Source organism: Ochrobactrum vermis (genome assembly GCF_002975205.1).
In the GTDB taxonomy this organism is placed as follows: domain Bacteria; phylum Pseudomonadota; class Alphaproteobacteria; order Rhizobiales; family Rhizobiaceae; genus Brucella; species Brucella vermis.
Genome location: NZ_PCOC01000002.1, coordinates 2,081,199 through 2,295,410 on the forward strand (window position 1 = coordinate 2,081,199; position 214,212 = coordinate 2,295,410).

The window sequence follows — 214,212 nt, forward strand, 5'->3', positions numbered from 1 at the left end:
CCAAGTCTTGCCCGAATAAAGCGCCTCAAGCGCTTCGGCTGATAGTGGCGACGCTGCAGCAGCTTTGATTGCGGTCGCGTCATCGGTTTTCTGCTTCGGCGCCGCATCGGCCGCCCCGGCCAGAAGAAGCACGGACAGTGCCGCGCTTACGGTTCTCAAACTGATCGAAAACATTGTCGTGTTCCTGTTCAGAAGTTAGAGCATGATCCGACCGCTCTGAAATGCATGACGGCCGGACTATGCTTCCAATAAAATCCCGGAGCGCCGATCTGATCGAGACGCAATCGAGCTTTCGGATCAATCAAGCGGATGGTTCGCAACCCTCCAGTCAGGCCGTCCAACACCGCGTGGCCACGGATAGACTTCCCGGTCGTTGAAGTAGACCGTCGCAGTCAGGGCCGGAAATTCAGGTCGCGGCTTGTTGGTCTCCTGTGCCCAGGCGCGGACATAGGCGTCGCTTCCTTCATAGCCAAGCTCGGCGATGACAATCGGCTTCTTGAAGCCCACTACCCGGTCGTATCCCGGCTTTGCCCGTTCGACGAAAGTGGATGCGTGTCCGAGTTCAAGCTTATCATAGGGTTCGTAGCCGAAAACCGACAGGCCGACCACATCGACATAGCCATCGCCCGGATAATAGGCCTCAAGCCCGGCATCTCCCTTCGGCGACCACATATATTTGGCGTTCGGCAGGGACTTCCGGCAGACATTGACGGCATGCTGATATGCGCGGATATAGCTCTGCGCCGACCAATAGGACCAGGTGAACTGGCCTGTCTTGTCGTCCATTTCCTGCGCCCAGCGAATGGTCACCGGACTTTTCAGCTTCGAAGCAGCCGAGCAGACAGCAGCCATGTTCGTATCATAGTGACCACGCACGATGCCGCTCAGGAGATCATCTGGCGCAACACGCCAGTCGCGGGCCCATGACCACGGTTCCACGGTGATCAGCAGTTCGCGGCCTCGTTCCTGCGCATAGGCATCGGCTGTCGAAAGGCTCGTCAGATCCACATCTTCCCAGGGAAGGAACAGATGCTCGATGCGGGAATTGGGATCGTTGGTGAAATCCCCGTGCGGATCATAGGCCCCGAACTTGATGGATTGCGGGGTTATGACCGGGCGCTTGTCGTGGAACATGTTTCGGGTATCGACATTGGCACCCGAAACGCCGCTCGCCGCGTAAACAGCGGTTGAAAGCAGTGCGCCGCAGAGAATAGCTGCAGCAATCTTGTATGAGTTTTTCATCGCCGCCTCCTTTATTGTGTGGGCGATTGGGGAACGGGCAGCGCCAGATTCAGCGCCTCCGTTTTCGGCGTTAAGGCTTCGATGGATACGAGCTTGCGCGCCTCGTCATTTTTGTTTCCGCCAGCATGGCGGAAGACATACCAGACACCGTCAGGCTCCCGTTTCTGGTAGATCGTCCCATCGGCGATACGGTGGGAGAAACAGGTCTTGTTCGGAAAGATCCCCTGATCCAGATGCCATTTTGCATCGAAGCACATCTGGCCCGACCAGGTGATCCTCCAGCGGCCTTCAGCCCAGGCCTTGCCCTTTTCGCCCTCGACGCGGGCCGTGAAACGGCGGTTTTGGCTTTCCATCCGGCCAGTACCATCGGCCCACTGCCAGTTCTTGTCGCGATAGAGCAAATAAAGCTCGGCGGGCGTCATCACGCGAGCGCCGTCAGGCAAGCCGTCCTTGGTGACCGATGCTGCACTGGCCGGAGCACTCAGCCCGGCAAGCACGACAAAGAACGCCAGAGCGCGTTTGCCCCGATCTGGCCGGGACTGTTGGCCATCACACATCAAATGTTTCATTTGAACCTCCCACGACCTTCAGGTTGCGCGCACCCGCCAAGGGTTCTTGCGATTGACGGATGCGCGCGTGCGGCAGGACGTTTGTTGGTCTTGTTTCCTGCCGCTGTTGAACGGGACGGCCGATTGTCGAAACCCGGAAGCCCAGGTTCTCTGCAATCGCCGGTGAAAAGACATTGCGCAGATCGATGAGTACGGCTTGCCGCATGACCTGCTTCATCCGGACAAGGTCAAGTTTGCGAATACTGTCCCATTCGGTCACGATCACGGCTGCATCGGCATTGCCCAGGCAGTCGTAAGGATCGTCATGGAACTCGACGTCGCTGAGAAGGCGGCGCGCATTGTCCATCCCGGCGGGATCGTAGGCCCGAATGCTGGCGCCGAAGCGCTGCAAGGTTTCGATGAGCGGAATGGACGGCGCATCGCGCATATCGTCCGTGTCGGGCTTGAAGGCCAGACCGAGAACGGCAATCGTCCGGCCCTCGACGCTACCGCCGAGTGCATCCAGCACTTTCAGCGCCATACGACGCTTGCGCGCTTCATTGACGGTGACCGTTTCCTCGACGATCCGCAGGGCAATCCCGTGATCCTGAGCGGTGCGCAGCAGCGCAATCGTATCCTTCGGAAAACAGGAGCCGCCATAGCCCGGCCCTGCATTGAGGAAACTGGTGCCGATGCGCTTGTCCAACCCCATTCCGAGCGCCAGCTCCGTGACATCGCTGCCGACTTCCTCGCACAGGTCCGCCAGTTCGTTGATGAAGGTGATCTTGGTGGCGAGAAAGGCATTGGCCGCATATTTGATCAGCTCCGACGTCCGGCGCTGCGTGATGACGATCGGCGTCTTCCGGGCTTCGAGCGCGGGTCCGTAGAGCGCGACAAGCACAGAACGCGCCCGTTCATCTTCGACGCCGATGACGACGCGATCAGGCTCTAGGAAATCGCGGATTGCGACACCCTCGCGCAGAAATTCCGGATTGGATGCGACCGAGAAGGTGCCGGGCCTGCGAACCGAGCCGATGATCTTCTGCACGACATCGCCTGTGCCGACCGGAACGGTGGACTTGACCACGACGACCGTATTGTCGTCGATCAGTGGCGCAAGTTCGCGAGCGGCCATGTAAACGAAGGAGAGATCAGCATCGCCATAGCCGGCGCGTGCTGGCGTGCCAACGGCGATGAAGACAAGCTCGGCACCCTTGACGGCTTCCGCCAGATTGGTTGTGAAGCTGAGCCGGCCAAAGGCGAAATTGCGTTCCACCAGTTCATCCAGCCCCGGCTCGTAGATCGGCACGATGCCGCGCTCCAGCCGGACGATCTTCTGGGCGTCCTTGTCGACGCAGACGACCTCGTGTTCCCATGCAGCAAAACACGTGCCACTGACCAATCCGACATATCCCGTACCGATGACAGCGATCTTCATAATCGTCGCGCCTTTCCCGCTAGTTCGTTTCGCTGGCGGCATTCGTGCGCCAGCGTGGATTGAAAATCGTCCTGTGGACGTCACGTCCACCTACGCCGGCACCGGCGACCGAGAAGCGGTCGTCAAATACCGTGAAGCTTTTTGTGCCCCAGCTCAGTGCTTCGATGCCGTCCCGCCCACGTTCGACGGTCGTAAAACCAGTCAGGGCTACCAGCGCTGTAAAACTGCATGCCATTGCCGGCCGATAGAGGCGGCTTGTCATTCGCACCTTATTTTCGCGGGTGTGCTGGATGACGATCATGGCCATCAGGAACAGGTAGAAACAGGCATTGACGATGGCGAAGATGAAAAAGCCTCGCGTCTGACCGGCATCGTTGACGAACAGAACCGGCAGAATGGACAGACCGGAGATGAGCGCATAGGGGGCGATCACCCGGAGCGGCACCGGATCGACCTCGGACGAGCCCTTCGGCGTGACACGAAAATCGACAAAAGAGCCGGTGAGCCAGTCACGGAAGGCGGCAAAGGCTCCAGCCAGAACCCAGGGCCAGCGCGCCAGCAGAAACAGCATGGCTTCCCAACTGAATATCCTGCCATCGACAGGGCGAAACGTCCTGCTCGACCGCCACCAGAATGCCAGCGCCAAAATCACCAGCGATTGCGGCATGAAGTGCATCAGGAAAGCGGGATAGGTAACGCTGACGAAGTTATCGCCATAAGCCAGAATGGCAATCGGCAGAACGAATGTCAGCGCCAGAAAGAAGGCATAAAGAGGATACCAGAGCTGCGAGAACAGGAACTGGATCTTCAGGCGCAACGGCAGCCGTCCGATCAGCTTTGGCGTGTATTGCAGCAGGATCATCACAAGGCTACGTGACCACTGGAATTCCTGCGTCACCAGATCGGCGAAAGTGCGCGGGCCGTCGCCATGGGCGATGGCGTCCAGCGCATGAACACCGCGCCAGCCATGCGCATTCATGAACAGGGTCGTGGAATGATCCTCAGCCAGTTCCGGTCCCAGGCCGCCGATTTCCTTCAGTGCTGCCGTGCGCACCGCATAGTGAGAGCCGATGCAGACAGGCGCGAAGCCGCCATTGTAACCGGCCTGCAGAGAGCCATGCATACTGGCTTCCACATAAAGACGTCCACGGGCCGACCAGCTTTCATGCGCATTGCGGTCGCAAATGCTCGGTGCCGAAACATAACCGACAGCCGGATCTGCGAAAGGCCGCAGCATATTGAAGAGATAACCCGGCTCAGGCACATGGTCGGCATCGAGCTGCGAGACGAAATCGTAGCGCTCATAACCATAGTGATCGTAGAAGAAAGCGAGATTGCCTTCCTTGCACCGGGTACGGCGTGGCCATGTCTGCCGGTGATAGTCGGCACGGCCTTTGCGCGTGGAAACGAACACGCCATGCTCGCGGCACCAGGCGAGCGTCGAGGGCGATGGGTCTTCGTCGGCGAGCCAGGTATCGTGCGGCACATCCTGCGCCAGCATGGCGCGCAATGTTTCAGCCACCACCTCGAAAGGTTCTGACGGGGCCTTGGTGACAACCATGGCAACGCGGCTTCCCGCCGGGATGCGAAGCGGCCCGGTCGGGCGTGCTGCATGGAAGAAGACGGTGATGAAGTAAAGCGGCAGGATCGTGATCCAGGCCAGCAGTGCCGTCACCAGAATAGAGCCAAGCAGATGGTTGTGCTTTGCACTGATGAACCACCATTGCCAGAAATAGGCGATGGCGAGAGCCCACAGGACAATACCCACCAGATATTCCACCCGCTTGCGGCCGGTGAAGACAGGCGCGAGCAACGGTCCGCTGTCGCCTGTATCGCCGTGATGAGCTGGATGAAACACGCGCTTTTTCATGTCCGCATCTCCAGACCGAAGAAGGGTGCGGCTGTGCGGATAATCGTATCAAGGTCGGAATGGAGCGTGCGAAAGCCAAGCTTTGCTGCAGCTTCAGCCGGATCGGCATAAAGGGCCGGCGGATCGCCTGCGCGGCGCGGCCGCATTTCGATAGGCACCTTGCGCCCGGTCAGCCGGTCTATCGCATCCACGATTTCCCTGATGGATGTTCCACGCCCGGTTCCCAGATTGAGGACGAGATTACCGCCGCCGTTCAGAAGATGCTCGACCGCAAGCACATGCGCCCGTGCCAGATCGGCCACGTGAATATAGTCACGAATACAGGTGCCGTCCGGCGTATCATAATCATCGCCGAACACTTCGAGACAGTCCGTCCTACCCGCCGCAGCCAGCATGGCGCGCGGTATCAGGTGAGTTTCCGGATCATGTTCTTCGCCCAGTTCGCCATCCAGATCCGCACCGCAGGCATTGAAGTAGCGCAGCGCCGCATAGGACATGCCATAGGCTGCCGAATAATCGGCCAGCATATGTTCCGCGATGAGTTTTGTGCGTCCATAGGGATTGATCGGATTTTGCGTTTCGCCTTCGCGGATCGGCAGCACATCAGGAATACCGTAAGTCGCGCAGCTCGACGAGAATATGACCGGACGCCCGCCTGTCAGGCGGCTGGCTTCCAGAACGGAATGGATGCCGCCGACATTGTTGCGATAGTATTTTGCCGGGTCCGTGACAGACTCTCCAACATAGGCCGAGGCCGCAAAATGGATGATGGCTGCCGGATCAAAGGTCCTGATCGCAGCGGTAAGCTGTTCCTGTGAAAGCGTATCGCCTTCGACAAAATCGCCCCAGCGCACAGAAGATCTGTGTCCGGTCGACAGGTTGTCATAGACGACCGGCGAAAACCCGCTTTTATGCAGAAGCTTGGCGGTATGGCTGCCAATGAAGCCCGCGCCACCGGTTACGAGTATGTTCGGCCGGGTCATCTCGCCACCTCGAACAGCTCGCCTGAGGGTCTGGCCAGTTGGCGTTCGAAATATGCGATCGTCTGCTTCAGCCCTTCGACAAGTGCTATCTGTGGTTCCCAGCCAAGCTCGCGCTTTGCCAGCATGATGTCGGGACGCCGCTGGCGCGGATCGTCTGTGGGCAGCGGACGATAGACAATGCGCGACGCCGAACCGGTCAGCGCAATGATCTGCTCGGCCAGCTCACGGACGGTAAATTCCCCCGGATTGCCAAGATTGACGGGCTTCTGAAGCTGGCTGTTCATCAACCGGCTGAAACCTTCGATAAGATCATCGACATAGCAGAAAGACCGGGTCTGCGAGCCATCACCATAGATGGTTATCTCTTCGCCCTTGAGCGCCTGCACGATGAAGTTCGACACGACACGGCCATCGTCAGGCCGCATGCGCGGGCCATAGGTATTGAAGATGCGCACGATACGGATATCGACGCCATACTGCTTGTGAAAATCGTAAAACAGCGTTTCGGCCGAACGCTTGCCTTCATCATAGCATGAGCGGGGACCGAAGGAGTTTACATTGCCCCAATAGGCTTCCGGTTGCGGATGTGTTTGCGGATCACCGTACACTTCCGACGTCGAAGCCTGAAAAATCCGGGCCTGATAATGCGCTGCAAGCTCAAGCAGATTGAGCGAGCCCATGACGCTCGTCTTCATCGTGTGAACCGGATCGGCCTGATAATGCGGCGGCGATGCCGGGCACGCCAGATTGTAAATCTCGTCTACCGGCAGATCAATCGGATGGACAATATCGTGGCGCACGAAGCTGAACGTGTCGTAACGCAGCAGATTGCGAATGTTCTCAAGCCGCCCTGTCGAAAAATTGTCGACACAGATGACAAAATTACCTTCGTTCAGAAGACGCTCGCAAAGATGAGAACCGAGAAATCCCGCGCCGCCTGCTACGAGAATACGCCGTGTTGCCATGCGCTCTGCAGATATACCCGATGATCTAAAGTTTATACTCACGAGAGCCTCCAACGCTACTAATTCACTTGCGCTATCTGGTAAAACGCAAAGCATTCCCGTCGGCGCGTTCGAATAGAAGCGCTCTGATCAATGGTTTTTTGCTTGCTTTACTCGATGATTGAAGATAGCGGCGCTGAAGACATGAGTCGTTAGCGTAGAATCCGGAAACTTATCCTTGCGTCCATTTTTGACGCCAGGCGGTCCCGGTCGCTGAAGAACCTATTCACAAGGTTTGATATGGATTGGCTTTTCCTCGGCCTTGCCCAGCTCGATACATTTTTGCCCTGAGCAGAACGTCCAGCCCCCGCCTGTCTTGCCGGAGGCAGCAAGAACGATTTCCCGGCGTGGAGGAATGTTTGGGTGATAGACATACCAGCCATTCTTGAGAACTGCATCTGCAGGCGGGTCCATGCCAGCGCCGGAGCCCTTGATCCGTGCCTCGGACAGGACCAGCCCCTGCGGCGTCACATTCCAGGACTCCTGCCACGGCACTTTCTCGACGCTGTGCATCCATGAGAGCAGAAAGCTTGTGGCGGCGATTTTCAGGACGCCGCCAGCCGTTGCAATGCAGACTGCCATCAACCTGATGACGCGACGACGGAAGGTCGCGATCTCCAGAAATGCCATACAAGAAAGGCCGCACAGGCCGCAAAGCCGAGCTCATCGCTAAACGGGTAGGTCGCGAGCATCAGAGCAATGGCCATGAAAGCCCATATGCGTTCCCACATATTCAGCGGTGTTCGAAGATGGCCGATGGCTGCGGCGCCCCAAAGCAGAATGCTGAGCAGCGCCTTGATGAACATATAGACAAAGGCAGGCCAGAAGCCGAATTTTTCGGAAAGAGGCCCGCCCTCCTGAAGCATGATAACCGGCTCGTACACTGCCATGAAGGGCACTGCAAAACCCGCAACCGCGATGCGGATCGCCTGCATGCCGATCTTCATGCCGGACTCTCGCGCAATCGGCGCTGCCGCAAAAGCTGCAAGCGCGACAGGCGGAGTGAGGTCGGCCATGATCCCGAAATAGAAGACGAACATATGCGACACCAGCAGCGGCACTTCGAGATGAAGGAGTGCCGGACCAGCGATCGAGGATGTGATGATGTAATTTGGAATGGTCGGAATGCCCATGCCGAGGACGAGGCAGGCCAGCATGGTCAGTACCAGCGAGAAGAAGAGCGAGTTTTCTCCGACACTGACGATCACGCGCGCGAAAGTCGATCCGGCACCGGTCAGCGCCAGAACGCCGATGATGACGCCGACCAGCGCACAGGCGATGCCCACGGGCAGCGCATTCTTGGCACCTTCCGCGAGGCTTTCGAGGCAAAGCCTCAGCGTTTCACGTCCGCCGCGCACCAGAAAGTTTATCGCGACCAAGAGTGCAACAAGACAGATGATCAGCGTGATGCCGCGCAGGACATAGCCGAAAATATTGAAGGTGGTGCCGAAAGCCGCAGCCGACATGACGCCGAGCGCGACCCAGAACAGCACGCGCAAAGGCATGGACATGGAGCCGGAAACCGGCACACCCAGAATGATGAGCGCGGTCAGGCTGAGGCCAACCGTGCCTGCAAAAAGCGGCGTATAACCGGAGAAAAGCAGCCAGACCAATGCGACCAGAGGCAGAACCAGAAACCAGCGCTTTCGGATTGCCTCCAGTGCGCTTGGCATTTCACTTTTGTTGAGGCCCTTCATCTTGAGACGGCGCGCCTCAAGATCAACCATCACGAAGACAGTTATGAAGTAGAGAATTGCAGGAACGATTGCCGCTTTGACGATCTCGACATAGGGCAGGCCGAGCGTTTCGGCCATGATGAACGCGACCGCACCCATGACCGGAGGCATGATCTGGCCTCCCATGGAGGCCACCGCTTCGACACCGCCGGCAAAGGCCGGACGGAAGCCGGAACGCTTCATGAGCGGAATGGTGAACGCGCCTGTCGTCACAACATTGGCGACGCCGGAACCGTTGATAGTCCCCATGAGTGCGGACGAGATTACCGAAACTTTTGCAGGCCCGCCCCGTGACGCGCCGACCGTTCCCATGGCAATATCGTTGAAGAGCTGGATCATGCCAGCGCGTTCGAGAAATGCCCCGAACAGGATGAAAAGGAAAATATAGCTCGACGAGACATAGATCGGCGTGCCGTAAATTCCCTCTGTTCCAAGGAAGAGAACCTCGACCACCTGCTCGAAATCATATCCGCGATGATTGAATGGATGCGGCAGATATTGCCCGAACAAACCGTAAGCCAAAAAGATCGCGCAGATGAGCGGCAAGGTCCAGCCCATCATCTTTTTCCCAGCCCAAAAGACGAGACCGACCACGAGAATGCCGATCACGATATCGAGCGTATTGGGTTCGCCAGCCCGGATCACCAGATCTTCGTAGAAAATCCAATGATAAAGGCTGAGCGCGAAGGCGACGATGGCGGCCAGCCAGAAGGCTGCTCGTTTGGCCGCGATCGTACTCGCATTGGCATAAAGGCCGAAGAGAAGCAGGAGCAGAAATCCGACATGGATGGAGCGGACCACCTGACTTGGCAAGGGTGAATAGGCAGAAGTCCAAAGCTGGAAAACCGAAAAAGCCACGGCGATGGCAAACAGGATTTTTGCGCCTGCGCCCGTACCCCAGGCGGGAATATGCTCAGCCGATTCAACGGCGCTGTTCTCGCTCTGCGTCATGAACGAACCTTCATCAGATTATGCAAGTTGAAATGAACAGTTACGGGAGCGATCCGATTGACAGGGATCGAGCGCCGTTGGCCGGAAAAGGGCGGTACCCGCGTAATCTCACTCGGGTACCGACTGCCGGGCAGGATTGCCGCCAGACTATTCGATGCCTTTTTCCTTGTAGTAACGCAGCGCGCCGGGATGAACCGGGACAGGTGAGACGATGGTGCTTTTGTCGAGCTTGATTGCCTTTGCCGAAGAATGGGCGGCAGTCAGCTGGTCGAGATTCTCAAACAGCCCCTTGGTCATCTGGTAGACCAGTTCCTCATCCATATCGGGACGAACGATCAGATAGTTGATCACGGAAGCGGTGACGACATCCTTGTCCTGCCCGCTATAGGTATCCGCCGGGATCGTGTTGACCTGATAGGGCGCGCCGATCTTCTCGATGACGTCTGCCGGAACCTCAACGACGTTGATGTCGACCGAATTGGCAAGATCACGCAGCGAGGCAACGCCAAGTCCGGAGGATTGCAAGGTTGCATCCAGCTGGCGGTTTTTCATGAGTTCGACAGATTCTGCAAAGGGCAGATACTCGATCTTGCCCAGATCGTCATAGGAAAGCCCGGCAGCCTCCAGAATGGTCCGCGCATTTAGTTCGGTTCCGGATTTCGGTGCGCCGACGGAAAGCCGCTTTCCCTTGAGATCGGCCAATGTCTTGATGCCGGATTCCTTGGAGGCGACGATCTGGACATAATTCGGATAGATTGCTGCAAGGGTGCTCAGATTGGTGAGCTTCTTCTTAAAACCGGCTGCTTCATTTCCTTCATAGGCATCACGCAGGGAGTCGCCCAGCGTGAACGCAACCTCGCCGCGGCCACTATTGATGAGGTTGATATTCTCGATGGATGCTTTTGTGGCCTGCACAGAAGGGCGCACATCGGGAATGCCCGAATAGATTTTTTCCATCGCGACACCCAGCGGATAGTAAACCCCGCTGGTACCGCCAGTCAGAATATTTACAAATTCCTCGGCCTTCGCTTGTGCCGCGCCCCAAACCAGCCCGAGCGCCGTCGCCAGAGAAACAGTCGTCTTCCGATTAAAGATTTGCATATTTCCTCCTCACTCCAATAGATTTTGCCGTTGTGCAAGTACCACAGCTAAGCGGGGAGCTTTTGCAAATCACTTCCCCCACCGCATTTCATAATGTCCTCCCACGGAACTGCGGAAACGCTATCGCATTCTGGAAGAAATCCCAAATGTTTTTGGTCGCTAAAACATCTTCTGTATAATTCTTTATTTTCTGTTGCGCGTTAATTCAGGATGACAAGTCTCCCCAACGGACTTGCATGCAAACAGTGAATGAAAACAGATAAATGGCGTGAGAGGATCACAACGCACATGGCGTTACTTTTAAAAATCGAGCCGACCCGATTTAAGCAGATCGAAATATGCTCACGAGCATTTCCAGTTTAACTTGAGCCATTGGAAATACTCTATCCAGTTGTTTTACGCGCATCATTTCCGAAAACCGCTGCGCACGTTTCGGAATGCGCTCTAACGCAGAATATCCGACAAACGCTTCTGCTCTTTGTCGACACGCTCAAGATTGAGGCCTGCCAGCAGATCGAGAATATGGGTCTTCATCAAGACCGCAGCCTCGCCGCTCTTGTGCTTTTCAATCGCGTCGACCAGCGCGTGGTGTGCATCGCACTGGCAGGTTGTCTCGCGCCGTTCCCAATAGAGCGAAATGATGAGCGAGGAACGCGGCAGCAGATCACCGACAAAACCCGCCAGAATCGAATGCCCTGAAATCTCGGCCAGATGCGTGTGAAAAAGCGCCGACAGCATGATAGCCTCGCTGTCGCGTCCAGCGTGAAGCGCCTCGTGTTCGTCGTGGAGATGCTGGCGTAGCTGCCTGACCTGCTTGGGCTTGATGACCTTCGCCGCAAGTGAAGCCACCTCCGGCTCGATCAGCAAGCGCGCCTCAAACACTTCGCGCGCTTCTTCGCGTGAGGGCTCGGCAACGAAAGCTCCGCGATTGGGTTCCAGACGCACAAGCCTGTCATGGGCCAGTGCCTGCAAGGCCGCGCGCACGAAGGCGCGGCTGACGGAATAGATCGTCGCCAGCTCGTCCTCCGGGAGCTTGGTCCCAGGAAGCAGACGATGGCTGACAACCGCATCGCGCAAGCCGTTATAGACCGGAAGCCAGCGGAGATTTCCGCCGCCGTTTTGGTCTGTCATGTTCGTCTCAGCCAGGGTCATCATCATCCAGTAGAAGCTGTAGAAATGGCGGAGGTGATCGGGCGATACACCATCCGCATATCCAATTTTTTGCTCGCTTACATATCGAACACAGGTCCCACGAGTGTCAACAATTTCGCCAGTTTTGATGCACAAACCCGGCTGAAATCATTCGGGACATCACGTTTTCGGATCAAATCCAACATCATTTATCAGTTTTGCGGCGAAAAAGGTTCAAAAATACCTTGAAAGCCCTTCATTCGCGGCAGTTGATAGCCTCCAAGTTTCGACGTTTTCAAGCCGAGTCCCACGAGGCTTTCGCACAGTTTCACCGCACAGGTTACGCCATCGATAACGGGCAGGCCGTGCTCTCTCGAAAGGGAAGCGGCAAGGTCAGCCATACCCGCGCAACCGAGCACAATCGCTTCGGCATGATCTTCCCGAACCGCCTTCGCGATTTCGTTCGAGACCTTGTGACGGGCATCCGAACCCGGAATTTCCAGATCGAGCACCGCCACATCGCTAGCCCGCACACGGGCGCAACGCGATATAAGGCCGTAGCGGGATAGGTTATGTTCGATGGCCGGTACCGAACGGGATAGCGTAGTGACGACGCTGAATTTTCCGGCAATCAGGCTTGCCATGTGAAATGCCGCCTCGCCGATACCGATCACCGGCATGGTTCCGGCACAGCGCGCTGCATCAAGACCGGTATCGTCGAAACAGGCGATGACACAGGCATCGGCAGTCGGGTGCTTCTGCATTTCCCCGATCATGCCGGGAATGGCAAAAACCTCGTCGAAATATCCTTCGATGCTTGGCGGACCGTCAAGCGGATTGGTCGCGATGATTGTTGTTTCGGCGTTTGCCACGCTGCGCGCAGCTTCGCCGATCTTGTGCGTCATCGATGCAGTCGTATTGGGGTTGATGACAAGTATTTCCATTTTCCTCAAACCATCAAAATATTTGTTGTCGTTCTGGATGGTCCAGAGCGCCTTTTCGGACACTCTGCCTAGTTCATTTTTCTGGAAGCGCTTCGGCCCGTCATCCGGCGCCGGTAGTCAAACCTCCCCACCCAGATAGAGTTTCTTGACCCGGTCGTCCGTCGCCAGTTCTTCCGAATTACCGGACAGAACAATCTTTCCGATCGTCAGGGCATAAGCGCGCTGCGAAATGCGCAGCGCCATACGCGAATTCTGCTCGACCAGAAGGACACTCACCTTTTCGTCGCGGTTGATAGCCACGATAGAGCGGGCGATATCCTGCACCAGCTTGGGCGCGACCCCGAGAGACGGCTCGTCCAGCAGCAGAAGCTTCGGCTTGGCCATGAGCGCGCGCCCGATAACCAGCATTTGCTGCTCGCCGCCACTCATCGTGCCCGCAGCCTGCGAATAGCGCTCTTTCAGGCGGGGGAACCACCCCAGAACCATCTCCAGCGTGTTGGCGATATCCGCCTTGCTTGAGCGGGTGAATGCCCCCATCATCAGATTGTCGCGCACGCTCATATAGGGAAAGACGCGGCGGCCTTCCGGTACCATGGCGATCCCCATCCTGACAATCTCGTCCGACCGGGTGCCATCGATCCGGCGACCCTCATAGTGGATTTCGCCCTTGCGGATCTTTTTCAGCCCTGTGATCGCCCGCAGGATCGAAGATTTTCCTGCACCATTGGCACCGATCAGCGCAACCGTCTCGCCCTCCTGAACGCTCAGGGAAACGCCCTTCAGTGCATAGACGTGATCGTAATAGAGTTCGGCATCGGAAACTTTGAGCAGCTCTGCCATGGTCAATATCCAATCGTTTCGTCTTCTGCACCGAGATAGGCTTCAATCACCTTCTCGTTTTCCTGGATTTGCTTCGGCGTTCCTTCCGCTATCTTCTGTCCAAAATTGATGACGACGATCCGGTCGGAAATATTCATCACCGCAGGCATATCATGTTCCACCAGCAACACCGTGACACCCCTGTCGCGGACCGCGCGCACCAATTCCACGGCCTTGACGGTTTCGTCATGATTCATCCCGGCAAAAGGTTCATCCAGAAGCAATATCTTCGGTTGCGTCGCCAGACCGATGGCGATGCCGAGTGCGCGCAAATGGCCATGCGGCAGGTTCTGCGCTACCTCGTCACGCTGCTTCCACAGCCCCAGGAACTGCAGGATTTCGTCGGCAGAGCGTCCGAATTCCTCTTGATCCCGGCGGGCAAGGCTCGACCCCACATAACAACCGAGGAAAGTCGCCTTGGCGCGCAGATGGTGACCGACAATCACATTGTCGCGTACCGTCATGCCCTTGAAGATCGTCGTTTCCTGGAAGGTGCGCACCACGCCCTTTCGCGCCACGATATGCGGTGCCAGACCCGATATGCGCTCGCCCTTGAAGCGAACTTCCCCGGTGGTGGGATTGAGGAAAGAGGCGATCAGCTTGAACAGAGTGGACTTGCCCGCGCCATTCGGCCCGATGACCGACAGGATTTCCTTTTCCCGCACCGAAAAGGAAACATCGTTGACCGCCACCAGACCGCCGAAGCGTTTGGTCAGGTTTTTGACTTCCAGAAGATCGCTCATGATCCTGTTCCCTTCCGTCCGGTCAGTCTGAGGCTGAGAAGTCCGTTGGGCAGGAACAGCATCAGGATGATGAGAACGCTAGAGAAGATGAGAAGCTGGAACTTGCCGGTCTGGAACAAAAAGTCCCAGCCGAAATAAAGAACGAAGGTTCCAATGATCGGGCCGAACACATAGCCAAGCCCGCCCAGAAAGCAGTTGAGCATGAAATTGACCGAGTCCGTGACCGTGAAGCTCGACGGATAGATCGATTGCGAGATCGCGACGAACATCGCGCCACCAAGCCCGCCAAGGAAGGACGAGATCGCATAGGCCAGCACACGCAGATTGGTGATGTTGACGCCAATAGACGAGGCAAGCTCCTCATTTTGCTGCAACGACTGGCAAAGGCCGCCGATACGCGAGTTGATGAGACGGTAAAGCCCAGCGAAGCAAAGCACCATCAGCACGATGGACACGAAATAGAAGGCAGCGCGCGGGTTCTGCAGTGTTGCAAAATCCGGCAGGATGGTCAGTCCGAAAAGCGATATTCCGCCCGGCATCGGAATGCTGACCATGCCCTTGGCGCCGTTGGTGATGGGCAGCGCCATCGCCAGAAGACGGACAACTTCGGTCAGAACCAGCGTGACCATGGCGAAATAGACACCACGAAGCCGCAGGATCGGCAGGCCGATCAGAATACTGGCAACCGCGCAAAACAGCCCGGCAATGGGCAGCGTCAGCCAGAAGGAAACGCCGTATTTCACCATCAGGATCGCCGACACATAGCCGCCCATGAGAGCATAAGCGCCCTGGCCGATATTGATCCGCCCGATATAAAAGGTAAGCCACACACCGCTGCTGGCGATGGAAAGAAGCGCCACTGACGTGAGCGTATAATAGAGATCGTGCCGTCCGGTCGCCTCGATCAAGACCGGAATACCGATGAAAATCAGGGCCAGAAAGGCAGCGACACCGATCAGCTTGCCAATATGGTTGCCGATATACTTGCTTGTGTTTGTCATGACAGCCCCCTCAACCCCACGGTTTGCCCATGAGCCCGTTCGGACGGATGCTCAGGAACACCATCAATGCAGCGAAGATGACGAGATAGGTGATGTCACCATAGGAGCGCAGCACCGTCAGACCGACGGATTCCATCATGCCGAGGATGAAGCCGCCGGCAATGGCGCCACTGACGACGCCCGCGCCGCCAATCATCACCATCATGAAGGCCTTGATGGAAATGGCGCCACCAATGCCGGAATTGACACCGGTAATAGCGACCAGCAATCCACCGACCAGCCCCGCAAGCATTGCCCCCAGCGCGAAACCTATCATTGAATAGCGGTCAACATTCACGCCCATCAACTGCGCGGCCACGCGGTCCTGGGCGAGCGCGCGCATCGCGCGACCGGGTTTTGTATATTGCATGAAAAGAACGAAGGCTGCGATGAACACCACCGCAAGCACACCGATCAGGATGCGGTCATAAGGCATGATCAGCCAGTCAGACACGAAGACGCCATTGACGATCTTCGGCACGCCGCGCTGTTTTTCACCGAACAGAAGCAGGATCACCGCATCAAGGAAAAAGGCAATAGCGGCGGCAAGCAGCATCGTGCTTTCATCGCGCAGGCTTCGCTTGATGACCGGTCGGAAGAGAAATTTTTCGATCAGCGCACCGACGATCATCAATGTGACGGCGGAGGCCAGAAGCGCGACAACAAACGGCAGGCCGAGCTGCCCGTAGACCGTATAGGTGACGAAACCGCCCAGCACATACATCTGGCCGTGCGCAAAATTGAGGACGTTCATGAGCGCGAAAATCAGCGTCAGTCCCAACGCGATCAATGCATATTGCGCACCCAGATATAGCCCATTGGCTATCACTTGTTCCATGAAGGCAAACTCCCTCGTGCGAAGCATCAGGCGAGCTCAAAGGCAGGCCCGAAACTCCGTGACAGTTCCTGATGGGTGGGAGGCCCGAAGCGGAAATATTCTAGCTCCGCTTCGGGCTGTTCAGGCCTGTTTGCTAATCGACCTGGCCGACGAAGAGCGTTTCGAACTTGCCGTCCTTGTACTCCGTAACAACCATCGGAATGCCGATCTGTCGCTTCTGCGTGAAAGAAGAGGTGCCGACATAAGTCAGTTTGGAACCGTCGCCATCGCCCTTGACGAAAGGATTGGGCGCGGAGAACGTGTCCATCGTCTTCTTGAATTCCTCGACATTGTCGACCGCAGCCGGGTTGGCCTTGAGTGTCTCGACGATGTATTCGAGCGCGTAGACCTTGGTGTTGGACTCGTCGTTATACTCGCCATAGGCCTTGGTATAACGGTCGACAAATTCCTTCATCGCGTCAGATGCGATTTCCGGCGTGGAAGCGCCACCGACCGAGATGAAGCCGTTGGCGAGTTCACCTGCGCCTTCCTCCAGAACCTTGGCATCCTGCGCGGTTTCGGTGGAAATGAAGCCCTGATAGCCAAGCTCGCGCGCGGCACGGATAAGCAGCGGCGCATTGCCCGGCGCAACGCCCGACAATACCAGCAGGTCCGGCTTCTGCATGATGATCGGCGTCAGAACAGGCGTGAAGTCGCGCGTGTCGTTTTGATAGGCATCGTTGGTCGAAACGACTTCGAGACCAAGCGCCTTGGCCGCCTCGATACCGCTGTCGCGCTGGCTGAGCGGATCGGATTCATTGGCCGCCACGAAGGCCACCGTCTTGATACCTTTGTTATCCTTGAGGTATTTATAGATCGCCGGGCCTGACTGGTAGTTGGCAATCATGCCGAGAACGGCATTGGATGCCGGCGGCGTATAGAGTTCCTTCGGGAAGGAATAAGGGAAATAGATGATGCCCTTGGCTTCCGCCACCGGGCGAACGGCGGCAGCGCCATCATCGACATTCGGGCCGACCACGTAATGGACGCCTTCCTGAGCCATCTTTTCCATCCCGGCGATGGCGCGCTTCGGGTCCTTCTGATCGTCGAAAGTAACCACCTTGATCTTGTAGGTGTCGTCGCCGATCTTTACGCCGCCCTGCTCATTGAGCCAGTCGGCGCGAACCTGCATCGAGCGAACATTGGATGTGCCCCAGGCCGCAGCAGGGCCACTGGTGACACCGACGAACCCGATCTTCAACTCCTTGTCCGCAGCCTGGGAGGCCGACGCGGACATGAGCGCAAATATAGAAACGGCGCCAAGCGCCGCAGTCTTCACAACTGCGCGTCTATTGATCATTTTAGTTCCCCTTAATTAGCTTTACCTTTCCCTCATTTGGCGGAGAAAGGATTAGCAAGCTAAACACGCACCCGAAATATTGTCAACAATCTGCATATTCTTAATGAACGATTTTACGACAGAGCGTCATCGATTCCGAAAACCTCTGAATATAAAAAGGTGCGCCGGGGACCGACGCACCTTGTAAATGACAGGCAGGCATGGAGAAACAGGCTAGCCGCGTGCGACTTGCAACCGTGCAAAGTGGGCCAGCATCCGGTCCGGGTCGGCCTTGATGCCGCTGAAGAGTTCGAAGGCACCGACCGCCTGAAAAACGGCCATGCCACCGCCATTGAGCACCCGGCAGCCGCGCTCTTTGGCAAGCCGAACCAGCGCCGTCTGCAAAGGAAAATAGACAATATCCGAAACCCAGAGATGCGGTTGCACCAATACTGGCGCAAGCGGCAGGCCCGGATGCGCATCCATGCCCATCGGCGTCGCGTGGACCAGACCCGAGGCCTGAGCCAATGTTTCGTCCAGATCGCCCCCGGCAATGAAACTGCATTCCGGCTGCACGGAAACAAGCTTGCCGATTACCGCATCGACCTTCGCGGCATCGAGGTCGAAAATATGGACTTCCCGCGCGCCCATTTCGGCCAGCGCATAGGCAACGGCGACACCTGCTCCGCCCGCACCGAGCAGCACGACACGTTCCAGCGATGCTCCCGGCAGACCACGGCGAAACCCTTCCGCATAGCCCCACCAGTCGGTGTTGTGACCGATGCGCCTGCCATCGGCAAACACCACCGTGTTGATCGATTGCAGCGCCAAAGCATGGGGCGAAAGTTCATCGACCAGCGCCACCGCAGCCTGCTTGCAGGGATGCGTGATATTGAGACCGGCGAATCCCGCAGCTTCGGCCTCATCGACAAGTGCGGGCAGATCGCCTGCCGAACGTCCATTTTCGGCGATGTCGAGAATGTCGTAGCGATAGGCAAGACCAGCGGCCTCACCTTCCTGCATATGCATTGCCGGCGAAAGCGAGCGCTGAATATTTGCGCCGATCAATCCGACATGCACACGACGTTTGGTCACTTCACTTATCAATTCTAATTCTCCGCAGGACCGGACCACGCCGATCCCAAATCAAGCTTGGCCTGCCGATCATTCGGGACTTTTCAGAAGGGCGATGATCGTGTCGCTGATCAGGCGGCGATGCCGCGCTTTCACCTCGGAAGCCATCAGATCAGTGCCGAAGATCGCTCCGAACGTATGTCGGTTGGACACGCGGAAAAAGCATTGCGCGCTGATCAGCATGTGAAGGTCGAGCGCGGAAATGCGCCTTTGAAAGATGCCCTGCTCACGACCGCGCTCAAGGATTTTCTCGATCGTTTCCAGAATGGTTACATTCTGGCGCGACAGAACATCGGAGCGTTCCATATGTTCGGCACGGTGAATATTTTCCACCGCGACGAGCCGCACGAAATCCGGATTGGCATCGTCATGATCGAAGGTACTTTCCACCAGACTGCGCATGGCGGATTCCGGGTCTTGATCGTCAAGCGACAGCGAGCTTTCAAGCGTGCGTATCTTGCCATAGGCCCGTTCCAGCACGGCGAGATAAAGCCCGTCCTTGCTGCCGAAATAATAGTAGATCATGCGCTTGGACGTGCGGGTCTGCGCCGCGATTTCATCCACGCGCGCGCCTGAGAAACCCGATGCCACGAACTCACGCGCCGCAATGTCGAGAATATTCTCACGCGTCGCATCGGGATCGTTCTTGCGCGGCTGCGTCTTGGCGAGTGCCTTTGCCATAGTCCTCCCCTTCAGCGCTCAGAGTGCTGCGGCACTTTTCGGCATTCCCGCCGGGCGCATGTAGCGCCGCAGCGCGGCAATGCGGAATATCGCGTTGGCCGCGCCATACCCTTTATAGCCTCGCCTCTGCACGACTTCGAAAAAGAAGCCCTGATCGTCGGTCGGGCTGTAAAGCTGGAAATATTCCCCGCTCTCATCGCGATCATAAAGCACGTTCGCAGCCTTGAGCCGGTCGGTGAACTCGGGATCGAGACCGAGACGCGCTTCCAGATCGTCATAATAATTCGGCGAGATTTCCAGCGTGTGGAACCCGTTGTCACGCAAAGCCGCAGCCGTCGCAAAGATATCGTCGGTCGCGAAGGCCAGATGCTGAATGCCCGACCCGAAGGTTTCGGCGATGAAGCGACCGGCGAGAGTGCGACGGTTTTCCGCGCCGTTGAGCGTGATACGCAACGTTCCCTCGTCGTTTTCAACCACCTGGCTGCGCACGACGCCGCCCGGATCGACGATATCGACCATGGGCGACTTCCGCGATTCCGTGAGTGAAGTGTAGAAAAGCAGCCAAGTCAGAAGTTCATCGAACTTCATCGTCTGGGCAACGTGATCGATATGGGTGAGGCCAACGCCGATCCCGGTATCATTTCCCGCCACCGGCTCGAACTCGATATCGAAGATGTGACCGAGATCGGTTTTCTCATCGAGAAAATAAACCAGTCCGCCGCCGACACCGCGAATGGCGGGCATGCCGATTTCGCCCGGATCGAGCGGTTGTTCAAAACTCTCCGCCCCCATGGCGACGGCGCGGGCATGGGCTTCAGCCGCATCGTCCACGACCAGCCCCATTGCGTAGGCAGCAGTGCCGTGGACCGCATAGGCCGAGCTTGCGAAGCCGCGCGTATCCGTATTGATGACGAGGTTGATGTCGCCCTGCCGGTAGAGCGCAACGTCTTTCGTGCGATGCTTGCCTGCCAGCCTGAAGCCCAGCGCACCAACAGCGGAAACCAGCCGCTCGGCATCGTCGGCATGGGTGGCAAACTCGACAAAGCCGACACCGTGCACCTTTGCGCGGGGCGGCATGGTAGCAACCGTCAACTTGTTGTCCGGCTCCACCCGGCGAACCTGATCACCGAGATAGATGAGCGAACGGCGTCCATCGGCGGCGATTGTGGCTGGTGATCCGCCACGGAACTGGTCGTTGAAGATTTCGAGCGAGAAATAGCCATCATAGCCGGTCGCAGCCACGGCGCGCATGAAATCCAGAACCGGCAGGTCGCCTTCGCCCGGCATGTTGCGATAATGGCGACTCCAGTAAAGCAGATCCATGTCGATCAGCGGCGCGTCAGCCATCTGGATAATGAAAAGCTTGTCCTTCGGAATGGAGCGGATCGAATTCACGTCGATCTTGCGCGCCAGCGTATGAAAACTGTCGAGGATAAGGCCGACATTGGGGTGGTCGGCGCGGCGCACGATCTCCCATGCATCGCGGTGGTCGCTGATATGGCGACCCCAGGCGAGTGCTTCATAACCGACGCGCAAATTGCGCCGCGCCGCTCTTTCGCCAAGCTCGCGAAAATCATCTGCAGCGCGGTCGATGCCGCCGATAGCGGCTGGCGACACGTTCGAACAGACCAGAACGAGATCGGTGCCGAGCTCCTGCATCAGGTCGAACTTGCGCTCCGCGCGGTCGAAAGTGCGGCTGCGCAAAGGCTCCGGCATGCCTTCGAAATCGCGGAAAGGCTGGAAAAGCGTGATCTCCAGACCGAGATCGCGCGCCATCTGGCCCACCTGACGCGGGCTTTCGTCAAAGGTGAGAAAATCGTTCTCGAAAATCTCCACCCCGTCGAACCCGGCTTTGGCTATGGCTCCAAGCTTCTGCTGGAGATCGCCGCTGATGGAGACGGTTGCTATCGAAGTCTTCATGTCACGCTCCTGTCTCCGGCCAGACCGGAGTTTTCTGCTCATGGTCCGGGCAATTCTGCCCGGATCATCTTGTTCAGTATCGGCCTGCGCCGTGATTATTCTAGTTTTCTCCGCGCACTTTCTTCAATTCGGCAAAGAGTTCATCGACCGTTTCCGCACCGATTTCGGCGGTAAACTTTTCGATGATCGGCTTGACCGCGTCACGCAGGCGCGCGGTTTCTTCCGGCGTCAGTTCGGTAACCTGCATACCGGTCTTCTTGATCTCATCGAGCGCGGTCGCATCCTGCTCGCGCGAAACCTTGCGCTGATAATCCCGTGCCTCGACCGCTGCCTGCTCGATCACCGCCTTTTCCTCATCGTTGAGGCGATCCCAGAACTTCTTGCTGATCATGACGATCTGCGGATTATACTGGTGGCGGGTCAGCGTCAGATATTTCTGCACTTCATAGAATTTGGCATTGATGATGTTGGCATTGGGATTTTCCTGCCCATCGACCGTGCCGGTTTCAAGCGCCGTATAAAGCTCGGTATAGGGCAGCGGCACCGCATTGGCGCCGAGCGCATTGAACAGGGCAACCGGAGCCGGCGATTGCAGGGTGCGGATCTTCAGCCCGGCAATATCCTCCAGTTTTGCGACCGGATGACGATTATTGGTCAGATTGCGGAAACCGAGCTCCCAATAGGCAAGCCCGACCAGCCCTGTGTCGGGCAGGCGTTTCATCAGATTGGTGCCGAACGGGCCATCCATGACCTTGTCGGCTTCCTCGCCGCTGTTGAACAGGAACGGCAGGTCGACTGCTTCGAATGCCTTGATGGTGCTGGACAGGATGCCTGCATTCATCACGGTCATTTCCACGACGCCGCCCTGCAAGCCGGAAAGCGTCTGCGGGTCGCTGCCCAGAACGCCGCCGGGAAACAGTTTCGCGTTGATCTGTCCGCCGCTCTTTTCCTTCACCAGCTCGGCAAATTTCTCCATGCCCGTGACCTGGGGATGGCCCTTGCTGTTGGCGGCAGCAAACTTGATCGTCTGCGAACGGATTTCAGCCATGGCCGTCGTCATCATCAGGGCCAGCGGCAGCACCATTCCCAGTGCCATCGTCTTCAGTATTTTCTTCATGTCTTCCTCCCACTCAAAAATTCAATGTTTTCAGGGCCGCTTCACGCAGCGCCCGCCTTTGATTTAGTGAAACCAGCCCATCGGCACTGTCACCAGTTGCGGGAACAGCACCATCAGGAAAAGCACCACGAGCTGCGCGATCAGGAACGGCAGCACACCCGTCATCACCTTTTCAAACGGCAGGCGCGCAACACCGCACACCACATTCAGCACCGTGCCGACAGGCGGGGTGATGAGGCCGATGGAATTGTTGATGATGAACAGCACGCCGAAATAGACCGGATCGATGCCTGCCTCCTTGATGATCGGCATCAGCACCGGCGTCAGGATCAGGATTGTCGGGGTCATATCCATGGCCACGCCGACAAGAACAACGATGAGCATGATAGCAAGCAGCAGAAGCGTCTGGTTATCCATCAAAGGTCGCACCAGTTCGGCCAGCTCACCCGGCACATCGGCAACCGTAATCATCCAGGCCGAAACGCTGGCGCTCGCAACGAGGAACATCACGACGGCGGTCGTCTTTGCTGCATCCACCATGGCCGGATAGAGCCGAGAAAGAGGCAATTCCCGATAGATCACCGTTGCGACGAACAGCGAATAGACAGCGGCAACCACGCCCGCTTCCGTCGGCGTGAACACACCGAAGCGAAGGCCGACGATGATGATGACCGGCAGCATCAAGGCCCAGATACTGTCGAGGAAAGCACGCATCCGTGCACCGGGCTCGGCCTTCTTCGGGAGTTCGAACTGTTCGCGACGCGCGAGGATGAACCAGGTCACGCACAGCGCGACGGCTATCATCAGGCCAGGGAAAATACCTGCCAGAAAGAGCTTGGTGATCGATACTCCGCCGATCACACCAAACAGGATGAAACCGATGGATGGCGGGATGATCGGCGCGATAATCGAGGCCGAGGCGATCAGCCCGGCAGCACGGCCCGGTTCATGTCCGGCATTGCGCATCATCGGAAACAGCAATGCGCCGAGCGCTGCCGCATCCGCGACCGCCGAACCCGAAAGGCTGGCAATCACACAGGCAGCAAAGATGGCGACGAAACCGAGACCGCCGCGCACGTGCCCCACCATGACCAGTGCGAGATTGACGATGCGACGCGAAAGGCCGCCCGCATTCATGATTTCTCCGGCAAGCAGGAAAAAGGGAACGGCCATCAGCGGAAAACTGTCGGCGCCGTTCAGCACGTTCTGCGCCACGATCTGGGCGTCGAACAAATCCATATACATCATCAGCGCCGTACCGCTGATGATGAGTGCAAAGGCAACCGGGACGCCGAGCGCCATCGGAACCAGAAGGGCGGCAAGAAAGATGAGCAAAGTCATGGTCAGCGCGCCCTATTTGCGATTTTCATCGGTCGGGACGGGCGTGACATGCTCCTCGCTATCCGTCACGAAATGCGTCTTGGCGACGTCGATCCGCCCGGTTGCGATGCCGAAACCGTTCCACGCAATGATCAAAAGTGCGGGGACGGCAAAGGCCAGTCCCGCGCCATAGAACCAGCCCATAGACATACCCGTCGCCGGAGCCAGTGTCGGAATATTGATAAGGGTCTGCGTCCAGCTTCCCGAAAGAACGAGCCATGTTGCGCCGAACATCATGATATGACCGGCGACCAGCGCAATGCGTGCGCCTGAAGGCGACAGGCGGCGCACCAGCGAATCCACGCCCAGATGAGCATGGTCGCGCAGGGCGACCACCGCGCCAAGAAACGTGAGCCAGATAAAGAAGATGCGCGACAGTTCTTCTGAAACCGTTATGCCCTGATTGAAGGCGTAGCGCAGCACCACATTGCCGAACACAAGTACCACCATGCCGCCGAGAAGGCAGGCAATAGCGAACCGTGCCGCCGTAAAATAGAAATCCACTAAAACTTTCACGGTTCCTCCTCCCGGCCTCCTCCTGGCGCATTGCTTGCAGACTGCTGCCCCTTTTCCAAGTTTTAGGCGAAAGCGACGCGTTATCACCGGCAGGATGCGCCATGCATCCAGGGTGAAACATCGCCGTTCCCACAGTCCTTGTCCGATTCCGGGCCGACCATCGCAACGAAAGCCCTGTCAGAAAACCATTGCGGCTTTCGGCAGAACCCTATCGCAACCTGCAATCCATCGCTCCTCAGTCCATCCCACTTCAGAACGGAATCGCATCGGCCAGCTGCGCCATTTCCCTAAAATGTACTAACTGGTTAGAATGTCAATAATTTCTGTTTGGGCGAGCGCGATAAGCCCTTCATTTGCTGGATACCAGAAATGTTCCATCTGGTTCAAAATGCCGTAATTCGACCGTCGTACCCGAACGTTCCAGCACCACTGTTTCAAATTCGTCAGGCCTGGTGAAAAGAATGATTTTCGAGTACCGGAGCGGAGCGTACTTGAAGGTACGTGAGCGCCGGAACGCAAATAAATTGCTCTTTGCAGACCGGCATCACGAAGAATGCAACAGTAGTGCTAGCCGCCGTTCACCAGCGCCAGAATAAGCTGGTGAACATTGCCGCCATTGCCCATCTCCACCCTGTCGAAAGCGCGGCCTTGAGCGCGCTGCACGTCCACCATATCGGTGATTTCCTTGATCAGAACCTTGCGGATCTTCTGGCATTTGGGATCGTTTGGAACCGACAGGCCAACGGTCCGGCGCACGATCTCGCGGGTCATATCCTTGGCATGGTCGCCATGCACAAGCTCGTGCTTGCGGATGCCTTCGGCAAAAGTCTCCCAATGTTCCTTCACCGGGGAGGCAAGCTTCTGCGAGGGCTTCGGCAGCGTATAGGTGATCTTCAGCTTCGGCGTGGCCGACAGGATCGTGCAGGCATTATTGGAGCGGTCGAACTGCCGGTCCCAGGTCAGCACATAGCTGGTATGGGCGATGACCCGGGTTTTGCCGCCGCCGATCTTCGGACCGCGCTCGCCAATGGATTCGTAAAGTCCGGGACCGGTTTTCCCGGCAATGGCGTAGGTCTTGATTTCCTCGACGGCTTTCCAGTTGTCTTCAGCGAGTGCGGGTGCCGCCAACACAATTCCAAGTAATGCGAATGCTGCCGCTTTTTTCAACGCTTGCCCCGATCCATCGATTTGCCCGGATGATTTGCGGGCAAGCTACAATATCAGCGGGCGATGCGTAAGCAGCTTTCCGGCAAAAAGCCCGCCGCGGTTTCCCGAGGCGGGCTTTTTTCAAACCGTGTCGCGGATCTTACTTTTCGATGGTGCGGTTCCAGCGGCTGTTGAGCTGCTGACGGCCTTCATTGACTGCGTCCCAATCGAGCGTTTTTGCTGTTTTCATGTAACCATTGAAAGCGTCGAGCTTGGCCTGTGCTTCCGGTGTCCCGGCCTTTGCCTTCTGGTTCGACGGAATGACGTTGCCATGATCGAGCGCCTTGCTCTGCGCATCAGCGGAAAGCAGGTAATGTGCGAGTTTCTGGCTCAGTTCAGGTTCGCTGTTGCCTGCGAGAACGCATTCAGTCACTGCGAGAATGACGGAACCTTCCTTCGGCTGTGCATATTCAACCGGAATGCCCTTGTCCTTCAGGTTGTTTACACCGGTTGGCGTCAGCGGGAAGATCGCGGCTTCGCCAGTCTGAACCATTTCCGAAATCTTGGCCGAGGACGGGATGAATTCCAGAACGTTCTTGCCAATGGTGTCCGGGAACTTTTCGAAACCCGGTTCGAGGTTCTTGTCGTCACCACCCTGAATGCGGTTGAACATCAGAAATGCATGGAGACCGAAAGTCGAGGCGGAAGCCGACTGGAACACAACGGCATTCGCATATTTTTCGTCAGCGAAATCCATCCATGAGGTTGGAGCTGCCCAGCCCTTTTCGTCGAACAGCTTCTTGTTATAGGCAATGCCGGTCATGCCCATATCGACGCCGATTGCCATGTCGTCCTTCAGACGAGCCGCCGGCTGAATGTCAGAAAGAACCGGATCGTCGGAGATTTTCTGGCAAAGGCCAGCATTGATCGCACGCACCATGACGCCGTCATCGAGCAGCATGACATGCATTTGTGGCTTGTCTTTCTGCGCGGTTGCCTTGGCCAGAATATCAGCCGAAGTGCCCGGCACGACAACGACCTTGACGTCGTTGGCCTTTTCGAATTCCGGCAGAACGTGCTCGGTATAGGCGCGCTCCATGTTGCCGCCATTCATGCCGATATAGAGCGTCTTGGTTTCAGCCGATGCGCCCGATACAAAAGCTGCCGATAGGCCGAGTGCCATTGTCGCCATGGCGATAATACGTTGATTTTTCATGCTTGGTTCCCTTCGTGGTTAAGTTTTAGATTGAAGCGGTTGATCGAAAATGCATCGATCGGTGTTTCTGTCTCGCCCTTGAGCGCAAGGTCTGCGAGGACCGCGCCGACTGCCGGTCCGGTCTGGAAACCGGCGCCGCAAAAGCCGAAGGCGTGATAAAGGTTCTTGACCCGACTGCTTGGCCCGATCACCGGGTTGTCGTCCGGCATTTCAGCCTCGGTTCCTGACCAGAAACGGATCACCTGTGCATGTTGAAGATGCGGAAACAGCTCGATTGCACGCAGCATTACCGAGGAAGCCGCATTGACCGAAGGCCGCGAAAAGTCCGGGTTTTCAAGCGGCGTACCGCGTCCGCCACCCATGACATAATTGCCGCGTGTGACCTGACGGCCGTAGAAACCACCGCCTTCTTCGCCGAGGCTCATCGGCAAGCGAAACGGCATCGGCTCGGTCACAACCATTGTGGGATAAATCCGCGTCAACGGAACCGGCTCGCCGAACGAAGCCGCGAACTGATCCGACCAGGCACCGGCGCAATTGAACAGAAGGCGCGAGCGGATCTCAATGCCGTCGCCAGCCAGAACGGCAAAACCGTCGCCGGTTTCACGCGCTTCGATGACCGGTGTGTTTTCCAGAACGGTGGCACCTGCAGCCAGCGCGGCGCGGGCAAAAGCAGGCGAAACCAGACGCGGATTGGCATTACCATCTTCCGCACAAAGCGAAGCACCTGCGACATCGCCCGGAAGCCATGGGAAACGTTCGCGCACGGCATTGCCGCCGATCAGCTCGACATCAAGCCCGAGCGGTCTGACTTTTTCTGCATAGGCTTCAAGCTTGGCGAAATGCGCTTTGGTACGGGCAAGCTTCAAATGTCCGCTGCGGTTATATTCGCCATCGATACCGATCAGTTCCGGCAGACGCGCCCACAATTTGTGCGAACGCTGCGCAAGCGGAAGCTGTTCTGGTGCGCGACCCTGCCTGCGAACGCCGCCATAATTGACGCCGCTTGCCTGCGCACCGCAAAAGCCCTTGTCGAGCAGGATGACCGACAATCCGGCCTGACGCATGAAAAGTGCCGCCGATCCGCCAACAATCCCGCCGCCAATAATCACCGCATCCGCCTGAAGTTGCCTGATCATGACGAAGCGCCTTCCTTGGCCGGAGCGCCAAAGCCGAGCGGGATCGGCTTGACCGGTGCCTGAGCACGGATGCGCCCGGCTTCAGCAGGCGCCTTGTCCTGCATCGACGCCAGAAGTTCTGCGGCGGCAGCGGTACACATGCGCCCCTGACAGCGGCCCATGCCGACACGGGTAAGCGCTTTGAGCCGGTTGATCTCACGCGTATCACCTTGGCCGATGACTGCCTTCGCATCACGCACCGCGATTTCTTCGCAACGGCAAAGCGTAACATCGCCAGCAATCGTGTCGAACCAGTCGCGCGGGAACGGGAAGGCTTTTTCGACGATCAGGCGCTCGCGATAGATATGATCGAGCTTCGTGAGAAGCCCGCGTTCCGTGCCTTCGTCAAATGGCAGGCCCCTATCGCGCAGCAAAGCAATCGCGGCCAATGACCCACGAATTTCAGCAGCATCGGCACCGGCAATGCCTGCACCGTCACCCGCTACATAAACACCTTCGCGGCTTGAACGGCCAAACCTGTCGGCTGCAGGAAGCCATGCACGGTCGCGTTCTTCAAAGCGGAATTCGCAACCGGCGAGATCGGCAAGCTGGGTTTCAGGACGCAGCGCAAAACCATAAGCCAGCGCATCGCACTGAGCCTCGCGCACGTGCTTGCCCGTGCGAAAGCGAATGCCTTCAACATGGCCTTCGCCCAGAACCTCATCCGGCCGAACATTATAATGGATCGGCACGCCACCAAGCTTGAGACGCAGACCATAATAGGCGCCGAGCGCCACGATACGCGGCGCATAAAGCGCGAGATGTGCCAGATGAAACTTGGAGGTGAAGGGTGCTGTGTCGAGAACCGCTGCGACCTTCGCACCTGCATGATGATACTGCCAGGCCACCAGATAAAGCAGCGGCCCCGAACCCATGAACACCACGCGTTCGCCAACCGTACAGCCTTGCGCTTTGAGCGCCGTTTGCGATGCACCCAGCGTATAGACACCGGGCTTGGTCCAGCCTTTGAACGGCAGAACCCGGTCGGTTGCGCCGGTTGCCAGAATGAGATGGCTATAGGGCAACTGGCTATGCGCGCCTTTGGTCAGAAGATCGAGACGATCACCTTCGCTGCGCGTGATATTCCAGATGAGCGTTTCCGGGCGATAATCGATTGCGCCGCGCAGCGTGTCAAAAGTCTTGTGCAGCGCTTCGGCCTTATGCGCTTCCGAACCATAGCGCGCTTTATAGCTGCGGCCATCATCGAAAAGCGGACGGCGATAAATCTGACCACCTGAACGAAAGCCTTCATCAAGCACGATGGGTTTAAGACCCGCCTTGACCAGCGTTTCGGCAGCGCGAATGCCTGCGGGACCAGCGCCAACAATAACCGGATTGAGCAACGCGCTCATAATGCTGGCTCCGTTACAAATGCCATGCCGTCTTCCAGAAGCGTGGTGCAGGCACGAAGCCTGTAGCCCTCGGCAGTCATCACATGACAATCCTGACATGCGCCGATCAGGCAGAAGCCCGCACGCGGTTCGCCGGTAAATTCGGTATGACGCACCTTTCCCTGCACCGAGAGAATGGCGGTCAACACCGTGTCGCCACGGCGGCCCTCGCAAGGCGCACCGTCAAGCGAGAAGCTGATCGGCTGCTCAGTCAGCCGATACCGTCTGCGGAACTGGGCCGCCGAAGGTGAAACCGGAATCGTCATGATCGGATCAGCCCTTGCCCACCAGAAGACGGTCGAGGCCGAACATGCGATCAATAATGATCATGGTCACGGTGGCAACGAGGATCATCAGGGCCGACACAGCCGCCATCATCGGATCGATGGATTCGCTTGCATACATATACATGCGAACCGGCAGCGTAACCGTGGACGGCGAAGTGACGAAGATCGACATGGTCAGCTCGTCGAACGAATTGATGAAGGCAAGCAGCCAGCCGCCTGACAGCCCCGGCAAAAGCAATGGCAGGGTGATACGACGGAACACGGTCCACTCTCCGGCACCGAGCGTCCGCGCCGCATTTTCCGCATTGCGGTCCATGCTGCCAAGCGAGGCAAGGATCAGGCGCAGCGCATAGGGCGTGACGACAATCGTATGTGCGGCGACCAGCCAGCCAAATGTGCCGGTGAAGCCCATCAGCGTGAAAAGACGCAGGAACGCAACGCCCAGAACCAGATGCGGAATGATCAGCGGCGACAGGAACAGCGCGTTGAGCGCATCGCGGCCACGGAATGCATAGTGTGCGATTGCAAGGCCTGACGGCACGGCAAGTACCGTTGAAATGGTTGCCGAGAACAGAGCAAGCTTCAGACTGTTGCCAAAGGCCGTCATGAAGTCGTTATGCGCGAAAACCGCCCGGAACCAGCGCAGCGACAAGCCGGCATTTGGGCCAGCCCACGGCATGGTCAGCGTGTTTTCCGGCGTGAAAGCCACCAGACACACCACAACCATCGGCGCCAGCATGAAGATGACGATCAGCGTGTGGAAGAAAAGGGCAAAAGGACCGTTCTTGACCATGGTTCTATCCCAGCTTCTTCTTGGCCTGCCCTTCGAGCAGACGGTTATAGGCAATCATGATCACGAGATTGGCGACCAGAACGATGATGGCGATGGCAGCACCCAGCGGCCAGTTCAGCTCGATCAGGAACTCGTCATAGACAACGGTTGCCGCCATCTTGAGACGACGTCCGCCAAGCAGACCCGGAATGGCAAAGGAGCTGGCCGAAAGCGCAAATACGATGAGGCTACCCGACAGAATGCCCAGCACGGCCTGCGGAAACACCACGCGGCGAAGCGCGGTCAGGCGCGATGCACCAAGCGTCAGCGCCGCTGCTTCCACCGACGGGTCGAGCTTTTGCAGCACGGTCCAGACCGGGATCACCATGAATGGCAGCATGATATGCACCAGACCGATGACAATGGCCGTTTCGCTGTAAAGGATCTGCGTGGTCGGCAGGCCGATCATGTCGAGCGCGCTGTTCACAAGGCCATTGCGACCCAGCAACATGCTCCAGCCGAATGTGCGTACCACGACTGAAACCAGAAGCGGGCCGATGATGACCAGCAGGAAGATCGACCGCCATGGCTTGCGCATATTGGACAGAATATAGGCTTCCGGCACACCGATCAGCACCGTGATGACGGTTGTGATCAGCGCGAGCTTGAGTGTGCGCCAGAAGATCGAAAGATAATAAGGGTCTTTCAGAACCTGCACATAATTGGCAAGCGAATAGACGTTCTCGATGCCCTTGTCGTAGCTGTAGCTGTTGAAGGAAAGCAGCACGGTGAGGCCGAGCGGCAGCAGCACCAGCGCAAAGAATAAAAGCGTCGATGGTCCGACCAGAAAGAGCGGCGTCAGATCGCGCTGTCGCTTGGGCGCGGCGGATGTATCCTGTGAAGTGACAGCAGACATGGTCAGTTCACCCCAGCGGTGAGGATGCGGCAATCGTCATGGTTCCAGCTAAGACCAACCGCCGTGCCTTCAGCCGGCGGCGGGTTGCCGAGATTAGGCAGGGCGACCGAAAGCTGGCCGGCAGGTGTCGTCACGCCAAGCAACCACTGCGCGCCCATGAAGTAGCGGGTCGAGACTTCACCAGCGACATGACCTTCGCCCGCCGCAACAAGCTGCACCTTTTCAGGACGGATGAAGACCGAAAGCTCGCCGGAAACCTGTCTGCCATTTGCCGGGAAGCGGATCGCGGTTTCGGCCAGTGCGATCATATCGCCTTCGGCGCGCGCTTTCAGGAAGTTCGACTTGCCGACGAAGTTGGAAATGAAGTGGTTATGCGGATGCTCATAGAGCTTGTAGGGCGCATCGACCTGCGTGATGATGCCCTTTTCCATAACCACGATACGGTCGCTGATCGAAAGCGCTTCGGCCTGATCATGCGTCACCATGATGGTGGTGATGCCGACGGTGCGCTGGATGCGGCGCAGCTCGAACTGCATTTCTTCACGCAACTGCGCATCGAGATTGGAGAGCGGCTCATCGAGCAGCAGAACCGGCGGATTGATGACCAGCGCGCGCGCAATGGCCACACGCTGACGCTGACCGCCCGACATTTCACGCGGGTAACGATCGGCAAGGGCACCGAGATGTACCAGTTCCAGCACGTCGCGAACGCGCTTTTCGCGCTCTGCCTTTGGAACATTGCGCATTTCAAGGCCGAAGCTCACATTCTGCGCAACTGTCATGTGCGGGAAGAGCGCATAGCTCTGGAAGACAACGCCGAGTTCGCGCTTGGCTGGCGCAAGGCGCGTGATCTCGCGCCCATCAAGCGTGATCGTGCCTGCCGTTGGCGGCACCAGACCGGCAATCATCTGCAAGGTTGTGGTCTTGCCGCAGCCGGAAGGGCCGAGAAGCGAAATGAACTCGCCCTTTTCAATCGTCAGATTGAAATTGTCGACAGCCGCGAACTTGCCGTAGTGGCGGGAAATTCCGGAAAGGGTCAAAAAGTTCATTGCGTCTCCCTCTCGGCATGACTTCCATTGTGCGGGGGAGCGGAAGCGCCGTGATGTTGTCTCACGTCGCCTCTTCAATAGGGCTGGCTGGCGGGAGCGGCTTGATCGCGCTTTGAAGCGCTGATCCGACTTGTCCGTTTGAACGCCTGACTATCCAGCCGCTTACGCAGCCGCAGCGTTCCCCTTGATTACAAGTAAAACCGCCGATCCGCTTGCGGGCACTTCTCCAATGCCTTGCCGGACCTTCCCATTGGCGACGGTTTCAAATGGCGGAAAAATCCGCATGAAAGCAAATTATAATTTTCAAATCCGGAAGAAATTATATATTTCTTTCAGAATGCAGAATTTGGAAGCAATTTTATGGATGATATATCTGAGAATCCGAAATCCGGCGCCGCACTTAACTCAAGTCTGGTGAAAGCCATCCATATTTTGAAAGGTCTGGCTGCCAGCACTGATGCCAGCACGGACAACGGCGTGCGGCTCATCGATCTGGCGCGGGATCTCGATCTCAGCCAGCCATCGGCGCATCGTTTGCTGAAGACGCTGATTGCGGAAAACCTCGTCGAACAGCTTCCCGACAAAAAGGCCTATCGCCTGTCGCTGGAGTTTTTTGCGATGGCCGCGCAGGCGCGCCAGCGCGACGGCATATTAAGCATTGCCCGCCCGTCGCTCTTGCGGCTTTCGACCACTTTCAACGACACGGTCTTCCTGCTGGTACGTAGCAATTTTGATGCGGTTTGCCTTGACCGTGTGGAGGGGCCGTTTCCGATCCGCTCCTTTACGGGCGATATTGGCGGCAAGGTACCGCTCGGCATTGGTCAGGGCAGTCTCGCCATCCTCGCCTTCCTGCCCGAGGAAGAGCGCGAGGCGATCATCCGTTTCAACATGCCCCGCATTCTGGACAAGTCTTCCGTCGACGAGGTCGACCTGCGCATCATGATCGAGGAAGTACGCCACACGGGTGCCGCTACCTTCAACTTCAATATGATCGATGGCATGGCGGGTCTCGGTGTACCTATCTTGAACCGCGACGGTGAAGCTGTGGCCGCACTCAGTATCGGGACGCTTGCGGCCCGACTGACCGAAAAGCGCCAGCAGACCGTGACCGAGCTGTTACGCAAGGAAGCGGCGATCATCTCACAAAAGCTCAATCCGTTCGACCCGACGCTGCGGCATCCCAATCAGGCTTTGTTGAAATAATCGAAAGCTTTAGCAAGGTTCCGCGCAACAGACGTGCTTTGTCCACAGCAGGCAAAAAGTTTGGCGATTGACTCACACACGCCGTCAGCGTTTGATCGCGGTCAGGTGTGGGGGTTCTGTGGGCGGAGGCAAATAATCCAAAGCAGAAAATCCATCTCTATAACGCTACAGTATTGGAGTTCTGTTGTGATCAAATCCACCAGACGGGGAATAATCCACCTTGCCTTTGCTCTTGCCGCATCGACGGCGATGGGCACTTTCGCCACCACGGCGGCACAGGCTCAGGACAAGATCCTGCTCATCATCAATGGCGCGCTCGGCGACAAGTCGTTCTTCGACAGCGCCGCCAAGGGTATGAAGATGATCAAGGACAAATATGGCGACGACGTCGAGACCAAGATTCTCGAAATCGGTGACGATCCGACCAAATGGGAACCGGTGTTCCTCGATGCGTCCGAGCAGGACTGGGATCTGATCATCGGCGGCACCTACCAGATGTCGGAAACCGTTGGTTCCGTCGCCCAGCAATATCCGGACAAGAAATATGTCCTCTACGATGCAAGCGTGCCTTATGAAGAAGGCGGCTATGACAACGTCTATTCCATCCAGTACAAGCAGAATGAAGGTTCCTATCTCGGCGGCATGCTGGCGGCTTCGCTCCTGAAGGACGGCAAGCTTGGCGATACCGGCAAGAATCTCGGCTTCCTTGGCGGCATGGACATTCCGGTCATCAACGACTTCCTCGTCGGCTATATCGCCGGTGCGCAGTCGATCATGCCCGATGCCAAGATCGCGATCTCCTATGCCGGCTCCTTCATGGATGCGGCGAAGGGCAAGGAACTCGGCCTCGCGCAGTATCGTTCCGACGTTTCACTCGGCTTCGTCGTCGCTTCGCAGACCGGCCTCGGCCAGCTTTCGGCTGCCAAGGAAACCGGCAAATATGTTCTGGGGGTCGATTCCGATCAGGAAGCGATCTTCAAGGACAGCGATCCGGCCATCGCCAAGCAGGTTGTCAGCTCCGTTCTGAAGAATGTCGATGTCAGCCTTCTGCAGGCCTATGAACGCTTCAAGGCAGGCGATCTTCCGTTCGGTAAAGCCGAAGCGCTCGGCCTCAAGGAAGGCGCTGTCGGCATCGTGCAGGACGGCAACATGGCTTCCATGGCCACGCAGGAAATGAAGGACGCCATCAAAAAGGCTTCCGACGAGATTTCCGAAGGCAAGATCACCGTTCCAACCGCATTCGGGATGAGCACCGAGGATCTCAACACGATCCGCAACAAGGTTCGTCCCTGATCGTGGAAAATCCAACTGAAAATATTGAAGGCGGCGATGCTATCGTCGCCTTCCGCCCAATCGTCGCCTTCCGCGATGTGAGCAAGGTCTATCCGAACGGCACACAGGCGCTACGCGACGTGTCGTTCTCGATCCGCGCAGGCTCCATCCACGCCATTTGCGGCGAGAACGGTGCCGGCAAATCCACGCTCATGAAAATCCTGTTCGGCATTGAAAATGCCACGGCAGGCGAAATCATCGTCGATGGACAGCATATTGCCTCATGGTCGCCGGAAGATGCCGCCGCCAAGGGCATCGGCATGGTGCACCAGCATTTCTCGCTCGTGCCGACACTGACGGTCACCGAAAACATCATTCTCGGTCATGAGCCGGTGAAGGCCGGGCTGATCGACCGTGTGAGCGCGCGCAAAATGGTCGAAGCGCTGATGCAGCAATATGATCTGCACGCCGACCCAGACGCGATTACGGGTGCGCTTTCCGTCGCCGCCCAGCAGAAAGTTGAAATTCTGAAGGCGCTGGCGCGTCGCACGAGGCTTCTGATCCTCGACGAGCCAACCGCAGTTCTTTCGCCGCCCGAAATCGAGGAACTGATGCGCAAGCTGAAGTCGCTTCGCGACGAAGGCATTACCATCCTCTTCATTTCCCACAAGCTGAATGAAGTGCGCGAGCTGGCCGAAAGCGTGACCGTGCTGCGTGCAGGCGCTCTCGCAGGCACGGAAAAGCTTGCCGACGTGCCGGACGATGCCATCATGGAGATGGTGATGGGCCATGCGGTCGACATTCCGCAGCGCGCCCACAAGCACGACGCGATGAAAACCGTTCTCGACATCAAAGGTGTCACAACGAAAGCGGCCGATCCTGCTGACCGCATCAAGGATGTGAACCTGACCATCGGCGCAGGCGAGATCATCGGCGTCGCCGGTGTCGACGGCAGCGGCCAGCGCGGCCTCGTATCGGTGCTTTCCGGCCTTGCCGAAGCCTCCAGCGGCACAATCAGCCTCAACGGTGAGAACATGCTGCGCGCCAACACCGCAAGCTGGCGCCGACAAGGCCTCGCTCATCTGCCAGCCGACCGTTTTTCACAGGGTGGCGCACCCGGCCTGTCTCTCGCCGAAAACGCGATAGCCGGAACCGGATCACGCGCCGGATCGACTACCGCCGACAAACAGATCTTCTGGGGGCCGTTCCTGCGCTGGAACGCGATCAAGGCCCGTGTCAGCGGAATGATCAAGCAATATACGGTGCGCGCAGGCGCGATTACCGAAAGGCTCGACTCCCTTTCGGGCGGCAATGCGCAAAAGCTCATCGCCGCGCGCGAACTTGCCACCAATCCAAAATTCCTGATCGCCGACCAACCGACGCGCGGTATCGACGTTTCAGCGGCAGCCTTCCTGCACCGTCGCATCGACGAAGTGGCGCAAGGCGGTTGCGCCGTGCTACTCGTCAGCGCCGATCTTGATGAATTGCTGCGCCTGAGTGATCGCATCGTCGTTCTCTTCAACGGACGTATCGTCGCCGTTCTCAAAAATAGCCCTGAAATCACACCGGCGGTTCTTGGACCCTATATGCTCGGCACGAGGGATGCCGCCTGATGCGCAGATTTATCTCCTATCTCATTCCATTCTTCCTGACCGTGCTGGTGATCGGCGTCATCATGGCTGTGCTGCTGGTGCCGCTGGCGCTGATGCAGGACAACCCGGCTGCAGTCCTCAAAACATTCTTCCTCGGACCGTTCGGCAGCATTCGTCATATGGGCAACGTGGTGGAGGCGGCGACGCCGATCATGCTGACCGGCCTTGCCATCACCATCATGTTTCGTTCCGGCCTGTTCAATCTGGGTGCGGAAAGCGGCTTCTTCCTCGGCGCTCTCGGTGCTGTGGCGGGCGCGGTTCTGCTCCCCTCGCTCGGCTGGTTTTCACTACCGGTCGCGATCCTGTGCGGTGCGGTTGCCGGCAGTTTCGCCTGCACCATTCCGGCTGCACTGCGGCTGCGTTTCGGCGCATCGGAAATGGTGACATCGCTCGTTTTGAACTACGCCTTCCTGTTTCTCGGCCTGTTCGTCCTCAACTATGTCATTCGCGATCCGGCGGCGGGCGGAATGATGTCGCTCAGGATTCCGCCGGATGCGAAGCTCGACCGCCTGCTCGCCGGCACGCGTCTCAACAGCGGTTCAATCATTGCCATATTGGCCTGTATCGCTGGCGGCATCTGGCTTTACTGGACGCGTTCGGGTCTCAACATGCGCATCGCAGGCTCCAGTCCGGGCTTTGCCAATCATCTCGGATTGCCGCTCAAGGGCATCATCATGCGTGCCCAGATCGTCGGCGGACTGGTGGCAGGCATGGCGGGAGCGCTGGAAGTGCTCGGCCTTCATGCCCGCTTTGCCTGGCTCGATTTGCCCGGCTATGGCTGGACCGGTCTCGTCGTTGCCATTCTGGCGCGCGAGAATCCGTTCCTGCTTGTTCCGTCAGCTCTCTTCCTGGGCTTCGTACAGATTGGCGGCGACCTTCTGGCCCGCAACATGAATATCCCGACCGAAGTGGTGGGGCTCGTGACTGCAGCCATCATGGTGGGCGCAACGGCAAGCGTCATTCATAATCATCCGACCGTATTGCGGCTGATCCGAAGCTTACGCAATCGCGATGGAGAACAAGCCGAAGTGCAGGCCGGAGTGCAGCCCGAGGTGCAGCTATGAGCATGGTTCTCGCACAAATTCTCGATCCGTCCTTCATCGGCACCATCCTGCGCGTGGCCACACCGTTGCTGCTGGCAGCGCTTGGCGTGATGATTTCCGACCGCGCGGGCGTCCTCAATATCGGCATGGAAGGCATGATGCTGTCGGCAGCACTCATTGCCGTTCTGGCCAGTGCCGCAACGGGTAGTCCCGCCATCGGCCTGCTGGCAGCACTCATCACAGGTGCGGCTCTCGGCTGGTTGATGTCGCTATCGGTCAATCGGCTTGGCACAGACCTCATCATGACCGGTATCGCGCTTAACATCGCCGCTGCGGCGGCAACGACGCTCGGACTTTTTCTCGCAACCGGCGACAAGGGCATGTCGGGCGCGTTGAAAAGCGGTGCTCTGCCAAGCCTTCCTGTGCCTTTCATCGGCAATATCCACATATTGACTTTCGCCGCCCTTCTTGCCGTCCCGGCGGTCAGCCTCCTGATGATGCGCACGCGCTTCGGCCTGCATCTGCGCGCCACTGGCGTTGATCCGAAATCGGCGCGCGCCGCCGGTATTCATACGGGCCGGGTGCAGATGATGGCGCTTGTCCTGTCTGGCCTCTTCGGCGGTGCAGCAGGTGCCTATCTGTCGCTCGGCTATGTCACCTGGTTTGCCCAGAACATGACCGCCGGTCGCGGCTTCATCGCCATTGCGGCTGAAGTCATGGGACAGGGAACCGCGTGGGGAACGCTTGTGGCAAGTCTCGTTCTGGCGGCGGCGGAATCCTTCGCCATCACGCTTCAAAGCCTCGGATTGCCGTTCGAACTGATGCAGATGATCCCTTATCTCGTCCCGGTCGTCGTGCTGACGATCCACGCAGCGCGCCGTCAGCGGCGCGCAAAGCAACTGAAAAACTCCTGAAATGCATGTCCAAAATACTGAAATGAGAATGAAATGAAGGCTTGGGAATTGACCCGCGATTTGCTGCGCGACACGAAACCGGTGGTGCGCACGGCGGAAGAACAGACCTGGGATGCGAGCGCCGTCATGAAGGCTCAGGACGACCTCATGGCCATGTTCTGGAAAAGCAACGTGCCGGGATCGGCTGCCCCCGAATGTCTGATGGCAGGTGCGCTGCAATCGCTGGAAAGCAAGGGCTTTGTCCTTGCCCCCTATGAAGAACTTCTTCGTGACGGGCTGGCAGCACTTGAACGCGGTGACTTTGAAACGCTCTATCGTATCGACATGCGCCTGCGTGTCCTGATGCGCGCGGCTGAACCCGATCCGCACCACCCGTCGCAAAAGACAGTGCGTTACGGGTCGTGGGACGAATTCGACGCTGCCGTTCAATGGCCTGACGATGTGCTCTACGCCGTCCAGTCCGATGATTTTCGCGACCGCACCGCTGCCGCCTGGATGGCGCAACTTGTCGGAGCTGCGGCTGGCACGGCACTGGAAGGCTATACGGCAGAAAACATCGCAGAGGTCTTCGGACCGATCCGCGATTATGTGCGTGAACCCAACACCTATAATGACGACATCACCTTCGAGATCGCTTTTCTGGAAGCCTTCGGCGACAAGGGCTCTGCCGTGACCAGCGCCGACATTGCCGAGCGCTGGACTTCATTGATCCCGCTTGGCTGGTCGGCGGAGGCAATCGCGCTTTCCAATATGCGGCGCGGCCTCACCGCCCCTGAAACCGGCACATCCGACAATCCGTTCGACGAATGGATCGGCGCGCAAATGCGCGGCACAATTTGCGGCATGGTGGTGCCGGGCCGGGCCCGCGAAGCTGCCCGTCTCGCCTGGATGGATGCGGAAATCTCCCATGCCGGAAACGGAATTTTGGGCGAAGTTTTCAACGCTGTCATGGCGGCGCGCGCCTTTGCGGTTAGCGATACGCGGGAATTGCTGGTCTCGACGGCAACGCTTTTCTCGACCGAAACCGAATATGGTGCGGTTCTGGACTTCGCGCTCGATGCCTGCCGTTCTGCCGACAACTGGCAGGACGCATGGGCGAAATGCGATGCGGAATATGCCGAATATAACTGGATTCACGTCTATCCAAATGCAGCGGCGCAAGTGATTGCACTGTGGTTCGGCGAAGGCGATTTCGACCGCACGCTCGAAATCGTCTGCGGTATCGGCCACGATGTTGACTGCAACGCCGCGCAAATTCTGAGCATGGTCGCCATTCAACGTGGTTCCGGCATCATCGCCGAACGGTGGTCGAAGCCGCTTCTCGCCGACGACATCGTTACCTATATGCGCCGCCCGGCGAAAATCTCCTTCGACGCGCTCGTCGACCAGACGGTCAGTGCAGCGCGCAACGCTCTTTAAATCTCTTTCACGCTTTTCCGAACGCAAAACCGCTTCACACTTTTGCTGGAAAAGCTTTAACGCAGGAACCTATCATGGCCCGTAAAATCATTATCGATACCGATCCCGGTCAGGACGATGCCGTCGCCATTCTTCTGGCTTTGGCCAGCCCAGAACTCGACATTCTCGGTATCACCGCAGTGGCAGGCAACGGCCCGCTGGCGCGCACCGAAATCAATGCCCGCACGATCTGCGAAGTAGCAAAAAAGCCGGAAACCAAGGTGTTCGCAGGCGCCATCCGTCCGCTGGTTCGTCCGCTCGTGACGGCTGAGAACGTGCATGGCAAGACTGGCCTTGATGGCTATGATCTGCCCGCCCCGACCATGCCGCTGCAAGTGCAGCACGGCGTCGATTTCATCATCGAAACGCTGATGAAGGAAGAAGCCGGCACCGTCACGCTCTGCCCGCTCGGACCGCTGACCAACATCGCATCCGCACTGATCCGCGAGCCGAAGATTGCTGAACGCGTCAAGGAAATCGTGCTGATGGGTGGCGGTTATTTCGAGGGCGGCAACATCACGCCGTCGGCGGAATTCAATATTTATGTCGATCCGCATGCCGCCGCGGTTGTGTTTAAATCCGGCATCAAGATCACCATGATGCCACTCGATGTCACCCATAAAGTGCTGACCACCGAGAAACGCATCGCCGCCATTCGCGGCATCGGCACCCATGTCGGCGAAGTGGTCGCGGCATGGCTCGAATTCTTCGAGCGCTATGACGAAGCCAAGTACGGAACCGATGGCGGCCCGCTGCACGATCCGAACGTCATCGCCTATCTCATCAAGCCGGAACTCTATTCCGGACGCCAGTGCAATGTGGAAATCGAGATCAACTCGGAGCTGACAATCGGTGAAACAGTCATCGACTGGTGGGAAGTGACCGACCGTCCAAAGAACGCGCTTTTCATCAAGGATGTGGATGCGGATGGCTTCTTCAGCCTGCTGACCGAGCGTCTGGCGACGCTCTAAATCTTATTTTAGCCACAAAAAAGCCGTGAGTGCCTTATTCTCGCGGCTTCTTCGCCATGTTTGGCGAGGCTTTTTTACGCAGTTTTCAGCTCAAATTGAGCGATATCAGCGAAAACTGCCCCAAATCTTCACTTTGTCACAATTTGCCAAGCCAGCATCATTGCTGACTTTGCAGAAGCGCTGCCACTTCCCCGGCGGTCGGCGCAGCCGAACCAGCACCGGCTCTTGTGACCGCAATCGCACCCGCTGCCGAACCGTACCGCACGCAATCATGCAAGGGCTGGCCTTGCGAAAATGCGACCGCGAAACCACCGTTGAAACTGTCACCGGCAGCAACCGTATCCACCACCTTGACCTTGAACGGCGCAAAGTGTTTCACCTCGTCTGCCGTCACCAGCAGCGCACCACGACTTCCAAGCTTCACGATGACCGTCTTCGGGCCACGCTCCAGAAGATTGCGCGCGGCGGCTTCCGCCGAAGCAAGATCGGTCGGCTCGATACCGGTAATTTCGGCGGACTCCGTCTCGTTGGGAGAGATAATATCGCTGAGCGAAATCAGGTCGGCCATGCGGCTCGCATCACCGACAGGAGCCGGATCGAGCAAAACGCTGCCGCCTGCCGCACGGGCCGCTTTGGCCACGGCCAGATTGGCTTCGTGCGGAACTTCGCGCTGCAACAGCGTAATCTTCGCCTTGGCAATATCGGCAGCGTAACCGTCGATGTCGGCAGTCGACCAACCCGCATTGGCTCCGGCGCAGACCGCGATCGTGTTCTGTCCGGCTTCCTCGACCTGAATGATCGCTATGCCCGTATCGACGCCGTCAATCACGCGCACGCTTCCGGTATTGAGGCCAAATTCCTGCATCTGCTTCAAGGCCAGTTCGCCAAAGGCATCATTGCCGACAGCACCGACGAAGCGAATGTCACCGCCAAGCTTGGCAACTGCAACCGCCTGATTGGCCCCTTTGCCGCCAAGACCAATACCATAGCCCGATGCATTCACGGTCTGTCCCGGACGCGGCAATGCCGCCATTCTGGCACTAACATCCACATTCACACTGCCGAAAATAAAAATCTTCAACGGCTTTCTCCATCGTTTAGAGCGCATTTCGATCCGATTGGATCAGATCTGCGCTCTAACTTCTTCTTTAAGCATAATCTTGATCGCCCTCGTTTCACTCCGGTCGGATTATGCTCTAGCTGCCGCACCATAGCTGCGCCGAAACAAAACTTCCACGCCGGGCTTGTCACCATGCACAGAGAGTGAAAAAGCCGCGGATTTCTCCGCGGCTTCATCATCTGACCCATTCGGGAGGACTTATTCAGCCTTCAGAAACTCGCCCACTTCCAGCAGGACGAATTCATTGTCATCCACCTTGTCGAGGGAACGGCCGGCGGAAAACGGCAGATTGTTGTCGTTGCCCACCACGATATGCGTGTCGTCGACACGATCCACATTCTCGATGGTCAGGAAAGGCATGTCGTAAATGCCTTCACGCCCGCCCTGGCGGCGCTTGTTTTCCGGGTCGGCAATGGCAAGCAGGTCGATATAGCCGATCTTGCGCACTTCCTTGCCAACATTGCTGTCGTCGAAAGCAATCTTGTAGATACGCTTGACCTTTGACGGCACATCGAAGCAATCGGCCTGCGGCTTCTTCGGATCGGCGCAGGCCTTGTCCGCCGTGCCGACGCCGTTGTCGCGCTCGATGACCAGCGCCGTGGTTTCATCCAGCATGTTGAAATCGCCGATGGCTTCGCCACCCTCCGCCAGCGGGTAGAGCCAGGAGCGACCCGTCCACTTCTTGTCGGCAACGCTAAATTCGATGACGCGCAAGCCAGTCTTGCCGCTTTCGGTCTTTTCCGGCGCAGCATCGACGAAAAGCGGACCTTCCAGAAGACCGTAGAGCTTCGAGCCGTCCTTGGACATGGCAAGCCCCTCGAAGCCGCCCGAACGCTTCAGATTGTAAGACGGCAGCTTGAGGCTCGGATTGGCTGGCAAAGCAAGCTTCGGATTGTCCGGCGACACCACTTCCGTCTCGCCGACGAAAGTCGGGATGACGTCGGTCAACTTGCCGTCCGTGTCGAATTTCAGCAGAAACGGACCGAATTCCTCACCAACCCAGAAACCGTCCGCCGCCGGCTGGATGGATTCCACGTCAAAATCGGCTCCGGTCAGATAACGCTTTTCAGCCCCTTCCATGACAATGGGAAACGGAGCTTTCCTGTCCGGATCGCTGAGGAACACAGTCTTTACGCGCTCGACCGTTCCCTTTTTCCAGTCGAACTTGACATTGTGCAGCATCAGCATGGCATCCGGCGAATTGAGCTTTGAACCGAAGCCATTGTCGGACAGCGACCAGAAGCTGCCGTCTTCCATGGTCTTGATGCCGGAAAAGCCCTGCACCGGCTGACCATCGAACGGCACCGAAAGGCCGGTCTTGCGCACGCCGTCCTTGCCTTCAACAGTGCCCGTGCCTTCCGCGCGCTTGCGGTCGGCGGTGGTGAACTTGCCTGACGTCTTCAGATGATCGGCCGCATCTTCCGGCGCGGCGATGATGGTGTTTGCAGGCAGAATAGCATGGGCCTTGAGCGTGGCTGGAAAGGCCTGTTCTTCAGCGGAGGCCGGAAACGCCAATGCGACGGCACCGGCAAGCATGGTCGAGGCGACGAGACGCGATATCATGATAAGTCCCCGTTGGAATTGACATACAGGGACGCAATTAGGCTGGCTTTGTATCGCTGGCTTGACGCTTCCGTGAAGCTTTGACGAAGGCCCCCAGCTTTCGCTGGAGGCCGCACCCAATCCAATTGTCAGACAGCGATCTTGCCGCCGCCCTGTTTGGTGATCGCCACCACGGCAGGCCGCACCGGCATATCGTCCTTGAAGTCCGGCCAGCGGGTGGACAGATCCTCGTAATAGGACGGACGGCCATGACCATCCCAATCCTCGCCGCCATCGCCCGGATGCTGCACGGCAACGAACGCCGTCTCATCATCGGGCGCAAACAGCGGGCCGCACATTTCCGCACCCACCGGCACGCGGTAGAACAGTTTCGAGGTAGCGCGCGCATCGCCTTCCGTATCAACCGCCCAAAGCCCGTCCGTGCGGCCGGTATCCTTGTTGCTGTTGCCATCGGTTGCGACCCACAGCCGACCGGCGCTATCGACGGCGGCATTGTCCGGCATACCGAACCAGCCATTGCGCGTCGTATCGGTGGAGAAGCTGGCACCAATTTCAGCCACGGTTGGATCGCCGCATTTCAGCAGCACTTCCCACTTGCCGGTTGTTGCGGCAAAATCCTGGCCATCTTCCTCAATCTCGATGATATGGCCAAAGGCGTTCTTGGCGCGCGGATTGGCGGCATCCACCTGATCATCCTTGCGCTTGGTGTTGTTGGTGAGCATGACGTAAACGCGGCCATTGACCGGGTTCGGTTGCACGTCTTCGGGGCGGTCCATCTTGGTGGCGCCGAGAAGGTCGCCTGCGCGCCGCGCTTCGATCAGCACATCAGCCTGACTTTTGAAGCCGTTCTGTTCGGTCAGCGGGCCCTGGCCGAAAACCAGTGGCATCCATTCGACCTTGCCATCCTCGTGGAATTTGGCCACGTGAAGCGTGCCTTCATCCAGCAGATCCATATTGGCGGCGCGATCATCCGGGTTGAACTTGCCCGCCGTCACGAACTTGTAGACATAATCGAATCGTTCGTCGTCTCCCAGATAGAAGACCACGCGTCCATCCTTGTTGACGATGGATTCGGCCCCCTCATGCTTGAAACGGCCGAGCGCGGTCCGCTTTTTCGGTGCCGAGTTCGGATCGGACACATCGACCTCGACAATCCAGCCGAAGCGGTTCGGTTCGTTCGGCTCCTTGGAAACATCGAAACGGTCGTAGAAACGTCCCCATTCATACGAGCCTTCGGGAATACCCATGCGCTTGTAATTGGCGGTTTCCGCATGACCTTCCGGCAGCTCGCCGATGAAATAGCCATGGATGTTTTCCTCGGCCATGATGTAGGTGCCCCACGGCGTGACGCCGCCTGCGCAATTGTTGACGGTGCCGAAAACCTTGGTGCCCGAAGGGTCGGCATTGGTCTTGACGCGATCATGACCGGCCACGGGACCGCTCAGCGCCATCTCGGTATTGGAGGTGATACGGCGGTTGTTTGCACCGTCGAGCACCGGTTGCCATTTGCCGTCCTGCTTGCGGATTTCGACAATTGTGCCGCCATGGGCAGCCATTTCGATATCCACCTGCTCTCTGGAGAGCGGGGCCTGCTCGACCTTGCCATCGACGATCTTCACAAGGCCGGGGAACATCAGATGCGGGTTGGTATATTCGTGATTGACCACGAGAAAGCCGTGTTCCGGCGATCCCTCGATAGCAATATAGCCGACATAATCATTGTTGTAGCCGAACTGGCGTGCCTGCGCTTCGGCAGACTGTTTCGCCGGATCGAAGTCCGGCGCATCGGCGAAGAGCTTGTCGCCCCAGCGCAAAAGCACATCGGCATCATAGCCTTCGGCGACATGGTGATGCGCATCGACACCGGCTTCGACCTCCTTGAAGGAAAAGGCCGAACCGGAGGCGGCGCGCGCTTCACCGGCGCTCATCAGTGCGAGCGGGCTGACGGTTGCCGCAATGGCCGAGACAGCGAGCGATCCACGCAGAAAACCGCGGCGGGAAAAGCGCCGGCTAATGATTTCACCCATGGTGGGATTGTCGGACGGATTGCGCGGATCGGCATCTGCTTCTTCCAACTGGCTGGTCTTGAACAGACTTGGCTGGGAAAGATTCTCTGACATTGCTGGCTCCCTATCGAACAGTGGAGTTGCAAATTAGAAGTACTCGATGACAGCCGGACGACATCGGGGCTGCCGCTGCGGAATTCTGCCCAGAAAATTTCTACCCTAGCGATAGAATAATTTTGCTGGCAAATGCGCTTTCCGATAAAACCATCCCGGTTTATCGATTGAGGGGTTGGTGATGACCGACATGACGACCGCACGGCGCAATATTGTTGTCCTGACGATGGCACAGGCACTTGGTGCTTCCAGCCCGCCTATCGTAATTTCGCTTGGCGGTCTGGTGGGCCAGAAACTGTCTTCCGATCCGGCGCTCGTCACGCTTCCCGTCAGCCTGTTCAATCTCGGCCTCGCACTCGGCACGCTGCCCGCAGCCTTCTTCATGCGCCAGTTCGGGCGCCGTAATGCCTATATGCTGGGCGCACTTGTCGGCGCTTCGGCGGGCGTGATCGCAGCGGCAGGTATTTTTGCAGCCTCCTTCCTTATCTTTTGTCTGGGCACGCTGACCGCCGGTTTCTACGCCGCCTATGTCCAGAGTTATCGCTTTGCAGCCACCGACGCGGCGGCGGACAATATGAAGGCACGCGCCATCTCATGGGTCATGGTAGGAGGGCTCGTCGCGGCAATCGTCGGGCCACAGCTCGTCATCTGGACGCGCGATACCATTCCGGATGCGATGTTTGCGGGCAGCTTCCTCAGCCAGGCGATGCTGGGCCTTCTGGCCCTTCCCGTCCTTTTCATGCTGCGTGCGCCGAAGATCCGCAAAGACCCCGGCGCTGTCCATGACACGGGCCGTCCTCTTGGCGAAATTCTCCGTTCGCCACGCTTCATCCTTTCCGTCGCTGCTGGCGTTTGTTCCTATGCGCTCATGACATTTGTGATGACGGCAGCGCCTATCGCCATGGTCGGCCATGGCCATTCCGTCGACCATGCAGCACTTGGCATCCAGTGGCATGTGCTGGCCATGTTCGCGCCGAGCTTCTTCACCGGAAAGCTCATCACCCGTTTCGGCAAGGAAAAGATAACCGCGCTCGGGCTGGTATTGATCGCCTTCTCCGCCATCATTGCGCTGGGCGGTTTCGATGTCGGTCATTTCTGGGGCGCGCTGATCTTCCTCGGCATCGGCTGGAATTTCGGCTTTATCGGCGCAACCGCCATGATAACGGACTGCCACACGCCAGCAGAACGCGGCAAGGCACAGGGCGCCAATGATTTCATCATGTTCGGCACCGTAGCCTGCGCTTCGTTCTTTGCAGGTTCGCTGCTGCATTCTTCAGGCTGGGAAACCATCAACTGGCTCGTCTTCCCGATAGTCGCCCTTGTTCTGGTGCCGCTTATCCTGCGTCTGAAGCCGAAAAGGGCTGCAGCCGAAGCCTAGAGCGGTTCCTATTTCAACAGAATCGCCGGAACCGCTCTAACTATTTGTTTCATCGCATTATCCTACGCAAAACCGTTTCACACTTTTGCTGGAAATGCTCCGATCATTCAAAACCCTGCTCTTTCATCCAGAGCCTGCCGCCTTCGGACACCGCGTCGTAAACGGCGCCACCGAGGGCGGCACCGATATCCGTATGCAAACCTGCATATGATGCTACCTCTCCTGTCTGCCCGTGGGGAGCTGAGACGGCGATGCAATCCGTTCCGGTCCCGGTTGCGGCTCTGCCGCCAATTGTGAGGCCAAGTTCGATAATGGCAGCGGTGCGAGCCTCGGCAGCAATCGACATTGCCTCTATATGGGCTGCAACCGACAAGGGCCTATCGATGTGAGCCAGAAGATTGATGGTCCCGGCTGGCATCTTCATCTGCGAGAGCTCACCCACCCTCCCCGCATTCGACAGGCCGACGGTAGCAAGACAGGCAGCATGTGCTTCGCCGGAGCGCCGCGTTGCGACATGGTGCTTTTGTACGCTGCGCGATGTCATCATCTGCACCGCTTCGCTATAACCGGCTTCCGTCAGTCTTTCCTGCAACAAAACTGCCGGATCAACGTCAAGCGTCAGATCATCATTGCGCACTTCCAGCCAGGCGACGGAACGCGCCGAGACGAAACCCGGACGCGTCAGTGACCAGCTCAGAATATTATGCTGGTGCGGAAATTCAGCCGCAAGCACCCGGCCGGAACAATGGATCGTGAAAGGCAGCATCAGCGATCTATCGCAGATCGGCGCAGAAATCGCGACCAGCGCCTTCAAGCCATCCACAGAACTGCCGGTTGACGCGGCAATAAAGCACGGCTTCGTGACTTGGCCACAGTTTCACAAGAAGATATTCATCTCGGAACATTGTTTCGCGTGTCACGGAAACTGACAAGCGGTTTTACTCTGGATTGCGCCATGATCAACGATCTCACCGATGAGATATTCTGGATATTCACCATCGGGTGCTGCATTCTCTTCATCATGCGCCTTCTTTCGCCACCCCCGCGCCATAAGGCCGATCAGGCGCAAGACATCAATACACTGCGTCCTCGCCGCCGTTCGCGCCGCCGCCGGTTTCAGGCACTGGACTGAGTTCGGAACGGCGCTCCAAAAATATATCCTCGATAGCGCCGACAAAGCTATGTACAGTGCCAAATCCAAGGGCAAGAAATGGGGCAGCGGCTCTGGGATTAGAGCGCGTTTCGATCTGATAGGATCAGATCGGCGCTCTAACTTCCTCTATTTCAAGCATAATCTTATCGATCCTCGTTTCACTCCGGTCGGATTATGCTCTAATCTGCCGTGCGGATGACCCAGAATTTTTCCAGATCGCTTGGATTGTCCCATGCTGCCACAGCACCGGGGCGAACAAGGAAAATATCGCCCGCAACGAATGTCGCGCTTCCCTCAACGGGATTGGAGAGCGTGACTTCGCCCTTGCGCAACATCATCAATTCCGAAAACGAATAGGTGATCGGATGGCGCGCATAGGGGGTGGTGGCCCAGGTGCCCCACGAGAGCAAGTCCTCGCTCTGGAATTCGTGACGGGCGGTTTGCGGCGCAGGCGTGGTCAGGAGCGCTGCATTGGGTGCGCCGCCAGACGACATCGGGTACTCAAGATCGAGTTTGGCCGGGAATAGCTGCGGATTGTCCTGATGCAGAACAAGGATGATGCAATCCGCCGATTTTGCATCCCACGAAAATACGCCTGCCGGGAGGTTGGCCACCTCGCCCTTGGTCAGCCTAATCTCGGTGCCGTTGTTGTCGCGGATCGTTAAAGCACCATCGCGGAGCATTATGATGGATGAGAAGCGGCTTTCCGCGTCTTTTCCGTTCCCCGAAAGGATGGCGCGGCCGAAGCCAAAATGTTCGGTCGCTTGTTCGTTCAGGCCGATCGTTTGAAAGGCCGTTTTCAGGTCCGAGGCGCAAGAAGGTGCGGTGCCCAGGTTGATTACGTTTTTCAGCACGTTGGATTCTTTCTGTATGGGGAATTATTTGGATGCGAAGCCAAGGCTGTCCTTGATCCAGTACCAGCGGATGCCAAGATCCATCACCGGCTTGCGGATGGCATGCCAGGCAAGCCGCGGAATCTTGGTGGTCGGATAAACCATGGGGCGACCTTCGGCGATGTATTCCGCATACATCTTGCCGAAGGCAGTCGCCATGGCCACGCCCCGGCCATTATAGCCAAGCATGACATGCAAGCCTTGGGCCGGATTGTGCAGGTGAGGCAGACCGTCCATGGTCAGCGCCACATGGCCGGACCAGTGATAATCGATGCCGATACCGTCCAGTTGCGGAAACAGTCTGACCATTCCAGCCTTGAGCGCGTCCATCAGGGCTTTCTTCTCAGTCATCCCGACCGCGCCGCGTCCGCCGATGAGAAAACGGCCGTCTTCAGATTGGCGCATGTAGAAAGCGATCTTGCGTGTTTCGGACAGGACCACACCGCCCGGCATGACCTCGCGACGCTGCTTTTCCGAAAGCGGTTCGGTCGCGATCAGCATGCTTTGCACAGGAAGAATGCTCTGAGCGAGCCCCGGCACAAGATTGCCTGTATAGGCATTGGTCGCGACAAGCGCTTCACGCGCGCGAACCGTCCCGTTTGCGGTCTTTGCGATCCAGTCGCCGTTTTCCTGCGTCAGAGAGGTGACGGGGGAATCTTCAAAAATCTGAACACCGCGCGCCGTGGCAGCGCGTGCAAGCCCGCGCGCATAGTCCAGCGGTTGCAGGGCGCCAGCACGCGGATCGCGCCACCCGCCGAAATAGCGGTCTGTGCCGGAAAGCGCGGCAACCTGCGCACGGTCCAGAATCTCGACCTCGACGCCTTGCGCCTGCCATTGCCGCGCACGTTTATGGACGGCAGCAGTCGCAAGCTGGGAATGCGCGGCCTGAATCCAGCCGGTACGAACGGGTGCACATTTGATGTCATGTTCCCGTATAAGATCAAAAACGAGATCGCCCACGCCGCCGACGAGATCGATCATACGCCTGCCGTGTTCTGGCCCAAAGGTTGCCAGAAGGTCTTCGGGATCGTGTTTCAGCCCCGGAATCACCTGTCCGCCATTGCGTCCCGATGCACCGAAGCCGACATGGCGCGCTTCAAGGACCACCACCGTCTTTCCGCGTTCAGCAAGGAACAATGCGCTTGAAAGACCTGTAAAACCGCCGCCGACTATAACGACATCCGCCTCATGCACGCCGTTCAGTCCGGGGTGGTTCGGCTTGGCCTCGCCAGTTTCGTTCCACCATAATGAGCGCGAGAAGCTCTCTGGGCTGCTTGCCATTTTCATTTTTCTCCAGCGTATCTAGAGCATTTCCTGCTTTTCCTGAATCATTGGAAATGCTCTATCTTCTTGCTTTTGCGCGCATCTTGTTCCGAAAACTGTTTCATATTTTTCGGAATGCGCTCTAGAGCGCGTTTCGATCTGATTGGATCAGATCGGCGCTCTAACATCTTCTATTTCAAACATAATCTTGATCGTCCTCGTTTCACTCCGGTCGGATTATGCTCTAATCGGCTCGCCAGGCGGTTCACTCGGGTTTGTTCACCCAGAGCACAAAAGCTTCGGCTTCACCGTTATTGAAGAACCTGTGGCGGGTCGTTGAAGGCAGTGCAAACCCGTCCCCTGCCGAAAGCAGGTACTGGGCGTCTTCAATCTGCAGTGTGAAGCTGCCCGAAATCACATAGCCCAGCTCCTCGCCTGAATGCGTGTAGCATTCCTCACCGGAGCTGCCGCCCGGGATGATCCGCACCGCAAAGGATTTCATGGTCTCGATAAGTTCGGGCGAAGCGCGGTGCTTGATGACACCACCAGCGTTCAGCACTTCCGGCTGCTCGCCCCCACGCAGCACATAGGGATTGGCGCGGGCAGCCGCCGCAAAGCCCTGCGGATCGATGAGCTGCGCCGGGCTCATCGAAAGCACTTCGGCAATCGTGTAGAGAGTGCGCACCGTCGGCGACACGAGGCCGCGCTCGATTTGCGAGAGCGCCCCTGTCGACAGGCCGGAAACTTCCGACAGATAACCGAGAGTAAGACCCAGCGCCTGCCTTCGCATGCGGATGCGCGCACCGACATCCCCCGAGTCGTTGGGTGCAGGTTCGCTGGCCGGGGCGATCGGGGATATTTCTGCCTTGTTCACTTTTGGCATCCTTTAGTGGCTCTCGCTACGAACTTGATTGAATCGGGGTTGATTAGTTTTCACTATTCTGCTTCATATTTGATCAACGTTCAATAAACTAAAAACAAAATCCATCCAAAACATGGAGGGGGACATATCGGACATGGCTCACAAGGATACACCTTACTGGTGGGAAGCGGCCCCGCCGCTCAGCGCCGAGAAGAGCTCGGTCGAGCCGAATTGCGATGTTGCTATCGTTGGCGCGGGCTATGCGGGACTTTGCGCCGCCCTTCATCTTGCGCGTGCCGGGCGAAAGGTTCAGGTCTTCGAGCGGGAACAACTGGGCTATGGCGCCTCCAGCCGCAACGGCGGCTTTACCAGCGGTAATATTCGTCCCGACGACAAGACGCTGATCCGCAAGTTCGGCTTGGAACGCGCCGTCAAGATTGCTGCCGAAGGCCATGAAGCGCGCCGCTTCATGATCGATTTTCTGGCCGATGAAGGGATCGACGCGGATTTCCAGCTTGTGGGACGTTTCAGCGGTGCGATGACACGCGCCGAATATGACGTCATGGCCCGAAGCTCCGAAGCCATCCAGCGTGCGACCGGTATCGAATCATATGCTGTGCCCTTGAACGAAGTGCGCCAGCATATCGCGACGGACCTCTATGCGGGCGGCAGCGTGCGTATGGATATAGGCGGCCTGCATCCGGCGAAGTTCCATGCGGAACTGGTGCGGCTGGCACTTGCCGAAGGTGTGTCGATCCACAGCGAATGCCGCGTGGAAACTATTGATAACAAAACGGTAATTACCGAACGCGGACGCACTCAGGCACGCGAGGTTCTTGTCTGCACGAACGGTTATACCGACCATTCGGACCGCTGGTTGCGTCAGCGACTGGTGCCCTTGCGTTCACGAATCATCGCAACCGAGGATCTGGGTGAGGAGCGTGTGCGGGAACTGGTGCCGGGCCTGAAAATGCTCACCGACACCCGTGCGATGACTTACTATTTCCGTCCCTCGCCGGATGGGCGACGCATTTTGTTCGGCGGTCGCGACGTAACGAACCGCGGCGACCCGCATAGTGCCACGCACCGCAACTATACGGAAATGTGCAGAATTTTCCCTCAGCTCGAAGGCGTAGGCATCTCTCATAGCTGGTTCGGCTATGTGGCAATGAACCGGGATATGGTTCCCCGCATCTTTCGGCGCGGGGCGGTTCATTACGCAACCGGGTTTTGTGGGTCAGGCGTCGTCTGGGCGCCCTGGCTCGGCCTCAAGGTCGCGCAGAAGATATTGGGCGTCCCCAACAGCGAAAGCAGTTTTGATTTCCGCCCCCCGCGTTTTGTCCCGACATGGCGCGGAAACGCATGGTTCATGCCGCTGGTTTTTGCCGACCTCGAACGCAAGGACCGCAAGGTGGAAGCATTGGCATCCGCTGAACGTGCATCGAGAAACGGCTCGGGCTCCCACGGTGGTCGAAAATGAGAAACACCGACATGAACACCGGCTACTACAAATTTCACTTTAACGAACGCGGTTTCATAGCCAGCGTTACGAACAACAAGCTTATCGCTGCATTTAGGAAGGAGAATGTCATGCGTCTCAAGAAAATTTTCGGCCTGGCGGCCATAGCGGCCATAATAGCAGGCGCGATGCCCGCTTCGGCTCAAGAGGTTGTCAAGGTGGGCTCGTCGCCCACCGGTCTGCCGTTCACTTTTATGAATACACAAACCAAGGCGATGGACGGCGTATTGATCGATGTGGTCAAGGCGATTGAACCCGATATCGGCATCAAGGCGGAATTCGAGGCTGTGCAATTTTCGGCGCTCGTGCCGTCGCTCACCTCAAGCAAGATCGATATGATCGCGTCGGCCATGTTCATCACCGAGGAACGTGCAAAAGTCGTGGACTTTTCCAATCCGGTCTATGGCTATGGCGAAGGTGTCTTCGTACCGGTTTCCGACGATACCGCCTACAAGACCTACGCGGATCTCAAAGGCAAGACCGTCGGCGTGCAGGTGGGAACCACCTTTGTCGATCTCTTCAAGAAAAGCGGTCTGTTCAGCGATGTAAAGGTCTATAAGGGCATTCCCGACATCATCGCTGATGTGAATGCCGGACGCATCGACGCCGGTTTCGGGGATGGCCCGATGGCTGCCTATTATCTTAAACAGGGCCAGTTCCCGAAGGTGAAGATGGTCGAGAGCTACGAAGCTTCGGCTGGCGGCGAATTCGGTATTGCCCTGCGCAAGGGCGATGAACGCATGCCCAAGATCAATGCGGCTATCGCCCGCATCAAGTCGGACGGCACGCTCCAGAAAATTCTCGCAAAATACGGACTGAAATAATTCCGATGCGAGCGCGGGGATTGCTCCTCGTGCTCGAGATTTCTGGTGTGCTCCACGCGCGCATCCATGCAGAAGCCTTTCATGCTTTTCGGGTGCGCGCGCAACGGGGCCAGCCGGCCGCAGGGCCTAATTCCCCGTTCGATCGCCGCCAAAAAACAGAGTTATAGCCAATGCAAAATTTTCTCACGGACATTAGCGAGTTCTTCCCGGTTCTGCTGGAAGGCGTGAAGTACACGCTTCTCGTGACCCTGGGTTCTCTTGTCCTGTCGACCCTTCTGGGGCTTGTCTGGGCGCTGATGCGGGTGTCGGGAATCCGCTGGCTGTCGGCCATCGCCGCAACTGTCGTCAATGTGATCCGCGGCATCCCCATTCTGGTGCAGCTGTTCTATATCTATTTCGTTCTACCGGAATTCGGCATTTCACTTTCCGCCCTTCAGGCTGGTATCATCGGCCTCGGCATTGCCTACTCGGCTTATCAGGCGGAAAATTTCCGCGCTGGTATCGAAGCCATCGACCATGGGCAGACGGAAGCCGCGCAATCCATCGGCATGGGCTGGTTCATGACAATGCGTCGCGTGATCCTGCCGCAAGCCGTTCGTGTGATCCTGCCGCCATACGGCAACATCATGGTCATGCTTTTGAAGGACAGCTCGCAGGCATCGGCCATCACCGTCGCTGAACTGACCCTGCAAGGCCAGTTGCTCGCCTCCTCGACCTTCAAGAACATGAGCGTCTATACGCTGGTTGCCATGTTCTATCTCTGCCTGAGCCTTCCCCTGATGATGGCTGTCGGGCGCCTCGAAAAGCACTTTGGTAAAAGAAACGGACATTGATCATGGCGATGATTGAATTACAAAACGTCACCAAATCCTATGGTCCGCTTCAAGTACTCAAGGGCATCAGTGCCGAGGTGCAAAAGGGTGAAGTCGTCTGCCTGATCGGGCCTTCAGGTTCGGGAAAATCCACGATGCTGCGCTGCCTGAACGGGCTGGAAACCTATCAGGGTGGCGATATTCTGATCGATGGCCAGCGGGTCGACGCGCAGGATCGCTCAATCCGCGATATTCGCACGCGGATGGCGATGGTTTTCCAGCGGTTCAACCTGTTTCCACACCGGACTGCGCTTGAGAATGTCATCGAAGGGCCAGTGTATGTCAAAGGCGAAAAGCCTGCTGAAGCGCGCAAATATGGCGAACATCTGCTTCAGCGCGTCGGTTTGGGAGATCGGGCCAACCATTATCCGGGCCAGCTTTCCGGCGGCCAGATGCAGCGCGTTGCAATTGCTCGCGCCCTTGCGATGCGACCGCAGGCAATCCTGTTCGATGAGCCGACATCCGCGCTCGATCCAGAGCTGGTGGGCGATGTGCTCGATGTCATGCGCAGTCTCGCTGACGAAGGGCTCACCATGCTGGTCGTGACGCATGAAATGGGCTTTGCCCGCGATGTAGCGGACCGTGTGCTTTTCCTCGATGGCGGCGTGATCGTTGAGCAGGGTAAAGCAAAGGAAGTGCTCGGTGCACCGCAGCATCCGCGTACCCAGGATTTCCTGCGACGCGTTCTCAATCACTGATCCATATTTTTGTAGGACACGCGCGGCGTGTCTTACAGGGGGTGTCATGGCTTTCTATTGTTATCTGGACGAAGCGCGCACCGAGCAGATACGCGCTGTATTTGCACATGAATTGCCGGAGCTGGAATTTCTCTCCGGTGATCTGGACGAAGCTGCCGCTGCAAGGGTTCGCTATCTTCTTTGCTGGCAAACGCCGGCACGGCTGGCAGAGCGTTTTCCTGCGCTTGAGATCATCTTTTCAAGCGGGGCGGGTGTAGAGCAATTTTTTGAAGCAGATATCCCCTCAAACGTCCGCATTGTCCGCATGACCGAGCCGGGCATCGCACGGATGATGCAGGAATATGTTACGCTTGCCGTTCTGTCGCTTTTCCGCCAGTTGCCCGCCTATCTGGAACAAAGCCGCAATGAGATCTGGCAGGCTTTGCCTCAGCCAAGTGCGCCGCGCCGCCGGGTCGGCGTGATGGGGCTCGGCTATCTTGGACAGGCCGCTTTGACTGCGCTCAAGCCGTTCGGGTTTCCCCTGTCCGGCTGGAGCCGAAGTGAAAAGAGCATTGCAGACGTGCAATGTTTTTCTGGTGAAGACGGTCTTCACGCATTCGTCGCACAAACAGACATTCTGGTCTGCCTCCTACCGCTGACTGCTGAAACGGAAGGCATGATCAATGCCGCGTTTATTGCGCGTCTGCCGGTGGGCGCGAGCGTTGTTCTGGTCGGTCGCGGGGCACATACGGACTATGATGCCCTTCTGGCTGCCCTCGACACCGGACAGTTGTCATCGGCCTTCATCGACGTAACGGCACCCGAACCGCTTCCATCGAAGCATCCCCTCTGGTCGCATCCCAAGGTGATCCTTACCCCACACATCGCGTGCGTGACCGACAGCCATGGTGCTGCCGATGTACTCGTCGACAATCTGCGGCGACTGTCAGAAGGCGCGCCGCTTATAGGCCAGATCGATCGCAAGCGTGGTTATTGAAGCCGTGGGCGTCAGTGAAGTGAAGTAATCCTGATCCGGCAGCTATCCGGCAAGCGAGAGCCGTTAGAGCGCCGATCTGATTGGATCAGATCGGCGCTCTAACTTCTTCTATTTCAAGCATAATCTTAATCGTCCTCGTTTCACCGCGGTCGGATTATGCTCTATGGCAGCGCTTGCCGGATGGCAAGGTTAGGATATATGCGCGGGCAATCTCGAAAAGCCGCTTGCCGGATAGACCGTGAGCACTGGCTCGGCCCCGGAAACAAGGTCGAGCTTGCGGGTTCCTCCCAGGAATTCTTCCATCAGAATGCGCAGTTCCATCCGTGAGAGTTCTGCCCCCGGACAGACATGAATGCCACGCCCGTAGAGAAGATTGAGCGCATGATCGCGGTTGAGGCGCAATTCATCAGGCTTATCGAACACGGCTTCATCGCGGTTTGCGGAAGCCCACATCAGCGTGATTTTTTCTCCGGCGGGAATTTCCCGTCCGCTGATCATGACTGAGCGGGTTGTGACGCGGCGGTTCGAGATCAAAGGCGCGTGTAACCGCAATATCTCGTCGATAGCTGCCGGCATAAGGTCCGGGCCACCCCGCATCAAGGCTTGCGTCTGCCGGTTTTTGGCCAGGTGATGACACAGTATCCCAACGCAGGCGGTGATGGTCCCAAGCTCACCCACCGTCCAGTTACGCAGGATACTCACGATTTCCTCATGCGAGAGCTGGCGTCCATCGATCCTGTCCCGCAGAAGGCTTGTGGTCACATCGTCCGGCGCATCCGCGCCACGCTTGCGCCGTTCGTCCAGAAGCTCACGAATATATGCGTCGAATTCAAGCGCGATCACCGCCATCGCTTTCGTGTCACGAGCAAGCGTTGCCACGTGGTTTTTGCCAACCCAGTCAAGTAAGGGTCCCTGCAGACTGTCCGGCCAGCCCAAAAATGCGCACTGGATGCGAACGGCATAAGGCTGTGCAAATTGCGTCACCAGATCGATTTCGGCATCGCGGGGCAATTCGGAAACCAGTTTCTTCGAGATCTCCCGACAGACCGGCTCGAAAGCACTGACCCGCTCCGGCTCGAAATAACGTTCGATCAATTGCCTGAAGGCAGTGTGCTGCGGCGGATCCATGCCGCTTGGCACCGAGAGATGAGTTGAAACGACGCTGCTGAAACTCTCGTGATCGTCCAGAACGCGGACCACATCGTCATGCGAAAACAATGACCAGCCGAGATAATCGCTATGGGCAACCGGGCATTGACGGCGCATGCTGTCATAAGCGGTTATCTGATCGGAAAGGACGGCCTCCGACCTGGGGTCCCAATCCTGCTTTGGCCGTTCAGTCGATGAAGTCATAATCCCCCCTGCATGCAATAAAACCGGAATTTGCCGAGTTATAGGGGTTTTGTCGGCTGCGGTTCTTGTGCTGGCGCAAAAAGGATCGTGAATTCGTCCTTATACCAAAAACCTGTGAGTATGACTCATGGGTTTTTGGTTAAGCCCGAGTGGCAATTGAACTTTTCAATGCGCGCTACAGCTAGCGCCAGCGCGACTGTCAGGCCTCCCTGAACCGCCACGACTGCGTGCGTTTCAACAGAAACCGTGACACTGCAAAATAGGCCAGACGGGCGATCACGTTGGTATAGAATATCATCATGCCCATCGCTGCCGCCGGGGCTACATCACCCGCATCGTCCATGTTGAGAACCGCAATCGATGCCAGCGCAGTATGTGCGGAATAAAGAAACACGACGGCCGACACGGTGGTCATGGCATTGACGAACAGATACAGCGATATATCGAGAATTGCGGGCAGGCAGACCGGTACCGTCACACGGACAAACAATTTATAGAATGGCTGTTTGAGCGAAGCCGATACGGCTTCGAATTCCGAATCCATCTGCTTCAGTGCAGTCAGGGCCGTCAGATGCGCGACACTGTAAAAATGCGTGACCGTGCAAATGACGAGTATGGCCATGGTTCCATAAATGCCATGAAGCGGATTGGCCGGATTATTGAAAAAGAAGATATAGGACAGGCCCAGCACCATACCTGGAACAGCCATCGGCAGCATGGCCAGAAACTGGAACAGCATCCTTCCTTTGAAAAAGCCATCCGTCTTTTCCACGGCATATGCACCGATGAATACAACGATTGTGCCGACGATCGCCGTCAGGAAGGCGAGCTGGATCGAGTTGGCATAGGCAGCCCATCCACCTCCGTCCATACGACTGAAGTCGAAGTTGCGCAGGCTCAACGTCATGTCGTAGGGCCAGAAATTGACGACGGCTGCCAATTGGCACACAGCCATCAAACCGACGATGAAAATGGCGATCAGGGTGCAATAGAGAAGGCTCAGATTGTCGGCAACCGGCTTCTTCTTCGGCACCAGCGGTACGGCACGGGCGGACAGAAGGGCGACCTGTTTGCGCTGGATGGCGCGGTCGACAAAAAAGGCGACTATGGCTGGAAACAGCAGCATGACCGATACGACCGCACCAATCTCGAAATTCTGCTGGCCAATGACCTGTTTGTATATGTCGACGGCCAGCACGTTGAACTGACCTCCAATGACCTTCGGCAGGCCGAAGTCGGTAATCACCAGATTGAACACAACAAAAGCAGCCGAGATCAGACCGTAGCGGGCTCCCGGAACGGTTACGGTCCAGAATGTGCGCCATTTTGACGTGCGCAGAGCTTCCGCCGCTTCGTAGTGGCGGGCATCAGAGACGGCGAGCGCCGTCGATATGATCATCAATGCGTGTGGAAAGGTAAAGAATACAGACCCGAGCACAATCCCCAACGGCCCATAGATAGGCACGCCGAAAAGCAGTTCCCTCAATATGCCCTGGTTGCCGAACAGGTAGATAAGCCCAATCCCCGGCAGCAATGACGGAACAAGAATTGGCATGACAGCGATCAGCTTGAAAAGCCCCTTGAACCGCATCTGCGAACGGTTGAGCGCATAGGCGAAACCGAAGGCGAGCGTCACAGTCAGGATCATGCTGGCGACCGCGATCAAAAACGAGTTCTTGATCGATAGAAACAGCGTTGGCGATGAAAAATAGGTCCGGTAGTTTTCAAGACCTCTTATCTGCGACGGCATGAGCATGACGCGCCGGAACGTATTGGAATCCATCTCCTGCCAGGCTTCACCTTGATGCGGCGTCGAGCCGATCAGGAAGCGCGCATCCGGTGTCAGACCGCGAATCCGGTAATGTTCCGGCCCCCGGAAGCTGAAGTTCGGAAACAGATCCGTTGGCGACAGCCGACCGCTATTGGATGTAGCGAGATCATCGGGCTTGAGGACGCCAAGCGCTTCATTCAGTACAGCAAGCGTTTGCGGGTCTTGCCAGTTTCCCTTTCCATCGCCGACCTGAACTTCAAAATTGCCGAGCTGAAACTGGTAACTGTTGAAAGACTTGGTCAGCATGACATAAAGCGGCGCGGCCAGTGTCATGAGAAGATAGAGACCGATCACCAGCATCATGCCGCGCTTGATCCAGTCGTCCGCGCTGACTTTACGGAACAGAGCCTTCCGTGGAGCGGCTGGCATGGCCAGATGATCGCTGACTGTGCTCATTTATTGTGCCCTCTTGCCAAAGACCAGCATGCGGCTCTTGGGCAACTGAACCAGGATAGACATGCCTTCGGCAAGCCGGAGACGCCGCTCGGCATTGACGGAAAAATCTGCGATCAAAGGCTGGTTCTGAAGATCGGGACTGCGCATATGCGTGCGCCAGAACGACCCCAGGAATTCCATGGATTCGATCTGCACCTCGATGAGGTTCTCACCATTTTCGGCAAAAGACCGATCGTCGATCAAACGACCATGGGGGACGATGTCGTTGGGACGAATGACAGCGACCGCTTCGGAACCGGCAGGCAGATCGTGATCATGACAATGGAGAGAAAACCGCCCCAGTCCGACCGCGCCTTCATTGCCGACCACAACAGGATACTTGTTGGTTTCGCCGATGAAGTCGGCCACAAACAGCGTATTTGGCTGGCGATAAACCTCGAGTGGCGTTCCGATCTGTTCGATTGCGCCGCCATTCATCACGACAATGCGGTCAGCCGTGGCGAGTGCTTCTTCCTGATCATGGGTGACCATGATCGTGGTGACGCCGAGCTTGCGTTGAAGTTCCTTTATTTCGTGCCGCAGATGGACCCGAACCTTGGCATCGAGCGCCGAAAGCGGCTCGTCCAGCAGAAGAAGCCCCGGCGAGATTGCAATGGCGCGCGCCAGAGCGACACGCTGTTGCTGGCCACCCGAAAGCTGTGCCGGGTATTTGCGCGCCTGATCAGCCAGGCCGATCAGCTCAAGCAATTCTTCAACACGCGCCTTGATCTCGGCGCGCGGACGCTTCCAGTTTTCGAGCCCGAAGGCGATATTTTTCTCGATCGTCAGATTGGGGAACAAGGCATAGGACTGGAAAACGATGCCGTAATCCCGTTGTGAGGGAGGCAGGACGGAAATATCCCGCCCCGCCTGCCGAATGCTGCCACGCGTTTGCAGATCCAATCCGGCAATCGCCCGCAGAAGCGTGGTCTTGCCGCATCCTGAAGGGCCGAGAAAGCAGATGAACTCACCTTCGCCTATTTCAAGATTGATGTCTTTCAGAGCATGAAAGTCCCCAAAATTTTTCCATAGGCCTTCAATCTGAAGGTAATCCTTGCGAACTGGATGTGCGGGAGCGACTGAATATAACGTGTCGTTAAACGGCACTGACTCCGAAGCGGTATCGTTGTTCACACTTAAATTCCTCTGGATGAGCATATGTTTCTCCCATGCGGATCTGGCAGTGCACAGTTTGCGCCGCGGTGAAGCGTTTAGCCGGCTTCACGTATTGCGCGACGCAAATCGACTTTCGTTTCTGCAGAAAGTGCTTCAGCCTTTGGATTCGGACTTGGAATCGTAGCGTTTCGTCCACTCATCCAGAATTGCCTTCCGATTATTGGCAGCCCATTCCAGATTGTTGTCGATCATCTTCGACTTGAGATCGGACGGAATATGCTCCACCGGCTTGGCAACGCTTGGCAGGGCCACCACCGCGAAGCTCTGGTTGAGTGCTTCCATCGCATTGGTGGTCAGCGTCCAGTCCATGAGAGTCTGGGCAGCCTCCAGATTGGGCGTGCCGGCCATGATCGCTACCGCTTCCGACTCCCAGCCAGACCCTTCTTCCGGGAAAATAATATCGATCGGTGCGCCCGCCTTCTTGACCTGCGATGCCGGGAATTCAAACGAAATGCCAATCGGTATTTCGCCGGCTCCTGCCATCTTGCAAGGTTTCGAGCCGGAATGGGTATAATTGGCAATATTGGCGTGAAGGGCGTCCATGAAACTCCACCCTTTCTCCTCGCCAAACAGTTGCAGCCAGGACGATACATCAAGGAAACCGGTTCCCGATGAAGCAGGGTTCGGCATCACCACATGCCCTTTATATTCCGGCTTGGTCAGGTCCGCCCAGCTCTTCGGCGGTTTCAGTCCGAGCTTTTCCGCCTCAACCGTATTGAAGCAGACGGCGGCGACATAAGCGTCGAGCCCGATCCAGCTCGTCGGGCGATCCTTGTCCACGAAACGTGGATCAAGCTTGTCGACCTCCTTCGGCGTATAAGGCTCCAGCATTCCTTCGCTTTTCAGAACCAGCAATGACGTGGCGGCAATCCCCCAGATGATATCGGCCTTGGGATTGTTTTTTTCCGCCAGCAACTTGGCGGTCATCACACCGGTGGAATCGCGCACCCAGTTGATCTTGATATCCGGATGGTCCTTGTTGAAAGCGTCGGCAAAACGCTGCAGATCGACAGCCTCGAACGCAGTATAGACAGTCAGTTCCGACTGTTGAGCCTGCGCACCGTAGGGCAAGCTCAGGGCAGTCACGAGCGATAATATGAAAGCACCTTGTTTCAGCATGTGAAATTTCCCCATTTTGAGCCTTTGGCGGCTTAGTTTTATGTTCCCTGTCTGATGAATCTCAGACTTTTTCATCTTTTTGAGCAGTATAGTGTGGAGTCAGGTTGAATAAGTAAAATCTATTTATCTTATGAATTCCAAGGCAGAACTTATAGCAGACGATGAGAGCGTATCCTGAAGTTCGTGAAACGGTTTCGGATAAGATGCGCGTCAAAACACACAATTGGAGCGCCGATCTCATTCAATCAGATCGAAACGCGTTCTAGGTGACCGTGAGAATTGCTCCTTCTATGATATCCAGGGCTTGATCCAACTCAGCTCGGGTAATGATCAGCGGCGGCGAAAGCGTCAGCACATTGCCCTGGCTGATCTTGAAGCTGACGCCGCCGTCGAGGCAGCGATAGTAGACGGCTTCCGCCATTGCATTGTCGGGTGTCCGTGTGTCGCGGTCCATCACCAGCTCCACACCAAACAACAATCCCCGCCCGCGCACATCCCCGACACGAGGACACCGCGCTTGAAGTGCGCGCAAACGGCCGATCGCATAAGCGCCAAGCTCTGCCGCGCGCTCCACCAGGCCCTCCTGTTCAATGATCTCAATTGTCATGAGCGCCGCGCGGGCCGTGACCGGATTTTTCTCGTGCGTATAATGACCGATCGCATAGTCGCCGCAGACATCGAGATCGCGACGAACGATGGTGCTGGCGATAGGAAGCAACCCTCCGCCCAGTGACTTGCCAAGAACAATCATGTCAGGCGTAACGCCGTCATGATCCGACGCGAAGAACTTGCCCGTCTTGCCCAACCCGGTCGGTATTTCGTCGAAGATCAGCAAGGTTCCGTGCCGGTCGCAAGCCTCGCGCACCTTTTTCCAGAAACCCGGTGGTGGCGGATAGGGCGTTGCACGCATCGGTTCGGCGACGACAGCCGCAATATCGCCTTCTCGCTCCAGCACAAACGACACAACATCGGCGCAGGCGATACCGCAACTATCCGGGCTCTTGTGCTTGTAGTGACAGCGATAGCAGGCAAAAGGCGGCACATGCTCCGTTCCCGGCAGCAGCGGCCCGGCAATACCGGACCGGAATGTCGCCTCGCCGCCGACCGAAGATGCGCCAAAGCCCGCACCATGAAAAGCATCCCAGAAAGACAATGTCTTGAAACGTCCCGTGGCGGCGCGCGCGACCTTCAGGGCGACTTCGATGGCATCCGAACCTCCCGTCGTGAACAGCACCTTGTCCAGATTGCCGGGGGCAAGAGTGGCCAGCTTTTCGGCGAGCAGCACGGCAGTCTCACAGGTGAAGCGACGCGGCGCAAAGCAAAGCTCGTCCATCTGCTTCTTCACGGCTTCAATCAGACGTGGATGCGCATAGCCGATGTGATGAGCGCTATTGCCATGAAAATCCATGAAGCGCCGCCCGTTGGCATCCTCGATCCAGATGCCTTGCGCCCTGACAATTGCCGTCAGACATGGGCTGGACAGGCTTTGATGCAGGAAAATATCTGCGTCGCGGTTCAAAAGCTGCTGCATGGCTGAACTGTTCGTCTGCTCTTGCCAGCGCTGGCGGGCCTCCGAGCGATTGGATTCGCCTTCCGTATGCACCGCCAGTTTCATCAGCGTCTCTTCCCCCGATGCTTCAGCCTTCGTGTTTTCCCGCCTGCGCTTCCCCTATGCTTCCCCTTATGTTTCCCACGGCAGCGAGAACGTCTTGACGTTGGTAAAGCTCTTCATGGCTTCGATTACACCTTCCTTGTAACCGTTGCCGGAATCCTTGATGCCACCGAACGGAGACATTTCGATCCGATATCCCGGAACTTCCCAGATATTGACGGTGCCGACTTTCAAACCCCGGATGTATTTCTGCATGCGGCGGTAATCATTGGTGCAAACGCCGGACGACAGGCCAAAATCCGTTGAATTCGACAAAGCGATCAACGCATCGTCATCTTCCGGTGCGCGGATGATCGGAATGACGGGGCCGAAGGTTTCCTGCATGACCAATTCCGAACCATGGGGAACTTCATCCACAACGATCGGCGGCAACAATGCGCCTTGTCTGCCGGGGTCATAGAGTACCTTTGCTCCCTGTTCGGCAGCCGAATAAACAAGCTGCTCGAAGCGAGCCGCAGCCTGTTCGTGCACGACTGTGCCAAGCTCCGTCTGCGGGTCCATCGGATCGCCGAAGCGGATTTTCTTCGCCCGTTCCAGAACCATCGGCACGAAACGGTCCGCGACACTGCCCTGACATAGAATTCGTTTCACCGCCGTGCAGCGCTGGCCGGAATTTTTGGTCGCGCCGGCAACTGCCAGATCGGCGGCCTTGGCCAGATCATCGTCGCTCAGATCGTTGAGAATGATGAGAGGGTCGTTGCCGCCAAGCTCCAACACCATCCGCTTGTAGCCCCCGGTACGGGCAATCATCTTGCCCACCGGAACGCCGCCGGTAAAGGTGATGAGGTCGATATCGGGGTTCGTAATCATTTCCAGCCCGATATCGTTGGGCAGGCCGGTGACGACCGACAGCATTTGCGGCGGCAAGCCGGCCTCATATATGATGTCGCACAACAGCAGAGCCGTCATCGGTGTCAGTTCGGTCGGTTTCACCACGACGCAATTGTTCGTGGCAATTGCGGGCGCAACCTTATGAGCCACCATATTCAGCGGATGATTGAATGGTGTGATCGCAGAGATTGCCTGCAACGGTTCGCGAGTGGTGAAAATCTTGCGCGCCTTGCCGTGCGGCGTCAGATCGCAAGAGAAGATTTCACCGTCATCATGCAGGCACATCTGTCCCGAAAGGGTGAAAACGTCGTAAGCGCGCCCGACTTCGTAATAGGCATCCATCTTGGAAATGCCGAGCTCCGAGGTAATCAGGCTGGCCATTTCTTCCTTGCGCTCAACCAGCAATTCGGCAGTGCGCAACAGAATTTTCTGCCGTTCATATCGGGTGAGCTTCGATTGGTAGGACGCTGCAATCCTGAAGGCTTCGCGCGCATGCTCGGCCCGACCTGCGGGAACGGTGCCGATCACCGCATTCGTATAGGGATAATGGACATCGAATGTCGTATCGGCGTCCACCTTGCGGCCAGCGATGCGCATCGGCTCGTGTCGTGTCTTGATCTGTGTTTCAGGCTTGACCATGGCGTGTTCCTTCATCTGCCTTTGGAGTATCACGCGTGCGCAGCCGCAGTGACAGCGTAAAAGAATGCATCGAAGTTTCGCAGAACCGGCGCATTCGGCAGGTCCGGCATCTGCCGGTTGACGATGAACGGCACTTCCTGTTCCGTCAGTCCGCCATGCGAACGCAAGGGTTCGTTGAGCGCAGCCAGATCATGTCGATGCTCGCTGGTACCGATGGCCTTGTTGACGGTCGAAACCAGAACAATGTCACCAATACGGTCAGCGGGCAGTTCGAAGCGCTCAGCAGCAGCCGGATTATCCAGCACGACATCTATGCCTTCAATCCCTGCAAGACGTTTCATGATATCGGCAATATCCGTGCCTTCAGGCAGATAGGCGGTAGCGAAAGAACCGAGCGCACCATGGTGGACGACATAGGGATCGGTGATCGGCAGGATAACCCGGGCGGCATCCTTGCCAAGCCATTCGTCAAGAATATCCTGAACATAAACCACATCTGGCGAACCATCGGCCTTGTGCTTCGGCTTCATGCCGTGATCGGCCGTCACCACAATAGCAGCACCAAGCGCGTCGAGTTCGGTCAGATATTTGTCGAACATTTCGTAGAATGCGTTGGCTTGCGGAGTGCCAGGCGCATATTTGTGCTGCACATAGTCCGTCGTGGTGAGGTACATCACATCCGGGCGAAATGTCTGCAGCAGCTTCACGCCAGCAGCAAAGACGAACTCCGACAACTCGGCCGAATAGACTTCCGGCACGGGCATATCCAGCCATTTCGAAGCATTGTCGATACCATTTTCCGCCTTGGTCGTCGTATCCGAGCGTTCTGCCGAAAAGCAGACGGCACGTTCATCGTCGAACTGCAATCCCGCCCCCAAAAGAGCGCGCAGCTTGTCCTTCGCGGTCACGACCGCAACTTTGGCACCGGCATCGTAAAAGCCTTTGAAGATGGTCGGTGCGCGGAGGAAACGCACGTCGTTCATCATCACTTCCGTCCCGGTCTCGCGATCATAGAGATAGTTGCCGCAAATCCCGTGCACAGCCGGCGGGCGTCCGGTCGCGATGGATAGATTGTTCGGGTTGGTAAAGCTTGGGATAACGCTGTGAGCGGTGCGTACACTGCCAGTCTGCTTGATCCGCTTCAATGTCGGCATGAGCCCGGCAGCTATTGCTTCATCCAGATAGGCTGGTTCGCAACCGTCGAGACAGATAGCGATCGCCGGGGCCTTGGGCCAGCTATAGTCGCGGTCGTTCACCGTAACAGTCAGATTGGTCATCTTGTTCACGTGGATATCCTTTGCGGGCCGGGTCCGAACCCGTTTGTGTTCCAAAATCTATGCGGCGAGTTTCGCTCTTTCATCGAGAGCCGCTGCCGGCGGCACAGCCGTGTCGACACCCATGGCATCAAGGGTTTCCCGTGCGGCGGCAACAACCTTGCGCATGACAGCCGCATCCATCCGGCCGATGCAGCCGATGCGGAAACTTTCGACGACCGTCAGTTTTCCGGGATAGATGATGAACCCCTTGTTTTTCATCAGTTCATAGAACCTGTTGAACTCGAAATTCGGGTGGGCCGGTGTGAAGAACGTCACAATAATCGGCGACAGCCAACGGTCGCGCAGCAGGGTTTCAAAACCGAGCTCGCGCATTCCTGCAACCATGACATCACGATTTTCGGTGTAGCGCGCAAGTCGGCCCTTCGCGCCGCCTTCCACCTCATGCATGCGCAGCGCTTCCATGAAGGCGGCAACGACATGGGTTGGCGGTGTATAGCGCCATTGGCCGGTCTTGTTCATCGCGATCCATTGCGCATGAATATCGAGCGACAGGGAGTGGCAATTGCCCTTGGAAGCCTCCAGCTCGCTCGTTCGGGCAATCACGAAACCGAAACCCGGCACCCCTTCAATGCATTTATTGGCAGAGGAAACCATCGCTTCATAACGGATGGTGCCGACGCTGAGATCGATCGCACCGAAAGCACTCATCGAATCCACCAGCAATTTGCGACCACGCGCATAAACCACTTCGGAAATTTCGTCGACCGGATTGAGGATGCCTGAACTCGTTTCGCAATGCACGACGATCACATGCGTGATGGCAGGATCTGCATCGAGAGCAGCGGCCACTTCATCGCCGCGCGGAGGCAGATAATCACCTTTGTCGATTATGCTGTAAGGTCGCCCCAGATATTCCAGCGTCTGCGCGATCCGCTGACCATAGGCGCCATTGATCAGAACCAGGATCTTGCCGTCTCGTGACAGGAACGTGCCCAACATCGCTTCAACCGCGAATGAACCACTTCCCTGGATCGGAACGCAATCGAACTCGCCCTTCCGGTCTCCGGCAATTTCCAGCAGACGCTGGCGCATTTCCGCCGTCATGCCACGAAAATCACCGTCCCATGAGCCCCAGTCTCGCAGCATTGCCTGCTTGACTTCGGTGGCGGTCGTCAACGGTCCCGGCGTCAGGAGATATGGCTCACCCAGAACTGGGGGATCAAATCGGGGCGCAATGACTTTGTTGTATTCCACCATTTATGTCCTCCACACAGTCTTTCGATTAAACCTGTTAAAATGGTTGGACATAGATTGTGATTTAGTGGTCTATTTGTAAAATCGTTCTTTCAGATCATTCCATAAATTTTACTTATGATTAAATTTCCATGTTTAAAGGCTACAGTCACTACGATGCAAGAGCGTATCCCAAAAGTGTGAAACGGTTTTCGGGATACGCGTAAAAACAAATAATTAGAGCATTACCAACGATTCAGTTTAAATTGGAAATGCTCCAATCAAATGTTGCGGTCATCGAACTGCTCACCAACAGAAGCATAATTTGCGTGCAAGGGTAGTCATTCAGTTGGGCTTGACCGACAACCAGTTTGTGACTGAACGCACTTATGCTGCAACAGCTTCAACTGTTTTTTGAGGAAGAGGTCCAGCCGATGCTTTCGCATTGTGTGAACGCGTTCGACACCGGACCGTATGATAAATGTTCACGCAATAACATTCATTTAATCGGCTGGCGCAGTTGACTTGTTCATTGACAGTGGCATCGACAACGTCAGGATAACCGCGTCTCCTTCTGCCCTGTTTTCTGCGGCAAACTCATGGAAATATTTGACGCGGGTGGAAAGTGGTAGCTCACTCAGCTCAAAGTTCCAACCAATCGTTGCACCAATTGCGGCCACGCGCCCTTTAAATGGCCCCGCAGCGCCGTCTCCACTATCCCCGGAAAGCTGCTGATAATAATAGCCGACCAGACCGGCATCAAATGTCTTGCTAAAATGTTGAACGGCAGCCCATTCAAAGTGAAATTCATTACCCGTTTTGTAATCGGTAGCGGGATTCTCGGCATTGAAGGTGACGCCAACCACACCTGAAATATCCAACCCTATTGCGGGGTCCAGCCAAGTTCCGGCCGCGAATACGTCCGCCCCCCAGTGATGAAAAGCAATGTTGGAAATCTCACCATCCTGGTAGTCTCCAACAGGCACATTGACCATCGTACCGACTTGGTAGTGAAAATTACCCGTTTTCCAGCCGAGAAACCCACTGACGATAGGGTCCCCGATGGTAAACACCGTATCTCGCACACCTGTTGACATTTCTCCAAAACGAGGACCATTTAGAACAACATCAGCTTCTGTCTTTTTCCAGCCGAAAGGCAGTGACGCGCCGAGACCAAGATAACCGCCTGCTACTGTTTCCGGCAGCACCCACATCACAGTCGGGATATCGACAGCAGCTGTACCCATCACACCGACGGCTAGCTTACCGCCCGTCGGGAGGCTCTTATTGCCGCCAAGGCCTCCGTGGTAATAGTAAAAGTCGTTTTGAAAGTAGACACCGGGAGGGGGTGTAATTGCCGCCGCGGGCCCTTTGGAGCCCAATAGGTAAAAGCCCGCTCCACCTTCTGCACTCATTGCGGCCGACGGAACAAACAGCAACCCCGCAAGCGAGCCCAGCACTAGCATACTAAACGAAATTCGACGCATGTATCCCCTCCGCATACGAATGCAACTACTTGCCGACGTAAATGCTTGCAGACATAGATGAATATTTGTTACTGATATTAAAGCAAGGCTACACAGGTAAAATTCTATATTATTTGCATTCTTCCGTTATGGAAATCGTTTTTTAAAGAAGCGGTCGCACTGTTGCAGATTCAATCCCTGTTCGATCATCGACGTGCGGAAGCTGTGATGCCGCGCCAGCTATATAACCTCACACACCGTGCCTCAACCATATAAAGACATTCATCCTTGAGGGCGCAGCTGTGGATCAGAATAAAGGCGCAGTCGCTAGACTCTGGAGAGCTGCGCGCGAGTTCCTATTTAGAGGTCTAGCAAGGATGATACAGAGTAGGTCGCAGTCGAACGCAATGTGCCCTGGGGCTAAGTTCGGGCGTCGTTGCGCGATGAGATAACATTGAACGCTGAATTTCTTTGCATCTGCTGGTGATTATTTTTACTGTTACGCACTCCCCTCTCCCGATCGGCCGCGCACAAGATAAATTCGATAGGGGAGGAAAGCATGAGGGCGAACTACGCAAGGCTCGCAACGACTGTTGCGTTTCTGTGACCGTTTTGGTAGGGGCTCCAGCCGTCGCAGTTGGCCGCCCGCCTGTATTTAACCTGCCAGCAGCAGCTCGACTTTTAGGAAGGCTTCAAGTGGAACGAGTTTACGCATAGAAAGCCTGGCGCGGTCGACTGGCCCAATCCAAATCTTGATGTCGCTTATTCAGAGGCTTCGGCTGCTGTCGACGAGACGAGCTGCACTATTGTAACTGTGCCCGAAGTCAAAGACAGTTACTACGTCCTTCAGTTTCTGAACGGCCGGGTCGAGACGCTTGCCAATATCAATGAACTTGTTTTTCCCGAGCATCCATCTGGATGATTTCGCGGTTTGCCTTGCCGGTGTAAAAGTCGATTTGCCGAAAAATATCAGCAGGATCAATCTGCCGGTCAAATATTCTCGTATCCTGGCACGTGTTGCCCTCGGAAATGATTGGGATGGAGCAGTCGCCCTTCAACAACAATTCTCGCTGAAAGTGACGGGGATGCCGAAACTGCCTGATATTCCGCTTCACACATTTCGGGATGCACTCTAGAATCTCCATAGAAGATCAGCTTTCAGCGACTGATCGCGTGACGTTTCAGAAAATTGACCCGAATAGGTCAGGCCCAACTGCGCATTGCCGGCTATGTCCATGCCAATGCGCGCTTCAGCCACTAGAGCATTACGTGAAATTGGCAGACCCGTGATAGCAAATGGCGCGTCACCCTGCTCAAAAAGCATGGAGCTGTCGGCAGCAAGATCTCCGTCCGCGCGACGCCAGCCAAGCACCGTTGAAAGGTTGACGGGCGCTGATCCGTTCAAGCCGAAATGCGTTTCAGTTCGCACGCCAAGTGTCGATATGAAACTGTCCATCGGTTCCGTTCGATAGCTCAACGCGGCAGCATTTCCATTCTCTGTTCCATTTGATCCGCCCAGATGGACCCATGCCAGACCGGCATAAGGCTCAATGGTTGTCGCACCAACGGCGTAGCCGTAACCGACATCAACAAAACCCTGCACCGATCCGGTCGTGTGCTCGCTGTAAGTATGGTCTGCCAAGCCCGAGAAATTGATACTACGGGTGACGTCCTGCCTGTACCAGGTAATCGCACTACCCAGATTTAGGCGTATTGGACCGGCCCTGGTGCCGCCATAGATCGCCGCATAATAATTCTCGCCTTGTGACGATGCCGTCAAACCGTCAATTGTCGTATGGCTATATCCACCAGCCATACCGATTTGCCACAGGCCGATAGGAGCATCGGCTCCAAAGAACACCCCACTTGTTCGCGTGTCGAGATCATCGAACCCATGGGCCGTGTAGTTGCCACGGGTTCCAAAACCCTGCGCCCAAAGTGTGACGTCGGAATTCTCGATCATATGTGCCTGTGGACCAACGCTCGTTTCGGTATCGGCGAAGGCTTGCCGCAGACGTGTGCCTATTGCGTCGCGCACATAGCGACTTGTATCAATCAATATGGCTGGCGAAGATACATAAACATCTCCACTGAGGCTACGAAAGACAGCATCGCCCTGCGTCTCTTGCAGTTGCAGCACCGCGTTGTAAACAGGATTGTCCTGCCCCAGACCCTCAATGGCTTGCGCTATTGCTTTACCGTTTGCGGTCGTCACTGCATTTACAAATGTGCGGGCATTGCGATTGATATCGATAAAGACACTGTTTGCGCTATATTCAGCCGAAATATCGAAGAAAACAAAGGGTTCGATCAGTTCAGCAAATTGTCCCGAAACTGCAACGGCTGACAGAACCAGTCTCCGCTCACCCGCACGCAGATTGGAGCCGTTAACAATCAGCCTGCCGCCGAGAAACGCATTGCCGGAAATCGCTAGCCGACTGGATTGATCACCCTCGATACGGATCGCCAATGTTCCATCGCGCCACTGCCCGAACTGACCGTCAATCGCGAGCGTGCCAACAGAATTCAAACCGCCCGGAGCGATTAATCCGTTGAGATTATAAACACCGTCATAGGTCAAGATGTCGCCAGTTCCTGACAATGCACCACCATTCAGCAGGACGTAGCTCGTATCCAGGGTACCATCCACGACAAGCCGGCCGGCATTGATTTCAACGTCTTGCCATACAAGCATGTACTGATCGAAAGGTAGGTCGAGCGTAGCTCGGGGATGCGATATAAACAACGTATCCAGGGTTGGATCGGTATCGACGGTGATTGTTCCGGCGCTGGCCAGAAGCACATTGTAATATCGACCTGCAAAGCCATGATTCTCAAAATTCCCATCAATGTTTTGCGGCATAGAAACGGCCCGGCCTTCGAGGTCCTTCCAGGCAGATAAATCGCTCCAGTTAAAATTACCGGGCAATGCAGCGACATATCGGGTTGGATTATTTTCATAGATCCAATCGAGATAGTCGGCGACGTTGGTCCACGCATTCGTGGCTCCGTAGCCGAACTGAGAGGCACCCGTATAATTCTCCACCCAGCTAGCGATGCCAATTTGAACGAGGCCATTTGCTGTTTCGACGAACAGGGGGCCACCACTATCAGTAGGCGCGGTTCCCGCTTGCAGAGAAGATACCGTTTCATCCGATGTCAAAGGGTTTGCAAAAATACCGATAAGAAACTTCTGTTCGTCATCCGACCAAAATTCATTGCCGGACAGGTATCCATAAAAATTGGTTTCCCCGACCCTACGTTTAAAATCATAGGGTCCGATGTCTCTGTCAGGCGGATTGGACCCGGTACCGGTTGCACCATAGCCCACGAACTTGAGCCGCGTACCGATATCGGGCAGAGCGGCGCCCGGAGCTGTTAATTGAACCGGGGTCCCGTCCCAATAGCCATAACGCATTGCGACAAGAGCCACATCATTGGAAAGCGAAAAATAGTCAAAGCCCGAATGTACGACAACACCGGCCGCAAAACTGAAGCCGTCTGTTGGATTGACAGCGTCGGGCGAGAATTCAATAGTCGTTTGCGGAGACGCAATCAGTTGCCCCTTATCCCCCATCATGCAATGGGCCGCGGTTAACATGACCCTTGGAGCAATCAAAGTACCGGAACAGGTCCCGCCACCGTCAACCGGCATACTGATGAGGCCTACATTGGAATAGACATTATCGCGGTCGTAATAGTTGGAGTAGCCGCCGACGTCGGCGGCGAGTTGATCATTCAGGACAATAGCAAGAGCGGAAGAGGTTATTGGCAAAAATCCGCATACAACAACGGAACCGATCCAAACCCGATACAGCATTATATCCCCCACCCGTACCCGGAACGAATATATAAAATATTTTCTGGAGTTGTCGATGCATTTGATATGAATCGATGCTTACACAACACAGTTCTTTTGCATAATTGCGTGCGACGCGCAGCATGCCGCTCCTCCGAACACACTTAAGCTGTGCTTATCCGGAATGGATCTTTGTTCGAGGGCTTTTAGTTGATACGAAGACGCCTTGCGCTTACGCATCATTCGAGCGAGTTCAGTATCAGGAATGCGATGCTGGCTGTGGCTTCAGATTTGAACGCGAGCATAGGTCAAATCTACCATTTGACGGGGCGGCAGTCTGGCCTGCCGGCGCGAACCACAGCCTTGCGAAGGAGGCGCTTTTCAGAAACAAACCGCGCTCCACGCTGGAATTTAACTCAAATATACCGCCGTCAATGTCGATGGAACGACACAGTACATGATATTCGTACAGTTATAATCCAGGCTGAACTCCCAATAGAATTGAACTTTTACACAAATCATGAATCGTAATATCCTATTTTAATTCGAAAGTGACTAATTATATAATATCCTTTTGCCGAACTTGCTTAAAAATCTGTTTCTCATATTGCGCGCTGCCACTGTTAAACGGATTCAGTGGATTGATATCGCCCTAATCACAAGATGGCATACGATTGCCACTTTAAATCTGATTGCCAGTCAGCCCCCCTTGAAGTGGTTGTGCTGATTAGGATGTCTCCGACGCGCGGAACCACAGAAGTCCTGGCGAGTTATTTGGGAGCATGCAAAAAGGAGGGCGAATTGAGCGATTTCGATCTTTACTACTGGCCAGTACCGTTCCGTGGCCAATTTATTCGAGGGATTTTGGCCTATGGTGAATGTTCCTGGGATGAACATGATTTCGGCGGGATCGTAGAACTCATGGGGCGTGGCGTTGAGAAGCAGCCCATAGCGTTCATGGGGCCGCCAGTCTTGATCGATCGCCATCGCAATTTTGCGGTGTCGCAGATGTCAGCGATAGCCATGTACCTCGGAGAACGGCTGGAAATTCTGCCCTCAACGGCCGAAGGCCGAGCGCTAACTGCCAAGATCGTAAGCGATGCAAACGACGTCATCGACGAGCTGACGCTAAATGGCGGGCGCGAAATGTGGACACGTGAAAAGTGGAATGAATTCGTTCCCCGGCTGCAAAAATGGCTTCGCATTTTTCAAGACACCGGCGAGCGAAACGGGCTTAAATCTGATGTAGGATTCATGCTGGGAACGGAACAGCCCAGCGTCGCCGATATAGTGACATCCATCCTCTGGGCTACGATGGCCGATCGCTTCGCTGTCATCGAGGCCATCATTAAAGAAACCTCTCCCATGATCATGAGCCTATCTAAACGAATACAGGCAATACCCTCGTTGACTGCGCTGGATACCAGAAGCTTCAATGATTATGCCGGAGCCTATTGTGGCGGGGAGATAGAGAAATCTCTTCGGGCAGTTGCTGCGGCTTAGAGCAAACAACTACAATTATTCGGGTTACGTCGCTGGAATCTGCTTTGAAAGAAGTACGAGTCACCGAATTGACGTAGCAGAGCTGATTATGTGAACGGTCCATGATTTGGAGTAAACGAAAGGCTTCACACGTCAATGGTCAGTGCCCTCTGTAACCGAGGCCGAGGGATATTTTGTGAGCAGTCTCAATGGTGCATGCTACTTGAGCTTCCGAAGGAACTTCGCCAACTGCCTGTATCATGTCCACGATTCCGGTCGCACCGCATACCATTCCCGAGGCGTCGAAAATCGGACTAGCAAGCGTATTCAGGCCAACTGCGGTTTCATTTGGTGCAGTTGCCCAACCCTGTCGTCGAACCTCGATGAACTCCTTTGCCAGGATAGCGAGCTTAACAATTGTGAAAGGTGTCAGGGCTTCAAGTTGCCCATTGAGAATGCGTGATTGGATTGCCGTGTTGTCCTTCAGGGGTTTCTCGCCCGAGCCGTTCTTGAAGCCACCTGCGCTCCGCAACGGAAATGAACTTTGCGTCGTCTGGGCCGTTTGGCAGACCGAAAAGAACGAAGGGAGCCAGCAAGACCGCCGGAAATCCTGTGGCAAGAAAAACCCACTGCCATCCCGCAAAGCCCTGAACTCCATCGAGATCGAGCAAGAAGCCGCTGACGAGCGAACCGAACAAATTACCAAATGCACTGCCGAGCGTCAGAAAGCCTAGCACGCGGGCACGATATTCCTTGGGAAACCACAGGGTGAAATAGTAAATAATACCTGGATAGGCCCCGGCCTCTGCGCAGCCGATTAGAAAGCGGAAGGCAGCAAAGAGGCTGCCTGATGTCACCCAAGCAGTTGCAATCGTCAAAAGCCCCCAGGTGAGAAGAATACGAGCAAACCACAGCCGGGCGCCAAAGCGATTGACGGCAAAAGCACTTGGGATTTCCAGTGCCAGATAGCCGATAAAAAAGAGTGATGTACGTCAGACCTGACCATTGCACGTGAAATGTTGGCCTTCGGCATGTTTCCGGCTCCGCTTTCGCCGTGGTATGCCTCTAACGATATCCGCCATTCCGGACTTCTGTTAGGTGTTGCCTCCTCGCCGACAAAGGGACTTGCAAGGCACTGTGACCGCTTGCTCGATATCATCCGGCGCTTCGCTTGACCGCCCCAAGAGCAGCGGGAAGCGTGATCACTCTGATACGAGCCGCAAGGCGGTTACTAGAGCCCGTATCCAATCTTGTGGGGGAAAAGAGGCCTCCCAAAAATAGAAGCGGATACTGGGTGTCGCGTAGGCACTCAGCTATCGGTTCAGACCGATTTTAAACCAATAGATAGGCCGTGGCTTGGGGGTCGAAGCTAACAATACGCTCACCGTCGTCGAAGGCAGTCTGAAGCTGTTCGCGAAGCGAGAGCCGTGCCTGCATGGCCGCCGCCGGGTCTGTTGCAAGCAGATGATCGATATCGCCTGGTATTTTTACACGTCGAGCATCTGCGGGAAACTCAAGTTTCTGGCCTTGAGATCGAGCCTCTACATGCGGATCGTCCAATTGCCAGTCTGCCACGATCCGATCCGACGGAAGACCCGAATTGATACCTACCATGGGGCCGTAATAGTCGACATGATAAGTCGAGGATGTGGCGCCAAGGCCTGCAATGTTCAAACTGGCATTGACCGCCCGAATAGGATCATAGGTCCAGCGCACATGGGTCACGCCTCTCGCAAGGCACCAGTCGCGCTGGAACCACTTCATGCGCACGCCAAGTTTCAGGCCCCGCGCCTCCGGCAAAACCGCCAGACGATGCGAATGCTGAATGCCAGGCGTCGCACTTGGGAAACCGAAGATGAAACCCACCATCTTCTCACCGTCGAAGGCACCGGCGACAAGCCCGCCTTCATGCTGGATGGCGAGCAACAAGTCGGAGGCATCGACTGGATCGTCATCGCCCCAGACAAGCCGCTGCACAGTTTCCGAATCCTTCATCTCGGCGAGAGATTCGAGTTCGCGGATGACGATTTCGCTCATGCCCCAAATTCCTCGCGATGGTTCGTAACCGTATCGAGGAAGGCGCGGTCGAGCGTCACACCGATACCCGGGCCGTTCTTCGGCACAGCCATGCGGCCGTTTTCGGCTTCAAGCGGCTCGTTGACGATGTCGCGCGGGAAATAACGGCTGGCGGAGGAAGTGTCCCCCGGCTTGGTGAAGTTCGCGAGCGTCGAAAGATGGATATTATGCGCCCGCCCGATGCCTGCTTCCAGCATGCCGCCGCACCATACAGGCACATCGAAAGCCGCGCAGACATCATGAATGGCCCGCGACGCGCTATGGCCGCCGACACGCCCCACCTTGATGTTGATAACCCGGCACGCGCCCGCGACAAGCGCCTTGCGCGCATCCACTGAAGAGCGAATGCTTTCATCCAGACAGATGGCCGTCAGCAGTTTTTCCTGCACATGCACATGATCGGTAATATCGTCGAACGCCAGCGGCTGTTCGATATAATCGAGCGCGAATGCGTCCATGGCTTTCAGAAGGGGCAGGTCCGACAGGCGATAATCCGTATTGGCGTCCACGGTCAGCTTGGCTTCGGGGAAGCGGTCGCGCACGGCTTGCAGCATCGCAAGATCATGGCCGCGCTTGATCTTGAGCTTCACACGCTTGTATCCGGCGTCGAGCGAAGCCGCGACCCGGTCAATCGTCGTTGGAATATCGGCAATGCCAAGGCTGACGCCGACATCAATGGCATCGCGAACGCCGCCAAGCGCAACGCTCAATGGCAGGTTCAGCGCTTTCGCCCACAGGTCCCACACGGCCATTTCGACCATGGCCTTGCTCATCCTGTGCCCGCGCCACGGATCGAGAATAGCGGCAAGATCAGCCGGGCCATTGAAACGCTTTCCAACGATCTGCGGCAGCAGCACATCGCGCAGGAATGAGAGCGAGCCGGAGATGGTTTCCTCCAGATAATCCGGCAATGGGTCCATCACGCCTTCGGCATAGCCTTCAAGGCCTTCCGCCTTCAGGGTGAGGATCGGTATGACCTTTTCGGTCATTGTGCCGGTGGAGATCACGAAAGGCACAAGCAGCGGCAACCGAATGACCCGTATTTCAACCGCCTCGATTTTTAATCCGGTGAAAATTGGCGCTGTCTGCATCGGATACTCCATCCGTGAGTATAACTGGTAACGTCAGATCGAAACGGTTCTAAATTCCCTGTTCACGGGCAAAAGTCCAACAGATTCAGCTGGCCTTTTGCTGATGTACTCAGGAGAGTACATCCAATGGGAAAACGGGACGCCGCAGGCGGGAATAGGTTCGTCTCGAGAGATCCGGCGAACTCAGACCGCCGGCATCGGTCGTGATGATCTGTGTTGCAATCGGGCCGAAAGCCCCTTTGAAATGCTGCATCGACTTGACCGCCAGAACGGACTTTTCCTTCGGCTCGATGCCGACAACCCGGAAGATGTTCTGATCGAGCATCTGCATCCGTTCGGAAACGATCATGATGTCGATCCCTTCCACGCGCAGGCACACGGATTTCCCGGTCGTTCCGGGCAGACCGGTAAACATCGGCCCTTCGAAAACAAAGGCGCCATCGCTGACCGCCATGACACGGCCTGTCACCGTCAGCGGGCCACCGCCCACCGATGGATCGGACTTGCCGCCGATCGCCACCGTGATGGTCTCACCGATTGCCTTGGCTGCAATCTCGGCCACCGCTTCCGGGTCCAGCAGCGCGCCAGCAGCGGCATTGGTCACACCGGCGTCCAGCATCGCCGCAATCAGCGCGGTGCAATCACTATAAGCGCCCGAGCCGGGGTTATCGGAAAAATCAGCAACAACAATCGTGCCCTTAGCGCCGCGCACCTCTTTCAGCTGCCGGGTACATTCATCGAGAGGCAATGGCTGCGACCACTGATCCTTATAGGCCCAGATTTCGTCGCACATCTTGCCCGCAACATCGAAGGCGGTCTGCCGTTCAACGCTTGTCGCGTCGAATGTCACGATAACACTCGGTCCCGCCGCCCAGACATCGGCATCGGTGAAACCGGCATTGATCGCTACATTGAGGATGCCCGGCTGCTGCATCTCACGGTCAGCGCTTTCGAGCAGGCGGCACATCGGGCCGTTATCCGTTGTGCGACCGTCATCGCAACCAAGCAGCATCGGCGGACGCGCGATAGCCAGAGCAGGTTCGATCTCGCCCTTCATTGCCCGATCCAGCAACGAACAGGCCTCCACCCCGACCTTATTCATATCGATATGCGGATAGGTCCGGAAAGAAACGGCGATCTGCGCCAGATCGGCCAATTCGTCGAAAATATTTGCATGAAGATCAAGGGTGATGGCAATCGGCACATCATACCCAACCACCGAGCGGATTTCGCGCAGGAACTGGCTGTCGCCATCCTGATCCGTTTCCGTGACCATTGCACCATGCAGCGCGACGAAGATACCGTCGAACGGCCCGGATTCTTTCAACCGCCGCAGGCATTCGCCAGTGATTTCCAGACGTGCGCTTTCAAGCACCGCGCCGTTCGGTTCCGCATGGGCAGCGGTAATGTAAACAGGTGTCCATTCCTTCTCATCCGCGACCTTTATCGCGCCGCCGACTTCCGAACCCGTGCCACGGAAATTGGCCGGAATCTCATCACCCTTGAAATAATGGGACGCCCGAAAATCGCCGATACTCGTGCGATTTTTCGTGAAGGTATTACTTTCATTGATGAATTCGATGATCGCGACGCGATAGGACACGGGATCGACCTTTCTTATGTCGGCAAAGACCAGTCTGGATTGGTCGAAACGAAATGGCTGACGCCTGACTTTACCCACATGCGGCATACGTCTGATCTGATGTGGTGCTTCAAATCAGGTGCTCCGTGGAGGAACGAATTACTTCGCGAAGATTTCGCTCGCGAATTTCGGCTTTTCCCTGATGTCGAAATCAAAGTACTTCGCACTGATGTCGTCGTAGCTGCCGTCCTGGATGATCTCCGCAAGCGCTTTGTTGACGCGCGTGCGCAGTTCTTCGTCATCCTTGCGGAAGGCCATTCCGGCACCCAGGGTTCCATCTAGAAGAAACTCGTTACCGACAAATTCGCAGCAATCCGCGCCTTTCTTAATCCAGTCGCTGAGCGCGAATTTTGATTCCAGCAAGAGGTCAATGCGGCCGTTCTCAATGTCCAGGAAAGCTTCTTCCAGTGTCGGATAGAGCTTCACCTCATTATCCGGGAAAAAGCGCTGCAAAGCATCGACTGCAATGGAGCCCGTCTGGGTGCCGATAACCTTGCCCTTGGCACTTTCCGGCGTCACGTCCTTCAGGCCAAGCTCTTTCAAAGCAACGAACCGCATGGTGTTGTAGTAGTAGGGATTGGAGAAGCTGACCTGCTGCATACGCGATTCAGTAATAGCCATCGATGAGGCCATGATGTCGAACTTCTTTGACTGAAGCGCCGGAATAATCCCACTCCACTCGTTGGCGCTCCATACGCAATCAGCTTTAAGTTTTTTGCAGATCGCATTGCCGACATCGATGTCAAAGCCTTTGAGCTGCCCGCTCGAATCCAGATAATTGAAAGGGGCATAGGCACCTTCTGCTCCCATGCGGATTTCCTCAGCATAGGCTGGAAGGGTACCGCAAACAGCGATAAGGGCGGCAATAAATCCCATTTTAGTTTGCTTAAGCACGGTTTGTTCTCCTTTTATGCACCCTCTTGTCCGGTTCATTACCGACGCGCACTGCCGTCCGCGATCAGGACCAGATGAATTCAAATACTCAAGGGCGGTTTTGTTGATTGACGATTATGCTTGTGCCTAAGGTCGATCAATGCAAAAGATCTATTCGATGCCATTAGAAAAATTCATGACAATATGACTTCACGGGCGAGACGACGTAGACTCCCAAGTTTGAGAGCCTTGCGGGCTTTTGAAGCTGTTTCGCATTGCCAAAGCTTCACTGCCGCCGCCGAAGAGCTTGCAGTAAGCCAGGGCGCTGTGAGTCATCAAATCAAGCTTCTGGAACAGACTTTGGGTTGTCAGTTGCTTATTCGCGGCTCGCGCGGTGTATCCGTCACTGCGGAAGGTGCTCTGCTGCTGGAAGTTTGTGCTCGGGCATTTGATGAAATCGGCGCGGTTACGACGCTGATCGGACAGGGCAACAGGACACAAATTCTCCGGGTTCGTGCTGGGCCTTTCTTTTCAATGGAAGTGATAGCGAGCAGAATTGCTGGTTTCTTGAAGCAAAATCCAGGTATTCAGCTTCATCTAAATAATCTCGATATAGATTCCATTGCGCAGGATAGCGAAGACGCTCAGATCAAATATTGTCTGTATCCGCCGGCAGGCATGTACAACATCGAACTTCTGAGGGAAAGACTGGTGCCTGTCTGCAGCCCCTCGCTGCTCGACAATGTAACAAATCCAGAAGACCTTCTCGTAAACCCTGACATTCCTCGCTTGCATTATCGGGACGTAAACGACTGGAAAAAATGGATATCTCACCACGGTTTTGATGATCTAACCGCCAATTCAAACCTTTTTTTTGACGATCAGCACACACTGTTGGCGGCTGCTCGTTCCGGGCAGGGCATTGGTTTTTCTCATCGGCCACTCGTCGAAAACGACGTGCAGCGCGGAAGCCTCGGCATCGTGTCCGAGCGATATTTCGAGCCCAAGGAATCCTACAAGTTTGTATGCAGCCACGAAAACATTGCCTCCAACTCCGCGTTGCAGCTCTTCCGCGACTGGCTCGTTAAAGAAGTTTCGACCATCTGTTAAGTTCAGACAGTTGATACCAGACAGGGAGACCCGCGCTGATGCTCGCTCAGCGATTATCGTCTACAATTCGCAGATACAGATCTACATCTCAAACCGCAGGATTTTTCCGTGGCAGCGGCTTCTCTCGTTGTCACCAGGTTGCCAACCAGAGGTTCTACGTCCAAAGCCTTTGTGAACTAAAAACCACGATCTGTTTCTATTGACTTGCCGCGATCTGCATTGATATTCTCCAATTATATTCATTACTATATAATAATGGAATACCCTGGAGGGACCGCCGTGAACATTTTGAGATTTGCCTATGTCGCAACTTCACTTCTGGCTTTGTCAGTTCCCGCCGCTCACGCGCAGCAACAAGGCGGGGTCATAAAAATCGCGACCATTGGCGAGCCGGCCTCATTGGACCCAATGATGAGCGCGACCGATTTGGTCGGGATGATCTCTCAACATATCTTCGAAACACTTTTTACCTTCGACAGCAAATGGAACGTCACACCGCTTCTGGCGCAGTCAATGCCCGAAGTGAGTAGCAATGGTACCATCTATACAATCAAACTGCGTCAGGACATCAAGTTTCACGACGGACGTGAAATGATGGCGAATGACGTTGTCGCGTCACTTAAGCGTTGGTTGGACGTGGCGTCTCGCGGCAAACAGACAGCAGTTTATATCAAATCCGTTGAGAAGACGGCCAACGATACTGTTACCATCACCCTCACCCAACCATATGCACCACTCCTTTCACTACTGGCTTTCAACAATTCCGCCGCGGTAATCATGCCCTCGGATGCGCTGACTATGCCATTGAAAGAAGTAATCGGCACCGGTCCATACAAACTCAAGGAACACAAGGCTGATCAATATATCCAACTCATCCGCTTTGATGATTATAAGCCGCGCAGCGAAAAAGCAGACGGCTTTGGTGGCGCACGTATCGCAAAGGCGGATGAAATCCTCTTCGCCCCACTTCCCGATGCTAACACAAGGATCGAGGCCGCAATTTCTGGCCAGTACGACTATGTCGACTCTCTTCCGGTCGAGTCCTATCAACGCTTGGAACAAGGCAAAGACAAACCGGTCCTACTTGATCATTTCGGCTGGCCGATATTCGTCATGAACAACAAGGACGGCCCGCTCAAGAGCGCCAAGATCCGTAAAGCCATTCAATTGGCACTAAACGAGGAGGATATGCTGGCGGCGGGCTTCGGGGATCCGAAATTCTACGCCGCCGAGCCAGCCATGTACCCGAAGGGTTATGCCTGGCATACAACTACGGGAACTGAGAACTATAACCTTGCAGATCCTGAAAAAGCTAAGGCACTTTTAGACGAAGCAGGTTACGACGGCACACCAATACGCATCCTGACGAGCCGCCAGTATGAGTTCCATTACAAGATGGCACAAGTCGCGCAAATGTATCTGGAACAGGCCGGATTCACGGTAGATCTCCAGGTCAGCGACTGGGCCACCATGATACAGCGCAACAAAAGACCGGAACTGTGGGACGTGTTCATTACCCACAGCCCGTTCTTGCCCGAACCCGCACTAAACTTCATCCTGTCCAAATCCTCTGGCGGTTGGTGGGAAACACCAGAAAAGGAAGCGGCGCTTGATGCCTTCAATCGTGCGACGTCTCAGGAGGAGCGTGTGAAATTGTGGGGCGAGCTGCAGAAACTGATTTTCGAACAGGCACCGATTATCAAGATCGGTGATTTCAGTGCCTTGTCGGCCTCATCGCCCAAACTTGCTGATTTTAACCCATCACCCTGGCCGTATTTCTGGAACGTTCAGGTTCAGAACTAATCTGCAAGTCTGCTCTATTCAAAAGCACGATAGCGCTTTTTCGTCCTCATCGCGATTTCGCAGGCACGTCATGACCGCAAAATTTCCAATCCTAGAACCCGACACACTTGGCAACCGCATCGATCCCTATTTCAACAGGTGGAACAACGAACAGTCTCCCGGCGTAATGCTGGCTGTACTTTCGCGTGGCAGGGTCATCTTTGAGGCGAGCTATGGCATGGCCGATATTGCCAATGGAGTGCCATTGACGGACCGTTCCGTCGTCCGTATCGCTTCGCAGAGCAAGCAATTTACTACGTGCCTGCTTCTGATGCTGGAGCAAGAAGGTCTCCTTTCTATGCAAGACGAGGCGCAAAAACACCTGCCTTGGTTGCCGAACTTCGAGCGGCCCGTAACGCTACATCACCTCGCATCCAATACAAGCGGCCTGCGCGACATTCTTGAGATGATGACAATAGGCGGCGTGCCAATCCTCGCCCCCTCTTCTCGCGCCTATGCCCGCGATGTGGTCAGTCGCCAATGCGCTCTGAATTTTACCCCCGGCCAAGATCTGTTATACAGCAACAGTAATTTTCTGCTTCTTTCTGAAATCCTGCAGCAGGCTTCAGGCAAGAGTTTCAACGAGCTCCTCCGTGAGCGTCTCACTGGCCCTCTAGGGATGGACGACACCTGCCTTATGCCACGGGACGACGATATTCTACCGCGCCTTGCCGTTCATCACCGGCGCGGACCACAGGACGAATGGCTCAAATCTGCCTGGGGAATTGCCATCGGCGGCGAAGGCGGCATGGTTTCCAGCCTCCGTGATATGATTGTCTGGCAGCAGAACTTGCGCGACCCCAAGCTCGGCCACAAAGGCTTGTTCGACCGGATGGCCGACGCAGGTGTCACGATTAACGGCTATGCCTCGCCTTATGGCTATGGTCTCATACGGGAAACTGGTGGACCGCTCACGTCGGTAGGTCACGGCGGCTGGATTGCTGGCGCACGCTCAGAATCGGTTCGCTTCGAGGAAGCCGACATGGGCATTGTCATGCTGTCTAACCATGATGATTTCGCACCGTATGTACTGGCGCGAACTATTGCTTACGACCTTTTGGGAATCACGACCACACGTTCCGACAATGATTTTAACATCATTCCAAGTGTCTATCGCGAGGAAAATGGTGATGATGTTTTCGGAATCGATATCAACGAGGGGCAGCCGCGTCTGATCATGAATATGGGTGCTGCGCCGCTTGTCAACATAGACGATAACAGATGGCAAGCGCAGGCATCAATTCCCGGCTTTTCACTGAAGGCCTCACCCGATGGCACCGTACTCACCGAGCGTTTTGGCCGAGTGCGCCGTTTCGTGCCCATCGAGCCCACCGTCATTTCGTTGGAGCCCTTCGCCAACCGTAATTTTCACGCTCAATCCGGTGACTTCCACAGCGAAACCCGCATTATTGGCACGGATCTTCAATTGATCCTTTCATCGCCTGAAGGCAGGCAGCGCGTTAAGCTGGTTTCTCATGGTACAGACTTCTTCTTTGCCTATCCGATGAGCTTGGAAGTCCACGACCATTGGCGGGTCTGCCCATGGGTTCTGCCTTGGCTTTTTACTGTACGCTTCACGAGAAATGCGATGATCATCAATAGCGACCGTACCAAGAGGCTGACATTTGCGGAAGTTTGACCAATCGATAGCGGTGGAGACACAGCTGAAGCCTGATCAGCAAAGAGCTACCAAAAGCTTAATGTCGTGGATTTCTTGCCCCGGGAGGCTAGAGGAAATCCGAGCCTGGCGGGAGAAACCACAGTGAGCCCCTTCCCGCTTTGTTAAACTAACTGCATGCTAACATATGCTTATTCATCCGCAAAACGAGCGCACAATTTTGCCTGTGGCTTCGTCAGTCTCCACCGTAACGCGTTCCTGTCTCATGTCCATAGTGACAGGATCGCCCGGCTTGATCTGACGGACAATAGTTGCACCGGTCACCTTCATTGCATATTCATCCGAGATCTTCCCCTTCCCTACAAGGGTTTGCGCAGCTTCCTTCTTACAGACGCCTGGTTGCGGGTTCTCGATCGACACCGTCGGCTCGTTTTCCTTTTGACATCCCACAATGACCAACATCATGGCAATGCCTGTGAAGGGAACAGTAGTACGCAAGAATTTCACGATCATTACTCCTTTGTTACAGGCCGTGTGAGCGACGCTTTTGGACGACCAAGAGGGTCATATCGTCCTGAAGATGACTTGAATCTGAACAAAGCAAAACGCTCTAATCTTTCACTCCGGAAAAATCCTTCACGTCAATTTTTGAACCGGGTTCTGGCCGTGACATCCCGAATCCAGTTTAGTCCACTATAGTGGAACAGTATCGAGCCAGCGTTTCGGGACTTTAAGCTAGTAAGTTCAAATTGTTTTGGCAGATTACACCCGGCCGTAATTTCTGTAGGATGTTTAGCTCAGTTGCTGCAGCTCCCAATCAACTGTTCTAGCGACCCTCTCAACAGATTTGGCTCGCCAATACATCTCGCCAGCATCTTTCGTTGTCCGGTATTTGGCTACCAGTTCACTGATTATCACCAAGAAGCTTATCAGCGCGACGAGATTTCTGGCTGTTTTTGAAGCAGCCGATGTCCTGTCTAGCGATTTGGCATGGGAGAAATCTTCGTTCAGCAAGCAAAATTAAAAATTTAGCAAGCCACCAAGACAATCGGTGAAAGGAGACATCGTTCGCCAAATGAACTAATAGCTGCACCTCTTGCTAGACCGTTATCCGAAATCTCTCTCATTGAGAAATGAAGCTGGGCCCGCTTGCTTATAACAGATCCGTACCTTCTCGAGGTCATCGGAAGTATCGATATCTGCGAGCAGCAGTTCGTTAGCATCCACAAACTGTGCTTCATCGAGCAAGATACGCGCGCCACCCTCGCCCGTCTTCGGAAGACTATCCAGTCTTGCTAACGGAATGATGGCAGGCGGCCCACGATAGTTCCGTGACCTCGAAGCAACAATTGCCCCATTGCGGGACCTGAACAAGCCCAAAAGGCTCGCCAAATGCCCTATGGACACCAACGGCATATCAGCGAGACATACGAGAACATACCGTTCATGGGTAACATGCGCCAAGCCATTGTGCATCGACCCCAACATTCCATCCGATTGTTCAACGACAGGTGTTAAAATGTAGCCATTATCGATGAATGCGTCGTGCCAGGGGGCGTTTCCGCGATGAACCAGTATCTTACGTCCCCAGCGAAATGGTGCGAGCGAGCCCATTATATGGTGCGCGACGGCTTTATCGCCGAGTTTCTGATCTAGCTTGTCGTCATTCGCAAACCTTTTTCCCGTCCCAGCTCCAAGCACGACTACAGCAATATCCGAAGCTTTCTCCATCTGGTGGCTCCTTACATTCCAAAGACAACGATCAGGCAGGTCTTGTTGAGCGCGGACATCGATGAAAACGGTGAGGACGGGGCAGCGATGACAGAAATATCGATCTAGAGTTTGTTATACCGGGCAACAATTTCTGCCAGAACGGATATCGCCAGACTCCGCGCATCGCGTGTTGGTCCCCACATACCGATCGGAGCCTGGATACGTCCGATCTGTGATGGCAAAAAGCCGATTTCTGCTAGACGTTGACCGCGCCTCTGATGAGTTTTGCGACTGCCAAGGCAACCGATGTAGAACGCGTCAGTCGCAAGCGCCATTTGCAGCAAGGGCATATCCTTCTCCAAATCATGCTGAAGTAAAACCACTGCCGTATATGAATCTATATACGCATGAACAGGCAGTTCCGATCTTGCAACTGCGACACCTGCAGCCTTTGCCAATTCGACAAACGTCTCCGGCTCGATTCCCTGACCATGAAGCAGAATCTGTGGAGGAGGCATATAACCGACCACGAAGCCCTCACCGTTCCACCCACTCATCCCCTTCGACTCACTAACCACAAGGTCATTCGTTGCAAGTCTCAATTCGAGCGTCATCTCCTTTCGCTGCTCAATGCATAGCACGAGTTCGGCGATCTCGTCTGGCTGACTTATGACGTGTATCGCCAGTGTAATACCGCCGCCGCAGGGCAGCACAATGTCAAAAAATGGCGAGCCGCTCCCCAACCGAAGCAAACTGCTCTGCCCCTTGGCGATTGCGATTACGGCATCACGCGCAACCGTAGCCTCGACACACCCTCCTGAAATGTACCCGCAATAACAACCGTTTTCGCTTACTGCCATGTGTGCACCGAGCGCTCGCGATGCCCCCCCTTCTATTTCAATGAGGGTAACCAACGCACAGCGTCGCCCTGCCTTCAATTCACTATCGGCAAACCTGAGGATTTCCAGCGGTTGATCGGTCGTGTGAGACAAACGTACATCTGGCATTAGTTGTGTCATGTGCAAACCCTTGTCACCGAGAAATGGGTTATGCGGGAAAACTTGATATATGTATTCAAGCAACGCTTTCCGACTGCGGGATTGCCTGTAACATCAAGTCGGCTATAATTGCATGCGGTTCCCGCACTCATATCGACATCAATCAAGAAATGCGGCGAAAAATACATGAACCTCAGGCAGTTAGAGTATTTCATCGCCGTCGCGGAGGAAAAAAACTTTAGTCGTGCGGCCGAGCGCTTGCATATGTCCCAACCACCGCTCAGCCAGCAGATTAAATTGCTAGAAGACAGACTAGGTGTGCGGCTCTTCGATCGCAGTCGACAAGGAGCCAAACTGACGCTGGCAGGAGAAATGCTTTTATTGCGAGCGAGGGTGATTGTAAGCGACTGCGACAGCACCGAGCGAATTGTTCGTCGCGCCGCGGAGGGTCTAGAAGGATATATTCGCATCGGCATCATAAACTCTCTTCTCCATGGAATCCTGCCAGCCGCTCTGCACCGTTTTCGCGAATTGAAACCCAACATTGAATGGTCATTGCATGAGCTCTTGCCTGACAAGCAGGAACAGGCCTTACTTAACGGAGACATAGACATCGGTTTTTCCTGTAACCGTACGAGTTATGGCGAACTGAAATCCTTCCTCGCCTTTCCCCAGCAACTTGTTGCCGCGTTGCCACTGTCTCACGCATTGGCATCCAGAACGGCCATCGGCATCAGCGATCTCAATTCAGAAGATCTAATCATGCTGGATGCGCGCAGTCCCTTTATAAGGGAGATCCTTACGACCTGCCGCAAATCTGGCATCTGCGCGCGTATCGTTCACACATCCACCGATCCCACAGTGGTTCTTAGTCTCGTCGGTGCCGGTTTGGGGATGAGTATACTCCCCGCAAACATGCAAGGCTTTTATCGCGATCAGGTATCATTCATTTCCTTCAGTGCAGAGGGATTGAATGCTGATGTTTATGCTACAATGCGACGCGATGCTGACCTCACAATCGCCGAACCCTTTCGTGAGCTTGTAACTTCGCTCGTCGGCAAAACGTGAACTAAGGATATTGTCAGGGCTGATTCAGCATTTTGAAAAGTTCGGAAAACCGCTGTTTTGACTTGCCCGGATGGCTCTTACTGACGGCTTCGGCTTCGTTGACAGGTTTTCCAACAGCGATCAGGGCAACCATGCCCATCCCATAATGCGGCGAGCATTTTACACCGTAAACTCCCTCATCTTGCAGCGTAATGCTGAAGCTTTCGCCCAACTTACTCTTGAATGGCTTCACATTTTCAGGAAGCATCCCCGGAATGCTCACAACGTCATGACCACGGTCTATCGCAATAAAATTGATCGTATCACCTGGGCTAGCTCGAACAAAATCAGGCTCGAAAACCATTGGCCCCTTCACGCCCCTATTCAGCATTCTCACTTCAATTTCGGCCGCATTGGAATGATCGCCTCCGGCAAGCAGCAAAAGCATTGTCGATAATATCAGGGCGATTAGAGAACTTGTCATTCATTTCCTCTCTGTATTCAATGTTTCGGTCATCTAGGGCTAGCCGGAACAAAGGATTGGAATTATTCCGTGATCCGGAAAGGAGTTTGGCGCAGGCGTTTGCCCGTCGCCGCGAATATCGCGTTACCTATCGCCGGGACCACAACAGGATTTGAAAGTTCGCCGACGCCGCTTGGCGGTCTGTCAGATGGTGGGAATATTTCTATCGTGAGAGGTGGCGCATCGCTCATCCTCAAGACTGGATAGTCGTGAAAGTTGCTTTCCCGTACCATCCCTTTTTCAATGTGAATTTCATTCATCAAAGCCGTCGATATGCCCCAATAAATTCCACCAGCAATTTGCTGTTCTACAGAGACCGGGTCAACGGCTACGCCGCAATCGGCGACACATGTTAAACCAAGAATTCGAATATTCTCGGCAACAACACTCACTTCAGCAACGACCGCGATATTGCTTTTGTAGCCATCATAGGTTGCGACTCCCATACCACGTGCTTCGCCCTTTCGCCGTGACGCAACCGAGCGGGTCCATCCAGATAGTTCGGCGGCGCGATCCAATACACGTAGAAGGTCCGGCCGACGCCCAAGCATGTTTCGGCGAAACGTTAGCGGATCTTTTTGTGCCGCATACGCAGCCTCGTCAATCATACTTTCGACAGCGAATATATTGGGGACATAGCTAACAGCGCGCCACCACCAATGGGGGAATCCTGGTTCATGGCGAACCCAGGCAAGGTCTAACGCGTCGATGTCATAATGGAAGTCATCCCGGATGCCTTCAGTACAACTTGGGTCCACTGGCGCTTTGGAAAGGAAGCCCGGATCATCTGCCTGCTTGATAGAGGGAGATACAGCTCTTAAGCTAAAAGCACTTGGTTTACCTCCTTTGTCGAAGGCAAAGCGCGCTTTATGCACAGTAGCCGAGTGATAATAAAGCCCCCTAATGTCGTCCTCGCGACTATAGAGCAGCTTGACTGGTCTGCTCATTTTCTTGGCAATATAGGTAACCTCCAAAATAGGATGCAGTCCTTCACGCGCTCCGAAACTCCCACCGGCATCTGTTATGTGAATGCGTACGCTGTCTCTGGAAATGCCAGCAATCGTCTCGCTTGCCTGGGCACAACGCGAAGGCACCTGGATGCCTCCCCAATACTCCACTTCGTCGGCCTTAACCCAGGCAATCACGGATTGCGGTTCCATCTGAGCGTGTGCCTTATAAGGCATTCGATATACCGCTTCGAGACTTTTCCCGCTTCGAAAGACCTGGTCTGGATCTCCTATATGATGAGACTTCAGACCAGCGTCATGGACATGTGTTTCCATATCAGCAATTGCCTGATCAGAGCTGAAATTGGCCATTGGAGATGGATGCCATTCTGCCTCCAGCAATGCACGGGCCTTTTGACACGCCCAGAAACTGCGACCGACGATCGCGATACCGGATTGAGTGGCGCCATTCAGGGGAGCTGCGGGTGGGTGGTCCGGACGGAAATGCGAGATAGTTTCAGGCAACTCCATTTCGAAAGCGTCAATAATGCCTGGTGAAGCCTTGATCTCATCCTCGTTGAAGCTTTTAAGTCGCGCCTTGATAACCGGCGCATGTACCACGATCGCTGTCACCATATCGGGCAGACGGATGTCGATTGCATACTGAGCTCTGCCGGTCAGCTTATCGTTCAGCTTGTAGCTGCGTTGTGGTTTTCCGACGAGCCGGAAATCACGTGGATTTTTCAATGAAATGTGTTCAGGCAGACCTCGCTTCGCAGCACCTTCCGCGAGTTCCCCGTAATGCATCGAGCGATCGCTATACCTGTCAATTACCCGTCCCGGTTTCGTACTCAAGGTACCAGCGTCAACCGACCACCGTTCAGCAGCTTCTGCGATTAACATCGCGCGTGCGGTTGCACCAACTTGTCGCAAATTGTTCCATTCTAGAGCGACTGTCGTACCGCCACCAGTCGCATGCATCCCCCAAAGAGGGTGAATGTACTCCTTTGCAAGAGGATTATTGGGTGACACTACCTCAACATTGTTCCAGTCGACATCAAGTTCCTCGGCCAGAATGAGACCGAGTGCATTCCGCATGCCAGTACCGCTGTCGAACTTGTGCGACACAACCTGGATCCGGTTATCCGTGCCAATTCGTATCCAAGCACTGGGAAACAGCGGTTTACTCTCGTTTAATGCAATTGTACCGGCCGACGCTTTACCGATCTCGCCAGACCGAATTTCAAGGATAAGACCAAGTCCCGCAACCGCGCCAAACTTTAGAAGCGATCGTCTGTCCATTGAATATTTGGACGATTCGCTTACGGCCAACCATTGTGAGGTGAAAGATCTGGTCATTGCTTACCCCCCTATTTTTCCAGTGTCGCAGCGGCTCGATGAATGGCGCGACGGATCCGTCCGTAAGTGCCACACCGGCAGATATTTCCGTCCATGGCCGTCGTTATATCGTCGTCGGTGGGTGCAGGATTTTCGAGCAACAATGCGGCAGCAGACATCATTTGTCCTGGCTGACAATACCCACATTGCGGCACATCCTCGTCAAACCAAGCCTGCTGTACTGGATGAAGATGTTCCGCAGAACCCAGGCCCTCTATTGTTGTAATGGAGCTGCCACCAACATCCTCCGCCATCACCTGACATGATCGCACCGCAACCCCATCCATATGTACAGTGCAAGCTCCGCAAAGCCCCTGACCGCATCCAAATTTGGTACCGGTAAGCCCAAGTTCATCACGCAAGACCCACAACAACGGTGTATCCCCAGCAACGTCGACCTGATAGGCTTTTCTGTTAATATTGAACTTCAACATGCTGTCCTCCCGAATGTGACCGTGTCATGCCATGACGAGTGAGCCACAAACTCTCCCGATGACGACGTCCATCGCTATGACAGCATGTTGGATCGTCCCCGGCGTGTAAAAGACGAAATTCGCATGACGGCGATAGGAAAGAAGTATCGTTGGAACCGAGCGATAGCCTAAGAGAATGACTGTCTGCAATGACCGGAATGTTGAAGCAGAATCCGCTTTTCACCATTCGCGGAAGCTATTTTGGCGATCTGAAACGAGTATTGTACAGTTTCCTTCGGCCGTCCTAGAAACAGATCATTAGAGCAAAACTCTGTGCGCTTTGCTCTGGGCAAACGCAGGCGGCGTTCGGGTGAGCTCGCCTGATCGGGCGTACGGGCAACGTTTCTAATGATCCAGAGGACAAGCCTTTGCGTTTCAGCATACATGTTTGTGATTTCCCTCTCTTGCCGCGGTACAACTCATTTACGGAGTAAACTAATGCCCTTTTCAGATGTCCGCACTACCCGTCGGCAGTTTCTGATGTCGAACGCGACAATAGGCATGGGGCTCCTAGTGGGTGTTGATTTATCCGAAGGTAGTCCAGAACCGACGATAGACAAAACTTTCCAACCCAATGCTTTCGTGCGCGTACTCCCTGATAATTCCGTTCAGCTTGTAGTCCACAAGCACGATTCAGGAACGGGCACAAAGTCGTCGCTTGGTGCAATTCTTGCAGAAGAACTAGAGGTAGGGCTTGAACAGGTGACGGTAGTATCCCCGGAAAACCCGTTCTTTCACGACTATATCCACCCGCAATGGCACGTATTTTCAACCGGCGGCAGTACAAGTGTGATGCTTGAGTTTCAAACCCTGCGTAAAGCAGGTGCCATGGCACGCATCATGTTGATCAATGCGGCTGCAGATCGTTGGGGTGTAAGTGCAAGAGAATGCCATGCGGAGCAGGGACAAGTCATCCACTCGCAGACAGGGCGGCAACTGGAATATGGAAAGCTGGTTCAAAGCGCAGCGCTGATGGCAACACCCACAGATGTAACATTGAAGAAGCCCGACGAATTCCGAATAATTGGCAAGCTCACTCGCAAAATCGATACTATGGCCAAGCTTACCGGTGAGCACACTTTTGGTGTGGACGTCAAACTGCCCAACATGCTGACCGCTACCATCCAACACGCGCCAATGGTTCACGGCCGGGTCAGAACGATGAACCAGGAAAAAAGTCTCGCAGTATCCGGCGTGCGCCGGATACTCATTGTTCCTGCAGCAGATCGTTCAGTCCTGGGCGGCAATCAAGAAGGAGTAGCTGTACTGGCTGACAGCTACTGGGCTTCGATATCGGGACGCGACCAATTGAAAATCGAGTGGGACGATGGTGAATTTGCCGGTTTCAACAGCGCGGATATTGCGCGTCAACAAAGGTCCTCCCTTATCTCACCACAAGCGCAATTCGTACGCACGATTGGCCACGGGAATGCTGAACAGGTAATCTCGGGAGCAGCCAAAACCCTGCGAGCAGAATATATTATGCCCTACAAGGCTCAGAATCCCATGGAGCCCCAAAGCGTAACTGTCGAAATTCGCGACGGAAAAGTCCATTACTGGGGAGGAATCCAGGTACCCAGTAATGCATTGTTTGCCGCCAGAACTCTTCTTGGGCTTGGCGAGGAGAATGTGGTGCTGCACGAACTGACCGGCGGCGGGAGTTTCGGAGCCAGGGAATCGCGGCATTGGCTTCTAGAGGCAACCTATCTCGCCAGGGAAACCGGACGGCCGGTTAAATTGATGTATAGCCGTGAAGATGAAATGAAGCAGCTCTACTACCACGCTGCCACTTTGACGGAACTGACAGGAGCAATCGATCAAGATGGAGATCTGTTGGCGTTGAAACTTCGCGCGGTCTCTCCGGCATCTCCGGAAGAATGGGAGCCAGGCTACAATGAACGCCAGGATAAGATGGACTACAGCACGACGGAATCGATCTGCGCATGGGATTTTGCCTATGCTCCCAAACACCTGGATATCGGTTGGATACGTCACGAAACCGGTATGCCGACCGGATGGTATCGGGCAGTCAGCTTTATTCCCAATGTATTTGCCACAGAGAGCTTCATGGACGAAATGGCGGAGCTCGCTGGAAAAGATCCGCTTGCCTTTCGCATATCTCTGATGTCGGAGAGGCCACGCCATGTAAATGTTCTTCGCAACGCAGCTCAACGCGCGGGTTGGCACAAACCCCACATGCCAGGGCGATCATTGGGACTTGCAACCAACCAGGGCTATAAAAGCTTTGTAGCAATTGTGGCTGAACTCGAACAAACCCCAAAGACGATAGAGATACGTCGTATCACATGTGTTGCCGACTGTGGACTCGCAGTGCATCCTGGAAGCGTTGAAGAACAACTCTACGGAGGCATAATGTGGGGCTTGGGGCATGCCCTGTTTGACCGTATCGATTTCATCGAAGGGCGTGTAATACAGACCAACTTTGATAATTATGTCGTCATGCGTCAGTCTCACATGCCGGATATCGACATTACTGTTGTACAGGGGGATCCTGGACATCCCACTGGCGTTGGAGAACTTTCAAATCCAAGTGTCGTTCCCGCCATCGCCAACGCCTTATCCAGACTGACTGGTAAACGGCAACGTAGCACGCCATTCGTAATGGCATAAGAACCAATGTCCGTTGCGGGGAGGAGAAATGCTCTTACTCTCCTCATCTAACGCCGACAAAACTTCGGCCACAGCGCCGGTTCAGACTAAGTCCGCGATCATCCGGGTCGGATAACGCAACGATATCGGTGATATAGCTTCTTGAAAATTCGATCCCCCGCGTCTCGGAATTTCCTTGCGGTAATCTACTCACAACTGAACGAAACCGTGTCTTCTAACACGCGCCGAGCTATTCTTTTTGTGAGCAGATTAATGTACTCCCAGAACTCTCGACGATCATCACGTCTTTCGATCCCAGATCGCCAGTCAAGACCGACAACAATGCCCATGGCGTCGATGCTCGAAGCCCTGCGCTGAGTTTAAGAAATACAACGAGGAAATGTAATGCCTGCAAAAACTACATTTGGTATCGCTGCACGCTCTTCCTCAAAAACTCACCATTCTGTTAATGATGGATTAGATTAATCTGCTGTTTTGCCCCCAGCTTCCACATACCGACGCAAAGTAGAAATAGGCGGAGAAACCTTATCATCTTTTAAGCCGCCCATCAATTTTTTGAAGGCAGACCAAGGATTTGACGAACACCATCCTTCGAGAAAGGTTGTGTCAATTGTGCGAGAAACCCCTTTGCAACCTGGCCTTTGATGCCAATGTCTGCGGACGAGGATCGATCCGGATTAAGATAAGTCCGGAAAATTTGGTCGAACAAGACAATGTTCTCGCCGTAATTGGTATTCCCTTCGCGAATGTCCTTCGAATGATGCCACCGATGGAGGCGGGGCGTACTAAACACATAGTCAAGTATCCCCGTCCTCATATCGACATTGCAATGGGTGAGAATGCCTACAAAAGCAGTAACGGCACCTAACCACCAGAAGATCTGCAGCGGCGCACCCAAAAGGTAAAGCGGGACTTGGCTCAGCGCGACCTTGAACAGGGAGTCGATGACATGAAACCGGCCGGTATTGACGACCCAAAGCCGCGTCACAGAGTGATGCAATGCGTGGAAACGCCAGAAGAAAAGCCGTTCATGCGCGATGCGATGCGACCAATATAGGCCGAACTCAGCAATGATTACGGCTAATGCCACCTGTAGCACGAAAGGCAATGTGGACGGCCAAAAGCTGAACTGAAGCGTAGCCAACGGCTGCAGAACACCGGCAGCCATCATGGGGAATAGTGCCGCAGCAAGTGCGGCGAATTGCACAAGCCCTTTGGTCAACAACGTATGGGCGATATCGTTCACGGTCTCACCATCCGCATCGAGCCAGCGGCCCTCATACGGAATAATGCGCTCCATAATTAACAGCGTAGCAACGGCGACGGCGTACACTACAGTGAACGACACCATAGGATGATTGCTGTTGAAGGCGAACTTGGCGCCAACCAGCCCGAAAAAGAACACCGATGGCCATCCACAGTATCGGAGAGCCCATCTGAATGGCTCGAAATTCAACATCCGTTTGAAGCTCCTGTTTCGGTGAACTTTTTAAGTCGTTTCTGCTTACGAATCCAAGGGTATGGTCAGGTTCGGCCGGAGCGGTACGGTGGTTAGATGTCATTTAAATTGCACCCTATCGAACAAACTGCCATCCGCTTCGAATGGAGCCCAAACTGAAAGCTGAACTTTTCGGCTGTTGAAAATACAGCAACCTTTACCTCCAGAAAACGCTTCAATGAGATGGATATCATTCTACGTAAAAAAAACCCTGCATACCGTCATCTCCTAATATAGATTGCCAGTCAGGTTTCATCGCCATATCTGTCCGAAAACATAATCCCCTTGTCTTATACGCGATTGAACTGCTGTCCTTGCTCGGCGATGGGTCAAGCGTTGCAACTCTGATGGCGGCGATAAATTAGTCGCTAACACAGTACACAAACTGCAACTTCTGGGTTTTTTTGCCGTCGCACATTCGTATTGATGGCGTGGTCGCAGACGTCCCTGATCGTTTGCTCTCCAAAATCTTGTTTAACCAAATGCAGCATCATGTCAATCGCCGCCGCCCCCTCCTGCACAGGCCTAGATGTTCTCATCAACTCGATAGATTCCCAGATCAACAGCTGTTGTTATGAACTGTCGAACAAAACATTCCATGTTTTCCAATGTATCGTTCAGGTTTTGCCATCGGCATATCCGACTGCGCCGCAAGCATATAAGAACCGTCCCAATGCCGCTGTTGCAACAGCATTGTTATGGCACTCATACAACCATAACTTGAAAATCTTGTTAGCTAAACCGATTCTACCAGCCTTGCTATAGATACAGACCATGCCTGGGCACGGATCGTTGAAGAAATATCGGTGCCTCTCAGCCACTGAGCTGCGTTGTAAGTGCTACGCCGTAGCTCGCACTCACCTGGCCTCCGGTTTCCGATGCAATGCGCCTACGATAAGCTTGGAAATCAAGAGCCTAGTTTGTCAGCCGCAACGTTTCAACGGCGAGAGAAGACTCAAACAGGAAAAATCGGAGGCCAGATTGAAACCCAACACAACCGCTGTTGCGCTTTGAAAGTCATGATACTTTTTTAGACGGCGTGACCAAACCGACCGGATTCCGTTAATGCATCAACTGCTTTGATTGTCACATTGTAGATACTTCTCGATTTGCTTTTGTGAATGTTCCTCGGTGCCTTTCGATCATTCTCCCCTCTACACCCCCACTTTCACACGACCGATGGGGTGCGAACAGCAGGCTAGGATGAAACCATCGTCTATGTCATCGTCGGTGATACCGCCGTTGTGTACCATATGGACCTGCCCTTCGAGTTTCTGGATCTTACAGGTCCCACAAATTCCCATAGTGCAGCCGGAAGGGATCATCAGACCCGCTACACGAGCGGAGGTAAGGATGGTGTCCGTTTCCGAACAGGTCGTCGTAACGCCGGACAGTGCGAACTCGATTTCGGCACTGTTTTCCTGTTCTGGCGTCACATCATCCGGCACCAGTTCGGTTTCAGGCAATGGCGCGTGAAAGCTCTCCTGATGATAGCGATCCATGTCATAGCCGAGCCCGATCAACGCTTCGCGCGCCGCTTGCATGAAGGGTTCCGGCCCGCAACAGAACACTTCGCGCTCCAGATAATCCTGCGCCATCAAGCCCAGCATCAGCTGGTTAAAAAAACCTTTGTATCCAGTCCATGGACTATACGGGTCATTGTCCTCGACGACCCATTTGAGGTCTATCCCGTTAACGCGTGAGGCCATCTGCTCCAACCGTTCTCGGAAAATAATATCCGATGGGCGTCGGGCGCAATTGACGAACACGACGTCCATATCGCGCCCCGAGTCGTAGAGATAGGTGGTCATGGACATCATTGGCGTGATGCCCGACCCTGCCGAGATGAACAGATATTTGTCGGCCGGGTGATGCGCGATAGTGAATTTTCCGCCAGGACCGATCACCCGCAGTCGCATGCTTGACCGCATGTGGTCGAACATCCAGCGCGTGCCAACGGAATCCGGCTGCGCCTTTACGGTCATGGTCAGCGACGTCGGTCGGGACGGAGACGACGAGATCGTATAGGTCCGATATACCAGTCCCCCGGGAACGGGCAGTTGCCATGTCAGAAACTGCCCCGGATCGAAGTTGAACAGCGCTCCAGACGGCGACCGAAAGCAGAAGGTCATAACATTAGGCGCTTCCGGTAGATAAGAAACGCATTCAAGCTCCTCCGCATCCGTCCAGAATGCGAGCTTCGGCCTCGTCACCACATGCATGAACTCACTCCGCAGCAATCTGGAACGATGTGAGCGAACGCTCCAGCCAATGCACATACCAATCCACGAACTGGACCACGCCGCTTTCCTGATTGGGCGAATAGGGTCCCGGCGTGTATGCGGGAGAGAATATCCCGCGTTGGTTAGTCTCAACTACTTCGCGGTCCTCATCATTGGTGGCTATCCACACTTCCGTCAGCCGCTTGAGATCGTAATCTACACCCTCGACGGCATCCTTGTGCACAAGCCATGTGGTCGTCACTTCCGTTTCCGTCGGACTGATTGGCGTGACGCGGAAAGTCAGTGAATGATCCGGCAGGAAATGGTTCCATGTGGTGGGATAATGAAACATAAGAAGCGAACCGGCGTCCGGTAGGGCAACGCGACCAAGAGGCTTGGTGACACCTACCTTGCCGTCCATCGTGTAACTGACGGCCTTGTCCTGCAGAGGAATGCGCGTAACACGGTATTGTCCATCGTCTGATAAGCGAAACTGTGCGGGTGCACCGGCTGCCTCGCAGCGATCGAAATGCGCCTGAAGTTCAGACGATACCGAGCCGTCCGGCGAGACGCCGGCTACTTCGGGATCCAGCGGGAACGAACGGCACAGCGCCGGATGATTACTGCTGCAATGATAGCATTCACGATTGTTTTCCCAGACCAGCTTCCAATTGCCGTTCTCCACGATGGTGGAACTATACGCAACCTTAGCATTCTCAAGGTCATGCACTTCGAGATAGGGGGGCACCATTTCGGCAAAAGATTCGAAAGGCGGTGGTGCGTCGGACAGGCAGATATAGATCAATCCAACGAGATTGCGCACGTGCACAGACTTGAGGCCATGAGTAGATGGATCGAAGGCCAGCCCCATATCGTTGGCCCATAGAAGTTTTCCATCGAGTTCATAGGTCCATTGGTGGTAGGGACAGACAAGTTTTGCGACCAGCCCTTCGCGTGCCTTGCAGATGATGGAACCCCGATGGCGGCAGGAATTGTGGAAAGCGCGGATTTCATTGTCACGTCCTTTGACGATAATCACATCATGAGCACCAACGCGCATGGTTGCATAACTGCCAGGTTTCACCAGTTGGCAAGCTGGAATCGCATAGAGCCATTCTTTGTAGAAAATCTGCTCCAGATCCATCTGATAGATGTCAGGCGATGTATAGAATGGTTGTTCCAGAGCATGGCCAGGCTTTCGACGGGCCAGCAATTCTGGTACCGAGACTTGAGCGTTCATGATGACGAGTTCCTACCATTTGTTTTGAACCAGTCTAAAAACTGTCAGGCTCGTCTCACATTTTGACAATAGCACTTTTTTTCAACATGGATTAGTTTAAGTAATCTCAATGTTCCCCCGCCACTTTGCTGGCTTCAAGATTGCGGATGAGGTTTCTGTGGCCAGACCTTATGACCTTTCCTCCATAACCGCACTCATCTGTTTTGAGGCTGCGGCACGCAATCTCAGTTTCAAGAAAGCCGCGCAGGAACTGAACGTTACACCTGCGGCAATCAGTCACCAGATAAAGGCGCTTGAAGCGGACCTTGGATGCGTCCTGTTCATGCGGCAAAACAAGGGTGTGGAGCTGACGGAGAAAGGCGCATTTTTATTCGTGGCGCTGCAACGAGGCTTTGAATCCATCTCCGAAACCGTCAGCCAGTTGAGGGAGAGACCGGAAACTGTGGATGTTACCGTGCGCTCCACGACGGCTGTGAGTTCATTATGGCTGACACCAAAGATTTCAGCGTTCTGGAAAAACCACCCCACAGTTACCATTGCGCAGATTGTTAGCGATGTTGCGTCCGACACCAGCCGTTGTGACCTTAGCATCCATTATGGCATCCCCGACGAAGGCAGCGAATGCTGCAGTCTCTTTCGCGACCGCATCGTGGCGCTTGGGACACCTCGCTTTGCGGAGCAATATCGCATTTCCACAATCGAGGATCTGGTTTCGGCCCCGCTGATCCATTCCAGCGGCGAAGAAACCAATTGGACAAAATGGTCAGACTGGTTTTCATCGCTTGGCCAGCCCGCTCCGAAGGGTCGTAATTTCTACGTCAACAATTACATGATTGCACTACAGACTGCGCAAGACGATCTTGGCGCAGTTCTGGGGTGGGATGGATTGGTCAAAAGCCTCTTGCATGAGGGAAGGTTCGTACAACTCGTGCCAGATTGCATCACTTCGCCAATGCTGTTCTATCTCAAAATTCATCCGCGTGTCTCAGCGAAGGCGCGCATTTTTGCGGAATGGCTCGTAGGAAATGTCTGAAACCTTTATGCCTAAATACTTTCCCATGGGAAAGTATCGAGTCGTTCGGCACCATTATTCGTGACCAGGATCTGGGTTTCCAGTTTGATGCTTTCAGAACCTTTTTCGGCAATCAGGCTTTCAACGTTAAGTACCATATTCTCCTCAATCGTCCCGTTGAAATCATTATCGAAATCCGGATGCAGCAGGATACCTGGCCATTCGTCGGCCATCCCAGTCCCATGGACTGCCAGCGAATAGCGATAGGGGATGTATTTCTCAGGTATGCGCCAGCTTTTCTCGTTGAACTCAACGAAGCTCACACCAGGACGAATGATTGAAAGATTATGGTCGATCTGGTCCCGGGCAGCGGCGTAGAGCTCCTTTTGCTTTGCATTCATCGCGGCATGGCCGCAGGTCCATGAGCGCGACAGGTCGGCGCAATAGCCGTACGGACCTATCATATCTGTATCAAAGGCGATCATCTCGCCTTGTTTAATGACGTAATCCGAGCATTCCTGATACCATGGATTTGTCCGCGGGCCCGCTGTCAGCAGTTTGGTTTCGAGCCATTCGCCGCCGCTGCGTGCATTTTCGAAATGAAGCTCGGCCCAGATTTCGCGCTCTGTGCGCCCCGGTTCGGAGACCTCGTACATGCGCGCCATACCTGCCTCACATACGCGAATGGTCCAGCGCATCAGTTCGATTTCTTCCGCACTTTTTATTGAACGCGCCCGCTCGGCCAGTTCCTGCCCATCCAGCAAGACAAAGCCGCGTGCCTGCAATTCAAACGCCGGCCCCGGTTCCAGGCGATCCACGGCAACACGGTCATTGACGCCATGTTGCTTGATGATACCGGCGATCTCATCAGCCCAGGATTTCATTCGCTGTTCAACCAGATTGCCGGCTGTGAAGAACAGAAAGGATTTGGCTGTACGGACCTCATCGACCCCGGGCAGTCCGTCATTGACATGTTCAGCGCCTTCGAATTCGAACATGATGGCAGGTCCTTCTGCCAGAATAAGCGCGTAGCGTGAGGGATTGTGCATTGTCCATATGCTCATATCGGACGAATCCAGCGCATAACGAATGTTGACGGGATCGTAGAGCAGCAGCGCTCCACAATCTGCCTGGCGCATCTTGAAGCGAAGGCGGTCCAGGCGATAGCGTCTTGCCCTATCGAGCGTTTCGATGGGTATCGGGCTGATTAATGGTCGATCCGCACCATCTGGATTGAGATAAGTGTGTTTTCGCTCATCTTTGAAGACCGCTGCACTTTGTCCGGTCATATGGTCGTCAGGCGCCATTCAAATATTCCTCTTCAAGCAAAGCGCCAGGAACTTCGGACGCCAGTTTCGCATCCGAAGCAATCATTTAAGTGGCGCTCGTGGGTTTCTCAGGAACAAGGAGAGAATTTCGAGCAATACGGCAGATGGGACAGGCGTCCGGTGATCAGTGCAGGACGCCGTTCTTTTTTGCGGTCCAGGTCGCCAGATAATCCATCAACGCTGGCGAGAGGCAGTCATAGGGTTCAAGCCCGATCTCTTTTAGCCGGGCCCGTATGCCTGCCATTTCATCGGGATCAACGCCGCCTTCAATGACCGAGGATACGAAGGCTGCGAATTCCGGTCCTGGCCAGTCTGCGTTTTCGAACCGTTCTGGATGGATGAAGGATAGCCCCTGGAATGCATGTTCACGCTCAACGGGACCATGCATGTGCACACCGCATTCCTTGCAGGCATGGCGCTGAATCAAGGCGCCAGGATCGACGACGGCAAGCTTGTCGCCATTTTCAATAACGCTCACCTTTTCCGTCGGCGCGACAGCGACGACAGAAAAGGCAGCACCTTCCGGCTTCCAGCATTTCGTGCAGCCACAAGCGTGGTTATGGGTGATCGGGGCTGCGACCTTCACCTTGACTGTGCGTTCGGAACATTTGCAGGCAAGTGTCCCGCCGGGAAACTGACTGCTACCTTTTTGCTGTCCGTTCTGGATGGCAGGATGTAAAAGTCTCGTGCTCATTTCTTCCTCCCGTGATGTTATGTTTCAGTTTTTTCGTCGACCGGTCGTTTCACCAGAAGCGCCCAGAAGGCGAAGAGTGGCATATCGAGCGAGCGCATGGCGTGCTTGATACCGGGAACATTATAGAACGAACCACCGATGCCCGGTGAGAACCAATCATCGTCCGCCTGACTGAATTCGCCATCGGAGCAAACGAGATAAACCTCTTCAGGAGCATGGTTGTGATCGGGATAGCGGACATTGGGGGCAAGCAGCGTCGCGCCGATCCACACATCGCCACGCTGTTCAATTCCGCCAGTACCGACTACCATAGCATTGCCATGTCCGTCCGCATAGTTGGCGCTGGCTGAGCCCTCGGGATCGACACGTCGCCGCCAGTCAAGGCGAGGCGCGATCGCTTGGAAGGTTACTATCAGACGGCGGAGCAATCGATCCTTGACATCGATGGCCAAGGCAGCGTCAAGATGCTGGCAGACCGGCAGTTGCGTCCCCTCGCCCACGCGCTGTTCCCCTGGCGTTTTGAGTACATCGAATATCTGACCGATTGAACGTCTGGATTCATCATGACCGGCGAATTGACCGAATGCAGCCTCAGCCGCATCAAGAAAGGCCTGCAATGCTTCATCACGAACCGTCATGCGAACCTCCATGAGCTTCAAATCGGGAATTATCTCCGGATCATATATCCTTCGCTAGCCGCAGACCGTCATAAATCGCGGCATGAGTGTTACGCGCTGCGACAGCGTCACCGATCCTGAAAAGCTGGAATGTTCCGTCTGGATTGCGAACGACCGATTGCCGCTGGCCAGCCAGCAACTGTTTATAGGACGTTTCGCCACCATTGAACGATAACGGTTTGAGTTCGAAATAGAGTTCATCCAATGGAATGGTGCCGTGGTTGACGACGACCTGATCGACAATGCGTTGCTTGACGACACCACCATAGTCACTTCCAATTTGCGCGACTAGCTGGTTGCCGGTCTTTTCGACCGACTCCAGACGGAAGGTCACGGTGAACGTTACATCAAGCTTTTGCAACGAACGCATATAAGGAACGAGGTTCATGGCCATGACCTCTGGCGCAAAAGCACGATCAGGCGTCATGATTTCAACTTTGGCACCTGACTGTGCAATGATTTCCGCAGCCTGCAGGCCTGAATGATCGCCTGCATCGTCATAGACCAGGACATTGGAACCCGGTTTTACATCTGCAGCGATAATATCCCATGCCGAGACGACGAGTTCGTTGCCCTTGGCCAGCACTTCGGTATGTGGCAGGCCACCGGTGGCGATTATCACCACATCAGGCGCGAGTGCCTGAACTGCTTCGGCATCGGCCCATTTGTTGAAATGAAAGATAACGCCGTGCTTCTCACATTGAGCCATACGCCAGTCAATAATGGAGATCATCTCGCGTCGACGTTCGCTTTGAGCAGCCAGGCGGACCTGGCCGCCGGGATGTGCAGAAGCTTCAAGGACAATGACTTCGTGGCCACGCTCGGCGGCGACGCGCGCTGCTTCCAGACCAGCTGGTCCCGCACCAACAATCACGACCTTTCGGCGCTCCGTAGCCCTGTCGACGACATGTGGCATGGTCAGTTCGCGACCCGTGGCGGCGTTGTGGATACAATAGGCGGCACCGCCCTGATAAATGCGGTCAAGACAATAATTGGCACCGACGCACGGACGGATATCGTCCTCGCGCTTTTCCATTATCTTGCGCACGATATGCGGATCGGTCATATGGGCCCGGGTCATGCCAATCATGTCAACCTTGCCTGATGCAATGGCATGACGCGCCGTAGCAACATCTTGAATCTTGGCGGCGTGGAAGGTCGGAAAATCGGTCGCCGCGCGTATCTCGCCAGCAAAGTCGAGATGCGGCGCGCTGGCCATACCCTGAATTGGTATCACATCGGTGAGGCCCGCATCGGTATCGATATGGCCACGAATGATGTTGAGATAATCGATCAGGCCGCTGTCCCTTAGGCGACGCGAAATCTCGATTCCCTCAGCCTTGTCCGTTCCCCCGGGCAGGGTTTCGTCGGCGGTATAACGAACGCCGAGAATGAAGTCGTCACCGACACGCTTGCGTATCGCTCGAAAGACGTCGAAACAAAACCGCATGCGGTTTTCAAGCGAACCGCCGTAGGAACCGTCGAGCTCGTTGGTGAGCGGCGAGTTGAACTGGTCGATGAGATGACCATAGGCCTCCAGTTCTACACCATCCATGCCGCCCGCCTTCATGCGTTCGGCGGCATCGGCGAAATCGGTAATGATGCGCTCGATATCCCAGTCCTCGAGTTTTTTGGGAAAAGCGCGATGCGCGGACTCTCGATGATGCGAGGGAGCGACGACCGGCAGCCAGTCAGCCTTGTCCCAGCGGGTACGCCGGCCCAAATGAGTGAGCTGTATCATGATAGCCGCACCTTCTTCATGCACGGCATCGGTCATTTCTTTGATCCAGGGGACAATCTCGTCCTTGTAGGCGAGAAGATTATTAAACACCGGCGGACTATCCCGCGACACGGCAGCAGAACCCGCTGTCATCGTAAGGGCTACCCCGCCTTTCGCCCGCTCCACCGTATAGCCGCGGTAGCGTTCCTTGGGCATTCCGTCATCGGGATAGGCAGGCTCGTGGGAGGTGACGATGATCCGGTTCCTAAGCGTCAGATGCTTGAGCTGGTAGGGCTGCAAAAGAGGATCATTCGACATGGCTCGTGTTCCCATTTATGGATATTTTTCAGGAAACTATGGCGAACTGTACATAACTGTCAAGTAATATTACATCAAAGTAATTTAATATGACATAACTGTACAATTTGCTTGCGTCGAGATAAACTTGTTTGCTAGGAGTTGGAAATGGTTGAAGCGGTTCAAGACAGCGGTTGGCGGGGCTCAACAGACGGATGGCTGGAGGCGGCTTATCAAGCATTGCTGGAATCCGGTGTGGATTCAGTGAAAATCCAGCCTTTGGCCAAAAAGCTCAATCTTTCTAGGACCAGTTTTTACTGGTTTTTCAAAGATAGGGAAGAACTGCTCTCTGCACTTATTCGGCTATGGCGAGATAAAAATACAGGAGGCATTGTCAGGCAATCTGAAGCCTACGCTGAATCCATAGCAGAAGCCATGTTGAATGTCTTCGATTGCTGGCTAAATAACGATCTCTTCGACTCGAAGTTCGAATTCGCCGTACGGAGTTGGGCACTACAATCTCCGGATATCCTGGAAGAAGTTCGAGACGCAGATAGAGTTCGTATCGAGGCAATCAAGCAAATGTTCGTTCGTTTTGGCTTGACTGACATTAGCGCTGACGTGAGGGCCAGAACGACTTATTTGGTTCAGATCGGCTACATCTCTATGCAATCTCGAGAGGATATTGCGACGAGAATGAAGCGAATTCCCGAGTACATTGCGATTTACACCGGGCACACACCTGAACGTCGAGAACTAAACCGTTTCTTTGCGCGACACGGTTTCAGGGATTAGGGGAATTCGATCGTGAGCAGCTCACTTAGGATCGGCATTGTAGGTGGTGCAGGATGGCTTGGAAGTGCCATTGCTGGAGCAATCATCGATGCTAAGGTTCTCAAACCAAAAGATCTCACTCTGTCCTATCGAAGCAAACCGTCAACTCTCTTTCCGAACGCCAAATGGACGATGGACAATGAAGAGCTAGCGTCTCGGTCTGACGTACTCATTCTATCTGTCCGTCCAGGCGATTGGGATCAGTTGCATCTAAATGCACAAGGAAAACTCGTTATTTCAGTGATGCCGGGGATACGTGTCGACGAGCTCAGACTACGGCACAACACGGCGCGCGTGGTGCGGTGCATGCCAAATGCGGCAACAGCCGTGCAAATGTCGTACACGCCGTGGTTTACATCCTCTGCAGTTTCGCCGCCTGACCGTACGTTGACACGTTTGATCTTAGGCACTTGTGGATTGGAGGATGAAGTTCATAACGAGTATGACCTCGACTATTTCACGGGCCTCTCCGGCGCGGGCCCCGCGTTTCCAGCAATGCTCGGATCGTTGATGATCGATGAAGCCGTTGCTCACGGCATTTCCAGCAGATTGGCTGAGAGGGCCGTAAAAGCAGTACTGATCGGAACCGGACGTTTGCTGGATAGAACCGCAGCCTCTCCCAAAGATATGATTGAGTCCTTCATCAACTATCGGGGTACTACCGAAGCTGCAATTAAAGCGATGCTGGTAGCAGATATCGACCTGATCATCGCCAAAGGTCTGTCAGCGGCTTATTTCAAATCGTTAAGTAGAGAGGCAACATCAGAAAATTGATAACAGCCGGAAACGCGGCATTCCCGTTGTCAAAAGAAACGCCGCAAAAAGAAGGGAACGATAATGAAAAAACTATTCGCATCAACATGTCTTTTGGTTGGATTGCTGGGTGGAGCAACCAATGGTTATGCCACTGGTTGCGGCAATATCGTCATAGCTAGTATGAACTGGCAAAGCGCGGAGGTGCTTTCAAACCTCGACAAACTAATTTTGAATGAAGGGTATGGCTGTAGTGCGGACATTACCCTTGGAGATACGGTTCCGACAATCACCTCTATGGCAGAGAAAGGCCAACCAGACATAGCGCCGGAAGCATGGATCGATTTGCTTCCCGATGTTGTAGGCAAAGGTACTCAGGGCGGAAAAATCGTCCAGGTCGGCTCGCCTCTACCAGATGGCGGTATTCAAGGATGGTATATCCCCGCTTATACGGCACAGGAACATCCCGATATCAAAACTATTCCTGACATGCTCAAGCATCCAGAATTGTTTCCGTCTACCGATGATCCATCGAAGGGCGCTGTGTTGAACGGTCCCCAAGGATGGGGCGGAACCGTGACCACATCTCAGTTGTTTAAAGCTCTCAAAGGTGAAGCCGCCAATTTCAATTTGGTCGATACGGGTTCAGCCGCAGGTTTGGATGGTGCGATTGCGAAGGCATACGAGCGCAAACAGAACGTAGTGGCCTTTTACTGGGAGCCTACCGCGCTTTTGGGAAAATACCCAATGGTCAGGCTTGATCCCGGCGTTCGGCATGATGAAGCGGAATGGAAACGGTGTAATACCGTCGCTGATTGCCCAGATCCAAAACCAAACGCATTTCCGGTCGATCGGATCGTGACACTCGTAGCAAAAGGCTCGATCGAAAAACTCGGCTCCGATGCCATGAACTACTTGGAAAAGCGCTCGTGGAGCAATGACACCGTTGCGAAGTTAATGGCTTGGATGACAGAAAATCAAGCCTCTGGCGAGGACGGAGCGAAGCATTTTCTTAAGGAAAACAAAGATCTATGGACGAAGTGGGTATCCCCGGAAGCCGCGGAGAAAATCGAAGCTTCGCTCTAACTACACACCACTAGTTTACCTCAATGTACTGGAGGTATTGCGCTCAACTCCGCCGGTCTCTCGCGATTAGAGACCGGTGGGAAGTTACAACAAAGTTCGTTTTTACGGTCGCACTACATCCGACGAACGAGGAGCGATCCGAATAGGTTCGCCGACGGCCGCAACAACATTGGGGCAGCGTTTTAAGCATCACCAAGGTGAGAACAGCATCTCTTAAGCGCGGGAAAGAAGTGACGTTCAGAGAAAAGGGGAACACAATGGACTGGTTTACCAGATTCCCACATATGGACGACGATGCACTGCGTCGCCTCAAGCAGGTCATAGATGAAGGCTTTCGTTCATTCACGCGAAGCTATGGCGAGATTATAGAAGTCTTCTTCTCGCCATTGCAGCAATTTCTGCTCATGTCAGAACGTTTCATGACGCAAACGCCTTGGCCAATTATTCTCTTGATAATCTTGGTGATTGCATGGGTCGCAAGCAGAAGTCTAAAAATTGTTGTTGGATCGTTGGTCACACTTCTTACAATCGGTTACCTCGATATGTGGGAAGATGCGATGCGGACGATATCGATGATATTTGTCTGCACTGTATTGGCCATCATTATTGGCCTTCCAATCGGGATCTTTATGGCTCGCTCTGAGCGGTTACAAAGACTGATTAATCCCGTCCTTGACGTCATGCAAACCATGCCTAGCTTCGTCTACTTGATACCTGTTGTCATGTTGCTCGGGATTGGACGCGTTCCTGGCCTGATTGCCGTCGTAATCTATGCCATCCCCCCCATCATTCGATTGACAAATCTTGGGATACGTTTGGTTGATAGAGACGTTCTTGAAGCTGCGGATGCATTTGGTTCATCAAACTCCCAGAAACTCTTCAAGGTCCAGCTTCCCCTTGCTTTGCCGACCATCATGGCAGGGATCAATCAGACTATCATGATGGCGTTGGCGATGGTCGTTGTTGCCTCAATGATTGGCGTCCAAGGTCTCGGGCAGCCAGTTTTGAAAGCAATCGCAAATCAGTACTTCACTCTTGGAATGTTTAATGGTCTTGCGATCGTCGGCATCGCGATCATTTTTGATCGGATCAGCCAGGCCTATGGAAAAAGATTGCAGAAGCACCAGGAGATCGTTCATGGCTGACCTAAACTTTGACGGAATTAAAATACGTGAACTCTACAAGGTATTCGGCCCTGATGCGAAGACACATGTGGAAGCTGTACGAAAAGGCCTTTCAAAAGCCGAACTGAATGAGCGATACGGGCACGTGCTGGGCCTTAAAGACATAAACATCGAGATGCCCGCCGGCTGTATTCAGGTGATCATGGGATTATCTGGATCCGGTAAGTCAACTCTCATACGCCACATTAATCGCCTCATTGACCCAACCTCAGGTGAAGTCTTGGTAAACGGCAACGATGTGGTAAAAATGAACGCGGCAGATCTGCGTGAGTTTCGCAGACACCAGACAGCAATGGTATTTCAAAAATTCGCCCTGCTTCCCCATCGAAACGTACTAGATAATGCATTGTATGGCCTTGAAATTCAGGGGTTTGCACGCTCGAAAGCAATCGACGTTGCGATAGACTGGATAGAGCGGGTCGGTCTCAAAGGCTTCGAAAAAAAGTATCCTAATCAGCTTTCGGGAGGAATGCAGCAACGCGTAGGCCTCGCCCGGGCTTTAGCCAATGACGCGCCGGTTCTTCTCATGGACGAAGCGTATTCCGCTCTGGATCCCCTCATCCGAATGGACATGCAAACAGTATTGCTCGATCTGCAGAAAGAAATAAAGAAGACAATCGTTTTCATTACGCACGACCTTGATGAAGCCCTCAGACTAGGAGATCAGATCGCTATCCTTCGCGATGGAGAGATTATCCAGCAAGGAAACCGCCAAGATATTGTTCTTAAACCCATAGATACCTATGTCGCCAATTTTGTCAAAGAAGTTAACCGTGGACGAGTGATACAGGTTGAATCAGTTATGGAACACATTCCAACCGAGTATAATTTTGATTCCGCTTCAGTACAAAAAGGGACAACGGTCGAAGATGCCATTAAGGTTCTGGCTCGTATCGATGCAAATGATGTCGTCGTACTAGATGATATTGGGCGGCCTATTGGCAAAGTAGACCTCAAAACGCTAGCGGCAGCGACGGTTGCACCACATTTATGAATTGCAGTCGCAAATGGCGATAGAGAGTTGTTGTACTACAAAATCTGTTTAGGGCAGAACGTGACCTACCGCTGAACACAACTACGCTTCAGCGTCCGCGAATTGCTGTTTCAACAATAGCACTTTCGCTTTTAAGCGGCTTCGGTTGCTAACTACGATCGTTCGCTACGGAGTCATCATGAAGCGAGCCGCAGTATACGGTTTGGAACAAAGGCTCCAGAGCGCCGCGTTGGCAAATTTTCGCTAGGATGAACGTCCAGTTGCCGATGAGGAGGCCTGCAGAATAAGGTGCCTTGCGATCAGCAAGTAATTTTGTATAAATGAAGTTACGATGGCATGAGCAGACTGAAAAATATATCCTATGCAAAGCCAGAACGCTTGCCGGCTTCCGCTGGATACATTACCGCTTTTCTACAGAAACTAATTTATTATCTTCTGTGAAAACTAAAAGATACTGCTCGAACCGAGAGCCATCATCGCATGTTACTATCACTGGATTTTCAGAACCCTTTTTCAGATGTAATGCCGGGCGAATATCAGTGACAACACGACACCAGAAGCCTTCACCTCTAATGAGACGAGAAACCGTACGCTCCCCCACGCCGGCGAAAGAAAAGCACGAACTACACAGAAGTGAAATAAAAACAATCAATGTCCTGTACACAAGCCGTCCTTCCACTTTTATACCAAAGCTCTTCTGTCAATTAAGCTCTTTTCCGTAACTTTGCCCATACCTAGAATAGAGATTATAGCTTCACATTGTTAATTTTCAGACTTTGGCAAACGCTCGCGTCCTAGAATTCGATAAATACCTTCATGACATCTGCTACAATTTCGGCGGCCGGTTCTTCAGATACTCAGACGACATCCTATGATCGCGCCACGCAGCCAACGGTGCTATGGTCATCGGAGTCATGCCCATACCCGCGGAAACGAGCAAGACTGCCAGACCACGTTGCGTTTCGAACCAGCCTATCACGTGCGCCATCATAGGCGTAAAGACGGCGGCAGACGCCGCGCCGAACCGAAGACCGAAGACCGAAGAGGAGTTGGCATTTCGGTAACGGACCAGCCAGTGTCCTGTGCCATCAGCCGCAGGGAAACTGGTAGCGAAAAACATGGCTCCTATGGCAACGCAACCCAATAGGCCACCTGCAGCCACGATGACCCAGCGATAAGGCATGCTCAAATTATTCCCCGCATCTGCTTTCGCCATTCAGAAATTGGGGCAGGGTTTATGCCCCACGCACACGCGATTTCGCTATTACGGGCAACCGACTGTGTTTTGACCCGCGTTTTGGGATCAGCCCTGCGACGGTTTCCAGTCAGGTGACGGAATGGTATTGATCATCCAAGGAATACCGAACCTGTCGACCAAGGAGCCGAAGCCAGGCGACCAGAAGGTCTCGCCGAACGGCATGACCGCCTTGCCACCTTCAGACAGCTGATCGAACCAGCGCTGGCCCTCGATCTTGTTCTGGGTGTGCAAAGTGACGTCAAAGCCGTTTTTTGGCTTGTCGATATTTTGTGCCCACTGAACATCCATGTCTGCCCCCATCAGTGCCTGGTCACCAACCTCCAACCAACAATGCATCAACCAGGTTTTGTATTTCTCATCTGTAATAGGCATGTCAGGAGGACCGTCGCCATAGGGCATCGCGGCGGTGATCTTTCCGCCCAAGACTCTGGCATAGAATTCGAATGCTTCACGGCACTGGCCCTGAAAACTCAGGCTAGTTACGATCTTCATGACGGCCTCTCCCATTGAAGTTTAATGCGTCACGCGTCTGATACCATCTCTCTAGGCTCGAATCGGACCGCTCGCCCGGTATATCTAACTAAGTATTCAGGGATAGTTGCATCGTCGCAACTATTGGTTCCCTTCCCATACAATCTTAAGGTCAACGATCATCAATCGCGATTGGCAGCGTGTGATATATTGATATCAACGTAACTGCTGCTGAATGTCAACCTGATAGGTGAATGCTCCTGCCAATTTCAGTTTTGCAGCGGCACAAACAACGGGGGAGTAATCTGCGAAGACCAGTAATTCAGCGCGCGGGGAAGTCGCTACGGACAAATTGTATTCATCGACGGTAGAGGACCATACCGGCGTGATGGAGAATGTCATTGATAAAGCCGCCGTCTGCAGTAAAGCCGGTGTCGTCCCAGTATTCGATGTGAGTGCCTGTCACTTCGTAACGACCTTCGTAAGCGCGCTTACGCGCGCCCCGCGCCTCTATGTAACGGCCGTTGGGAAGAAGTTCATGTCGGATGTATCCGTCCTCAGTCACCCAGAGACCCACGTAAGGATGGTTGGCTAGCATTTCAGTTTTTCCCGCGATTATGGAAGGGGACAGAGACGTTGTGATAGCCAGGGCTACAAATATGCATTGCATGGTCGAATTCCTCGTTCAGTTTTCTAACGGCGTCAGCAAAAGAACGACCATCCGATGCGACCGTCACAGTAGCATGGAGCCCTACTCCGGACGCGGTTTGTCGTTGTCGATGACTTTCTGATTAGCGACGAGATCGAGAAATGCCTCCGCCTCAATAACCAACCCGCTCTCCATCCGGAATATCCATACGAACTGGTTACGGACGGTGCGCCCGACGTCGTGGTAGCCGTAGCTTCGAAACGAACAATGATCCTGTCCCCAACCGCCCAGACATTTTGGACATTCGGTGTTAGCGACTGTGCCCGCGGCTTAGCAGCGGGACTGAACCGCGCTGCATGAATTCTTGGGCACCGTTGGATGTATCGGCGACCGGTCTGGAACCATGGATCGTCTAGCCGATATCCGGTGAGAGAACGCCAAAGACATTGCCGCTTTCGGCGGTCCATTGTTCAAACGCCTCGCGCACAATAGTTTCGTTACGCACCTCAGTATCCGTCACCGATCCGACAGTAGCGCTGGCACAGCCGCAATGCTGAAAGCCAGCGCAATCAGCAGATTACGGACGTCGGGATAGCTATTTTCGACCCATGAGGTAAAAATCATGAGTTCAGTCCATTCCCAAAAAGTTGCGGGGATGACCGGGACACGGATCGTGCGCCTGAAGCCAAAGTACCGCCATATAGACCTCTTTTTAACTTCTCATCGCACGTCAGTTTGCTGAGGCAGTCGGGCGGATAGTTATCTCAGTCGTATCGACACCCGCTGGCGCTTCAATCGCATGCCTTACGGCACGTGCTATGTCAGAAGGCTGAAGCGCGATTGCGCGATAAGCATCCATCACGGCCGCGGTTTCCTGATGGGTGATGGTCGAGGCAAGTTCGCTGTCAACGACACCCGGATTGACGCAGGTGACACGTATCTTCGTGCTTTCCTGCCGCAGTCCGTCGGAAATAGCCCGGACCGCGAATTTAGTAGCGCAGTAAACCGCGGCTGTCGGCACCACCTGTAGCGCGCCGATGGAACCTATATTGATGATGTGGCCGCTCCCCTGAGCCTCCATGATCGGCAACGCCGCGCCGATGCCCCAGAGTACGCCCTTCACGTTGACGTCCACCATGCGCTCCCATTCGTCCTGCTTGCCAGCGACGAGCGGCGAGAGCGGCATGACACCGGCATTGTTGACCAGAACGTCAATACGTCCCCAATTATCCATGGCCGACTGGACGAACGCGGCCATGGACGAGCGATCGGTGACGTCCAGTGAACGAGCGTCCGCTATACCATCCGCATCGCAGATCTCTGCCGCGATTGCCTCGATCCGGTCGAGGCGACGTGCTCCCAACAATAGCCTAGCTCCGGCTCCGCCAAGCTCCCGGGCTATACCTTCACCGAGTCCGCTGGACGCACCCGTAATCAGAATGACCTTGTCCATGCTGTTTTCTCCTTTTATGTGCTGAAAGAGAAGATGGACGCTCGAGATCGATGATGGTATCCGTCATCTACTGGACTGAATGGTTAGCTATGCTGGACAATGAAAATCGATCTCAACCTTCTGCCGCTCTTTCTTGCCGTCGCCGAGGAGGATAATTTCCGAGCTGCTGCTGATCGACTGGGCGTGACGCGTTCGGCCGTCAGCCAGGGGATGCGACGACTGGAGGACGCATGTGGAACAGCGCTGGTTATGCGAACGACGCGTTCTGTACACCTGACGGAAGCGGGCGAGCTCCTGCACGAAGCGCTGTCCCAGCCTTTTTTGGATATCGAAACCGCCTTTGAAGCGGTATCAGTAGAGAACGTGCCCCGTGGACTCCTCAGGATCGCCGTCACCTCAATCGCGGAGCAGTTCCTTTCCGGACCGCTTATAGCTTCCTTTGCGGAGGCTAATCCCTATGTGACGGTTGATGTCACCGTCACTGACGGGGAGTTCGACATCGTAGCTGCTGGATATGATGCAGGCGTCAGATTGGGCGAGGTTATAGAACAAGACATGATCGCCATTCCCATAACCGGCGATCAGCGGGAGATGGTCGTGGCAAGTCCGTCCTATCTTGATCTCCACGGAGCGCCCATACATCCACGTGAGCTCGTTCGTCATCGCTGCATCGGTTGGCGTCCCGCGCCCAATGTCGCTCCATATCGCTGGGAATTTCAGGAGAACGGAATTCCGTTCGATGTGGCTGTCGAACCGCAGATCACTACCAACGATCTGCGCCTTATGCTACGCACCGCGCTCGCCGGAGGTGGCATCACCTTTGCGCCGGAAGAGACGTTCCGACCGTTCGTGGCGACGGGCGAATTGATGCCTCTGCTCAAAGAATTCCTGACGCCTTTCCCAGGGTTTTTCCTGTATTCCCACAGCGCCGCAACATGGCCCCCAAGCTACGAGCGCTGATCGAGCACATAAGGCGCTCGAACTCCCGTTGAGCGACTCATGTCACTCGAGCGCATCACACTTTGAATGGCGAACATTTGTCGTTTGCGAATTGGTTCTTGCGGATCATATGCGCTACTTAGATGCCCGCGACGTTAGCTGAGCTGAATGAAATCCGTTGAAACTCAACACGAGTTTTGTGATTCTTGATGAACGTCGATCCTGCTCAAGGATATTGTTCACACATTTGACCTGCAGAATTTCAATCAACCTGGCCGTACCAGTGATTTTCAGGATATTGTTTACAGCGCTCAAAGAGCATGAACTCAAGGTTTGGCAATCACGATCAACAGCCTGCTATAGTTAGGTCCATTTTCCTTTGACCTTTACACAAGTCTCGTCACCACGCCATAAGCCCAGTGTCGGCCGTTTACGTCTTTGTACCTGAACAGCAATCTGCGGTGTGTATCGAACAACCCAACGGTTCAAGGTAGCATGGCCAACATCTACACTACGTCCAGCTACTATTTCCTGAAGGTCACGATAAGAAACTGAATAATGGACAAAAAAACAGCATAGAAAATGACGCTTTGGCGAGATGGGCACCTTTGAATTCGACGGCCATCCGTTTTCGTGTCAAGCAATTATACGCACCGGTAGTGATATAACTAAACGGTAGTGAAATTTTGCGATATATTCCGCCACATCGTCATCTGATTTAAATGGCGGCGACCAATCACAGGAGCTGAGATTGGTATTGCGCAGGCGTTGACTGCTGCCAAGTCAGCACTTTGGAAAGATGATAACCGAGCGGCGATGCAAAGCTCTAATGCCTACCTCGAAGCACATGGCTTACCTCTCGAACGGTACCGTCAATTCTAATGGCAAGATATGACGTTTATTCCAATCCGCGTGGCGGCTATGTGCTCGACGTACAGGCTGATCTACTGGATGGCTTAGAACGCGCATTGTTATCCCGCTCATTATCAGAGCTTTGGCCCCATCCCTGCCAAACGGCTTAATCCGAGCTTTGAGATTAAAGGAAAGGAGCATGTCTTGGTCACACAATTCATGGCCGCAATTCCAGTGTCGGTACTGAAGAAATCAGTTACGAACCCTAATGCTTCGCATGATAAGATCGTATTTCATGGATTTTGAACTATACGGCTCGGTTATTCCATCTGTATGATTACATCCTCAGACCTGATTGCCCGTCAGAGCATGACTGCTCTATAGCACTCCAATTCAGCGCTTCATGCAGTTCAAAAATCCGATGCGGCAGCTCGTTCTGGAAAACCATCATTCGCGCCGATATACGCGATTATGCTTTAGCCTCCGTAGCCGCTGCTTCCGCCTGTATCTTACGTACGATCTCGTGACTTGCAGCAGCCGTATCGCTGCCACCTTCCACATGAACTGTGGGATAAGCGATCTTGATACCGTTTTCCTCAAAAGCCTTCTTGATCATCATGTTGGCTCGCCTCTTTATGCTAAATTGTGTCCCAGGCTTGGTCATTAGCTTCATCCGCAGCATGATCGAATACTCGCCGAAACTATCGATACCCTGCATCTTCAAGGGCTCGATCGTGTCTGCTGCAAATTCCGGATCCGCTGCCAGCTCCAGGCCGATCTGCTTGATGAGCTTGCGGGCCAATTCGACGTCCGAATTGTGGGTGACCCCGATCGTCATCTTCTCGATCACCCAATCGCGGCTCATGTTCTGGATGGCACCCAATTGGCCAAACGGGACGGTAAAGACCGGACCGCGATGGTGCCGCAGTCTTATCGAGCGCAGACTGAAAGATTCCACGGTCCCTTTATATGACCCACTTTGGATATACTCTCCGACACGGAATGCGTCATCGAGCATATAGAAAACCCCGCTTAGGATGTCTTTGACAAGAGTTTGTGCACCAAAGCCCACGGCAACGCCGAAGATGCCGGCACCCGCGATAAGTGGAAGAATCTGCACGCCCATGCCCGACAGAATTGTCAGCACAGCCACAATGGCAATGAATGCGGCAAGCGCGTTTCGGAATATCGGCAAGAGAGTGCGCAGGCGCCCCGAACGCGCGATCGCTGCGCCGCTACTATCGGCCGAATCGATGGGCCTCAACTGATAGTCAATCAACACCTTCGACAACTGCCATAGCAGGTCGGCTACAACCAGGATGATGATCGCGTTGAAAACGCCGTTGACCAAGCGCTCGCCGAGCCCATTTTCAGAGAGTGCCGCTGCGCTGAACTTCCACAAATACGCCAACCAGACGACGGCTACCCCGATGACTAGTGCCCTCGCCCCCCTGGCGACTATGACGTCGAATATCACGCCGACGGCACCAGTCGGCTTGTAATTGCCGGCAAGTGCCTGCGCCAACCGTCCGGTACCGCGCAGAACCGGTGGCAGCATGAGTGCATAGATGCCGATCCACAAGAGTCCTAGCATTCCGCCGACCCAGGCCAGCCAGAGAGCGATCAGGAAGAGGGTCAGCAGCACTCCTTTCAAAGCCAACGGGCGACGACCGGGTTGGTGCCAAACCACCTCGATTGCTACTGCCAATAGTCCAAGCCCCAGCAGATGTGATCCTATCTGGGAAACTTCTGGCGAAAAGCCGACAATGCGCATGATGCTGACTATCGCCCAGCCGAATAGGAAAATGCCGACGATAACGCTTATACGCCAACGCCAAAAGCTTGCCGTTGCGACGCGGGCCACGTCCATTTGCTGCTCAGGAAGTATCTCAAACATCGTGTCGTCGGACGGCTGGTCTGGCAAAGCCGAAGCCCCCATGGCCAACAGGATAGTGGCAGGGCTGCAGATGGCTCGCACCAAGCGAAACGTGATAATGGCTACAAGGAGGGTCAATACGATCCCGCGCAATAGTGGTGGCCATTCCAATGCTAGAAATGACCCGATACTGGCCAACGTGAAGGTCAGTAGAGCGGCCAAATTGGTCAGGACTACCTGCGGAACCCAATCTCTCCCGTAGGATAGTGCTTTCTTCGACAGTAGTTGCCTAACCAGCCATTCTGCACCGAAACCTACTGTCAACAGCACCGCCAAGATCAGGATCACAAGGCCCGGCCTGCCGTAATTGACGTCACGTGCGATTATATCGGCAGCGTTCGCCATTTCCTGAGGAATGCGAGGCACTGCATCGGCAAGTCCTACGAGACGATTGCGAACTGCAGTTTCCCAACTCGCAAACATGTCGGAAAGCGCCGGCGCAGCTGCGGACTGCGGAGCGGCTTTGTGTTCCAGCCATGCCTTGACGTCCGGCTCATTGAGCACCTCAAGAAGTTGCCTCACTTTCTCGGGCGGCACTTGGTCGGAAGCTCCTTGCGCCCAACCGATTCCCTGCAAAATCGATAATAAGATCAATGTGATCAACACCATCGCGCAAGTTCGCAGAACCACAACTATTCCCATCGTCAATGCTCCATGTCTGTAGCATCAACCTCTGGCCGAATGGGCGAAGCAGAAGCCTTGACGGATACGACAATTACTACCTTGAAGACCGCGCTGGACGAGAAACCAGGGTACCTCAAACCGATCTTCCCTCCCTTGCATGTTCAAAGTCATCGAAAGAAGGAGGCCCGCCCGTAAATAAGGCGACATTGTTTTGTAAGATTGAAGTAACGGCAAAGAAAGTGCAATAGCGATTTTTCCCGAGATACGTATCGACACATCAGTGGATTGCGTTATGTTTGAGGATCGCTTGAGCCGTTTGATTACCAGCCAAAACATTCACTGCCTCCGGCACAAAAGCACGGTTTAGGCTCTTGTAGAAGAACAGAATCTTCAACCAGCAAAGAACCTCTCCGATTTTGACGCATTGGGTTGATCAACAAACCAGCGATGTCTGTTAAGCCGAAGCATGAACATACTGAACATTGTGAGAGCGCTAGCTTACCAATATCTCGCCCTCTTCCAAAGTTTGCTTATGTCAATATAGAGCAGGCGCGGCTAAACATACCTCAAGGTATTCCCGCTTCGTGGATACTCGACCAAGAGAAGCCGTCTGACGGCTTGATACTGTCATTGCCGAACACCACTGTATTGGCGAGCTTTCAGTAGATGTCCCTCGTATCTGTTCGAGAGCATGGTCCGAAATTCGGCAGGACCCCGATCCCGCTTGATTTTTCAATCAAGTCATCAAAATGGTGAGGGCTCCGTGCCCCAACATCGCGCGACACGCACTTTCATTCCGAAAGCATATTCTGATTGCGGCTACGTTCTAGCGTCAGTTCCGCAGTGGTCTGGCCGAGCCGTTTTGCCAGTTCCCGCATTATTGTGATGGCCATTTCCGGATAATCACTTAGGATTTTCGTGAAGTGTTCCTTGCTGATGCGTAAGGTTTCCAGAGGCGTCACCGCTCTCACCGTGGCGGTGCGCCCCATATCGCACAGGATGCCGATTTCACCGACGATGGAGTTGGGCTGGGCCTCCGCAACTTTGATCGGCCCACCTGGTGTATCAACGAGAATATCCGCGTCTCCCAAAAGGATCACATAGGCAGCGTCTGATATGTCGCCCTGACGAAACAGAGTCTCACCAGGCTCGAAAGTCACACGGTCAGAGGTGAAGGCGAGAAGCTTCAGCTTCGCCGGCTCTATACTGGCAAAGAACGGCATGCGCCGCAGCATTTCGACCTCATCCTTCAACAACATCGATTTTCCCTTCATCAAGCCTTACGATAGCAACTCCTTGAGCGGCCCATCCTCTCGGATCAGCGCCTCATATGTGCCGTCCTGAACCACCCGTCCCTGATCGAACACGATAACGCGGTCGAATTCGCTTGCGAAAGAAAAATTGCTCAAGGCCCATATTATTGCGGGTTTATGACCTTCTTTATGCAGGGTGTGCATAATATTCCCCGCGATCATGATCTGGATACGCTGATCTAGTGATGGCAGCGGTCGGTTGAACACCACGTAATCGGCATGCTTGAGCAAAGCACGTGCCATATTGATTTTCTGACGCTGTGCGCTGGTTAGTCTCTTGCCGCCCGAACCGACATCAAAATCAAGACCGATGATCATGATCGTGCGCTGCTGGTCCGTATCCTCGAATAATTTGATAAGGGTCGATCGGATTTTCTCCGATGCATTCATCTGTCCATAGCTTATCTTGCCAAATAGAAGATTGTCGAGAAGCGTGGCGTGCTTGATAAAGCGGTCCGGTTCGTAAGGCTCAATCACGGCGCGCAGATCCTTCGGCGTATCTCGCAGAAAACGTGTTCTGGCCTTGACAATCTTGGCCTTCAACTGGTTGGTCAGAAGACCGAAACGATGTCGTGGCTCAATATAGGCGAAGCTAAGACGTACGATGTTGACGCGATCTTCGTCTGTGACCTCCTCAACGCTGAGGCCCTTCACGCGTTGCAAAAGCGTCTCGTAAGCAGGAATGTCTTCCGGCCGCATGAAGGTCAGTTGCTGAAAGAAGGGGTGGTCCGCGGGCAGATCGCGGAAAAGCTCGATAGCGTTTTCGGCGATTTCGAGGCTCATGGTGTAAAGGTCTACGAGAAGGTCGTTCTCGGCAATTACCTCGCGGAAAAAGGGATGCGCAGCCAGTTGTCGGATGGTCATAGAAGAGCGATCCAGCACGCCGAACAGCAGATTTTCGCCCACCGTCGCCTGCGCGTTATAGACATCCGGCTCAAAGGGGATGACTAGTGCCGCCATATCGCCGCCGTCAAGCCGCTCGCGCAGCGCCTGCCTGAGTTCAACGATACGCGCGATGAATTCAGGATGAGCGATCGTATCGACCTTTGATAGAAGCGCTATATCGAAAATGTCCTGGGTCACCATTACTGCATCGAGAACGGGGCGCACGATGGCGTAAAGCTCAACCGGCCCTGCGATGCCCACCGATGCGTAATCGACCCAATCGCTATTAAGATCGAAATCGGGATTTCGTGCGCGGCACGCCTCCGTGATTTGCCAGCGCCGTTTTACCGCGTCATCGCCCTCATAGGCGACCTCGGTCAGCGGTGCATGCTTCAAGCCGTAGAGCAGATTGTCACGTAGGGAACCGCGGAAAAAATAACCGTCACCCGATGCATAGGCAATGCGCCGCCCGGTGATAGATTCAGGCAGCTCGAGCAGATCATGACTGTCGATGGAAACTCGTCCGGACGAGGGCCAGACAAGCCGGCCGAGCAGCTCGGCAAACACGTCGCTGCCACTGCCCGCAGGTCCGATCAACGCCACGGTCTCGGTTGGTTTTAGCTCGATGCTGACATGTTCCAGAAGCGACGCGCCGCTGTCGTCCTGCACCGTGACATTGGTGATGACGAGCGGCTGATCGAGCGGGGAAACTGTATCGTAATGGACGGATTGTACCTTCGGGTCGATGAGATTATCGACGCTGAACTGCTCGACCACCTGCGCATATTTGACCTGAACGTCTTGCCGGCTCTGGTCCCAGTCGATCAGTTCCTTGAGCGGACCAGGCAGATCCTTATAGGCGTTGATGACGGCGACGAGCTGGCCAATATCGAGTCGGCCCTGGAGCGCGAGAATGCCGCCGATCATGTAGAACAGGAACGGCGTGACCTGTGCCAGGAAATTATTGATAAACTTGACCAGAAACTTCCACTGGTAGAGATCATAGCGGATGGCGAAGATCTGACCGAGACGGTTGGCGATATCGGCACGCTCGAAATTCGACGTGTCGTTGCTGTGGATAGCACTGATACCCTCAACGATCTCACCGACGCGCCCCGAAAGCTCACGCGCGGTCAGTTGGCGCTGGCGCCCCAATTCCAGAAGTCGCTTACGCATCCGGGGAATGATAATGCCCTGCGCGGCAACAATGACTGCAGCGATCATGCCAAGCCAGAAATTTTGCATTAGGATGAAGATGAGCGCGGTTGCCGCCTGCCCCCCGAGGAGCGCCGGCTGCACAAAGGCGTCGCCGGTGAAGCCTCCGAGCGGCTCTACTTCATCCTTGATCATGGTGGCAATTTCGGCCGAGCGCACACGTTTAAAATGGAATGGCGGGAAACGCAGTACCCGATCTACCAGTTCGAAGCGGATGCGCCGCAGCATTCGCTCGCCGAGCCGGCCCTTATAGGTATTGATATAGAGCTTGAAGAGCCCGTTGATCACGACCAGCAGCAGGAACACCATGCTGAGGCCGATGAGCATTTGGACGCGGTTAAGCTGTAGACCACCGAAGAAGACTACCTCGCCTAAAATCGGGAAATCATAGGTGATGCGCATAAATGTCTGCGTGGCACCTGGTTTCTCAAAGCCTATGCCCTGAATGGGACCGTTGATGATCTGCTTGGGCAGGTCGAACGACAGGAAATATGGAATCATCGAGACGGCGACGACAAAAAGAATCCAGGCTTGCTGGGCGCGTGTCGTGGACCAGATATAGCGGGCTAGGTTCTTTTCCATGAGTTCCGTTTGAGATCAAGGGCCCGCCGGGCTGTGCTGTTATGGTGGCAACGCAGTCAATCGCTCTATCTATACCTATGCATTTCGCGAAACATCCTCCGCTTGTGCCAGTATATTTCTAGTGCGGTTGCAGCAAAATGGAAGTATCTGCTGTCACATAAAGGCGGCATAATAAGGTTTAACGCAGCTTCACGTTGCGGGGTGCCCAGCGCCAATGTAGCTAACTGCGGCGATATAGAAAATAGCGCTTCGCCGGGACATTCTGCGGTATCGGCATTGACGTCAATTCCGGGTGTTCGAGCGGCAGACCGCTAGCGGCCATACCCCCCTGTTTCAACAAGCGGGCCACGGCATCGGGCAGCCAAGTCAGCGTCATTGCGTCCAGATCGTCATGACCGGTACCGATATCGGCATGCACAAGCGCTGCCTCAATACCATAAAAATCCCTGATCGTGTCCTTGATTTCACCCACCACCAGATTGTCTCTGTCAGGCGTCGAGCTTTCGAAGGAACGCGTCACGCGATCGAATGCGATGATACGGCGATCGGGAAACAGCTCCCTGATATGATCGTATGTGCGACCATTGCCGAGACCGAACTCCAAGATCATGCCCGGGATTGCGCGTACATCGTCGGTAATGCTGTTCAGGATATCACGCTGGGCACAGAGACGGCGAATGAAACTGTCGAGACGACTCATGATTTGTTCTTCAATCTGAATAGTGCCCGAAAAATCTCGCTCACATAACGACGAACTTAAAGTTAACTATAACTGACATGACATGTTTTAAAAATCCACTATAATAGCAACTTGCATACAATCTGGCCTCTGGCACAGGATGAATTCTTGAAGCGTTACTTTCGTAAACTCCGCGACAAGCTCGCAACCCAATTTTTCGACACCAGATACGGTCGCGAATTGTTGATCCATGGTATCGGCCCCCGCGCCTTGTCGGTGACCGTCGATTGCGGCGACCATGTCATGACGTTCTCCCCTTCCGACTATATCGGCAGGAAGGTTTTCCGCAAGGGACATTTTGAGCGCGATCATGTCACAAGATTGCTGACCATCATGCAAGATCGTGGGTTGCCGACGGATGGGAAGATACTGCTGGAAATTGGCGGTAATATCGGCACCCAGACCGTCTATTTTGCGTTCAGCAAGGCCTTCGCGCGTATCATCAGCGTCGAGCCGGATCCGCGCAATTTCAAGCTCCTGCAATTAAACATCGCCCAGAATGACCTGGACGGAAGCGTCACGCCGGTCCGTTGCGCGGCAGGAGACAGCGAGGGCGAAATAGAATTCTTCCAGCACCTTAACAATCATGGCAAGAGCAGCATGGTGCGCCGCAGCCCAAACGACATTTCCATTTCCGTGCCAGTCAAACCGGTTTCGCGCATTCTGCAGGAATACGGTGTTTTCGCCAACGAAGTCGGCCTGGTCTGGATGGACATCGAGGGATACGAGCCGGTGGCGATCGGTACTATGCAAGACCTGATGTCCCGCCGCGCGCCGATCTACACCGAGTTCACATCCGAATTCTACGGCCCCGATAGAACCCGAAAATTTGTCAAGACACTTTCGTCGTTCTACGAAAATTGTCTGATCTTCATTGGAGAAGAGATTTCCGAGATCAAGGTTCGAGAGATCCCGCTGAACAAGAAACAGTTCGACGTGCTGCTTTTGCCCTGAAAGTTCCGATAGCATATTCGCGGTCCCGCACGATGACCACGGTCACATTCCTCAAAAATGAACCGCGCTATGCTTTGACGATATTGTCACCGCTGATGCCACGGCGTCCGAACACATTTCGGGTATCGACAATCAATGGCGCCCAGTTGACCAGCGCCTGATAATCGATCTGATCGTGATCGGTGGCGACGAGCACAGCGTCGAACTTCTTTATTGCCTCTTCTGTCAGTTCGACCGAGCTGCGGCCACGAAGTTCGATATATTCACGTGTAGCCGGAATCGTCGCGACGAACGGATCGTGATAACCGGTCGATCCGCCGCGAGCCTCGATAAGCTCGATAAGCTTCAGTGATGGGCTTTCGCGGATATCAGGAACATTTTTCTTGTAGGCAAGTCCCATGATCAGAATGCGCGAGCGGCTGACAGCCTTACCATGGCGGCGGTCGAGCGCTTCAGCCAGCCGGTCGACGACGTGGCGCGGCATGGCCGAATTGATCTCGCCGGCAAGTTCGATGAAGCGTGTCGGCAGGTCGTATTCGCGCGACTTCCAGGTCAAATAAAACGGATCGATAGGAATGCAGTGACCGCCAAGTCCGGGCCCCGGATAGAACGGCATGTAGCCAAACGGTTTCGTCTTGGCAGCTTCGATCACTTCCCAAATATCAATTCCCATAGCTTCGTAGACGACCTTCAGTTCGTTGACGAGAGCTATATTGACCGCTCTGAAGATGTTTTCCGTCAGCTTTACCGCCTCGGCGGTTGCGTTGGACGAGACCGGAACGACAGTTTTGACGGCGGCGCCGTAGAATGCAGTCATGAGCTGGGAGGCCACCGATCCGTCACCAGCCACAATCTTCGGGATGTTCGAAGTTTCGAAATCGCGGTTGCCGGGGTCTTCGCGTTCAGGCGAAAAACCAAGGAAGAAATCCCTGGTTGAGCGAAGCCCGGTCTTCTCCAGGATCGGTCGCACCACACTATCCGTGGTGCCAGGATAGGTGGTGGATTCCAGCACGATCAGTTGACCGGATTTCAAGGTTCTGGCAATCGCATCAGACGTTTTGACGACGAAAGATAGGTCAGGATCCCGCTGTTTAGTCAACGGCGTTGGAACGCAGATGATGATGATATCGCAATCGCCAAGGCTGGAAAAATCAGTCCTAGCGCGGAAACGACCTTCGCCAACATGGCGGCGCAGCAGCGTATCGGAAACTGACTCTATATAGGATTTTCCATCGTCAATCATGACGATCTTGCCAGGATCAATATCGAAGCCAATAACACTAAAACCGCTATTAGCGATGGTCATAGCCAAAGGCAAGCCGACATAGCCAAGGCCGATGACACCCACTTGCGCCGAGCGATTAGCGATTGCGGTAAACAGGTTTCCATTAAGCGGGGCAGAGTCGGTCACGATCATGGCTCTCCGGCAATTGACTTCCTTCAGTGGCGGATTTGCGGGCTCGATGTCAAGTATGCCGCTTGGAGGCAACTCCACGTTCTGGCTTTACCGGGAATACACGTTATATTAGTCGGCATGGTTTGCCGAGAACATGTAATGAAGCGGCAGATAGGTGGAGAGAACAACAAGCGATGGACATTCACCGGATTACTTTATCCGAAACATTGCTCAGTCCAGTTTTATACTGGCTACAACAGTCCGCGCTTAACGGCGCAAGCCTGGAAACCCTAGCCGAAGGGTTCTGCGAAAGGCTGGCTGCGGCCGGTGTGCCGCTGATGCGCGTCCATCTGAGTTTTTCAATGTTGCACCCGCTCTACGACGCGCTAGGTTTTACCTGGATACGTGGCAAAGGCATGGAAATCGAAGGATTTCGTGCTTCGGCTAGCGAGAAGGATACAGAGCGATATCTCAATAGCCCCTACTTCTATCTTCTCAGCAACAACCTGCGGCATCTGCGTCGTCAGATCGACCCGTCTGTACCGTCGGAATTCGCGGTTTTCGATGATCTGAAGGAAATCGGCGCTACTGACTATCTTGCCTTCGTACACTCCTTCGGCGAGGGCAACAGCCAGGGCATGGTTGGTTCTTGGACGACAGATATCCCGGGTGGCTTCGGCGAAGATGTGGTTGAGACATTGCTGGAAATCCAAAACAGCCTTGCAGTTGCAACGAAGATGGCAGTGCTGGGTAAGCTCGCGGACAACATGGTTACCACTTATCTCGGTAGTAATGCCGGCAAACGCGTGTTGTCTGGCCAAATCCGCCGCGGAGATGGGGAGACCATTCGCGCAGTACTCGTTATGGGCGATATGCGACAATCGACCAACCTCGCCGACAAGGCAGGCAGGCAGGTCTATATCGATACCCTTAACGAATTTTTCGACGCAATCGCAGCACCGTTCAACAAGAATGGTGGCGAAATTCTGAGTTTTATTGGAGACGGGTTTCTTGCGGTCTACCCCTGCGGACGTCACCGGGAGCCGTCCCAGATCGCCGCTCGCGCGGCAATGGCCGCAACGCGGCAGGCCGCTGCCGCCATGCTCGACATGAACAACGAGCGAAAGAAGAAGGGGCTCGATGAGATCCGCTACGGGATGGGTCTACATGTCGGTAATGTAATGTTCGGCAATGTTGGACTTAAGGACCGACTGACGTTCTCCACCTTCGGCAGCGCAGTTAATGAAGTGTCGCGGTTGCAGGGACTGACTAGGCTCTATCCCGATCACCCAATCATCGCCAGCAAGGCGTTTACCACTTATTGCGACGGTGACTGGATGGTGCTGGGTGAGAAGAAACTACGCGGTGTCCAGGACAAGGTGACGATACTGGCGCCCGGCGAAAAGAACATGAAGATGAACAGCTTCGAGACGACCGGCAAAATCAAACCGGATGCGGGCTCAGAGGCCGAGCAGGTGATGCTGCTTTTCCGCAATTCCCGCGAACAAAAAAAGCCCCCGAAACTTGAGGGGAACCTCGTGTAATGATGAAGACATGTGCTGTAGCATTAATTATATTCGCATCCTTTGTCAGAGTCCAAGCGATTGCCGATCCATTGAGCCAACCCCTTTTCGACACTTTCGACGGAGATGATTTCTCGTCCACAGGCGGGCTTTATTATCGCGACAATCGTGAACAAAAAGCCGGATCCGTCGAGTTCCAGAGTGCAGTCACCCGCACCGGAGCTCGCGCCCTGAAACTGAGCGTGCGGGCCGGTTGCGAGGCAGCAACAGACAATTGCAGCGAACGGGCGGAAATTTGGGAAAAAACCGAACTCCGCGTCCCCTATGACAAAGCTGTCTGGTATGGTTTTGCCGTCAAGTTTGCTGACCCTATCCCCCAGGACGACCATCGTTACGTGATCGCCCAATGGAAGCGTGAAATTGGCCCTGAAGCGAAAGGCGACTTTAGCCCGTTTCTGGCGGTACGGCTCAATAAGGGCAAGCTCTTCGTCACAGTAGAAACAAATTATCACCCCCCCATCTCCACGGGGATCAAGGGCACGGCCGCGATATGCGACAAAGGCTCGACGCCGGTTTGGTTGCGTCCGGAAACCAACCAGATGCGAGCGGTCGTTGCGACCGACGACAACTGGATTACCGAAGATGGCGATCTCTTCACAGCATGCACGGACAAAATCACCGTCACGCCACGTGGCAACAGCCTTCCCTCTCCCGACTCCGGATGGATCGACTTTGCGATCATGACGAAACCCGGACCGGACGGAACCGGCCGTATCGAGATTTTTGCCAACGACCTCTGGATCTCGACAATCAAGGGCTATATCGGCCACAACGATCCCGGATTGGGCAAGAACCAGTATTTCAAATTTGGGCCATATCGTGCGGCTGGAACTGGTGAATGGTCGCTGTACTATGATGACTTCCGCAGGTCGGCCAAATGCAAAGACGTCCTTCGCAACAGCAACGCATGTAGCCTTATCAAGTAGCCTCCACCCGACAGGAAGCATTTTCTACCGCGTATCTTTCCGTCACGGTTTGGCAACTACTGAACGAGCTGAACCTAGTCATGGACTCATTGGCATTCGTGCGCTAGCGTTTATTTTGGGGTACCCGCACTGGAAACACGCAACCGTGAAGGCCCGCAAGTATGATCTCCGGTACGGATCTCTTGAGGATCGAAAATCTGAGCATTTCCTTCAGCTTGCTGGGGGGGGACATCATGGCCGTGAAAAAAGCGGATCTACGTGTCCTGCCAGGCAAAGTCACTGCCCTTGTCGGTGAATCCGGCTCTGGAAAATCTATAATAAGTCAAGCGGTTATGGGAATCCTGCCGCGCACTGCTTCCGCAGGCGGGAAAATACTTTTCCAGGACCCTGCTAAACCCCGCCAGCCGCCAGTCGACATTCTCAGCCTACCACCAGATGGTCGGGAGATACGCGCTTTGCGCGGTAGCCGTATTGGCAAGATTTTCCAGGAGCCACTGACCTCGTTGTCGCCGCTCCATACAATCGGCAACCAGATTTCCGAAGTGCTGTCGATCCATACTAAAGATACAAAGGCCGAGCGGCGCGAGCAGACCGAGCAAATGCTTGGCCTTGTAGGCTTTCAGAACCCGGCTCGCGCCTATGACAAATATCCGTTCGAGCTGTCCGGCGGCATGCGTCAGCGCGCCATGATTGCCATGGCGCTCATATGTAAGCCATCGCTACTAATAGCCGACGAACCGACCACCGCGCTTGATGTAACGATCCAGGCACAGGTCCTCGAGTTGCTGGGCGAACTACGGGCCAAGCTCAATATGGCAATGTTGCTCATCACTCATGATCTGGGCGTTGTTGCCAATGTCGCCGACGAGGTCGTCGTTATCTATCACGGCGAGATCATGGAATCCGGACCGGCCGAAACGATATTCCACAAACCAGCCCACCCCTATCTCAAGGGACTAATGGCCGCCGTGCCGCATTTCGACATGAAGCCGGGCGAAAGATTGAAATCCTTGCGCGACGTGCCTGTCGATGTCGCCAAATTGATGGGCAAGAGAAAAGCCATCACTGATGATCGCAACAATGTGCTGCTCTCCGTGCGTAATGTCTCCAAGACCTTCGCAGCCCGCAAAACACTCTTCGCGAAAGATGACGGGCCGGCGACGCGCGCAGTCAATGACGTTAGTTTCGATGTCTTGCGCGGCGAATGCTTCGGCCTGGTAGGCGAGAGTGGTTGCGGCAAGACCACACTGAGCAAGATCCTGATGCGCGCCATCGCGCCAGAAGCCGGGTCGGTGACCTTCAACGGCAACACAGGCCCGATCAATGTCCTCAATGCCAGCGGCAGCGAACTGCAAGCGTTGCGCACCAAAATCCAGATGGTGTTCCAGGACCCGGTATCGTCGCTGTCGCCGCGCATGACCATCCAGAATATTCTCAGCGAGCCGCTGGAAATTCACGGACGCGGAAATGTCAAATCCCGGCTGGACAAGGTTGCTGACCTGATGGACGTGGTCGGCCTTAGCCGACGCTATCTCAATCGCTATCCGCACGGTCTCTCGGGCGGTCAGCGCCAGCGCGTCGGCATCGCGCGGTCTTTGGCACTCGGCCCGGAACTCATCTTGTGCGATGAGCCCGTATCGGCCCTCGATGTGTCCGTTCAGGCGCAAATTCTCAACCTTCTCAAAGACTTGCAAAAGGAGCTCGGGCTTACTTACATTTTCATTTCGCACAATCTGGCGGTCGTGGACTATATGGCCGACCGGATCGCCGTCATGTGTGGCGGACGGATTGTTGAAATCGCTCCACGCCGCACCTTGATGCGGTCGCCCGTCCATCCCTATACGAAGTCGCTGCTCGCAGCTGTCCCGTTTCCCGACCTTGACCGTCCGCTTGACTTCGGCAAGCTCAGAATCAGCGGCGCGTCCGACAAACGCAACTGGGGTATTCAGTTCCGCAACGACGGTCCTGAAGACATGTTAACGCCGACGGATCTGGGCGATGGGCACCTCGTGCTTGCGCGCAGGACGGCAAATGTGCGGGAGTTGAAGCCTTGATCAATCGGCGTACGGCTCTGGGCGTGTTTGCTTCCTGCTTTCTGCCTGCTGTTTTGCGGGCGGATCCGGCTCTGCCGAGCTATTCACTGCCGCAGCCGGGCGCGCTACCCGATCTGGCCGACCGCCTCCCCAAAACACCAAGGGTCGTCAATATGGCGGCCCTTGGTCGCAAACCCGGCATCAACGGAGGTGTCATCCGGACCCTAATCGGCAACCAGAAAGACATCCGCCTGATGACGCTCTACGGCTATTCCCGTCTGGTTGGCTATGACGAAAAACTCAACATGCATGCGGATATTCTCGAAAGCTTCGAGACGGTTGAGGACAGGGCTTTCACCTTCAAGATCCGCGCCGGGCATCGTTGGTCGGATGGTTCCTATCTGACATCGGAGGATTTCCGCTATAGCTGGGAAGACGTGATGCTCAATACGGAGCTGAAGCGAGGCGGACCGCCGAGGGTCTTGCTGGTCAACGGAAGGCCGCCACGTTTCGAAGTCATTGACGAGTTGACTGTCAGATATAGCTGGGATGCACCCAATCCGGATTTCCTGCCGCAACTGGCGGCGCCACAGGCGCTGACGATTGTTCTGCCGTCGAAATACATGAAGCAATTTCACAAGACCTATCAGGACAACTTCCGGCTTTCGTCACTGATGAAGCAATACCGCGTCAAGAAATGGACTGATCTTCATTTCAATATGGCGCGTAGCTATCGCCCCGAAAACCCGGAACTGCCGACGCTCGATCCATGGCGCAACACAACCGCATCACCTGCCGAGCAGTTCGTTTTCGAGCGCAACCCATATTTCCACCGCGTCGATGAAAATGGCCTGCAATTGCCCTATGTCGACAAAGTGATCCTGAACATCAGCTCTCCAACAATCATTGCCGCCAAGACCGGCGCAGGTGAAAGTGATCTGCAGGCACACGGCATCGACTTTTCCGATTACGCCTTCCTGAAGGATTCCGAGAAGCGGTTTCCGGTCAAGGTCAGCTTGTGGAAGCGCACGGAAGGCGCGCGGGTAAGCCTGATGCCCAACCTCAATGCCGGCGATGCCATCTGGCGGGCGCTCTTTTGGGATGTGCGCGTGCGCCGCGCGCTGTCGCTCGCAATCGACCGGACCGAAATCAACAAGGCGGTGTTCTACGGGCTCGCTATTGAAAGCGCCAACACCATCCTGCCCGAAAGCCCGCTGTTCAAACCTGGATACAAAACGGCGTGGAGTACCTATGATCCAGCACAAGCAAACGCCCTGCTGGACGCCGCCGGACTGCAATTGCGTGACGAGAACGGGACGCGCCTGCTGTCCGACGGTCGTGCCGCAAAGATCGTCGTGGAAACCGCTGGCGAAAGCACGTTAGAGACAGACATCCTCGAGCTCATCACAGATCACTGGGCGAAGGTCGGCATCTCGCTGTTCATCCGAACATCTCAGCGGGACGTCTTCCGCAGCCGGGCCATGGGTGGCGAAATCATGATGTCGATGTGGTCGGGGCTAGATAATGGCATCCCGACGGCCGACATGAACCCGGGCGAACTCGCCCCGACCTCGGACGATCAATTGCAGTGGCCGGTCTGGGGCATGTATTACATGTCGAACGGAATGAAGGGCCATCCTCCGGAAATTCCCGAGGTAAAGCAGCTTATCGAGCTTCTTGGCCAATGGCGGGATTCCAGTGACATGACTGAGCGAGCCGCTATCTGGGCGCAGATGCTGGATATCTATTCGCAACAGGTGTTTTCCATCGGTATCGTCAACAGCACACCCCAACCAGTCTTGCGTGCAGCCAGTCTCCAGAATGTACCGGATAAAGGGCTATACGGCTTCGACCCGACCAGCTTTCTCGGGGTTTTTATGCCAGATGCGTTCTGGTATGGAAAGGATGCCTGACCATGCTGCGATACATTCTCTGGCGCATCGCAGCTATGATCCCTACGTTAGTGATCATTTCAGCTCTGGTTTTTACCATCATCGAACTGCCGCCCGGCGACTACTTCGAAAGCTATGTGTCTGAACTTCGCGCCCAGGGCGAAGCCGTCGACATGCAGGAAATCGAGGAGCTACGCGTCCAGTACGGATTCGATAAGCCGCCGGTTCTGCGCTATTTCCACTGGGTTGCCGGCATGCTGCAGGGGGACTTCGGCTATTCCTTCGAGTATCAGCTTCCCGTCAGTGATGTTGTGGGTGACCGGCTATGGCTGACGGTGATGGTGTCGTTCTTCACTATCATCTTCACATGGCTGATTGCTTTCCCGATCGGTATCTATTCGGCGACGCATCAGTATAGCTGGGCGGATTATGGGCTGACACTGATCGGTCTGCTCGGCATTGCCATCCCGAACTTCATGTTCGCGCTGATCCTGATGTACTTTGCCAATATCTGGTTCGGCACCTCGATTGGACATCTCATGGACCAGAAATATCTGGCCGAACCGATGAGTTGGGCCAAGGCCTCCTCCATTCTCTCCCATCTCTGGATACCCGTGCTGATCGTCGGCACCGCAGGCACTGCGGGGATGATCCGGCGTTTGCGCGCCAACCTTCTCGACGAACTACAAAAGCAGTATGTGGTGACGGCACGCGCCAAGGGTTTGCATCCTTTCCGCACGCTGGTGAAATATCCCCTGCGCATGGCGCTCAATTTTTTCATCTCGGATATCGGTTCCATCCTGCCCGCGATTATCTCCGGCGCTGAAATCACGGCAATCGTTCTTTCGCTGGAAACGACAGGGCCAATGCTCTTAAAGGCCTTGCAGAGTCAGGACATGTATCTTGCAGGTTCGTTCCTGATGTTTCTAGCAACGTTGACGGTAATAGGCGTCTTGATCTCCGATATCGCGCTCGCCTTTCTTGATCCGCGTATCAGATTGCAGGGCGGGAGCACAAAGTGACATCATCACCCCTTCCCGAACCGGGCTCGCCCTTGCCTCATTTTGTCTCGACAGCGCCTTTCGATCCGCATTCGGTTGATGTCATGACCGAAGAGCAGAACCGCTTCTATCGGGCATCGCAGCTGCAACTGATGTGGTGGAAATTCAAAAAGCACAAGCTGGCGCTGGCCTCCGCCATCTTTCTCGGCGCGCTCTACGTAATGATTGTCTTCGTCGAATTCCTCGCGCCTTACAATCTTCATACACGCAATGTCGATTTCATCTATGCACCGCCGCAGACGGTCCGCCTTTTTGACAACGGCAATTTCATCGGGCCGTTCGTCTATGGCCGCAAGATGACGCTCGATATGGACACGCTACGACGGGTCTATGTGGATCAGAAAGACCAGATCGAACCGCTGCGTTTTTTCTGCTCGGGCGATCCCTATAAATTCTGGGGCATATTCTCGACAGATTTACATCTGGTCTGCCCCGCAAAGGGCGGCGAGCTGTTCCTTCTCGGCGCGGACCGACTCGGGCGAGACGTGTTGTCCCGCATCCTTTATGGCGCTCGAATCTCGCTGACAATCGGGCTAATCGGCATTGTCATCAGCTTTACCCTGGGAATTGTTATCGGTGGCCTTGCCGGTTACCATGGCGGTGTTTTCGACCTCATCGTCCAGCGAATCATAGAGGTGCTGCAGTCTATTCCAAGCATTCCACTGTGGATGGCGCTTGCTGCCATCATGCCGATTACATGGAGCCCGATGCTGATTTACCTCGGTATTACTGCCATCCTTGGACTGCTTGACTGGACTGGGCTGGCGCGCGCTGTGCGTTCCAAGTTGCTTTCACTTCGCGAGGAAGATTATGTGCTCGCAGCCCAGTTGATGGGCGCAAAGAGCCCCCGCATTATCAGACGACACCTCATTCCTGGCTTCATGTCGCACCTGATCGCGACTGCAACCATGTCTATTCCCGGTATGATCCTGGGTGAAACCGCACTGAGCTTCCTCGGACTGGGGTTACGGGCACCAATAACCAGTTGGGGCATCCTTCTGACGGAAGCTCGAAGTGTCAGCGTCATCGTCTTCTATCCTTGGCTGCTGTTTCCGATCATTCCTGTCATTCTGGTTGTTCTGGCCTTCAATTTTCTAGGTGACGGTCTTCGCGATGTCGCTGATCCGTATAGTTGAGATGGAAGTTCGCATGCTGAAAAATTTCCCATATCACGGGTTGCGCCACCACGTTGGGGCGGGGTTCACATCATGACGCGCCGCCTGGAGCATGTCCGCATCCTGATGTATAGCCATGACACGTTTGGGTTGGGCCATTTGCGACGCTGCCGAACGATCGCCCATTCGCTAGTCGAGGACTATCGCGGTCTCAATATCATGATTATATCGGGCGCCACGATTGCCGGTGCCTTTGACTATCGCGCGCGTGTCGATTTCGTCAAAATTCCAAGCGTGATCAAGCTGCGCAATGGCGAGTACCAATCGATGGAACGGCACACTGATCTTCATGACACGCTGAAGATGCGCCGATCAATTATCCGCCATACGGCCGAAACGTTCCAGCCCGATATCTTTATCGTGGATAAAGAACCGATGGGTATGAAGGGTGAAGTCGAGGAGACGCTCACCTATCTCAAGACCCGTGACACGAGGCTGATCCTGGGCCTGCGCGAGGTCATGGATGCGCCGCATTTGCTTGATGCCGAGTGGCGGCGTGAAAACGTGATGGACAAGATCGACAGGTTCTATGACGCGGTGTGGGTCTATGGACCGCCGGATTTCTACGATCCGCTCGTTAGTCTCGACGTCCCCAAGAGTGTCCGCGACAAGATGAATTTCGTCGGTTTTCTGCAGCGCAGTGTTTCCGATCAGAAAGTCCCTGACCATCGCCCCAAGGGCGACTATATTCTTGTCACCACTGGCGGAGGCGGTGATGGCGCCGATCTCGTCAACGACGTCGTGCGGGCCTACCAGCACGATCATACGCTCCAGCACAAGGCACTGATCGTACTCGGACCTTACATGCCCGCTAAGAAGCGCCGGAAGATGATAAGCAAGAGCAAAGCGATCCCGCATATCGAGGTCATCGAGTTTGATAACAGGATGGAAGAACTGGTGGCGGGCGCGAAGGCCGTCGTTGCCATGGGCGGCTACAACACCTATTGCGAGATCCTCTCCTTCGACAAGCCGGCATTGATCGTTCCACGCATCCTTCCGCGGGAGGAACAGTTGATCCGAGCCCGGCGCGCCGCAGAACTCGGGCTTATCGACATGCTGCTTCCCAGCGAATCCGAAGACCCCGTCCGCATGGCTGCTGCACTCAAAGCCTTGCCCAGCCGACCAGCACCCTCGAAGAGTGCGCCCAAAGGTTTCAGGCTGGAAGGTTTACCGCATATCTCGCAAATTGTCGGGGATCTGATGGATCGACGTCAGCCGAACTACCTTTCGCTCGTCAAGGGATAATCAGTTGTCATATCGCCGGAAAATTGTGGTGGTGCTGAAGGGATATCCGCGCCTGTCCGAAACATTCATTGCTCAGGAATTGCTTGGGTTGGAGCAATCGGGCTTTGACCTGGTTCTCGTGGCTTTGCGGCGGCCGACGGATAACAAAACACATCCGGTGCACGATGAAATCCGCGCGCCAGTACATTACCTGCCTGAATATCTCCGCGAGGAACCGCGCCGTGTTCTCTCGGCACTAATCGCCTGTATGCCGCGCCCCGGCTTCTGGCGTGGTTTGACGACTGCCCTCAAGGACTTTTGGAAGGACCCCACACGCAATCGTGTCAGGCGTTTCGGACAGGCCGCAGTTCTTGCTGCGGAATGGCCGGATGGTGCGGAATGGATTCACGCGCATTTTATCCACACGCCCGCATCCGTTGCCGCCTATGCCAGCCAGATCACCGGTATTGGATGGACATGCTCCGCTCACGCCAAGGACATCTGGACTTCGCCAGACTGGGAACTGCAGGGTAAGCTCGCAAACACGCGGTGGACGGTGACCTGCACGCATTCAGGCTTCGATCATCTACGTCAGCTTGGAGGCCCCACGTCCAACGTGCATCTAAGCTATCACGGACTCGATCTTGCCCGGTTCGGGCCTTTCGAGGGAAGCCGTTCGCTACGCAACGGCGCCGACTCCGATGATCCCGTCAGAATCCTGAGCGTCGGTCGGGCCGTCGAGAAAAAGGGTTATGACATCGTGCTGAGAGCACTCAGCCTGCTGCCCAAAGACCTCCACTGGCGGTTCGAGCACATCGGTGATGGCAACAGGATCGCCAGTCTGAAAGCGCTTGCGAGCGAGCTGGGGATTGCCGACAAAATTCTCTGGAAGGGTGCGCTCGACCAAAAGGAAGTGCTTGCCGGTTATCAAGCCGCGGATATTTTCGTACTCGCCTGCCGGATCACGACAGATGGCGACAGGGATGGCTTGCCCAACGTATTGGTGGAAGCTTCGAGCCAAGGCTTGATCTCGGTCTCTACCAACATCTCCGGTGTACCGGAACTATTGGTGGACGGGGAAAATAGCCTGCTCGTTGCGCCAGAGGACCCGGAGGCGTTGGCGATTGCCATGGAAACGGCGATCCGCGATGCGGATATCCGCCATCGCCTGGGACGCGCCGCCGAAAGGCGGGTGCGAACGGAGTTCAACTTCCACAACAGCATCCATCAATTGAAATCGTTGTTCGAAACGGAATGGCAGCGAAGCAAATGAAGCAATCGACGGTAAGTCCGCGAGTGTTGTTTTACGTCCAGCATCTGCTCGGTATCGGTCATCTTGCGCGCGCCAGCCGCATCGCCCGTGCGCTGGCGCAAGGTGGTTTCGACGTCACAGTGATCACCGGCGGCATGCCTGTCCCCGGATTTCCGGGACCAGAAGTCAAATATATGGCGCTTCCGGCGATCGCTTCCGACGATGCAGTCTTTTCCGGTCTTGCCGACGCCTTCGGCAATCCGCTGACCGATGAATTCAAGGCGGAACGCCGCGGCAAACTGCTTGCCAAATTTCGCGATGTCAGGCCCGATATCGTCATCATCGAGGCGTTTCCCTTTGGACGCCGTCAGGTTCGTTTCGAACTAATCCCCCTGCTCGATGAAATCAGCGGCATGACGCCGAGGCCATTGGTGCTGACCTCATTGCGCGACATCCTGCAGGAGCGCGCCAAGCCCGATCGCGACGAGGAAAGTGTCGCCACGGTGCAGCGCTATTTCGATCACGTGCTGGTTCATGGCGATCCACAGTTTGCTCGTCTGGAGGAGAGCTTTCCATTGCACACAGATATTGCCGACAAGGTTATCTATACCGGCCTTGTCGCCGCACCACCGCCCTTGCCACCATCGGAAACCTTCGATATCGTGGTATCGGCTGGTGGTGGGGCTGTGGGCGCGTTGTTGATCCGCGCAGCGCTTGAGGCAGCGAAGCGCCTGTCGCAGGGCCTTTCCTGGTGCATCGTCACCGGTCCAAATCTGCAGCAAACGGATTTTGACGAAATCGCTGCCAAAGCACCAGACAATGCCCGCATCTTCCGCTTTCTGCAGAATTTTCCGAGTCTGTTGCTCGGTGCTCGCCTGTCTGTCTCACAGGCCGGATACAATACGGTCTGCGATATCCTTCGTGCAGGTTGCAGATCGTTGCTCATTCCGTTCACAGCGGGCGGCGAGACCGAGCAGACTGCACGCGCACGCCATCTGGAAAAGCTCGGCCTCGCATCAGTTCTCACGGAAGACGAGCTATCAGCGGCTAATATGACCGATGCTATAGACAAGGCCCTTACAGCGCCCCGTTTGCCTGCTCACAATCTTGATCTAGATGGTGCACGTCGTACGGCAGAGATTCTGAATGGACTTCTGACCGCGCGCTAGACAGTACCGATCAACATGTATCTTGTATACTTTTTCATGGGCAGCGCACCGGCGAACGCGGTCATTGTTAGCGAAACCTGGTCAATGAATTCGTTCAGCGATGCGACACAATTCACATGTGTCGGCTCGCTAAAATAGTCGTTTGATTGCAGGAGAACGCGGGTTCCCTCGGGGAGAAGCGACAGCCAGGCGGGCAAATCGGCGATGTGTTCGCAACTGGTGTTAACAATCAGATCGGCCCCGAGCCCCGGATAGGCAAGCTCATACATATCGGCAGTCAATGCCCGAAACCGATGTTTCCACGCGCTGTTCAGGGTTTCAGCGACGGCGCCGACTTCGGGATCGATATCAAAACTATCTATTGCTTCAATATCAAAACGCTGATCTTCGAAAAACATTGCGGCCAGAACGCCATACCAACCACCAAGTATAGCGATGCGGTTGAATTTTCCACCGAAGGTTTCAAATAGCGATTGCCGCGCCCATATCTTGCAGGTCACCTGCTTGTGGTTGAAGGCATTGCCGAGGTCCGCCTCAGGGTGGCGGATAATGGCCCGCGACAAACCCTTGATCAGCGGGCTTGACGTGTATGCGGCGGCACCACGCAAAATGTCAAATGCGTTTTCATGCCAATCGATGGTCGCCGCGTTCGCGTGGAGGATATCCGTCATGGATATGTTGTAGGCTAGACCTTTATGGACTGCAAGCAATGCAAATAAATCCTGCTACCACGCCTTAACAACTCCACGTAGGAATACGCGGTCATGCTGGGTGTATGTCGCCTGTTGTAAGATCGATGGCAAAGTTTCGTGACGACAAACCGGAAATGAAACGGTCAAACATCCGGAAAAGTCTGCCGACGGCTTCTTGTACCGATCCAGATGTCATTGCATCGATACGGCGAGCATACATGCCCGATACCCACTTGTAAGCTGCTAGGCGTTGCTCGGATATGACATCCAGTCCCAGGTCACTACCCATCCGGACGCGATACCAGTCGCCCAGAAAAGTCATTGCTCCAATCCGTGAAAGCGAGGCTGGATCAAGTCCATACCCCACGGCGGAGACGGTCAGTTGGTGCTGAATATTATTATCGGCAATCGCAGCTTTAAGATTGGCAAGTGTGTCGGCGGAGACCGGCCGCTCCACCAGCGCCAGAGCCGCCAAATCCAGTAATCCAAGGCTTCTCACTACTTCCGCAAGCTCCTCCGGCCACTCCCGTCGCAAAAATCGCCTGCCGATAAGATGCGCGAGGTGATTGGACAGGAACTCTCCGTAGTTGGCAGCATTGAGCAATTCGCCGGGGTCGATCTCGTCCCTTTTAACTTCGGCTGCATATTGACAGAGGATGTCAACGTCGAGTGCCATATCATCAATGCTTATCGTCTCAATATCTAGCTTGTTGGGCTGGATGCGGAGGATTTTGTAGGCACCAGGGAACGCGACCAGCGAAGGCACAGCAACATTGAACAGAAAGCCGTTGGCATTCTGATGGCGGGCAGTATCGTTGACGTGGAGATGCCCGCTGAAATGCAGGCGGACACCAGCATTGATCAAGGCATCGCCAACGTCCGGTTCCGGGATGCGTGCCGAGAGGCTCGTTTCCCCAAGAACGGCAAGTTCGTCGTTACGAGTACCGTCCAGCGGATCAAGCACCGGGTAGTGGGAAAATGCGATGACCGTCTTTCCAAGGTTCCGGGCTCGATCAGTGACTGATCTCATCCAATCCAGAATGAAGCGCTTGTGGATCAGCATGGCGTTCCAGCCCGCGTCGGTGCTATCGATGAACGCCTCCTCATCATTGCCGGTTTCTCCCTCCACCGGCGCAAACACGTTGGCGTCGATCATCAGCATCCAGACATCATCGAAAGGCTCAACGAGATAGCAGGCATCCATCAGCCTGCGAACTGTCAAGCCACCAGGCGAACAAATTTCGAACTCTCTTGCCGTTGGATGATCCTCGATGCCGAAGGGGGTCTCCCAATGCAGATATTGTGGTTTCCGAAAAAATCCGACGTCGCCCAGTGACTGAAGACCCTGTGGGTAACCCGCGCAATACAGGCTCTCGCTGACGATAACAGTAGCGTCGTCGGGGGCGGACCTGCGCGCCGGATTGCTGGTCACCAGATCATGGCCACCGGAAGCGTTCAGAAAACGTTTCGACCGATGCCTCCCGCCGGGGCCAAAAATATCGTGATTGCCGGGCACCGCATAAAACTGCATCCCGAAGCGCATTGCGTAATCGTCGAGAATATTCCGCAAGCCCGTCATCGTCGCCGCCTGGCCGTCATCCGAGTAGTCACCCAGAAGGACAACGTGGCGGGTTGCCCGCGCAGCTATATCGTCCAGCGCGTACTGTAAAGCCGCGAAGCTCTCGTTGAACACGCGCGTCGAACGCACGGTGTTGCCAAAGGGGCGCAAGGCCAGCGTCCGGTCGTTCACAGTTACCCTGCCAGTACCGTAGTCACCGAAAATATCGTGGAAATGTGCGTCGGCAATCACGGCAATCGACGGGGGCTCAGATGCCATCCTTTAGAGGTCTCCTTTTCAACTTTTCACGCTTCATACCGCCGACAATAGTACTAGTATTTAGTAGTAACGTAGATTCGGTGTTCGCATATGCTTCGCCGCGTGGCTAACATGCCATGATTGCGGCTAAACCGGAAACGGTCGGACAAACGCTGATTTTCTTGTTGAAAGGCCAACGTGCTTACGGAGTTGCAATCTTCGAAATTGCACGACGGTGGAAGGAAGAGGGACACAGTGTTTCGGGTACATTTTTGGGGAATACGGGGTAGCCTCCCGGTTTCGGGGCCGGATTTCCACCGATACGGTGGCAATACTGTCTGCATCGAGATGCAATGCGGTGAACACAGATTGTTGTTCGATGCCGGATCCGGTCTACTGCCCGCCGGGAAATCGTTGCTCGCCGAAAATATTTCCAACTTCAACCTGTTCTTTTCGCACTGTCATTACGACCACATTATAGGCCTGCCCTACTTCGCGCCACTTTTTGATGCCAACTCCACGGTGGAGCTCTGGTCGGGGCATATGCAAGGGAAGATGACCACGAGGCAGATTGTCTCGGAATTTATCCACCCCCCTTGGTTTCCCATTGAAATAGACGCCTGTCCCGCAAAAATGATCTGCAGGGATTTTTTACCCGGCGACATTCTGAAACCCCATCCGGGTGTTGAGATTATGACCAGAAGTCTCAATCATCCCAACGGTGCGATCGGCTATCGGGTACAATGGGGCGGACGTTCCGTAGCGCTGATCACCGATACCGAGCATGAACCCGGGGTTCTTGATCCTGCCGTACTGGAACTGATCCAAGGCGTGAACCTTTTCCTCTACGACACTACCTATACTGACGAGGAAATGCCGCTGCGCGCTGGTTACGGACACTCTTCTTGGCAACACGCCATCCGGCTCGCTAGGACAGCGGGCGCAAAGAACGTTGCATTCATCCATCATTCGCCGCTGCGCACAGACGCCGAGATCGAAGCGATCGATCGACTAGCCGCGAGCCAGTTTGCTGGCGCCTTCTCGGCTCGAGAAGGGCAAATATTCGACCTCAACGCTTAAACTTGAATAAGGATATGTGGTAGCGATGTCCAGCGGCTAGCGGGATGAGATGCTGTACGATCAAATAATGTGTCAAGAAAATGCCACGCGGTTTCGTCGTGAACCAGATGATGGGTCAGAAAGCCCATGCTCCCGCCACCGTTGAACATCACTTGCAGACGATGGACGATATCGTCAATCAGCGCTATGTGATCACGCCCCCCCCGCGTTCCATGCCAATCTATCAGATCGACATGGGTGTTGATCATCGGCAGCGTACCGACCTTTTCCGTTCCGAAAACAGAAAGAGCCTGGAACCCAAGACCGGCGAGCAGCTCCACCAACGGCGGCGCAATGCGGTTCCAAGGTGGCACCAAAACAGGGGAGAAACGGCCAGTGTGGAGCGCCTGAAGACGGTTTAAACCAGCTTCCAGTTCCGCGGTGACCACTTTAATTGGCCTGTGCTCGCCCAGTTCCTGCTTCTTCTCACCCTCGCCTGCAAAATTGGTATGTGACCAGCCGTGGACCACCACCGTCGCCAGCGGCCAGTTGCTGAGGTACTCTGCAAGCGACTGTCCAGTACTTTCGGGGATCACGGCAAGCGCCATGGGAACGGAATGGCGTTCGCTCAGGTCAAGCAGTTGTGTTAACGCCGGTTTGGGCGAGACGGCATCATCATCACGCAGCCAGAAATCTGCCGCCTTGCCAGCTTTATACCATCGATCTAATTCGCGGTGAAGCGGCTCCCAGATGTCAGTCGCCATTACACGATGCCCACATACTGATTGAGGATATCGTCAAGTCGTAGGGACGCCACTTCCAACGACCGCTCGTCTCGCACGAACTGCCGAGCCGCAAAGGCCATATCGTTGCGGGTCTGGACATTCAGCAGGGCCGAGCGTATCGCTTGAGCATATGCTACCATGTCACCCGGTGGCGTGAGAACACCGGTACGCCCGTTGATCACGACTTCCGGTACTCCGGCAATAGCCTGAGCGACGACTGGCAGGCCGGCCGCCTGTGCTTCCAGATAGGCCAGCCCATAAGCCTCGCCGCATCCCGGCCATACGTAAAGAGCGCTTTGCGTGAACAATGAAGCGATTTCAGACGCCCCCATTTCCCCGTGCCACTGGATTCTTTCCGGCGAAAAGCTGGCAAACAAGGCCTCGACTTCTGTACGACAAGCACCATCGCCGACAATGGAGAGTGACCACGAAATATCATCAAGCAGAGCCAGTGCTCCCGCCAGCATCCGATAGCTGTCCATTTTGTCCCCGCTGCGCATCATTGCCACCGTTATCAGCCTGTCGGGCCTGGATTGGGACGCAACCTCCTTAAACACAGCGCAATCGATGAAGGGTGCCAGCATTGCGACGCGGGCGCGGGGAACCGCCTCCTGCAATCCCCTCCGGTCGCGGTCTGTTAGGCAGATATTGACTGCGGCTTGTTCCAAAGTTTTCAGCAAGCGCTGTTGTACCTCTGCCCAGAGTCCCGTATTGCGCCTGTGTGAGTACGATGCCTCTGCTGTTACATAAGGGATGTCGAACGACGCTGAAAGCTTCGGTCCGAGCAAATCAGGAGCCTTGTAGTAGGGATGATATGTCAGCCACAAATCCGGCACGGTTTGCCGCCGCCAAAGTGCTGAAATTCGTGTAATCTCTCGTTCAGCCTGCATCTCCAGTGCGGCGAATGCTTCGTCCGAGGGAGTTTTCATGAAGCTGCGGAATTCCGATACGACTTCCACCTCATGGTCGGCACACCCCAGTGCCGCAATCAACAGCCTCGCCATCAGCCGATCTCCGGAAGGAACCGGATGGCGCGGCGACTTCAACGGAGAAAAGAAAGCGATCTTCATCGTCTGATCAATTGGGCCATGGCACCCCGATCAATTAGGGCACGGCATGCCGAAATCCACTTGAACTTGAACCGATTTTTCATGGCGTGCTGACCAAAACTGCAAAACAATAACTAATGTGTTTAAGTGGCCAAATAAGTACGTGTCAATCAGGCGGCGGGTTACTATCGAGGTTTTTGACAGACGTTATCTTCACAAGACCCTAAACGCTGCAGATGTTCTCCTCCGCTCAATGAAATTGCCAACAAATCATTTTGGTTCGTCAAGGGCCAGACAATCTTTGCTCGTCATATGCGACCCTCAGGTTTGAGTTTTGATTGCCAGTCAAGAAACCTCACATTTCGAGCTGACATCCACAACGGCGGTAAAATTGTCCGTCGGCTTATTTGAATGGGTGTCTGAAGGCTCTCCGTCCTCATTTCCGAGGCATGGTCTTGACGAAATCAATGAAGGCACGCAGCGGAGATGGCACGAGGCGACGGCCCGGATAGTAGAGAAACGGTCCCGAAAAGCGCAGCCACCAGTCTTCCATTATCGGCAAAAGTGCTTTGCTTTGGAAGTGTGGTTTCAGCCAGTCTTCAAACAGATACATAATTCCAAGGCCTTCTTTTGCGGCTTCGATGCCAAGATCGGTGGCACCGCCGGACTGCACGATAAGGCCGCCGGACGGCTCAATCGTAATCATATTGCCGTTATACTCGAACTCCCAAGGAGGGATGGCGCGACCCGAAAAGCGACCCCGGATGCAGTCATGCGAAAGCAGGTCACGCGGAGTTTTCGGTGTACCTCTTACGGCTAGATAGGCGGGCGAGGCTGCAAGCGCAAAGCGCTGCTCGCGAGGGCCAATGGGCACAGCAATCATATCTTGCTCAAGCCGCTCGTCATATCGAATGCCAGCATCACAACCGCATTCTATGATGTCGACGAAGTTTTCATCTGTGATAATCTCTAGGCGTATATCCGGATACGCAGCTAGAAAGGGTGGCACCACGCGCGGCAACACAAGTCGGGCCGCACTTGCGGGAACATTGAGCTTCAAAGAACCTGCTGGTCGGTCGCGATTGCTTGTCGCCTGATCAAGCGCTGAAGCGATCTCGGAAAAAGCGGGCCCCAACCGTTCCATCAGTAGTCGGCCAGCTTCTGTTGGCCGTACGCTGCGAGTCGTGCGGTTGAGAAGCCGTATCCCAAGGCCGGCCTCTAGACGCTTGACAGCGTCACTCAAAGACGAAGAACTCGTGCCGCTTATGCGCGAGGCCTCGCGAAAGCCTCTCGCGCGCGCGACAAGTAGGAAAGCCTCTACATCTACCATCTGCCGCATTCCACTCTCCTGGTTATCGGCTACTGTCCGTCAGCGCGGACAGCACGTACGAATATTAGCTGATTGTAGGCTCTATGTCAGAAGCTTACGTTGAAACTTGAAAAAGGAACCAACACCATGACGGGCAGCAAACAATCCGATAATTTTACCCTCGGCGGACGCTCTGTATATCGATTAGGTTACGGCGCGATGCAGCTTGCAGGCAAGGGCGTGTTCGGCCCTCCGCGCGATCGCGCAGAAGCCATTGCCGTTCTGCGGGAGGCTATCGAGAGAGGTGTCAATCATATCGACACCAGCGACTTTTATGGCCCGCATGTCACAAACCAGATCATTCGTGAAGCTCTGCACCCTTACAGCAGAGATCTTGTGATCGTCACAAAAGTAGGTGCCGCACGCGGCCCGGACGCTTCGTGGAGACCCGCTTTCTCGCGTGACGAAGTCACGCAGGCGGTCAATGACAATCTTCGCAATCTTGGCCTAGATGTTCTGGAGATAGTCAACCTGCGCGTCATGTTCGACGTACATGGTCCGGCTGAAGGTTCGCTCGATGAGCCACTCCAAGTTCTGGCAGACCTGAAGCGGCAAGGTTTGATCCGAAATATAGGCCTGTCAAACGTCACGGCAAAGCAAATAGAAGATGGAAAAAGGATAACCGCAATCACCTGCGTTCAGAACCAGTACAATCTGGTTCACCGCAAAGACGATGGTTTGATCGAAAAGCTTGCAGTAGAAGGAATAGCATATGTTCCATTCTTTCCGCTCGGAGGCTTTTCACCACTTCAATCTTCTACCTTGTCACACGTTGCGGATAGGCTCGGAGCGACGCCAATGCAAGTGGCACTTTCCTGGCTACTGAGGCGTTCACCCAATATTCTCCTGATCCCTGGTACGTCATCAAGGCTTCATCTCAGAGAGAACCTTGCGGCTCAAAAAATTGAACTGCCAGAAGATGCCCTTTTGGAACTGGAGACATTGACGGCGCGCCAATAGTACCTCACGTACCGGACGGCAGAGAGTGAAGGCCAGCCACAGCGAACTGCTGTCGCACATCCATTTGATTAGGAACCCAATATGCTAGCTATTCAGCCGCTACCGACGATGGTATGATTCGCTATCCCGGTGTGCCGAGGTGCTCATCAGTCGAGCGGGTCCAATTTGGTCTGCGACCGTAACAAAAAATCGGCCACAGTGTACATCCGAAGATTAGTGCGCCTTCAGCTCATGGAACGCATGAGCTCTCGTTCCATGCTTTCGGCAGAGCTCATCCAAAGCGTCTGCATGAAGAGAGGCAGCTTGAGCGAGTGCAACTGAGGGGGCCGGGCGCCTAATGATGTTCCATTGATGAAATCGACAAGAATGTACCCTTCGGGAGTTTGCGCCGCCACGCCACAACAGGTCCATGTTATCGTAAACGCCAATCACCAAACCGAGCGCTTCTAAAGCGTGTCGCATCTATTCAACCTCATAACCCGCAGCTTTGAAGAAGTTTCTGCATTCATGAACGGAGAATAGGCTAATGATATCGCCGAGGGCTTTCGTGATGGCATCGAAGTTACGAGCTGCTCGCTTTCGTAGAAGTGCCTTGAGCTTTGAGAAAGCCATTTCGATGGGGTTCAGGTCTGGCGAGTAAGGTGGCAAGAAAAGCAGCCAGGCGCCTTTAGCCTTGACTAAGAGGTCGGCTCGCTCGCTTTTATGGAAGCCGACATTGTCGAGGATGACGATGTCGCCGGGCGAGAGTGTCGGCGCAAGCTGTGTTTCGATCCATGTTTCGAAGATGCGGCTGTTCATTGGTGCATTGACGATCCATGGCGCGGTCAGGCCGTGGCATCGCAGGCCAGCAATGAAGGTCTGGGTTTTCCAGTGACCGAACGAGCATAGGCGACAAAACGGCTGCCTCTGGCCGACCATCCGGTGCGTTTTGTCAGGCGCGTGTTTGTTGAAGTCTCATCGATAAAAACGAGCCGCGACAAGGCTTTGTTGAAAAATGGCTTTCGGCGATTGATCCATAGATCACGCGCCCTGGCGATCTGCGGCCTGCGCTGTTCGCTTGCCTTGAGGCTTTTTTTTATTGCTCAGCCCAAGCCCGTGCAGAAACCGACCAACTGTCGCGCGGTGCACTTCAATACCACGCTCTGCGAGTTCGACACACAATTCATCCAAGGTCACTTCACCCTGGGCCGCCACGCGCTCACTGATCCATTCACAATGGGCTGATAGTTTGCTGCCGGGCGGATGGCCTTGTTTAGCAGCGGCAAGAGAACCAGATGACCGGTGCAGGATCATCATGTTGTTGACGAACCGAGGCGAAACGCGGAAATGCCGCGCGGTTTCCCGGTTACTATTGCCTTCATTCACAAACGCAACGACACGCTCACGCAACTCGATCGGATGCGGCTTGCCCATGGCGCGTCTCCTTCCATGGGCAAAGTGAATCATAGATCACACAAAAGCGAAACTCTGAATCCGCTTAGACGCGACACGCTTTAGCGTCCGGGTCATGTACAAGCCGCCTGCGTCGAGCGGTCCACACCTCGCAAGCACGTGGCCAAAGATTGTGTTGAACGCCTTCACAGCATGCGCGCCCGCGAGAAGCCCCTTTTCGGTCTCCTGCGCGCCGGAACTGCCGTGGGGCGTCACAAGGTCCGAGAGGTCGGGGGCAAAGGGTTGGCGACGTCGATGAACACCTTACCATTGAGTGCCTCTCCGAAATCGGTCCCAACCGCCGCTATTCCTCTGTACGGCATGGTGAGGATGACGATATCGCCCGCAGGGACGGTTCCGTATGTCCCTGTTGGCGCCCCGGCTGCAAGCCGATCGGCCAGTGCCCGGGCATTAGCGGAGTCGCGGTTGACTATCTCGACGATATGTCCGGCCTTGGCAATACGACCGGCGACCGCCTTGGTCATGTCACCTGACCCGATGATGCTAGGAGCGCTGACACTCGATTCATCTATCGAACTTGACCAGATCCTTGAAGATCAATTGACCCCAGCTGTTTCCGCGCGCCTGGACCAGCAGTCCACCATCTGATAGCCCGCCAAGCTTGATCGGCGCGAAACCGAGATTTTCCGCAAGCGCACCGATCTCCGTTGCAGCAGCGTCATCGTCGCTCGCCAGGAACACGACCCGTCTACCGCCATGTACTGCGGGATCCTGGCCAAGGACACTCGCGGCCAAATGGTTGAAGCCCTTGACCAGCCTCGCACCAGTGAAGGCCTGGGCAACGAACCTGGATGAAGGTTGCCATCCAAGATCGTCAGGAGACACGCCGTAAGCATTGGTCACATCGACGATGGTCTTCCCCTGCCAGGTGGAAAGCGCCTTTGCAACATCCGGGTGCTGTTCAAAACGGACAGCCAAAAAGATGACGTCGGCTTTGACGGCTTCCGCCAGTGTTTTGGGAGCGATCGTCGGACCGAATGCAGCCGCTTCGGATGCAAAACTTTCCGGGTCGCGTTTGGTTGCAACGGATATTTCGATGCCTCGACGGGCAAACGCCTTGGCCATAGCTTGGCCGATATTGCCGAAGCCGATAATTGCATAGCTCATGTTCTTTTCCTCAGGTTTGTCGAGAGCCCGGCTGGGCGTGGAGTGTTAGACTTGCGCCAATCCGCCGTCGACGGCGACCTCGCTGCCAGTCATGAAGCTGCTATCCTGCGAGGCGAGAAAAGCCGCAGCTGCCCCGATCTCCGCCGGATCAGCCATGCGCTGGAGAGGGTTCATCGACGCGAACGCCTTCAAGCCTTCCTCGCCCAATACTTCTTTTGCGAGTTCGGTCGCCGTAGGCCCCGGCGACAGCACGTTTACCCGGATGCCAGTACCTTTCAGGTCCTCCGCCCAGGTCCGGGCGAGATTGCGCACCGCCGCCTTGCTCGCACTGTAAGCACTGAATGCCGGGGCGCCAGTGGTGCCAGCGCTTGATCCAGTCAGGATGATCGAGCCGCCCGGCCCCATCAGCGGCAACGCCTTCTGGACCGTAAAGATTGTACCTTTCACATTGGTGTCGAAGGTTTCATCAATGTGCTCGGCAGTGATCTGGCCGAGCGGAAGCTGGCTTCCCGCACCAGCATTGGCGAACACGATGTCGAGGGTTTCGTGCTCTGCCTTCACCGCCGCATAGAGCCGATCGAGATCAGCCAAGTTTGAGACCGATCCTTTCACCGCGCGGGCATTGGGACCCAAGTCGGCCGCGGCAGCGTTGAGCGCTTCCTGTCGGCGACCGAAGATGAAGACGACGGCACCCTCTTCGATGAAGTTTCTTGCTGCGGCGAAGCCTATTCCGGTGGCGCCGCCTGTGACTACTGCAACCTTACCCTCAAGCTTTCCCATGACGTTTCCTTCCGTGTTGACGAGACAGTTCCCGCGTTCCAGAACTTCAAACTAAGTCCGCCAGCGTCAGTTGTTGAGTAGGGAACCGTGCACACCGGTGGTGCGAAATCGATCCAGCTGACGGTAGCGCCTGTCTCAACGACCGGCTCCGCCATCCAGAATTCGGCCGCGCTTGTTGACGAGCGTGAGTGGTAATCGCTGTATTGCTGTGCAATGTTTTAGGCATGGGTTTTGGAAGGCGCGCCTTTCGGTGCGAAATTGCACCATGATTGACTGGGATGACGTTCGCTACTTTCTTGCCGTCGCGCACGGAGGCTCAGTGCGGGCCGCCGCCAAACGCCTCGGAATGAACCACTCCACCGTGCTACGACGCATCGCCCAACTGGAGAGGCAGCTGGGTGCGCAAATGTTTGAGAAACAGCCCTCGGGCTACCATCTCACGGCGGCCGGCGAGGAAGTGCTAGAATTCGCGTCACAGATGGAAGCCTCCTCGCACTTGCTGGAAACGCGCGTCTTCGGTCGAGATCAGAGCGCGCGAGGACTCTTGCGGGTGACGCTTCCACCGTTCCTCACCACACACCTGCTCATGCCGGACTTCGCCGAGTTTGCGCGTCTGCATCCGGACATTGAGATGGAAATCCTGTCCTCCGGCGAGGTGGCAAATCTGACCAACCGGGAAGCGGACGTTGCGATCCGCATTGTCACCGATCGCAAGACCCTGCCCCTCAATCTTTACGGTTTGAAGGGGCCGGAGCTGTTCAGCGGCGTTTACATGTCTCGCGATCGACTAGCCGCATGGCGTGCTGGCGCGGTTGATCCCATCCGATGGATCGTCATAGACAATCATGGAATTCCAGATTGGGCGCGTGATGGAGAGGTTCATACCACGGGAGTTCCCTTCAGAACCCCGGATGCCGGAACGCAGATCGCAGCAGCGCAGCAGGGTATCGGGATGACGAAATTACCCTGTTTTGTCGGAGACACTGATCCCCTACTGGTGAGGGTACCGGGTACCAACCTGCCCATGCATGGGACATTGTGGCTTCTCACGCAAGGAGAGACACGCAAGACTAAACGCGTCCGGCTCTTTATTGAATTCGTATCTCGCAGGTTCGCCGCTTACGCGCCGCTTCTCGCAGGGCTGTCTACATCGCGAGTCTGATACTCAGTATGTCCTCAGTGTCTGCCAGTGAATGGTGCCAGCAGTGAACACCCCGGCGCACCAAACCGGACTACTGCACCGTTGCCGTGTTCTGACCGTCCCGTCTTATGGGAATACAAACGAATGATGGGTTTTGAGCCGCGAGTCAGACCTTTGCATACCGAACGACCTATCTCATTGGTGTCGTGCCGCAATGCGGGTTCCCTAGTGAAAACCACATTCACCTGATCATGAGCGGAAAGCAACCTTTAAGCGTAACCGCCCGATTGCTACCGCCTGTTGAAACAAGGCCTCGTGACGTAAGACACGTCTTTAGCGACGTCGTTAATGACGTGTCTTGAGATTGAGGTGGACGATGCGGATGGAGATACTGGGCCATGAACGCCGCCGTCGGTGGCGAGCCGAAGAGAAGCTTGCGATAGTCAATTCGGTTGGGGTTGATGGCGCGACAGTCACAGAAGTTGCGCTCCGTCACGATGTATTGCGGCAGCAGATTTATATGTGGCGTAGCGAGTTGAAGAGGAAGGGGCTTCTGCCTTCCTCGCCGGAGCCCTTGTTTCTTCCCGTTGACATGACTGCCGCTCCGCTCGGTTCTGAGGCGAACAGTTCTGTCGATGCTTCATGCTCAATGGTTGAATTGCAATTGCGCTGCGGCCGTCGACTTTGTTTTGACAGCCAAGTGGAAGGTGCGGTGTTGACGCGGCTGATCCGGGTGGTGGAACAGGCATGATTGGACCGGGCACCGGCGTTCGGGTTTACCTTGCCTGCGGCGTCACAGATATGAGGAAGGGCATTGAGGGGCTTTCAATGTTGGCACAGGATGTCTTGCGTCAAAAGCCGACAGGAGGAGCAGTCTTCGCCTTTCGCGGGCGACGTGGCGATCGGGTGAAGCTCCTTTATTTTGATGGCCAGGGATTTTGCCTTTACTATAAAATCCTGCAGAAAGGCCGTTTCCCCTGGCCGTCGGCGGCCGATGGGACGGCTCGACTGACAGCAGCGCAACTGGCGATGTTATGGGAAGGAATAGACTGGAGGCGTCCGGACTGGGGTGCTCCGCCGGCACGTGTCGGTTGATTTTATCTTACTGAAACTACTTGTTTTTATGGTGCCCTGTCCTGATTTATGCTAGTCAGGATCATGTCGAATGCGAGCTCAATTCTTCCTGATGATCCAGCCTTTCTGAAGGCGATGATCACCGCCTTGCAGGCGGAGAATGCGAAGATGTCGGCGGCGTTGAAAGCGCACGATCACCTGATCCAGGGTCTGAGGCTACGCATTGCGCGATTGAAGAAACAGATCTTCGGCAAGTCTTCTGAAAAGATCGAGCGGGAAATTGCGCAACTGGAACTGGCTCTGGAGGATCTGTTGATTGCCAGTGCCGAACACGAGACCGCGCCCGTCGAGGAGCTTGAAAACGATACGGCTTGCGTTCCGGATGAAACTTCACAGTCCCGGCCACTGCGTCGGCGTCCGCGTGTGTCGGAAAATGCCGTTCGCGAACGCCGGGAACTGGATCCCGGTCATTGTTGTCCTGCCTGCGGCGGAGAATTGCGCCTTGTCGGAGAGGATGTCAGCGAAATCCTCGACATGGTCGCAGCGACGATGAAGGTCATTGAGATCGCCCGACCAAAGAAGTCGTGCCGTTGCTGTGAGAAGATGGTGCAGGTTCCTGCTCCCAGCCGCCCAATACCCGGCAGTATGGCTGGTGCCGGGCTTCTGGCCTATATCCTGGTCTCGAAGTTCGACGATCACCTGCCGCTCTATCGCCTCAACGAGATCTTCGCGCGGATGGGTGCCGATATACCTGACAGCACACTGGTGGACTGGTGCGGTCGTGCCATGCAGGTGCTTCGGCCGCTGATCGAGCGCATTGAGACCGAGATCATGAAAAGCGATCTCCTCCATGCTGACGATACGCCGATCCGGGTGCTGGATCGCTCATTGCGCGACAAGGGATTGGGCAAAGGTGTGAAGAAGGGCAGGATCTGGACATATGTCCGCGATCAGCGTCCATGGGCGGGTGGTGCACCACCAGGTGCTGTTTATTACTTCGCTCCCGACTGGAAGGAAGAGCACGTTCATAGCCATCTCAAAAAGGCGAGTGGCATTCTTCAGGCCGACGGCTACAAAGGCTATGCGAAGTTATATGAGCCGGGATCGGACGGGAAGCCCCGGTTCCGGGAGGCTTCATGTTGGGCGCATTGGCGGCGTGACTTTCATGACATCTGGACTGCAAACAAATCCGGGATTGCGCGCGAGGCTCTCGACCGGATCGGAGTGCTGTATGATATCGAACGGGGTATTATGGGGCAGCCTGCCGATGTACGGCTTGCCGCGCGTCAAAAGCACAGCAAGCCGAAGGTCGAGGAACTGCATGCATGGGCGGAAAAGCAGTTGCTCCGCATTCCTGGCAAAAGCGAGCTGGCGAAAGCTTTGCGCTATGGGCTGAGCAGATGGCCGTCACTCTGCCTGTTCCTGGAGGACGGGCGCGTGGCCATAGACAACAACGCTGCGGAGCGGGCCCTGAGACCAATAGGAGTAGGACGCCGGAATTGGTTATTCGCAGGCGCTGACACCGGCGCGGAAACTCTGGCACGCGCCATGACGATCATTGAAACAGCGAAGATGAACGGCATCAACCCGCAAGCTTATCTGGCCGATGTGCTCGACCGGATTCACGACCACAAGATCAATCGACTCGATGAGTTGCTGCCGTGGAACTGGAAGCCCCTCGCAGCTGAACATGCAAAGGCAGCCTGATGGCCACGGTCAGATTTGTTTACACGCTCGACTATGTCGCTGAAATGCTCGAAGAGGATGTCGATCTTCTTCAAGCGATCATCTACAATGACGACAACCTGACCTATGGCAATATCATCACCGTCGTAACCGGCGACGACCAGACTACGAGCGCCCTGACGGACGACGGCATCGATGAACTCAGACAGATGCTGGCCGACGCACGTAAATCAGCCGAAAAATGGCAGGAATTCCTCGAATGCTTTGTCGATGACGAAGAAATCGTCGCGCGCATCAATACATATTCTCCACGGTAACAATCGGGCGGTTACCTTTAAGCATGCCGCGCTGACTTGAAAAACGCAAATATCTTCTCTCGCTTTCACGTTGGCCTATACGAGACTTCAATGGCATTATTCACCCTGTTATGCGCGCGACGGTCTGTGTCCGGCGCAAGGGTTCAAATTGGCCAGATATAGCTACGCAGTTTATCGGTTACAACAACCCTCGGCCTGCCAAGCCGCGCCATCAGATCCCTTAAGAAACGTTTTGACGCCTTCGCATTTCAACGCGGCTGAACCAGGACGTCGAGCACGTTACATCCATAATAATCGCGCGCCAACGCCAATGCTTTTCCCATCCGACTGGGATGATAACCTATTCTACATTCCACTTTTCACAGGCGCAGGTCGATCACGGCAGACACAGTTTGCAAAATGGCAGCCGAAACGGTTGACCTAAGCCCGATCGTTTTCCGCCTGACAAATGACACCCCGTTCAGCGAACAAATCTTGAACATCTGCGGTGTTCAAAGCAAAGTGATGATAAGCCCAGACCGGCGACAATTTCACGAGCGAAGCGATAGCCCGTCAGGTGCAACATGTCGGATGGAATATTCATTCAACTCGAATAGGCCAGATACTCATCCCAAACAGCTTAGCAATACCCTTGAAAACTCCAAAGCTTAAATTTCCGCCACAATTGTATAAGGTAGTTCGCCCAATCCCTCAGCTAACGGTGGATGAATATCGCGCCAAAGCCCTAATCACCTGATTTACGGTGATCCGCCCAATCTGTTTTCCCTTTTCATCAGTAATCCCGATCCGATCATACTGTGCAAACAACGGCAAGACATCTTCACACCGCGTATCCGCAGCAACAAAATGGTCGCAAGGTTCATTGATAGAGGGGGCCATGATGGCTCGGACATGGATTGCACGCGCCTTGTTCACTTCGCGGACGAAATCCTCGATATGCTCATTGGCAGGTTTAAGTACAATTTCTTCAGGCTTCCCAACTTGCTGGACAGAACCATCCTTCAAAACCGCAATGCGATCCCCGATCTTTAGTGCTTCATCAAAATCATGTGTGATAAACAAGATTGTCTTGTTCAGTGTTTTTTGGAGACTGATCAGCTCATCTTGCATGCCTGATCGGATCAGGGGGTCGAGGGCGGAGAATGCTTCATCCATCAGGATAATGTCGGTATTCATTGCAAGCGCTCGGGCAAGACCTACCCGCTGTTGCTGTCCGCCCGACAACTGACGCGGTCTTGCATTTTGGTAACCACCTAACCCAACCGTTTCAATCCACTTGTCTGCCTCTTCAAGCCTCTGTTGTTTACCGATGCCACGCACTTGTAGTCCGTAAGCGACATTATCGATCACGGACCTATGTGGCAAAAGTCCAAACTTCTGAAACACCATAGTAACCGTTTTGCGCCGAAACCGTCTAAGTTCGTACTGGTCCATCGACAGGACATCATCGCCATTGACGAATATTTCCCCTGCAGTGGGATCTATCAGGCGGTTAACGTGACGTATAAGTGTCGATTTCCCAGAGCCCGAAAGGCCCATCACGACAAAAATCTGTCCCTTTGCAATATCTAGAGATACATTATCGAGACCTATCACATGACCAGTCTCAGCATGCACCTCGATCTTTGATTTTCCTTCCTTCAGAAGTTTTAGGGCCTCTCGCGGATCGTCACCAAAAATCTTCGTGACATCCTTGATCCGGATCGCCATATCTGTCTCAGCTTCCTGGTTCATAGGTGGGTCTCCCTCACTCCAATGCTGATTTGCAGCCGTCGTCCGAAAGCTTGGGTTATGCGATCGAATATGACAGCGAGAGCGACGATACCCAATCCTGCAAATAATCCTCGACTGATTTCAAGCCGCCCGATTCCCTGCAATACCTGGTAGCCAAGGCCACCTGCTCCAATCATTGAGGCAATGACCACCATTGCCAACGCCATCATCGTTGTCTGATTGACACCCGCCAGAATTGTGGGAAGTGCTAACGGTATTTGGACACCAAAAAGTCGTTGCATAGGCGTTGCTCCAAACGCCCTGCTTGCCTCCATAACCGAAGGGTCGACTGAACGCAGCCCCAGATCCGTCAGACGAGCAAGAGGTGGAGAAGCGTAAACAATTGTCGCAATCAGAGCTGGTATCTTGCCTGGCCCAAATATCATCACAGTGGGAATGAGGTAGACGAAACTCGGCAATGTCTGCATCAAATCGAGAACTGGCATTATGAACTGACGGACCAAAACAGAACGCGACATCCAGATACCTACAGGTATCGAAATGACTATCGCGCTGATCGTCGCGGCAAGCATCAGTGCAGTTGTCGCCATAGCGTCCCGCCAAAGGTCCATAATGCCTAAGAAAAACAAGGAAACTAACACCACAAGTGGTAGCGGCCAACGTCGGGTCGCGAACCAGGCGACACCTACCAGAATGATTATAATTAGCCACCAAGGGGTAAGCAAAAGAAGATTCTCGATCGCATTGAGTAAGAGTAAAAGTGGGCGGGCACCGGCTTCAAAGCCCTCCCCCCAATTAACGACCACCCAGTTCAGGCCATTATCTACAGCACGTCGCCAAGGGTTCGTATCGATTAAATCAGGAAACATCTACTTCAATCTGAATAGTTATTCTATTAAAGCTGGGATCGTCCGGTATTGGAGATCCCAGCACTGGTTGGCCTTGCACGTTCTACGGCAAGCGAGGTTTAGTTGAGACTTGCCTCTACTTTTTCTGCCACGTCGGCGGGCACCCATTTTTTCCACACGTCAGACTTGCTCTTCAGAAAATTGAGCGCCGTAGCTGCCGCGTCTGCCTTGTTTTCATCGCCAAAAACCAAAAGCTCGCTGATCTGAGCATTCGTCAGCCCAACCTTGGAGAAATAGTCAGCGAGAACCGGAGCCTCATTCTTTATCCAAGCAGCAGCACCGACGACCGCCGGGGATGAAGGGTAAGCCGTCACAGCCGGCGGGCTCGTGCAATCTGGATCAGTATTGCAAGCATAGACCTCCGGTTTAGCTTCTCCAAGATCGAGCTGTACCGTATCAAATTTACCGAGCACAGCGGTTGGGCCCCAGTAATAGAAAAGTATCGGCTCTTTACGCAGGAAAGCACGGGCGATCGATGCATCAAGAGCACCGCCCGAGCCTGCCGAAAATAGGTTCCATGTCTTCTTCATATCAAAGGCCGTAAACAGCGCAGTGGTTGAAAGTTCACATGCCCAGCCCGGTGGGCAGGAATAGAGGCGACCCTTGCTGGAATCTTCTGGATCTGGAAACAGGTCCGGACGAGCGATAACATCCTTCGCGCTTTTCAATTCCGGATTAGCTTCCTGAACATAACGAGGAATGAACCAACCCTCCACAGTCCCGTCTGCAATGGCATTGCCCAGATCAACGACCTTTCCATCCTGGAGGCCCTTTTCCCAATTGGTCTTGATAACACTGGTCCATAGCTCCGGTGCTATGGCAGGCTTGCCACGCGATAACATGGATGACGCCGTTGGCACGGTATCGCCAGTAACAACCTCCACTTTACAACCAAACCCCTTCTCAAGGATAATGGCATGGATATGCGCCAAAGCTGCAGCGGATGGCCAAGTCATTTCTGCTATGTCGATGGTGCGATCTGTGCCGCATGTAGTGTCTTGCGCTAGCGCTGGCCCCGAAAATGCAGCTGCCACCGCTAAAAATGCTCCCATTACCAAACATTTCCCACGTGTTACCATCCTTGCAGAATCTCCCTGACTGAAAATATATGCAAAGTTGATATCGACACACCTGCAGATGGTCAACCGAAACCGGCAGTCTACAAATAACAAAATAAATATAGTATATGTATTTCTTTATGATTATTATAATTAGAGCTATTATTAAGTTATATTCTTGTAACGAAAATTTTTAATTATGTCATTGAATATAACAGTATATAATTCATTATCAAATACATACAATTATACTAATAATCAATAATTTGATACGTGTAAATAATTCTAAATTATACAGAACATCAATAATCTTTAATAATTGTCGATAAACATCAGAATGAGCTAGGATCCAGATTTATCAAATTGTATTCAAATACCTCCGCGGGATAGGCCGAAAATGCATGCCAAATTGGATCAAAAGGACTCGATTATCATTTCCATCTATATGGGTTAGAGGTTGAATCATGATGAATGTAACGACATCAGTTTTGGCGTCCCTGACGGTTTTCTTTCCGGTGATGCCAGAATCGGAATGTGCGGGGAAGCGAACGAGCTCGTGTGCGACGTTCTCATAGGCGCCAGAAGGAGCGAAGGGCATGAGCCCGCGAAGACCTCTTCATCTCCGCAAAGTGCTGTCGAAGCAATTTGTGATGTGGTTGAACAGGCGTTGTCGCGCGACTTTCCCGAATGCCTTCCAAAACTGGCACAAACATTTGAGCACATTTTCGAGTACACCAAACCGATCAAAGCCTATCGTTGCGGTTGGTACCCGCCCCGTGCGTTACATTTCAAAGCGAACAACTTCCTCGATATTCAGCGCGCCATCCGATCTAACATCTGATGACACGCAATCTTAGGTGTTTAGTCCCGGCATTTGATGGTGCGGGTTGAGTGTAAACCGTTCTGGTTCGTTTGCCCAGACTTTGCAGATGTATTCATAGGGCGTGAGGCCTCGCAGCGTCTTCAGCCGACGTCCGTAATTGTAGGCATCGACCAAGCGAAGCCGGCAAGGACTGAAGCGACTAGGAACAGAACAATACCAAAAATAAGAACCGGCTTGCGCCCGTAAATATCCGCGAGTTTGCCAAACACAACGCGGTCGTTGCTATCTGAGTCAAAAGGAATGACCAGAAAACCCAGGAATACAGATTGAGCTGGCCCAGTTGCGCTGCGATCTGCGGGCATCGCGGTCGACACAATCGTTGCCTCGACAGCGATCATGGCCATGCTTGCCATGATCGCGGCGACAACAAGCCCGCGATGAGAATGTTTTTCTGTCATGGATGGCTTTCAGACCAGAACTGATCGTCGTTGGGGGAAGAAGCCTCCTTGCTTCCGACCCGTTTTTTAGACCCGCTCGACCACCATCGCAATACCTTGCCCGCCACCGATACACATAGTTGCCAACCCATATCGACCACCGATACGTTGCAGTTCATAGCAGAGTTTGATGAGGATGATCGCTCCCGACGCCGCTACCGGATGGCCGAGAGCCACTGCGCCCCCATTCGGATTGACCTTATCTTTCGGAAACTCCAGTTCCGCGCTAACCGCACAGGCCTGTGCCGCAAATGCCTCGTTGGATTCGATAACATCCATATCGTTTACGTTCAGCCCTGCCCACTGCAAAGCCTGACGGCTGGCTGGAACAGGGCCAATACCCATGACCTCTGGAGCTACACCACCTAGGCCGGTTGCGATAATGCGGCCTAATGCCTTGACGCCATGGGCCTTAGCGACGGTCTCCTCCATAAGGACCAGAGCTGCCGCGCCATCATTGAGACCCGAAGCATTGCCCGCCGTTACGGTGCCATCCTTGCGAAAGGCAGGACGCAGCTTGGCCATATCCTTAAGAGAAACATTGCTGCGCACATGTTCATCAGTATCAAACAGCTTTTCTACCCGGCCTTGCTTGACGGTAATTGGCTGTATTTGTCCTCTAAAGCGGCCATCCGCAATTGCGGCAGCCGCACGGCGATGCGATTCAACCGCGAAGGCATCCTGTTGTGCGCGATCTATGCCGGACCGTTCCGCAATATTCTCAGCGGTCATGCCCATGTGACCATGACCAAAGGGATCGGTCAGAGCGCCCACCATCATATCAATCGCGGTTACATCGCCCATCTTCTGACCACTACGCGCCTGCGTCAATAAATGGCCGGAACGGCTCATGCTTTCTGCACCGCCAGCAAGCACGATATCCGCTTTGCCAAGCTGAATCTGCTCGGCGGCGGAAACGACAGCCTGGAGGCCCGAACCGCACAAGCGGTTCAAAGTCAACGCAGGCGATGTGTGTGGCACACCGGCACGAACCGCAACGACGCGTGAAATATACATATCCTCCGGTCCGGTATGGATAACATTGCCGAAGACGGTTTGCTCGACTTGATCGGGTTTGATGCCGGCACGCGCGATCGCTTCGCAAGCCACTGCGGCTCCCAGTTCACACGGAGGAATACCTGCAAGAGAGCCACCAAAATCACCGATTGGCGTGCGGACCCCAGAAGCAATAACCACTGAACGTTTCATCATGGACTTTCTCAAACCTTGTCAACCATTTCAGGCACAGCCTGGAACAAATCAGCTACCAGCCCATAATCAGCCACCTGGAAGATCGGCGCTTCTTCGTCCTTGTTGATGGCGACGATGACGCGTGAGTCCTTCATGCCCGCCAGATGCTGGATCGCACCGGAGATACCGACGGCGATGTAGAGATCCGGTGCAACCACCTTGCCCGTCTGGCCGACCTGCCAGTCGTTCGGCGCATAGCCCGCGTCGACAGCCGCACGGCTGGCGCCGACCGCCGCACCGAGTTTGTCTGCAACCGGCAGGATCACTTCCTGGAACTTTTCAGCCGAACCAAGCGCACGACCACCCGAGATGATGATCTTGGCCGAGGTCAGTTCTGGACGGTCCGAATCCGAGAGCGCGTTGCCCACGAAGCTCGACAGCGCCGGATCGACCGCTGCATTGACGCTTTCAACTGCAGCCGAACCACCGACACCCGTTGCCTGGAAAGAGGCCGTGCGCACCGTGATCACCTTCTTGGCGTCGGTGGACTGAACGGTCTGGATCGCATTGCCCGCATAGATCGGACGCTTGAACGTATCCGCCGACACAACTTCCATGATTTCGGACAACTGCATCACATTGAGAAGCGCTGCAACGCGCGGCAGGATGTTCTTGGCCGAGGTCGTTGCCGGTGCGATGACCGTGTCATAATTGGCTGCCAGTGCCACGATGAGTGCTGCCGTCGGCTCGGCCAGACGGTTTTCCAGCGCATCGCTTTCAGCCAGCAGAACCTTGCGTATGCCCTTAAGCTTGGAGGCGGCATCAGCAGCAGCCTTCGCCCCCTTGCCTGCAACCAGAACATCCACGTCGCCGCCGATCTGGGCAGCTGCCGTCAGCGCCTTGGCCGTCTGGTCCGAAAGGGTTGCATTGTCGTGTTCGGCAATAAGAAGAATAGCCATTTATTTCGTCCCTTCCGATTTCTTTAAAGTACGCCGTCGGCCTTGAGCTTCTCGACCAGTTCAGAGACTGAACCGACCTTTACGCCAGCCTTGCGTCCACCCGGCTCTTCGGTCTTCAGGACCTTGAGGCGCGGCGCAATGTCGGCGCCGAAATCGGCAGGCGACTTTTCGTCGAGCGGCTTCTTCTTGGCTTTCATGATGTTCGGCAGCGATGCGTAGCGCGGCTGGTTCAAACGAAGATCGACCGTAACGATAGCCGGGAGCTTGACGTCGATGGTCTGGAGACCGCCGTCAACTTCGCGCGTCACCTTGGCCGAACCGTCGCCCAGTTCCACCTTCGAGGCAAAAGTTGCCTGGCTCCAGTTGAGGAGCGCCGACAGCATCTGGCCGGTCTGGTTCGAATCGTCGTCGATGGCCTGCTTGCCGAGGAAGACGAGGTCCGGCTTTTCCGCATCGACCACGCCCTTCAGCACCTTGGCAACACCGAGCGGCTCAACCGTTTCATCGCTCTTCACAAGGATCGCGCGATCGGCGCCCATGGCGAGCGCCGTGCGCAGCGTTTCCTGTGCCTGAGCCGGACCGACCGAAACCGCTATGATTTCCGTCACCTTGCCCGCTTCCTTCAGTCGGATCGCTTCTTCAACTGCGATCTCGTCGAACGGATTCATCGACATCTTGACGTTCGCAAGCTCAACGCCCGAACCGTCTCCCTTTACACGGATCTTAACGTTGTAATCGACAACCCGTTTCACTGCGACAAGGACTTTCATTGCTTACTCCTTTGAATTTTTTCTGCCCCATTCCACTGGCACCAGACACAATCGCGGCCAACTGCATGGCTACCGTCAATGCTTACTTCGCGTTATTGTCTAGTTGATGAGAACTGGGGCAAATCACTTTAACAATCGATGATTTCTGCGGCTTTGGCTGTGAGTGCAAAAGGCCCTTCGCGCCAGGAGTAGCCAAGCTGCATGGCGGTATCGATTGCGCCGGCGTCCGATGCAATCTCGGACAGATGCGTCTCGCAATAGCTTACCAGCTTGCGCAACACAGAACGTGCATAGTTCCCGACAGGACCTTGTTCGCTAAGCAGGTCATGCAATTCCGTAGGCAATTGCACCGGGCGAGTGGCGCGATAAAGCATTTTGTCAGCATCGAGCACTTCGAACTGCCCATCGGCCGTCTTGTGGTAGAACCCGCCGCCCGCCTTGCGCCCAAACGATCCTTTTGCCAGCAGTTCAATGATGAGCGGATTGCCCAGCAGATTATAGTCCTGCAAGCCATCATCTGTCGGCAGCGCCTGCATCAAACCACCCCATATGGTTGGCACGAGGTCAATACCAATCAGATCGAGCAACCCGAAAACACCGGTCTTTGGAACACCCAGTACCGTCTGCACAGCGTCGGCGGTTTCGATATCCAGTCCAAAACGACAAGCTTCCGTGACCGACACCGCTATCCAGAAACAGCCGATACGGTTGGCAATGAAGCCCGGAGTGTCATGGCAATCAATCGGGGTTTTGCCCAGCAATATTCTGGCCGCTTGATGCAACCGATCGCGCAGGTCATGATCAGCCTGATCGTCGACAACAACTTCGAGAAGAGGCATCAGTCGTGGCGGATTGAAGAAATGTGTAATGGCAAAACGGCGTGCGAGCCCGCTTTCCATATCACCAACCAGATCATGACGCGGGATGGTTGAGGTGTTCGAAGAAAGAATTGCCGACGGTTTCAGATAAGGTGCGATTTTCCGGAACAACTCGCGTTTAATGTCGAGCTTTTCCACCACCGCCTCAAGGACCCAGTCGGCATCCTGCAACCGGGCGAGATGATCGTCAATATTGCCGGGGCGCACTCGGGCTGCAGCTTCCGACGTCGTGAACCCGCCCGATTTAAGCTGGCGGGAAATCCCGGTTTCCGCCGGTTCGATACGGTTGTCACCGCGGGCAATATCTAACAGTTCAACGGCAACACCGGCATCGGCAAACTGTGCTGCGATACCCGCACCCATGGCGCCCGCTCCGATGATCCCGACTTTCCTTATTCCGGTAGCCTCGGCACCCGCGACTTTTGCTATCAGATTTTGCATGACGTCATCTCAGTCCAGTCGTACATCAATGAGCACCGGCCCATCCGTGGCCAGAGCTTTGGTCAAGGCTAAATCCAGCTCGCGATTGGTGGTCACCGTCACCGCTTCGACGCCAAAGCCCCGTGCAATCGATACCCAGTCAATTTCCGGTCGAACCAAGCTCATCATGTCGAGCGCTGTCGGGCCGGGTTCGGCACCAACCTTGGCATATTCTCCGAGCAAAATGGCGTAGGAGCGATTGTCGAGCAGCAATGTGGTGACGGGCAAGTTTTCACGGGCCTGCGTCCACAATGCCTGTACCGTATAGGCGGCGGAACCGTCAGCCTGCAAAGCGATGACCCGTCGTCCCTTGTCGCCAACAGCTTCCGCCCCGATGGCAGCGCCTGTTGCGAGGGGCAGTCCTCCACCGATTGCACCGCCTGTCACGGTCAGCCAATCACATGGAGCAGCCAATGGCATGACCGCGGCAAAGCCACCTCCTGAGGTCAGCGCCTCATTGACGATGAGGCTGTTTTCCGGGATCTGACGCGCTACAATCTGGGCCAGAGAATCCGGCGTTACCGGACCATCCACCGGCACCTCGATCTCTCCATTCTGGATGGCGATGTCGCTTTCACGAGCCCCGAGCGCTGTGGCCAAAGCAGTCAACGCGCCCTTCGCGTCCTGATGAGCGGTCGTCAGAGTCAAAACCTCGGCGTCGGCGCGATGCAGCAGGCTCGGCAGACCTGGATAGCGGAAGAAGCCGACTGGCGGCGGACAATTGACCAGCACGACCAGATCATAAGGGGCAAGACACTGTAGCGCTTCCGTTACCACATAAGGCACGACCGGTAGCACCAGCCGCCCTTTGCCCTTTGGCATGTTGGAAATGGTTGAACTTCCCATCAGTTCAGCACCGGTTTGGTCGGCAATGCCCTTGAGTAAGGGATGTAACTCTTCGACCACAGCCGGATTACCAAGGATGATGACAGCCTTGCGCCCAGATTTCAGGGCTTCGGCAACGTGCGTCACAACAGCTGGGTCAATTGGAGATGGCCCTTCAATGCTTTCAAGTTCCGACGTTTCGCCGCCTTCGCTCCATGACACGTCTGCGGGCAAGACCAGCGAAGCGATTTGGCCATAACCAAAAGCTGCCTCTTTCAGACCAGCCATGGCATCGGCACCGATCGATGCCGGTTTTGTGCCGAAGCGGTGCCATTCAGAACTACCGCCTACCAGTGCTTCAACGTCTGCAGTCAACGGGCTGTCATGCGCGACATGATCCGTTGCATGATCGCCGACAATGTTGAGCATACCGCTGCCAGCACGGCGGGCATTATGAATATTGGCAATGCCGTTGGCATAACCGGGACCGCAATGCAGCAGTGTTACCGCTGGGCGCTGCGTGACGCGGAAATAGCCATCAGCCATACCGGTCACCACATTCTCCTGCAACCCCAGCACACAGCGGATACCAGAGATCCGATCAAGCGCAGCGACAAAATGCATTTCACTCGTGCCGGGATTGGCAAAGCAGGTATCTACCTTGGCGGCAACAAGACTATGGACGAGCGCTTCCGCTCCAGTGATATGCGGTCTGTTCATAATGTTTCCTGTCGGTCTTGAGTGAATATCGGCGCCATACGAGACAGCGGTCAGTATTCTAGCGATGCTCAATGATAAGGGCGTCTACAGCGACGGCGTTGTCGGTTCCCAGCATCAACGGATTAACATCGAGTTCGAGCAGATTATGCCGGTGATCACCCGCATAAGCGGCGATCGCCATTATAGCATCGATGACCGGCTCCAGTCCCACCTTTGGCTTGCCGCGAAATCCGTCGAGGAGCGCAAAGCTTTTCAACCCGCGCAGTGCATTTTCAACGTCTGAACGGCTGACCGGTAACAGCAATGGCGTGGCGTCCTTCAACAATTCCACCAGAATACCTCCCGCACCGATGACGAGAACCAGTCCGAATAGCGGGTCGCGTTTGACGCCGACGATCAGTTCAGCAAGTGGGGGCGCTTGCATCGGTTCCATCAGAAATGTCGTGAGCTCGATTGAAGCATCGTGCTGTTTGACCGATGCGACCATGCGCTCGGCTGCGGTGATGGCATCCGTTCGGCTACGAATGTTGAGAGCAACACCGCCAACTTCTGTCTTATGCGCCAGCTGATCATGCAAAACCTTCAGAACCATCGGGGCATCGAAGGTTTCCGGCAGCTCGCGGATTGACTCAATGGTCAAAATGTCACCTTCTGGCCCACTTAATCCATAAAAGCTCAATCGTCGCTTGGATTCTGCTTCATTTACTGTGGTTCCGTTTGCAGGCAAAACCGTGACTGCAAACGGGACTTTGGGCACCAATGCAACATCGCCCTGCTGGTTGTCTCCCCGGATCATTTTGCAATAGTTCGCCCATTTGGCGACGACCTGCGCAGCATCATGCAGACCGTTCAAAGGCACGATCCCTTGCGCGATCAGCGCTTCGGCATCTTCTGGCGGTATGCTTTCCGTATTCACCGAGGCGTGGAATACCGGCTTGCCAGCAGCCTTGCCAGCAGCAGCCAGAGCCCGGTCCATAGCCTGATGCGCCGATTTATCCTTATAAGGCGAACCGACGGACGGATAGTCGATCACCAGCATGGCGGCATCGTAATCACCGTTCAGCATAGTGGTGAACATGGGTGTCAGCAGTTCTTCGCTGCCCCAATAGCCCGCAGTGAAATCGAGCGGGTTGGACACGTGACCGAAATCAGGCAGTGTCGGCTTGATGATATCTTTCTGTTGCTGGTTCGGCTGCGGAAGTTGCAAGCCGGCAAAGGAACAATAATCCGCAGCCAGGCCATTGTCGCCGCCGGAGCTGGAAAACACAGTGACGCGCTCGCCCTCAACCGGCGCTGCGATCGAAGCAAGCTTCATCATTTCGAGGAATTGCGGGACAGTATCGGTCTCGATCACGCCGAGACGGGCAAACAATGCCTCATAATATTCATTTTGCCCGGCCAGCGAACTCGTATGGCTGGCGGCCATCACGGCACCAAGTTCTGAACGCCCGGAACGGCAGACGATGATCGGAATGCACTTGGCACGCGCCCGCAAGGCGGCCTGCGAGAACGCGGTCACATCACGTATGCCTTCCATAAACAGACCCAGACAGGTCACGTTCGGGTCATCAATGAGGTAATCAATATAGTCCTCAAAGCCGAGAACCGCTTGGTTGCCCGCGCTGATCAGATAGGAATAGGGCACCGAACGCCCGTTGGAGACAAGATGTCCGGTGACATTGCCACTCTGGGAAATGACCGCCGCGCCACGACTGTTCAGCAATTTGGGGTAAGGCGCTGGCCAGATCGTGCCATGATTGACGTAATTGACGAGGCCATAACAGTTCGGGCCGACCACCGCCATGTCGCCTGCAGCTTCGACAAAAGCCAGATTGCGTTCAAAACCCGCCGCGCCAATTTCGGAAAAGCCGGAAGCATAGCAAACGACACCACCCGCCTTCATGGCCGACAGTTCACGCAACGCGTTGATGGTCGCATCGGCATTGACGGCCAGGAATATCGCATCAGGCGAAACAGGCAGATCGGCAATCGACGGAATGCATTTATATCCGGCAATTTCGCTGCGCTTGGGATTCACCACATAGACATCGCCAGCATAATCCTGCTGACGCAAGGTTTTCAATGTTGCCTCGACCTGGCCACCACCAATGAAGGCCATGGTGCGGGGCGCAAGAAGACGCGCAAAATTCTCTCGCAGGGTAGGGCTGATACGGCCCTCCTCCACGCTCGTACTCACCTGTAGCATATTCCTCTGCCTCTTAACCTTAAGGCACTGCCAGCCCAGCGGGCTCAATCCTCTGTGGCAGCGCTCATTCCAGAATGACTGGTAAGAGGTGCAGACGTCGGGAAATTCTCCACATCGAAATCGGGCAGCAGCGGATGATCGGCGGGATTCTCGCCAAACAGATCGCACAGCCATTTGCGGATGATGATACAGCAATCCTCGGCCGAATAGGCTTCTTCCATGACCCAGCCGTGCCATAGCCCGTCCGCCAATTGCGTAAGAGCGATGGCCGCCAGACGGACATCAATTTCCATATTCTTTTCTGCCGCGACCTTGGCAAGCCGACGTCCGAGAAACGCGCGGTATTTGCCCCATAGTTCGCGATGTAATGCCATAATCTCCGGAACAATCCAGGCGGCACTGTTGTAGTGAATATGAACCTGTTGATATCCGCGTCCGTGGAAAAATGGCCCACAGGCAACAAAGTATAGCGTATCGAAATTCCCAGTCTTCACCGATGATACAAGGTGCCGGTAATAATCGTCCCCATTTTGAAGGTAATAGCGATGTGCTGCGGTCAGCAAATCTTCCTTGCTGTCAAAATAGTGGTTTATCAATCCACGTGAAAAACCAGATTCCTCACTGATCGTGTTGATCGTCGAATTCAGATAGCCATGTTTGACTATTGAATTCAGCGTCGCAAGGATCAGATCCTGTCGCCTGATTTCGTTGGTTTGCCTCTTTTTGACAGCTTTCCGCATTCTTTACCTTCTCGAAGGCCGATGACTAACGGCGACACTTACTATTGATACGGTCTCAACAGATCCTTTGCGATAATATCCTGATGGACCTCGGAGGTACCTTCCCAGATACGTTCGATACGCGCATCTCGCCAGAACCGCTGGATGGGGAATTCCTCCATAACGCCCATGCCACCAAAGATTTGCACGGCATCATCCGCAACCCGGAACACCATTTCCGAGCACCAGTAATTCACCATTGACGCTTCAGTGCGGTTCATCGTCTGATTCTCAATTTTCCACGCGGCTTCTTTCACCATAAGATCACCGAGCTTTATATCAACCGCCATATTGGCAACCTTGAAACCGACCCCCTGGAATTCACCAATCGTTTTGCCAAACGCCTTGCGGGTTCCGGCCCACTCCTTGGTCATTTCGAAGATGCGTTCAGAACGACCGACACAATGGGCGGCCAAAGCAACCCGGCCATCGTAGAGCCACTCATTGGCAGTATCGAAGCCCTTGCCCTCTTCGCCCAGAATATCATCGCTATGAACGCGAACATCTTCGAGATAGACCATCGTCGGATTATAGCCGCGGGTGACGATCGACTTCATCGGCTCGACACGCAGTCCCGGCAGAGTTTTGTCGAGGAGAAACGCCGTAAAACGCTTGCGTGGTCCACGTGGTGTTTCATCCACGCCGGTAACGGCAATGAGAACGATGAAATCGGCGATATCGGCGTGAGAGATAAACTGTTTCACCCCGTTGATGACCCAGTGATCCCCATCGCGCACGGCCTTGGTCGTGATGCCGCGAGCGTCCGAGCCCGCGCCAGGTTCCGTGAGCGCGAAGGCATCCTTACGTTCGCCACGGATGGCTGGCTTCAGATATTTTTCAATCTGGTCGCCCTTGCATTTGAAGAGGATGCCGGTAACGCCACGGTTCATGCACATGGTGAGCGCGGCACTCGATTTACCAAGCACGCGTTCAGCCTGCATCTTGGTCTGCTTGTCGAGACCCGGGCCGCCCCATTCCTCCGGCAGGTTCATACCGGCAAAACCCGCCTGGATCGATTTTTGCTGAATGTCCTGTTTGATTTCCTCAGGAACGTAGCGAAGTTCCTCAACGAGATTCTCGTGCGGATAAAGTTCCCGCTTGCAGAACTCTTCCAATGAATCGATGAGCGCCTGTTGTTCGAAACTTAATGCAAAATCCATGGTGTTCCCCCTTTACGCGCCGATGAAATTCGGTGCGCGGCGCTCATTGGCAGCAGCCAGGCCTTCTTTATGATCTTGTGTATGTCCGCATACCTTGCCCGCCGCTACTTCTTCCAGCTGTTGATCGGAAAGGCTGCGCGTATGGGCGCTGTTCAGCAATTTCTTGGTCTGCGCGATGGCGACAGTCGGCCCGCTTGCCAGTTGCCGGGCGAAGGCCAGCGTGTCCTGCCACAAATTATCCGAACTGCTGACGTGGCTGACGAGCCGGTTTTGAAGCGCGACTTGGGCGGTCCATAATTCGCCCGTATAAGCAAAACGCTTTGCCGCATCGAGACCGATCACGCGCGGCATCAACCAGGTTCCGCCACAGTCCGGATTGTAGCCGACATTGGTATAGGAACAGATGAACTTGGCCTTTTCGGATGCGTAGCGGAAGTCGCACGCCAAAGCCATATCGAGACCCGCACCAACGGCTGCACCGTCGATCATGGCGATAACGGGTTTGGGCATTTCATGGACCTGCTGGACCAGTCGCAGCGACTCCTCGACCCAGTTCATGTCCGGCCAATCCGTTCTGCCCGCCGCCCATTCCTTCACGTCTGCACCGGCTGAAAAGGCGCCACCGCGTCCAGCCAGAATAAGGGTGCGGAGAGTTTGATCAGCAGCCGCTTCCTTTAGTGCCTTGCGCAGTTCTATGGTGATCCCCATACCGAGCGCATTGCGCGCCTCCGGCCGGTTGAGCGCAATAACGCCCACCGCGTCATGACGTTCAATTTCCAAAAATTTGTACATAGCTCTCCCTTTCTGCCCAGCCACAAGGATTGCGCAGTCTCAATTGTCATTCAGTTATTGGTTCAACGTCCGCGCCAGCGCGGCGGTCGTTTTTCGAGGAAGGCTTTTTGGCCTTCGATCATATCCTCCGAGGACAGCATGGCGGCAAAGGTGGACAGTTCTGGATTGTCACCAGCTCGCAATTTCATGGCGTCGCGGTCCGACATGCCATCCACGGCACGCAACGCTTCTTTCAACGCCTGTTGTGCCAGCGGTGCAGACACCGCAATTTTCCGGGCTATCTCCAATGCCATCGGCATAAGATTTTCTCGTGACGAGGTGCAGTAAACCAAACCCCAACGCTGCGCTTCTTGTGCACTCATGCGTTCGCCGGTCCAGATCATCGCGGTTGCCACATAATAAGGAATACGGCGCGGCAGGCGTTGCAGTCCCCCACCATCGGGCAGCAGTCCCCGCTCAAGCTCGGGCAACTGGATAAAGGCGTCATCCGCCATCAGCAGAATATCGCAAGCCAATGATATTTCGAGACCACCGCCAATGGCCGGAGCGTTGATAGCAGCGATCAGCGGCTTTCTGAGCGACCAAAGTGTTGTGATGCCGCCGAAACCGCCTTCCTTTGCGCCTTCGGTGCTCGCACCACGGTTCTGATCCGTTCCTTCCTTGAAATCATAGCCGGCTGAAAAGGCACGCTCTGACCCGCTCGACAGAATACCGACGCGCAGATCGGAATCGTTTTGCAGATAGAGCGCTGCCTTCTCCAAATTGCGGCTTAGACTGCGACAAATCGCATTGACCTTTGGCTTGACCATACGGATCTCAAGTACGGATCCGTGTCTCTCAAGGTGGACAAAGCCATCCATTTCTCGGTTAAGTTCTGCAATCATATCAACCACCGTTCTTTGCTGCCCGCTGGCTGTAAATGTGCAGCAGGAGCGGCGGTAGCGATGTGACAATCAGCATGAGTGTTGAAACCGCCGCCAATGTGGGATCGAGATCATCGCGCAGCGTGGAGAAGGTAACGCGCGGTAATGTCGACATTGGCCCCGATGCCACCATCAGCGAAATAATCAATTCGTCGAAAGAGATCAGGAATGACAGCAGCATCGAGGTCGCGACTGAAAGCTTGAGCTGAGGCAAAGTCACAGTCAGAAAGGCTTTCAGTCGATTGGCACCTAGACTGCGTGCTACCATTTCCTGCGATGAGTCATAACTGCTGAAACCGGCCAGCATGGTCAGGATTACGAACGGCATCGCAACCACGGAATGGCCGAGGATCATGCCCCAAATGGTGTTCAGCAGCATTCCGATCTTTGCGTAGACAAAGAAAATGCCGACAGCGATCAGGATCGACGGTACGGCAAGTGGCGCAACCAGCACCGTCTTTAAAAAACCTTGAACGGCGATGCGTCCCTGATTAAGAGCGTAGGATGCCGCCACGCCGGTAACAGTCGCAACGATCATGGTTCCAAATGCGACCCGCAGCGATACCCAGAGCGAGCTGATCCACTTTTCCTGACCAAAAAATGAAGCATACCAGCGTGTAGACCAGCCTGCTGGCGGGAAAACCAGTGATGTCGTTGAACTGAACGAGACCGGAATGACGATCAGGGTCGGAACGATCAGGAAAAACAGTACCAGTCCGACGAGAACGTAGAGCCAGAGACGTGCACGGTGAGAAACGTGAGCTTCCATCATACCACCTATCGATCCGACGACAGCCGGCGCACCAGCACCAGACTGATCCACAAACAAAGAGCCGTCATTGCCAGGAGCAACACAGCAAGAGCAGCTGCAGGGCCCCATGTCGGGTAAAGCGAAATCATCTCCTCAATACGCTGCGCAATCATCTTCACCTTGCCACCGCCGAGCAGTGCGGGCGTGATGTAAAAGCCGAGGCACATGACGAACACCATTATGGCGCCAGCGACCAATCCGGGCATGGAAAGCGGAAAGAAGATACGCAGGAACGCATGCGTCGGCGACGACCCCACATTGGCGGCAGCGCGCATCAGATTAGAGTCGATGGCCTTCATCGATGCATAAAGCGGCAACACCAGAAACGGGATCATGATATGGACCATACCGATGACCACACCGGTAGTGTTGTTGACCAATGCCAGCGGCTGGTTGATCAAGCCAAGGCCTTGCAATGACTTGTTGACCACTCCGTTGCGCTGCAAAATGATCAACCATGAAAATGTGCGCACCAGCCCGGAAGTCCAGAAAGGCACCAGCACCGCCAACATCAGTAACCCCGCCCATTTGGGAGACAGGATGGACATCAGATAGGCAACCGGATAGCCGAGCAGCAGGCAGATAACGGTGACGATGAGCGCAATCTTGAAAGTATTGAGAAACATCTCGATGTAGACAGGTTCCGAAAAGAACAGTCGGAAATTGCCGAGACCATATTCTCCATTGACGTCGACAAAAGACATCGACAGCAACCACAACAGCGGTGCCACCATCAATATGCCAACAATAGCGAGCGCGGGGATGGTGAGACGCACCATCGACCAGCTTTCGTATTTTTGTTCGCGGTTCAGCGCGCGGCGGTTTTCATCCAGTTCGGCTTGCGTCACCGGCTTGGGGGCTGCAACAGGAAATGAGACAACAGCTTTTGTCATCATCAATCCTCCGCGCGTACAAGCCGCGCGTCCGCCCGTTCCAGACGCAGCGCCACGCGTTCACCAACCTTTGGCACTGCCCGCAGATTTTCCGAGCGGTTGGCAATCCGTGTGAATACCTTATGGCCACCATCCAGCATGACCTCGAAAAGCAGGCATTCACCCTGGTAGATGGCCGTGACGACCTGACCGGAAAACAGGTTTGCTCCCGAAGCGCGCGCCGCTGCTTCATCTGTTGCGAAACGCAAACGCTCGGGGCGCATGCTCAGCAACATGTCGTCGTACAGTTCACCAACATCATCCGGCAAGTTCACGCCCTGATCGCCATAACCGACACCTGCGTTTGTGCGCCGGAGCGGCAGAAAACTGGTTTCACCAATGAATTCAGCCACAAAGCGGCTTTCCGGGTGTTCATAAAGATCGGCCGGCGACGCGATCTGGGCCAGTTTGCCCTTCGAAAATACGGCAATCCGGTCCGACATTGTGAGCGCTTCACGCTGATCATGCGTGACGGAAATAGTCGTCATGTCCAAACGGTCGTGTAGTTTGCGGATTTCGATCTGCATCGTTTCCCGCAGTTGCTTGTCAAGCGCCGACAAGGGTTCATCCATCAGCAGAATGCGCGGTTCGAACACGATAGCGCGCGCAAGCGCTATACGCTGGCGCTGACCACCAGACAATTCAGTGATCTTACGCTCGCCATAGCCACCAAGTTGCACCAGATCGAGTACTTTCTTGACCCGTTCCTCGATTTCAGCACGGCCGATCTTACGCAAACGCAGCGGATAAGCGACATTCTCTAATACTGACATATGCGGGAACAAGGCATAGTTCTGAAAAACCATGCCAATATTGCGCTTATGGGGCGGAAGATGCACGATTTCCTTTGTGCCAATCTTGATCGAACCATCCGTCGGTCGGGAGAAACCCGCAATCATCATCAGAAGGCTTGTTTTTCCTGACCCGGAAGGGCCGAGCAATGTGAGAAATTCACCGGCTTTAATCGCCAGCGATACGTCGTCAACCGCCCGGACCGTGCCGTAATGTTTGGACAGTGCTTGGATCGTAACCGGCAAAGCCGTAGTCGAGGAGTGTTTCATCTCTGCTTTCCATCAGCGCACAACAGGACACCGCAGCATTGTCAGCTACAGATTGTAATCTTGGGCTCCATGAAGAAAATTCCCGGGTTGGAGGCCGAAGCCTCCAACCCTCCTGAACCGGCTATTGCATCATTGCCTTGTCCCACATGGTCTGGGCCTTTTCGTGATTTTCGGCCCAATACGGCATGTTGGTGATGAGCTGCTTCTTGAGATTCTCAGTGCTCGTGACAATGCCCGCCGCCTTGTCGGCTGGTACAAGCCCTTGTTTGAACGCATCTTGGTTCATCGGCCCATAGGCGATATAATTTGGCAGGTTGGCCTGATACTTTGGATCGAGCAGATGGTTGATCAGGCGCATTGCACCTTCTGGATTGGGAGAATTTTTGGGAATGACCAGGCATTCCACATCCATCACCGCGTCATCAAGCTTATAGGTATATGGTGCGCCTTCCTTGATGGCGGCATCAATACGCGCCGCCCAGATCGACAGCATATCGACCTCTTCGGAAGTTGCGAGCTGGGTCGCTTGCGCTCCGCTAGCCCACTGAACGCCTATATCCGGTTTCAAAGCGGACCATTTGGCCATCGCCCGTTCCATATCAATAGGATAAATCTTGTCCTTGGCCACACCGTCAGCCATTAGGGCAATTTCCATATTGGTCGCTGGCGAATTGCCCGAGATAGCACGACTGCCTGGGAACTTCTCGGTATCGAAGAAGTCGGTCCAGTTTTGTGGTCCCTTATCACCATAGACATTCTTGTTATAGGCAAGGACGGTCGTATAGGCGGTAAAGCCAACCCAATATTTTGTGCGTAAATGTTCAGGAATCCCGGCGGCATTGGGGATTTTGGAATAGTCGAGTGGCACCAGAAGATCGTCTTTGCCTGCCAAATCGCAAAGGCCGCCATAGAGTTCCGCCACATCGATATCGACCGCATTTGCGCGCACCTTGGTACGGATATCGCGGATACCACCGGCCAGGACATAATCGACAACGGTCATGCCATGATCCGCGGGCAAGTGGTCAAGAATGGCTTTACGCACACCTTCCTGATAAGCGCCTCCGTAGGACGCATAACTGACCTTTTCGTCAGCCACAGCCGAACCGGCTGCCATGGCAAGCACTGCACCCAGTATGAATGCCTTTTTCATTGTTCCTCCTCCCTATGCGGCTCAATAGCCGCGCCTTTTTGCATGCAACAACCGGCAAAGGTACTTCCTCCAAAGCACCTTATTCGGCATTCCGCTGACAAAAGTCAGTTGGAAAATGCGTGTAGCCCCCTTGTCATGGCAAGGCGGCAATCGCTGACAATGCGTTCGATAAGCTCCTGACAGCTTGGAATATCCTTGATCAACCCGAGCGTCTGACTTGCCCAGACAAGGCCGCTGTCGAGTTGGCCCGTTGTCAGCGCATGGCGACCACGGTCACCGGAAACCAGCGATCGAACATCTGTAAATTCCGCACCCCCCGGCCGCCCTTCGATAGCGATGACCTCATCGGAGACAGCATTCTTCAAAACACGTCCAGTGTTTTTGAATGTTCGAAAGATCAAATTGGTGTCGCGTTCGCCGGCATTAACCAGCGCCTGCTTGATATTGTCATGAATGGGCGCCTCTTTGGTGGCACAAAAACGCGTACCCATGTTCACGCCTTCGGCACCGAGCATGAAAGCTGCCGCCATGCCCTCACCGGTGCCGATACCGCCCGACGCGATCAACGGAATTTTCACCTGCGCGGCTGCAGCGGCAAAAAGAACCAAACCACCGATATCATCTTCACCTGGGTGTCCCGCCGCTTCAAATCCATCGATAGAAATGGCATCGACACCAGCGCGTTCGGCTGACAGGGCATGACGTACGGCCGTGCATTTGTGAACCACAACAGCATCGGCCGCCTTAATCTTCTCAATGAACTCTTTTGGGCTGCGTCCTGCTGTTTCGATTACCTTGACACCCGACCCAAGCGCCGCATCAAGATATTCTTCATAAGGTGGGGGCGCTGTCGTGGGGAGAATCGTGAGATTGACCCCAAATGGTTTGTCTGTCATTTGCCGGCAACGAGCGATTTCTTCGCTTAGCGCTTTGGGACTAGGTTGTGTCAGCGCCGTCAGGATTCCAAGGCCGCCCGCACTCGATACAGCTGATGCAAGTTCGGCGCGACCTACCCATTGCATTCCACCTTGAATGATTGGGTATTTCGTTTTCAATAGCTCGGTTACTCGGGTCTTCACGCCCCACTCCCTGCTGCAATCAAATCTGATGATTAGATACTGAAATTCGCTGCAGATGAAGTCAAACAAAAAATTTGCTGAACGTCCAACTTTTTATTAACATGCAGATATTACACGATGATTTTCGTCGGAGCTCCATAAAGAGGGTCAATTGGAGGGGGAACATCATGAAGCCGCGAAAGATCACGCCATATCAAGGGCGTAGTCTAAGCCACCGCTCAGTATCGTCAAATTCACCAACCTCGGAGCAGCGTCTAAAAGTCCCGAATCTCGTCTCGGAGACAGCCGGTCTGATAGTTCAAGCGTGGTCTCCAGAGCGGCAACCTGTCGCGGTCATGGCGCTTCGGCATGTATAATGTACCGACCGCGATAACTGATCTTGACGCGATGGCCCTTCACAACTGTAAGCACAGTCCTCGCGAATATTTTCAGTTCGCGACTGACTTGGAGGAAGCAGCATGATCCCACTGCGTTTCCTTGGCGCTGCCGTTCTTTGCACAAGCAGTCTTGCTTTTACCCTAAATGATACGACGACCAAGTTTCTCATCGGCGACTATGATGTGTCATCGATCATTTTGATCCGCGGCTTGATGGCCTTGCCGATTCTTTACCTGTTTCATGTGCGGACAACCGGACGAAGCAAGATATGGTCGGCCAGAATTGGGCTTCATGCGTTGCGGGGAGCTTTTGGCTTGATCGCCGCCTATTTATACATCGCTTCCCTGAAAACCCTGACTGTGGCCGAGGCTACAGTCATTCTCTTTATGACACCTGTCATTATCACCGCGATGTCCCATTTTCTGCTCAAGGAGAATGTCAGCCTTCGCACATGGCTGTCGATCTTTTTCTGCTTCCTCGGCGTGGTTGTGGCGATCAATCCACGGGCATCCAACTTCAGTTACGCTATGGGATTGGCTGGTACATCGAGCGTGTTTTACGCCATCAACGCTATCAGTTCGCGATGGATTCCGCCCGAAGACAACCTGTGGACGATCTCGTTTTTCGGCGCGTTCTTTTCGGCGCTATTTGTCGCCCCGTTCGCCATTGAGCATTGGCGTGGACTACAAGTCCCACACCTTGCCCAGTTTGGTGCTGCGGCAACATTCTCCAGCATGGGCATAGGTTTAAGCGCCATCGCCTACCGCATGACATCACCTGCCCTCCTCGCCCCCTTCGGTTATTCGGGGCTGATCTGGTCGATTACGGTCACCTGGCTGTTTTGGGGCATTCATCCGAGTCTCAACGCTATTCTAGGCACGCTCATCATTCTGGGCAGCGTCACACTGACCATAAAAACCAACCGCATCGATCCGCAACCGAATCTACAGAACTGTATCAAGGGACCCACCAATGACGACCCCAATCCTTGTCGATCTGAATAAAGAAACCGGTGTCAGCACCATCACATTCAACCGCCCGGAAAAATACAACGCTATCGACGAGGCGATGGCAGCAGCCTTTCATGAGGCCGTGCAAGCCATTGCATCGGACAAGGGCATACGTTGCGTCGTTCTCAAAGGCGCGGGCAAAGCATTTATGGCGGGTGGAGATGTGGCAGCTTTTGCAGCCGACCCTGATCGGGCTGATCTTGTCTTGCAGCGCATACTGCGCCACATGCACCCAGCTTTATTAATCCTGCAGCAATTGCCTGCTCCTGTCATCGCGGCAGTACACGGACCCGCAGCTGGCGCAGGATTGAGCCTGGTCCTGTCGGCAGATTATGCCATCTGCAGTCAATTAGCAGAGTTCATTCTTGCCTATGATCGACTGGCGACGGTGCCCGATTGCGGCGGCACCTGGTATCTTCGGCAAAAGCTGGGGCCGCGTGCTGCTTTATCCCTTATGCTCAAGGGAGGCAAACTCAACGCCAGTCAGGCCAGAGAAATCGGGATTGTCAACGACGTGGTTGAGGATAGCAGTTATCACGAACAGCTTGCTGCCCTGATACAAAAAATTGCCACTGGCCCAACGCGAGCCTTTGGACTGTTCAAGCAACTGCTCGCCGCCGATCTTTCGTTGGCGGCTCAACTTGAGGCAGAAAAGGCGGCCTTCATGGAAGCTACCTATACGCAGGATTTTCAGGCCGCCATCCGCAACTTCCCGAATAAGCAACCGGTGCAATTTCTCGGATACTGAAACGAGATCGTGCCCGGCGGGGACTGATTTAGCAAAGCCCCACTCTACAAAGCCAAGCAATTACCAGAGAGGAAATATCGTGCTCCAATCCGACCAGAACACCAATTACATCGTAAAGACTGACCTTTATATCAATGGCGCTTGGGTCGAACCTTTCAGAACCGACACCATTGCCATCGTCAATCCTGCCAACGAACAGCCTTATGCAACAATTTCAGCAGGCTCCGCTCAGGATGTTGATCGAGCGGTTGCGGCCGCCCGTTCTGCGTTCTCTTCCTGGAGTGAAACTCCGGTTACGGAGCGCATCCGCTTCTTGCGCAAAATCGCAGAAATATATGAGGCGCGCCTGGAAGATATGGCTAAAACCATTTCGCTGGAAATGGGTGCGCCGATCACCATGGCCCGTGATCAACAGGCCGCGGCAGGCTTGTATCACATCAACGCTTTCATCCAGGCACTGGAAAACTTCAAATTTGAAGAAAGACGAACAGATAATTCCGGCGAGATCATCGTGCGCGAACCAATCGGTGTCTGCGGTCTGATTACTCCATGGAATTGGCCGATGAACCAGATCGCTTTGAAAGTTATTCCAGCTATCGCAGTCGGCTGCACGGTAGTTTTGAAACCATCTGAAATAGCGCCCATGTCAGCGATGCTCTTTGCCGAAATTCTGCATGAAGCGGAGCTTCCAAAAGGCGTATTCAACCTTGTCAACGGCGAAGGTTTGGTCGTGGGCGAAGCCATGTCGCGCCACGCAGACATTGACATGATGTCTTTCACTGGCTCAACCCGTGCGGGCACAGCAGTCGCACGCGGCGCCGCAGATACGGTCAAGCGTGTATCACTCGAGCTCGGAGGAAAATCACCCAATCTGATTTTCGCCGACAGCGAGGTAGAAAGCGCGGTGGAGCGAGCCATCACAGAATGCTTCAACAATACCGGTCAATCGTGCAATGCACCTACCCGGTTGCTGGTAGAGAATACGGTTTACAATCAAGTTGTTCAGCTCGCCGCTAATGCCGTCAATCAGACCCGGGTCGGTGATCCATCTCGTGAAGGAGATCATCTTGGGCCGCTGTCATCGAAAGCTCATTTTGACAAAGTTCAAGGACTGATCCAGACAGGCATCAATGAAGGTGCACGTCTGGTAGCAGGTGGCCTCGGTCATCCGGACGGGCTCGACGCCGGGAACTTCGTGCGTCCGACCATATTTGCTGATGTCCGGAACGATATGACGATTGCGCGCGAAGAGATATTTGGTCCCGTACTCGTCATCATCCCGTTTGCCGACGAAGAGGACGCCATCACTATCTCGAATGACACCCCCTACGGTTTATCCGCTTATGTTCAAACCGGATCGGCTGAACGCGCCAAACGCGTCGCGCGAAAGCTTCGCGCCGGCATGGTGCATATCAACGGCTCTTCGCTCGGTTCCGGCAGTCCGTTCGGCGGTTACAAACAATCCGGCAACGGCCGTGAAGGCGGGAAATGGGGGCTGGAAGATTTTACGGAGGTTAAGGTAATATCCGGCTGAACGGATGCGGACAAATTTAAAGCGCGGCGAGTTCAATGTATGTCTGTTGAAAATTAGTCCATAATTCGACTGCCAATTCAAGAAACTTTCCGATTGACGACTGGTACTTTCTTGCCGTGCTCTAAAATGACTTACAACGCCGTTCTGGCATAAATTGCCGTTGTCAATCATGTGGTGGACCGAAAGCAGCGTTGTCACAGTTCGAAACTGGATAGTTCAGTCCTTCAGTACCGGTCGCGGTGAGAAACCTATCGGCGTGCCCCTTCGTTCCCCAAAAGTAAAACACCCGCCGCGGGAGGAGCGACGGGTGTTTATGGGAAAGACCAGATCTTGGGAGGAGGACGTCTGGTCTTTGACCGCTGAGGGCTTTGGGAGGAACGGCCTCAGCGATATTCAGGATTGATTAGCGGTGAGCGGCTTGACGGGCAACGGATGGGATTTCCGAAGCCACGATGCCCAAATCGTTCAATTCACGTGCATTCAGGCGGCTCAGTTCATTTACCGTGTTACGGTAACGGCGCCAGTTGCTATACGAGCGGATCAGGTTCATTTCTCTCTCCTCAAAAATTCTCTCTTTGTCTTGCAAACTGCATATAGGTCTGAGCTAGCGCGGACAGAAGCACCAGATTCGCATGGCTGCCATGCCAATAAGATGGGTAAAGGCGTAAGTTCCCATATGTACGCAGCAACGCCGAGCGAGAGCTCTCGGTTTGTGTTCACCCTGATTTCTTGCCTGAGAAAACGGCCGAAACGAATATTTAACTATAATCCAGCGAATACTTATCAAGTCCAATCAAGGCTTATGATATGTCGCACTTCGCTCCTTTATCTAAATTCATATTGAGTACCGTTGTATTTTCCAGCGTGCTTGTCGGTCCGGGCAAAGCAGCAACGCTCTTTCTTGAACATGGGATAGTGCGACAATCTTTCGAACAGCACCGACGCCAATCCATGCCGTCTTCCTCAATTGACCGATCGATCAATGGACTGCTTTTGCAGGTAAAAGATATCCGACCACCCGCATTAGTGGGGCCAACTGCACCGATCGAAGCCGAACTGGACCAGATGACCACCGGCAGCATCAACCGCACACACCCAGCTCGTCAGGAAATTTCTTCGACCTATGTTCCAACTGCCGACGACATGGCGCCCGCGATAGAAATGCCAAGAGGCGTTGGTTCCAAAGAACAGATTGCAGCCTATCAGATCATGTTGGACAGGGCAGGCGCGTCGCCCGGCGCAATCGATGGGCGTTCTGGCAGTAATGTCGACAAGGCTGCTGCGGCTTTTGGCGAAATCACGGGTCGATTTATCAATCCAGCCGATCCGAGCACTATTCAGGCCGAGCTAGAGAATACCGGCGGACCAGCTTTCAAGGATTACCTCATCACCAATGAAGACGTTGGCAGGCAATTTGTGGCAGAAATCCCCGCTGATTACGCGTTGAAAGCCCAATTGCCAGCAATGGCTTATACATCGGTCACGGAAATGCTTGGCGAGCGGTTTCAAATCGATGAGGGGTTCCTCAAAGAGATCAATCCAGGCGTGAACTTCAATCAACCTGGCTCGATCATCAAAGTTCCAAATCTCGGCAAAGCCAAACGCACGCCGATTGCCCATATCATAGCAGATAAGGGTCGCAAACAGGTTCGGGGCTATGGCCTAGATGGAAAGCTGAAGGTAGCTTATCCGTCCACGATCGGCTCTTCGGACACCCCCTCCCCTTCAGGCACAGTCCAGGTCAAACGAATAGCGATCAATCCGAATTATACCTACAATCCCAGGATCAATTTCAAACAAGGCGCCAATGAAGGCGTTCTGACCATTCCGCCTGGTCCAAACGGTCCCGTCGGTACGGTATGGATTGCGCTTTCCAAACCCACTTACGGTATTCATGGTACCCCTGACCCTTCACGCATCGGCAAAACATCGAGCCATGGCTGCGTGCGTCTTACAAACTGGGATGCAGAAGAACTCGCAAAAATCGTCAAGGCTGGCGTCGAGGTGGTTTTTACGGAATGAACGCAGATCGCCATCTAATTGACGTGTGGAGATTAAAGAAAAGTCGAAGCTAGATCTCTATTGACTCAAATTCCCCCAAACAGAAGCTGGTTGGAAGGGAGGCTTTGGGCTTGCCTTGGTGCGTTGAACAGCCCAAATATTTTCTCTAGTTTTCGTATATGTCTATGCGAGACTTCAAATGCGTTATTAAGCCCTTTTTGGGCACGATAGCCTGTCTCCGGCGAAAGCCTTCGAACTGGCTTAAGCAGCTTCGCAGTTTATCGGTCACAACAACTCTCTGCTTACCAAACCGTGCCATAAGACTACGCAGGAAACTGCTGTACTGCCTTCGCATTTTGGCGAGCAGATCTTCGCATTTGAGATGCTCAGCGCAAATCGATGATAAGCCCGGACCGCATATGCAACAATTTTACGAGCGAAGCGAAAGCCTTTAAGGCGTGGCATGGGGGACAGAGTATTCATTCAACTCAAATAGCCCGATCACAATCCGCAAACAACTTGGCAAAATCACGATAAATAGTTCGGCATCCGCGGCCTGATAAGCCCTTCCCATTCCACATCGTATGTGAAACCAATTCATGAATGGATGCACATGGATGTGTTGTGGTGTTAATCAGCCGTCGCTTGCGCGGGCGACGAGCGTCACGACTGCTTTAGGCACAAACCGTCATTGCGATACTAATATTCTCGCGTCTTGGATGGCATGGGAAGCCGACGGGCAAGTTTTAGCGTGAAAGAAAGGTAGCTGCCATTGGGTTTGGTAGCGCAGACATGGTCTGCATTATGGGCCATATATTAGTGGCGAAATCAACACCCTGCGACCAAGCGCAGCGATAGCAGCTTAGTTCAATCCCGAATCCGGTTAACTGCGACACGCATTATCAGCAATAGCCCATCCTACATCATCCCAATGATGTTCCGCAACTAAACAATTAGAATATAGATCGGCGCGGTTATCCCGCGCCGACCATCAGGTGATCCAGTTTACAATGCTGATTTGTAGACGTTGCCGTCCTTCATCACGAAACCCACATCGCGCATCTGCTCTATATTCTCGAGAGGGTTCGCTTTCACCGCGATGATGTCGGCAAACTTTCCTGTTGCAATCGTGCCGATTTGGTCGCTCATATCAATGTGATCGGCTGCATTCACAGTTGCCGAGGTCAGCGCCTCCTGTGGTGTCATGCCTGCTTCGACCATTAGCACCAGTTCGGTTGCGTTGTCGCCGTGAACAGACACACCACTATCGGTGCCAAATGCAATCTTGACGCCCGCAGCATGTGCCTTGCGCAACATATCAAGCATCAGAGGACCTGCTTCCAGTGATTTGATACGTTGGGGCTCGGTCATCCATTTTGCGTCTTTCGCAGTCTTAGCCACAAAATCACCAGCCATCACGGTCGGTACCAGATACGCGTCCTTCTCCTTGAAAAGGGCAATAGAACTGTCGTCCAGATAGGTACCGTGCTCGATCGACAAGACACCGGAAGACAGAGACGTATTAATCCCATCAAGGCCGTGCGCATGCGCCGTCACCTTGCGCCCCATGCTCCGAGCGGCGTCAACGATGGCTTCTATTTCAGGACTGGTGAATTGCTGATTAAAACCCGCCAACGTGTTCGACAATACGCCGCCGGTCGCGGTGATCTTGATGATATCGGCACCCTTTCGGATCTGCTCGCGGGCTGCGCGGCGGCAGTCATCGGCCCCGTTGCAAATCGAATCCTTGTGCAAGGCCTCCGCCACATCGTCGTTGTAGCCCTGGCGGCCGTCACCGTGACCGCCACTGACCGAAACGGAATAGCCTGCAGCGCGAATGCGGGGCAACGGCAATTCGTTTCTTTTCGAAGCATCCCTCAACGCAAAGATCGCATCAGAACCACTGGCACCCAGATCTTGAATGGTTGTGAACCCAGCCTCGAGTGTGCGTTTGCCATGCGCCGCCCCTTGCATTGCCCAGTCCGCATCGGAGTTTTCGACCCGTTTCAACCTCGCATCCGGTGCAAGCTGGGAGGTGATGTGCACGTGACTATCGATCATGCCCGGCATCACGAATGCTTTGCTGAGATCGACGATCTCAGCACCGTCACGCTTAACAAATCCAGCTTCGATACCTTCGATCTTGTTACCTTTGATGATGATCGACTGTTCCGTCAACGGTCCCTTGGTTGCATCAGCAAGAAGTGTTCCAGCATGGATGATGGTTGTATTGGCCTCTTCCTGCGAGAATGCTGGATTCACCAAAGCGCTCGTCAATAGAAGACCGTATAGCAGGTTGCCTTTCAATGACATCTCTCCTTCAATGTAATCAAAACGATTTCATTCGAGCATCATAGTGACGTAGCGTCAACACTTTAGTTGAAGTAAAAATTAATAATAAAAATACTTATAGAAATTGGTTTCATAACAATTTCTTATGAAATATTCAAAAATACTTATATCAAAGAATGATTTTACACCTAAGAGAGACTAACGAATTGGTTGCAAGGCAAAATGACCGTTGTCGAATGATTTGAGAATTTTCTGGCTGTTGAAGAATCGAGTTCCTGGAGCGCGGGTCAAGAAGCGCTTCAAATCAGCATGAAATGTGCAAATATTCATATCAATACATGATCCACTCTACCGTCGTCATTTCTCCCCACAACCAAATCAATGCCGATAATCATCATGAAATGCGACAAGTTACCACCAATACATAACGCAAAGCGAAACCATAACTAGTTATATAATAGGGAACCTCGGGAGGGAAAGGACCACTTTCATTGCCTTCATTGTCACCGTTACTCGAACTGACTACGTGGCCACCATTATTACCACCACTGCTACTCCCGCCATCGCCTCCATTGTTATCGGGATCATAGGGATCAACCACACGGTATTGCTTGGATTGAACCGCCGCCGAGCAATTCCAGCACAAAGCCAACAACACCTCTCGAGCCCATTGTCGCAAGGATAGAATTACTCAAACCATGTGCTCTCAATTCTGTCACGCTTGATCAGGGCTCACGTTTCTGTCTCCACGCAGAAGATGTCATGAAGGGAGGCGACTAGTTGCGCCGCCTTGTCTTCTGTGAGCCGATAGAAAATCTGCTTTCCATCCCGTCGCGTCTCGACGATTCCGGAGCTGCGCAGCACCGTCAAGTGCTGCGACAGATGCGGTTGATGAACGTCATTTTTTTCTTCCAGCTCCCCCACGGAATATTCGCCTTCCACCAGACAGCAAACGATCATCAGACGCGCTGGATGGGAGAGTGTCTTTAGCAGGTCTGCCACTTCTCCCGCGCGCAAGGAAAGATCTGACGGAGATAACCCGGCCTTCAGTATTGCCGTTTTGCCCGCGGTCATTCCCATACAGCTCCTTCCAATGCATCCAGTGGGAACTTCAGGTAGCGCTTGCCGTTTGCTTCCGGCTCAGGCAAGCGCCCACCGCATATGTTCACCTGCAGGGCATGCAAGATAAGCTTTGGCATTGGCAGCATTTTATCGCGCTTGGTCCTTAGGACAACGAAGGCCTCTTCCGATCCGCCCGCTAGGTGCGGATTGTACTTCTTTTGATCAGCCACGGTGCTTTCCCAACGCGGTGCACGGCCTCGCGGCTGGTAATCATGGCCAGCGAATATCCTCGTCTCGTCGGGAAGTGCGAGGATTTCCTGAATCGACTTCCATAAAACTCTCGCATCGCCGCCGGGAAAATCGGCGCGTGCCGTACCACTGTCAGGCATGAAGATTGTGTCGTGCACAAATGCGGCGTCACCAACCACGAAAGTGATTGAGGCGAGCGTATGCCCCGGTGAGAACATGACCCTGGCATCAATGGAACCGACCTTGAATGCCTCACCATCGGCAAACAGCCGGCTCCATTGCGTGCCATCGGCGGCAAGTTCAGGCCAATTATATATCCCCTTCCACAGCTTCTGAACGTCGATTACATGCTCGCCTATCGCAGTTTTTGCTCCGGTTTTCCCCTTTAGATACTGAGCTGCAGAAAAATGGTCGGCATGTGGATGGGTGTCGAGAATCCATTCGACAGTCAGATTGCTATCGCGAACGTAATCGAGAATTACATCCGCATTGATAGTCGCCGTAGACCCCGACTTCTCGTCAAAGTCGAGAACCGGATCTACTATTGCGCACATACCGGTTGCCGGATCGGACACCACGTACTGAACGCTACAAGTCCGCCTGTCGAAAAATCCTTTCACCTGCGGGCGACGGTCAGCAAAGCGTTTAAGCCATGTTGCGGCAACACTGGTATCAAAGCCGTGCCTGTGTCCGAACGATACGACTTCTTCGACAAACATACACCCGTCCAATACCTCACCGATAAGATGAAGGCTGAGCGAGCGCGTACCCGTCTTGCAATGAGCAAGCACGGGACCTTCAGATTTTCTGACCGCCGTCTGAAACGCACGCACGTCGGCTTCAGTGATCGTATTCATTGTGACCGGAATGAATACATAAGAGAGATCGCATCGGTGGGCCGCATCGCATTCAGCCTGGTTTCCAGGTTGGTCTGCATCCTCACCGTCGGGACGGTTGTTGACCAGCGTTTTGAAGCCACTTCGATCTAGTACCCTGAGCTCTTCCGGGCCTGGCTGCGACGATACCGACAGCTTCTCCGAGATTTTGGTGACGGGCATCTATGCCTCCAAATATACATTATATAATATACTATAATGTATATTATATGTGTCTTCAAGCCTTCGCCGCAAGGCGCCTTTTCATATCTTCCTAGAAACTTTATTGAAAAAGACAGAGTTCAATCGCAAGAGAAGACCGCCATATATCGAAAATCTCAGGTCGGCGCTGACACGTTGCTTCGTGTTATCTACAATGAGTCAGTCTGTTGAGAGCTTTGCGAAAGTGATCGCGAGACATCAATTATGGCCGCTCTGAGCCACTTGTGCGCGGGATCGTGTCGATATCGCACATGCCAAGCCAGTTCAACCGGGAAAGTTCCTAGATCGACTGGAGAGGGCAGTACTTTCAGGCGAGGATCGCGCTCAAGTGTTCGGCAGATCTGTAATGGCAAAGTCGCACAGTAATCGGTGACGGCAATCATCTCTGGGACGGCGAGGAAGTGTGTCACGGAGACGACAACTTCTCGCTTGAGGTTTTGCTTGCTCAGCGCCTGGAATAAACCAGCACGGATTCGACCTGGCGGAAGCACGTTCACGTGCTTCAACCTCTCGAACTGGTGCCGGGTAAGGCTCTCACCGACTTCTGGATGGTCTCTGCGAACCACACAGGCAAGGCTTTCGTCCATGAGATGCTGGACGACGAGATTGTCGGGAGGGGCAACGACCCTTCCAATGGCCATTGCGGTTGCTCCTGACGTAACTCCGGTCTCAGCGAGATCATTGCCGAATGGCGTCATTCGGAGTTTGATGCCAGGCGCTTGTTCACGCAGTCTCGCGACCAGCGCTGGCATCAAGACCAGTTCCACATAGCTGTTTGGCGCGACCAGAAACTGGCGATCCGCGCACCGCGCGTCAAAATCCTGCTGATGGACTACAACCTCATTCAGTTGCGCCAGTGCAGTTTCAATGGTTGGTGCGATCTCCACGGCAAGCTGCGTTGGTTTGATGCCGTATCGTTCGCGGATGAACAACGGATCACGGAGCATATAGCGAAGGCGATTGAGCGAGTTCGAGAGAGCGGGCTGCGTTATTCCTAGCCGAGCGGCGGCGCGCGTCACGCTGCGTTCTTCCATGAGTGCCACAAAAACTGGCAGTAAATTAAGATCGTATTTCATCAAGTTATATCGATGCCTGAATATCTAACATCGAGCAAGTAAATTTCTTAAATATCTCAATCGATGCCATGTTCTTTTCATCGAGAGGCCGATGCGGTTGTTCGAATATTCGTCAGGCACACTCAACGCCAAGCCAAATCAACGCAGCAACTTTAAAGGAAACGACGATGAAAGTTCTCATGGTACTGACTTCCCACGACAAGCTGGGGAACACCGGCAAAAAGACAGGTTTCTGGCTGGAAGAGCTGGCAGCCCCCTACTACGTCCTCCAGGATGCGGGGATCGAAATCACGCTCGCGTCGCCAAAAGGCGGCCAGCCTCCGCTTGATCCAAAGAGCGACGAGCTGGATTTCCAGACCGACCTCACGCGACGCTTCAAGGCCGACGAAGCAGCCAATGTTCAACTCGCGGAAACCGTGCGCCTGGACAGCGTCAATCAAAGGGATTTTGACGCTGTTTTCTATCCAGGCGGTCATGGACCGCTTTGGGATCTTGCTGAGGATCCGAACTCGATCAACTTGATTGAATCCTTCATCACAGCTGACAAGCCGCTCGCTCTTGTTTGCCATGCGCCCGGCACGCTCCGTCATGTGGTCAATCCCGATGGCACGCCATTCGTTCAGGGTCGCTACCTCACCGGATTCACCAATGGCGAAGAAGCAGCCGTCGGTCTCACAAATATCGTTCCATTTCTGGTCGAAGATGAGCTCATTGGCCTCGGCGCCGTATTCTCCAAGGTCAGAAACTGGGGCGTACACACCGTAGTCGATGGCCAACTTATTACCGGTCAAAGCCCCCACTCCTCGGCTGAAGCTGCAGAAGCCCTTGTAACCGCCTTGCACCCATCGCAAGGGCGGAAGAATTGTCGAACTTCCATAGCCCGCTGCGGTAGTGCCCCAGGGACGATCAATCGAAGGAGAATGAATATGAAAGTTTTTGTCATAGGAGTCACTGGCGGTGTCGGTCGACGTGTGGCCGACTTGCTGGTCGCACGAGGAGATCACGTTGATGGCCTCGTCAGGAGCTCTCACAAAGGTGAAGCGCTGGCCCAACAGGGAATCTCCACCACACCTGGAGACCTCGTTACAATGTCGGTCGATCAGCTTGCGGAAGCGCTTCGTGGTTTCGATGCGGTCGTTTTCGCTGCTGGCGCAGGCGGAAAAGACGGGCCAGAAGCGACGGATCAAGTCGACGGGGACGGACCAGCCAAGCTGGCAGCCTCGGCAAAGCTTGCCGACGTACGCCGCATGGTTCTTGTCTCCGTGTTCCCGGAGGCCTGGCGCGAACGCCACATGGACAGGGATTTCGAGCATTACATGGTCGCGAAAAAGCGTGCTGAAACGCAACTGGTGCTGACAGATCTCGATTGGGTCATTTTGCGCCCTTCAGCACTGACGAACGAGCCAGGCACGGGGCAGGTTGATCTCGGCCTCGCCAAGGTCCACGAGGAGGTCAGGCGCGACGACGTTGCCGCCACTGTTGTTGAAGTGCTGCGGCAGCCTAATGTCAACCGCATAATCCTGGAAGTAACCGGCGGTTCTAAACCGATTGAGGAAGCGGTCACAGCAATGAAGCCTGGCCGGATTAAGTAGACGATCAGGTGGCAGGCGACCGCAACGTCCTCCGCCGTCCGGTCCCTGGTTAACGTTCAGCACAAGGACGTCGCATATGTCCCACACCTCTTCTGCATAAACACCAGGGTCTGGCTGAGTATCGCACCGCCCAACCCATCAACTGCACCAACTAGAAATCAAGGAGCTACTACAATGGCTACAATCATCACTCAGGATGGCACCAACATCTTCTACAAGGACTGGGGCCCGAAGAATGCCCAGCCGATCGTCTTTCATCATGGCTGGCCGCTATCGTCCGATGACTGGGACAATCAGATGTTATTCTTTTTATCGCATGGGTATCGTGTCGTTGCGTTCGACAGGCGTGGCCATGGCCGCTCAGATCAGACTGATACCGGAAACGAGATGGACACCTATGCCGCCGATACGGCCGACGTCGTAAACGCACTCGATCTCAGGAACGCTGTTCATATCGGTCATTCGACCGGAGGCGGGGTGGTCGCGCGCTATGTCGCTCAAGCCGAGCCGGGACGCGTCGCCAAGGCGGTGCTGATTAGTGCGGTGACGCCGGTTATGCTCCAGTCGGCATCCAATCCGGAAGGAACACCCATGAAAGTATTCGACAGCTTCCGCGCCGCTCTGGTAGCAAACCGGGCCCAGTTTTTCCGCGACGTCCCGTCCGGCCCGTTCTACGGATTCAACCGTGATGGCGCGGAGATCAGCCAAGGACTGATCGACAATTGGTGGCGTCAGGGCATGGCGGGGAGTGCCAAGGCTCAGTACGATTCCATCAAAGCGTTTTCTGAAACGGACTTCACCGATGATCTGCACGCGATAGACATACCCGTGCTGATATTACACGGCGAAGATGATCAGATCGTTCCAATTGCTGCCTCTGCTCATAAAGCGGTCGGCCTTTTACAGAACGGAATCCTCAAGACCTATCCATATCTGTCGCATGGCCTGTTCGCAACGCATCCCGAACTGGTCAACACCGATCTGCTGGACTTCGTTCAGCGCTAAATGCGCGAACTAAGTATCTGTCGAAATTTTCCAGCCCGGAAGCGGAGTGACTTCCGGGCGTACTTATATGGCAAGTTTGACAAATATCTCGGACGGCGAGCCCCTGCTCAAGGATATTGCTATCACAGCAGATATCTACGCCAACATTAATGTAACAGTGTCCTCAATGGTGCTCAATACACCCATTCTGCCACATCAAGGCCTTCGAAAGGGCGTCTATCGCATCAGAACCCTAATACAGTCCCGGCAACCAATCCGACTTTCCAAAAATAAATTTATGTCTATTATCCGAAAGCTCATTTGTCGAATAAGAGGCCATAATGAAGCTCTATACCGTGGGGCTGGACACCGAGACAAACACGTTTTCTCCGATGCCGACGGGATTCGAAGCTTTCTCCGAGAATCTGATCGCTTATGGCGATGCGGTCCACCCGCCCCTTCTTACGTACTGAATACCTCGAATGCGATGGAAATGCTACTTTCCCCGCGCGGAATATTCAACCTAGTGAATAGAAGTCTGTCGGTAGACGGTACGAATGTTTCCCCGTCACATTGACGGATGCGTTTATCAAAATCGTCTTCGGCCTTTTCGAAATTGTGATTGCAACAACATACTTGGCATCCATTTCCCAGGCTCTCTTTCGGCTGTCCGAAGGATTACCATTTACCTGAGCATAATTATACAGTTCCGTGTTTTGAATTGCTTGAGGGGCCGCCTACTTATTCAGGCAGGACAATTTATATTGGTTTGGCAGAGCATCAGTCCTTTCGCGCCCAATCCTACGCCGTGTGGACGAATTGACTCAGGTATAAGTTTTCCGGTTCCAGACTTTCTCTCGACGTGATTCACATATTGCTGACGTGATTTGGAGGTCAGTAATGTGCACCAAGATGACAGAAAATGACTATGAACTGGCACTTGAGGTTTTTCGGACTTGTCTGCCAGCCGTTGGCGCGAAAGCTAAAAATGACCGCCTATTCCTTGAGGCGTTGCATTATTTCACCCTTCACAACATCTCATGGCGGGCTTTGCCTGAGCGGTTTGGTAACTGGAACAGCGTATGGAAGCGTTTTGACCGTTTAGGTAAAGCAGGTGTTTTCGAGGACTATTTTTCCATTTTGGCTGGGCTTGATGAAAGCGCTCATCTTATCGCTATGTTCGACAGCACCGTCATTCGCGCCCATGTATCTGCAGCAGGCGCTAAAGGGGGCAGGAAGGTCAAGCGCTCGGCCGGTCTCGTGGAGGGTTCGGAACCAAAATCCATCTGAAAACCGACCGAAATGGTCAGCCCCTTGGCTTTGAACTGACCGGAGGCGAAGCCTCCGATAGCAAACAGTTTAAAAGCCTCATGGACACGGGCCCTCAAGTCAGGCACCGCGCTATCATTGCTGACAAAGGCTATGATAGCGACGTTAATCGAGAGATTGCGCGAAAGGCTGGCGCTATCCCTGTGATCCCTTACAGATCAAACAGGCGTAATATTCCGAAGCATTTTGCCACGGCGCTTTATCGAGGTCGCGCACGTATCGAACAAATGATGGGGAAGCTCAAACGGTTCAAACGTGTCGCATTACGCTGCGAGAAAACAGCAAGAAACTTCCGATCCATCGTCGCAATCGCTTCTGCTTTCATCTTAATCAAATCCGTCCACACGGCCTAGGGAATACATATCCAAAATATTTTAGTCTTATTCTAGATGTTAGGAAACTTTGTTAAATACTGATATTGTTGTACTCCCTCTCTGCCGTGAGACCTAAAAATGACAAATCAAGCCTCCCCATTGACGATCGACGACATCACAATCGTCGATCAATCGAAGTTGAAAAAGGCTGTCACGGCCGCCGCCTTAGGTAACACCATGGAATGGTTCGACTTCGGCGTTTATGGTTTTGTGGCGTTCGCATTGGGTAAAGTCTTCTTTCCTGAAGTTTCTCCGGCGATTCAAACCATCGCAGCGCTAGCGACTTTCTCGGTGCCCTTTCTTATACGGCCACTCGGTGGGCTGTTTTTCGGCGTCATGGGCGATCGCTTTGGCCGCCAGAAAGTATTGTCGCTCACCATAATCATCATGGCAGCTAGCACATTCTGCATCGGGCTAATCCCCGGCTACAACAGTATTGGCATCCTTGCTCCTATCCTGCTATTATTGTGCAAACTGGCACAGGGCTTTTCCGTAGGCGGGGAGTATACAGGCGCGGCAATTTTTGTGGCGGAATATGCGCCTGACCGCCAGCGTGGTATACTCGGTAGTTGGCTCGATTTCGGTTCCATTGCAGGCTTCGTACTCGGTGCGGGTTTCGTGGTTCTTTTGCAGACCGTCTTGTCCGAAGCAGTGTTTTTGAGTTGGGGTTGGCGCGTACCTTTTCTAGTTGCGGCGCCGCTTGGACTTATAGGCCTTTATCTGCGTCACGCGGCTGAAGAAACTCCGGCATTCACTCAGCAATTGGAGCGCTTGGAGCAGGAAGATAAATCGGCACTACAAGACCGGCCGACAGTGCCATTTGCCGAGATATTCACCAAATATCGTAAATCCTTGCTGGTATGTATCGGTATCGTTCTGGTGACTAACACCACCTATTACATGCTTCTCACTTATTTGCCGACGTATCTGTCCAGTAACTTGGGCTATTCGGAAGATCATGGCGTGATGATAATCATCGCAGTGATGATAGGCATGCTTTTCGTACAGCCAATCATCGGTCTCACTAGCGACCGCATTGGTAGACGACCTTTCATTTTGATTGGCAGTATCGCCTTATTTGTGGCCGCCATTCCCGCATTCCTGATGATCGCTAGTGGCGAGTCAGCCCAAATCTTCCTTGGGCTGTTACTCCTAGCAATCGCGCTAAACTGCATGATCGGTGTGATGGCGGCAACATTACCAGCTCTATTCCCCGCCCGCATTCGATATAGCGCCCTGGCGAGTTCCTTCAATATAGCCATTATATTTGCGGGTCTCACTCCGACGCTGGCGGCGTGGCTAGTCGCAAGCACAGAAAACTTGCTCATGCCAGCATATTATCTGATGGGAGCGGCAGCAATTGGCATCTTTACCAGCCTATTCTTGCCCGAGACCGCCAACCGGCCGTTACGGGGCGACACCCCGAACGCTTCTAACCCGGCAGAGGCCAAAGTCCTACTACAGGAATCCTACGACATTATTGAAGGCCGTATTGAGGATATCGACGCTGAAATCGCCACGCTTGAGGCAAAGATTGCGCAACTAGTTGTGCAGCGTGAAAAATTGGCTGACCGTCACCCCAACATTCATTGATAGCGCTTGATGGGAGGAAACCGTAATCGCGAGGCTCATCAACCCGAATGATGGGATCTTGCACATCAATGCGAATGGCTGCGCTCGGACCGTCAATCTGATTAGCAGATGTATGTACGTAGTAATACGTGACATCAGTCGCAGTCATGTCGAGCGAGACCTTAGTAAAGGAAACGCTTGAAGTCTATCAGACAATCGCCCACCGCTCCGTCATTCTTGCCATCAGTGTCATAGTTACCGAAAGTACAACTGAGGCAGAAAAAATTGCGGGCGATATTCGCCACTTCCGCGTCGCTGGGGAAGGCCTACAGCCTTTCAATATCGGCAGCCACGAGCAAGCGCTTAAATATGTGAGGCACGCGGGCGCCACCCGATACACTATTGAAGAGCGCTCGCCCCGCGTAAACCGTGGCACAGAGGCACTCGTCATGCCGAGCTTCAGCGCCTGCATCATGAGTAAGGCATCGCTGAATTTGTCGTCGACTGCCCAGTTTCTGAAGATCGGCATCGGCTAAAAAACATTAAACTTCTCGCCGATGCCCGCCCGGCTATCGCCGCGTAACACGCCTCAAGTTTCCTCGCATCGGATTGTCAGCCGGCAATCCAAAGCAAGCTACGGGTGACCGTGCTCAGACGCCATCTCACTTCGTAGTATAGCCGCCATTGACGAGGATGGTCTGGCCAGTCATCCACCATCCGTCCGATACCATCAGACGCACCCACGGTATGATATCCGTGATGTCGGTGAGGCCGGTCCTGGAGAATTTCGACAGCGCCGCGGCAGATTGATGATAGGCAACTGCATCCGCGCCCTCAGCAGGGTAGAAGAATGGCGTATCCATCGGGCCCGGACCGATTGCATTGACAGATATACCGCGGTCGCCAAACTCCTTGGAAGCCGCGCGAGTGAAGTGTTCGACCGGTGCCTTCAGACCCTCATAGCTCGAATAGAACGGCGTATATGCACCCAAAAGCGAGGTGACAAGCGTTAGCACCTTGCCGTTGTCGTTAACGTGGCGGCCAGCTTCCTTGAGGAAGAAGAAGGCTGACTTTGAATTGACGGCAGCCATCTCGTCGTATTCGAGCTCGGTGATTTCCACCATCGGCTTCTTAAGCACTTTACCAACCGTGTTGATGGCGATGTCGAGGCATCCGATGGCTGTCACAGTGTCCGTAAAGAGCTTCTCCATTGCAGAAGCAGAGGTGAGATCGGACTGCAATAAGACGGCTTGCGCACCTGCAGCTTTTACTGCGGCCGCAGTCGCATCGGCATCGGCCTTGGTCGCGGCGCTGTTGTAGTGAATGGCAATCGCTTTTGCCCCCTGGTTTGCAAGATCGCTCGCGATCAACCCACCGAGATTCTTCGCCCCCCCAGCAATGAGGACGGTTTTGCCTTTGATTGAATGGTCGGTCATGAAAAGCCTCCTTGAACGTACGGCGACACAGCGCTGCCGCTTGCTGACTTAATCTATCGTCTGGAAAAACCCGATAAAGACTGCCATACTGACATCATATGTCGTATAATACGAACAATGGAGACGTATCAGCTGGATCGGATCGACCTCTTCCGCATATTTACCCGCGTGGTTGAAAGTTCGAGTTTCACCCGGGCCGCAGATAGTTTGGGGATGCCGCGCTCCTCCGTATCGACGGCTGTCGCAGCTCTTGAGAGCCGTGTAGGCGTACGCCTCCTTCACCGAACCACCAGAAGGGTTGCCCCCACACACGACGGAGCTGCGTTTTACGAGCGCTGTTCGCGGATCATTACCGATGTCGAGGAGACCGAGGACCTGTTCCGTCATGACAGTGCGAAGCCTTCCGGCAAGTTGCGCGTCGACGTGCCTGGACGGATCGGTCGTCTTATCGTCGCTCCGGAGCTTCCTTCTTTCCTCACCGATTATCCCGACATCGAGATCGTGCTTGGCGTCACCGACCGGACGGTCGATCTCATAGAAGAAAGTGTGGACTGTGCTCTGCGTGTCGGCCACTTGAACGATTCTGGATTGATCGCACGTACCATCGGAACTCTGCCCCTCGTCAATGTTGCAAGCGTTGACTATCTGGATCGTCACGGCGTACCGCAAACGCCTGACGATCTCGCGGAGCATTGGGCAGTGAACTATGCCTCCCCCTCAAGTGGCAAGGTAGAACCCTGGGAGTGGCAGACGATCGGCTCGGTGAAAACGATGCCAATGCGCAGCCATGTCACCGTCAATAACGCTGAAGCCTATATAGCGTGCTGCTTGTCCGGCATGGGTCTGATCCAGATCCCGATCTATGACGTGCGCCATCACATTGACACGGGCGAACTCGTTGAAGTGCTGCCTGATCACCGCGCCGAACCACTGCCGATGACCTTACTCTACCCCCACCGCCGACACCTTTCGCGTCGCATACAGGTCTTCGCTGACTGGTTGGATGCGCTCATGAAGCAAGCTATCGCTGGATGAGTGATTTGCCGGGATTGATCAGTCCCGGCATAGGGCTGCTAAGGGGTTTTTCCGCGCAGATGGCTCGACAAGAATCCCAGATTATCCTGTCCCAAATAAACTTCTCTGTCATATATGTAGGTCGGAGATCCTAAGACACCTTTTTCGGCAGCGGTCTCACGATCGTTTCGCCATTTTTCCTGAATCTCCTTGTCCTGTTCCGGGGACAGGAGATAGGTCCCGTTAAAACCTGCAGCGGCAACTACCGCACAGCGGACATCCGGTTGTACTATGTCCTTCGCTTCTTCCCAGAAAGCATGTTGCAGTGCCCGCGCAAGCTGTAACCAATTCTCCCCGTCAAGATCGGCAGCTATGACGAGAAAAGGCGCAGGAATCTGGTCCCCAAGCGCCAGTGATTTTCCACCAGCAAGGGTTTGCCGCGAAACCTCGCACACCGTTTCAGATCACGCGTGCCATAGGCGCGGCGCCCATTGGGTCGATTCCTGGCTAATATTCCGGCATTCTCCTCGATGATCGTGACCAGCTAAGGCTTGATCTCGACTAGATGCCTTGAGGCCAGCTCTTCCAGAGTATCCCGGCGGCGATCCTGCTCATTCATGTTGTTCATATATTTTCTGGAGCGGATAGCAATGGGTTTGCCAGCCTGTCTGAGTTGATTCTCAGCATCACATTGCAAGTTAGCTGTTCTGTTGGTCTGGCTTCCGTCGATGGTAATTCGCTCCGCCTGCCGTGGTGGGCCAGAGCCCTAAGCAGAAAGCGTTTGGCGGCTGTCAGATCACGGTCTCTACTGAAATAAACCTCTACCATATCGCCATTGTTTTCGATGGCGCCGTACAAAAACAACCATTCGCCTTTACATATATCTCATCGATGCTCCATTTCCTTGTCACCTGGCGCTTCTGTCGATTGATAACGCTCAAGCAGTTTCGGACTGAAATATAGGACCCAACGGTGCACTGTGAATGATCCAGCGGGATGCCGCACTCGGCCATCATTTTCTTCAGATTACGCAGGCTCAGATTGTAAGCCAGGTACCATTGAACACACAGAAGACTGACAAACTTATCAAAATGACGAACTTTAAACATCGGACTATCCAGCTTTTTGAAAGTTAGAAGCCTCATTGACGAAACATTTGCAACGGAACCGCAAGGAGATGTTGGAGGAATTTTCCCGAAGGCTCCCGGGGATTGCCAGTATTTTCATAGGTATTGTTGCCTTCCAATTATTCATCTCGCAATGACATTGTCTCTCTACGGGAGGCAATATAATTGCAGGGTGATCGTTATTGCAGCCGACCACGCAAGCCAACAGATCCCGCAATCCACCCAAGCACGGCCCGCACGCGCGCCGTCTTTCGCAGGTCTGGATCGGTCAGCAGCCAAAGCTCCGTTTCCAGTTCCGGAAGCGGACCAGTTCGTCGAGCCAATAGAGGATCAGGGTCGCCCAAATAGGTCGGCAGGATGCCGACACCCGCACCTGCGCGGATGAGCTGATGAAGTGACAGTATTGAATTTGCCCGTATTACACAGTCACCCCCACCGATGTTGCGGGTGGCCGCGTGAAGGGGCAGATAGGGAATTTTTTCACTTGGACCAACCACGGGAATCTCAGCGCGGTCTTCGAAAGAGGTAGCTGCAAAAGCCGCCTGTTTGATGACACCGAGTTTTCGGCCCACAAGTCTTTCAGGCGGAGCATTCGTCGGGCGCAAGGCCACATCCGCCTCCCGAGCGGAGAGGTCCTGCAAATCGTTGGAAACCAGAATGTCCAATACGATCTTCGGGAACCGCTCTCGAAATCCGATCAGCTCAGACGCGAGCAACCCGGCAAAGAGCGTGTCCGTTGTAGTCAACAGCACGCTGCCCGCGAGATTCTGATCACGATCGCTTGCATCCCGCTCCGCTTCGCTGGCAAGAGTGCGGATCTGCCGCGCCGCATCAAGAAGTCCCTGGCCCGCGTCGGTCGACTTGTAGCCACGGCGAAACCGTTCGAAGACACGAGCTCCAAGACGGCTTTCGATAGAGTTCAGGCGACGCATGATTGTCGGGCGACTTTGTCCGATCGCGCGAGCTGCGCCTGCAAGGGAGCCCGCTTCGGCAATCTGAAGCACTATAAAAAAATCGTCCCAATCAAGTTTCGCGTTCAATTTTGATCACCTTGTGTTCAGAATTCGGCCTTTCGCGTTCAATCCTGCACTCCTAATTTGGAACAGGCAACCAAGAAGGGAAACCTACATGCAGGTTCATATCGTCCACGCCCATCCAGAACCGACATCCTTCAACGCAGCTCTTACTAACCGGGCTCAAAAGACACTCAGAGACCAGGGACACATTGTGCATGTTTCTGATCTCTATGCCGATGCGTTCGACCCACTGGAACAGGGCCGCCACTATCCGGTACGTATCGACGACAGCATCTTCTCACCGCTCGCCGAACAGAGGCATGCCTATGCAACGCATGCCATCCCGGTTGATGTGCAGAACCAACTTGGGATGCTGGAGCAGTCGGATCTTCTTATTTTGCAGTTCCCACTTTGGTGGCATGCGCCGCCCGCGATCTTGAAAGGCTGGTTTGATCGTGTCTTTCTGAGTGGCGGCATCTACACGAGCCGAAAGAGATACGACGCGGGCCACTTCAAAGGACGACACGCGTTGGTTTCCGTGACGAGTGGCGCGCCGGAGGCCGCCTTCGGCCCAGGCGCGCGCGGTGGCGATCCACAGGTAATGCTCTGGCCGATCCTATACTCCCTTCACTATCTCGGCTTTTCAGTCTTGCGACCGCATTGGACCTTCGGGGTACAGGGACATGGCTACACTTACGAAGACGAAAGTCACACCAGACAGCGACTGGAAGACAGCCTCATAGCCTGGGAAGATCGACTGACTGGCGTTCACACAGAACCATGTCTGCATTTCCCGGGATGGCAAGATTGGGATGACATGGGCCGCGCCAGAGCCAGTTCCCGATCATAGTACCGACCGGGAGTATTACCGAGCTGCCCAACGAACCGGCGGTGCCAACGATTTTGCCCCACGTACTCAATTTCGAACGCGGGGAAAATTGGTTGGCAAAGGTTTGATTGAGAATAAAAGTCAAGAACATCGCGATCCGCTACGCGCGACACCTACAGCCAACTTGTTGTTCAGATTGCCAGTCAGAACCGCTAGGTTGAAACGACACTCGCAAAAACGAAACGCGTTTTTTGAAGGCGCTCATTGGCCGCCGCTATTGGAATAGCTATCACCGTCTTTATTGATAAAAATTGGTGAAAATCCCATTTTGAACCACAATCTGCACCTGTACAATCTGGAGGAGATCATGGCCGAGCTCAATTTCCTGATCTATCAGCTTACCAACGGATCTCGTCGCCATTGTAGGACATAAATGCCCCATTTTGAGGAGCGCCAGCGATTACCTTTCTCAATCCGCGGACGCTGTTGTCTACATTCACGACTGCTCCATCGCCGCCCATATCGGTTTTTACCCAGCCGGGGTGGAGCGCAATCACGTTTATGCCGTCGGCCTGAAGATCGGATGCCAGTTGAGCGGTCGCCATGTTCAATCCGGCTTTGGAGCATCGGTATGCGTAATCGTTGTCGTCGTCATCCAGCAAACCCTCTGAGATCGAGCCGGCACGACTGCTTATATTGGCAATCATCGGCTCCGTGCCGCGCGCCAGGCTGTTCCGCAATGCACGCGCTACCAGAACGGGCCCGAGCATATTAGTCCGGATGACGGCCATAAAATCATCTGGATCAAGCGGCGCAAGACCAGCAATGCGACTGCGAACAGCCGCATTGTTGATCACGAGGTCCAAAGGCCGCATGGCCAGACGATCCGCAAGCGCTGCCACGGAGGCCGGATCGGCCGCATCGAGTATCTGAAACTCGATGCCGTCGATGTATGGCGCGTCAGGCTGGTGGCGACCACATGCAATTACACGCCAGCGATCCTCGGCATATTGCAGTGCCAGTTCGCGGCCGAGGCCGCGCGTGGCTCCGGTAATCAGGACAGTCTTTTGCCCGCAGTCAGCCATTCCCAGCGCTCCGCGTTTCAATGTTTCCGTCCTGCCGTGCGATAAGGGCATAGACCTCACCGGAATATTTGACACGACGCTTCTGAGTTTTGAAATCGATATGGGTAATGCCGAACGGCGTCATGTAACCATAGGCCCATTCAAAATTGTCTGTCAGTGTCCAGGCGAAGTAGCCCTTCACCGGCACGCCCTCATCGAGGGCTTCCGCGACCTGCTCCAGATGATCCACATAATATTTCGCACGCAGATCGTCCCAGATATGCCCATTCGGCTCCACATATTCCGGCCGCGTTGCCACGCCGCTTTCGGAAATGTAAATTTCCTTTGGCGCATATCCGTCATTTACATAATGCAGAATGTCATAGATGCAGCGCGGCCAGACTTCATAACCAACTGCAGAATAGATGCCTTCCGGCTGCACACGGCGATAGTTGAGTGGTGGCAATTCGTCACCTTCGGCGATCACAGACCGGCGATAGATGTTAACGCCGAGATAATCGAGCGGCTCCGCAATCGTCTTGTTGTCTTCCGGGTGGATGGTCGGCAGGAGATCGCCGTAGAGCTCCAGCATGTCCTGTGGATAAGCTCCCTTGAATACGGCATCAAGGAACCAGCGGTTCTGTGCACCATCGAAACGTTTTGCTGCCGCAACATGGCGCGGATCGTCGGTGGCCGGTTCCGCCACGTTGAGATCAAACACAATGCCCACCGAGACATCCGCGCGTTCTGCACGAATGGCCTGGACTGCCTTGCCGTGGCCAAGCAGTGCATGATGGCTTGATGTGACCCCGCCCTTTACGCCATCAGCCAGTCCCGGCGCATCTTCGGCGCTGGCATGACCTGACCAACAGAAGGTCCATGGTTCATTGAGTGTCGTCCATTTCTTGACACGATCACCGAAACTGCGAACGGCAACCGAGGCATATTCGGCAAGCGCATCCGCAGTCTCCCGGACATACCAGCCGCCCTTGTCCTGCAAGATCTGCGGCAGATCCCAATGATAGAGCGTCGCATACGGTTCAATGCCCGCCTTCAGCAGATCGTCTATAAGGCGGTCGTAAAAGCCTATTCCCTTGGCATTGACCACACCACCGTACCCCCCCGGCAAAATCCGGGTCCAAGCGAGGGAAAAGCGATAGGCTTTGAGATCCATCGCTTTCAGAACCGCAATGTCCTCGCGCCAGCGATGGTAGTGATCGCAAGCAATGTCACCGCTGGACTGGTCAATGATGGCGCCCGGCTTTTTGCAGAAACGGTCCCAGATGCTCTCACTCTTGCCGTCTTCATAAGGGGCGCCTTCGATCTGATAGGCCGAGGTCGCGGCACCAAAGGCAAAGTCATTTGGAAAGACCAGTCCGGCGGCGCGCTTCTGCAGGTCTTGACGGGCTTTAACGATGTTTGGCATCATATTTTCTCTCAATTGTGCTGACGAGACTGGCCGCAGCCAGCGTGAGGAGAATGTAGAAGATCGCAGCCGAATTATACGGCGCGAACGGCAGGAAGCTTGCTGACTGGAACTCGCGCATGCGCTGCGTGATATCCCGAATGGACAGGATCGACAAAAGCGACGTGTCCTTGAGAATAGCGATCAACTCGTTGCCAAGCGGCGGAATGATGATACGGAAAGCCTGCGGCAGGATCACCAGACGGGCGGTCTGCCAGCCATTGAGACCAAGGCTGCGTGCCGCCTCGATTTGTCCTCGCGGAATGGCGTTGATGCCGGAGCGAAAAATTTCCGCCAGATAGGCCGAGTAGGCCAACGCCATCGCCGCCACGCCGCGGGCCATGTTTGGCGGATCGATCACGCCCTGCGTGGCATCCTTCAGCGCACCGCTCAAGGGTAGGCCGACATAAAGCACAATGACGAGCATAGGAATGCCCCGGATCGTATCCACGATGAATTCCGAGCCGATGGAGAGGGGATGACGGCGATGAACATGACCGCAAGCCGTCAGCAATCCGAGCGCAATGGCCAGAACGACGAAGGCAATACCTGCCGACTTGTCGCGGTCGTTCAACGCTTCCGTCTGCCACAGGACAGGCATGTTCGCTGGGACTGAAGCCGCCGGAAGCAGAACCGCGCTGACGTCGCCCTTTTTGCCAAGGGCGGCGAGCGCTTCAGGCGAACCGCGAAATGTGCGCAATGGCACTTCGTTTTCGGGACCGCCGGGGAACTGGCCGTATCGCACCGTACCAATCATACTTGATGGCGTGCCGGTCACCACTCCGATCTTGCTATCGAGCGTACCGGCGAGCGTATAGGCTTGACGCGGCTGAAACAGAAACCAGGCAGCCATGCAGGCCATCAGCAACGTCAGGCCGATGAAGATGAGGTCTCCTCGGCTACTATGCTGAAGCTTTTGAAGGCCAACCCAAAGTAGGGCCAGAAGCGCCGCAATGATATAAGCCGAAATGGCAGCCCGAATGGTTGTTGCAACCCCGGCGGCAAATGCCATATGCCCTGCAAAGAGGACAAGAAATAATCCAAGCCCGTTGATCGTTGCCAGCAGGATGAAACCCGCCTTGCGCGATCGCGACAGCCCGTTCCCGGATCGCCCCGTCAGGCTCAGGAGCAGACCCAGAACGGTCGCTCCGAGATAGCTCGACAGGATGGTGAACCCGTACCGATCAGTCGCCAGTGCGGCGGCCTCGGTAAGTCGCCGCGGTGTGACGCCTTTCATCACGAGATCAGACGTGAACGGATCGACCCCATTGGCCACAACCGAGTGCAGATAGGGATATACGACAGGTGTTGCCATGAGCGCGGCAGCCGACAGGAGATTGAGCGCCGCACAAGGAACTGCCCAGCGCGTATTGTGCCTGCGCATGAAGAGCATCGTGGCAATACCGGAGCAAAAAGCTGCGCAAAGCAACACAAAACCCGGGACGAAAGCTGATGATCCGGGCTCGACGCCCAGGATCGCCAGAAGCGAACGCTGGTAGTCGTTCGAACTCGCGAAGAGATAGACGACAAATGGCAGTGCGGCGAGCACGATCATGTTGCTCGGACGCAAGCGCATCAAAAAGTACATTTGAACCGTCTCCCGACCCTCCGGATACATTAGCGGAGGCGTTGCGTGTGGGCCAAGGCCAACGGAGTTCTAGTCGTTGGAACTGCTCGATCTATTTTGGCTATCCCGAAAGCCGCCCTGCGTTCTTCGGGATAGGCTCACCTTCTTGGTTTTGCGCATCATCTCGGCAGCACGTGCTTCAATTTCGCGGGTTCACCGCCAGAAATATTCTGACTATTTTGCGCCCCAATATTTGCTGATGAGAGCATCAAGCGTGCCGTCTTCCTTGATAGCCTTGATCCCTTCGTTGAAGGCGGCAGCGGTTTCATCGCCCTTGCGGAAGACCAGCCCCAGCGGATCGGATTGTAGGTCGCGAATTGGAACAACGAGCTCGCCGGCGAATTCCTTTTCATAGGCTGGTGCGTTGGCGCCGTTGATCACCACACCGTCGACGTCCTTGTTCTTGAGCGCGATAACGGAAGCGCTGAAACTGTCATAGGCAATAACATTATCCTTGCCTACGATACCCTCAGCCACCTGAGCGTCAGTCGTATTCGCCTGGGCTGACAGCTTTTTGCCTTTCGACTTGAAATCATTAAGTGTCAGGCTATCGTCTTCTGCACGCATCAAAATGGCTTGGCTGTTGATGATGTAAGGCTCGGAGAAATCCATCGCCTTCTTGCGTTCATCGGTAATCGAAACTCCGGATGCAACGAGATCGAAATTTCCCTGCTCCAGAGCCGCGAAAATGCCATCCCAGCCCGTGGTTACGAATTCCGCCTTGCAACTGATCTTAGCGCAGATTGCGTTCACCACGTCGACATCGAAGCCAACGATTTGCCCGGTGGCGGGGTCGACGCTTTCCATCGGCGGTGAGGTCGTGTCGGAACCGACCTTGAGCATTTTTCCCTCAAGATCGGCCGCCTTTGCGGCGACAGTGGACATCAGCGCGAGCGTCAAAGCCAAGATTGTCTTTTTCATGTGTACTCCTCCCATTAGAACACTTTCAGCGAATGCATGAAGCGGCTTTGTCTCTGAAACAGCATTGAGAGCTGCTCGCCGGAGCGGTTCCCGCCACTCCGTAAAAAAGCCAAACCACTCTAGGAATTAAACTTCCCGCCCAGATCGTCGGGCTGGCGCGCGACGAGCTCCGGACGAAAAACCTCCCTCAGTTGCGCAGGGTCTTCCCCTCCCATGCGCCGCAACAGAAATTCGCCCAGCCGTTGCCCAAGCACTTCGATCGGCTGGTAGAGGGTCGTGACCGGTGGAGTGAAATAGGCGCTGACATTGATGTCGTCATAGGCGATGACATCAATGTCCTGCCCCACTTCCAGCCCCAGCGACCGCAATGCGGACAACACACCGAGCGTTGTCGATTCATTGACACAGACCAGCGCCGTCGGTGGATCACGCTCTTCGCGAAGAGCCAGCGCAGAATCACGTCCGAAGCGTGTGGACAAGTCGCCGCCGATAATCAGATCGGTACATGGCGCAGCACCTGCCTCTGTGAAGGCACGCGTAAAACCATCGATCCTGTCGAGAGCATAAGAAAAACGCCTATCCGCATTCACCAGACCGATGCGCCGGTGCCCTCCAGCAATCAGCCGTGCAGTTGCGGCATGTGCGGCCCATTCATTGTCCACATCGACATGGGCATAAACGAGCGTTTTGCGGCACCTCCCCAGAGACACGAAAGGAAAGTCAGCCTCCACCAGTATGTCGATACGGACATCGTCGGCCAGCACACCTGAAAAGATCATCCCATCGGCCAGGCTTTGATCAACGATGCGGCGCGTGGTGGCGCAAGCATCGTCGAAACTGCGATAGCCATATACGGAAAGCTGATAATCGCTCTCGTCGAGAACGTGGCTGAGGCCGCTAAGAATCTGCGTGTACTCGACCCCGTCCCATTCATAACCGGCGACCGAATTCATCGGCATCAGCACGGCGGCTTGATAAGTCTTGCCAGTACGCAACGCCATGCCACGGGCGTTAGCCTGATAGCCCAACTCGTCTGCGGCGGAAAGGATGATCTTGCGCGTCTCTTCCGTCACCACCGGCGAGCCACGCAATGCCTTCGAAATCGTTGCAATCGAATAGCCCGTGTGTTCCGTGAGCGTTTTGAGCGTAGGTCGCACGCGCGTTTTCTTTCGGTCAGTCGGCCTCGACATCTCCAGCTCCCACAATCATGACGACAAAAGGTAACAGCTAATAAAAACGTTTTCAAGGCAATAAAAACGTTTTTATATGTAAAGAAGCGTAGAGCTCAGCTCGTCTTTCTAGGCAGCGTGGACGAATTTGAGCCAGTATCTTGCGGTGGCAATATGAACCATGCTGATGAAACTCTCGGCGAGTTGGTCGTATCGGGTGGCAATGGCGCGGTTGATTTTCAGTCGGCCAAACATCCGTTCGATTAAGTTGCGCTGTTTGTACAGCGTGCGATCATATTCAATCTTCACGCGGCGGTTTGCTCTGCCAGGAATGACGGGTTCGATATTGCGGCTGGCAAGATCATTACGAATAGCATCCGCATCGTAGCCCTTATCAGCAAGGAGCGCCTGTGGCGCTTGCTCGGGTAAGCTGATCAATGTGTCATAAGCCTTGCAATCTGCTGTCTCGCCAACCGTTAGGTGGAAGGCAAGCGGTCTTCCTCTGGCATCAGCCAGACAGTGAAGTTTACTGGTGAACCCGCCCCGCGAGCGGCCAAGAGCGCGTCGATGAATCCCCCTTTTCCACCCGCTGCCGAAATATGGGCGCGAACCGTGGTGCTATCGATGCTGTAGTGGCCACTGTCAGCCATGATCTCAGCAAGGGTGACTGAAACGGCCTCCCAGACCCCGGCTTCGCTCCAGCGCCGAAAGCGTCGATAGACCGTATTCCAATTGCCGTATTTGGGTGGAACATCCCGCCACGGCGTACCGCAACGAAGTCTCCAAAGTATGCCGTTGATGATTGCACGATTTTGCTCCGGACGACGCCCCCGTCCCCGATTGACGGCTTCAATCGGAAGCAAATCCTTCAAGACACGCCATTCGGATTCGCTCAGATCGCCTCGGCTCATAACTGCCTCCAAAAAGCAGTCTTGAATCAAGCTTCGATCAATACGTCAACCAATTCGTCCACGCTGCCTAGTTTCAGGTTGCACAAATAGTAGCCATTTCGATGCTCGTCGACCGCCGACGTTCCGCGAAAAGCAGAGAAGCTGGTTCTTGATCTTTACCGTCGAATGCCGCCCACCCGAATGAGCGATAATTTTGCTGGAGTTGGATGCAGCGATCGGATTCATCGACGCCTTTTCACCTTAGAACACGTTCGCGTGTGGCGCTCAAGTTGGCCCGCTAAACCACACTTTTGTAGGAAGCAGCATGGTCAGATAACCTCACCAACGGCAGGATGCCGACGACTTGGATTCTCCAACCGCGTGCATCGGCACCATCTCAATCAATGGCAACACAACCATTAACCCAGCTGTGGTCAACGGACAGCTTTTGCTGGCAAAGGTTACCGAGGATACAGCAGGTGCGTCCAGCAGCCTGACGCTCGACATTGACAGCATATCGTCGCTTACCGGTGACGTCGTTGTTAATGCTTCGACGCTCACCTATAGTCCCAGCAACAGCCAGTGGACCGGCAATCTTATGCTGACTGGTCCGTACCGCCAGCGCCAGCCTGACCACCTCGCAATGGACGGGCGACCTGCTGGCCGACACTGGCAACACTGCGGATCTGTCATTGGCGCAGAACAGCCTCTGGACGGGATTGGCGCGAAACGCGACAGATATTACGATGGATGCCAGCAGTATCTGGAATGTCACCGGCGATTCCAACGCAACCGGTGCAGTTGCGAATAACGGTCTGATCCAGTTCCTGCCGCGATCGGAAGCCTACACCACCCTGACAGTTGGCAGTTACAGCGGTAGCGCAGGTAGCCGGATTGGCTTCAACACCTATCTTGGCACTGACAATTCGCCGAGCAACCTGTTGGTGATCAATGGCGACCAAGCCAGTGGCACGACATCAGTACTCGTCAACAATACCGGCGGTCCGGGAGAGCAGACCGCCGCGGACGGCATCAGGCTGGTGCAGGTAACAAATGGCGGCACCACCACGACTGACGCTTTCACGCTCGGCCAGCGTGTGGCTGCGGGCGCTTACGAGTACCAGCTTTTCCGCGGCGGCAGCACAAATTCGAACGACTGGTTCCTCCGCTCCCATATCGTCGATACACCGACAGTTCCCACGACGGATGAACCGGACATCCCGCTCTATCGCCCGGAAGTCGCGCTTTATGCGCCGATCCCCGCTATTGCGCGGCAAATAGGTCTTGCCACCTTGGGCACACTGCATGAGCGTGTCGGCGAGGAGGAAAACCTGCGAGGCGTGCCGCAATCGCGGACTTATGTGAACGGCGCCTGGGGACGGGTGTTCGGAGAGCACCTCAGCAACCGGTGGGGCGGTTCGGTGGATGCCAGTGCAACGGGCGACCTGACCGGCTTCCAGACCGGCCTCGACATTTTGCGACGGACAACGGACAGCGGCCATCGTGACCATGCTGGCCTGTATTTCGCATATTCGAACTACAATTCCAGTTCAGTGCGTGGCTTTGCGCAAGGAACACAGGACTTGGCTGTGGGTGAACTGACGCTTGAGGGCCCATCCCTTGGAGCCTATTGGACGCATTTTGGCCCGACCGGCTGGTATCTCGATGCGGTGGTTCAGGGGAGCTGGTTCGATGCAGGCGGGACATCCGCTTATAACGCCGGGCTCTCCACAAATGCGACCGGCTATACGGCATCGCTCGAAGCGGGTTATCCGATCCGTTCTGGTGAAGATGGTCGCTGGATGATTGAGCCGCAAGCGCAGATCATCTATCAAGATGTATCAGTGGACGGCGCCCACGATCAGTATTCGAGTGTGGACTGGGATGCAGGTAAAGCCTGGACCGGACGGATTGGAGCACGACTGCAATATTCAGCCCGCGATGAGCGCGGAACATTGTGGCAACCCTATGCGCGGTTCAATCTCTGGCATTCCTTCTCAGGCAATGATACCGTGTTCTTCGGGCCATCCTCCCCCGCGATTGAGAACCACTTCGGCGACACGGCATTCGAAATTGGCGGTGGCCTCACCGCCCGTCTGAAGGAGAATGTAAGCCTGTACGGTCAAGCCAGCTACCACTGGTCTCCCGATAGTGAACGCAGTCATCAAACAGCAGCAGTTGGCACCTTCAGTGTCCGCTTTGATTGGTGATGAGCGCGTAGGATGTCATAAATCAATTCCAAGTGTTGTTCTGATAACCAGTCAAAATTCTTGGCGGCTATCTCCCACCAACAGCAGTATGGCCCTCGCCACAAGCCAGTCCATCCTCGGAAAAGTCGAACAATTATGTAAGGCTAATTGCGGGACAGAACACTACGCCGTGTGGACGAATTGACTCAGGTATAAGTTTTCCGGTTCCAGACTTTCTCTCGACGTGATTCACATATTGCTGACGTGATTTGGAGGTCAGTAATGTGCACCAAGATGACAGAAAATGACTATGAACTGGCACTTGAGGTTTTTCGGACTTGTCTGCCAGCCGTTGGCGCGAAAGCTAAAAATGACCGCCTATTCCTTGAGGCGTTGCATTATTTCACCCTTCACAACATCTCATGGCGGGCTTTGCCTGAGCGGTTTGGTAACTGGAACAGCGTATGGAAGCGTTTTGACCGTTTAGGTAAAGCAGGTGTTTTCGAGGACTATTTTTCCATTTTGGCTGGGCTTGATGAAAGCGCTCATCTTATCGCTATGTTCGACAGCACCGTCATTCGCGCCCATGTATCTGCAGCAGGCGCTAAAGGGGGCAGGAAGGTCAAGCGCTCGGCCGGTCTCGTGGAGGGTTCGGAACCAAAATCCATCTGAAAACCGACCGAAATGGTCAGCCCCTTGGCTTTGAACTGACCGGAGGCGAAGCCTCCGATAGCAAACAGTTTAAAAGCCTCATGGACACGGGCCCTCAAGTCAGGCACCGCGCTATCATTGCTGACAAAGGCTATGATAGCGACGTTAATCGAGAGATTGCGCGAAAGGCTGGCGCTATCCCTGTGATCCCTTACAGATCAAACAGGCGTAATATTCCGAAGCATTTTGCCACGGCGCTTTATCGAGGTCGCGCACGTATCGAACAAATGATGGGGAAGCTCAAACGGTTCAAACGTGTCGCATTACGCTGCGAGAAAACAGCAAGAAACTTCCGATCCATCGTCGCAATCGCTTCTGCTTTCATCTTAATCAAATCCGTCCACACGGCCTAGCAGTTTGCCTTATCATTCCCTTGATCGAGTTGAGCAAAATGATCGATTTCGAGAGAAACTCATACAGCGCGTAATACCCACAGCTAAGGCCACCAACTTATTGAATAGAATTGAATAATGAGAGACGTGTCGGTATTATTATCGCGTAAGCCGTGCTCCAGTTCGGATATGCCATTCGATAGTTCTTGGCTCAAACAAAAAGACGTTAGAATCAACAGCTTCTGAAAAGGAACGGAGCGTTAATCGATGAAAGGGAAGCAAGGCGATGGCAATCGTTCCGCTCCGGAACGTGATCTGCGTGACTTTTCAATGTCGCTTCCAATGCATCTTTTGCGCGCTCGAGAAGCCGTGATGCGTCATTTCAGAAATTCGTTGCGCGAGCATCATGTTACAGAACAACAATGGCGTGTTATCCGGGCTATCAGTTCAGCAGGCGAAGCTGATGTAGATGTTAACGATCTTGTCCGGCTAACTTTTCTGCTTGGTCCAAGCCTCTCGCGGATTCTGCGTACATTGGAAACATCTGGGCATATCAAGCGCCGTACGGATAAGGACGATCAGCGGCGAAGCGTATTGTCCCTTACTGAAAAGGGAAAAGAACTCATCCGCCAGCATACACCCCAATCCGCTCAAATCTACGAGCGGATCGCCGAAACTTACGGACACGAACGACTTCAGCTGCTCCAGATTATGCTCGCAGAGCTGGAAACCTCTATGAACAGTTTCAATATTCTACCGGATACTGAAGACGACCCATCAAATCTCAATGAGTGAGCGCTGCACTGCCGCCAATTGGTAACTCCGAGACGGCATTTTGGCTAAAAAAACGCAGGCTTTGGGCCTGCGTTTTATACCTATTGGCAACTTGGCTAACTACTGCTTGATCTCAGCTCGCAGTACGAAGCTTGAGATAGTCGCGATAGTTGCTGGTCTTGAGATTGACGGTGCCGCCGCTTTCTTCCATCTGCACCGATAGTCCCAGCGGCCTACTGGCCATTATATCCGCGAGATTGTCCTTCACTTTTGCGAAAACTCTTTCGCCCGCAGCTTTTCGATCATCTTCGCTTCGGCCGGATGCGACGCGTAACAAGACATGCACAAAGGCGTTGTCGGGATGGCCATCGACAATTAGATAGTTGTCGATACGCACACCACGCGTACGCGCACCTGCGAGCGGAAAAATGCTCCCGTCGTCAATCAGCGCATCCTGCACGGTTTCCAGCAACTGCGGAACGTTGATTTCTTTTTCAATGTTAGCAGAGTATTCAACCCAGATGTGGGGCATGTTCAGTGTCCTCTCAAAATCAATGATTGGCGGAAAGAGCAGCGGCAACCGCCACGTCCGGATCGCAGACGTGGCCAAGCGTCTGTAGGGATCGACCAAGATAAAGCAGGTCCGTCACCACATCACCGATGGAAAAAGCCCCCATGGTACCGATACGGATAACCCGACCCTGGAGCTTGTTGCGAGCGCCAGCGATGGCCGTGTTGTAAGTTTCCAGCATGTGTTTGACGACATCGCTGCCCTTGATCGTTTCGGGCAATCCACCCACCACGACGGTCGGCGAGTAGCATGACGGGTCTCCAAAAGCTTCCAAACCAAGGGTGACGAAGCCAGCACGCATGGCATTCGACAGGCGAAGGTGACGCGCATAAACTCGCTCAATACCTTCTTCATGAATCAAGCTTAACGCCGCATGTAAGCTCTGCACGAGCGAAACCGCAGCGGTAAAGGCAGTCTCGTTTTGCTCGACAACCGCCAGCGCCTTTCGCAGATCCCAATAGAAACGCGGACAGCGATCATCCCTGCCGACAATAGCACGCGCTTTTGCGCTCAGACTGATCAGCCCAAGGCCGGGGGGGCACATCAGCGCTTTCTGCGAACCGGTAGCCACGACGTCAACGCCCCACTCATCCTGACGCATTTCTGCACCGCCGATACCGCTAACGCTGTCGACCACGAGAAGTGTAGACGACTTGGCGGTAACGTCACCGAGCGCACGCAGGTCCGCCAACGCACCGGTCGCACTTTCATTATGAACGACGAGGACAGCGCGATAGTCGTCACCGGCCAGACGCTGGCGCACTTCTTCCGGATCGGGTGCTCTACCCCATTCAATGTCGAGTATATCGACCTCGGCACCAAGGGCACTCGCGATCTTGGCGAAACGTTCACTGAACTGACCATTGACGCAGGCAAGGACCTTTTCGCCAGGTGCCAGAATGTTAACGAGAGCTGTCTCCATCGCGCCAGTACCGGAACTTGATTGTAGGATCACCGGCTGCGTCGTTCCGAAAAGCGGACGCAGCATCGCCTGAACTTCGCTCAGGATGACGCGCATTTCTGCGCCGCGATGATTGATGATCGGGCGCGAGCCCGCCATCCGCACCGCTTCGGGGATGGCTGTGGGGCCGGGAAGTCTCAGACGATAGGGAAATTCAGTTTGTGGAAGCGTTGTCATATCGGACACTCTTTGGACTGGCCTTGGACGGCCTTCAGTGAATGATCTGTTGGAGAAACTGCCGCGCCCTCTCGGTCTGCGGTGTGGTGAAGAAGGTATCGGGTGGCGCCACTTCGGTAATCTGACCCTGGCACACGAAGACCACCCTGTCCGCGACAGCACGAGCGAAGCCCATCTCATGGGTCACGCAAACCATGGTCATGCCCGTCTGGGCGAGTTCAATCATGACATCGAGCACTTCCTTCACCATTTCAGGATCGAGTGCGGAAGTCGGCTCGTCGAACAGCATGATCTCTGGCTCCATCGCAACCGCGCGCGCAATGGCGACACGCTGTTGTTGCCCGCCCGAAAGCTGGTTCGGATATTTGTGTGCGTGCTCGACGATATGTACACGCTTCAGAAGATCAAGCGCCTCAGCCTCTGCATCTACCTTACGTTTGTGGCGCAGCTTGATCGGCCCCAGCGTCAGGTTTTCGAGAACGGTCATGTGCGGGAATAGGTTGAAAGACTGAAACACCATGCCGACACGCTGGCGGATCACCTCGATCCCCGCGCTGTCCTGACGAACCAGATCGTTGCCAACGCGGATTTCACCGTGCTGATAACCTTCCAGGCCATTGACGCAACGGATAATTGTCGATTTCCCTGAGCCCGAAGGTCCACAGATGACAATCTTCTCACCAGCGGTAACTTCCAGATTGATCCCATTCAACACCTGAAACTTGCCATACCATTTGCTGACATCGCGCAGGTTGAGCAGGGGTGTTCGCTGCGAAGCTTTGCCGGTCATCGTTGATCCGCTTTCTTCAATTTTGTTTCGATGCTGCGGCTGTATAGCGACAGCGAAAAGCTCATGAGCCAGAACACCACCCCAACAACGAAATAGCCTTCCGTCTGCGAGCCGGACCATTTCGGGTCCGAAGCACCGGCGTTGACGATGTTGAGCAGATCGAACAGCCCCACGACCATAACCAGCGTCGTGTTCTTCAAGAGCGAAATAGTGGTGTTCATAATGCCCGGGATGACCTTGCCCACCGCCTGCGGCAGGATGATGTAGATCATCATGCGCCAAAACCCGAGACCAATGGCCTTTGCGGCCTCATATTGCCCCTTCGGAATGGCTTGCAAGCCGCCCCGAATGACTTCCCCCATATACGCGGCTTCATAGAAAATTATGCCGACAACAGCGAGCGCCAGCGCATTTGGTTTCATACCGGTCGGCAGGAAGAATGGCAGCATCACGATTGCCATGAACAGGACCGTGACAAATGGCACACCCCGGCAAAATTCGATGAAACCAATACACAGCCAGCGCACGACAGGCATTTTGCTGCGCCTGCCCAGCGCCAGTGCTGCCCCAACCGGCAATGACAACGTGATGCCAGAGACTGCGAGCACGAGAGTGAGAAGCAAGCCACCCCAGCGATCCGTGGGCACCAGGGGAAGACCAGAAAAACCACCAAGCAGCAGCGCCAGGCAGAAGAATGGATAGATCAGCACCATGAACGAGCCGATCCAGCGTTTGCCGGGTATGGCGGGAACAAGCAGGGCAACGATACCGGTAGCCAGCGTCGCGAAAACCATATTCACACGATAGCGTTCTTCCTCTGGGTAGAAGCCGTAAACGAATTGTGGCCAGCGCTCATGTACGAAGGCCCAGCAGGCGCCGCCTGCGGTACAGTCGGCACGGCTGGTACCCGTCCATGTGGCATTGAACAGGGCCCACGGCACGAGGTTGGCCAAAATGGCCCCTAACGCTGCCATAACGATGAGGTTAACGATCAGCGCTTGGCGCGTCGGCCACAGTTTCGTTCTTGCGAAATCGAGCATCCAACCAGTGGAGGATGGTTCCTCGGCGATGATGGGAGATTGCACTACGCTCATCGTTCTACAATCCGGGTCATATAGTTGAAGACATTGAGGAGAACCGTAATCACCAGACCGATCAGTAGATAGGTCCCCATGGTCATCAGCACGATCTCAATCGCGCGGCCAGTCTGGTTCATGGTGATGCCCGTGAACACGCTGACTAGGTCGGGGAAGCCGATCGCCACGGCAAGGGATGACCCTTTAAGAATATTGAGGTACTGGTTTCCGAGCGGCGGTATGAGGACCCGAAGGGCCTGCGGGATGATAATGTAGCGTAATGTTTGCGCCCAGTTGAAGCCGATAGCTGCCGAAGCCTCTCTCTGGCCGCGACTGACGGCTTCGATGGAAGCTCGCACCAATTCGGCAATGAACGCGGCATTATATATGGCCATGGCGAAAACTAGCGCGCTTAGTTCCGGCACGAAAACCCATCCACCGATAAAGTTGAATCCCTTCAATTGCGGCATGTCGATGGAAAGCGTGCTGCCCGAGATGAACGCCACAGCAAATGGCAGAAGCACCAGCGCGGCCAGAGACGGCAGCCATGCATTCAATGGCCGGCCAATGGCGTCGGAGCGGCGTGTAATCGAAACAAAAAGAGCAATGGAAGCTGCGATCGCAAAAATTACACTGATCACCCATAGAAGCGGTCGGTCGGAGTGGATTGCAGGAATGTAAATGCCGCGATTGGTCAAATAGGCCACATCAAGCACACCAATGGCATTCTTGGGTACCGGCATATTGCGCAGCGCAACATTGTACCACAGCATGATGTGCAGGAGCTGGGGTAGATTACGGACGATTTCCACATAGAGAATTGCGGCCTTTGACAGTGCCCAGGTCGAGGACAGACGCGCGATGCCTACGATGAAACCGAGAATGGTGGACAACACGATGGCCAGTATCGTGACCAGCAGCGTGTTGGTCAGCCCGACGAGGAACACCCGCATGTAATTGTCGCTGGCCGAAAATGAGATCAGCGAGAAAGAAATCTCGAAACCCGCCTCCTGACGGAGGAAATCGAACCCCAGAGACAAACCACGCTGGGCCAGATTGCTCTTCAGATTGCTGAACGCCACATAACCGACGGCAACCAATGCAGCAACAATGAGAAGCTGCACCAGCCAACGCCGCAAGGCAGCGCTCGTGAAAACGCCACTATAGCCAGTCGCTAAGGATGTCGACTGTCCGGACATATTGTGATCCCTTTAAAAGAACTCAAAGCCGCTCTACGCAGAGCGGAAGAGCCGTGTACGGGCGACCACCGCCGCCCGTAACAGTAATTATCGACGCATCAACGGATTAGCGGGGTGTGCATCAGCCCGCCATCCTTCCAAAGTCCATTCAAGCGGCGCTCCAGCTTGACCGGGCTTTCATTACCCAGGTGACGGGAGAACATCTCGTCATAGTTGCCGACAGCCTGGATAGTGTTCAACGCCCAGTCGTTGTCGAGGCCGAGCTTGGCGCCGAAATCACCGGTCTTGCCGAGCAGGCGCTGCACTTCCGGTGCAGACGAAGTGTCACGCATTTCGATCACATTTTTCGAGGTGACACCGTATTCCTCAGCAGCGATCTGAGCATTGAGCACCCACGCCACTACATCGCGGAAGCGATAGTCGTCCTGACGCACGACCGGTCCGATGGGCTCCATGGAGATCAATTCCGACAAAACAACCCATTCATCCGGGTTTGGCATCTTGGCGCGAGCCGCTGCAAGGGCGCTCAGCACATTGGCGTAGACGTCGCAACGTCCTTCAATCAGGTTCTTCTCGTTCTGATCACGCGAATTGGCGGCGACCGGCGTGAAGGAAAGCTTGTTGTTGCGGAAATAGTCAGACAGGTTTTGCTCGTAGTTGGAACCCGCGGAAACGCAGATCGAAGCGCCGTCGAGTTCCAGAGCACTGTTCACGCCGAGCGACTTGCGTGCAAGGAAGCCCTGGGAATCATACAGATAGGTGCCAGCCCAGGAGAGATTCATCTCGACATTGCGAAGGAAAGTCTCTGTAGCAGTGCGTGCCAGAAGGTCGATACCCCCAGATTGCAGGGTGGTGAATGCAGTCTTGATCTCGAGGGGGACATATTTGACCTTGTCGGCATCGCCGAGAATG

185 protein-coding genes and 12 pseudogenes (1 of these 197 cut by a window edge) are annotated in these 214,212 nt (G+C 54.7%); 67 read left to right on the top strand and 130 right to left on the bottom strand.

Annotation, left to right across the window (positions count from 1 at the left end):
* From CQZ93_RS23870 to CQZ93_RS24020, 31 genes are all read right to left on the bottom strand, one after another.
* Positions 1–174, bottom strand: partial view of a DUF995 domain-containing protein gene (locus CQZ93_RS23870; RefSeq protein WP_105544986.1) — the 5' portion only. The gene continues 345 nt to the left of window position 1, outside the view; 174 of the gene's 519 nt are visible here — the first part of the coding sequence; its start codon is at positions 172–174; the stop codon falls past the left edge of the window.
* Between the two features lie 123 nt (positions 175–297).
* Entirely contained in the window at positions 298–1,242 is a 945-nt protein-coding gene (locus CQZ93_RS23875) for a glycoside hydrolase family 26 protein (protein ID WP_105544987.1), read from the bottom strand.
* A gap of 11 nt (positions 1,243–1,253) precedes the next feature.
* The gene (locus CQZ93_RS23880; RefSeq protein ID WP_181153464.1) at positions 1,254–1,811 is read right to left on the bottom strand and encodes a DUF995 domain-containing protein; all 558 of its coding nucleotides are present in this window, start codon (positions 1,809–1,811) and stop codon (positions 1,254–1,256) included.
* Positions 1,792–3,228 carry a UDP-glucose dehydrogenase family protein gene (locus tag CQZ93_RS23885; RefSeq protein ID WP_105544989.1) on the bottom strand — a complete coding sequence of 479 codons (1,437 nt, stop codon included), beginning with the start codon at positions 3,226–3,228 and terminating at the stop codon, positions 1,792–1,794. The genes CQZ93_RS23880 and CQZ93_RS23885 overlap by 20 nt, the downstream gene beginning before the upstream one ends.
* 19 nt (positions 3,229–3,247) lie before the next feature.
* Positions 3,248–5,098 carry a glycosyltransferase family 2 protein gene (locus CQZ93_RS23890; protein WP_105544990.1) on the bottom strand — a complete coding sequence of 617 codons (1,851 nt, stop codon included), beginning with the start codon at positions 5,096–5,098 and terminating at the stop codon, positions 3,248–3,250.
* Entirely contained in the window at positions 5,095–6,081 is a 987-nt protein-coding gene (galE, locus tag CQZ93_RS23895) for a UDP-glucose 4-epimerase GalE (RefSeq protein ID WP_105544991.1), read from the bottom strand. Before galE ends, CQZ93_RS23890 begins: the two co-directional genes overlap by 4 nt.
* Positions 6,078–7,046, bottom strand: a complete 969-nt coding sequence (locus CQZ93_RS23900; RefSeq protein ID WP_105544992.1) for a UDP-glucuronic acid decarboxylase family protein — start codon at positions 7,044–7,046, stop codon at positions 6,078–6,080. Before CQZ93_RS23900 ends, galE begins: the two co-directional genes overlap by 4 nt.
* A 261-nt stretch (positions 7,047–7,307) precedes the next feature.
* Positions 7,308–7,667 (bottom strand): DUF1850 domain-containing protein, encoded by a 360-nt coding sequence (locus CQZ93_RS23905; protein WP_105544993.1) that lies wholly within the window; start codon positions 7,665–7,667, stop codon positions 7,308–7,310.
* Complete coding sequence (locus CQZ93_RS23910) at positions 7,667–9,772, bottom strand: TRAP transporter permease (RefSeq protein WP_105544994.1); 2,106 nt, start codon at positions 9,770–9,772, stop codon at positions 7,667–7,669. The genes CQZ93_RS23905 and CQZ93_RS23910 overlap by 1 nt, the downstream gene beginning before the upstream one ends.
* A gap of 147 nt (positions 9,773–9,919) precedes the next feature.
* Positions 9,920–10,873: a TAXI family TRAP transporter solute-binding subunit gene (locus CQZ93_RS23915; RefSeq protein WP_105544995.1), complete on the bottom strand. Its 954-nt coding sequence runs from the start codon at positions 10,871–10,873 to the stop codon at positions 9,920–9,922.
* 444 nt (positions 10,874–11,317) lie between these two features.
* Positions 11,318–12,025, bottom strand: coding sequence for a GntR family transcriptional regulator (locus CQZ93_RS23920; RefSeq protein ID WP_105545287.1), 708 nt, complete (start codon positions 12,023–12,025; stop codon positions 11,318–11,320).
* A gap of 191 nt (positions 12,026–12,216) precedes the next feature.
* A complete protein-coding gene (locus CQZ93_RS23925) occupies positions 12,217–12,948 on the bottom strand; it encodes an aspartate/glutamate racemase family protein (protein ID WP_105545288.1) in 732 nt (243 codons plus the stop codon).
* Between the two features lie 117 nt (positions 12,949–13,065).
* The gene (locus CQZ93_RS23930) at positions 13,066–13,788 is read right to left on the bottom strand and encodes an ABC transporter ATP-binding protein (RefSeq protein ID WP_105544996.1); all 723 of its coding nucleotides are present in this window, start codon (positions 13,786–13,788) and stop codon (positions 13,066–13,068) included.
* A 2-nt stretch (positions 13,789–13,790) separates the two neighbouring features.
* Complete coding sequence (locus CQZ93_RS23935; RefSeq protein ID WP_105544997.1) at positions 13,791–14,570, bottom strand: ABC transporter ATP-binding protein; 780 nt, start codon at positions 14,568–14,570, stop codon at positions 13,791–13,793.
* Positions 14,567–15,571 carry a branched-chain amino acid ABC transporter permease gene (locus tag CQZ93_RS23940; protein ID WP_105544998.1) on the bottom strand — a complete coding sequence of 335 codons (1,005 nt, stop codon included), beginning with the start codon at positions 15,569–15,571 and terminating at the stop codon, positions 14,567–14,569. Before CQZ93_RS23940 ends, CQZ93_RS23935 begins: the two co-directional genes overlap by 4 nt.
* Positions 15,572–15,581: 10 nt before the next feature.
* On the bottom strand, positions 15,582–16,448 hold the full coding sequence (locus CQZ93_RS23945; protein WP_105545289.1) for a branched-chain amino acid ABC transporter permease: 867 nt from the start codon (positions 16,446–16,448) through the stop codon (positions 15,582–15,584).
* 133 nt (positions 16,449–16,581) lie between these two features.
* Positions 16,582–17,787 carry an ABC transporter substrate-binding protein gene (locus CQZ93_RS23950; RefSeq protein WP_105544999.1) on the bottom strand — a complete coding sequence of 402 codons (1,206 nt, stop codon included), beginning with the start codon at positions 17,785–17,787 and terminating at the stop codon, positions 16,582–16,584.
* A 213-nt stretch (positions 17,788–18,000) separates the two neighbouring features.
* Entirely contained in the window at positions 18,001–18,873 is an 873-nt protein-coding gene (locus tag CQZ93_RS23955; protein ID WP_105545000.1) for a shikimate dehydrogenase, read from the bottom strand.
* A 57-nt stretch (positions 18,874–18,930) separates the two neighbouring features.
* Positions 18,931–19,581, bottom strand: coding sequence for a TetR/AcrR family transcriptional regulator (locus CQZ93_RS23960; protein WP_105545001.1), 651 nt, complete (start codon positions 19,579–19,581; stop codon positions 18,931–18,933).
* Positions 19,582–19,599: 18 nt separating this feature from the next.
* A complete protein-coding gene (locus CQZ93_RS23965) occupies positions 19,600–21,501 on the bottom strand; it encodes a bifunctional sugar phosphate isomerase/epimerase/4-hydroxyphenylpyruvate dioxygenase family protein (RefSeq protein ID WP_105545002.1) in 1,902 nt (633 codons plus the stop codon).
* A gap of 100 nt (positions 21,502–21,601) precedes the next feature.
* Positions 21,602–22,618 (bottom strand): TRAP transporter substrate-binding protein, encoded by a 1,017-nt coding sequence (locus tag CQZ93_RS23970; protein ID WP_105545003.1) that lies wholly within the window; start codon positions 22,616–22,618, stop codon positions 21,602–21,604.
* A gap of 63 nt (positions 22,619–22,681) precedes the next feature.
* Complete coding sequence (locus CQZ93_RS23975) at positions 22,682–23,959, bottom strand: TRAP transporter large permease subunit (RefSeq protein ID WP_105545004.1); 1,278 nt, start codon at positions 23,957–23,959, stop codon at positions 22,682–22,684.
* 12 nt (positions 23,960–23,971) lie between these two features.
* A complete protein-coding gene (locus tag CQZ93_RS23980) occupies positions 23,972–24,514 on the bottom strand; it encodes a TRAP transporter small permease (RefSeq protein WP_105545005.1) in 543 nt (180 codons plus the stop codon).
* A gap of 567 nt (positions 24,515–25,081) precedes the next feature.
* Positions 25,082–25,681: a DUF922 domain-containing Zn-dependent protease gene (locus tag CQZ93_RS23985; protein WP_105545006.1), complete on the bottom strand. Its 600-nt coding sequence runs from the start codon at positions 25,679–25,681 to the stop codon at positions 25,082–25,084.
* 139 nt (positions 25,682–25,820) lie between these two features.
* Positions 25,821–26,876: an ABC transporter substrate-binding protein gene (locus CQZ93_RS23990; RefSeq protein ID WP_105545007.1), complete on the bottom strand. Its 1,056-nt coding sequence runs from the start codon at positions 26,874–26,876 to the stop codon at positions 25,821–25,823.
* On the bottom strand, positions 26,873–28,015 hold the full coding sequence (locus CQZ93_RS23995) for an NAD(P)/FAD-dependent oxidoreductase (protein ID WP_105545008.1): 1,143 nt from the start codon (positions 28,013–28,015) through the stop codon (positions 26,873–26,875). Before CQZ93_RS23995 ends, CQZ93_RS23990 begins: the two co-directional genes overlap by 4 nt.
* Positions 28,012–29,406, bottom strand: a complete 1,395-nt coding sequence (locus tag CQZ93_RS24000; protein WP_105545009.1) for an FAD/NAD(P)-dependent oxidoreductase — start codon at positions 29,404–29,406, stop codon at positions 28,012–28,014. Before CQZ93_RS24000 ends, CQZ93_RS23995 begins: the two co-directional genes overlap by 4 nt.
* Positions 29,403–29,711, bottom strand: a complete 309-nt coding sequence (locus tag CQZ93_RS24005; RefSeq protein ID WP_105545010.1) for a (2Fe-2S)-binding protein — start codon at positions 29,709–29,711, stop codon at positions 29,403–29,405. The genes CQZ93_RS24000 and CQZ93_RS24005 overlap by 4 nt, the downstream gene beginning before the upstream one ends.
* 7 nt (positions 29,712–29,718) lie before the next feature.
* A complete protein-coding gene (locus CQZ93_RS24010; RefSeq protein WP_105545011.1) occupies positions 29,719–30,525 on the bottom strand; it encodes an ABC transporter permease in 807 nt (268 codons plus the stop codon).
* 4 nt (positions 30,526–30,529) lie between these two features.
* Positions 30,530–31,420, bottom strand: a complete 891-nt coding sequence (locus tag CQZ93_RS24015; protein ID WP_105545012.1) for an ABC transporter permease — start codon at positions 31,418–31,420, stop codon at positions 30,530–30,532.
* Positions 31,421–31,422: 2 nt separating this feature from the next.
* Positions 31,423–32,469: an ABC transporter ATP-binding protein gene (locus tag CQZ93_RS24020; RefSeq protein WP_105545013.1), complete on the bottom strand. Its 1,047-nt coding sequence runs from the start codon at positions 32,467–32,469 to the stop codon at positions 31,423–31,425.
* 360 nt (positions 32,470–32,829) lie between these two features.
* On the opposite strand from CQZ93_RS24020, the gene CQZ93_RS24025 reads away from it, so the two are divergent.
* The 7 genes from CQZ93_RS24025 to CQZ93_RS24055 all read left to right on the top strand — a co-directional run bounded on the left by CQZ93_RS24025 (position 32,830) and on the right by CQZ93_RS24055 (position 40,982).
* On the top strand, positions 32,830–33,672 hold the full coding sequence (locus CQZ93_RS24025; protein WP_105545014.1) for an IclR family transcriptional regulator: 843 nt from the start codon (positions 32,830–32,832) through the stop codon (positions 33,670–33,672).
* Between the two features lie 186 nt (positions 33,673–33,858).
* Positions 33,859–34,965 (top strand): BMP family ABC transporter substrate-binding protein, encoded by a 1,107-nt coding sequence (locus CQZ93_RS24030; protein WP_105545015.1) that lies wholly within the window; start codon positions 33,859–33,861, stop codon positions 34,963–34,965.
* A 2-nt stretch (positions 34,966–34,967) separates the two neighbouring features.
* On the top strand, positions 34,968–36,557 hold the full coding sequence (locus CQZ93_RS24035) for an ABC transporter ATP-binding protein (RefSeq protein ID WP_105545016.1): 1,590 nt from the start codon (positions 34,968–34,970) through the stop codon (positions 36,555–36,557).
* Positions 36,557–37,660 (top strand): ABC transporter permease, encoded by a 1,104-nt coding sequence (locus CQZ93_RS24040; RefSeq protein WP_105545017.1) that lies wholly within the window; start codon positions 36,557–36,559, stop codon positions 37,658–37,660. Before CQZ93_RS24035 ends, CQZ93_RS24040 begins: the two co-directional genes overlap by 1 nt.
* The gene (locus CQZ93_RS24045; RefSeq protein WP_029928663.1) at positions 37,657–38,553 is read left to right on the top strand and encodes an ABC transporter permease; all 897 of its coding nucleotides are present in this window, start codon (positions 37,657–37,659) and stop codon (positions 38,551–38,553) included. The genes CQZ93_RS24040 and CQZ93_RS24045 overlap by 4 nt, the downstream gene beginning before the upstream one ends.
* Positions 38,554–38,586: 33 nt before the next feature.
* Positions 38,587–39,972, top strand: a complete 1,386-nt coding sequence (locus tag CQZ93_RS24050) for an ADP-ribosylglycohydrolase family protein (RefSeq protein WP_105545018.1) — start codon at positions 38,587–38,589, stop codon at positions 39,970–39,972.
* Positions 39,973–40,046: 74 nt separating this feature from the next.
* Positions 40,047–40,982 carry a nucleoside hydrolase gene (locus tag CQZ93_RS24055; RefSeq protein ID WP_105545019.1) on the top strand — a complete coding sequence of 312 codons (936 nt, stop codon included), beginning with the start codon at positions 40,047–40,049 and terminating at the stop codon, positions 40,980–40,982.
* Between the two features lie 157 nt (positions 40,983–41,139).
* Here the strand turns inward: CQZ93_RS24055 and rbsK are convergent, their stop codons facing one another.
* From rbsK to CQZ93_RS24075, 4 genes and pseudogenes are all read right to left on the bottom strand, one after another.
* Positions 41,140–42,090, bottom strand: a complete 951-nt coding sequence (rbsK, locus tag CQZ93_RS24060; protein WP_105545020.1) for a ribokinase — start codon at positions 42,088–42,090, stop codon at positions 41,140–41,142.
* Positions 42,081–42,194 (bottom strand): annotated as a pseudogene (locus tag CQZ93_RS27065) (invasion associated locus B family protein); the annotation flags it as partial. The pseudogene CQZ93_RS27065 and the gene rbsK, both read right to left, overlap by 10 nt.
* A 106-nt stretch (positions 42,195–42,300) precedes the next feature.
* Positions 42,301–43,665 carry an esterase-like activity of phytase family protein gene (locus CQZ93_RS24070; protein WP_105545021.1) on the bottom strand — a complete coding sequence of 455 codons (1,365 nt, stop codon included), beginning with the start codon at positions 43,663–43,665 and terminating at the stop codon, positions 42,301–42,303.
* Positions 43,666–43,793: 128 nt separating this feature from the next.
* Positions 43,794–45,785 carry a PhoX family protein gene (locus tag CQZ93_RS24075; RefSeq protein WP_105545022.1) on the bottom strand — a complete coding sequence of 664 codons (1,992 nt, stop codon included), beginning with the start codon at positions 45,783–45,785 and terminating at the stop codon, positions 43,794–43,796.
* Positions 45,786–45,966: 181 nt separating this feature from the next.
* Between CQZ93_RS24075 and CQZ93_RS24080 the strand changes: the two genes are divergently transcribed.
* On the top strand, positions 45,967–47,163 hold the full coding sequence (locus tag CQZ93_RS24080; RefSeq protein ID WP_105545023.1) for an MFS transporter: 1,197 nt from the start codon (positions 45,967–45,969) through the stop codon (positions 47,161–47,163).
* Between the two features lie 103 nt (positions 47,164–47,266).
* Here the strand turns inward: CQZ93_RS24080 and CQZ93_RS24085 are convergent, their stop codons facing one another.
* On the bottom strand, positions 47,267–47,986 hold the full coding sequence (locus tag CQZ93_RS24085) for an adenosylcobinamide amidohydrolase (RefSeq protein WP_286154246.1): 720 nt from the start codon (positions 47,984–47,986) through the stop codon (positions 47,267–47,269).
* 132 nt (positions 47,987–48,118) lie between these two features.
* On the opposite strand from CQZ93_RS24085, the gene CQZ93_RS26740 reads away from it, so the two are divergent.
* On the top strand, positions 48,119–48,295 hold the full coding sequence (locus tag CQZ93_RS26740; protein ID WP_181153465.1) for a hypothetical protein: 177 nt from the start codon (positions 48,119–48,121) through the stop codon (positions 48,293–48,295).
* 200 nt (positions 48,296–48,495) lie between these two features.
* Here the strand turns inward: CQZ93_RS26740 and CQZ93_RS24090 are convergent, their stop codons facing one another.
* The 3 genes from CQZ93_RS24090 to CQZ93_RS24100 all read right to left on the bottom strand — a co-directional run bounded on the left by CQZ93_RS24090 (position 48,496) and on the right by CQZ93_RS24100 (position 51,355).
* On the bottom strand, positions 48,496–49,170 hold the full coding sequence (locus CQZ93_RS24090; RefSeq protein ID WP_286154247.1) for a cupin domain-containing protein: 675 nt from the start codon (positions 49,168–49,170) through the stop codon (positions 48,496–48,498).
* Between the two features lie 24 nt (positions 49,171–49,194).
* Positions 49,195–50,490: an NAD(P)/FAD-dependent oxidoreductase gene (locus CQZ93_RS24095; protein ID WP_105545291.1), complete on the bottom strand. Its 1,296-nt coding sequence runs from the start codon at positions 50,488–50,490 to the stop codon at positions 49,195–49,197.
* A gap of 247 nt (positions 50,491–50,737) precedes the next feature.
* Complete coding sequence (locus CQZ93_RS24100; protein WP_105545025.1) at positions 50,738–51,355, bottom strand: cupin domain-containing protein; 618 nt, start codon at positions 51,353–51,355, stop codon at positions 50,738–50,740.
* Between the two features lie 133 nt (positions 51,356–51,488).
* On the opposite strand from CQZ93_RS24100, the gene CQZ93_RS24105 reads away from it, so the two are divergent.
* The 5 genes from CQZ93_RS24105 to CQZ93_RS24125 all read left to right on the top strand — a co-directional run bounded on the left by CQZ93_RS24105 (position 51,489) and on the right by CQZ93_RS24125 (position 56,223).
* Positions 51,489–52,814 carry an NAD(P)/FAD-dependent oxidoreductase gene (locus tag CQZ93_RS24105; protein WP_105545026.1) on the top strand — a complete coding sequence of 442 codons (1,326 nt, stop codon included), beginning with the start codon at positions 51,489–51,491 and terminating at the stop codon, positions 52,812–52,814.
* Positions 52,815–52,924: 110 nt separating this feature from the next.
* Positions 52,925–53,677 carry an ABC transporter substrate-binding protein gene (locus CQZ93_RS24110; RefSeq protein WP_105545292.1) on the top strand — a complete coding sequence of 251 codons (753 nt, stop codon included), beginning with the start codon at positions 52,925–52,927 and terminating at the stop codon, positions 53,675–53,677.
* Positions 53,678–53,847: 170 nt separating this feature from the next.
* On the top strand, positions 53,848–54,510 hold the full coding sequence (locus tag CQZ93_RS24115) for an amino acid ABC transporter permease (protein WP_105545027.1): 663 nt from the start codon (positions 53,848–53,850) through the stop codon (positions 54,508–54,510).
* Positions 54,511–54,518: 8 nt separating this feature from the next.
* Positions 54,519–55,247, top strand: coding sequence for an amino acid ABC transporter ATP-binding protein (locus CQZ93_RS24120; protein WP_105545293.1), 729 nt, complete (start codon positions 54,519–54,521; stop codon positions 55,245–55,247).
* 46 nt (positions 55,248–55,293) lie between these two features.
* Positions 55,294–56,223, top strand: a complete 930-nt coding sequence (locus tag CQZ93_RS24125) for a 2-hydroxyacid dehydrogenase (protein ID WP_105545028.1) — start codon at positions 55,294–55,296, stop codon at positions 56,221–56,223.
* 189 nt (positions 56,224–56,412) lie between these two features.
* On the opposite strand, the gene CQZ93_RS24130 is transcribed toward CQZ93_RS24125, so the two are convergent.
* The 9 genes from CQZ93_RS24130 to CQZ93_RS24170 form a co-directional block, all read right to left on the bottom strand.
* Complete coding sequence (locus CQZ93_RS24130; RefSeq protein WP_105545029.1) at positions 56,413–57,576, bottom strand: cytochrome P450; 1,164 nt, start codon at positions 57,574–57,576, stop codon at positions 56,413–56,415.
* Between the two features lie 199 nt (positions 57,577–57,775).
* Positions 57,776–59,803 (bottom strand): putative 2-aminoethylphosphonate ABC transporter permease subunit, encoded by a 2,028-nt coding sequence (locus CQZ93_RS24135; RefSeq protein WP_286154248.1) that lies wholly within the window; start codon positions 59,801–59,803, stop codon positions 57,776–57,778.
* Positions 59,804–60,976, bottom strand: a complete 1,173-nt coding sequence (locus CQZ93_RS24140; RefSeq protein WP_422616108.1) for a putative 2-aminoethylphosphonate ABC transporter ATP-binding protein — start codon at positions 60,974–60,976, stop codon at positions 59,804–59,806. It lies immediately after the preceding gene.
* 135 nt (positions 60,977–61,111) lie between these two features.
* Complete coding sequence (locus CQZ93_RS24145) at positions 61,112–62,137, bottom strand: putative 2-aminoethylphosphonate ABC transporter substrate-binding protein (RefSeq protein ID WP_105545031.1); 1,026 nt, start codon at positions 62,135–62,137, stop codon at positions 61,112–61,114.
* A gap of 262 nt (positions 62,138–62,399) precedes the next feature.
* On the bottom strand, positions 62,400–63,752 hold the full coding sequence (pbfA, locus tag CQZ93_RS24150) for a (R)-1-hydroxy-2-aminoethylphosphonate ammonia-lyase (RefSeq protein WP_105545032.1): 1,353 nt from the start codon (positions 63,750–63,752) through the stop codon (positions 62,400–62,402).
* Positions 63,753–63,818: 66 nt separating this feature from the next.
* A complete protein-coding gene (gene phnY / locus CQZ93_RS24155; protein WP_105545033.1) occupies positions 63,819–65,279 on the bottom strand; it encodes a phosphonoacetaldehyde dehydrogenase in 1,461 nt (486 codons plus the stop codon).
* A gap of 29 nt (positions 65,280–65,308) precedes the next feature.
* Positions 65,309–66,556, bottom strand: a complete 1,248-nt coding sequence (gene phnA / locus CQZ93_RS24160; protein WP_422616116.1) for a phosphonoacetate hydrolase — start codon at positions 66,554–66,556, stop codon at positions 65,309–65,311.
* Between the two features lie 57 nt (positions 66,557–66,613).
* Positions 66,614–67,813 (bottom strand): 2-aminoethylphosphonate--pyruvate transaminase, encoded by a 1,200-nt coding sequence (locus CQZ93_RS24165; protein ID WP_105545035.1) that lies wholly within the window; start codon positions 67,811–67,813, stop codon positions 66,614–66,616.
* A gap of 479 nt (positions 67,814–68,292) precedes the next feature.
* Positions 68,293–69,276 (bottom strand): SphA family protein, encoded by a 984-nt coding sequence (locus CQZ93_RS24170; protein WP_105545036.1) that lies wholly within the window; start codon positions 69,274–69,276, stop codon positions 68,293–68,295.
* 739 nt (positions 69,277–70,015) lie between these two features.
* On the opposite strand from CQZ93_RS24170, the pseudogene CQZ93_RS27305 reads away from it, so the two are divergent.
* Both CQZ93_RS27305 and CQZ93_RS26800 read left to right on the top strand, forming a co-directional pair.
* A pseudogene (locus tag CQZ93_RS27305) lies at positions 70,016–70,177 on the top strand (DUF1214 domain-containing protein); the annotation flags it as partial.
* The gene (locus tag CQZ93_RS26800) at positions 70,143–70,391 is read left to right on the top strand and encodes a hypothetical protein (RefSeq protein WP_210201120.1); all 249 of its coding nucleotides are present in this window, start codon (positions 70,143–70,145) and stop codon (positions 70,389–70,391) included. The pseudogene CQZ93_RS27305 and the gene CQZ93_RS26800, both read left to right, overlap by 35 nt.
* On the opposite strand, the gene CQZ93_RS24180 is transcribed toward CQZ93_RS26800, so the two are convergent.
* Positions 70,388–73,075, bottom strand: coding sequence for an autotransporter outer membrane beta-barrel domain-containing protein (locus CQZ93_RS24180; RefSeq protein ID WP_105545037.1), 2,688 nt, complete (start codon positions 73,073–73,075; stop codon positions 70,388–70,390). The two genes, CQZ93_RS26800 and CQZ93_RS24180, sit on opposite strands and share 4 nt — an antisense overlap.
* Before the next feature lie 780 nt (positions 73,076–73,855).
* On the opposite strand from CQZ93_RS24180, the gene gst reads away from it, so the two are divergent.
* Positions 73,856–74,557, top strand: coding sequence for a glutathione transferase, Atu5508 family (gst, locus tag CQZ93_RS24185; RefSeq protein ID WP_105545295.1), 702 nt, complete (start codon positions 73,856–73,858; stop codon positions 74,555–74,557).
* 139 nt (positions 74,558–74,696) lie between these two features.
* Here the strand turns inward: gst and CQZ93_RS27310 are convergent, their stop codons facing one another.
* From CQZ93_RS27310 to CQZ93_RS24220, 6 genes are all read right to left on the bottom strand, one after another.
* Positions 74,697–75,068: an IclR family transcriptional regulator domain-containing protein gene (locus CQZ93_RS27310; protein WP_350308598.1), complete on the bottom strand. Its 372-nt coding sequence runs from the start codon at positions 75,066–75,068 to the stop codon at positions 74,697–74,699.
* Complete coding sequence (locus CQZ93_RS24195) at positions 74,974–75,510, bottom strand: MFS transporter (protein ID WP_105545039.1); 537 nt, start codon at positions 75,508–75,510, stop codon at positions 74,974–74,976. The genes CQZ93_RS27310 and CQZ93_RS24195 overlap by 95 nt, the downstream gene beginning before the upstream one ends.
* Positions 75,511–75,868: 358 nt before the next feature.
* Complete coding sequence (locus tag CQZ93_RS24205; RefSeq protein ID WP_105545040.1) at positions 75,869–76,573, bottom strand: GNAT family N-acetyltransferase; 705 nt, start codon at positions 76,571–76,573, stop codon at positions 75,869–75,871.
* Positions 76,570–77,703 carry an o-succinylbenzoate synthase gene (gene menC, locus CQZ93_RS24210; RefSeq protein WP_105545041.1) on the bottom strand — a complete coding sequence of 378 codons (1,134 nt, stop codon included), beginning with the start codon at positions 77,701–77,703 and terminating at the stop codon, positions 76,570–76,572. The genes CQZ93_RS24205 and menC overlap by 4 nt, the downstream gene beginning before the upstream one ends.
* A gap of 109 nt (positions 77,704–77,812) precedes the next feature.
* Positions 77,813–79,393: a M81 family metallopeptidase gene (locus CQZ93_RS24215; protein ID WP_286154249.1), complete on the bottom strand. Its 1,581-nt coding sequence runs from the start codon at positions 79,391–79,393 to the stop codon at positions 77,813–77,815.
* Positions 79,394–79,444: 51 nt separating this feature from the next.
* Positions 79,445–80,278 carry an ABC transporter substrate-binding protein gene (locus tag CQZ93_RS24220; protein WP_286154250.1) on the bottom strand — a complete coding sequence of 278 codons (834 nt, stop codon included), beginning with the start codon at positions 80,276–80,278 and terminating at the stop codon, positions 79,445–79,447.
* 189 nt (positions 80,279–80,467) lie between these two features.
* Between CQZ93_RS24220 and CQZ93_RS24225 the strand changes: the two genes are divergently transcribed.
* The 3 genes from CQZ93_RS24225 to CQZ93_RS24235 all read left to right on the top strand — a co-directional run bounded on the left by CQZ93_RS24225 (position 80,468) and on the right by CQZ93_RS24235 (position 84,809).
* Positions 80,468–81,328, top strand: coding sequence for a LysR family transcriptional regulator (locus tag CQZ93_RS24225; RefSeq protein WP_286154251.1), 861 nt, complete (start codon positions 80,468–80,470; stop codon positions 81,326–81,328).
* A gap of 255 nt (positions 81,329–81,583) precedes the next feature.
* The gene (locus tag CQZ93_RS24230; RefSeq protein ID WP_105545044.1) at positions 81,584–83,131 is read left to right on the top strand and encodes an ABC transporter substrate-binding protein; all 1,548 of its coding nucleotides are present in this window, start codon (positions 81,584–81,586) and stop codon (positions 83,129–83,131) included.
* Positions 83,132–83,201: 70 nt separating this feature from the next.
* Positions 83,202–84,809: a serine hydrolase domain-containing protein gene (locus tag CQZ93_RS24235; protein ID WP_105545045.1), complete on the top strand. Its 1,608-nt coding sequence runs from the start codon at positions 83,202–83,204 to the stop codon at positions 84,807–84,809.
* 174 nt (positions 84,810–84,983) lie between these two features.
* Here CQZ93_RS24235 and CQZ93_RS24240 read toward each other — a convergent pair whose 3' ends face one another.
* The 3 genes from CQZ93_RS24240 to CQZ93_RS24250 form a co-directional block, all read right to left on the bottom strand.
* Entirely contained in the window at positions 84,984–85,295 is a 312-nt protein-coding gene (locus CQZ93_RS24240) for an I78 family peptidase inhibitor (protein ID WP_286154252.1), read from the bottom strand.
* A gap of 600 nt (positions 85,296–85,895) precedes the next feature.
* Complete coding sequence (locus CQZ93_RS24245; protein ID WP_105545046.1) at positions 85,896–86,519, bottom strand: nucleotidyltransferase family protein; 624 nt, start codon at positions 86,517–86,519, stop codon at positions 85,896–85,898.
* Between the two features lie 104 nt (positions 86,520–86,623).
* Positions 86,624–87,520, bottom strand: coding sequence for an XdhC family protein (locus tag CQZ93_RS24250; protein ID WP_146114484.1), 897 nt, complete (start codon positions 87,518–87,520; stop codon positions 86,624–86,626).
* Between the two features lie 165 nt (positions 87,521–87,685).
* Between CQZ93_RS24250 and CQZ93_RS24255 the strand changes: the two genes are divergently transcribed.
* The gene (locus tag CQZ93_RS24255; protein ID WP_105545048.1) at positions 87,686–88,567 is read left to right on the top strand and encodes a LysR family transcriptional regulator; all 882 of its coding nucleotides are present in this window, start codon (positions 87,686–87,688) and stop codon (positions 88,565–88,567) included.
* 13 nt (positions 88,568–88,580) lie between these two features.
* Here the strand turns inward: CQZ93_RS24255 and CQZ93_RS24260 are convergent, their stop codons facing one another.
* The 3 genes from CQZ93_RS24260 to CQZ93_RS24270 form a co-directional block, all read right to left on the bottom strand.
* Entirely contained in the window at positions 88,581–89,030 is a 450-nt protein-coding gene (locus CQZ93_RS24260; protein WP_105545049.1) for a pseudoazurin, read from the bottom strand.
* Between the two features lie 62 nt (positions 89,031–89,092).
* Entirely contained in the window at positions 89,093–91,375 is a 2,283-nt protein-coding gene (locus CQZ93_RS24265) for a xanthine dehydrogenase family protein molybdopterin-binding subunit (RefSeq protein WP_105545050.1), read from the bottom strand.
* Positions 91,376–91,386: 11 nt separating this feature from the next.
* Positions 91,387–91,848: a (2Fe-2S)-binding protein gene (locus CQZ93_RS24270; protein WP_105545051.1), complete on the bottom strand. Its 462-nt coding sequence runs from the start codon at positions 91,846–91,848 to the stop codon at positions 91,387–91,389.
* Between the two features lie 477 nt (positions 91,849–92,325).
* Between CQZ93_RS24270 and CQZ93_RS24275 the strand changes: the two genes are divergently transcribed.
* Positions 92,326–94,518 carry a xanthine dehydrogenase family protein molybdopterin-binding subunit gene (locus tag CQZ93_RS24275; RefSeq protein ID WP_105545052.1) on the top strand — a complete coding sequence of 731 codons (2,193 nt, stop codon included), beginning with the start codon at positions 92,326–92,328 and terminating at the stop codon, positions 94,516–94,518.
* A 547-nt stretch (positions 94,519–95,065) separates the two neighbouring features.
* On the opposite strand, the gene olsE is transcribed toward CQZ93_RS24275, so the two are convergent.
* The 3 genes from olsE to CQZ93_RS24290 all read right to left on the bottom strand — a co-directional run bounded on the left by olsE (position 95,066) and on the right by CQZ93_RS24290 (position 99,478).
* The gene (olsE, locus tag CQZ93_RS24280) at positions 95,066–95,977 is read right to left on the bottom strand and encodes an ornithine lipid hydroxylase OlsE (protein ID WP_105545053.1); all 912 of its coding nucleotides are present in this window, start codon (positions 95,975–95,977) and stop codon (positions 95,066–95,068) included.
* A 1,193-nt stretch (positions 95,978–97,170) separates the two neighbouring features.
* Positions 97,171–98,238 (bottom strand): FAD-binding oxidoreductase, encoded by a 1,068-nt coding sequence (locus tag CQZ93_RS24285; protein ID WP_105545054.1) that lies wholly within the window; start codon positions 98,236–98,238, stop codon positions 97,171–97,173.
* A gap of 4 nt (positions 98,239–98,242) precedes the next feature.
* Positions 98,243–99,478, bottom strand: a complete 1,236-nt coding sequence (locus CQZ93_RS24290; RefSeq protein WP_105545055.1) for an aromatic ring-hydroxylating oxygenase subunit alpha — start codon at positions 99,476–99,478, stop codon at positions 98,243–98,245.
* 157 nt (positions 99,479–99,635) lie between these two features.
* Between CQZ93_RS24290 and CQZ93_RS24295 the strand changes: the two genes are divergently transcribed.
* Positions 99,636–100,511 carry a LysR family transcriptional regulator gene (locus CQZ93_RS24295; protein WP_105545297.1) on the top strand — a complete coding sequence of 292 codons (876 nt, stop codon included), beginning with the start codon at positions 99,636–99,638 and terminating at the stop codon, positions 100,509–100,511.
* An 11-nt stretch (positions 100,512–100,522) separates the two neighbouring features.
* Here CQZ93_RS24295 and CQZ93_RS24300 read toward each other — a convergent pair whose 3' ends face one another.
* The 4 genes from CQZ93_RS24300 to CQZ93_RS24315 form a co-directional block, all read right to left on the bottom strand.
* Positions 100,523–101,797, bottom strand: coding sequence for a M24 family metallopeptidase (locus CQZ93_RS24300; RefSeq protein WP_105545056.1), 1,275 nt, complete (start codon positions 101,795–101,797; stop codon positions 100,523–100,525).
* A gap of 145 nt (positions 101,798–101,942) precedes the next feature.
* Complete coding sequence (gfa, locus tag CQZ93_RS24305) at positions 101,943–102,512, bottom strand: S-(hydroxymethyl)glutathione synthase (RefSeq protein ID WP_105545057.1); 570 nt, start codon at positions 102,510–102,512, stop codon at positions 101,943–101,945.
* 17 nt (positions 102,513–102,529) lie between these two features.
* A complete protein-coding gene (locus CQZ93_RS24310; protein ID WP_105545298.1) occupies positions 102,530–103,150 on the bottom strand; it encodes a dimethylsulfoniopropionate lyase in 621 nt (206 codons plus the stop codon).
* A gap of 40 nt (positions 103,151–103,190) precedes the next feature.
* Entirely contained in the window at positions 103,191–105,227 is a 2,037-nt protein-coding gene (locus CQZ93_RS24315) for an NADH:flavin oxidoreductase (RefSeq protein WP_105545058.1), read from the bottom strand.
* Between the two features lie 147 nt (positions 105,228–105,374).
* Here CQZ93_RS24315 and CQZ93_RS24320 point away from each other — a divergent pair, with 147 nt between their 5' ends.
* From CQZ93_RS24320 to CQZ93_RS24340, 5 genes are all read left to right on the top strand, one after another.
* Positions 105,375–106,001: a TetR/AcrR family transcriptional regulator gene (locus tag CQZ93_RS24320; RefSeq protein ID WP_105545059.1), complete on the top strand. Its 627-nt coding sequence runs from the start codon at positions 105,375–105,377 to the stop codon at positions 105,999–106,001.
* Between the two features lie 12 nt (positions 106,002–106,013).
* On the top strand, positions 106,014–106,814 hold the full coding sequence (locus CQZ93_RS24325) for a pyrroline-5-carboxylate reductase family protein (RefSeq protein ID WP_105545060.1): 801 nt from the start codon (positions 106,014–106,016) through the stop codon (positions 106,812–106,814).
* A 63-nt stretch (positions 106,815–106,877) separates the two neighbouring features.
* Positions 106,878–107,879 (top strand): ABC transporter substrate-binding protein, encoded by a 1,002-nt coding sequence (locus tag CQZ93_RS24330; protein ID WP_105545061.1) that lies wholly within the window; start codon positions 106,878–106,880, stop codon positions 107,877–107,879.
* Between the two features lie 257 nt (positions 107,880–108,136).
* On the top strand, positions 108,137–109,024 hold the full coding sequence (locus CQZ93_RS24335; RefSeq protein ID WP_105545062.1) for an ABC transporter permease: 888 nt from the start codon (positions 108,137–108,139) through the stop codon (positions 109,022–109,024).
* A complete protein-coding gene (locus CQZ93_RS24340; RefSeq protein WP_105545063.1) occupies positions 109,017–110,057 on the top strand; it encodes a quaternary amine ABC transporter ATP-binding protein in 1,041 nt (346 codons plus the stop codon). The genes CQZ93_RS24335 and CQZ93_RS24340 overlap by 8 nt, the downstream gene beginning before the upstream one ends.
* An 880-nt stretch (positions 110,058–110,937) precedes the next feature.
* Here CQZ93_RS24340 and CQZ93_RS24345 read toward each other — a convergent pair.
* The 5 genes and pseudogenes from CQZ93_RS24345 to CQZ93_RS24360 all read right to left on the bottom strand — a co-directional run.
* A pseudogene (locus tag CQZ93_RS24345) lies at positions 110,938–111,273 on the bottom strand (MFS transporter); the annotation flags it as partial.
* A gap of 87 nt (positions 111,274–111,360) precedes the next feature.
* Positions 111,361–111,807 carry a VOC family protein gene (locus CQZ93_RS24350; RefSeq protein ID WP_105545064.1) on the bottom strand — a complete coding sequence of 149 codons (447 nt, stop codon included), beginning with the start codon at positions 111,805–111,807 and terminating at the stop codon, positions 111,361–111,363.
* A gap of 195 nt (positions 111,808–112,002) precedes the next feature.
* Positions 112,003–112,188: a hypothetical protein gene (locus tag CQZ93_RS26745; protein ID WP_181153519.1), complete on the bottom strand. Its 186-nt coding sequence runs from the start codon at positions 112,186–112,188 to the stop codon at positions 112,003–112,005.
* Positions 112,145–112,456, bottom strand: coding sequence for an Atu4866 domain-containing protein (locus CQZ93_RS24355; RefSeq protein WP_105545065.1), 312 nt, complete (start codon positions 112,454–112,456; stop codon positions 112,145–112,147). The genes CQZ93_RS26745 and CQZ93_RS24355 overlap by 44 nt, the downstream gene beginning before the upstream one ends.
* A gap of 709 nt (positions 112,457–113,165) precedes the next feature.
* Entirely contained in the window at positions 113,166–113,888 is a 723-nt protein-coding gene (locus CQZ93_RS24360) for an SDR family oxidoreductase (protein WP_105545066.1), read from the bottom strand.
* 99 nt (positions 113,889–113,987) lie between these two features.
* Here CQZ93_RS24360 and CQZ93_RS24365 point away from each other — a divergent pair.
* Positions 113,988–114,880, top strand: a pseudogene (locus tag CQZ93_RS24365) (LysR family transcriptional regulator).
* 23 nt (positions 114,881–114,903) lie between these two features.
* On the opposite strand, the pseudogene CQZ93_RS24370 reads toward CQZ93_RS24365, so the two are convergent.
* Positions 114,904–115,452 (bottom strand): annotated as a pseudogene (locus CQZ93_RS24370) (transposase family protein).
* A 131-nt stretch (positions 115,453–115,583) separates the two neighbouring features.
* On the opposite strand from CQZ93_RS24370, the gene CQZ93_RS24375 reads away from it, so the two are divergent.
* Both CQZ93_RS24375 and CQZ93_RS27070 read left to right on the top strand, forming a co-directional pair.
* Entirely contained in the window at positions 115,584–115,709 is a 126-nt protein-coding gene (locus tag CQZ93_RS24375) for a type II toxin-antitoxin system CcdA family antitoxin (RefSeq protein WP_286154292.1), read from the top strand.
* A gap of 153 nt (positions 115,710–115,862) precedes the next feature.
* Positions 115,863–115,985 (top strand): putative type II toxin-antitoxin system PemK/MazF family toxin, encoded by a 123-nt coding sequence (locus CQZ93_RS27070; protein ID WP_286154293.1) that lies wholly within the window; start codon positions 115,863–115,865, stop codon positions 115,983–115,985.
* 163 nt (positions 115,986–116,148) lie between these two features.
* On the opposite strand, the gene CQZ93_RS24385 is transcribed toward CQZ93_RS27070, so the two are convergent.
* The 4 genes from CQZ93_RS24385 to CQZ93_RS24400 form a co-directional block, all read right to left on the bottom strand.
* The gene (locus CQZ93_RS24385) at positions 116,149–118,257 is read right to left on the bottom strand and encodes a mechanosensitive ion channel family protein (RefSeq protein ID WP_105545068.1); all 2,109 of its coding nucleotides are present in this window, start codon (positions 118,255–118,257) and stop codon (positions 116,149–116,151) included.
* Positions 118,258–119,030: 773 nt separating this feature from the next.
* Positions 119,031–119,498 (bottom strand): cyclic nucleotide-binding domain-containing protein, encoded by a 468-nt coding sequence (locus tag CQZ93_RS24390; protein WP_105545069.1) that lies wholly within the window; start codon positions 119,496–119,498, stop codon positions 119,031–119,033.
* A 21-nt stretch (positions 119,499–119,519) separates the two neighbouring features.
* Positions 119,520–122,234, bottom strand: coding sequence for an ABC transporter ATP-binding protein (locus CQZ93_RS24395; RefSeq protein WP_105545070.1), 2,715 nt, complete (start codon positions 122,232–122,234; stop codon positions 119,520–119,522).
* Between the two features lie 220 nt (positions 122,235–122,454).
* Positions 122,455–122,934 (bottom strand): class I SAM-dependent methyltransferase, encoded by a 480-nt coding sequence (locus tag CQZ93_RS24400; protein ID WP_105545071.1) that lies wholly within the window; start codon positions 122,932–122,934, stop codon positions 122,455–122,457.
* A gap of 120 nt (positions 122,935–123,054) precedes the next feature.
* Between CQZ93_RS24400 and CQZ93_RS24405 the strand changes: the two genes are divergently transcribed.
* Positions 123,055–123,927, top strand: coding sequence for an FkbM family methyltransferase (locus tag CQZ93_RS24405; RefSeq protein ID WP_105545299.1), 873 nt, complete (start codon positions 123,055–123,057; stop codon positions 123,925–123,927).
* 67 nt (positions 123,928–123,994) lie between these two features.
* Here CQZ93_RS24405 and CQZ93_RS24410 read toward each other — a convergent pair whose 3' ends face one another.
* A complete protein-coding gene (locus CQZ93_RS24410) occupies positions 123,995–125,338 on the bottom strand; it encodes a nucleotide sugar dehydrogenase (RefSeq protein ID WP_286154254.1) in 1,344 nt (447 codons plus the stop codon).
* Between the two features lie 179 nt (positions 125,339–125,517).
* Here CQZ93_RS24410 and CQZ93_RS24415 point away from each other — a divergent pair, with 179 nt between their 5' ends.
* From CQZ93_RS24415 to CQZ93_RS24455, 9 genes are all read left to right on the top strand, one after another.
* On the top strand, positions 125,518–126,867 hold the full coding sequence (locus CQZ93_RS24415; protein ID WP_105545073.1) for an adenylate/guanylate cyclase domain-containing protein: 1,350 nt from the start codon (positions 125,518–125,520) through the stop codon (positions 126,865–126,867).
* Positions 126,867–127,832, top strand: coding sequence for a polysaccharide lyase family 20 protein (locus CQZ93_RS24420; RefSeq protein ID WP_105545074.1), 966 nt, complete (start codon positions 126,867–126,869; stop codon positions 127,830–127,832). Before CQZ93_RS24415 ends, CQZ93_RS24420 begins: the two co-directional genes overlap by 1 nt.
* Before the next feature lie 161 nt (positions 127,833–127,993).
* Positions 127,994–129,886 carry a dipeptide ABC transporter ATP-binding protein gene (locus CQZ93_RS24425; RefSeq protein ID WP_105545075.1) on the top strand — a complete coding sequence of 631 codons (1,893 nt, stop codon included), beginning with the start codon at positions 127,994–127,996 and terminating at the stop codon, positions 129,884–129,886.
* Entirely contained in the window at positions 129,883–131,778 is a 1,896-nt protein-coding gene (locus tag CQZ93_RS24430; RefSeq protein WP_105545076.1) for an ABC transporter substrate-binding protein, read from the top strand. The genes CQZ93_RS24425 and CQZ93_RS24430 overlap by 4 nt, the downstream gene beginning before the upstream one ends.
* 2 nt (positions 131,779–131,780) lie before the next feature.
* Positions 131,781–132,779, top strand: coding sequence for an ABC transporter permease (locus CQZ93_RS24435; protein WP_105545077.1), 999 nt, complete (start codon positions 131,781–131,783; stop codon positions 132,777–132,779).
* Positions 132,776–133,954: an ABC transporter permease gene (locus CQZ93_RS24440; protein WP_105545078.1), complete on the top strand. Its 1,179-nt coding sequence runs from the start codon at positions 132,776–132,778 to the stop codon at positions 133,952–133,954. The genes CQZ93_RS24435 and CQZ93_RS24440 overlap by 4 nt, the downstream gene beginning before the upstream one ends.
* A 72-nt stretch (positions 133,955–134,026) precedes the next feature.
* The gene (locus tag CQZ93_RS24445; protein WP_105545079.1) at positions 134,027–135,238 is read left to right on the top strand and encodes a glycosyltransferase family protein; all 1,212 of its coding nucleotides are present in this window, start codon (positions 134,027–134,029) and stop codon (positions 135,236–135,238) included.
* Positions 135,239–135,242: 4 nt separating this feature from the next.
* Positions 135,243–136,490 (top strand): glycosyltransferase, encoded by a 1,248-nt coding sequence (locus CQZ93_RS24450; RefSeq protein WP_105545080.1) that lies wholly within the window; start codon positions 135,243–135,245, stop codon positions 136,488–136,490.
* On the top strand, positions 136,487–137,638 hold the full coding sequence (locus tag CQZ93_RS24455; protein ID WP_105545300.1) for a glycosyltransferase family protein: 1,152 nt from the start codon (positions 136,487–136,489) through the stop codon (positions 137,636–137,638). Before CQZ93_RS24450 ends, CQZ93_RS24455 begins: the two co-directional genes overlap by 4 nt.
* Here CQZ93_RS24455 and CQZ93_RS24460 read toward each other — a convergent pair.
* Together CQZ93_RS24460 and CQZ93_RS24465 are read right to left on the bottom strand one after the other, a co-directional pair.
* Positions 137,635–138,309: a class I SAM-dependent methyltransferase gene (locus CQZ93_RS24460; protein ID WP_105545081.1), complete on the bottom strand. Its 675-nt coding sequence runs from the start codon at positions 138,307–138,309 to the stop codon at positions 137,635–137,637. The two genes, CQZ93_RS24455 and CQZ93_RS24460, sit on opposite strands and share 4 nt — an antisense overlap.
* A 91-nt stretch (positions 138,310–138,400) precedes the next feature.
* A complete protein-coding gene (locus CQZ93_RS24465; RefSeq protein ID WP_105545082.1) occupies positions 138,401–140,167 on the bottom strand; it encodes a metallophosphoesterase family protein in 1,767 nt (588 codons plus the stop codon).
* Between the two features lie 348 nt (positions 140,168–140,515).
* Between CQZ93_RS24465 and CQZ93_RS24470 the strand changes: the two genes are divergently transcribed.
* Positions 140,516–141,226, top strand: coding sequence for an MBL fold metallo-hydrolase (locus CQZ93_RS24470; protein WP_286154255.1), 711 nt, complete (start codon positions 140,516–140,518; stop codon positions 141,224–141,226).
* Here the strand turns inward: CQZ93_RS24470 and CQZ93_RS24475 are convergent.
* The 3 genes from CQZ93_RS24475 to CQZ93_RS24485 all read right to left on the bottom strand — a co-directional run bounded on the left by CQZ93_RS24475 (position 141,223) and on the right by CQZ93_RS24485 (position 144,369).
* A complete protein-coding gene (locus CQZ93_RS24475; protein WP_105545083.1) occupies positions 141,223–141,969 on the bottom strand; it encodes a polysaccharide deacetylase family protein in 747 nt (248 codons plus the stop codon). The two genes, CQZ93_RS24470 and CQZ93_RS24475, sit on opposite strands and share 4 nt — an antisense overlap.
* Positions 141,969–143,060 carry a glycosyltransferase family 4 protein gene (locus CQZ93_RS24480; RefSeq protein WP_105545084.1) on the bottom strand — a complete coding sequence of 364 codons (1,092 nt, stop codon included), beginning with the start codon at positions 143,058–143,060 and terminating at the stop codon, positions 141,969–141,971. The genes CQZ93_RS24475 and CQZ93_RS24480 overlap by 1 nt, the downstream gene beginning before the upstream one ends.
* Positions 143,061–143,475: 415 nt before the next feature.
* Positions 143,476–144,369 carry a LysR family transcriptional regulator gene (locus CQZ93_RS24485; protein WP_422616117.1) on the bottom strand — a complete coding sequence of 298 codons (894 nt, stop codon included), beginning with the start codon at positions 144,367–144,369 and terminating at the stop codon, positions 143,476–143,478.
* A gap of 126 nt (positions 144,370–144,495) precedes the next feature.
* Between CQZ93_RS24485 and CQZ93_RS24490 the strand changes: the two genes are divergently transcribed.
* Complete coding sequence (locus tag CQZ93_RS24490; RefSeq protein WP_105545086.1) at positions 144,496–145,368, top strand: aldo/keto reductase family oxidoreductase; 873 nt, start codon at positions 144,496–144,498, stop codon at positions 145,366–145,368.
* A gap of 462 nt (positions 145,369–145,830) precedes the next feature.
* Here the strand turns inward: CQZ93_RS24490 and CQZ93_RS27075 are convergent, their stop codons facing one another.
* The 5 genes from CQZ93_RS27075 to CQZ93_RS24510 all read right to left on the bottom strand — a co-directional run bounded on the left by CQZ93_RS27075 (position 145,831) and on the right by CQZ93_RS24510 (position 148,707).
* The gene (locus tag CQZ93_RS27075; protein WP_286154256.1) at positions 145,831–146,286 is read right to left on the bottom strand and encodes a transposase; all 456 of its coding nucleotides are present in this window, start codon (positions 146,284–146,286) and stop codon (positions 145,831–145,833) included.
* Between the two features lie 102 nt (positions 146,287–146,388).
* On the bottom strand, positions 146,389–146,781 hold the full coding sequence (locus tag CQZ93_RS27080; RefSeq protein WP_286154086.1) for a helix-turn-helix domain-containing protein: 393 nt from the start codon (positions 146,779–146,781) through the stop codon (positions 146,389–146,391).
* Between the two features lie 230 nt (positions 146,782–147,011).
* On the bottom strand, positions 147,012–147,347 hold the full coding sequence (locus CQZ93_RS26805; protein ID WP_339561767.1) for an NAD(P)-binding domain-containing protein: 336 nt from the start codon (positions 147,345–147,347) through the stop codon (positions 147,012–147,014).
* Complete coding sequence (locus CQZ93_RS24505; protein ID WP_105545087.1) at positions 147,325–147,927, bottom strand: NADPH-dependent F420 reductase; 603 nt, start codon at positions 147,925–147,927, stop codon at positions 147,325–147,327. The genes CQZ93_RS26805 and CQZ93_RS24505 overlap by 23 nt, the downstream gene beginning before the upstream one ends.
* Before the next feature lie 45 nt (positions 147,928–147,972).
* Positions 147,973–148,707, bottom strand: coding sequence for an SDR family NAD(P)-dependent oxidoreductase (locus CQZ93_RS24510; protein WP_105545088.1), 735 nt, complete (start codon positions 148,705–148,707; stop codon positions 147,973–147,975).
* Positions 148,708–148,972: 265 nt separating this feature from the next.
* Here CQZ93_RS24510 and CQZ93_RS24515 point away from each other — a divergent pair, with 265 nt between their 5' ends.
* The 5 genes from CQZ93_RS24515 (at position 148,973) to CQZ93_RS24535 (ending at position 152,925) form a co-directional block, all read left to right on the top strand.
* A complete protein-coding gene (locus CQZ93_RS24515; protein WP_105545089.1) occupies positions 148,973–149,869 on the top strand; it encodes a LysR family transcriptional regulator in 897 nt (298 codons plus the stop codon).
* A 361-nt stretch (positions 149,870–150,230) separates the two neighbouring features.
* Positions 150,231–150,599, top strand: coding sequence for an IS66-like element accessory protein TnpA (gene tnpA, locus CQZ93_RS24520; RefSeq protein ID WP_181153301.1), 369 nt, complete (start codon positions 150,231–150,233; stop codon positions 150,597–150,599).
* Positions 150,596–150,943, top strand: coding sequence for an IS66 family insertion sequence element accessory protein TnpB (gene tnpB, locus CQZ93_RS24525; protein ID WP_011982990.1), 348 nt, complete (start codon positions 150,596–150,598; stop codon positions 150,941–150,943). The genes tnpA and tnpB overlap by 4 nt, the downstream gene beginning before the upstream one ends.
* 63 nt (positions 150,944–151,006) lie before the next feature.
* Complete coding sequence (gene tnpC, locus CQZ93_RS24530) at positions 151,007–152,629, top strand: IS66 family transposase (protein WP_105543156.1); 1,623 nt, start codon at positions 151,007–151,009, stop codon at positions 152,627–152,629.
* On the top strand, positions 152,629–152,925 hold the full coding sequence (locus CQZ93_RS24535; protein WP_105541351.1) for a hypothetical protein: 297 nt from the start codon (positions 152,629–152,631) through the stop codon (positions 152,923–152,925). The genes tnpC and CQZ93_RS24535 overlap by 1 nt, the downstream gene beginning before the upstream one ends.
* Positions 152,926–153,615: 690 nt before the next feature.
* Here CQZ93_RS24535 and CQZ93_RS24540 read toward each other — a convergent pair.
* The 3 genes from CQZ93_RS24540 to CQZ93_RS24550 all read right to left on the bottom strand — a co-directional run bounded on the left by CQZ93_RS24540 (position 153,616) and on the right by CQZ93_RS24550 (position 156,646).
* Complete coding sequence (locus tag CQZ93_RS24540; RefSeq protein WP_286154257.1) at positions 153,616–154,659, bottom strand: quaternary amine ABC transporter ATP-binding protein; 1,044 nt, start codon at positions 154,657–154,659, stop codon at positions 153,616–153,618.
* The gene (locus CQZ93_RS24545; RefSeq protein ID WP_105545090.1) at positions 154,656–155,528 is read right to left on the bottom strand and encodes an ABC transporter permease; all 873 of its coding nucleotides are present in this window, start codon (positions 155,526–155,528) and stop codon (positions 154,656–154,658) included. The genes CQZ93_RS24540 and CQZ93_RS24545 overlap by 4 nt, the downstream gene beginning before the upstream one ends.
* A 98-nt stretch (positions 155,529–155,626) precedes the next feature.
* A complete protein-coding gene (locus tag CQZ93_RS24550; protein WP_286154258.1) occupies positions 155,627–156,646 on the bottom strand; it encodes a glycine betaine ABC transporter substrate-binding protein in 1,020 nt (339 codons plus the stop codon).
* A 436-nt stretch (positions 156,647–157,082) separates the two neighbouring features.
* Between CQZ93_RS24550 and CQZ93_RS26480 the strand changes: the two genes are divergently transcribed.
* Positions 157,083–157,466, top strand: coding sequence for a M55 family metallopeptidase (locus tag CQZ93_RS26480; RefSeq protein ID WP_146114485.1), 384 nt, complete (start codon positions 157,083–157,085; stop codon positions 157,464–157,466).
* 12 nt (positions 157,467–157,478) lie between these two features.
* On the opposite strand, the pseudogene CQZ93_RS24560 reads toward CQZ93_RS26480, so the two are convergent.
* The 17 genes and pseudogenes from CQZ93_RS24560 to CQZ93_RS24640 form a co-directional block, all read right to left on the bottom strand.
* Positions 157,479–157,619 (bottom strand): annotated as a pseudogene (locus CQZ93_RS24560) (IS481 family transposase); the annotation flags it as partial.
* Positions 157,604–157,906 (bottom strand): annotated as a pseudogene (locus CQZ93_RS24565) (MFS transporter); the annotation flags it as partial. The pseudogenes CQZ93_RS24565 and CQZ93_RS24560, both read right to left, overlap by 16 nt.
* Positions 157,907–157,972: 66 nt before the next feature.
* Positions 157,973–159,154, bottom strand: a complete 1,182-nt coding sequence (gene bktB, locus CQZ93_RS24570) for a beta-ketothiolase BktB (protein ID WP_105545303.1) — start codon at positions 159,152–159,154, stop codon at positions 157,973–157,975.
* Positions 159,155–159,165: 11 nt separating this feature from the next.
* On the bottom strand, positions 159,166–160,095 hold the full coding sequence (locus CQZ93_RS24575) for an electron transfer flavoprotein subunit alpha/FixB family protein (protein ID WP_105545093.1): 930 nt from the start codon (positions 160,093–160,095) through the stop codon (positions 159,166–159,168).
* A 23-nt stretch (positions 160,096–160,118) separates the two neighbouring features.
* Complete coding sequence (locus CQZ93_RS24580) at positions 160,119–160,865, bottom strand: electron transfer flavoprotein subunit beta/FixA family protein (RefSeq protein WP_105545094.1); 747 nt, start codon at positions 160,863–160,865, stop codon at positions 160,119–160,121.
* Between the two features lie 128 nt (positions 160,866–160,993).
* Positions 160,994–162,184, bottom strand: a complete 1,191-nt coding sequence (locus CQZ93_RS24585; protein ID WP_105545095.1) for a 3-hydroxyacyl-CoA dehydrogenase family protein — start codon at positions 162,182–162,184, stop codon at positions 160,994–160,996.
* A gap of 9 nt (positions 162,185–162,193) precedes the next feature.
* Positions 162,194–163,768, bottom strand: a complete 1,575-nt coding sequence (locus CQZ93_RS24590) for an acetolactate synthase large subunit (protein WP_105545096.1) — start codon at positions 163,766–163,768, stop codon at positions 162,194–162,196.
* 58 nt (positions 163,769–163,826) lie between these two features.
* Entirely contained in the window at positions 163,827–165,974 is a 2,148-nt protein-coding gene (locus CQZ93_RS24595) for an acetate--CoA ligase family protein (protein WP_105545097.1), read from the bottom strand.
* A gap of 44 nt (positions 165,975–166,018) precedes the next feature.
* Positions 166,019–166,714, bottom strand: a complete 696-nt coding sequence (locus CQZ93_RS24600; protein ID WP_105545098.1) for a TetR/AcrR family transcriptional regulator — start codon at positions 166,712–166,714, stop codon at positions 166,019–166,021.
* Between the two features lie 41 nt (positions 166,715–166,755).
* A complete protein-coding gene (locus tag CQZ93_RS24605) occupies positions 166,756–167,913 on the bottom strand; it encodes an acyl-CoA dehydrogenase family protein (RefSeq protein ID WP_105545099.1) in 1,158 nt (385 codons plus the stop codon).
* Positions 167,914–167,925: 12 nt separating this feature from the next.
* Complete coding sequence (locus CQZ93_RS24610) at positions 167,926–168,705, bottom strand: enoyl-CoA hydratase/isomerase family protein (protein ID WP_105545100.1); 780 nt, start codon at positions 168,703–168,705, stop codon at positions 167,926–167,928.
* Between the two features lie 62 nt (positions 168,706–168,767).
* The gene (locus CQZ93_RS24615; RefSeq protein WP_105545101.1) at positions 168,768–169,589 is read right to left on the bottom strand and encodes an enoyl-CoA hydratase-related protein; all 822 of its coding nucleotides are present in this window, start codon (positions 169,587–169,589) and stop codon (positions 168,768–168,770) included.
* Between the two features lies 1 nt (position 169,590).
* Positions 169,591–170,397 carry an ABC transporter permease gene (locus CQZ93_RS24620; protein ID WP_105545304.1) on the bottom strand — a complete coding sequence of 269 codons (807 nt, stop codon included), beginning with the start codon at positions 170,395–170,397 and terminating at the stop codon, positions 169,591–169,593.
* A gap of 8 nt (positions 170,398–170,405) precedes the next feature.
* Positions 170,406–171,335, bottom strand: a complete 930-nt coding sequence (locus CQZ93_RS24625) for an ABC transporter permease (protein WP_105545102.1) — start codon at positions 171,333–171,335, stop codon at positions 170,406–170,408.
* Positions 171,335–172,432 carry an ABC transporter ATP-binding protein gene (locus tag CQZ93_RS24630; protein WP_105545103.1) on the bottom strand — a complete coding sequence of 366 codons (1,098 nt, stop codon included), beginning with the start codon at positions 172,430–172,432 and terminating at the stop codon, positions 171,335–171,337. Before CQZ93_RS24630 ends, CQZ93_RS24625 begins: the two co-directional genes overlap by 1 nt.
* Positions 172,433–172,553: 121 nt before the next feature.
* Entirely contained in the window at positions 172,554–173,585 is a 1,032-nt protein-coding gene (locus CQZ93_RS24635; protein WP_105545104.1) for an ABC transporter substrate-binding protein, read from the bottom strand.
* A 104-nt stretch (positions 173,586–173,689) separates the two neighbouring features.
* A complete protein-coding gene (locus tag CQZ93_RS24640; protein WP_105545105.1) occupies positions 173,690–174,664 on the bottom strand; it encodes an NAD(P)H-dependent flavin oxidoreductase in 975 nt (324 codons plus the stop codon).
* Positions 174,665–175,122: 458 nt separating this feature from the next.
* On the opposite strand from CQZ93_RS24640, the gene CQZ93_RS24645 reads away from it, so the two are divergent.
* The 3 genes from CQZ93_RS24645 (at position 175,123) to CQZ93_RS24660 (ending at position 178,334) form a co-directional block, all read left to right on the top strand.
* Positions 175,123–176,046, top strand: a complete 924-nt coding sequence (locus tag CQZ93_RS24645; protein WP_286154260.1) for a DMT family transporter — start codon at positions 175,123–175,125, stop codon at positions 176,044–176,046.
* A complete protein-coding gene (locus CQZ93_RS24655) occupies positions 176,015–176,800 on the top strand; it encodes an enoyl-CoA hydratase/isomerase family protein (RefSeq protein WP_105545107.1) in 786 nt (261 codons plus the stop codon). Before CQZ93_RS24645 ends, CQZ93_RS24655 begins: the two co-directional genes overlap by 32 nt.
* A 79-nt stretch (positions 176,801–176,879) precedes the next feature.
* Positions 176,880–178,334 carry an aldehyde dehydrogenase family protein gene (locus CQZ93_RS24660; RefSeq protein WP_105545108.1) on the top strand — a complete coding sequence of 485 codons (1,455 nt, stop codon included), beginning with the start codon at positions 176,880–176,882 and terminating at the stop codon, positions 178,332–178,334.
* A 403-nt stretch (positions 178,335–178,737) separates the two neighbouring features.
* Here CQZ93_RS24660 and CQZ93_RS24665 read toward each other — a convergent pair whose 3' ends face one another.
* Positions 178,738–178,884, bottom strand: a complete 147-nt coding sequence (locus CQZ93_RS24665; protein ID WP_105545109.1) for a DUF1127 domain-containing protein — start codon at positions 178,882–178,884, stop codon at positions 178,738–178,740.
* Between the two features lie 575 nt (positions 178,885–179,459).
* Between CQZ93_RS24665 and CQZ93_RS24670 the strand changes: the two are divergent.
* Positions 179,460–180,356: pseudogene (locus CQZ93_RS24670) on the top strand (L,D-transpeptidase); the annotation flags it as partial.
* Positions 180,357–181,340: 984 nt separating this feature from the next.
* Here CQZ93_RS24670 and CQZ93_RS24680 read toward each other — a convergent pair.
* From CQZ93_RS24680 to CQZ93_RS24695, 4 genes are all read right to left on the bottom strand, one after another.
* The gene (locus tag CQZ93_RS24680; protein ID WP_210201122.1) at positions 181,341–182,642 is read right to left on the bottom strand and encodes a metal-dependent hydrolase family protein; all 1,302 of its coding nucleotides are present in this window, start codon (positions 182,640–182,642) and stop codon (positions 181,341–181,343) included.
* A gap of 717 nt (positions 182,643–183,359) precedes the next feature.
* Positions 183,360–183,707 carry a sulfite-sensing transcriptional repressor BigR gene (gene bigR, locus CQZ93_RS24685; RefSeq protein WP_105545111.1) on the bottom strand — a complete coding sequence of 116 codons (348 nt, stop codon included), beginning with the start codon at positions 183,705–183,707 and terminating at the stop codon, positions 183,360–183,362.
* Positions 183,698–184,996: a bifunctional sulfur transferase/dioxygenase Blh gene (blh, locus tag CQZ93_RS24690; RefSeq protein WP_105545112.1), complete on the bottom strand. Its 1,299-nt coding sequence runs from the start codon at positions 184,994–184,996 to the stop codon at positions 183,698–183,700. Before blh ends, bigR begins: the two co-directional genes overlap by 10 nt.
* Before the next feature lie 188 nt (positions 184,997–185,184).
* On the bottom strand, positions 185,185–186,111 hold the full coding sequence (locus CQZ93_RS24695) for a LysR family transcriptional regulator (protein WP_105545113.1): 927 nt from the start codon (positions 186,109–186,111) through the stop codon (positions 185,185–185,187).
* Positions 186,112–186,278: 167 nt separating this feature from the next.
* Here CQZ93_RS24695 and CQZ93_RS27085 point away from each other — a divergent pair.
* The 8 genes and pseudogenes from CQZ93_RS27085 to CQZ93_RS24725 all read left to right on the top strand — a co-directional run.
* Positions 186,279–186,950: pseudogene (locus CQZ93_RS27085) on the top strand (type 1 glutamine amidotransferase domain-containing protein); the annotation flags it as partial.
* 87 nt (positions 186,951–187,037) lie between these two features.
* A complete protein-coding gene (locus CQZ93_RS27090; protein WP_286154295.1) occupies positions 187,038–187,703 on the top strand; it encodes an NAD(P)H-binding protein in 666 nt (221 codons plus the stop codon).
* Between the two features lie 174 nt (positions 187,704–187,877).
* Positions 187,878–188,708 (top strand): alpha/beta fold hydrolase, encoded by an 831-nt coding sequence (locus CQZ93_RS24705; protein ID WP_105545115.1) that lies wholly within the window; start codon positions 187,878–187,880, stop codon positions 188,706–188,708.
* 320 nt (positions 188,709–189,028) lie between these two features.
* Entirely contained in the window at positions 189,029–189,160 is a 132-nt protein-coding gene (locus tag CQZ93_RS26485; RefSeq protein ID WP_286154261.1) for a M81 family metallopeptidase, read from the top strand.
* Positions 189,161–189,587: 427 nt separating this feature from the next.
* Positions 189,588–189,977 carry a transposase gene (locus CQZ93_RS24710; protein WP_095444932.1) on the top strand — a complete coding sequence of 130 codons (390 nt, stop codon included), beginning with the start codon at positions 189,588–189,590 and terminating at the stop codon, positions 189,975–189,977.
* Positions 189,974–190,369 (top strand): IS5 family transposase, encoded by a 396-nt coding sequence (locus CQZ93_RS27315; RefSeq protein WP_350308599.1) that lies wholly within the window; start codon positions 189,974–189,976, stop codon positions 190,367–190,369. The genes CQZ93_RS24710 and CQZ93_RS27315 overlap by 4 nt, the downstream gene beginning before the upstream one ends.
* Positions 190,370–190,468: 99 nt before the next feature.
* Positions 190,469–191,983, top strand: a complete 1,515-nt coding sequence (proP, locus tag CQZ93_RS24720; protein WP_105545117.1) for a glycine betaine/L-proline transporter ProP — start codon at positions 190,469–190,471, stop codon at positions 191,981–191,983.
* 128 nt (positions 191,984–192,111) lie between these two features.
* Entirely contained in the window at positions 192,112–192,498 is a 387-nt protein-coding gene (locus CQZ93_RS24725) for a hypothetical protein (RefSeq protein WP_146114486.1), read from the top strand.
* Positions 192,499–192,624: 126 nt separating this feature from the next.
* Here CQZ93_RS24725 and CQZ93_RS24730 read toward each other — a convergent pair whose 3' ends face one another.
* A complete protein-coding gene (locus tag CQZ93_RS24730) occupies positions 192,625–193,398 on the bottom strand; it encodes an SDR family oxidoreductase (protein ID WP_105545119.1) in 774 nt (257 codons plus the stop codon).
* A gap of 132 nt (positions 193,399–193,530) precedes the next feature.
* On the opposite strand from CQZ93_RS24730, the gene CQZ93_RS24735 reads away from it, so the two are divergent.
* Complete coding sequence (locus tag CQZ93_RS24735) at positions 193,531–194,433, top strand: LysR family transcriptional regulator (RefSeq protein ID WP_105545305.1); 903 nt, start codon at positions 193,531–193,533, stop codon at positions 194,431–194,433.
* A 38-nt stretch (positions 194,434–194,471) separates the two neighbouring features.
* Here the strand turns inward: CQZ93_RS24735 and CQZ93_RS24740 are convergent.
* The 3 genes and pseudogenes from CQZ93_RS24740 to CQZ93_RS24750 form a co-directional block, all read right to left on the bottom strand.
* Positions 194,472–195,031 (bottom strand): annotated as a pseudogene (locus CQZ93_RS24740) (DsbA family protein).
* Positions 195,008–195,521, bottom strand: a pseudogene (locus tag CQZ93_RS27095) (IS6 family transposase); the annotation flags it as partial. The pseudogenes CQZ93_RS24740 and CQZ93_RS27095, both read right to left, overlap by 24 nt.
* A 197-nt stretch (positions 195,522–195,718) precedes the next feature.
* Entirely contained in the window at positions 195,719–196,579 is an 861-nt protein-coding gene (locus CQZ93_RS24750; protein ID WP_105545121.1) for a LysR family transcriptional regulator, read from the bottom strand.
* Between the two features lie 88 nt (positions 196,580–196,667).
* Between CQZ93_RS24750 and CQZ93_RS24755 the strand changes: the two genes are divergently transcribed.
* Positions 196,668–197,405, top strand: coding sequence for an NAD(P)H-dependent oxidoreductase (locus tag CQZ93_RS24755; protein WP_105545122.1), 738 nt, complete (start codon positions 196,668–196,670; stop codon positions 197,403–197,405).
* A gap of 377 nt (positions 197,406–197,782) precedes the next feature.
* On the opposite strand, the gene CQZ93_RS24760 is transcribed toward CQZ93_RS24755, so the two are convergent.
* The 6 genes and pseudogenes from CQZ93_RS24760 to CQZ93_RS27435 all read right to left on the bottom strand — a co-directional run bounded on the left by CQZ93_RS24760 (position 197,783) and on the right by CQZ93_RS27435 (position 204,541).
* On the bottom strand, positions 197,783–198,469 hold the full coding sequence (locus tag CQZ93_RS24760; RefSeq protein WP_105545123.1) for an SDR family oxidoreductase: 687 nt from the start codon (positions 198,467–198,469) through the stop codon (positions 197,783–197,785).
* Positions 198,462–199,877: a GH1 family beta-glucosidase gene (locus tag CQZ93_RS24765; RefSeq protein ID WP_105545124.1), complete on the bottom strand. Its 1,416-nt coding sequence runs from the start codon at positions 199,875–199,877 to the stop codon at positions 198,462–198,464. Before CQZ93_RS24765 ends, CQZ93_RS24760 begins: the two co-directional genes overlap by 8 nt.
* Complete coding sequence (locus CQZ93_RS24770; protein ID WP_105545125.1) at positions 199,858–201,501, bottom strand: amino acid ABC transporter permease; 1,644 nt, start codon at positions 201,499–201,501, stop codon at positions 199,858–199,860. Before CQZ93_RS24770 ends, CQZ93_RS24765 begins: the two co-directional genes overlap by 20 nt.
* Before the next feature lie 213 nt (positions 201,502–201,714).
* On the bottom strand, positions 201,715–202,461 hold the full coding sequence (locus tag CQZ93_RS24775) for a transporter substrate-binding domain-containing protein (protein WP_105545126.1): 747 nt from the start codon (positions 202,459–202,461) through the stop codon (positions 201,715–201,717).
* A gap of 119 nt (positions 202,462–202,580) precedes the next feature.
* A complete protein-coding gene (locus tag CQZ93_RS24780; RefSeq protein ID WP_105545127.1) occupies positions 202,581–203,651 on the bottom strand; it encodes a LacI family DNA-binding transcriptional regulator in 1,071 nt (356 codons plus the stop codon).
* 108 nt (positions 203,652–203,759) lie between these two features.
* Positions 203,760–204,541, bottom strand: a pseudogene (locus tag CQZ93_RS27435) (IS5 family transposase).
* Between the two features lie 671 nt (positions 204,542–205,212).
* Between CQZ93_RS27435 and CQZ93_RS24790 the strand changes: the two are divergent.
* From CQZ93_RS24790 to hpaR, 4 genes are all read left to right on the top strand, one after another.
* Positions 205,213–206,730: an autotransporter family protein gene (locus CQZ93_RS24790; RefSeq protein WP_146114487.1), complete on the top strand. Its 1,518-nt coding sequence runs from the start codon at positions 205,213–205,215 to the stop codon at positions 206,728–206,730.
* Between the two features lie 261 nt (positions 206,731–206,991).
* The gene (locus CQZ93_RS24795; RefSeq protein WP_095444932.1) at positions 206,992–207,381 is read left to right on the top strand and encodes a transposase; all 390 of its coding nucleotides are present in this window, start codon (positions 206,992–206,994) and stop codon (positions 207,379–207,381) included.
* Positions 207,378–207,773 (top strand): IS5 family transposase, encoded by a 396-nt coding sequence (locus CQZ93_RS27320; RefSeq protein ID WP_350308599.1) that lies wholly within the window; start codon positions 207,378–207,380, stop codon positions 207,771–207,773. The genes CQZ93_RS24795 and CQZ93_RS27320 overlap by 4 nt, the downstream gene beginning before the upstream one ends.
* A gap of 246 nt (positions 207,774–208,019) precedes the next feature.
* A complete protein-coding gene (gene hpaR / locus CQZ93_RS24805; protein WP_105545129.1) occupies positions 208,020–208,547 on the top strand; it encodes a homoprotocatechuate degradation operon regulator HpaR in 528 nt (175 codons plus the stop codon).
* Positions 208,548–208,659: 112 nt separating this feature from the next.
* On the opposite strand, the gene CQZ93_RS24810 is transcribed toward hpaR, so the two are convergent.
* The 6 genes from CQZ93_RS24810 to CQZ93_RS24835 form a co-directional block, all read right to left on the bottom strand.
* Positions 208,660–209,058 carry a 5-carboxymethyl-2-hydroxymuconate Delta-isomerase gene (locus CQZ93_RS24810; protein ID WP_105545130.1) on the bottom strand — a complete coding sequence of 133 codons (399 nt, stop codon included), beginning with the start codon at positions 209,056–209,058 and terminating at the stop codon, positions 208,660–208,662.
* 19 nt (positions 209,059–209,077) lie between these two features.
* Positions 209,078–210,235: a pyridoxal-phosphate-dependent aminotransferase family protein gene (locus CQZ93_RS24815; protein ID WP_105545131.1), complete on the bottom strand. Its 1,158-nt coding sequence runs from the start codon at positions 210,233–210,235 to the stop codon at positions 209,078–209,080.
* A 34-nt stretch (positions 210,236–210,269) separates the two neighbouring features.
* Positions 210,270–211,025, bottom strand: coding sequence for an amino acid ABC transporter ATP-binding protein (locus CQZ93_RS24820; protein WP_105545132.1), 756 nt, complete (start codon positions 211,023–211,025; stop codon positions 210,270–210,272).
* Positions 211,022–212,119 (bottom strand): amino acid ABC transporter permease, encoded by a 1,098-nt coding sequence (locus CQZ93_RS24825; protein WP_105545133.1) that lies wholly within the window; start codon positions 212,117–212,119, stop codon positions 211,022–211,024. The genes CQZ93_RS24820 and CQZ93_RS24825 overlap by 4 nt, the downstream gene beginning before the upstream one ends.
* Entirely contained in the window at positions 212,116–213,300 is a 1,185-nt protein-coding gene (locus CQZ93_RS24830; RefSeq protein WP_105545134.1) for an amino acid ABC transporter permease, read from the bottom strand. The genes CQZ93_RS24825 and CQZ93_RS24830 overlap by 4 nt, the downstream gene beginning before the upstream one ends.
* A gap of 98 nt (positions 213,301–213,398) precedes the next feature.
* Positions 213,399–214,212: type 2 periplasmic-binding domain-containing protein (locus CQZ93_RS24835; protein WP_181153469.1), on the bottom strand; the 814-nt coding region annotated here is incomplete at its 5' end.

Excerpts from the sequence above, each read along its gene's own strand:
- CQZ93_RS23875 (WP_105544987.1), bottom strand. The coding sequence starts at position 1,242 with ATGAAAAACTCATACAAGATTGCTGCAGCTATTCTCTGCGGCGCACTG.
- CQZ93_RS23880 (WP_181153464.1), bottom strand. The coding sequence starts at position 1,811 with ATGAAACATTTGATGTGTGATGGCCAACAGTCCCGGCCAGATCGGGGC.
- CQZ93_RS23885 (WP_105544989.1), bottom strand. The coding sequence starts at position 3,228 with ATGAAGATCGCTGTCATCGGTACGGGATATGTCGGATTGGTCAGTGGC.
- CQZ93_RS23890 (WP_105544990.1), bottom strand. The coding sequence starts at position 5,098 with ATGAAAAAGCGCGTGTTTCATCCAGCTCATCACGGCGATACAGGCGAC.
- galE (WP_105544991.1), bottom strand. The coding sequence starts at position 6,081 with ATGACCCGGCCGAACATACTCGTAACCGGTGGCGCGGGCTTCATTGGC.
- CQZ93_RS23900 (WP_105544992.1), bottom strand. The coding sequence starts at position 7,046 with ATGGCAACACGGCGTATTCTCGTAGCAGGCGGCGCGGGATTTCTCGGT.
- CQZ93_RS23905 (WP_105544993.1), bottom strand. The coding sequence starts at position 7,667 with ATGGCAGTCTGCATTGCAACGGCTGGCGGCGTCCTGAAAATCGCCGCC.
- CQZ93_RS23910 (WP_105544994.1), bottom strand. The coding sequence starts at position 9,772 with ATGACGCAGAGCGAGAACAGCGCCGTTGAATCGGCTGAGCATATTCCC.
- CQZ93_RS23915 (WP_105544995.1), bottom strand. The coding sequence starts at position 10,873 with ATGCAAATCTTTAATCGGAAGACGACTGTTTCTCTGGCGACGGCGCTC.
- CQZ93_RS23920 (WP_105545287.1), bottom strand. The coding sequence starts at position 12,025 with ATGACCCTGGCTGAGACGAACATGACAGACCAAAACGGCGGCGGAAAT.
- CQZ93_RS23925 (WP_105545288.1), bottom strand. The coding sequence starts at position 12,948 with ATGGAAATACTTGTCATCAACCCCAATACGACTGCATCGATGACGCAC.
- CQZ93_RS23930 (WP_105544996.1), bottom strand. The coding sequence starts at position 13,788 with ATGGCAGAGCTGCTCAAAGTTTCCGATGCCGAACTCTATTACGATCAC.
- CQZ93_RS23935 (WP_105544997.1), bottom strand. The coding sequence starts at position 14,570 with ATGAGCGATCTTCTGGAAGTCAAAAACCTGACCAAACGCTTCGGCGGT.
- CQZ93_RS23940 (WP_105544998.1), bottom strand. The coding sequence starts at position 15,571 with ATGACAAACACAAGCAAGTATATCGGCAACCATATTGGCAAGCTGATC.
- CQZ93_RS23945 (WP_105545289.1), bottom strand. The coding sequence starts at position 16,448 with ATGGAACAAGTGATAGCCAATGGGCTATATCTGGGTGCGCAATATGCA.
- CQZ93_RS23950 (WP_105544999.1), bottom strand. The coding sequence starts at position 17,787 with ATGATCAATAGACGCGCAGTTGTGAAGACTGCGGCGCTTGGCGCCGTT.
- CQZ93_RS23960 (WP_105545001.1), bottom strand. The coding sequence starts at position 19,581 with ATGGCAAAGGCACTCGCCAAGACGCAGCCGCGCAAGAACGATCCCGAT.
- CQZ93_RS23965 (WP_105545002.1), bottom strand. The coding sequence starts at position 21,501 with ATGAAGACTTCGATAGCAACCGTCTCCATCAGCGGCGATCTCCAGCAG.
- CQZ93_RS23970 (WP_105545003.1), bottom strand. The coding sequence starts at position 22,618 with ATGAAGAAAATACTGAAGACGATGGCACTGGGAATGGTGCTGCCGCTG.
- CQZ93_RS23975 (WP_105545004.1), bottom strand. The coding sequence starts at position 23,959 with ATGACTTTGCTCATCTTTCTTGCCGCCCTTCTGGTTCCGATGGCGCTC.
- CQZ93_RS23990 (WP_105545007.1), bottom strand. The coding sequence starts at position 26,876 with ATGAAAAATCAACGTATTATCGCCATGGCGACAATGGCACTCGGCCTA.
- CQZ93_RS23995 (WP_105545008.1), bottom strand. The coding sequence starts at position 28,015 with ATGATCAGGCAACTTCAGGCGGATGCGGTGATTATTGGCGGCGGGATT.
- CQZ93_RS24000 (WP_105545009.1), bottom strand. The coding sequence starts at position 29,406 with ATGAGCGCGTTGCTCAATCCGGTTATTGTTGGCGCTGGTCCCGCAGGC.
- CQZ93_RS24005 (WP_105545010.1), bottom strand. The coding sequence starts at position 29,711 with ATGACGATTCCGGTTTCACCTTCGGCGGCCCAGTTCCGCAGACGGTAT.
- CQZ93_RS24010 (WP_105545011.1), bottom strand. The coding sequence starts at position 30,525 with ATGGTCAAGAACGGTCCTTTTGCCCTTTTCTTCCACACGCTGATCGTC.
- CQZ93_RS24015 (WP_105545012.1), bottom strand. The coding sequence starts at position 31,420 with ATGTCTGCTGTCACTTCACAGGATACATCCGCCGCGCCCAAGCGACAG.
- CQZ93_RS24020 (WP_105545013.1), bottom strand. The coding sequence starts at position 32,469 with ATGAACTTTTTGACCCTTTCCGGAATTTCCCGCCACTACGGCAAGTTC.
- CQZ93_RS24025 (WP_105545014.1), top strand. The coding sequence starts at position 32,830 with ATGGATGATATATCTGAGAATCCGAAATCCGGCGCCGCACTTAACTCA.
- CQZ93_RS24040 (WP_105545017.1), top strand. The coding sequence starts at position 36,557 with ATGCGCAGATTTATCTCCTATCTCATTCCATTCTTCCTGACCGTGCTG.
- CQZ93_RS24045 (WP_029928663.1), top strand. The coding sequence starts at position 37,657 with ATGAGCATGGTTCTCGCACAAATTCTCGATCCGTCCTTCATCGGCACC.
- CQZ93_RS24050 (WP_105545018.1), top strand. The coding sequence starts at position 38,587 with ATGAAGGCTTGGGAATTGACCCGCGATTTGCTGCGCGACACGAAACCG.
- CQZ93_RS24055 (WP_105545019.1), top strand. The coding sequence starts at position 40,047 with ATGGCCCGTAAAATCATTATCGATACCGATCCCGGTCAGGACGATGCC.
- rbsK (WP_105545020.1), bottom strand. The coding sequence starts at position 42,090 with ATGCGCTCTAAACGATGGAGAAAGCCGTTGAAGATTTTTATTTTCGGC.
- CQZ93_RS24070 (WP_105545021.1), bottom strand. The coding sequence starts at position 43,665 with ATGATATCGCGTCTCGTCGCCTCGACCATGCTTGCCGGTGCCGTCGCA.
- CQZ93_RS24075 (WP_105545022.1), bottom strand. The coding sequence starts at position 45,785 with ATGTCAGAGAATCTTTCCCAGCCAAGTCTGTTCAAGACCAGCCAGTTG.
- CQZ93_RS24080 (WP_105545023.1), top strand. The coding sequence starts at position 45,967 with ATGACCGACATGACGACCGCACGGCGCAATATTGTTGTCCTGACGATG.
- CQZ93_RS26740 (WP_181153465.1), top strand. The coding sequence starts at position 48,119 with ATGATCAACGATCTCACCGATGAGATATTCTGGATATTCACCATCGGG.
- CQZ93_RS24095 (WP_105545291.1), bottom strand. The coding sequence starts at position 50,490 with ATGGCAAGCAGCCCAGAGAGCTTCTCGCGCTCATTATGGTGGAACGAA.
- CQZ93_RS24100 (WP_105545025.1), bottom strand. The coding sequence starts at position 51,355 with ATGCCAAAAGTGAACAAGGCAGAAATATCCCCGATCGCCCCGGCCAGC.
- CQZ93_RS24105 (WP_105545026.1), top strand. The coding sequence starts at position 51,489 with ATGGCTCACAAGGATACACCTTACTGGTGGGAAGCGGCCCCGCCGCTC.
- CQZ93_RS24110 (WP_105545292.1), top strand. The coding sequence starts at position 52,925 with ATGCGTCTCAAGAAAATTTTCGGCCTGGCGGCCATAGCGGCCATAATA.
- CQZ93_RS24115 (WP_105545027.1), top strand. The coding sequence starts at position 53,848 with ATGCAAAATTTTCTCACGGACATTAGCGAGTTCTTCCCGGTTCTGCTG.
- CQZ93_RS24120 (WP_105545293.1), top strand. The coding sequence starts at position 54,519 with ATGATTGAATTACAAAACGTCACCAAATCCTATGGTCCGCTTCAAGTA.
- CQZ93_RS24125 (WP_105545028.1), top strand. The coding sequence starts at position 55,294 with ATGGCTTTCTATTGTTATCTGGACGAAGCGCGCACCGAGCAGATACGC.
- CQZ93_RS24130 (WP_105545029.1), bottom strand. The coding sequence starts at position 57,576 with ATGACTTCATCGACTGAACGGCCAAAGCAGGATTGGGACCCCAGGTCG.
- CQZ93_RS24135 (WP_286154248.1), bottom strand. The coding sequence starts at position 59,803 with ATGAGCACAGTCAGCGATCATCTGGCCATGCCAGCCGCTCCACGGAAG.
- CQZ93_RS24145 (WP_105545031.1), bottom strand. The coding sequence starts at position 62,137 with ATGCTGAAACAAGGTGCTTTCATATTATCGCTCGTGACTGCCCTGAGC.
- pbfA (WP_105545032.1), bottom strand. The coding sequence starts at position 63,752 with ATGAAACTGGCGGTGCATACGGAAGGCGAATCCAATCGCTCGGAGGCC.
- phnY (WP_105545033.1), bottom strand. The coding sequence starts at position 65,279 with ATGGTCAAGCCTGAAACACAGATCAAGACACGACACGAGCCGATGCGC.
- phnA (WP_422616116.1), bottom strand. The coding sequence starts at position 66,556 with ATGACCAATCTGACTGTTACGGTGAACGACCGCGACTATAGCTGGCCC.
- CQZ93_RS24165 (WP_105545035.1), bottom strand. The coding sequence starts at position 67,813 with ATGGTGGAATACAACAAAGTCATTGCGCCCCGATTTGATCCCCCAGTT.
- CQZ93_RS24170 (WP_105545036.1), bottom strand. The coding sequence starts at position 69,276 with ATGCGTCGAATTTCGTTTAGTATGCTAGTGCTGGGCTCGCTTGCGGGG.
- CQZ93_RS26800 (WP_210201120.1), top strand. The coding sequence starts at position 70,143 with ATGAACTTGTTTTTCCCGAGCATCCATCTGGATGATTTCGCGGTTTGC.
- CQZ93_RS24180 (WP_105545037.1), bottom strand. The coding sequence starts at position 73,075 with ATGCTGTATCGGGTTTGGATCGGTTCCGTTGTTGTATGCGGATTTTTG.
- CQZ93_RS24205 (WP_105545040.1), bottom strand. The coding sequence starts at position 76,573 with ATGAGCGAAATCGTCATCCGCGAACTCGAATCTCTCGCCGAGATGAAG.
- menC (WP_105545041.1), bottom strand. The coding sequence starts at position 77,703 with ATGCAGACAGCGCCAATTTTCACCGGATTAAAAATCGAGGCGGTTGAA.
- CQZ93_RS24215 (WP_286154249.1), bottom strand. The coding sequence starts at position 79,393 with ATGCCGCATGTGGGTAAAGTCAGGCGTCAGCCATTTCGTTTCGACCAA.
- CQZ93_RS24220 (WP_286154250.1), bottom strand. The coding sequence starts at position 80,278 with ATGAACCGGACAAGAGGGTGCATAAAAGGAGAACAAACCGTGCTTAAG.
- CQZ93_RS24230 (WP_105545044.1), top strand. The coding sequence starts at position 81,584 with ATGGAATACCCTGGAGGGACCGCCGTGAACATTTTGAGATTTGCCTAT.
- CQZ93_RS24235 (WP_105545045.1), top strand. The coding sequence starts at position 83,202 with ATGACCGCAAAATTTCCAATCCTAGAACCCGACACACTTGGCAACCGC.
- CQZ93_RS24245 (WP_105545046.1), bottom strand. The coding sequence starts at position 86,519 with ATGGAGAAAGCTTCGGATATTGCTGTAGTCGTGCTTGGAGCTGGGACG.
- CQZ93_RS24250 (WP_146114484.1), bottom strand. The coding sequence starts at position 87,520 with ATGACACAACTAATGCCAGATGTACGTTTGTCTCACACGACCGATCAA.
- CQZ93_RS24255 (WP_105545048.1), top strand. The coding sequence starts at position 87,686 with ATGAACCTCAGGCAGTTAGAGTATTTCATCGCCGTCGCGGAGGAAAAA.
- CQZ93_RS24260 (WP_105545049.1), bottom strand. The coding sequence starts at position 89,030 with ATGACAAGTTCTCTAATCGCCCTGATATTATCGACAATGCTTTTGCTG.
- CQZ93_RS24265 (WP_105545050.1), bottom strand. The coding sequence starts at position 91,375 with ATGACCAGATCTTTCACCTCACAATGGTTGGCCGTAAGCGAATCGTCC.
- CQZ93_RS24270 (WP_105545051.1), bottom strand. The coding sequence starts at position 91,848 with ATGTTGAAGTTCAATATTAACAGAAAAGCCTATCAGGTCGACGTTGCT.
- CQZ93_RS24275 (WP_105545052.1), top strand. The coding sequence starts at position 92,326 with ATGCCCTTTTCAGATGTCCGCACTACCCGTCGGCAGTTTCTGATGTCG.
- olsE (WP_105545053.1), bottom strand. The coding sequence starts at position 95,977 with ATGTTGAATTTCGAGCCATTCAGATGGGCTCTCCGATACTGTGGATGG.
- CQZ93_RS24285 (WP_105545054.1), bottom strand. The coding sequence starts at position 98,238 with ATGCATGTGGTGACGAGGCCGAAGCTCGCATTCTGGACGGATGCGGAG.
- CQZ93_RS24290 (WP_105545055.1), bottom strand. The coding sequence starts at position 99,478 with ATGAACGCTCAAGTCTCGGTACCAGAATTGCTGGCCCGTCGAAAGCCT.
- CQZ93_RS24300 (WP_105545056.1), bottom strand. The coding sequence starts at position 101,797 with ATGGCGCCTGACGACCATATGACCGGACAAAGTGCAGCGGTCTTCAAA.
- gfa (WP_105545057.1), bottom strand. The coding sequence starts at position 102,512 with ATGAGCACGAGACTTTTACATCCTGCCATCCAGAACGGACAGCAAAAA.
- CQZ93_RS24310 (WP_105545298.1), bottom strand. The coding sequence starts at position 103,150 with ATGACGGTTCGTGATGAAGCATTGCAGGCCTTTCTTGATGCGGCTGAG.
- CQZ93_RS24315 (WP_105545058.1), bottom strand. The coding sequence starts at position 105,227 with ATGTCGAATGATCCTCTTTTGCAGCCCTACCAGCTCAAGCATCTGACG.
- CQZ93_RS24320 (WP_105545059.1), top strand. The coding sequence starts at position 105,375 with ATGGTTGAAGCGGTTCAAGACAGCGGTTGGCGGGGCTCAACAGACGGA.
- CQZ93_RS24330 (WP_105545061.1), top strand. The coding sequence starts at position 106,878 with ATGAAAAAACTATTCGCATCAACATGTCTTTTGGTTGGATTGCTGGGT.
- CQZ93_RS24335 (WP_105545062.1), top strand. The coding sequence starts at position 108,137 with ATGGACTGGTTTACCAGATTCCCACATATGGACGACGATGCACTGCGT.
- CQZ93_RS24340 (WP_105545063.1), top strand. The coding sequence starts at position 109,017 with ATGGCTGACCTAAACTTTGACGGAATTAAAATACGTGAACTCTACAAG.
- CQZ93_RS24350 (WP_105545064.1), bottom strand. The coding sequence starts at position 111,807 with ATGAAGATCGTAACTAGCCTGAGTTTTCAGGGCCAGTGCCGTGAAGCA.
- CQZ93_RS26745 (WP_181153519.1), bottom strand. The coding sequence starts at position 112,188 with ATGACATTCTCCATCACGCCGGTATGGTCCTCTACCGTCGATGAATAC.
- CQZ93_RS24355 (WP_105545065.1), bottom strand. The coding sequence starts at position 112,456 with ATGCAATGCATATTTGTAGCCCTGGCTATCACAACGTCTCTGTCCCCT.
- CQZ93_RS24360 (WP_105545066.1), bottom strand. The coding sequence starts at position 113,888 with ATGGACAAGGTCATTCTGATTACGGGTGCGTCCAGCGGACTCGGTGAA.
- CQZ93_RS24385 (WP_105545068.1), bottom strand. The coding sequence starts at position 118,257 with ATGGGAATAGTTGTGGTTCTGCGAACTTGCGCGATGGTGTTGATCACA.
- CQZ93_RS24390 (WP_105545069.1), bottom strand. The coding sequence starts at position 119,498 with ATGTTGTTGAAGGATGAGGTCGAAATGCTGCGGCGCATGCCGTTCTTT.
- CQZ93_RS24395 (WP_105545070.1), bottom strand. The coding sequence starts at position 122,234 with ATGGAAAAGAACCTAGCCCGCTATATCTGGTCCACGACACGCGCCCAG.
- CQZ93_RS24400 (WP_105545071.1), bottom strand. The coding sequence starts at position 122,934 with ATGAGTCGTCTCGACAGTTTCATTCGCCGTCTCTGTGCCCAGCGTGAT.
- CQZ93_RS24415 (WP_105545073.1), top strand. The coding sequence starts at position 125,518 with ATGGACATTCACCGGATTACTTTATCCGAAACATTGCTCAGTCCAGTT.
- CQZ93_RS24420 (WP_105545074.1), top strand. The coding sequence starts at position 126,867 with ATGATGAAGACATGTGCTGTAGCATTAATTATATTCGCATCCTTTGTC.
- CQZ93_RS24425 (WP_105545075.1), top strand. The coding sequence starts at position 127,994 with ATGATCTCCGGTACGGATCTCTTGAGGATCGAAAATCTGAGCATTTCC.
- CQZ93_RS24435 (WP_105545077.1), top strand. The coding sequence starts at position 131,781 with ATGCTGCGATACATTCTCTGGCGCATCGCAGCTATGATCCCTACGTTA.
- CQZ93_RS24445 (WP_105545079.1), top strand. The coding sequence starts at position 134,027 with ATGACGCGCCGCCTGGAGCATGTCCGCATCCTGATGTATAGCCATGAC.
- CQZ93_RS24455 (WP_105545300.1), top strand. The coding sequence starts at position 136,487 with ATGAAGCAATCGACGGTAAGTCCGCGAGTGTTGTTTTACGTCCAGCAT.
- CQZ93_RS24460 (WP_105545081.1), bottom strand. The coding sequence starts at position 138,309 with ATGACGGATATCCTCCACGCGAACGCGGCGACCATCGATTGGCATGAA.
- CQZ93_RS24465 (WP_105545082.1), bottom strand. The coding sequence starts at position 140,167 with ATGGCATCTGAGCCCCCGTCGATTGCCGTGATTGCCGACGCACATTTC.
- CQZ93_RS24475 (WP_105545083.1), bottom strand. The coding sequence starts at position 141,969 with ATGGCGACTGACATCTGGGAGCCGCTTCACCGCGAATTAGATCGATGG.
- CQZ93_RS24480 (WP_105545084.1), bottom strand. The coding sequence starts at position 143,060 with ATGAAGATCGCTTTCTTTTCTCCGTTGAAGTCGCCGCGCCATCCGGTT.
- CQZ93_RS24485 (WP_422616117.1), bottom strand. The coding sequence starts at position 144,369 with ATGGTAGATGTAGAGGCTTTCCTACTTGTCGCGCGCGCGAGAGGCTTT.
- CQZ93_RS24490 (WP_105545086.1), top strand. The coding sequence starts at position 144,496 with ATGACGGGCAGCAAACAATCCGATAATTTTACCCTCGGCGGACGCTCT.
- CQZ93_RS27075 (WP_286154256.1), bottom strand. The coding sequence starts at position 146,286 with ATGGTCGGCCAGAGGCAGCCGTTTTGTCGCCTATGCTCGTTCGGTCAC.
- CQZ93_RS27080 (WP_286154086.1), bottom strand. The coding sequence starts at position 146,781 with ATGGGCAAGCCGCATCCGATCGAGTTGCGTGAGCGTGTCGTTGCGTTT.
- CQZ93_RS24505 (WP_105545087.1), bottom strand. The coding sequence starts at position 147,927 with ATGAGCTATGCAATTATCGGCTTCGGCAATATCGGCCAAGCTATGGCC.
- CQZ93_RS24510 (WP_105545088.1), bottom strand. The coding sequence starts at position 148,707 with ATGGGAAAGCTTGAGGGTAAGGTTGCAGTAGTCACAGGCGGCGCCACC.
- CQZ93_RS24515 (WP_105545089.1), top strand. The coding sequence starts at position 148,973 with ATGATTGACTGGGATGACGTTCGCTACTTTCTTGCCGTCGCGCACGGA.
- tnpA (WP_181153301.1), top strand. The coding sequence starts at position 150,231 with ATGGAGATACTGGGCCATGAACGCCGCCGTCGGTGGCGAGCCGAAGAG.
- tnpB (WP_011982990.1), top strand. The coding sequence starts at position 150,596 with ATGATTGGACCGGGCACCGGCGTTCGGGTTTACCTTGCCTGCGGCGTC.
- tnpC (WP_105543156.1), top strand. The coding sequence starts at position 151,007 with ATGTCGAATGCGAGCTCAATTCTTCCTGATGATCCAGCCTTTCTGAAG.
- CQZ93_RS24535 (WP_105541351.1), top strand. The coding sequence starts at position 152,629 with ATGGCCACGGTCAGATTTGTTTACACGCTCGACTATGTCGCTGAAATG.
- CQZ93_RS24540 (WP_286154257.1), bottom strand. The coding sequence starts at position 154,659 with ATGAACCAGGAAGCTGAGACAGATATGGCGATCCGGATCAAGGATGTC.
- CQZ93_RS24545 (WP_105545090.1), bottom strand. The coding sequence starts at position 155,528 with ATGTTTCCTGATTTAATCGATACGAACCCTTGGCGACGTGCTGTAGAT.
- CQZ93_RS24550 (WP_286154258.1), bottom strand. The coding sequence starts at position 156,646 with ATGGTAACACGTGGGAAATGTTTGGTAATGGGAGCATTTTTAGCGGTG.
- bktB (WP_105545303.1), bottom strand. The coding sequence starts at position 159,154 with ATGAAACGTTCAGTGGTTATTGCTTCTGGGGTCCGCACGCCAATCGGT.
- CQZ93_RS24575 (WP_105545093.1), bottom strand. The coding sequence starts at position 160,095 with ATGGCTATTCTTCTTATTGCCGAACACGACAATGCAACCCTTTCGGAC.
- CQZ93_RS24580 (WP_105545094.1), bottom strand. The coding sequence starts at position 160,865 with ATGAAAGTCCTTGTCGCAGTGAAACGGGTTGTCGATTACAACGTTAAG.
- CQZ93_RS24585 (WP_105545095.1), bottom strand. The coding sequence starts at position 162,184 with ATGCAAAATCTGATAGCAAAAGTCGCGGGTGCCGAGGCTACCGGAATA.
- CQZ93_RS24590 (WP_105545096.1), bottom strand. The coding sequence starts at position 163,768 with ATGAACAGACCGCATATCACTGGAGCGGAAGCGCTCGTCCATAGTCTT.
- CQZ93_RS24595 (WP_105545097.1), bottom strand. The coding sequence starts at position 165,974 with ATGCTACAGGTGAGTACGAGCGTGGAGGAGGGCCGTATCAGCCCTACC.
- CQZ93_RS24600 (WP_105545098.1), bottom strand. The coding sequence starts at position 166,714 with ATGCGGAAAGCTGTCAAAAAGAGGCAAACCAACGAAATCAGGCGACAG.
- CQZ93_RS24605 (WP_105545099.1), bottom strand. The coding sequence starts at position 167,913 with ATGGATTTTGCATTAAGTTTCGAACAACAGGCGCTCATCGATTCATTG.
- CQZ93_RS24610 (WP_105545100.1), bottom strand. The coding sequence starts at position 168,705 with ATGTACAAATTTTTGGAAATTGAACGTCATGACGCGGTGGGCGTTATT.
- CQZ93_RS24615 (WP_105545101.1), bottom strand. The coding sequence starts at position 169,589 with ATGATTGCAGAACTTAACCGAGAAATGGATGGCTTTGTCCACCTTGAG.
- CQZ93_RS24620 (WP_105545304.1), bottom strand. The coding sequence starts at position 170,397 with ATGGAAGCTCACGTTTCTCACCGTGCACGTCTCTGGCTCTACGTTCTC.
- CQZ93_RS24625 (WP_105545102.1), bottom strand. The coding sequence starts at position 171,335 with ATGATGACAAAAGCTGTTGTCTCATTTCCTGTTGCAGCCCCCAAGCCG.
- CQZ93_RS24630 (WP_105545103.1), bottom strand. The coding sequence starts at position 172,432 with ATGAAACACTCCTCGACTACGGCTTTGCCGGTTACGATCCAAGCACTG.
- CQZ93_RS24635 (WP_105545104.1), bottom strand. The coding sequence starts at position 173,585 with ATGAAAAAGGCATTCATACTGGGTGCAGTGCTTGCCATGGCAGCCGGT.
- CQZ93_RS24645 (WP_286154260.1), top strand. The coding sequence starts at position 175,123 with ATGATCCCACTGCGTTTCCTTGGCGCTGCCGTTCTTTGCACAAGCAGT.
- CQZ93_RS24655 (WP_105545107.1), top strand. The coding sequence starts at position 176,015 with ATGACGACCCCAATCCTTGTCGATCTGAATAAAGAAACCGGTGTCAGC.
- CQZ93_RS24665 (WP_105545109.1), bottom strand. The coding sequence starts at position 178,884 with ATGAACCTGATCCGCTCGTATAGCAACTGGCGCCGTTACCGTAACACG.
- bigR (WP_105545111.1), bottom strand. The coding sequence starts at position 183,707 with ATGGGAATGACCGCGGGCAAAACGGCAATACTGAAGGCCGGGTTATCT.
- blh (WP_105545112.1), bottom strand. The coding sequence starts at position 184,996 with ATGCCCGTCACCAAAATCTCGGAGAAGCTGTCGGTATCGTCGCAGCCA.
- CQZ93_RS24695 (WP_105545113.1), bottom strand. The coding sequence starts at position 186,111 with ATGAAATACGATCTTAATTTACTGCCAGTTTTTGTGGCACTCATGGAA.
- CQZ93_RS27090 (WP_286154295.1), top strand. The coding sequence starts at position 187,038 with ATGAAAGTTTTTGTCATAGGAGTCACTGGCGGTGTCGGTCGACGTGTG.
- CQZ93_RS24705 (WP_105545115.1), top strand. The coding sequence starts at position 187,878 with ATGGCTACAATCATCACTCAGGATGGCACCAACATCTTCTACAAGGAC.
- CQZ93_RS26485 (WP_286154261.1), top strand. The coding sequence starts at position 189,029 with ATGAAGCTCTATACCGTGGGGCTGGACACCGAGACAAACACGTTTTCT.
- CQZ93_RS24710 (WP_095444932.1), top strand. The coding sequence starts at position 189,588 with ATGTGCACCAAGATGACAGAAAATGACTATGAACTGGCACTTGAGGTT.
- proP (WP_105545117.1), top strand. The coding sequence starts at position 190,469 with ATGACAAATCAAGCCTCCCCATTGACGATCGACGACATCACAATCGTC.
- CQZ93_RS24730 (WP_105545119.1), bottom strand. The coding sequence starts at position 193,398 with ATGACCGACCATTCAATCAAAGGCAAAACCGTCCTCATTGCTGGGGGG.
- CQZ93_RS24755 (WP_105545122.1), top strand. The coding sequence starts at position 196,668 with ATGCAGGTTCATATCGTCCACGCCCATCCAGAACCGACATCCTTCAAC.
- CQZ93_RS24760 (WP_105545123.1), bottom strand. The coding sequence starts at position 198,469 with ATGGCTGACTGCGGGCAAAAGACTGTCCTGATTACCGGAGCCACGCGC.
- CQZ93_RS24765 (WP_105545124.1), bottom strand. The coding sequence starts at position 199,877 with ATGATGCCAAACATCGTTAAAGCCCGTCAAGACCTGCAGAAGCGCGCC.
- CQZ93_RS24770 (WP_105545125.1), bottom strand. The coding sequence starts at position 201,501 with ATGTACTTTTTGATGCGCTTGCGTCCGAGCAACATGATCGTGCTCGCC.
- CQZ93_RS24775 (WP_105545126.1), bottom strand. The coding sequence starts at position 202,461 with ATGAAAAAGACAATCTTGGCTTTGACGCTCGCGCTGATGTCCACTGTC.
- CQZ93_RS24780 (WP_105545127.1), bottom strand. The coding sequence starts at position 203,651 with ATGTCGAGGCCGACTGACCGAAAGAAAACGCGCGTGCGACCTACGCTC.
- CQZ93_RS24795 (WP_095444932.1), top strand. The coding sequence starts at position 206,992 with ATGTGCACCAAGATGACAGAAAATGACTATGAACTGGCACTTGAGGTT.
- hpaR (WP_105545129.1), top strand. The coding sequence starts at position 208,020 with ATGAAAGGGAAGCAAGGCGATGGCAATCGTTCCGCTCCGGAACGTGAT.
- CQZ93_RS24810 (WP_105545130.1), bottom strand. The coding sequence starts at position 209,058 with ATGCCCCACATCTGGGTTGAATACTCTGCTAACATTGAAAAAGAAATC.
- CQZ93_RS24815 (WP_105545131.1), bottom strand. The coding sequence starts at position 210,235 with ATGACAACGCTTCCACAAACTGAATTTCCCTATCGTCTGAGACTTCCC.
- CQZ93_RS24820 (WP_105545132.1), bottom strand. The coding sequence starts at position 211,025 with ATGACCGGCAAAGCTTCGCAGCGAACACCCCTGCTCAACCTGCGCGAT.
- CQZ93_RS24825 (WP_105545133.1), bottom strand. The coding sequence starts at position 212,119 with ATGAGCGTAGTGCAATCTCCCATCATCGCCGAGGAACCATCCTCCACT.
- CQZ93_RS24830 (WP_105545134.1), bottom strand. The coding sequence starts at position 213,300 with ATGTCCGGACAGTCGACATCCTTAGCGACTGGCTATAGTGGCGTTTTC.